This window comes from Thioclava sediminum (assembly GCF_002020355.1).
GTDB lineage: Bacteria > Pseudomonadota > Alphaproteobacteria > Rhodobacterales > Rhodobacteraceae > Thioclava > Thioclava sediminum.
In genome coordinates, this window is sequence record NZ_MPZV01000002.1 from 281,766 (window position 1) to 506,327 (window position 224,562).

215 protein-coding genes and 3 tRNA genes (2 of these 218 running past the window's edge) are annotated in these 224,562 nt (G+C 64.2%); 77 read left to right on the forward strand and 141 right to left on the reverse strand.

The features are described 5' to 3' along the window. Positions 1–414: the 3' portion of a hypothetical protein gene (locus tag BMI91_RS08580; protein WP_146684030.1), read on the forward strand. The gene continues 117 nt to the left of window position 1, outside the view; the window shows 414 of its 531 coding nt (coding positions 118–531); the start codon falls outside the window, past its left edge; it ends in the stop codon at positions 412–414. After that, positions 402–2,015, forward strand: coding sequence for a hypothetical protein (locus BMI91_RS08585; protein WP_078604668.1), 1,614 nt, complete (start codon positions 402–404; stop codon positions 2,013–2,015). Before BMI91_RS08580 ends, BMI91_RS08585 begins: the two co-directional genes overlap by 13 nt. Here the strand turns inward: BMI91_RS08585 and BMI91_RS08590 are convergent. Beyond that, positions 2,012–2,668, reverse strand: coding sequence for a pyridoxamine 5'-phosphate oxidase family protein (locus BMI91_RS08590; protein ID WP_078604669.1), 657 nt, complete (start codon positions 2,666–2,668; stop codon positions 2,012–2,014). The genes BMI91_RS08585 and BMI91_RS08590 overlap by 4 nt on opposite strands. Before the next feature lie 66 nt (positions 2,669–2,734). Between BMI91_RS08590 and pdxR the strand changes: the two genes are divergently transcribed. Beyond that, positions 2,735–4,171 carry a MocR-like pyridoxine biosynthesis transcription factor PdxR gene (pdxR, locus tag BMI91_RS08595; RefSeq protein ID WP_078604670.1) on the forward strand — a complete coding sequence of 479 codons (1,437 nt, stop codon included), beginning with the start codon at positions 2,735–2,737 and terminating at the stop codon, positions 4,169–4,171. Here pdxR and hypE read toward each other — a convergent pair. The 20 genes from hypE to BMI91_RS08695 form a co-directional block, all read right to left on the reverse strand. Next, on the reverse strand, positions 4,168–5,187 hold the full coding sequence (gene hypE / locus BMI91_RS08600) for a hydrogenase expression/formation protein HypE (RefSeq protein WP_078604671.1): 1,020 nt from the start codon (positions 5,185–5,187) through the stop codon (positions 4,168–4,170). The two genes, pdxR and hypE, sit on opposite strands and share 4 nt — an antisense overlap. A gap of 113 nt (positions 5,188–5,300) precedes the next feature. Beyond that, positions 5,301–6,443 (reverse strand): hydrogenase formation protein HypD, encoded by a 1,143-nt coding sequence (hypD, locus tag BMI91_RS08605; protein ID WP_078604672.1) that lies wholly within the window; start codon positions 6,441–6,443, stop codon positions 5,301–5,303. Between the two features lie 5 nt (positions 6,444–6,448). After that, complete coding sequence (gene hypC / locus BMI91_RS08610; protein ID WP_078604673.1) at positions 6,449–6,736, reverse strand: HypC/HybG/HupF family hydrogenase formation chaperone; 288 nt, start codon at positions 6,734–6,736, stop codon at positions 6,449–6,451. Further along, positions 6,736–8,211, reverse strand: coding sequence for a sigma-54-dependent transcriptional regulator (locus tag BMI91_RS08615; RefSeq protein WP_078604674.1), 1,476 nt, complete (start codon positions 8,209–8,211; stop codon positions 6,736–6,738). Before BMI91_RS08615 ends, hypC begins: the two co-directional genes overlap by 1 nt. Further along, the gene (gene hypB, locus BMI91_RS08620) at positions 8,208–9,107 is read right to left on the reverse strand and encodes a hydrogenase nickel incorporation protein HypB (RefSeq protein WP_078604675.1); all 900 of its coding nucleotides are present in this window, start codon (positions 9,105–9,107) and stop codon (positions 8,208–8,210) included. Before hypB ends, BMI91_RS08615 begins: the two co-directional genes overlap by 4 nt. Then, positions 9,107–9,448, reverse strand: coding sequence for a hydrogenase maturation nickel metallochaperone HypA (gene hypA / locus BMI91_RS08625; RefSeq protein WP_078604676.1), 342 nt, complete (start codon positions 9,446–9,448; stop codon positions 9,107–9,109). Before hypA ends, hypB begins: the two co-directional genes overlap by 1 nt. Continuing rightward, positions 9,441–10,325 carry a hypothetical protein gene (locus tag BMI91_RS08630; protein WP_078604677.1) on the reverse strand — a complete coding sequence of 295 codons (885 nt, stop codon included), beginning with the start codon at positions 10,323–10,325 and terminating at the stop codon, positions 9,441–9,443. Before BMI91_RS08630 ends, hypA begins: the two co-directional genes overlap by 8 nt. After that, complete coding sequence (locus BMI91_RS08635; protein WP_078604678.1) at positions 10,322–11,161, reverse strand: [NiFe]-hydrogenase assembly chaperone HybE; 840 nt, start codon at positions 11,159–11,161, stop codon at positions 10,322–10,324. Before BMI91_RS08635 ends, BMI91_RS08630 begins: the two co-directional genes overlap by 4 nt. Next, entirely contained in the window at positions 11,158–11,988 is an 831-nt protein-coding gene (locus BMI91_RS08640) for a hydrogenase expression/formation protein (RefSeq protein WP_078604679.1), read from the reverse strand. The genes BMI91_RS08635 and BMI91_RS08640 overlap by 4 nt, the downstream gene beginning before the upstream one ends. A 4-nt stretch (positions 11,989–11,992) precedes the next feature. Then, entirely contained in the window at positions 11,993–12,409 is a 417-nt protein-coding gene (locus BMI91_RS08645; protein ID WP_078569979.1) for a thioredoxin domain-containing protein, read from the reverse strand. Positions 12,410–12,419: 10 nt separating this feature from the next. Beyond that, positions 12,420–12,740 carry a HypC/HybG/HupF family hydrogenase formation chaperone gene (locus BMI91_RS08650; RefSeq protein WP_038145386.1) on the reverse strand — a complete coding sequence of 107 codons (321 nt, stop codon included), beginning with the start codon at positions 12,738–12,740 and terminating at the stop codon, positions 12,420–12,422. Next, the gene (locus BMI91_RS08655; RefSeq protein ID WP_078604680.1) at positions 12,740–13,372 is read right to left on the reverse strand and encodes a HyaD/HybD family hydrogenase maturation endopeptidase; all 633 of its coding nucleotides are present in this window, start codon (positions 13,370–13,372) and stop codon (positions 12,740–12,742) included. Before BMI91_RS08655 ends, BMI91_RS08650 begins: the two co-directional genes overlap by 1 nt. A gap of 320 nt (positions 13,373–13,692) precedes the next feature. Beyond that, positions 13,693–14,469 (reverse strand): Ni/Fe-hydrogenase, b-type cytochrome subunit, encoded by a 777-nt coding sequence (gene cybH, locus BMI91_RS08660; protein ID WP_038145390.1) that lies wholly within the window; start codon positions 14,467–14,469, stop codon positions 13,693–13,695. Positions 14,470–14,474: 5 nt separating this feature from the next. After that, a complete protein-coding gene (locus BMI91_RS08665; RefSeq protein ID WP_038145392.1) occupies positions 14,475–14,660 on the reverse strand; it encodes a hypothetical protein in 186 nt (61 codons plus the stop codon). A 14-nt stretch (positions 14,661–14,674) separates the two neighbouring features. Next, a complete protein-coding gene (locus BMI91_RS08670) occupies positions 14,675–16,471 on the reverse strand; it encodes a nickel-dependent hydrogenase large subunit (protein ID WP_078604681.1) in 1,797 nt (598 codons plus the stop codon). Between the two features lie 3 nt (positions 16,472–16,474). Continuing rightward, positions 16,475–17,551: a hydrogenase small subunit gene (locus BMI91_RS08675; protein WP_078600163.1), complete on the reverse strand. Its 1,077-nt coding sequence runs from the start codon at positions 17,549–17,551 to the stop codon at positions 16,475–16,477. A 225-nt stretch (positions 17,552–17,776) separates the two neighbouring features. Beyond that, positions 17,777–20,041 carry a carbamoyltransferase HypF gene (gene hypF, locus BMI91_RS08680; RefSeq protein ID WP_078604682.1) on the reverse strand — a complete coding sequence of 755 codons (2,265 nt, stop codon included), beginning with the start codon at positions 20,039–20,041 and terminating at the stop codon, positions 17,777–17,779. A 52-nt stretch (positions 20,042–20,093) separates the two neighbouring features. Next, entirely contained in the window at positions 20,094–21,521 is a 1,428-nt protein-coding gene (locus BMI91_RS08685) for a nickel-dependent hydrogenase large subunit (protein ID WP_078604683.1), read from the reverse strand. Then, positions 21,518–22,516, reverse strand: a complete 999-nt coding sequence (locus BMI91_RS08690) for an NADH-quinone oxidoreductase subunit B family protein (RefSeq protein ID WP_078600169.1) — start codon at positions 22,514–22,516, stop codon at positions 21,518–21,520. Before BMI91_RS08690 ends, BMI91_RS08685 begins: the two co-directional genes overlap by 4 nt. Continuing rightward, positions 22,513–23,904, reverse strand: a complete 1,392-nt coding sequence (locus BMI91_RS08695; RefSeq protein ID WP_078604684.1) for a sensor histidine kinase — start codon at positions 23,902–23,904, stop codon at positions 22,513–22,515. The genes BMI91_RS08690 and BMI91_RS08695 overlap by 4 nt, the downstream gene beginning before the upstream one ends. Positions 23,905–24,161: 257 nt before the next feature. On the opposite strand from BMI91_RS08695, the gene BMI91_RS08700 reads away from it, so the two are divergent. Further along, positions 24,162–25,580 carry a serine hydrolase domain-containing protein gene (locus BMI91_RS08700; RefSeq protein ID WP_078604685.1) on the forward strand — a complete coding sequence of 473 codons (1,419 nt, stop codon included), beginning with the start codon at positions 24,162–24,164 and terminating at the stop codon, positions 25,578–25,580. Here the strand turns inward: BMI91_RS08700 and cysK are convergent. The 3 genes from cysK to BMI91_RS08715 form a co-directional block, all read right to left on the reverse strand. Then, positions 25,535–26,500: a cysteine synthase A gene (gene cysK, locus BMI91_RS08705; protein ID WP_078604686.1), complete on the reverse strand. Its 966-nt coding sequence runs from the start codon at positions 26,498–26,500 to the stop codon at positions 25,535–25,537. The genes BMI91_RS08700 and cysK overlap by 46 nt on opposite strands. 591 nt (positions 26,501–27,091) lie before the next feature. Then, positions 27,092–28,051 carry a glycosyltransferase family 2 protein gene (locus BMI91_RS08710; RefSeq protein ID WP_078604687.1) on the reverse strand — a complete coding sequence of 320 codons (960 nt, stop codon included), beginning with the start codon at positions 28,049–28,051 and terminating at the stop codon, positions 27,092–27,094. Positions 28,052–28,118: 67 nt separating this feature from the next. Next, a complete protein-coding gene (locus BMI91_RS08715; protein ID WP_146684032.1) occupies positions 28,119–29,069 on the reverse strand; it encodes a glycosyltransferase in 951 nt (316 codons plus the stop codon). Between the two features lie 770 nt (positions 29,070–29,839). On the opposite strand from BMI91_RS08715, the gene BMI91_RS08720 reads away from it, so the two are divergent. The 5 genes from BMI91_RS08720 to BMI91_RS08740 are packed head-to-tail and all read left to right on the forward strand — an operon-like array spanning position 29,840 to position 35,757. Then, positions 29,840–31,000, forward strand: coding sequence for a hypothetical protein (locus tag BMI91_RS08720; protein WP_078604689.1), 1,161 nt, complete (start codon positions 29,840–29,842; stop codon positions 30,998–31,000). Then, positions 30,997–31,986, forward strand: a complete 990-nt coding sequence (locus BMI91_RS08725) for a glycosyltransferase family 2 protein (protein ID WP_244176593.1) — start codon at positions 30,997–30,999, stop codon at positions 31,984–31,986. The genes BMI91_RS08720 and BMI91_RS08725 overlap by 4 nt, the downstream gene beginning before the upstream one ends. Continuing rightward, positions 31,983–32,963 (forward strand): glycosyltransferase family 2 protein, encoded by a 981-nt coding sequence (locus BMI91_RS08730; protein ID WP_078604690.1) that lies wholly within the window; start codon positions 31,983–31,985, stop codon positions 32,961–32,963. Before BMI91_RS08725 ends, BMI91_RS08730 begins: the two co-directional genes overlap by 4 nt. Then, positions 32,960–35,401, forward strand: a complete 2,442-nt coding sequence (locus tag BMI91_RS08735) for a GNVR domain-containing protein (RefSeq protein WP_146684035.1) — start codon at positions 32,960–32,962, stop codon at positions 35,399–35,401. The genes BMI91_RS08730 and BMI91_RS08735 overlap by 4 nt, the downstream gene beginning before the upstream one ends. Before the next feature lie 11 nt (positions 35,402–35,412). Next, positions 35,413–35,757, forward strand: coding sequence for a hypothetical protein (locus BMI91_RS08740; protein ID WP_158522120.1), 345 nt, complete (start codon positions 35,413–35,415; stop codon positions 35,755–35,757). Between the two features lie 21 nt (positions 35,758–35,778). On the opposite strand, the gene BMI91_RS08745 is transcribed toward BMI91_RS08740, so the two are convergent. The 6 genes from BMI91_RS08745 to BMI91_RS20285 all read right to left on the reverse strand — a co-directional run bounded on the left by BMI91_RS08745 (position 35,779) and on the right by BMI91_RS20285 (position 41,410). Further along, positions 35,779–37,602, reverse strand: a complete 1,824-nt coding sequence (locus BMI91_RS08745; RefSeq protein ID WP_078604692.1) for an ABC transporter ATP-binding protein — start codon at positions 37,600–37,602, stop codon at positions 35,779–35,781. Then, on the reverse strand, positions 37,599–38,585 hold the full coding sequence (locus tag BMI91_RS08750; protein WP_078604693.1) for a phosphoenolpyruvate carboxykinase (ATP): 987 nt from the start codon (positions 38,583–38,585) through the stop codon (positions 37,599–37,601). The genes BMI91_RS08745 and BMI91_RS08750 overlap by 4 nt, the downstream gene beginning before the upstream one ends. After that, the gene (locus tag BMI91_RS08755; protein WP_078604694.1) at positions 38,582–40,471 is read right to left on the reverse strand and encodes an asparagine synthetase B family protein; all 1,890 of its coding nucleotides are present in this window, start codon (positions 40,469–40,471) and stop codon (positions 38,582–38,584) included. Before BMI91_RS08755 ends, BMI91_RS08750 begins: the two co-directional genes overlap by 4 nt. Beyond that, complete coding sequence (locus tag BMI91_RS08760; protein ID WP_198453201.1) at positions 40,468–40,875, reverse strand: lasso peptide biosynthesis B2 protein; 408 nt, start codon at positions 40,873–40,875, stop codon at positions 40,468–40,470. The genes BMI91_RS08755 and BMI91_RS08760 overlap by 4 nt, the downstream gene beginning before the upstream one ends. 40 nt (positions 40,876–40,915) lie before the next feature. Next, complete coding sequence (locus tag BMI91_RS08765; protein WP_078604695.1) at positions 40,916–41,188, reverse strand: PqqD family protein; 273 nt, start codon at positions 41,186–41,188, stop codon at positions 40,916–40,918. Positions 41,189–41,275: 87 nt separating this feature from the next. After that, complete coding sequence (locus BMI91_RS20285; RefSeq protein WP_256365664.1) at positions 41,276–41,410, reverse strand: hypothetical protein; 135 nt, start codon at positions 41,408–41,410, stop codon at positions 41,276–41,278. Positions 41,411–41,756: 346 nt separating this feature from the next. Between BMI91_RS20285 and BMI91_RS08770 the strand changes: the two genes are divergently transcribed. Both BMI91_RS08770 and BMI91_RS08775 read left to right on the forward strand, forming a co-directional pair. After that, a complete protein-coding gene (locus tag BMI91_RS08770) occupies positions 41,757–42,863 on the forward strand; it encodes a nucleotidyltransferase family protein (protein ID WP_146684037.1) in 1,107 nt (368 codons plus the stop codon). Beyond that, positions 42,860–43,843 (forward strand): glycosyltransferase family 2 protein, encoded by a 984-nt coding sequence (locus tag BMI91_RS08775; RefSeq protein ID WP_078604697.1) that lies wholly within the window; start codon positions 42,860–42,862, stop codon positions 43,841–43,843. The genes BMI91_RS08770 and BMI91_RS08775 overlap by 4 nt, the downstream gene beginning before the upstream one ends. Positions 43,844–43,868: 25 nt before the next feature. Here BMI91_RS08775 and BMI91_RS08780 read toward each other — a convergent pair whose 3' ends face one another. After that, entirely contained in the window at positions 43,869–45,068 is a 1,200-nt protein-coding gene (locus tag BMI91_RS08780; protein WP_078604698.1) for a glycosyltransferase family 2 protein, read from the reverse strand. A gap of 277 nt (positions 45,069–45,345) precedes the next feature. Between BMI91_RS08780 and BMI91_RS08785 the strand changes: the two genes are divergently transcribed. Then, positions 45,346–46,071 carry a family 16 glycosylhydrolase gene (locus BMI91_RS08785; protein ID WP_158522121.1) on the forward strand — a complete coding sequence of 242 codons (726 nt, stop codon included), beginning with the start codon at positions 45,346–45,348 and terminating at the stop codon, positions 46,069–46,071. After that, complete coding sequence (locus BMI91_RS08790) at positions 46,068–47,285, forward strand: O-antigen ligase family protein (RefSeq protein ID WP_078548385.1); 1,218 nt, start codon at positions 46,068–46,070, stop codon at positions 47,283–47,285. The genes BMI91_RS08785 and BMI91_RS08790 overlap by 4 nt, the downstream gene beginning before the upstream one ends. 12 nt (positions 47,286–47,297) lie before the next feature. Here BMI91_RS08790 and BMI91_RS08795 read toward each other — a convergent pair whose 3' ends face one another. Further along, entirely contained in the window at positions 47,298–48,653 is a 1,356-nt protein-coding gene (locus BMI91_RS08795; RefSeq protein WP_146684039.1) for a polysaccharide biosynthesis/export family protein, read from the reverse strand. Then, entirely contained in the window at positions 48,578–49,276 is a 699-nt protein-coding gene (locus BMI91_RS08800; RefSeq protein ID WP_078569956.1) for a sugar transferase, read from the reverse strand. Before BMI91_RS08800 ends, BMI91_RS08795 begins: the two co-directional genes overlap by 76 nt. A gap of 518 nt (positions 49,277–49,794) precedes the next feature. Between BMI91_RS08800 and BMI91_RS08805 the strand changes: the two genes are divergently transcribed. Both BMI91_RS08805 and BMI91_RS08810 read left to right on the forward strand, forming a co-directional pair. Further along, the gene (locus BMI91_RS08805; protein ID WP_078604701.1) at positions 49,795–50,697 is read left to right on the forward strand and encodes a hypothetical protein; all 903 of its coding nucleotides are present in this window, start codon (positions 49,795–49,797) and stop codon (positions 50,695–50,697) included. Between the two features lie 53 nt (positions 50,698–50,750). Beyond that, positions 50,751–52,262: a lipopolysaccharide biosynthesis protein gene (locus BMI91_RS08810; RefSeq protein WP_078604702.1), complete on the forward strand. Its 1,512-nt coding sequence runs from the start codon at positions 50,751–50,753 to the stop codon at positions 52,260–52,262. Here the strand turns inward: BMI91_RS08810 and BMI91_RS08815 are convergent. Next, entirely contained in the window at positions 52,228–52,998 is a 771-nt protein-coding gene (locus BMI91_RS08815) for a sulfotransferase (RefSeq protein ID WP_078604703.1), read from the reverse strand. The two genes, BMI91_RS08810 and BMI91_RS08815, sit on opposite strands and share 35 nt — an antisense overlap. 108 nt (positions 52,999–53,106) lie before the next feature. Here BMI91_RS08815 and BMI91_RS08820 point away from each other — a divergent pair, with 108 nt between their 5' ends. After that, a complete protein-coding gene (locus BMI91_RS08820) occupies positions 53,107–54,186 on the forward strand; it encodes a glycosyltransferase (RefSeq protein WP_146684042.1) in 1,080 nt (359 codons plus the stop codon). Positions 54,187–54,214: 28 nt separating this feature from the next. After that, positions 54,215–55,135, forward strand: a complete 921-nt coding sequence (locus BMI91_RS08825; RefSeq protein ID WP_078604705.1) for a glycosyltransferase family 8 protein — start codon at positions 54,215–54,217, stop codon at positions 55,133–55,135. A 59-nt stretch (positions 55,136–55,194) separates the two neighbouring features. Here the strand turns inward: BMI91_RS08825 and BMI91_RS08830 are convergent, their stop codons facing one another. From BMI91_RS08830 to BMI91_RS08850, 5 genes are all read right to left on the reverse strand, one after another. Beyond that, a complete protein-coding gene (locus BMI91_RS08830; protein ID WP_078604706.1) occupies positions 55,195–56,322 on the reverse strand; it encodes an acyltransferase family protein in 1,128 nt (375 codons plus the stop codon). A gap of 286 nt (positions 56,323–56,608) precedes the next feature. After that, entirely contained in the window at positions 56,609–56,869 is a 261-nt protein-coding gene (locus tag BMI91_RS08835) for a DUF6455 family protein (protein ID WP_078542044.1), read from the reverse strand. Continuing rightward, entirely contained in the window at positions 56,869–57,162 is a 294-nt protein-coding gene (locus tag BMI91_RS08840) for a DUF6455 family protein (RefSeq protein ID WP_078520475.1), read from the reverse strand. Before BMI91_RS08840 ends, BMI91_RS08835 begins: the two co-directional genes overlap by 1 nt. A 76-nt stretch (positions 57,163–57,238) precedes the next feature. Beyond that, entirely contained in the window at positions 57,239–58,567 is a 1,329-nt protein-coding gene (locus BMI91_RS08845; protein WP_078604707.1) for a DUF2254 domain-containing protein, read from the reverse strand. A gap of 99 nt (positions 58,568–58,666) precedes the next feature. After that, entirely contained in the window at positions 58,667–59,404 is a 738-nt protein-coding gene (locus tag BMI91_RS08850) for a M48 family metallopeptidase (RefSeq protein WP_078604708.1), read from the reverse strand. Between the two features lie 142 nt (positions 59,405–59,546). Between BMI91_RS08850 and BMI91_RS08855 the strand changes: the two genes are divergently transcribed. Continuing rightward, the gene (locus BMI91_RS08855; protein WP_078542046.1) at positions 59,547–59,813 is read left to right on the forward strand and encodes a hypothetical protein; all 267 of its coding nucleotides are present in this window, start codon (positions 59,547–59,549) and stop codon (positions 59,811–59,813) included. A 27-nt stretch (positions 59,814–59,840) separates the two neighbouring features. On the opposite strand, the gene BMI91_RS08860 is transcribed toward BMI91_RS08855, so the two are convergent. Beyond that, positions 59,841–60,089 carry a DUF167 domain-containing protein gene (locus tag BMI91_RS08860; RefSeq protein ID WP_078542047.1) on the reverse strand — a complete coding sequence of 83 codons (249 nt, stop codon included), beginning with the start codon at positions 60,087–60,089 and terminating at the stop codon, positions 59,841–59,843. Between the two features lie 108 nt (positions 60,090–60,197). Here BMI91_RS08860 and BMI91_RS08865 point away from each other — a divergent pair, with 108 nt between their 5' ends. Both BMI91_RS08865 and BMI91_RS08870 read left to right on the forward strand, forming a co-directional pair. Further along, entirely contained in the window at positions 60,198–60,800 is a 603-nt protein-coding gene (locus BMI91_RS08865) for a nitroreductase family protein (RefSeq protein ID WP_078604709.1), read from the forward strand. After that, positions 60,797–61,492: an EI24 domain-containing protein gene (locus BMI91_RS08870; RefSeq protein ID WP_078548420.1), complete on the forward strand. Its 696-nt coding sequence runs from the start codon at positions 60,797–60,799 to the stop codon at positions 61,490–61,492. Before BMI91_RS08865 ends, BMI91_RS08870 begins: the two co-directional genes overlap by 4 nt. 22 nt (positions 61,493–61,514) lie before the next feature. On the opposite strand, the gene BMI91_RS08875 is transcribed toward BMI91_RS08870, so the two are convergent. The 3 genes from BMI91_RS08875 to mce are packed head-to-tail and all read right to left on the reverse strand — an operon-like array spanning position 61,515 to position 62,923. Continuing rightward, entirely contained in the window at positions 61,515–62,192 is a 678-nt protein-coding gene (locus BMI91_RS08875; protein WP_078548422.1) for a DUF4396 domain-containing protein, read from the reverse strand. A 57-nt stretch (positions 62,193–62,249) separates the two neighbouring features. Continuing rightward, a complete protein-coding gene (locus BMI91_RS08880; protein ID WP_078548424.1) occupies positions 62,250–62,519 on the reverse strand; it encodes a DUF1467 family protein in 270 nt (89 codons plus the stop codon). Beyond that, the gene (gene mce / locus BMI91_RS08885; protein ID WP_078604710.1) at positions 62,519–62,923 is read right to left on the reverse strand and encodes a methylmalonyl-CoA epimerase; all 405 of its coding nucleotides are present in this window, start codon (positions 62,921–62,923) and stop codon (positions 62,519–62,521) included. The genes BMI91_RS08880 and mce overlap by 1 nt, the downstream gene beginning before the upstream one ends. Positions 62,924–63,091: 168 nt before the next feature. On the opposite strand from mce, the gene BMI91_RS08890 reads away from it, so the two are divergent. Both BMI91_RS08890 and BMI91_RS08895 read left to right on the forward strand, forming a co-directional pair. Further along, positions 63,092–63,802 (forward strand): response regulator, encoded by a 711-nt coding sequence (locus tag BMI91_RS08890; RefSeq protein WP_078604711.1) that lies wholly within the window; start codon positions 63,092–63,094, stop codon positions 63,800–63,802. A gap of 69 nt (positions 63,803–63,871) precedes the next feature. Then, on the forward strand, positions 63,872–64,348 hold the full coding sequence (locus BMI91_RS08895) for a hemerythrin domain-containing protein (protein WP_078569940.1): 477 nt from the start codon (positions 63,872–63,874) through the stop codon (positions 64,346–64,348). A gap of 154 nt (positions 64,349–64,502) precedes the next feature. On the opposite strand, the gene aspS is transcribed toward BMI91_RS08895, so the two are convergent. Further along, positions 64,503–66,281, reverse strand: a complete 1,779-nt coding sequence (gene aspS / locus BMI91_RS08900) for an aspartate--tRNA ligase (protein ID WP_078604712.1) — start codon at positions 66,279–66,281, stop codon at positions 64,503–64,505. Positions 66,282–66,524: 243 nt separating this feature from the next. Here aspS and BMI91_RS08905 point away from each other — a divergent pair, with 243 nt between their 5' ends. From BMI91_RS08905 to BMI91_RS08915, 3 genes are all read left to right on the forward strand, one after another. Beyond that, positions 66,525–67,763, forward strand: a complete 1,239-nt coding sequence (locus BMI91_RS08905; RefSeq protein WP_078604713.1) for an SAM-dependent methyltransferase — start codon at positions 66,525–66,527, stop codon at positions 67,761–67,763. Positions 67,764–67,945: 182 nt separating this feature from the next. Then, the gene (carB, locus tag BMI91_RS08910) at positions 67,946–71,275 is read left to right on the forward strand and encodes a carbamoyl-phosphate synthase large subunit (protein ID WP_078604714.1); all 3,330 of its coding nucleotides are present in this window, start codon (positions 67,946–67,948) and stop codon (positions 71,273–71,275) included. A gap of 141 nt (positions 71,276–71,416) precedes the next feature. After that, positions 71,417–72,112 carry a porin gene (locus BMI91_RS08915; RefSeq protein ID WP_078604715.1) on the forward strand — a complete coding sequence of 232 codons (696 nt, stop codon included), beginning with the start codon at positions 71,417–71,419 and terminating at the stop codon, positions 72,110–72,112. A gap of 55 nt (positions 72,113–72,167) precedes the next feature. On the opposite strand, the gene BMI91_RS08920 is transcribed toward BMI91_RS08915, so the two are convergent. The 4 genes from BMI91_RS08920 to BMI91_RS08935 all read right to left on the reverse strand — a co-directional run bounded on the left by BMI91_RS08920 (position 72,168) and on the right by BMI91_RS08935 (position 76,840). Then, positions 72,168–72,998 carry a glycoside hydrolase family 25 protein gene (locus tag BMI91_RS08920; RefSeq protein ID WP_078548441.1) on the reverse strand — a complete coding sequence of 277 codons (831 nt, stop codon included), beginning with the start codon at positions 72,996–72,998 and terminating at the stop codon, positions 72,168–72,170. 109 nt (positions 72,999–73,107) lie between these two features. After that, the gene (locus BMI91_RS08925) at positions 73,108–73,623 is read right to left on the reverse strand and encodes an EF-hand domain-containing protein (RefSeq protein WP_158522123.1); all 516 of its coding nucleotides are present in this window, start codon (positions 73,621–73,623) and stop codon (positions 73,108–73,110) included. Positions 73,624–73,716: 93 nt separating this feature from the next. Next, positions 73,717–74,061 carry a carboxymuconolactone decarboxylase family protein gene (locus BMI91_RS08930; RefSeq protein WP_078520492.1) on the reverse strand — a complete coding sequence of 115 codons (345 nt, stop codon included), beginning with the start codon at positions 74,059–74,061 and terminating at the stop codon, positions 73,717–73,719. A 277-nt stretch (positions 74,062–74,338) separates the two neighbouring features. Then, positions 74,339–76,840, reverse strand: coding sequence for a GcvT family protein (locus BMI91_RS08935; protein WP_078604717.1), 2,502 nt, complete (start codon positions 76,838–76,840; stop codon positions 74,339–74,341). A gap of 369 nt (positions 76,841–77,209) precedes the next feature. On the opposite strand from BMI91_RS08935, the gene BMI91_RS08940 reads away from it, so the two are divergent. After that, on the forward strand, positions 77,210–78,457 hold the full coding sequence (locus BMI91_RS08940; RefSeq protein WP_078604718.1) for a PRC-barrel domain-containing protein: 1,248 nt from the start codon (positions 77,210–77,212) through the stop codon (positions 78,455–78,457). Positions 78,458–78,614: 157 nt separating this feature from the next. On the opposite strand, the gene BMI91_RS08945 is transcribed toward BMI91_RS08940, so the two are convergent. Beyond that, positions 78,615–79,601: a 2-hydroxyacid dehydrogenase gene (locus BMI91_RS08945; protein WP_078604719.1), complete on the reverse strand. Its 987-nt coding sequence runs from the start codon at positions 79,599–79,601 to the stop codon at positions 78,615–78,617. A 184-nt stretch (positions 79,602–79,785) separates the two neighbouring features. Here BMI91_RS08945 and BMI91_RS08950 point away from each other — a divergent pair, with 184 nt between their 5' ends. Together BMI91_RS08950 and BMI91_RS08955 are read left to right on the forward strand one after the other, a co-directional pair. Next, a complete protein-coding gene (locus tag BMI91_RS08950; RefSeq protein ID WP_078549772.1) occupies positions 79,786–80,427 on the forward strand; it encodes an SH3 domain-containing protein in 642 nt (213 codons plus the stop codon). 48 nt (positions 80,428–80,475) lie between these two features. Next, entirely contained in the window at positions 80,476–81,360 is an 885-nt protein-coding gene (locus BMI91_RS08955) for a cation diffusion facilitator family transporter (protein WP_078520496.1), read from the forward strand. Between the two features lie 128 nt (positions 81,361–81,488). Here BMI91_RS08955 and BMI91_RS08960 read toward each other — a convergent pair whose 3' ends face one another. The 6 genes from BMI91_RS08960 to BMI91_RS08985 all read right to left on the reverse strand — a co-directional run bounded on the left by BMI91_RS08960 (position 81,489) and on the right by BMI91_RS08985 (position 88,170). Next, positions 81,489–83,510 carry a M3 family metallopeptidase gene (locus BMI91_RS08960; RefSeq protein WP_078604720.1) on the reverse strand — a complete coding sequence of 674 codons (2,022 nt, stop codon included), beginning with the start codon at positions 83,508–83,510 and terminating at the stop codon, positions 81,489–81,491. Positions 83,511–83,547: 37 nt separating this feature from the next. Next, a complete protein-coding gene (locus BMI91_RS08965) occupies positions 83,548–84,612 on the reverse strand; it encodes a HesA/MoeB/ThiF family protein (protein WP_078604721.1) in 1,065 nt (354 codons plus the stop codon). Between the two features lie 3 nt (positions 84,613–84,615). Then, on the reverse strand, positions 84,616–85,086 hold the full coding sequence (gene dut / locus BMI91_RS08970) for a dUTP diphosphatase (protein ID WP_078604722.1): 471 nt from the start codon (positions 85,084–85,086) through the stop codon (positions 84,616–84,618). A 128-nt stretch (positions 85,087–85,214) separates the two neighbouring features. Further along, positions 85,215–86,423, reverse strand: coding sequence for a bifunctional phosphopantothenoylcysteine decarboxylase/phosphopantothenate--cysteine ligase CoaBC (gene coaBC, locus BMI91_RS08975; protein ID WP_078604723.1), 1,209 nt, complete (start codon positions 86,421–86,423; stop codon positions 85,215–85,217). A gap of 59 nt (positions 86,424–86,482) precedes the next feature. Next, entirely contained in the window at positions 86,483–87,295 is an 813-nt protein-coding gene (locus tag BMI91_RS08980; protein WP_078604724.1) for a ChaN family lipoprotein, read from the reverse strand. Further along, positions 87,292–88,170, reverse strand: a complete 879-nt coding sequence (locus tag BMI91_RS08985) for an RNA polymerase factor sigma-32 (RefSeq protein ID WP_078520502.1) — start codon at positions 88,168–88,170, stop codon at positions 87,292–87,294. Before BMI91_RS08985 ends, BMI91_RS08980 begins: the two co-directional genes overlap by 4 nt. Positions 88,171–88,638: 468 nt before the next feature. On the opposite strand from BMI91_RS08985, the gene BMI91_RS08990 reads away from it, so the two are divergent. Then, a complete protein-coding gene (locus BMI91_RS08990; protein ID WP_078604725.1) occupies positions 88,639–90,150 on the forward strand; it encodes a YifB family Mg chelatase-like AAA ATPase in 1,512 nt (503 codons plus the stop codon). Here BMI91_RS08990 and BMI91_RS08995 read toward each other — a convergent pair. The 4 genes from BMI91_RS08995 to rsmI all read right to left on the reverse strand — a co-directional run bounded on the left by BMI91_RS08995 (position 90,131) and on the right by rsmI (position 93,323). After that, complete coding sequence (locus BMI91_RS08995; protein WP_078604726.1) at positions 90,131–91,039, reverse strand: alpha/beta hydrolase; 909 nt, start codon at positions 91,037–91,039, stop codon at positions 90,131–90,133. The two genes, BMI91_RS08990 and BMI91_RS08995, sit on opposite strands and share 20 nt — an antisense overlap. A 1-nt stretch (position 91,040) precedes the next feature. Further along, on the reverse strand, positions 91,041–91,982 hold the full coding sequence (gene gshB / locus BMI91_RS09000) for a glutathione synthase (RefSeq protein ID WP_078604727.1): 942 nt from the start codon (positions 91,980–91,982) through the stop codon (positions 91,041–91,043). A gap of 73 nt (positions 91,983–92,055) precedes the next feature. Continuing rightward, complete coding sequence (locus BMI91_RS09005; protein ID WP_078604728.1) at positions 92,056–92,421, reverse strand: YraN family protein; 366 nt, start codon at positions 92,419–92,421, stop codon at positions 92,056–92,058. After that, positions 92,418–93,323 carry a 16S rRNA (cytidine(1402)-2'-O)-methyltransferase gene (gene rsmI, locus BMI91_RS09010; RefSeq protein WP_078604729.1) on the reverse strand — a complete coding sequence of 302 codons (906 nt, stop codon included), beginning with the start codon at positions 93,321–93,323 and terminating at the stop codon, positions 92,418–92,420. The genes BMI91_RS09005 and rsmI overlap by 4 nt, the downstream gene beginning before the upstream one ends. A gap of 134 nt (positions 93,324–93,457) precedes the next feature. Here rsmI and BMI91_RS09015 point away from each other — a divergent pair, with 134 nt between their 5' ends. The 3 genes from BMI91_RS09015 to murJ are packed head-to-tail and all read left to right on the forward strand — an operon-like array spanning position 93,458 to position 99,009. Beyond that, entirely contained in the window at positions 93,458–94,633 is a 1,176-nt protein-coding gene (locus tag BMI91_RS09015; protein ID WP_078548480.1) for a penicillin-binding protein activator, read from the forward strand. Positions 94,634–94,691: 58 nt separating this feature from the next. Further along, positions 94,692–97,454, forward strand: coding sequence for a [protein-PII] uridylyltransferase (locus BMI91_RS09020; protein WP_078520600.1), 2,763 nt, complete (start codon positions 94,692–94,694; stop codon positions 97,452–97,454). Between the two features lies 1 nt (position 97,455). Further along, entirely contained in the window at positions 97,456–99,009 is a 1,554-nt protein-coding gene (murJ, locus tag BMI91_RS09025) for a murein biosynthesis integral membrane protein MurJ (RefSeq protein ID WP_078604730.1), read from the forward strand. 163 nt (positions 99,010–99,172) lie between these two features. On the opposite strand, the gene BMI91_RS09030 is transcribed toward murJ, so the two are convergent. Further along, positions 99,173–99,859: a rhomboid family intramembrane serine protease gene (locus BMI91_RS09030; RefSeq protein WP_078520509.1), complete on the reverse strand. Its 687-nt coding sequence runs from the start codon at positions 99,857–99,859 to the stop codon at positions 99,173–99,175. A gap of 130 nt (positions 99,860–99,989) precedes the next feature. Here BMI91_RS09030 and trpS point away from each other — a divergent pair, with 130 nt between their 5' ends. The 5 genes from trpS to BMI91_RS09055 all read left to right on the forward strand — a co-directional run bounded on the left by trpS (position 99,990) and on the right by BMI91_RS09055 (position 105,942). Continuing rightward, a complete protein-coding gene (gene trpS, locus BMI91_RS09035) occupies positions 99,990–101,030 on the forward strand; it encodes a tryptophan--tRNA ligase (protein WP_078542075.1) in 1,041 nt (346 codons plus the stop codon). 252 nt (positions 101,031–101,282) lie between these two features. Further along, the gene (locus BMI91_RS09040) at positions 101,283–101,981 is read left to right on the forward strand and encodes a type 1 glutamine amidotransferase (protein WP_078604731.1); all 699 of its coding nucleotides are present in this window, start codon (positions 101,283–101,285) and stop codon (positions 101,979–101,981) included. Between the two features lie 12 nt (positions 101,982–101,993). After that, complete coding sequence (locus BMI91_RS09045; RefSeq protein WP_078605104.1) at positions 101,994–103,349, forward strand: glutamine synthetase family protein; 1,356 nt, start codon at positions 101,994–101,996, stop codon at positions 103,347–103,349. A 4-nt stretch (positions 103,350–103,353) separates the two neighbouring features. Beyond that, positions 103,354–104,655, forward strand: a complete 1,302-nt coding sequence (locus BMI91_RS09050) for an NAD(P)/FAD-dependent oxidoreductase (RefSeq protein ID WP_078604732.1) — start codon at positions 103,354–103,356, stop codon at positions 104,653–104,655. Between the two features lie 102 nt (positions 104,656–104,757). Continuing rightward, entirely contained in the window at positions 104,758–105,942 is a 1,185-nt protein-coding gene (locus BMI91_RS09055; RefSeq protein ID WP_078604733.1) for a DegT/DnrJ/EryC1/StrS family aminotransferase, read from the forward strand. 76 nt (positions 105,943–106,018) lie between these two features. On the opposite strand, the gene BMI91_RS09060 is transcribed toward BMI91_RS09055, so the two are convergent. Together BMI91_RS09060 and rlmB are read right to left on the reverse strand one after the other, a co-directional pair. Then, positions 106,019–106,438, reverse strand: coding sequence for a CoA-binding protein (locus BMI91_RS09060; protein ID WP_078604734.1), 420 nt, complete (start codon positions 106,436–106,438; stop codon positions 106,019–106,021). Positions 106,439–106,631: 193 nt separating this feature from the next. After that, complete coding sequence (rlmB, locus tag BMI91_RS09065) at positions 106,632–107,405, reverse strand: 23S rRNA (guanosine(2251)-2'-O)-methyltransferase RlmB (protein WP_078520515.1); 774 nt, start codon at positions 107,403–107,405, stop codon at positions 106,632–106,634. A 128-nt stretch (positions 107,406–107,533) separates the two neighbouring features. Here rlmB and BMI91_RS09070 point away from each other — a divergent pair. After that, a tRNA-Tyr gene (locus BMI91_RS09070) sits at positions 107,534–107,617 on the forward strand. Positions 107,618–107,695: 78 nt separating this feature from the next. On the opposite strand, the gene BMI91_RS09075 is transcribed toward BMI91_RS09070, so the two are convergent. Further along, positions 107,696–108,112 (reverse strand): hypothetical protein, encoded by a 417-nt coding sequence (locus tag BMI91_RS09075; protein WP_078604735.1) that lies wholly within the window; start codon positions 108,110–108,112, stop codon positions 107,696–107,698. Between the two features lie 56 nt (positions 108,113–108,168). Between BMI91_RS09075 and BMI91_RS09080 the strand changes: the two genes are divergently transcribed. The 4 genes from BMI91_RS09080 (at position 108,169) to BMI91_RS09095 (ending at position 116,075) form a co-directional block, all read left to right on the forward strand. Beyond that, the gene (locus BMI91_RS09080) at positions 108,169–109,173 is read left to right on the forward strand and encodes a hypothetical protein (protein WP_078604736.1); all 1,005 of its coding nucleotides are present in this window, start codon (positions 108,169–108,171) and stop codon (positions 109,171–109,173) included. A gap of 88 nt (positions 109,174–109,261) precedes the next feature. Then, positions 109,262–110,545, forward strand: a complete 1,284-nt coding sequence (locus BMI91_RS09085; protein WP_078542083.1) for an O-acetylhomoserine aminocarboxypropyltransferase/cysteine synthase family protein — start codon at positions 109,262–109,264, stop codon at positions 110,543–110,545. 220 nt (positions 110,546–110,765) lie between these two features. Continuing rightward, the gene (locus BMI91_RS09090) at positions 110,766–114,062 is read left to right on the forward strand and encodes a hypothetical protein (protein WP_078604737.1); all 3,297 of its coding nucleotides are present in this window, start codon (positions 110,766–110,768) and stop codon (positions 114,060–114,062) included. Positions 114,063–114,182: 120 nt separating this feature from the next. Then, positions 114,183–116,075 carry a monovalent cation:proton antiporter-2 (CPA2) family protein gene (locus BMI91_RS09095; protein ID WP_078604738.1) on the forward strand — a complete coding sequence of 631 codons (1,893 nt, stop codon included), beginning with the start codon at positions 114,183–114,185 and terminating at the stop codon, positions 116,073–116,075. A 78-nt stretch (positions 116,076–116,153) separates the two neighbouring features. Here BMI91_RS09095 and BMI91_RS09100 read toward each other — a convergent pair whose 3' ends face one another. From BMI91_RS09100 to BMI91_RS09120, 5 genes are all read right to left on the reverse strand, one after another. Further along, positions 116,154–116,663 carry a CarD family transcriptional regulator gene (locus tag BMI91_RS09100; protein WP_075774088.1) on the reverse strand — a complete coding sequence of 170 codons (510 nt, stop codon included), beginning with the start codon at positions 116,661–116,663 and terminating at the stop codon, positions 116,154–116,156. A gap of 320 nt (positions 116,664–116,983) precedes the next feature. Continuing rightward, on the reverse strand, positions 116,984–117,322 hold the full coding sequence (gene fdxA / locus BMI91_RS09105; protein ID WP_078520521.1) for a ferredoxin FdxA: 339 nt from the start codon (positions 117,320–117,322) through the stop codon (positions 116,984–116,986). A 101-nt stretch (positions 117,323–117,423) separates the two neighbouring features. Further along, positions 117,424–117,714, reverse strand: a complete 291-nt coding sequence (locus BMI91_RS09110; RefSeq protein ID WP_078600379.1) for an RNA-binding S4 domain-containing protein — start codon at positions 117,712–117,714, stop codon at positions 117,424–117,426. Between the two features lie 9 nt (positions 117,715–117,723). Next, positions 117,724–120,555, reverse strand: coding sequence for a helicase-related protein (locus BMI91_RS09115; protein WP_078604739.1), 2,832 nt, complete (start codon positions 120,553–120,555; stop codon positions 117,724–117,726). Between the two features lie 19 nt (positions 120,556–120,574). Then, complete coding sequence (locus BMI91_RS09120; RefSeq protein WP_244176594.1) at positions 120,575–121,078, reverse strand: tetratricopeptide repeat protein; 504 nt, start codon at positions 121,076–121,078, stop codon at positions 120,575–120,577. Between the two features lie 134 nt (positions 121,079–121,212). On the opposite strand from BMI91_RS09120, the gene BMI91_RS09125 reads away from it, so the two are divergent. Both BMI91_RS09125 and BMI91_RS09130 read left to right on the forward strand, forming a co-directional pair. Next, the gene (locus tag BMI91_RS09125) at positions 121,213–121,500 is read left to right on the forward strand and encodes an SCP2 sterol-binding domain-containing protein (RefSeq protein ID WP_078604741.1); all 288 of its coding nucleotides are present in this window, start codon (positions 121,213–121,215) and stop codon (positions 121,498–121,500) included. Next, positions 121,500–122,483 carry an alpha/beta hydrolase gene (locus BMI91_RS09130; RefSeq protein WP_078604742.1) on the forward strand — a complete coding sequence of 328 codons (984 nt, stop codon included), beginning with the start codon at positions 121,500–121,502 and terminating at the stop codon, positions 122,481–122,483. Before BMI91_RS09125 ends, BMI91_RS09130 begins: the two co-directional genes overlap by 1 nt. Here the strand turns inward: BMI91_RS09130 and BMI91_RS09135 are convergent. Genes BMI91_RS09135 through BMI91_RS09150 form a run of 4 tightly spaced genes read right to left on the reverse strand, consistent with a single transcriptional unit; the run spans position 122,464 to position 126,410 of the window. Next, a complete protein-coding gene (locus BMI91_RS09135; protein WP_078548680.1) occupies positions 122,464–123,189 on the reverse strand; it encodes a proteasome-type protease in 726 nt (241 codons plus the stop codon). The genes BMI91_RS09130 and BMI91_RS09135 overlap by 20 nt on opposite strands. A 32-nt stretch (positions 123,190–123,221) precedes the next feature. Beyond that, positions 123,222–124,034, reverse strand: coding sequence for a transglutaminase family protein (locus tag BMI91_RS09140; RefSeq protein WP_078542114.1), 813 nt, complete (start codon positions 124,032–124,034; stop codon positions 123,222–123,224). Further along, positions 124,031–124,993, reverse strand: coding sequence for an alpha-E domain-containing protein (locus BMI91_RS09145; protein ID WP_078520529.1), 963 nt, complete (start codon positions 124,991–124,993; stop codon positions 124,031–124,033). Before BMI91_RS09145 ends, BMI91_RS09140 begins: the two co-directional genes overlap by 4 nt. 4 nt (positions 124,994–124,997) lie before the next feature. After that, the gene (locus BMI91_RS09150; RefSeq protein WP_078548686.1) at positions 124,998–126,410 is read right to left on the reverse strand and encodes a circularly permuted type 2 ATP-grasp protein; all 1,413 of its coding nucleotides are present in this window, start codon (positions 126,408–126,410) and stop codon (positions 124,998–125,000) included. A 218-nt stretch (positions 126,411–126,628) separates the two neighbouring features. On the opposite strand from BMI91_RS09150, the gene BMI91_RS09155 reads away from it, so the two are divergent. After that, on the forward strand, positions 126,629–128,446 hold the full coding sequence (locus BMI91_RS09155; RefSeq protein WP_078604743.1) for a M3 family oligoendopeptidase: 1,818 nt from the start codon (positions 126,629–126,631) through the stop codon (positions 128,444–128,446). A 126-nt stretch (positions 128,447–128,572) separates the two neighbouring features. Here BMI91_RS09155 and BMI91_RS09160 read toward each other — a convergent pair whose 3' ends face one another. The 5 genes from BMI91_RS09160 to lgt all read right to left on the reverse strand — a co-directional run bounded on the left by BMI91_RS09160 (position 128,573) and on the right by lgt (position 132,783). Beyond that, on the reverse strand, positions 128,573–129,247 hold the full coding sequence (locus BMI91_RS09160) for a Hint domain-containing protein (RefSeq protein ID WP_158522124.1): 675 nt from the start codon (positions 129,245–129,247) through the stop codon (positions 128,573–128,575). 439 nt (positions 129,248–129,686) lie between these two features. Further along, complete coding sequence (locus BMI91_RS20030; protein WP_158522125.1) at positions 129,687–129,842, reverse strand: hypothetical protein; 156 nt, start codon at positions 129,840–129,842, stop codon at positions 129,687–129,689. A gap of 181 nt (positions 129,843–130,023) precedes the next feature. Then, positions 130,024–130,776 carry a peptidoglycan editing factor PgeF gene (pgeF, locus tag BMI91_RS09165; protein ID WP_078605105.1) on the reverse strand — a complete coding sequence of 251 codons (753 nt, stop codon included), beginning with the start codon at positions 130,774–130,776 and terminating at the stop codon, positions 130,024–130,026. Between the two features lie 25 nt (positions 130,777–130,801). After that, on the reverse strand, positions 130,802–131,884 hold the full coding sequence (locus tag BMI91_RS09170; RefSeq protein WP_078604745.1) for a class I SAM-dependent methyltransferase: 1,083 nt from the start codon (positions 131,882–131,884) through the stop codon (positions 130,802–130,804). Beyond that, positions 131,881–132,783 carry a prolipoprotein diacylglyceryl transferase gene (gene lgt, locus BMI91_RS09175; protein WP_093477065.1) on the reverse strand — a complete coding sequence of 301 codons (903 nt, stop codon included), beginning with the start codon at positions 132,781–132,783 and terminating at the stop codon, positions 131,881–131,883. Before lgt ends, BMI91_RS09170 begins: the two co-directional genes overlap by 4 nt. A gap of 126 nt (positions 132,784–132,909) precedes the next feature. Here lgt and BMI91_RS09180 point away from each other — a divergent pair, with 126 nt between their 5' ends. Continuing rightward, the gene (locus BMI91_RS09180) at positions 132,910–133,158 is read left to right on the forward strand and encodes an accessory factor UbiK family protein (RefSeq protein ID WP_078520603.1); all 249 of its coding nucleotides are present in this window, start codon (positions 132,910–132,912) and stop codon (positions 133,156–133,158) included. Between the two features lie 309 nt (positions 133,159–133,467). Here the strand turns inward: BMI91_RS09180 and BMI91_RS09185 are convergent, their stop codons facing one another. Continuing rightward, a complete protein-coding gene (locus BMI91_RS09185; RefSeq protein ID WP_078520536.1) occupies positions 133,468–134,478 on the reverse strand; it encodes a PhoH family protein in 1,011 nt (336 codons plus the stop codon). A 512-nt stretch (positions 134,479–134,990) separates the two neighbouring features. Here BMI91_RS09185 and BMI91_RS09190 point away from each other — a divergent pair. Then, positions 134,991–135,359: a hypothetical protein gene (locus BMI91_RS09190; protein ID WP_078542121.1), complete on the forward strand. Its 369-nt coding sequence runs from the start codon at positions 134,991–134,993 to the stop codon at positions 135,357–135,359. A 77-nt stretch (positions 135,360–135,436) separates the two neighbouring features. Here BMI91_RS09190 and miaB read toward each other — a convergent pair whose 3' ends face one another. Then, positions 135,437–136,759 carry a tRNA (N6-isopentenyl adenosine(37)-C2)-methylthiotransferase MiaB gene (gene miaB / locus BMI91_RS09195; protein WP_078604747.1) on the reverse strand — a complete coding sequence of 441 codons (1,323 nt, stop codon included), beginning with the start codon at positions 136,757–136,759 and terminating at the stop codon, positions 135,437–135,439. Between the two features lie 151 nt (positions 136,760–136,910). On the opposite strand from miaB, the gene BMI91_RS09200 reads away from it, so the two are divergent. From BMI91_RS09200 to hemP, 3 genes are all read left to right on the forward strand, one after another. Then, positions 136,911–137,795: a glycosyltransferase family protein gene (locus BMI91_RS09200; RefSeq protein WP_078604748.1), complete on the forward strand. Its 885-nt coding sequence runs from the start codon at positions 136,911–136,913 to the stop codon at positions 137,793–137,795. 175 nt (positions 137,796–137,970) lie between these two features. After that, a complete protein-coding gene (locus BMI91_RS20035; protein WP_158522126.1) occupies positions 137,971–138,138 on the forward strand; it encodes a hypothetical protein in 168 nt (55 codons plus the stop codon). Continuing rightward, entirely contained in the window at positions 138,135–138,284 is a 150-nt protein-coding gene (hemP, locus tag BMI91_RS09205; protein ID WP_075774069.1) for a hemin uptake protein HemP, read from the forward strand. The genes BMI91_RS20035 and hemP overlap by 4 nt, the downstream gene beginning before the upstream one ends. 106 nt (positions 138,285–138,390) lie before the next feature. Here the strand turns inward: hemP and BMI91_RS09210 are convergent. Together BMI91_RS09210 and BMI91_RS09215 are read right to left on the reverse strand one after the other, a co-directional pair. Then, positions 138,391–138,464 (reverse strand) — tRNA-Gly (locus tag BMI91_RS09210). A 36-nt stretch (positions 138,465–138,500) separates the two neighbouring features. Continuing rightward, positions 138,501–139,169 (reverse strand): SOS response-associated peptidase, encoded by a 669-nt coding sequence (locus BMI91_RS09215; RefSeq protein WP_078604749.1) that lies wholly within the window; start codon positions 139,167–139,169, stop codon positions 138,501–138,503. Positions 139,170–139,248: 79 nt separating this feature from the next. Between BMI91_RS09215 and BMI91_RS09220 the strand changes: the two genes are divergently transcribed. Genes BMI91_RS09220 through arsC form a run of 3 tightly spaced genes read left to right on the forward strand, consistent with a single transcriptional unit; the run spans position 139,249 to position 140,965 of the window. Further along, complete coding sequence (locus BMI91_RS09220; protein WP_078520541.1) at positions 139,249–139,587, forward strand: DUF952 domain-containing protein; 339 nt, start codon at positions 139,249–139,251, stop codon at positions 139,585–139,587. A gap of 5 nt (positions 139,588–139,592) precedes the next feature. Beyond that, complete coding sequence (locus tag BMI91_RS09225; protein WP_078605106.1) at positions 139,593–140,645, forward strand: quinone-dependent dihydroorotate dehydrogenase; 1,053 nt, start codon at positions 139,593–139,595, stop codon at positions 140,643–140,645. Further along, positions 140,636–140,965 carry an arsenate reductase (glutaredoxin) gene (arsC, locus tag BMI91_RS09230; protein ID WP_078548712.1) on the forward strand — a complete coding sequence of 110 codons (330 nt, stop codon included), beginning with the start codon at positions 140,636–140,638 and terminating at the stop codon, positions 140,963–140,965. Before BMI91_RS09225 ends, arsC begins: the two co-directional genes overlap by 10 nt. A 185-nt stretch (positions 140,966–141,150) precedes the next feature. Here arsC and BMI91_RS09235 read toward each other — a convergent pair whose 3' ends face one another. The 8 genes from BMI91_RS09235 to acs all read right to left on the reverse strand — a co-directional run bounded on the left by BMI91_RS09235 (position 141,151) and on the right by acs (position 150,851). Further along, entirely contained in the window at positions 141,151–143,247 is a 2,097-nt protein-coding gene (locus BMI91_RS09235; protein ID WP_078604750.1) for a 3'-5' exonuclease, read from the reverse strand. Beyond that, the gene (locus BMI91_RS09240) at positions 143,247–143,636 is read right to left on the reverse strand and encodes a response regulator transcription factor (protein ID WP_078522624.1); all 390 of its coding nucleotides are present in this window, start codon (positions 143,634–143,636) and stop codon (positions 143,247–143,249) included. The genes BMI91_RS09235 and BMI91_RS09240 overlap by 1 nt, the downstream gene beginning before the upstream one ends. A gap of 4 nt (positions 143,637–143,640) precedes the next feature. Continuing rightward, positions 143,641–144,177, reverse strand: coding sequence for a hypothetical protein (locus BMI91_RS09245; RefSeq protein ID WP_078522623.1), 537 nt, complete (start codon positions 144,175–144,177; stop codon positions 143,641–143,643). A 9-nt stretch (positions 144,178–144,186) separates the two neighbouring features. Continuing rightward, positions 144,187–146,016, reverse strand: coding sequence for a DUF294 nucleotidyltransferase-like domain-containing protein (locus BMI91_RS09250; RefSeq protein WP_078604751.1), 1,830 nt, complete (start codon positions 146,014–146,016; stop codon positions 144,187–144,189). A 93-nt stretch (positions 146,017–146,109) separates the two neighbouring features. Next, positions 146,110–147,849, reverse strand: coding sequence for a sodium:solute symporter family protein (locus BMI91_RS09255; protein WP_078522621.1), 1,740 nt, complete (start codon positions 147,847–147,849; stop codon positions 146,110–146,112). A 21-nt stretch (positions 147,850–147,870) separates the two neighbouring features. Next, positions 147,871–148,128, reverse strand: a complete 258-nt coding sequence (locus BMI91_RS09260; protein ID WP_075774060.1) for a DUF4212 domain-containing protein — start codon at positions 148,126–148,128, stop codon at positions 147,871–147,873. A 63-nt stretch (positions 148,129–148,191) separates the two neighbouring features. Beyond that, positions 148,192–148,884: an adenylate kinase gene (locus BMI91_RS09265; RefSeq protein ID WP_371326891.1), complete on the reverse strand. Its 693-nt coding sequence runs from the start codon at positions 148,882–148,884 to the stop codon at positions 148,192–148,194. After that, positions 148,884–150,851, reverse strand: a complete 1,968-nt coding sequence (acs, locus tag BMI91_RS09270) for an acetate--CoA ligase (RefSeq protein WP_078604752.1) — start codon at positions 150,849–150,851, stop codon at positions 148,884–148,886. The genes BMI91_RS09265 and acs overlap by 1 nt, the downstream gene beginning before the upstream one ends. A gap of 423 nt (positions 150,852–151,274) precedes the next feature. Here acs and BMI91_RS09275 point away from each other — a divergent pair, with 423 nt between their 5' ends. Continuing rightward, the gene (locus BMI91_RS09275; RefSeq protein WP_078604753.1) at positions 151,275–151,772 is read left to right on the forward strand and encodes a HugZ family pyridoxamine 5'-phosphate oxidase; all 498 of its coding nucleotides are present in this window, start codon (positions 151,275–151,277) and stop codon (positions 151,770–151,772) included. 74 nt (positions 151,773–151,846) lie between these two features. Here the strand turns inward: BMI91_RS09275 and BMI91_RS09280 are convergent, their stop codons facing one another. Next, complete coding sequence (locus tag BMI91_RS09280) at positions 151,847–154,138, reverse strand: glycosyl hydrolase family 28-related protein (protein WP_078604754.1); 2,292 nt, start codon at positions 154,136–154,138, stop codon at positions 151,847–151,849. Between the two features lie 253 nt (positions 154,139–154,391). Here BMI91_RS09280 and BMI91_RS09285 point away from each other — a divergent pair, with 253 nt between their 5' ends. After that, positions 154,392–155,246 carry a CHAD domain-containing protein gene (locus tag BMI91_RS09285; protein ID WP_078604755.1) on the forward strand — a complete coding sequence of 285 codons (855 nt, stop codon included), beginning with the start codon at positions 154,392–154,394 and terminating at the stop codon, positions 155,244–155,246. On the opposite strand, the gene BMI91_RS09290 is transcribed toward BMI91_RS09285, so the two are convergent. Next, positions 155,243–156,889: a lysine--tRNA ligase gene (locus tag BMI91_RS09290; protein ID WP_078600417.1), complete on the reverse strand. Its 1,647-nt coding sequence runs from the start codon at positions 156,887–156,889 to the stop codon at positions 155,243–155,245. The two genes, BMI91_RS09285 and BMI91_RS09290, sit on opposite strands and share 4 nt — an antisense overlap. Before the next feature lie 105 nt (positions 156,890–156,994). On the opposite strand from BMI91_RS09290, the gene BMI91_RS09295 reads away from it, so the two are divergent. After that, positions 156,995–157,417 carry a tellurite resistance TerB family protein gene (locus BMI91_RS09295; protein WP_078522614.1) on the forward strand — a complete coding sequence of 141 codons (423 nt, stop codon included), beginning with the start codon at positions 156,995–156,997 and terminating at the stop codon, positions 157,415–157,417. Positions 157,418–157,480: 63 nt separating this feature from the next. Here BMI91_RS09295 and dacB read toward each other — a convergent pair whose 3' ends face one another. The 7 genes from dacB to BMI91_RS09330 are packed head-to-tail and all read right to left on the reverse strand — an operon-like array spanning position 157,481 to position 164,315. After that, positions 157,481–158,908 (reverse strand): D-alanyl-D-alanine carboxypeptidase/D-alanyl-D-alanine endopeptidase, encoded by a 1,428-nt coding sequence (gene dacB / locus BMI91_RS09300; RefSeq protein ID WP_078604756.1) that lies wholly within the window; start codon positions 158,906–158,908, stop codon positions 157,481–157,483. Positions 158,909–158,959: 51 nt separating this feature from the next. Beyond that, on the reverse strand, positions 158,960–159,577 hold the full coding sequence (locus BMI91_RS09305; protein WP_078522612.1) for a nicotinate-nucleotide adenylyltransferase: 618 nt from the start codon (positions 159,575–159,577) through the stop codon (positions 158,960–158,962). A 50-nt stretch (positions 159,578–159,627) separates the two neighbouring features. Beyond that, positions 159,628–160,830: a GGDEF domain-containing protein gene (locus BMI91_RS09310; protein ID WP_078604757.1), complete on the reverse strand. Its 1,203-nt coding sequence runs from the start codon at positions 160,828–160,830 to the stop codon at positions 159,628–159,630. Continuing rightward, a complete protein-coding gene (locus BMI91_RS09315) occupies positions 160,830–161,441 on the reverse strand; it encodes a heme NO-binding domain-containing protein (protein ID WP_078604758.1) in 612 nt (203 codons plus the stop codon). Before BMI91_RS09315 ends, BMI91_RS09310 begins: the two co-directional genes overlap by 1 nt. 60 nt (positions 161,442–161,501) lie before the next feature. After that, positions 161,502–163,235, reverse strand: coding sequence for a DUF4153 domain-containing protein (locus tag BMI91_RS09320; RefSeq protein ID WP_078604759.1), 1,734 nt, complete (start codon positions 163,233–163,235; stop codon positions 161,502–161,504). Between the two features lie 51 nt (positions 163,236–163,286). Next, positions 163,287–163,991, reverse strand: coding sequence for an HAD family hydrolase (locus tag BMI91_RS09325; RefSeq protein ID WP_078604760.1), 705 nt, complete (start codon positions 163,989–163,991; stop codon positions 163,287–163,289). 45 nt (positions 163,992–164,036) lie between these two features. After that, positions 164,037–164,315: a DUF3572 domain-containing protein gene (locus tag BMI91_RS09330; protein WP_078542139.1), complete on the reverse strand. Its 279-nt coding sequence runs from the start codon at positions 164,313–164,315 to the stop codon at positions 164,037–164,039. A gap of 143 nt (positions 164,316–164,458) precedes the next feature. Between BMI91_RS09330 and BMI91_RS09335 the strand changes: the two genes are divergently transcribed. Beyond that, the gene (locus BMI91_RS09335; protein ID WP_078604761.1) at positions 164,459–165,853 is read left to right on the forward strand and encodes a diguanylate cyclase; all 1,395 of its coding nucleotides are present in this window, start codon (positions 164,459–164,461) and stop codon (positions 165,851–165,853) included. Positions 165,854–165,963: 110 nt separating this feature from the next. On the opposite strand, the gene BMI91_RS09340 is transcribed toward BMI91_RS09335, so the two are convergent. The 4 genes from BMI91_RS09340 to BMI91_RS09355 form a co-directional block, all read right to left on the reverse strand. After that, complete coding sequence (locus BMI91_RS09340; RefSeq protein ID WP_078548755.1) at positions 165,964–166,470, reverse strand: periplasmic heavy metal sensor; 507 nt, start codon at positions 166,468–166,470, stop codon at positions 165,964–165,966. Beyond that, on the reverse strand, positions 166,470–166,892 hold the full coding sequence (locus BMI91_RS09345) for a hypothetical protein (RefSeq protein ID WP_078604762.1): 423 nt from the start codon (positions 166,890–166,892) through the stop codon (positions 166,470–166,472). The genes BMI91_RS09340 and BMI91_RS09345 overlap by 1 nt, the downstream gene beginning before the upstream one ends. Then, positions 166,885–167,469, reverse strand: coding sequence for an RNA polymerase sigma factor (locus tag BMI91_RS09350; RefSeq protein ID WP_078548761.1), 585 nt, complete (start codon positions 167,467–167,469; stop codon positions 166,885–166,887). The genes BMI91_RS09345 and BMI91_RS09350 overlap by 8 nt, the downstream gene beginning before the upstream one ends. A 94-nt stretch (positions 167,470–167,563) precedes the next feature. Beyond that, positions 167,564–168,415, reverse strand: coding sequence for an EF-hand domain-containing protein (locus tag BMI91_RS09355; RefSeq protein ID WP_158522127.1), 852 nt, complete (start codon positions 168,413–168,415; stop codon positions 167,564–167,566). A gap of 197 nt (positions 168,416–168,612) precedes the next feature. On the opposite strand from BMI91_RS09355, the gene BMI91_RS09360 reads away from it, so the two are divergent. Both BMI91_RS09360 and BMI91_RS09365 read left to right on the forward strand, forming a co-directional pair. Beyond that, on the forward strand, positions 168,613–169,014 hold the full coding sequence (locus BMI91_RS09360) for a DUF983 domain-containing protein (protein WP_078604764.1): 402 nt from the start codon (positions 168,613–168,615) through the stop codon (positions 169,012–169,014). Continuing rightward, positions 169,007–169,714: an NUDIX hydrolase gene (locus BMI91_RS09365; protein WP_078604765.1), complete on the forward strand. Its 708-nt coding sequence runs from the start codon at positions 169,007–169,009 to the stop codon at positions 169,712–169,714. The genes BMI91_RS09360 and BMI91_RS09365 overlap by 8 nt, the downstream gene beginning before the upstream one ends. Here BMI91_RS09365 and BMI91_RS09370 read toward each other — a convergent pair. The 5 genes from BMI91_RS09370 to msrB all read right to left on the reverse strand — a co-directional run bounded on the left by BMI91_RS09370 (position 169,711) and on the right by msrB (position 173,047). After that, entirely contained in the window at positions 169,711–170,613 is a 903-nt protein-coding gene (locus BMI91_RS09370) for a DMT family transporter (protein WP_244176596.1), read from the reverse strand. The genes BMI91_RS09365 and BMI91_RS09370 overlap by 4 nt on opposite strands. Beyond that, a complete protein-coding gene (locus BMI91_RS09375) occupies positions 170,610–171,116 on the reverse strand; it encodes a lipocalin family protein (RefSeq protein ID WP_078604766.1) in 507 nt (168 codons plus the stop codon). The genes BMI91_RS09370 and BMI91_RS09375 overlap by 4 nt, the downstream gene beginning before the upstream one ends. Then, entirely contained in the window at positions 171,113–171,463 is a 351-nt protein-coding gene (locus BMI91_RS09380) for a hypothetical protein (protein WP_078604767.1), read from the reverse strand. The genes BMI91_RS09375 and BMI91_RS09380 overlap by 4 nt, the downstream gene beginning before the upstream one ends. After that, positions 171,463–172,509: an aldo/keto reductase gene (locus BMI91_RS09385; protein WP_078604768.1), complete on the reverse strand. Its 1,047-nt coding sequence runs from the start codon at positions 172,507–172,509 to the stop codon at positions 171,463–171,465. The genes BMI91_RS09380 and BMI91_RS09385 overlap by 1 nt, the downstream gene beginning before the upstream one ends. Before the next feature lie 97 nt (positions 172,510–172,606). Continuing rightward, positions 172,607–173,047, reverse strand: coding sequence for a peptide-methionine (R)-S-oxide reductase MsrB (gene msrB, locus BMI91_RS09390; protein ID WP_078604769.1), 441 nt, complete (start codon positions 173,045–173,047; stop codon positions 172,607–172,609). A gap of 120 nt (positions 173,048–173,167) precedes the next feature. Here msrB and BMI91_RS09395 point away from each other — a divergent pair, with 120 nt between their 5' ends. Both BMI91_RS09395 and BMI91_RS09400 read left to right on the forward strand, forming a co-directional pair. Next, entirely contained in the window at positions 173,168–174,790 is a 1,623-nt protein-coding gene (locus tag BMI91_RS09395; protein WP_078604770.1) for an acyl-CoA dehydrogenase family protein, read from the forward strand. A 53-nt stretch (positions 174,791–174,843) separates the two neighbouring features. Beyond that, positions 174,844–175,332, forward strand: coding sequence for a cupin domain-containing protein (locus BMI91_RS09400; RefSeq protein WP_078604771.1), 489 nt, complete (start codon positions 174,844–174,846; stop codon positions 175,330–175,332). A gap of 16 nt (positions 175,333–175,348) precedes the next feature. On the opposite strand, the gene ychF is transcribed toward BMI91_RS09400, so the two are convergent. Continuing rightward, positions 175,349–176,446, reverse strand: a complete 1,098-nt coding sequence (ychF, locus tag BMI91_RS09405) for a redox-regulated ATPase YchF (protein WP_078600446.1) — start codon at positions 176,444–176,446, stop codon at positions 175,349–175,351. A gap of 115 nt (positions 176,447–176,561) precedes the next feature. Here ychF and BMI91_RS09410 point away from each other — a divergent pair, with 115 nt between their 5' ends. Together BMI91_RS09410 and trpA are read left to right on the forward strand one after the other, a co-directional pair. Next, positions 176,562–176,978 carry a VOC family protein gene (locus BMI91_RS09410; RefSeq protein ID WP_078604772.1) on the forward strand — a complete coding sequence of 139 codons (417 nt, stop codon included), beginning with the start codon at positions 176,562–176,564 and terminating at the stop codon, positions 176,976–176,978. 106 nt (positions 176,979–177,084) lie between these two features. After that, positions 177,085–177,876 (forward strand): tryptophan synthase subunit alpha, encoded by a 792-nt coding sequence (gene trpA, locus BMI91_RS09415; RefSeq protein ID WP_078604773.1) that lies wholly within the window; start codon positions 177,085–177,087, stop codon positions 177,874–177,876. A 26-nt stretch (positions 177,877–177,902) separates the two neighbouring features. Here the strand turns inward: trpA and BMI91_RS09420 are convergent, their stop codons facing one another. Further along, the gene (locus BMI91_RS09420) at positions 177,903–178,697 is read right to left on the reverse strand and encodes an ABC transporter permease (RefSeq protein WP_078604774.1); all 795 of its coding nucleotides are present in this window, start codon (positions 178,695–178,697) and stop codon (positions 177,903–177,905) included. 220 nt (positions 178,698–178,917) lie between these two features. Between BMI91_RS09420 and BMI91_RS09425 the strand changes: the two genes are divergently transcribed. Further along, positions 178,918–179,520 carry a GcrA family cell cycle regulator gene (locus tag BMI91_RS09425; RefSeq protein WP_078522589.1) on the forward strand — a complete coding sequence of 201 codons (603 nt, stop codon included), beginning with the start codon at positions 178,918–178,920 and terminating at the stop codon, positions 179,518–179,520. Positions 179,521–179,591: 71 nt separating this feature from the next. Here the strand turns inward: BMI91_RS09425 and BMI91_RS09430 are convergent, their stop codons facing one another. Then, positions 179,592–180,857 carry an OmpP1/FadL family transporter gene (locus BMI91_RS09430; RefSeq protein ID WP_078604775.1) on the reverse strand — a complete coding sequence of 422 codons (1,266 nt, stop codon included), beginning with the start codon at positions 180,855–180,857 and terminating at the stop codon, positions 179,592–179,594. A 235-nt stretch (positions 180,858–181,092) separates the two neighbouring features. Between BMI91_RS09430 and rimO the strand changes: the two genes are divergently transcribed. Together rimO and BMI91_RS09440 are read left to right on the forward strand one after the other, a co-directional pair. Next, the gene (rimO, locus tag BMI91_RS09435) at positions 181,093–182,478 is read left to right on the forward strand and encodes a 30S ribosomal protein S12 methylthiotransferase RimO (protein ID WP_078604776.1); all 1,386 of its coding nucleotides are present in this window, start codon (positions 181,093–181,095) and stop codon (positions 182,476–182,478) included. Then, entirely contained in the window at positions 182,475–182,945 is a 471-nt protein-coding gene (locus BMI91_RS09440; protein WP_146684046.1) for a CAP domain-containing protein, read from the forward strand. The genes rimO and BMI91_RS09440 overlap by 4 nt, the downstream gene beginning before the upstream one ends. Before the next feature lie 3 nt (positions 182,946–182,948). Here the strand turns inward: BMI91_RS09440 and BMI91_RS09445 are convergent, their stop codons facing one another. The 3 genes from BMI91_RS09445 to BMI91_RS09455 all read right to left on the reverse strand — a co-directional run bounded on the left by BMI91_RS09445 (position 182,949) and on the right by BMI91_RS09455 (position 184,984). After that, positions 182,949–183,710, reverse strand: coding sequence for an ion channel (locus BMI91_RS09445; protein WP_078522585.1), 762 nt, complete (start codon positions 183,708–183,710; stop codon positions 182,949–182,951). A 112-nt stretch (positions 183,711–183,822) separates the two neighbouring features. Then, positions 183,823–184,374, reverse strand: coding sequence for a hypothetical protein (locus tag BMI91_RS09450; protein ID WP_078604778.1), 552 nt, complete (start codon positions 184,372–184,374; stop codon positions 183,823–183,825). A 277-nt stretch (positions 184,375–184,651) separates the two neighbouring features. Then, positions 184,652–184,984, reverse strand: coding sequence for a hypothetical protein (locus BMI91_RS09455; RefSeq protein ID WP_078522583.1), 333 nt, complete (start codon positions 184,982–184,984; stop codon positions 184,652–184,654). A 282-nt stretch (positions 184,985–185,266) separates the two neighbouring features. On the opposite strand from BMI91_RS09455, the gene ettA reads away from it, so the two are divergent. From ettA to BMI91_RS09470, 3 genes are all read left to right on the forward strand, one after another. Continuing rightward, entirely contained in the window at positions 185,267–186,922 is a 1,656-nt protein-coding gene (gene ettA / locus BMI91_RS09460) for an energy-dependent translational throttle protein EttA (protein WP_078604779.1), read from the forward strand. Between the two features lie 63 nt (positions 186,923–186,985). Continuing rightward, complete coding sequence (locus tag BMI91_RS09465) at positions 186,986–187,855, forward strand: hypothetical protein (protein ID WP_078604780.1); 870 nt, start codon at positions 186,986–186,988, stop codon at positions 187,853–187,855. A gap of 130 nt (positions 187,856–187,985) precedes the next feature. After that, the gene (locus BMI91_RS09470; RefSeq protein WP_078522580.1) at positions 187,986–188,795 is read left to right on the forward strand and encodes a division plane positioning ATPase MipZ; all 810 of its coding nucleotides are present in this window, start codon (positions 187,986–187,988) and stop codon (positions 188,793–188,795) included. A gap of 370 nt (positions 188,796–189,165) precedes the next feature. Here BMI91_RS09470 and BMI91_RS09475 read toward each other — a convergent pair whose 3' ends face one another. From BMI91_RS09475 to BMI91_RS09545, 15 genes are all read right to left on the reverse strand, one after another. Beyond that, positions 189,166–189,861, reverse strand: coding sequence for a VPLPA-CTERM sorting domain-containing protein (locus BMI91_RS09475; protein WP_158522128.1), 696 nt, complete (start codon positions 189,859–189,861; stop codon positions 189,166–189,168). A gap of 244 nt (positions 189,862–190,105) precedes the next feature. Continuing rightward, entirely contained in the window at positions 190,106–191,995 is a 1,890-nt protein-coding gene (locus BMI91_RS09480; RefSeq protein ID WP_078604782.1) for an acyl-CoA synthetase, read from the reverse strand. A 170-nt stretch (positions 191,996–192,165) separates the two neighbouring features. After that, the gene (locus BMI91_RS09485) at positions 192,166–193,947 is read right to left on the reverse strand and encodes an ABC transporter transmembrane domain-containing protein (RefSeq protein WP_078604783.1); all 1,782 of its coding nucleotides are present in this window, start codon (positions 193,945–193,947) and stop codon (positions 192,166–192,168) included. 127 nt (positions 193,948–194,074) lie between these two features. Then, positions 194,075–194,156 (reverse strand) — tRNA-Leu (locus tag BMI91_RS09490). A gap of 51 nt (positions 194,157–194,207) precedes the next feature. Then, a complete protein-coding gene (locus tag BMI91_RS09495; protein WP_078569863.1) occupies positions 194,208–194,984 on the reverse strand; it encodes an enoyl-CoA hydratase-related protein in 777 nt (258 codons plus the stop codon). Between the two features lie 102 nt (positions 194,985–195,086). Further along, a complete protein-coding gene (locus BMI91_RS09500; protein WP_078604784.1) occupies positions 195,087–196,262 on the reverse strand; it encodes an acetyl-CoA C-acyltransferase in 1,176 nt (391 codons plus the stop codon). 8 nt (positions 196,263–196,270) lie between these two features. Beyond that, complete coding sequence (locus BMI91_RS09505; protein ID WP_078604785.1) at positions 196,271–197,563, reverse strand: ArgE/DapE family deacylase; 1,293 nt, start codon at positions 197,561–197,563, stop codon at positions 196,271–196,273. A gap of 8 nt (positions 197,564–197,571) precedes the next feature. Then, on the reverse strand, positions 197,572–198,225 hold the full coding sequence (locus BMI91_RS09510) for a 3-oxoacid CoA-transferase subunit B (protein ID WP_208607972.1): 654 nt from the start codon (positions 198,223–198,225) through the stop codon (positions 197,572–197,574). Continuing rightward, positions 198,212–198,904, reverse strand: coding sequence for a CoA transferase subunit A (locus tag BMI91_RS09515; RefSeq protein WP_078604787.1), 693 nt, complete (start codon positions 198,902–198,904; stop codon positions 198,212–198,214). The genes BMI91_RS09510 and BMI91_RS09515 overlap by 14 nt, the downstream gene beginning before the upstream one ends. Continuing rightward, positions 198,901–200,259, reverse strand: a complete 1,359-nt coding sequence (locus BMI91_RS09520; protein WP_078604788.1) for an aminotransferase family protein — start codon at positions 200,257–200,259, stop codon at positions 198,901–198,903. The genes BMI91_RS09515 and BMI91_RS09520 overlap by 4 nt, the downstream gene beginning before the upstream one ends. Continuing rightward, a complete protein-coding gene (locus BMI91_RS09525; protein ID WP_078522570.1) occupies positions 200,256–201,026 on the reverse strand; it encodes an amino acid ABC transporter ATP-binding protein in 771 nt (256 codons plus the stop codon). Before BMI91_RS09525 ends, BMI91_RS09520 begins: the two co-directional genes overlap by 4 nt. A gap of 16 nt (positions 201,027–201,042) precedes the next feature. Then, positions 201,043–201,699 carry an amino acid ABC transporter permease gene (locus BMI91_RS09530; protein ID WP_078522569.1) on the reverse strand — a complete coding sequence of 219 codons (657 nt, stop codon included), beginning with the start codon at positions 201,697–201,699 and terminating at the stop codon, positions 201,043–201,045. A gap of 47 nt (positions 201,700–201,746) precedes the next feature. Further along, positions 201,747–202,394, reverse strand: a complete 648-nt coding sequence (locus tag BMI91_RS09535) for an amino acid ABC transporter permease (protein WP_078522568.1) — start codon at positions 202,392–202,394, stop codon at positions 201,747–201,749. A 10-nt stretch (positions 202,395–202,404) separates the two neighbouring features. Continuing rightward, entirely contained in the window at positions 202,405–203,223 is an 819-nt protein-coding gene (locus BMI91_RS09540) for a creatininase family protein (protein ID WP_158522129.1), read from the reverse strand. Between the two features lie 68 nt (positions 203,224–203,291). Next, positions 203,292–204,077: an ABC transporter substrate-binding protein gene (locus BMI91_RS09545; protein ID WP_078522566.1), complete on the reverse strand. Its 786-nt coding sequence runs from the start codon at positions 204,075–204,077 to the stop codon at positions 203,292–203,294. Between the two features lie 155 nt (positions 204,078–204,232). Here BMI91_RS09545 and BMI91_RS09550 point away from each other — a divergent pair, with 155 nt between their 5' ends. Then, positions 204,233–205,189: a LysR family transcriptional regulator gene (locus tag BMI91_RS09550; protein ID WP_078604790.1), complete on the forward strand. Its 957-nt coding sequence runs from the start codon at positions 204,233–204,235 to the stop codon at positions 205,187–205,189. A gap of 9 nt (positions 205,190–205,198) precedes the next feature. Here BMI91_RS09550 and BMI91_RS09555 read toward each other — a convergent pair whose 3' ends face one another. After that, positions 205,199–205,783, reverse strand: coding sequence for a cupin domain-containing protein (locus BMI91_RS09555; RefSeq protein ID WP_078522564.1), 585 nt, complete (start codon positions 205,781–205,783; stop codon positions 205,199–205,201). 158 nt (positions 205,784–205,941) lie between these two features. On the opposite strand from BMI91_RS09555, the gene BMI91_RS09560 reads away from it, so the two are divergent. Together BMI91_RS09560 and BMI91_RS09565 are read left to right on the forward strand one after the other, a co-directional pair. Then, positions 205,942–207,216, forward strand: coding sequence for a 4-aminobutyrate--2-oxoglutarate transaminase (locus BMI91_RS09560; protein WP_078604791.1), 1,275 nt, complete (start codon positions 205,942–205,944; stop codon positions 207,214–207,216). A 1-nt stretch (position 207,217) separates the two neighbouring features. After that, positions 207,218–208,672, forward strand: a complete 1,455-nt coding sequence (locus BMI91_RS09565) for an NAD-dependent succinate-semialdehyde dehydrogenase (protein ID WP_078604792.1) — start codon at positions 207,218–207,220, stop codon at positions 208,670–208,672. Between the two features lie 281 nt (positions 208,673–208,953). On the opposite strand, the gene BMI91_RS09570 is transcribed toward BMI91_RS09565, so the two are convergent. Continuing rightward, positions 208,954–209,430 carry a cytochrome c-type biogenesis protein gene (locus tag BMI91_RS09570; RefSeq protein ID WP_078604793.1) on the reverse strand — a complete coding sequence of 159 codons (477 nt, stop codon included), beginning with the start codon at positions 209,428–209,430 and terminating at the stop codon, positions 208,954–208,956. Positions 209,431–209,433: 3 nt separating this feature from the next. Next, entirely contained in the window at positions 209,434–211,401 is a 1,968-nt protein-coding gene (locus BMI91_RS09575) for a heme lyase CcmF/NrfE family subunit (RefSeq protein WP_078604794.1), read from the reverse strand. A 166-nt stretch (positions 211,402–211,567) separates the two neighbouring features. Between BMI91_RS09575 and BMI91_RS20040 the strand changes: the two genes are divergently transcribed. Genes BMI91_RS20040 through BMI91_RS09590 form a run of 3 tightly spaced genes read left to right on the forward strand, consistent with a single transcriptional unit; the run spans position 211,568 to position 213,130 of the window. Next, positions 211,568–211,975: an META domain-containing protein gene (locus BMI91_RS20040; protein ID WP_158522130.1), complete on the forward strand. Its 408-nt coding sequence runs from the start codon at positions 211,568–211,570 to the stop codon at positions 211,973–211,975. 40 nt (positions 211,976–212,015) lie between these two features. Further along, positions 212,016–212,744 (forward strand): rhomboid family intramembrane serine protease, encoded by a 729-nt coding sequence (locus BMI91_RS09585; RefSeq protein ID WP_078604795.1) that lies wholly within the window; start codon positions 212,016–212,018, stop codon positions 212,742–212,744. Next, positions 212,744–213,130 (forward strand): GFA family protein, encoded by a 387-nt coding sequence (locus BMI91_RS09590; RefSeq protein WP_078604796.1) that lies wholly within the window; start codon positions 212,744–212,746, stop codon positions 213,128–213,130. The genes BMI91_RS09585 and BMI91_RS09590 overlap by 1 nt, the downstream gene beginning before the upstream one ends. Here BMI91_RS09590 and BMI91_RS09595 read toward each other — a convergent pair. The 10 genes from BMI91_RS09595 to pyk all read right to left on the reverse strand — a co-directional run bounded on the left by BMI91_RS09595 (position 213,106) and on the right by pyk (position 222,658). Continuing rightward, positions 213,106–214,728: a GMC family oxidoreductase gene (locus tag BMI91_RS09595; protein ID WP_078604797.1), complete on the reverse strand. Its 1,623-nt coding sequence runs from the start codon at positions 214,726–214,728 to the stop codon at positions 213,106–213,108. The two genes, BMI91_RS09590 and BMI91_RS09595, sit on opposite strands and share 25 nt — an antisense overlap. Positions 214,729–214,963: 235 nt before the next feature. Further along, entirely contained in the window at positions 214,964–217,372 is a 2,409-nt protein-coding gene (gene pheT, locus BMI91_RS09600; RefSeq protein ID WP_078604798.1) for a phenylalanine--tRNA ligase subunit beta, read from the reverse strand. Between the two features lie 10 nt (positions 217,373–217,382). Then, entirely contained in the window at positions 217,383–217,676 is a 294-nt protein-coding gene (locus tag BMI91_RS09605; RefSeq protein WP_078522554.1) for a YrhK family protein, read from the reverse strand. After that, on the reverse strand, positions 217,636–218,061 hold the full coding sequence (locus tag BMI91_RS09610; RefSeq protein WP_208607973.1) for an ASCH domain-containing protein: 426 nt from the start codon (positions 218,059–218,061) through the stop codon (positions 217,636–217,638). The genes BMI91_RS09605 and BMI91_RS09610 overlap by 41 nt, the downstream gene beginning before the upstream one ends. A 47-nt stretch (positions 218,062–218,108) precedes the next feature. Continuing rightward, on the reverse strand, positions 218,109–218,726 hold the full coding sequence (locus tag BMI91_RS09615; protein WP_078604800.1) for a hypothetical protein: 618 nt from the start codon (positions 218,724–218,726) through the stop codon (positions 218,109–218,111). After that, complete coding sequence (gene pheS / locus BMI91_RS09620; protein ID WP_078604801.1) at positions 218,726–219,799, reverse strand: phenylalanine--tRNA ligase subunit alpha; 1,074 nt, start codon at positions 219,797–219,799, stop codon at positions 218,726–218,728. Before pheS ends, BMI91_RS09615 begins: the two co-directional genes overlap by 1 nt. Positions 219,800–220,205: 406 nt before the next feature. Next, positions 220,206–220,571 carry a 50S ribosomal protein L20 gene (gene rplT, locus BMI91_RS09625; RefSeq protein ID WP_078522551.1) on the reverse strand — a complete coding sequence of 122 codons (366 nt, stop codon included), beginning with the start codon at positions 220,569–220,571 and terminating at the stop codon, positions 220,206–220,208. Positions 220,572–220,589: 18 nt separating this feature from the next. Continuing rightward, complete coding sequence (gene rpmI, locus BMI91_RS09630) at positions 220,590–220,790, reverse strand: 50S ribosomal protein L35 (RefSeq protein ID WP_078542184.1); 201 nt, start codon at positions 220,788–220,790, stop codon at positions 220,590–220,592. Positions 220,791–220,933: 143 nt separating this feature from the next. Next, positions 220,934–221,176, reverse strand: coding sequence for a hypothetical protein (locus BMI91_RS09635; RefSeq protein WP_078604802.1), 243 nt, complete (start codon positions 221,174–221,176; stop codon positions 220,934–220,936). Between the two features lie 36 nt (positions 221,177–221,212). Then, positions 221,213–222,658 (reverse strand): pyruvate kinase, encoded by a 1,446-nt coding sequence (gene pyk / locus BMI91_RS09640; RefSeq protein ID WP_078542186.1) that lies wholly within the window; start codon positions 222,656–222,658, stop codon positions 221,213–221,215. 136 nt (positions 222,659–222,794) lie between these two features. Here pyk and BMI91_RS09645 point away from each other — a divergent pair, with 136 nt between their 5' ends. Together BMI91_RS09645 and BMI91_RS09650 are read left to right on the forward strand one after the other, a co-directional pair. Next, positions 222,795–223,541, forward strand: a complete 747-nt coding sequence (locus BMI91_RS09645; protein ID WP_078604803.1) for an N-formylglutamate amidohydrolase — start codon at positions 222,795–222,797, stop codon at positions 223,539–223,541. Positions 223,542–223,673: 132 nt separating this feature from the next. Next, a protein-coding gene (locus BMI91_RS09650) for a calcium-binding protein (protein WP_078604804.1) crosses the window boundary here: on the forward strand, positions 223,674–224,562 show its 5' portion. The gene runs 50 nt beyond the window's last position; 889 of the gene's 939 nt are visible here — the first part of the coding sequence; it begins with the start codon at positions 223,674–223,676; its stop codon lies beyond the right edge, outside the window.

Sequence of the window (224,562 nt, forward strand, 5' to 3'; positions counted from 1 at the left end):
GAGATGGTGGCTAGGTTTTCCGACCTCGAATATGCAGGAAGCGCCCGCCGCGAACTTGCGCAGTTCTGGTGGCAGAACTCGGACGCCCTAGCCAAAGTCACAGCGATCAAAGGCGGCATTCCTCCCGCGCAGCGGCAAAAATTTCTTGAGCTGTTGTTCCAGAAACGCCCTCCCGTGAAGCGTCAGGAGCAATTCGCGGCCGTGTCAGAGATGGCGAATTTCTTCGATCAGGTCGAGCTGTGCATCGCGACGAAACGCTGCGACGCACAGATCGCGACGGACTACTTCTGCGGCTACGCCGCGAATTTCGCCGACCTCTACCAAGGCCCGCTCACCCAAGTGCGCGAAACCTTCGGTACTTCCGGGCTCGGGACCGGCCTGCAGCACTTCGTGGAGGCCCGATGCGACGACTGATCCCAGCCCTCGCCCTGCTGAGCACTCTCACTTTCGCGCCGACTTCCCAAGCAGCCGACATCTACTGGGCACCGCCGATTACCGACGAATTCGTGCTTCCTTTCGGGGAGGAAGCGTTTGGGGATGCCATTCACGCGGGCGACAGTTTCGACTTCAAGGATTACCTGCACATTCGGATCGAGGGGGAGATCGAGACCGGGGACGCGGAGAAGTTCAGTGAGGTCGTAGCGGAGCACGCCAGCGAGATTTTCAACCAGAGCCAATCTCTTGGCGTGAACGAGAAGAACGTCGTGGTGTCACTCAATAGCGAAGGTGGCGACTTCTACGCAGGGCTAAAGCTCTCCGACCAGATCGTGGGATTCGAGACCTATGTCGGCAAGGGCGATCAGTGCCTATCCGCCTGCGCAATCGCGTTCCTGGGTGGCTCTGTCCGCATGGCCCGCGGCGCGAAAGAAATGCCGATCCGGCATATTCACTCCGAAGCTGTTGTTGGCTTTCACGCCCCATTTTCCAGCATTACGAGCGCAATTCAGGTGTCGGATGGCACGCCATTCTCGAAAGAACTCAGTAAGCTCATCGCAAATCAGTTTTACGCTCAGGCCCAAGATGCGATCAACGAGATCACCAAACGGATGAGCGCTTGGGAACTCGCCCCGGATTTCGTCTTCGCGATGATCGGAAAGAAATATCGTCAAGACGATGAGCGTCCGTTGGCTGAGCAGTATCTGCTTCTGAACAATGTCGCGGCATTGAAGGCCACCAAGACGACACTTGTGGCCGATCGCATGACTTATCCCGCGCAGATCGGATTGCTCGGGGCATTCAACGCCTGCACCTATGTGGTATTCGAAAACACCGGCGGAGAAGCCTGGTTCGACGCGCCTTGGGACTCGGTCGCGCACGGAAGCTACGACGTTCCACCGACCGGGGCGTTGATTCCCACGAACGTGAAGCGCTCAGGCGGCCCGCTGCCGCGCCTCGAAGTGGACGGTTACTCGCGCACATTTCTACCGCCGGAAGGCGATGACGTGTATTTCTTCCAGAACATGATGCTGCGAACCGGTCGTATGGATTGTACAGTCTTCCGGAAGCCGGATGGCGATTGGTATGTGCAGACCTATTCCCCCGACATTCATTCCCCGAACTTCCCCGAGGACCGGCGACGCGAGATACTCGACTATAATGCCCCCTATCCGATCAGCAATTTCACCATACTCGGTCCCTACAGCGTCTGGAATAACTTCCCCGCGATTGAACCCGCCGAATGGATCGCGCGGATCCTGAACAAATTCCCCGATGTCACCGGCCCCAGCTTCGACTGCACTGGCAAGCTAGATCCGGCGGCGGAGGTGATTTGCCTGATCCGCCCGCTTGGACAGCTAGACGGGTTGCTGGGCAAGCTTTACGGACAGGCCGTCGAAAGGGACGCAAAGGCCACGAAGCAAAGCCAGCGAGGCTGGCTGAGCGTCCGCGACCGTGCCTGCCGCCCCGGGCTCATCGACACCAACGATCCGCTGCAATTCCGCAACCTGATAGATTGCTTGACCTTCTTCTACGAAAAGCGGCTGGAACAGCTCGACCAGATCGCGCAGGCCAATTAACCGCCATAGCGGAAATCGCGCACATGCGCGGGCATCTCGACGGCGTCGAGATTGCGCGGATCGGGGATCGGGTCGCCCACCTCCATACGGATCGGGATCACCCCGGCCCAAATCGGCAGCGCGTAATCCTCCTCGTCGTCGCTAGGCCCACCGGTCCGGATCTTCGCCGCGCCCTCGGCGATCTCCATCCCCAGCACGGTCGTCGCTTTCAGATCCTGCGTGTGATCGGGACGCAGCATCTCGTAGCGGCCCGGATAGAGATGGTTCACGAAATTGCCGAGCTTTTGCAGCTTCTCGGTCGGGTCCTCCACCTTGAATGCTGTCCCAAAGAGCATCACCGAGCGCGTGTTCAGCGAATGATGCATACCCGAGCGCGCCAGCACCAACCCGTCGAGGATCGACACCGTCAGACAGACCTCGGCCTGCGTCTCGCTGCGCAGCGCGCGGCTCGCGGAAGAACCGTGCCAATAGACGTGATTGCCCTCGCGCCATTGCATGGTCGGCGTCACGTAAGGCCTGCCATCGCGGACATAGCCCACATGGCACATCGGCTGCGCATCGAGGATCGCGTTGATCGTATCGCGGTCGAAATGGCCGCGCTCATGCAGACGGCGCAGGCGGGAACGGTCGGTCACGGGAAGGGTCTCGGTCATGGGCGTCTCTATTAAAGCGGGTCAATCTTGTCCCGGCAGCGATACCGCCCTATTGGATAGGAAAACATGTCCAGTTTCGCCAAAATGCACCAGTCCAATCTGAACGCCTCTCTTTTCGGCCTGTCGCTTGATCGGCACTCCGGCGTGCCGCTGCACGCGCAGCTGACGCAAGCGCTGCGCGAGATGCTGCGCGCCGATCCCGCCGCAGCCGGAGAGCGCCTGCCGCCAAGCCGCGCTCTGGCCGAGGAGCTGTCGGTCTCGCGCATGACAGTGACCACCGCCTACGATCAGCTGATCGCCGAGGGCTATCTGAGCACCCGCCCCAGCGGCGGCACCTATGTGGCCGAGGACCTGCCCCATCTCGCACCGCCCGCGCCGCGGGACGCCTCACATTCGCAGCCGCACGCGGCACAGACGTGGCTACCCTTTCAGCCCGGCCTGCCCGATCAGGCGCTGTTCCCGCACAGGCTCTGGGCGCGCCACCTCGAGAGGGCATGGCGCAACCCCGATCCCGCGCTTCTTGACCGGCCTGACCCGTTCGGCTGGCCCTCGCTGCGGCAGGCGATCCGCGACCACCTCGCGGCATGGCGCGGCCTCGACTGCGCGACCGAACAGGTGGTGATCACCGGCGGTGCGTGGGACGGGTTCGACCTGATCGCGCGGGCGGCGCTGCCCCCCGGCGCGCTGATGGCGACCGAAGATCCCGGCTGGGCGACGATGGGCCATGTGCTGGCCGCAAGCGGGATCACCGAGCGCCCGGTGCGCATCGACGCCGAGGGGCTCGACCCCGCCGATCTGCCGCCCGAGACCCGCGCGGTCACCATCACCCCCTCGCGCCATTTCCCGACCGGGATCGCGATGCCGCTGACGCGCAGGCTGGCACTGCTTGACTGGGCGCGCGAGCGCGATGCATTGATCGTCGAGGATGATTACGACAGCGAGTTCCGCTATCGCGGCCAGCCGCTGCCGGCGCTGGCGGGGCTCGATGGGTTGCAGCGCGTGATCTATATGGGCAGCTTCTCGAAACTGCTCAGCCCGGCGCTGCGGATCGGCTATCTCGTGCTGCCCGAGCGGCTGGTGACCCCGATGCGAACGGCGATTGCGACGACCGGATCGCGGGTCTCGATGGTTCCGCAACCAGCGCTGGCGAGCTTCATGGCGAGCGGCGAATTCGCGACCCATCTGCGGCGGATGCGGCGCCATTACGCGAAGCGCCAGCGTTACCTGCTGAGCGAACTGGCGGGGCTGGAGGACTATCTCCAGCTTCAGCCCGACCCGTCGGGAATGCATCTCTGCGCAGGCCTCGGCCCGGCCCTCGCCCCCTTCGGCGACCGTGCGATATCCGAACGTGCAAAGGCAGAAGGTCTCACGCTGCGGGCGCTATCGTCCCACGCCCGCCTGCCCGGCGCGCCACAGGGACTTCTGTTGGGTTATGCCGCCTTCGACGAACGGGCGCTAAGCACCGCCGCAAACACGCTGCGCACCCTGCTAAAGACGCTTTAGCAGATACGCGGCAACTGCTCGCCCACCAGCATATCGACGATGCGCTGACCTCCGAACGCCGTCGTCATTCGCACCTGCTTATGCCCCCCGACCGCACGGCCCACGATCACTGCACCGGACCCTTCGGGGCGCGCGCGCATCGCGGCCAGCGCCGCCTCGGCCTCGGCCTCGGGCACGAAGACCACGAGCCGCCCCTCATTGGCCAGATACAAAGGATCGAGCCCGAGGATCTCGCACATCCCCACGACCTCGGTGCGCAGCGGCAACGCATCCTCCTCAATCTCGATCCCGCAACCCGCAGCCTCCGCAATTTCGTTAAGCGCCGAGGCCAACCCGCCCCGCGTCAGATCGCGTGCGGCTTTCGCGCCCGGTGCCACCGCCAGCACATCCGCCATCAGATGCCCCAGAGCGGCGCAATCGCTCTCGATCGCGCTCGACAGCGCCAGATCGCCGCGCGCGGCAAGGATCGTCGCGCCATGATCGCCCAGCACCCCGTTCACGATCGCCACATCGCCGGGCGCGACCAGTCCTGCGGCCATCTCGACCCCACCGGGGATCACGCCGACGCCCGCCGTGGTGACGAACACCCCGTCACAGGCCCCGCGCCCGACCACCTTGGTATCGCCGGTGACGATCTTCACGCCCGCCGCCTCCGCCTCGCGCGCCATCGTCGCCACGATCCGGCGCAGAAGCGCGATCTCGGTGCCTTCCTCGATGATAAAGGCCGCCGAGAGCCAGAGCGGTGTCGCGCCGCCCACAGCCAGATCGTTCACCGTGCCGCAAACCGCGATCTTGCCGATATCGCCGCCCGGAAACTCGATCGGCGTGACGACATAGCTATCGGTCGTAAAGGCCAGCCGCGCGCCGGGCTCGGCCAGCGCCTCGGCCTGCAAACGCGCCTGATCTTCCATGCCGGGCGGCGCGAAGACCGAAGTGAACACCTCCTCGATCAGATCCCGCATCGCCTTGCCGCCGCCGCCATGGGCCAGCGTCACCCGCTCGTCGCGCAAAGCCATTCTACCTACCTTCGCCTTGGTCCAAATATCCCGGGGGAGCGGCAAAGCCGCGGGGGCGGAGCCCCTTCTTCCCTAACCTTTTCTCGCCCTCCGGCGACGGGGGCAGCGCCCCCTTACTCCGCCGGCTCGACAGCGCGCGCGCCGCCATATTGCCAATAGGCCGCACAGGCCCCTTCGGAGCTGACCATCAGTGCGCCAAGCGGCATTTCCGGCGTGCAGCCGCGCCCGAATTGCGGACAGTCCACCGGCTTCATCCGCCCCGTCATCACCTGCCCGCAGGCGCAACCCTCGGCCTCTTCGACCTCGCGCCGACCGGTGGCATAGCCAATGCCGAACTTCTCCTCGGCGTCATAGGCTTCGTATTGCGCACGGATGCGCAGCCCCGACTTGTCGATCTCGCCCAGACCGCGCCACTCGAAGGACGGCCGCGTCTCGTAGACATCGTCGATCGCGGCAAGGCTCACCGGATTGCCATGCTCGGGCACGACGCGGGCATATTGGTTCTCGACCTCGGCGCGGCCCTCCGCGATCTGGCGCAGCACCATCAGTACTGATTGCAGCAAGTCGAGCGGTTCGAAGCCTGCCACCGCGATGGGCTTGCCGTAATCCTGCGCGATGAAATCGTAAGGATGGATGCCGATCACCATCGAGACATGACCGGGCCCAATGAAGCCATCAAGGCACATATGCGGATCATCCAGCAGCGCCTTGATCGGCTCGGGCACGGTGATGTGATTGCAGAACACACTGAAATTGCCTAAGCCCTCGCGCGCGGCCTGCTGGATCGCAAGCGCCGTGGAGGGGGTCGTGGTCTCGAACCCCAAGCCGAAGAACACCACTTCGCGCTCGGGGTTACGGCGCGCCAGTTCCAGCGCGTCGAGCGGCGAATAGACCATGCGGATATCCGCGCCATCGGCCTTCGCCTGCAGCAGCGATTTCTTCGTGCCCGGCACGCGCATCGCATCGCCGAAAGTGGTGAAGATCACGCCCTCCCGCTCGGCGATCTCGATACATTCATCGACGCGGGCACGCGGCAGCACGCAGACCGGGCAGCCGGGGCCGTGGATGAACTCGATGCCCTCATGGACCAGCTTGTCGAGACCGTAGCGGAAGATCGAATGGGTATGCCCGCCGCAGACCTCCATGATGTGAACGGGCTTGTCCTTCGTCGCGCCGATCTGATCGGCCACCTTCGCGATCTCGGCCAGCAGCACCTTGGCGGCTTTCGGATCGCGGAATTCGGATGCGAATTTCATCTGTCTCACTCCCCTGCCAGCGCGGCATCGCCCGCGGCCATCTGTTCCAGAGCCTCTTGCGCCTCGCCAAGATCGCGCAGCGCCTCGAGCGTTTTTTCGGCCTCGTCCTCGTCAACCAGGCTCATCGCGAAACCGACATGGATCAGCGCCCATTGGCCCACGAGTCCCTCGAGCGCGCCCTCGGCCACGCAGGCCACGTTCACCTCGCGGCGCACGCCCGACACTTCGGCCATCGCCATCTGGCGCGTCTCATCGGTGATCGCCACGATCTGGCCCGGAATACCCAAACACATCAGTCACTCTCCTCCTCAGCGGCCACCGACGGGTCGGCGATGCCGTAACGATCCAGTTTCGCCCGCAGGCCCACGCGCGACAGGCCCAGCTCGGCCGCAGCCCGGCTCTTATTCCAGCGGTTGCGGGTGAGCGTCTCGCGCAGGATGCGCATCTCCATCAGCTCGATCCGGTCCTTGAGCGTGCCCTCAGCGGTCATCACATCCTCGGCGGCGCGGTCGGCGCCCTCATCCGACGGATCGGCCTGCAGGATGTGACGCGAGATCAGCTCGGCGCCCAGCACATTGTCCTGCGCGAAGATCAGCATCCGCGTGACCTCGTTGGTCAGTTCGCGCAGATTGCCCGGCCAGTCGTAATTCTCCAGAAATTCCAGCGCGGCCGCCTCGAAGCCCATCACCGGCTTGCCGTGGCTCGTCGCGATCTCGGAGAGGATCGCCTGCGCCAGCATCGCCACGTCGCCGCGCCGCGCGCGCAGCGGCGGGATCGCGATCTCGCCAAGGCTCAGCGCATAGTAAAGATCGGTGCGGAACCGCCCCTCGGCCACGCCTGCGCGCAGGTCGCCCGACGCGCCCGCGATCAGTCGCAGATTGGTCGAGACCGCCTCCTGCCCGCCGACCGGCGTCACGACCCCGTCGCGCAGCATCCGGTGCAGCGCGAGTTGCAATGCCGGGCTCGCGCCCTCGATCCCCGCCAGATAGAGCGTGCCGCGATCGGCTTTCTGCGCCAGCCCGATCTTGGCCACGCCACCGGGCAGCACACCGCGCTTGGCGCCGAACAGCTCGACCATCGCGAGATCTTCCGGCATGCCGGAAATGTTCAATTCGTAGAACGGCTTCTCCGAGCGCAGCGAGCCGTAATGCATCGCGCGGGCCATCTGCGTCTTGCCCGTGCCCGGCTCACCCGTCATCAGCACCGGCACGTCGAAGCTGGCATATTGCCGCGCGAGAGTGACCGCCGCGTTCATCGCGGAATTGGGCGCGCGCAGGATCGTCTCGAACCCCATCCCCTCGCGCAAGGACCGGCGCCGCTTCTCGACCCGCGTCTCAGTGGTCGAGTTGAGGAACCGCATCTCCAGCGTCAGCCGCTCGTTCTCACGCGACAGCTGGAACATCCGCGCGGCATTGCGGGCCACCGCCAGAAGCTGCTCGGGATGCCAGGGTTTGGCGATAAACTGGTGAATGCCCGCATCGTTGATCGCGGCCACCATCGACGCGCTGTCGGTATAGCCGGTGATCACGACCCGCACCGTTTCCGGCCAGCGCTCGCGCACTTCGGTGAGGAAATCGACCCCCGAGCGGCCGGGCATGCGCTGATCGCAGAAGATCACCTGCACCCATTCCTCTTCGAGCACCGACATCGCCTCTTCAGCCCCCGGCGCGGTGAGGATCTCGAACTCGTCCTCGAGCGCCATTTTCATCGCCTGAAGCGAATGGGGCTCGTCATCGACGAGGAGGATGGCCGGGGTCGAGCCGGTCATGACGCGGCCTTCCGGTCGAGCCCGCGCTTGAGCCAATCGAGCCACGCCTGCATCCCCTCGCCCGTGCGGGCCGAGACGCGCAGCACCTCGATCTCCGGGTTCACGCGCTTGATATTCGCCTCGTAGAGGTCGAGATCGACATCGCAATAGGGCGCGAGATCGGTCTTGTTGAGGATCGCAAGACCGGCGGCGGCGAACATATCCGGGTATTTCAGAGGTTTGTCCTCACCCTCGGTGACCGACAGGATCGCGACCTTCGCGTCCTCGCCCAGATCGAAGGCGGCGGGGCAGACGAGGTTACCGACATTCTCGATGAACAGCAGCGACCCTTCGGGCAGCGCGAGCCGGTCCAGCGCGGTTTCCACCATGCGCCCGTCGAGGTGACAGCCCTTGCCGGTGTTCACCTGAATGGCCTTCGCGCCTGTCGCGCGAATGCGGTCGGCGTCATTGGTCGTCTGCTGGTCGCCCTCGATCACCGCGAGCGGCGCATCGCCCAGCATCTCGATCGTGCGGCACAGAAGCGTGGTCTTGCCCGAGCCGGGAGAGGAGACGAGGTTGGTCGCGAAGATACCCTTCTGCGCCAGTCGCACCCGGTTCTTCCCGGCGAAATCATTGTTTTTCGACAGGATATCGGTCTCGATCTCGATCAGACGTTCCTGGCTCATACCCGGCACTTCGGTGCCTGCCGCCCCAAGGCCGATATGGATATCGCCGTGGTCGTGGTGGTGGGCGTGATCGTGAGAATGATGACCCTGCGCGGGTGCAGGCGGCGCCGGGGCCGCTTGCGCGAGCACCGCCAGAGGCGCCGCTTTCGGCGCAGCCTGACCGCTCTTTTCCAGATGGGCGCGGAACTGATCTTCCACGCTATGTCCGCTGCATCCGCACACCGTGCACATCAGAGCACCTCCATATCCTTGATCCGCATCTCCTCGCCGCCCTGCGCCAGCAATTTGCCGCCGCCGCAGTTCGGGCAAGGGTCCAGTCGATGTTCGATTTCCACGCTCTCCGCGCAATCATAGCAGAGCGCTTTGCCGGGGATGTCGATAATCTGCAATTCCGCACCTTCCGCGGGCGAGCCGCGCATCACCACGTCGAAGGCGAATTCCAGCGCGTGTTTCTCGACGCCTGCGAAGCGCCCGATTTCGAGCCGCAGCGTGGTCACGCGCGAAAAGCTGTTGGCCTTGGCCGCATCCTCGATCACGCCGCGGATGCCTTCGGCGATCGACATCTCATGCATCGGCGACCTCCCGCATCAGAACTGGCACGCAGGGATCGAGTATGTCCACAACCAAGCTTGCCAAAGACGCTTTCTCTGCGGGCAGGGTCTCCAAGCTGCGCTGCAACATCCCACCCGGCACGGTCAGATGGTCGGTCGGCGTGATCCGCGTGAGCGCGCTCACACGACCGCCATTCAATCTGACCTGCAAGGTATAAGCGCCCCGCGCCGCCGCGACCGAGGCCACGCCCGGCGCGATCCGGCGCGCGGGCGGCGCATCGAAGCACATCCGATCCAGATCGACCACGCGCCCCAGCGCCCTCCAGAGCGGTCCGCGGCCGTAGCGCGCTTCGGCCTGACGCATCAGATCCGCGTCGCGCACCCGACCGGCAGCGGAATTCTCCTGCGGCACCATCGACAAAGGCTGCGACAGGTCGGGCAGATCGGCCACCGCTTCGCCCGGCGCGAAGCGCTCCGCGATCGCGGCCAGAAGCGGACTGATCCCCGCACCGGAACTCAGCCAGTCCGCCAGCCGCGCGGGCCGCGCACCGCCCCAGATCCAGCGCTGCAGCGCCGCGCCGCCCTTCGACCAATCCGCGGGCAGCGGCATCGGGTCGTGTTCAATCAGCGCGGGCCAGCGCAGGCATAGCTTGGAGAGATGGTCGCGCAAAATCTCGCGCCGCGGGTCGCATCCGGCGGTCTCCAGCCCCGTCGCCAACCGCACCGCGAGGCCCTGCGCCATGCCGCACAGGTTGAACAGGCGCGGCATCAGTTCCGCGACCTCTTCGGGGGTCTTGCCCAGCATCATCGCCTCAACCGGGCTCGGCACGGGCAGCGCAAGCACCGCCTTCAGCCGAGCGCCGTCGCGCGCGATGGTTATGCCGAGCGTCTGGGTCATTCCGCGTCATCCGCCTCGTCGCGCGGCGCATCCTCGGCCAGACCGGCCGAGATCAGCTTGCGCCGGGTCGGTTGCGCCATCTCCTCGACGCGCGCATCTTCCGCCGCCTGCGCAGCCTCGGCCTCCTCGACCGCGGCAAGTTCGGCCTCGCGACCGGCGCGGATTTCGGATTTGCGATCCGTCTCGGCGCGGTTCTCGTCCTTGAACAGCTCCGTCATGATCGCGCGGGCGACATCGGTCGCCTGCATCTGCGTCTGGAAATCGCCCATCGGCGAGAAAAGCGAACACGCCTTGTAGCCGCCGCCCATCTCGCGGACGTTATGGATGAACTCGTACGTGCCGGACGGGAAATCGATGTTTTCCTTGGCGCCGGGGACCAGCGCCGACCAGTCCTCGCCCTCGCGTGGCAACATGATCAGGTTCATGAACCACGGGCTGACAAGCACACCGAGCCCGCGCCCCTCGTGCGAGACGAACCCCACCGGCTCGACCGAGAGCGCCTTGTTCACCAAGGGCACGTCGCGCATTTTCGAATGCCAGACCTCGCGGAAATCGGCCGTGAGCTTGGCCACCTGCTCCTCGATCCGACGCGCCTCCAGCATCGCGGGCGCGCCCGGATCGGTCTGCACCATGAACTGCTCTTTCGGCGCGTCGCAATTGGGGCAATGCCAGTCCTCGGGCAGCATCGAGAACGGCGTGCCGGGCAGGACCTGGCGGAAATCGTCGCCCTCCGCGGGATCGTAGGGCGTCCAGCAGATCTTGCATTCCATGATTGCCTGATCGGAAATCCGGTCATTGGCGCCCATGTAGCTTCCCTCGAACCCCGCAACGCTCATCGGATCGCCTCCAGCACTTCGACGATCCGCTCGGCGGAGTCGACGAGATCCTCTTTCGCGGCGATCGCCACCTCGGGCATCGTGGTGACCTCGAACGTGTCGAGGATCAGCGTGTCCATCGAGTTGAAGAACTGCACACGCCACACATGGGGCAGCGCGGTCGCGGTGACGCGGCAATTGCCGTAGCCACGCGACAGGATCGTCACCGCGCCTTCGCCCGCCGCCGCATCGAGCCAGACAAGGTCTTCCTCGGTATGGGGCAGCAGGGTCAGGTTCACCACATGCGGCTCGCCGCCCATGAAGCTGCCCGATTTATCCTCCAGTTCGGCCATCAGCGCCGGCGCGTTCACGACACCCGGACCGCGCGGATGGGTCTTGCCTTCGGCCTTGCGGAACGGCTCGAAGGCGCGGCTCAGCGCCGCCGAGGGGACCGGACCGACCTCGATCTTGTCGACGCCAGAACCTGCGATCATCCAGACGCCCGCGAAGACCGACTCCTGCACCGCCAGCGCCGGGATACCGCGGATCTTCATCGCGACCTCGCCCTGCCCCATCGTCTCTGCGATGAGCGCGCGGTTCTCGGCGTCGAGATGGCTCAGATCGAAACTCGCCATGCCGCCTTGCGCCGCCGCCTCGCAGGCCTTCGCTACATCGGCCAGCGTCTTGAGCGCGGGCGTGACGCTGGACGGGTCGTCGATGTCAGGCATATGCGCCGAATAGGTGCGCATACCCGAAGGGAGCTGCATGTATTCGAGTTGCGCATCTTCGTCTTCGGGTTGCGAGCCGGGACCGAAGCCCATGGGCGGAAGGTGGAAATTGGAAACCATCGTCTCAGCCTTTCGCGGTCAGGATATGGGAGGTGCGGGCGACGTAATCGTCCCAGTCGCGGATCTTCTCGATCGCGCCGAGATACTCGCCCTCGCGGTAGAACAGGAAACCGGGGGCTTTCAGCGCGCGGGTCTGCTGGCGCAGTTCGGTCTCGATCGCATCGCCCACCACCGCGCAGTCGAAAGCGTGCTGGAAGGCCATGCGGATTTCCGGCAGCACAACGGCGGCGTCGGGGGTCTCGAGGTTGCGCTTGGCGTCGCCCGGAATGAACAGGCAATGCGCCCCGGGACGCGCGGTGAACTCGGCCACATCGGACATGTTCGCCAGAAGCGGATAGCCCATCTCGTCGATCAGGCGGGTTACCAGCGGGTGCATCGCGCCCGAGGGCTGGGCAGTATCGGGCATTGCGAAATCGTGCATGTGTCTCTCCTCAGGCAGTCGTTTTGCCGGCATCGCGCGCGGCTTGCAGATGGGGCGGCAGTTGCGGCTCGCGAGCGTCGAGATCGGCGAAAGCATCGCCGAGATCGCCGCCCTGCATCAGGGCCCGCAGCCCGCCAAGCGCGGCCGCGATCTTAGTCGCCTCGTCCTCGGTGATCACCTCGCGAGAAGCCCCGAGAAAGGCGAGAAGCCAGTCGCCGGGCTTGGCGTCGGGCGTCAGCGACAGGTCGATGATGCCGGGCTGCCCCTCTTCGAGAACCTCGCCGCGGATACCATCAACCGCCACCAGTTGAACCGGGATTCCGACGCACATCAGGCGCGGACCTTCTCGGCGCCGGGGAAGAAGCGGTGATCGCCCATCCGGCAGGCCTCGCCCTCGGTCGGGCGGCCCCCTTCGTAAGCGCCGCGACGGATCGAGGCATCGGCGAGGTCATCGGCCTGCGTCACGCCGGCCGCGACCGAAATCCCCCAGCGCGCCAGTTCGGCTTCGCATTCGCGGATCGCGGGCTCGATCTGGGCGGCGACCGCAGGGCGCAGACCTCCACCGTAATCCTCCAGCTCGACCGGCTGGCAGCCGATCAGCGTCAGCTTCGCCGGGCAGCGGTTCATCAGCTGCGCGGTAGCAATCACGTCCTGAAAGCCGGTCTGGTGCAGGCTCATTTTCTTGGCGCCCATGAAGGCGGGCACATCGTCGTCGCGCAGCACCCGCATCTCGCCCGGCGCCAACCCGAAATCGATCGCATCGAAGACGATCAGCGCATCGGCCTCTTCGAGAAACGGCAGCAGATACAAGCCCTGCGTGCCGCCATCCAAGAGCTTGACTTTGTCCGGCACGGCGCGGGTCTCGGCCATCACCTCGACGCAGCGCACGCCGAAGCCCTCATCCGCCCAAAGAACATTCCCGATACCCAGAACGAGCACCCGGTCCGGCGCAAAATCCGACATGATTTCCTCCCTCTCCCCGAGGCGGCAAGCGCGTTGCCATCCTCGCCTCGAACCGACAATAGGCTTTGCAGCGGGGCAGGTTTCACGGAAATCGCACGAAACTGCGACAATCTGTCTAGTCTTTGTTTTTACGAAATTTTCTTGTGGAATGCGCTGCCATCAAACTCGCCAAAGTGGAAACCATATTTCCACCTCAACAGGCTTTTCGCAATGAAATCTTCCACCGGCAGCGCAACGCTGGAAACAACTCGAATCCACGCCAGAATGCAGAACGGGCGCGGATTGACCCGCGCCCGTTCGCCCTACCACCGCACGAACCGTTACTCGATACGATCGTCCTTAAACGTCCGGTGGCCGGAGATCATCGTGGAGACCATCGACTGACGGCTCATGATGTCCTCGCGGATCGCCGCGTAGATGTGCACGATCATGAAGATCACGATGGCCCACATTCCCAGATGGTGCAGCGTGTGCAGCCTCTGTGAGTTCTGCACGAGGCCAAGCACCCAGCCCATCAGCGTATCGGGCAAAGAGCCCTGCCCCGCGCCTTCCGCGTAGAGCGCCCAGCCGGTGATCAGCATGAAGGTGATCCCGAGCGTCATGAAGAAGAACATCGCAAGCTGTGCCAACGGGTTGTGGCCGACGTATTTCTTCGGCGTCTTTTCGAGGAACGCATACCAGCGCAGCTCGTGCCCCAGCTCTTTCCACCAGCGCTTGCGCCAGACCGGCACGTAGAACAGCTGGCGGGCGTGGTGATTGCCCACGAAGGCCCAGTAGATGCGCCCGAAGAAGATCACCGTCAGGACCTGCGCCGCCGCGAAATGGCCGAAGCGGATATAGCCCATAACGAATTGCTCGGTCGCTTCGCCGATCTGCAGCGACGGCAGGGGCGCACCGATCAGGAAACCGGTCACGATCAGCACCGTGATCATCAGCGCGTTGAGCCAGTGCCAGAGGCGCACGGGCGCCTCGTAGACATAGACGGAAGTCCGGCGGCGGATCGAGTCGAGATCTTCCTCGGTCGCGTCGCCGGTCAGGCGGGAGGCCTCGAAGGCCCCCGTCGCCTTGGGGTTTGGCGTGTGGATCGTGTCCTCCATCGCCCTTACTCCTTGCGGACGCGCTTGACGGCGCGGGCGATCTCGACGGCCACATAGGCCAGGGCGATCGCGCCGGCCGCCATCGCGACATGGGCGATGGTGTGCCCTTCCGCGCCGGGGGCCACAGCGTGGCCCGGATGGGCCAGCGCAGGACCTGCGATCATGCTGAAAGCAAATGCGAGTTTCTTCATGATTTCCTCCTCCCTCAGCGCACCTTGACGGTGGTGAGCTCTTCGCCGTCGGGCGACATCACATGGGTCGAACAGGCAAGGCACGGATCGAAGCTGTGCAGGGTGCGCAGGATTTCGACCGGCTCTTCGGGACGCTCCACCTTGGTGTTCATCAGCGACGCCTCGAAGGCACCGATATTGCCCTGCGTGTCACGGGGCGAACCGTTCCAGGTGGTGGGCACGACGCATTGGTAGTTCTCGATGCGCCCGTCCTTGATCTTGACCCAATGCCCCAGCGCGCCGCGCGGCGCCTCGGTCATGCCGACGCCCTTGGCCTCTTTCGGCCAGCTCGACGGATCCCACTTCTCGACATTGGCGGTGCTTTCGTCGCCATTCTTGATGTTGGTCATCATCTTGTCGAAGAAGTGCCGCTGCAGACGCGAGCAATACTCGGATTCCAGCGCCCGCGCCGCGGTGCGGCCCAGCGTAGAGAAGACCGCGCTCAGCGGCAGGTCCATCTTGCGCAGCAGACCGTCGACCTGGTTCTTGATGTCCTCGTGACCCTTGGCGTAGCCCACGACGTAACGCGCAAGCGGCCCGACCTCCATCGCGTGCCCCTTCCAGCGCGGGGCCTTGATCCAGCTGTATTTCGCAGCCTCGTCAAGCTCGATGATATTGGTCCGCGTGCCTTTGGCGTTCGGCCCGAGCTCGTATTGCGGCTCGGTCACGCCATCCCAGGGGTGCAGGCCCTTGCCGGGCTCGCCATAGGTGTACCAGGAGTGATCGACGAATTCCTGCACCTGCTCGGGATCGCGCGGATCGACGTCATGCACCTCGTTGAGATTGCCGTTGATGATCGCGCCACGCGGCAGGTGAAGCTGCTCGGGCGAGAAGTCGTTCGGGTTCTCCGGGATGTCGCCATAGGCGAGGCAGGCCTGCGACGATAGACCGCCGCCGTAGAGCCAGTTCTTGTAGAAGCCGCCGATCGCGATCACGTCCGGAATGTAGACGTTCTCGTTGAACTCCTGACACTTGTCGATGATCGAGGAGACGAGGTTCAGCCGCTCCATGTTGATCGCACCGACCGAGCCGACGCCGTCGATATTGATCGGGCACGGCACGCCGCCTACCAGCCAGTTCGGGTGCGGGTTCTTGCCCCCGAAGATGGTATGAACCTTGACGATCTCCTTCTGAAGATCGAGCGCCTCCAGATAGTGCGTCGTTGCCATCAGGTCCGCTTCCGGCGGAAGCAGATAGGCTGGATTGTCCCAATAGCCGTTTTTGAAAAGCCCGAGCTGCCCGCTTTCGACGAATTTCTTGAGACGGTTCTGCACGTCCCGGAAATAGCCTGGGGAGGAGAGCGGATGGCTCGGGCCGACCTTCTGCTGCAGCTCCGAAGTCGCCTTCGGGTCCGCGCGCAGAGCGTTGACCGGGTTGACCCAATCGAGCGCGTGCAGGTGATAGAAATGCACGATGTGGTCGTGGATCTGCAGCGCGAGCTGCATCATGTTCCGGATCGAGTTCGCATTGTCGGGAATCTGGATCCCCAGCGCATCTTCCACCGCACGGACCGAGGTCAGCGCGTGGGTGCCGGTGCAGACGCCGCAGATCCGCTCGGTGAAGGCCCAGGCGTCGCGCGGATCGCGGCCCTTCAGGATCACCTCGAGCCCGCGCCACATCGTGCCGGTCGAGACCGCGTTGGTGATCATGTTGTTTTCGTCCACATTCACTTCGCAGCGCATGTGACCTTCGATCCGGGTCACCGGGTCGACGACGACCCGCTTGCCCGAGTTGTCCATCGTGTAGCCGTTCGGCGTGTTGAGAACCGACATGGATTACGCCTCCTCGTTCTTCTTCTGGGCGCGTTTGAGCGCGGAGACGGCAGCGTGAACTGCCACCGCACCGCCGACGACGGCCGCCGTGGTGCCGCCGACCACATCGGCATTCGCTTCGATCCCGAATTGCTTGATGTTGGTGAGCCGGTCGTAGAAGGAGCCCTGATCCCAGAACCCGTCCTCGGAACAGCCGATACAGCCGTGACCCGACTGGATCGGGAAGCTGACCCCGTCATTCCAGCGCACGGTCGAACACGCGTTGTAGGTGGTCGGCCCCTTGCAGCCCATCTTGTAGAGGCAATAGCCCTTGCGCGCGTTCTCGTCGTCCCACGTCTCGACGAACTGACCGGCGTCGAAATGCGGACGGCGGTAGCACTTGTCGTGGATGCGCTGCGAATAGAACATCTGCGGGCGGCCCTGCCGGTCCAGCTCGGGCATCCGGTCGAAGGTCAGCATGTAGGTGATCACGCCGGTCATCACCTCGGCGATGGGCGGGCAGCCCGGCACCTTGATGATCGGCTTGTCGGTGATGACCTTGTGCACCGGGGTGGCGCGCGTGGGGTTCGGGGCGGCAGCCTGCACGCAGCCATAGGAGGCGCAGGCGCCCCAGGAGATAATGGCTTTCGCATGCTCGGCAGCGTGGCGGAGTTGATCCACGAAGGGCTTGCCGCCCACGATGCAGTACATCCCGTCTTCGTTGAGCGGCGGATTGCCCTCCACGGCGAGGATGTAATTCCCTTTATACTTGTCGATCGTGTCCTGCAGTGCGGCTTCCGCCTGCGCGCCCGCCGCCGCCATCAGCGTGTCGTCATAGTCGAGCGAGATCATCGAGAGCACGACATCCTTGGCCAGCGGGTGGGCCGAGCGGATGAAGCTTTCCGAACAACAGGTACATTCGAGCCCGTGCACCCAGATCACCGGGGTGCGCGGCTTGGTTTCCATCGCATGGGCGATCTTTGGCACATAGGCCGGGCCGAGACCCAGCGCCGCCGCCGTCAGCGAGCAATATTTCATGAAGCTGCGGCGGGTAATCCCCTGCCGACGCATCACGTCGTAAAAGGTTTCGATCGCAGGCAAAGTGTCCCTCCCTCTGTGATCCCGATGACCGGATTCTCCCTCCTCCCGAGGGGAATACGCATGTGTGATCTCAGGATTGGCAGGTCGGATCCGCGAACAGAACGAAATAATGACAGGATGTCGCAGGCGCGAATTCCTGTTTGTTTCCGACATGTTGCCGGTCAAAACCCCGTTGCGGCGCGGGGTGGCACTGGTACGTCAGTGACCAGCTTTCCGGGATTCCGGTCAGTCTCTTTCCGACTGCGCCGCAGCAATCACCGCCTGCCCCAGCGCCAGCGAGCCGTCATTCGCCGGCAGCGTGCGATGGCTCAGCACGGGCAGATCGCCCAGCGCCGCGCAGGTCAGCCGATGCAACAGCGCGTTCTGATACACGCCACCGGTCAGCGCCACGGCTTTCGCCTCTCCGCTTTCGATCAGCGACCGCACCCGGCGGGCAAAGCCCTGCGCCAGCGCCGCATGGAACCGTAGCGCGATGCTCTCGGGCGCGACCTCGGCAGAAAGATCGGCGGCGAGCGCCTGAAAAAACGGTCCGGTCTCGAGCACGTCGCCCGCATCCGCGAACGCATAGGTCCCGGCCTCCGCCGACTCCCCGTGTGCCAACGCGTGCGCCGCCAGGGCCTCGAGCCGCATCGCGGCCTCCCCCTCATAGCTCTGCCGCATCGGGCAAATCCCGAGGCAGGCCGCCACCGCATCGAAGAGCCGTCCCGCCGACGACGACAGCGGCGCGTTGATCCCCTTCGCCGCCGCCTGACGCGCCAGATCGCGTGAGGCTTCGGGGAACAGACTGTCGGCGAGCCCCTCCAGCCCAGCCGCATCGAGCCGCACCAGCGCGTTGCGCCACGGCTCTGCTTGCGCCCGGTCGCCACCGATCAGCGGCGCGGGCTCAAGCCAGCCGCGCCGCGCGAACCCAAGGTAATCGCCCAGCAGCAGTTCGCCGCCCCAGACCGTGCCATCGGGCCCCAAGCCGAGCCCATCGAGCACGATCCCCGCGACCTTGCCGCCCTCCAGCGGCCAACCGTTCTCGGCCATACAGGCCGCGAGATGCGCATGGTGATGCTGCACCTCAACCAGCCGCAACCCGTCGCGCGCGGCCCGTTCGGCCCCGTGGCGCGAGGCCCGAAAATCGGGATGCAGATCGACCGCCACGACGTCGGGGCGATGATCGAACAGCGCCGCATAATCCGCATCGGCCTGCTCGAACGCCTCCCATGTCAGCGCCTCGTCCAGCTCGCCCAGATGATGGCCCAGCAGCGCCTGCCCGTTCTTGATCAGGCAGATCGCGGCCTTCATCTGCCCGCCATAGCCCACCACCTGCGGCGCGCCCTCGAACCCGTCGGGCAGCGGCAAGGTGCCCGGCACCTGCCCCCGCGCGCAGCGCAGCACCATCGGCGGATCGGCCCGCACGACGCTGTCATCGAGCCGCCGCGCAATGTCGCGGTCATGCATCAGGAAGGCATCGACGAAGCCAGCCAGCTTCTCGCGCGCCTCACCGTTGCCGATCACCTGCGGCTCGCCCGAGAGATTGCCCGAAGTCATCACCACGGGCCACCCCTCTTCCCCCCGCGCCCATTCGCGCAGCAACAGATGATGGAGCGGCGTATAGGGCAGCATCCAGCCGAGACTGTCCTGCCCCGGCGCCACCGCCTCCGGCAAAGCCTCCCCCGCCTTTTGCAGCAACACGATCGGCGCCGCAGGATCGCGCAGCAATTCCGCCTCCGCTTCCGAAACTTGGGCATAGCGGCGGATGGTCTCGATCTCACCCATCAGCGCGAAGGGCTTGGCGGGCCTGCGCTTGCGCGCCCGCAACAGCGCGACCGCCTCGGCATTGCTCGCGTCGCAGGCGAGATGAAACCCGCCTAAGCCTTTCACCGCGACGATGCCCCCGCCCTGCAAAACCGCTCCGACCTCTTCGGCAGGGCGCTCTTTCCCGTCCATCTCCAGCCACACCCGCGGCCCGCAATCGGGACAGGCGATCGGCTGCGCGTGAAAACGTCGATCCGCCGGGTTCTCATATTCCGCCCGGCAAGCCGAGCACATCTCGAAGGGCGCCATCGTCGTCTGCGCCCGGTCATAGGGCAGCGCGTGCAGGATCGTGAAACGCGGCCCGCAATGGGTGCAGTTGGTAAAGGCGTAGTGCCGCCTGCGCCCGTCGCCCCGGATTTCCGCAAGACAGTCCGGGCAGGTCGCCGCATCCGGCGTCACACGCGTCTCGGCCCCCGCCCCTTGCGAGGCCACGATCGCGAAACCCTCAGGCGCGGTGTCGAACACAAACTCCGACACCTCCACCGCATCGACCCGCGCAAGCGGCGGTGCCTCATCCGAGATCGCCTCGGCCAAACCGTCCAGCGCCCCCGCCACCCGGATCAGCACCCCCTCGGGATCGTTGAGCACATGGCCCGCAAGCCCGCGCTCCTGCGCAAGCCGCCAGATGAAGGGGCGGAAACCCACCCCCTGCACCTGCCCGCGCACCCTGATCTCGAAACCCTGCATCTTCCTCTTGGCTCAAATATCCCGGGGGTTTGGGGGCAGAGCCCCAACTTACTCAATGCACCGTGCAGACCATGCAGGGATCGAAGCTGCGCACGATATGCTGCACCGAGACCGGCGTGGTCTCGCCCGCGCCGACCGGCGCACCGACCAGCGCGGCCTCCAGCGGGCCCGGCACACCCTCCGCGTCGCGCGGGCTGAAATTCCACGTCGTGGGCGCGATGATCTGATACGACGCGATGCGCCCGTCCTCGATGCGCAGCCAATGGCCCAGCGCGCCCCGCGCGGCCTCGACCAACCCCGCGCCCTGCCCTGCCTCGGGCAGATCGCCTTGCACCATGAACGCAGCAGCCGGATCGATCCCTTTCGCAAGCCCCTCCATGAAGGCTTGCGTCCGCGCCAGTTCCAACAGCCGCCCCGCAACCCGCGCCAGAACGCCGCCGCCCGCCAGCGCACGCGCCAGCGGATGGCCGTCCACGACCTGCCGCGCGAGCGCGCCGGTCTCCACCGTCTGCCCGTTCAGCCGCGGCGCCTTGCACCAGCTATAGGCGGCCTCGCGCATCGCCTCGTCGGGCCGTGTCTCACCCTGCCAGGGATGGGCCTGCGCCCCCAGCATCCACGCATGGCTGAGGTCTTCCGTGATCGCGCCGAAATCGACCGCGCCCAAGGCCCCGTCCCACAGCCCGCGCCCAAAGCCGAACCCTTCGGCCAGCGGATAGCCTCCGAAGCTCATATACCGGCCCGAGCCACGCCCCAACTGGTCCAGATCCAGATCGGCCGCGATGCGCAGGAACAGCCCCGTATCGCCCGTCTCCCACGCCATAAGCTGATCGACGGTCTCGATCGCACAGAACGCCTCCAGCGACCCGCCGAAAACCACCTCCTCCAGATAGCGGCGGAAAGCGCGCAACGTCGTCTCGATGCGCACCTTGTCGCGCGGTCCGGGCGCGCGCGTGACGCCGCCCGGCTGGATTGCGAGCGTATGGGGCCATTTGCCCGCCATCAGCCCGAGGATATGCATCAACTCGGCACGCGCCGCGACCGCCGCGCGCTGCGCGCCGCCCTCGGCGGGGGTGAAGCGCGCCACCGCCCGGTCGAACCACGGCCTGTCCGCATACACGGGCCGGATAAAATCGGGCATGAAGAACAGGTTGAAATGAAACAGGTGGTCCGAGACATTCTCGACCGCATGGATCAGCGCCGCCATCGCAGCCCCCTGCGGCGTGGGCTCCAGCCCCATGGCCGCGCCCAGCGCGCGCGCCGCCGCCGCCGACTGGCTGATCGAGCAGATGCCGCAGATCCGCGGCGTGATCGTCAGCGCATCGCGCGGGTCTTTGCCTTCCAGCATCCGTTCGAACCCGCGATAGAGCGGCGAGTTCACGCGGGCCTCAGCCACCGCCCCATCGGCGAGGTCGAGATGCACTTCCAGATCGCCCTCGACCCGGTTGAACGGGCCCACGACGAGGCGCGGCGTCTCTGTCATCTGCGTCCTTTCGGCTTGCGGATCGTCGGCGTCACCTCGACCCGGTCGGCAACCGCGTTCTTCGCGATCCGCTCGGGCGTGGCCGCCTTTGACAGCGAGGCGAGCGCCATGAACCACGCTTTGGGCATATCGGTCGGAAGGCCCACCGGGATGCCCGCGATCTTCGGCGTCTCGGTAAAGGAATGGCGTGGTTCCTCGAATTCGGGCGCGGTGCAGTTGATGCAGGGGTATCCGCCCGAGGTGCACGACCCGTCACCGTTCCACGGCCGGATATTGCAATCGCCCACGGCCTGCGTGCCGATGCAGCCCAAGTTCTCCATCATGCAGCCGATATCGGATAGCTCCACCGCCGAGGCCTTGTATTCGTAGAACTCGTTTTTCGAGCAGCCGTGATGGACGAGATGCTTGGCGTAGAACAAAGGCCGCCCGAAAGCGTCGAGGTCTTCCGCCCCCAGCGCGCCTTCATTGAGCAGCAAAAGCGTCTCGGTCACCCAGTCGGGATGGGTCGGGCAGCCCGCCACGTTAATCACCGGCAGCCCCGAGCCGGAGCGGAACTCCACCGGCAGCGCGCCGCCCGGCAGCGCCCCATCATATTGCACGCCGACCGCATCGGAGGGGTTGCCGCCCGCCGAGGTCACGCCGCCATAGGTCGCGCAGGTGCCCACCGCGACGACATGGCGAGCTTTCGGCGCGAGGCTCACCACCCAGTCGAGCATCGAGCGCCCGGTGCCGGACACCATCTGGAACTTGCCCGTCCCACGCGGCCCGCGCGCGATGGAGCCCTCGACGGCCAGCACGTCCAGCGCGATCTCGCCGCTCTCGACCGCCTCGAAAATCGCACGCACCTCCGCCCCGGTCTCGAGGCTGACGGTCGGGTGCCAGAGGAACTCGATCCCCGCGCCGCCCAGCGTGTCGAAGACATTCGGGGATTCCGCGCAAAGGAGCGACATAGTGCAGCCGCCGCAGCCTGCCGCTTGCAGCCAGAGAACCTTCATTCCGCCCCCTCGCCCAGTTCCAGATCGAAGGAGAAACAGGCCCCGCCCAGCGCCGACCCTTTCGGGCAGAGCCGCAGACGCCCGCCATGTTCCTCGATGATCTTATGGCTGATCGCGAGGCCCAGACCCGTGCCCGCACCAACCGCCTTGGTGGTGAAGAACGGATCGAAGATCGCCTGCGTCAGCTCTTCGGTCACGCCGGGGCCATTGTCGCCAACCGACAGCGTCCCGCGCCCCTCCATCACGCGCGCGTCGACTTCGATCCGGCCAGTGCCCTCTTCAAGCCCCGAGAGCGCATCGATGGCGTTTTGCACGAGGTTCATCACGACCTGCTGGATATGTCCCTGCCGACCGCGCACCTGCAGCGTCTCCGCGCCGGTGAAGGCGATCTCGACCCCGGCCTTGGAGCCGCGCTGCACCCAGTTCGCCGCCACCCGCGCGGTCTCGACCAGATCGAAGACGACCATCTCGCCCGAGCCTTCGGCACTCAGCCGCCGCAGATCTTCGACGATGTCGCGCACCCGTTCGGCCCCGTCGCGCGCGCCCTCGATGGCCGAGCGCAGGTTGCGGATTTCACGGTCGAGCTTCAGCTCCTCGCGCAGGGCGATCAGTGCCTCTCGATCCGCTCCGGCCTGCACTTTCTCGAAATAGGCCTCGAACTTGCCCGCATAGCGCTCCAGCGCATGGGTATTCGCGTAGACGAAGGAAATCGGGTTGTTCAGCTCATGCGCGACGCCAGCGAGAAGACGGCCCAGCGAGGCCAGCTTCTCGTTGCGCACCAGCTGCGCCTGCGTCGATTTCAGTTCTTCGTGGCTCTGCTCCAGCTCGGAATAGGCCTGGCGCAATTCGCCCAAGGGCCGCCCGGTCAGCACGTAGCCCGCGATGCGGGAGCGTTCGTCCATACGCGGGCTGATCGACAATTCCAGCGGCGCGGGCCCTTCCGGCCCGCTCAGCGCCGCTTCGATCGTCACCGGCTTGCGGGTATTCGCAGCCTCCGCCAGCCCGCGATCCAAGGCCTCGACCGAGCGCGCGTCGAACATGCCTGCGAGCTTGCGTCCGTGCCAAGCGCCGGGCGGCTCGCCAGTCAGGCTTGCGACCGAGGCCGAGGTTTCCAGCACCTCGCCCGAGCGCGAAATCACGATCAGCGCATCCGAAACCGAGGCGAGGATCGACCCGAGGAAAGAGCGCAGGTCTTCCAGCTCGTGGTTCTGCTGCTCCAGCCGCTCCTGATAGTCCACCAGATCGGCATAGGTCCGGTCGACCGCCGAGAGCACATCGAACCAGACGTCTTCGCCCTCCCCCTCGTCCGCGCCCGGCGCGTGGCGCAACAGCCCGGCCAAGGTCGGGTCCAAGGGGTGCTGGCTATCGGGTGCGGACTCGCGCGACATGACACTCTCAAAGCCGGGCGCAACGGGCGCCCATCCCTTATCGCTAGCCCATTCGCGGCGCTCAGTCCATGATCTCGGGCCCCGTACCGAAGGGCGCATTTCGTGTCAAAAGACGCGCCATACCCCAAGATGACCTTCCGTCAGCCCGCGCCTCGCCCTCTTGGCAAGGGCGCGCGCTTTGCCAAAACTACAGCGCGAGCGCAAACAGGCGGGTGACTTGGCGCGTCCGGCGCGGCAGGAACCCGAGGGAGGACAAGATGCGGGGATGGAAAGCGGTGCTTGCCGGGATCGGCGGGCTTGTCGTGGTGGCGGTGCTCTACGCGGTGATCGTGCCGCCGGAACTGCTGCGCGTGGGCGCTGGCTATAGCGCGAAGATCACCTGCTCGGCGGAAGCGCTGCAGGGCCGCGACCCCGACGAAGTTCTCGAAACCGATGTGCAGGCGCCGGGCAACCCGTTGCTGCGCGCCTTCTGGGTCAGCACGGATCGCCGGGCAGGCCGGGTCCGGGCCGCCTTCGCCGGGATCATCGCGCCCACGACCGCCGAGGAGCGCGTGGGCCTCGGCTGCGCGACCTACCCCGATGGCAATCTGGCCGACGCCGGCGATCAAAGCGCCCCGCCCGCGCCGGGGCCCAGCAAAAGCGCCGCCCTCTGGCCCACCGGGTCGAAAACCGACCTCACCGGGCAAGGCCGCTTCGATGCGGTCTTGCGCGACGATGCGCTGACCGGGCCGGGGATGCGCGCGGTGGTGGTGATCAAGGATGGCAAGCTGGTGGCCGAACGCTACGGCGATGGCTTCGGTGCGACGACACCGCTTCTGGGCTGGTCGATGACGAAGACCGTCACTGCGGCCCTTGTCGGCACCGCGATCGAGGCGGGCAAGCTGCGGATGGACCAAAGCGACCTGCTGCCCGAATGGCAGGGCGACGACCGCGCGAAGATCACCGTCGCGCAGCTGATGTCGATGTCGAGCGGGCTGCGCTTCAACGAGGATTACGGCGACGTCTCGGACGTGACGCGGATGCTCTATCTCGAGCCGGACATGGCGGAATTCGCGGCCTCCCAGCCGCTCGAACATCCGCCGGGCACTCATTTCAGCTATTCCAGCGGCACCGCCGTGCTGCTCTCGCGCATCTGGCAAAATGCGGTGGGCGACACCTCCACCGCGCTCGCCTGGCCGCGCCGCAAGCTGTTCGACCCGCTCGGGATGAGCTCGGCCACGCTCGAGACCGATGCCTCCGGGACCTTCGTGGGCAGTTCCTACCTCTACGCCACCGCGCGGGACTGGGCGCGCTTCGGCCAGTTCCTGCTACAGGATGGCACATGGGATGGGCGGCAATTGCTGCCCGCCGAATTCGTGCAGCGGATGCATGCGCCCGCCCCGACCGACGGGGTTTATGGGCAGGGCATGACTTGGCTTGCGGGGCCGAGCAATCAGCAGAAAGCGGGCGATGATGCGCGGTTCGGGCTGCCCGCCGACACCTATTGGCTCGAGGGGCATGACGGGCAGACCGTCACCGTGATCCCCTCGGCCGATATGGTCGTGGTGCGGATGGGGCTGACACCGTCAGACCTGAACTACCGCCCGCAGAAGCTGGTGGCGGCACTGCTGGACGCGGCGAAGGCCACGGCTCACGCCTCGTCGAACATCCCCTCGAACAGCGCCGAAGACAGGTAACGCTCGCCCGAATCCGGCAGCACGACGACGATGGTCTTGCCCGCGTTCTCCGGTTCGCGCGCGAGGCGCAGGGCCGCAGCCGCAGCCGCGCCGCAGGAAATCCCGGCGAGGATACCCTCTTCGCGCGCCAACCGCCGGGCGATCTCGATCGCCTCGTCATTGCTGACCTGCTCGATCCGGTCCACCAGATCCATGTCGAGCACCTCCGGCACGAAGCCCGCCCCGATGCCCTGGATCTTGTGCGGGCCGGGCTGGAGCGCCTCGCCCGCGCGCAATTGCGTGAGAACCGGGCTCGCCTCGGGCTCTACTGCGACCGAGATCACCGGCAGGCCCTTTTCCTTTTTCAGATAGCGCGAGACACCAGTGATCGTGCCACCCGTGCCGACGCCCGCGACGAAGATATCGACCACGCCATCGGTATCCTCGAAGATTTCCGGCCCCGTGGTCTTCTCGTGAATCTCGGGGTTCGCGGGGTTGTTGAACTGCTGCAGCAGCACGTAGCGATCGGGATCGGAGGCCGCGATCTCCTCGGCCTTGGCGATCGCCCCCTTCATGCCCTGCGCGCCTTCGGTCAGCACGAGCTTCGCGCCAAAAGCCAGCAGCAGCTTGCGCCGTTCGATGCTCATCGTGTCGGGCATGGTCAGCGTGATCGGGATGCCGCGCGAGGCGGCGACGAAGGCCAGCGCGATCCCGGTATTGCCCGAGGTCGGCTCGACGATCTCCTTGCCGGGACCGAGCACGCCGCGTTCCTCCGCATCCCAGATCATGTTCGCACCGACGCGGCACTTCACCGACCACGCCGGGTTGCGCCCCTCGACCTTGGCCAGAACGGTCGCGCCCGCGCCCTCGGTCATGCGGTTGAGCCGCACCAGCGGCGTGTTTCCGATGCTGAGCGAATTGTCTTCGTAAATACGTGCCATGCGCGCGCTCCCTTCCTGTCGTTTGCCGCGCCATCAAAGAGCAACACGCGCGGAAGGGAAAGACGAAAGCTTCGCATCGCTGCGAGGCTTCCACTTCTTTACCGGGCAACTGGCAGCACCCGGAGCTTTCCGAACGCCGTTACGAGAAAGCCAAATCCGGCGGACAGTACGAGCCCTGTCCGTCATAATCGTCATCCTTGTGTCCGCGACCGCGGCCGCCATGCGTCAGATCTTCGAGAGACCCCAAATGTTTCAATTTGGGCCGCTCATACCGGATGGCGTCATTTTTGCTTCGAGAATTCTCAATCACCACATATACCCCCACGTTTGATTGAATATAGAAAGGGTTACACAGCTCTGACGAACCGCTAGCGGTTTTTGCGGCGATTCAATCCGCGGTTGCGTGCGCATTAAAAAGTCACCCGAAAATGCTTAAAAAACGCGCATTTACGGGCTGGATTCCTGAATTTAACGAAATTGCGAGCGGCGGTGGCTGGCCGAAAACCTCGGTGCAAGACACGAGGGAATCGCCTGACCGCCAGCTATTCGCGGCGAAACGTCCTGTTTTCATACACTTAATGCGTGTAAATTTCAGCTCCGCACTCTCGGCAGAGTAGCATCTACGGAGGAATGAGCGCGGCCGACAAAGCGTACGGCATTCCGCTTCAAGACCGCCTTTGGCTCGAAATTCCCCGGCACGCCATTCGCCGCAATCCCCGCCTTCTGGAGCGCCTCGATTCGTGCCGAACGCGGTATCCGCAGAACCTCGCCAGCCAGAAATGCGTCCTTCGCCTCTGGCGAGGTTCGGCCCCAGATCGCCCGTTGAAGCCGCGTGATTGACGCCTTGAGATCAAGCTCGCGACGCAGCCACCCCTTGTCGAGGCCCAGATTGCGAGTGGTCGATGTCTCGTTTTCCGCCCACGCGGCCAGTCGTTCCCGGCTGACATAGACAGGTTCGGAGATCAGGGCCGTGCGCAGATATTCCTCCAGCGTCGGGATCGTATCGACCTTCACCGCCAGACTGCCCTTCATATTTCGCGACCAAAACAGAGCACCGTTCGACACGCCGATCGACCCGAAGATCGCCAGATGGACCTCTTCGGGCGTGTAGGTGCGCTCGTCATAGACATCATCGAAAATGCCCTTGTCGCCGAGACGGGCGTTGGGCGTCCGGCTTTCGTGCTCGATGACCTGGCTCAGCATGCAGAGATTCACCCCCTGCTGAGTGCAAATCTCGTGGCCTCGTGCAAGGTAATCAGGGAAGACCTGGTTATCGTCTTCCAGCATGCAGAAGTAATCGGCCTTGTAGGGGTTCTCCTTGAGAAAGCAGTCATCGAGATTGCGCGTCATGAATTTCTGCGGGCGGTTCTGCACGTAGTGAACCCGCGGGTCGCCAATCTCTTCGACCATCGCGCGACCGCTCGCATCGGGGCAGTCGTCGCGCACTTCACAGACCCAGTCCTCGAAGGTCTGCGCCTGAAGCGTGCCTATGGCACGCCGCAACAGGTCGGGGCGCCGATAGGTCGGCATTCGCACGAGCGCTAACGGCATTGGAACACCTTCCTCGTCGAAAAGAGGTTTGACCGACCGCGGCGCACCGGTCGCTTACAGTGCGGCATCACGCGATCCTCTCAAACAAGTCCAGAAAGCGCCGAGCGCCGCGCTCCAGGGAAAGCTCATCGAGGATGTATTCGCGCGGCTGATACTCCGGCAGCCGCGCCCAGAATTCCTCGAACCGGTCTTCCATATTCGCACGCGTCCAACGCAGCCCGCATCGATCGTCAAAATAAGGAACTGCAGAGACTTCGAGGCCCTCGGGGACAAACTTGGCTCCGAGCGGATCGACGAGTTCGCCCTCGTCCCACGCGAAAACCGGAACGCCGGAAGACATCGCCTCTTGATAAGCGAGGCCTTGGGTTTCGTGCTCGGTCACGAAGATCAACGCCCGCCCCTTGGCCAAGGCGCTGCGATACTCTGCCAACTCGTGCTCGCCATATTTTAGCTCGACTGAACTCAGGCCGCGGCGTTCGAGCATGGCCCGCAGCGGCTGCATCGTATCTGCCTCGCGCGCGGCGTGGTTCCAGCGGATCTTGTTGTAGATAACGCAGTCGATCTGCTTGCGGTTCTCAGCGAGAAGCGGCCAGCGGTCCGTATCGATCCCGACGAACATCGGCGCCATTTTCGCGGCGACCTGAGGCGTATAAAGCCGGATCGGCCATTCCGACGGCTGCGTCACGATCTGATAGTTCCGCTCGGCAAGCATCGCCTCGGCACGGTCCGGATAGGGTACCCAGCCGGGCCCGAACAGGGTCGGATTGGGCAGATCGACATCGCTCCAGACCGACTGATGACCGGCAATGGCGATCGGCCTGTCCGGTGACCGACGGGCGAGCGCGAAATCATTGATCCGAACGTCATACCCGTTTCGCCGCAGACTTTCCGTCAGGTTCAGGAACGCCGTGAAGAACCCGGTATAGGGCTGCTTGCGCTTCAGCTTGCGGTAGCTGCGCCGCGCAACCCCGCGCAGCTGCGAAAGCTGGCGCCCCAGAGGCATTTCCCAGGCGCGCATCTCGTAACCGTCATAGAAGACGGGAATAACCTTGTTCGTGAAAGCTGCCCCAGCCAACGTCCACCTTCCCCTTCGCGCTGCGATCGCGCCGCAAACCGAAGTGGCTTTTCGGGGATCACATGCCCCGCACGCGACGCCCTATGCACTTCAGATGTCCTCCAAGGGTTTCCATGACGCGCCGCTCCGAGCCAGCCCGCAGGCAATTCCCGCCACTCGTGCAGCCATGGACGCACAATCACTCAGCAGTGAAAGGTGCAAAAGATGCCAAGCGCCTATTCAGCAGGCATTTTATCGACAACCCACTAACGAATTCCCGCAAACTCCATTTCTGAATAGGCAACCAACCGGGTTTTCTCAGAGCGCGCGTCGAAAGAACTCTCATTGCGTAAATAGAATCGCTACCAAAGCGCCAAGCAGCCTCGCTGCAGCGCAGAAAGCGCCGCCGATTATTCGTTCACATTACGCACAGTTTCTAAGCGCCTTGGATATTCGCGCGACGTTTCCGCATGCCGCGCGGTAATTCGGCAAACCTGCCCTCCTTAGCATTTGACCGGAAACTGCCCAGATCGAAGCCTGATTTTGCGGTGGTTGGTTTTCGTCCGCTCCGCGCCGCGTTTCAGGCGATCTGGAGGAAGTTGAATGACTCGAAGTGGGCCCGATGCGAATGTCCCGCCCCTGCAGACTGACGGTCACGCGGACCATGTGCAGATCGGTGACTGCCACGCCGTTGATCGCGCGGCAGCGTGAGCGCAGGGAAGACGGCTTTCAAGATGCGTTTGATCTACCTCGTTCATGACCTCGATGATGCCGCGATCTGGCGACGCGTTCAGATGTTGCGCGCTGGCGGCGCCGAGGTGACGCTTGCGGGGTTCCAACGCTCAGCGCGGCCACTACCGGAACCCGCGCTCATTCTCGGGCACACAGCGAATGGGAAAATGGCCCAGCGCGCGCTCTCGGTGCTCAAGGCCCTCCCCGGTCTCGCCAAGCGGTTCCCTACCCTCCAGGAGACCGATGTCATCATCGCTCGCAATCTCGAAATGCTCGCGCTCGGCGCGGTTCTCAAGCGACGCGCACCGGCGGTACGTCTCGTCTACGAACTGCTCGACGTGCATCGCCTGTTGTCGGGGAACGGTCCGGCGTCCAAGGCAATCCGCGCCATTGAAGCGGCGGCGCTCAAATCCGCATCGGGGCTTCTGTATTCCTCGGAAGGGTTCAAGCGCGGCCACCCTCAGCCGTTCGAGAAGCTCGCGCCGCACCTGTGCCTGATTGAAAACAAGCCGCTCGCGCTCGAGCCGGCACAGCTTAGCACACGCACGCGCCCTCTGGAGGGGCCGTTGCAGATCGGCTGGAATGGAATTCTCCGCTGCCGCTGGTCGCTGGACACGCTCGACGAACTCACCCGCAACGCACCGGGACATTTCCGGGTCAAAATGCGCGGACGTCCGGCGCTCGATCAACTCCCGGATTTCCATGAGCGCGTCGCAGCAAATCCCGACCTCGAATTTGGCGGTCCCTATTCCGCGCCCGATGATCTCGATGAGATTTACGACGCGGTCGATCTTGCCTGGCTGATCGACCGTTACGAGGCCGGAGAGAATTCGGACTGGCTGCTGCCAAATCGCCTTTACGAAGGCTGCCTGCATGGTGCGGTCCCGGTGGTTCTGTCGGGAACCGAGGTCGCACGACGTACCGAAACTCTCGGCATCGGGGTTCAGGTGGCAGAACCGTCGAGCGCGTCGGTCGCGCAAGCCTTTACCGACCTGAGCAATGCGGATCTCCAGAAGCTTCGGCAAGCGGTCGCTGCAAAGCCACGCTCCACCTGGGAGGCGGGTCACGCAGAATGCCGCGCGCTCGTGTCCTGGTTGGCGGATCTTCCCACGCTTGGCGCGCCTCGCAGCGACGCCACGCATCTGCGGGAGGCGCAATCGTGAGCCGCATCCTCATCGTCATCCCTACGCTGAATGAGATCGACCATATCGCCTCGGTCATCTCGGCGCTGCTGCCCTTCGCGCGCGCCCAAGACGCGACCGTCATAGTGGCCGACGGTGGATCGACGGACGGGACCTGCGCCATAGTCGAGAAAATGGCACAGGAAACGCCGCAAATCGTCCTGCTGCACAATCCCGACAAGCTGCAGGCCGCAGCGGTCAACCTCGCCGTGGAGCGTTTCGGCGACGAGGCGGAATGGTTGATCCGTGTGGACGCACACAGCGCCTACCCGAGCGATTTCTGCGAAACGCTGATGAGCGAGGCCATTGAGACTGGCGCCGACAGCGTCGTCGTCCGTATGCATGCCGAAGGGGTGTCCCCGCTACAGACCCAGATCGCGCGGGCTCAGAATTCGCGCTTTGGGAATGGTGGGTCGGCACATCGCGGCGCAGGGGAAGGCCGTTGGGTCACTCACGGTCATCATGCCCTGTTTCGGCTGAGCGCATTTCGCTCGGTCGGAGGTTACAACACCACATTCAGCCATAACGAGGATGCGGAACTCGATCACCGCCTGATCCGCGCGGGCTTCAAGATCTGGCTGACCGCAAGCACCTTCGTCCGCTACTTCCCGCGCAAATCCCTGCGCGATCTCGCGTCGCAATATTTCCGGTTCGGCAAGGGACGCGCCCGCACTCTTGCCTTGCATCGGGAACGCCCGGCAATGCGACAGGCGATCGTCGCAGCTCTGGCACCGGCGCTCGCTCTTGTCGTGCTGGCCCCGCTGCACCCGATCTTCGTCCTACCCGCGATCGTCTGGCTTCTGGGCTGTGCGGTTGCTGGACTGGCGATCGCGATCCAAACGAAGCGTCTCGCCAATCTCACGGCTGGCCCGATTGCGGGTATCATGCATCTGGCCTGGTCCGCGGGGTTCTGGGCGCAAATTTTGGGCAATAGCATGCCAACCATCGGTCGCGGGGTGCCCGAGTGACCAGTCCGAAGCACAAAGACAAGATCGGCATCGGCCTGTGTACTTATCGCCGCGAAATCGTGCGCGACACCCTCGCCTCGCTTGCCGAAACGCTCCCGCCGGACCTCGATATCTGCGTCATCGTCGCGGATAACGATCTTGAACCCTCGTCCGAAGACCGGGTTCGTTCGGTGCCGCTTCCCTTCGAGCTGCACTATCTGCACGCGCCCGCCCATAACATCTCGATCGCGCGCAATGCGGTTCTCGACGCCGCTGAGGTCCGCGATCTCGACTGCCTCGCCTTCCTCGATGATGACGAGCGCGCCCTACCCGGCTGGCTCCCTGCCCTGATGGAGGCGCGCCAATCCGAAGAGAGCGCCACGGTGATCGGCCCCGTGCGCGCCTACCACAGTGACGCGGCCCCCGAGTGGATGCGCGCAGGCCATATCCACGACACCCTCGCCGAGCACGATAGCGAAGGGCGCGTGCGCGCGGGCTACACCTGCAACGTCCTGCTCGATCTGAAGCACCCCGCCGTCTCTGGCCTGCGGTTCGATCCCGAATTCGGTCGCAGCGGCGGCGAAGACACGATCTTCTTCGACCAGATCAAGCGCCGCGGCGGGACGCTTGCCTACGCCCCGGACGCTTGGCTCGAAGAGGATGTCCCTGCGGAGCGTGCGACACTTTCGTGGCTTTTGCGGCGCCGCTTCCGCATGGGCCAGACCCATGCCGTTCTGGTCTCGCAGGGCAAGACGTTCGCTGCACGAATGATCGAACTCGGACGCGCCGGTGCGAAAGCACTTGCCTGCCTCGGACTTTCGCTGGGCCACGTCACCGCCCCCCTGGCGCGCAACCGGAATCTGATGCGCGCGGCCCTGCATATCGGCGTCGTCTGGCGACTTGCCGGCGGAAGCCGAACGGAAATCTATGGCGGCGCATCTGCCGATGCCACGCACAACACAGCCTCAAGGCGCAACGCGCGAGGAACGACCTCTTGAGACAGACGCAATTCAAATTCGCAGATACCAGCAACGATCTCGAGCGGCCGATCTCGAAACCGCCCGAGACCGTAACGCTGGGCCAGCTCACGCGTATCCTGCGTCGTCGGCGGTGGTCGATCATCGTTCCCGTCGTGATCCTCGGCATCCTCGGGATCATCTATCTGGCGACCACGCCGCGCAGTTACCTTGCAAATTCACTGCTGCTGCTGGATGCGAATATCAGCCGGTCGATCGAACAGCTCGGGGCTTCGGAGAGCAACAATCTCAGCGAGTCCGCGCTTGAGGATGCCCGGCTGATCATCCGCTCCGACCGGATCTCGCAATCGGTCGTGAAGGAGCTCGACCTTCTCGACAATCCCTCCTTCACGTCGCCGCCGAGCTCGCTGTTTTCCCGGCTGATCGGCGGCGCGATCAACACGATCCGCACACCGATCAACTGGCTACGCTCGAAGCCCGAACCGAGCGGCACAACCACTCTGACGCCCGAACAGATCACCGCCGCGCGGCAAGACCTCGCCGCGCGCGCCCTGCAAGCGCGCATCGATGTCGGGCGTGTCGGCAGAAGCTCCGTGATCTCTATCAGCTACGAGTCCTACGATCCGGCCATGAGCGCCGCGATCGTGAATTCGCTCGCCGAGGGCTACATCGCCGATGTCCTCAACGCGAATTTCGAAGCGACCGAGCGGACGACGAACTGGATGCAGGACCGCCTGACGGAGCTGCAAAATCAGGCTCAACAAGCCGCGCTCGATGCGGAGACCTTCCGGGCCGAGCATGGGCTCGTCTCCTCGCGCGGCGTTTCGATGACAAAGGATTCCGTCGTCCAGCTCAATGCCGAGATGGCCAATGCGGTCAGCGATGTGGCCCGCGCTCGGGCGCGCGTCGATACCTACAACCAGATCATTGCCGGTGGGGTCCAAGCCCTCGTCGATGGCGGCTCCACAGGGGTTGGCGGCGGGAGCGACCCGGCCCTGCAGCAAGCCCGCGATACGCTCACCGACTCCCTGGCGATGCTCAATCAGATCAAGACCAATTTCGGCGAAGATCACCCGCAGTATAAGGTCGTCCAACGGCAGGTTCAGGCCGCTGCGGAACGCCTGTTCACCCTTCTCAAACAAGGGAGCGCGCAGGCGAAAAGCGATCTTTCAAGCGCCGAAGCGAAGGTCGATGCGCTCAAGAACAGCCTCGGCCTCGCGATCGACAGCGACACGAGTTCCGGCACCGTCGAGGTTCAATATAGCGCGCTGCAGCAACGCGCCGACACGCTCTCGACGCTGTACCAGGCCTTCCTGACGAAGTTTCAGGAGATCGAGCAACAGAAATCCTTCCCCGTCTCGAACGTTCGGATCCTGACCAAGGCGGACGTGCCGCGCAACCCGGTCGGCCCGAGCACGAAGCGCGCGCTTGCGATCTCGATCGTGCTCGGTCTGATCATCGGGATGATGATCACGGCCTGGCAGGAATGGCGGGAGCGTTTCCTGCGCACCTCGGATGACGTTCAGGACGAAACCGGCGGACCGTTCCTCGGCTATCTGCCGGAGTTCGAAACGTCGGCGCAGTCGGAACCAGTCCGATCGATCACGAGCACCGCCGTGTTCCAGAACCTGCGGGACGGGCTCGCCGAGAATATCTCGAAACCGAGAAACGGGTCGCATTCGACCAGTGAAAGCGCCATTTACGCCGTGCGCCACCCCAGATCTTTCTTCGCGGAAACCTTGCGCAGCGTGCGGCTCGCCGCAGAAATCCGCGCGCCGGTCGAGACCGGGGCAATCGTTCTGGGGGTCACCTCCGCACGTCCCGAGGAAGGCAAATCGACGGTCTCTCTCAATCTGGCTGCCGTGCTCAACATGTCCAACGCACGGGTGCTCTTGATCGATAGCGACATCCGGCGCCCGGGGCTCAGCCAGCGCCTCGGCTTCCGCCATGGCGACGGACTTGTCGAAGTGCTCGCCGGCCGCGCGCCTTGGCGCAACCTGGTGCGTGAGGTGGAAGGCACCGGTGTGCATATCCTGCCCTGCATTCCGCCGAATGGCTTCACCCACAGCGCAGAGCTGTTGTCCTCACGCGGCATGCGCGAGTTAATCGCCGAGGTGCGCAGCGAGTTCGATTTCGTGATCATCGACCTCGCCCCGCTCGGCGCGATCGTCGATGCGCGTGCCATGATCCCGAACCTCGACACCGTGCTCCTCGTGGCAAGCTGGGGCAAGACGCCGAAGTTGATGCTGAACCGCATCCTCTCGGCCAATGCAGCTTTGCGCGAGCGCCTCTTGGGAACGGTGCTGAACCGCGTGGATATGGAAGACTTGCGTGACTTCGTCGACGTCTCCAGCACCGAGGCCTATTTCGAAGATTACAACGGATATTTCGGGGATCCGGGAAAAAGCTGGGACAAGCCCGAAATGCGCGGCACAAATACCAACACACGCAACAATTGAATTTCAAATGCTTGACCGGTTATTATCGAGAAGGTAACCGCTTGAACCCAGCCCAAGTTTCGGAGTGCCAAGCCATGCGCTTGATGCCATTTCTCGTCGTCCTGACTCTTGTCACGATCATCGCTGGCGCGGTCGGGTTCTGGAATGGCATGTCTTTGGGAATGGTCGCGATTTTGTGTATTGCGATCTTCTTTCTCGGTCAGATCCTGTACGTCGGCCTCGTCGCCATCATGACCCGCGAGGAAACGGCCCGGAGAAAGAATCAAGGGCGCGCGCAAGCCGGTCGCGAGGCTTCGGACGACAATACGACGTCGCAAGTTTCGCGCGGCGCCTACCTCAATCAGGAAAATCGCTGAGCTTCAGCGCACCGTTTAATGTCACACCGCGCGGCTCGTGCTGCGTTCGGCATCACGCATTTTCATGAACCTTGCGTCGGGCTTGGTGCGCAGGATCGCAGGCGCACCGCTTTCGACGATCCGACCCTCTTCCAACGCGAAAACCATATCCGCGAATTCGACCATCGAATAACGATGCGCGATCGTGAGGATAGCCATCGGGGTTTCGATCTTCGCAAGGTTCGCCACGATACGGTTCTGACTTTGCCAGTCGAGCGCGCTCGTCGCCTCGTCGAGGATCAGCAGCTCGGGCTTTCTCAGCAAAGCACGTGCCAGCGCAATCCGCTGGCGTTCGCCCCCTGACAACAGCACGCCACGCTCCCCCAGCAGAGTGTCGAGCTGCGCGGGAAGCGTGAAGACGAAGTCTGCAGACGCGACGCGGAGGGCCGCCTCCATGTCCTGCTGATCCGCCTCCGGCGCGCCAACCTGCAGAGCTTCGCGCACCGTCATCGGTGGCAGATAGGTGTCCTGCGTGACGTATGAAATCCGGTGCCGCCAGCTCCGAATATCCATCGGATCGAGGTCTTGACCGTCTACGAGGATCTTGCCGGTCTCGGGCCGAATGAGGCCGCAAATCAGATCCGCGATGGTCGATTTCCCAGAGCCCGACGGCCCGATCAGCGCCGTCACCTCCCCCGCGCGAACCGTAAGGCTGACATCTTCCAAGGCACGCGGCAGGTCTTCGCCGTGACGATAGGACGCGCTTTCCAACTGGATCTCGTGCCATGGCGCGCGCGTCGCGATCGGCAATCCCGCCGCGACATCGCGCTGGCGGATCATCTCACCTTGGACATTTCGGATATGCTGCCACCCCGGCAAATTCACCAGAAACATCTGCGCCTGCTGCTGAAGCGTCATGAACCGCGGGGCCAGCCGCATCATCACGAGCAGCAAGACCACGATCTCGGAAATCGCGAGGCCGAGCTGCACGAGCGACAGGTAAATGAAGATCACCGCGCCGATCGCCTGGGCAATCTGGAAAATTCCGGAGCCCGTTGCGGTGCGCCGCGCGAATTCGCGCGTGTCCGTCCGCTCCATGTCGAGGATCGCGTCGAACCCCGCGATCTCCGCCTCCTCGAGGTTCATCGCTTTCGCCGTCTTGAGCCCCGACAGGAAACCCGAGACCGCACGAAACTGATCGCGCCGGAGCCCCTGCAGCTTCACACCGTATTCCGCCGACATCTTCCGGTAGGGCCTGAGCGCGAGAAAGGCGACGACGCCAAATACGGCGGATAACACCGTCATCGGCACGGAAATCATGAGCCCCAGCGCCACGTAGAGCACAAGCGATGCAGAGCCCTGGATAAGCGACATCAACAACATCGATGCCATCCGAACCCGCTCCACCTCGCCGACCAGCGCATGTTCAAGATCGGCGTTGCGCTGGCGGACCAGATGATCCCACCGGCTCTCGGCGATGGCGGAAAACAATCCATGCCGCAAGATCGCGGAGAACCTCAGCTGGATATCGGTGACATAGACCGTGCGCATTCGGTTGAACAAAGCCTGCAGAATGAGAAAGCAGACGAGCATTGCCAGCAGCACGGCGAGCGGGAGCGTGAAGCCCGGAAGCGTCACGCCCATGAAGTCGCGCTCAGTGATCTCGATGATCGGTGCGCCTTCCTCCGAACGGGACACGAGGCTCAGGATCGGCAGAAGCAGAAGGACGGAAATGCCCTCGCTGAGGCTGCTCAGCATCAACATGCCCAAGGCGATATAGAGCTTGTTGCCCGCCGCACGACGCATCGTCGTGAAGAGGTTGCGCGCCTCGCTCAGAGACGCTCTGGCGGAGAGAACGTCGCTCAATCCTCGTCTCCGGTCATTGCGCGATCCGTATTCAGATCGGCGCGAATGGCATCCGCGAGGGTCGTCATGGCGTCAAGCGTTGCGGGAAGGCGCAGGATGCGGACCTTCACCCGCCCGGCAAGCGAAACGGCGTCCCGGAAATGGCGATTGGCTGGCTCTCCCGACAGCAGGTTCTCTCCGAAGCGCACCCCGTAGGAGAACCGCAGGATCGCGGGCAGCGACTGGCTGGCGGCCACGTCGGCGGTGGAAGCCATCTCGCCCTCTCCGCGTTCGAGGATGTAGAGACGCACGGCGGGGGCCGCATATTCTGCCGTCGCATCGCGAGGAAGCTGCACCCGCTTCTTGTCGATTGCCGCATGCACATCGCCCCGCGCGACCGATTTCTGCGGCCGGTGCGCCTCAAGGGCCGCGTCGGACAGCTTCACCTGACCGAAGCCCGACAGAACCTCACCGTCCGGCGTAAAGGCGACGAGGTCATCTGCAAGGAGCTTGCCACCGGCATTCAGCAATGCCGCCGCGGAGGTCGACTTCCCCGTGCCCTTATCCGCCATCAGAACGACGGCCTGCCCCCCGAGGGCGACCGCACTCGCATGCAGGACGAAATGCCCCTGACGCCGGAGCGCCTCGAACAGGATCGGACCGAGCAGCGGAAACGCGATGAGGTCGTCGCTGACACCCTCTGCGGGCTCGCAGAGAATTTCCGTGCCATCGAGATTGACGGAGAAGGCCCCGACGGTTTGCCAGTAGAACCGTGTTTCTGAGGCCCCGAACTCGTACCAGGTCGGCAAAGATCTGGCCTTTTCGGGCAGTTCCACCGGCACACGGCGAATGCGCAAGCTGCGCGGCTCCGCAACCGAGCCGGGTACGACAGAGGCCAGTTCCGGGAGTTCAATATCGGAAACAACCTGCATGCCGTATGTGCTGTAGGAATATGCGGGGGTGCCAAGCTCTTGCGCGGCTTCAATATGTTCGAGTTCGGTCACGCGTGGACCTCCCTTATCGGTTCTATTCCATATGCAATCGGTTGGCGGGCGCGTTCTTCGCGCTCGAGCCACATGTCGAGCCAAGCAGCGCGCCAGAGCTGCATGACCTCCAATCCACCGGCATCGGCGGAGGAGTCGAAAAGCGCCCGCGCAGTCTCCTGAAGACGCGCAATATTGACGTATGGCTCAAGTCGTTCGGGCGGGTTGTCGATATACCGCCGCAACTGTCCCTGCGGGTCCTCGCGCATCGCGCGGCGATTGTTGGCGGTGAAATCGACCTTCGTCGATCTCAATCGGACATGCTCCGGCAGGATGCCTTTCATCGCATCGCGCATCAGCGCGCGCGGCTGTCCGTTCTTTATCTTGTCCACATCGGATCGGTTTACGCAAAGCTCGACGACGCGCCGGTCGTAGAACGGAAACCGCAACTGCAGCCCCATGGGGCGCGTGGCTCGATCAAGCAGCTCGAACGCGCTCGGCGTCAGATCCCCGGCGAGCGCGCGCGCATGCGTCGCAAAGCCAAACGGCATATCCGAATAGAGTGCGGTGCTCGCCGCTTCGGAACGCGCGCGCAGATCCAAACGCGAAACCAGCTCCGGCGCGACGATGCTGAACCAATCCGGTTGGGCCGGATCGCTCGAGCTGAAAAGCCGACGCTGCAACCGACCCGCCAATTTCGCGGCGCTTCGGTTTCCGCCGTGGCGCGCATAGGCCATCACGAAAGACGCGACCGCACCACGGCCACCCGCGAACCCGTGCAGCTTGCGCAGCAACGTCCAAAGCTTCGCCCACTCACCGGACCGGGCGAGTTCATTGAGATAGGAAAAGGACGCGCCTCCGATGACTTCATCGCCGCCATGCCCGTCGATCAAAACGGCATGCCCATCCGCCCGCGCCGCGGAACAGATCGTGTGCGTCGTTACCATGCCAAAGCCCGGAAACGGCTGTTGCTGGTTCGTCAGAAAAAGGTCCGAAAGCGTTGGATCGAGTGCTGTTCCAACGCCGCCATTCAACATCTTGGGCCGGAAGTTTCCGGCCTCCAGAACGGCATCGATATATTCGCCCTCATCGAGTTCAGGCGCAGAGGGAAACCGCAGCGAGTAGGTCGGGAAAGGTTCCGACGACAAGCGCGATGCGAGGATCGCCAGCGAACTCGAATCCAGGCCCCCGCTGAGCATCGCGGCGGCGGAGCCTCCGCTCATTGCTTCGCCGGTGGCGTCCGAGAGCGCATCTCGCAAGGCCTCGTCAGTTTGCTCGGCCGCGCTCAGGTCGCGGGGCTCGAGGCTCCACCACGTGCGCTGGGGCGACAGGGTGCCATCGCGATAGTGCATCAGCTTTCCCGGAGGCAAGCGGACGATATCTTTCCAAGCCGTGCGCGTCTGATTTGTCAGCTGCCCCGAGAGATGTTCGGTGATCCAGAGGACGTCATGCTCGGGGCGTTCCCCGGTCACCGCGATGACAGCTTCGGGATCGCTCGCCAACGCAAGCCCGCGCGTATTGGCCCGGTAGACCACCGGCTTGAGACCAAACCGGTCCCGGATGACAAGAAGAGTTGCGCGCTTTGGATCCCAGATTGCGATCGCGAAAGCCCCCTCGAGCACATGGCCGAGCTCGTCGTCGAAGCGATCATAGGCTGCGGCAACAAGTTCGATGGCCGAGCTGTTTGGCGGCATCGCCAGACGCCGCGCCGTGTCGCTCAGGTGGGTCAGGTCCAGGTCTGCCGCGACAAGCGCGCCGGTTGCGCTGCGCGTCGTCTGCGGCCCCGACATGAGAACCGAAGACCGCGCGGATGCTTCAACCACGGCGTTCCGCAGCTCGGGAACGGCTGCCAGCTTGGCGGGATCCGCGAAACCGCCAATTGCGCAATGCAGTGCGGGCCGGTTCATGGGCGCGCCTCGCCTTGCGCAAATGCCGTCATATTCTTCAACAGCGTATGGCGCGCGAATTCCGCGCGCGTTCCACCAAGCACGATAATATTGTCGGACATCAACCAGGCATGCGGACGAAACTCTTCCCCGCCCATCGGCAGCGACAGACGTACGGTGGAGTCGATCCCGCGACGTGCGAGCAAGAGCTGCCCCGACGTGGCCTGGGTCAAGCAGGTCGCTTGCGGGACGAGACGCGCAGCAGCCGCCACGGCCCATGAAATTTCAGCGAGAGTGCCGCGGTCGGCGGCTTTCGGCTCCGGAAAACGCGCGGCATTGGACACCACGATCTTGCGCAATGCATCATGGCGGTGGCGCCACAGATCGACACGCACACGCACGACTGTCACGAGCGCCTCGAACAACAGTCGAGCGTCGTGAAGGATCGGCCGCCTCCAACGCATTTCAAGAAGCCTCGACGAGACCGTTTTCGTGAAGGTCGCTCAGGAGCACCGAGACATCCTCGGCAACGGTGTCGCGCGGAACAGAATAAGCGCCCGAAATCGTATCGATAATTTCTTCGACGCTCTTTTGGTCGCCCAATAGATTCCAGACGATAGCGCCGATCGAATCCAGACTGAAATAGGCATTGGAATTTAAATCCAAAATCGCGACGCCGTCACCATAAGGACAAGCAACACATTCGGAACGAACCCGATATTGGGACATTGCATTCATAGACTACCCACCCACACCTTGAGAGCCACGTTGCATAGAGTGGACAGAGGCGAGACCACGCCCCTGTCCTTCTCATTTTTTTACGAATTACGAGAAGGTAAGACCCGCAATATCCGTACCGGGCGGCAGCACCTGGTCGGCGATCGTGGTGCTACCTGCACCGTGGGTCAGGTCTTCGAGCTTGCCGTGCTTTTGAAGCTGCGGACGAGTATACGTTTTCATCAGTAGATACCCCCTTTTGACGTTACGTACTCATTTTGGCTTGCGCCTCCTAAAGTCTTTAATCAGGCTCCACTTGAGTCAAACCTTAGTCCATTCGGAGCGTCACAGCTTCAGTTCGCTGCGAAAATAACAGGCAAAATCAAGGCAATATTCCCGCGGCCGATTTCAGGGGGTCCAATATGCGAGCATCCCGTCCGAAAACCCGCTCAAGAAATGAGCGCGTTAAAATTTCGCCAGAAAGCTGGACATTTAAAATTGCAACCTTGGGGGAGTTAAAAAGTCGCGCAATTCAACCTGGGGTTGATTTCTCGATGGATTCGATTCGCGATTTCGTGAAGGTAGGCGCGTGAGCTTTCCGGAGAAAGAGCTCATTTACGTGAAGCGGCGCGACTGTTCGACACAGGTCGAAATTCTCAGGAAGATGGCATCCGGTCAAGCGCCGCCGACCAGCACCGACCCTCGCCTTCTCTTTGAAATCGCGCGCGTGAACAAGCTGTTGATGCACCCCGGGTGGCCAGACCTCCAAGGCGACGCGGCCGTACAGGTGAACGCTGAGCTCAACTTCGGACGCATGCGCGGAATGGTTTCGAATAATCGCGGGCTGAAGCTCGCCGCCGAGATCACCGAAGCGCTCGATGCCGGCCAGATTCCGCACCTTCACCTGAAAGGCCCGTTGCAGCAAATCCGGCTCTACGGCACGCCCCTTTTCAAACCGTCCGGGGATGTCGACATACTGGTCGCGCCCAAGGACCGGATCGCGGCGGGAAAGATCCTCGAAGAGGCGGGGTTCAAGCCCACCGAAGCCGAACTCGGCAGCTGGTGGGTGCATTTCCTCGGCGAACGCCATTTCGAAGCGCCCGACCAACCCATCTTCGTGGACCTGCACCATAGCGTCCAACAGCCCGGCTTGCCGCGCCCTCGGAACTTGGTGGGCTTCCTGCATCGGGCGGTGAGGCAGTCGGTCGCGAACAGCACACTGCCGGTGCCGTCCCCGCCAGACATGTGTTTGATCGCCGCAATCACGCTCTGCAAAGCCTTTCTTTCGCATGAACCTGCGGGCTCTGTGGCCCTCGACATGATCAAGGCATTCGAGAGTCTCGAGCTGGACGAGCGCGATCAGCTCGAACAGCTCGCCCGACAGACGGGCCTCTCGGAAACGGTGGATTTCGCAATGGCCCTCGCAACCACCAGCATCGGGCAAGACGACCTCCCGCCGCGATCGCACGAACTGCTTGCCGACCGTTCTGCGGAAACCGTGCGCGACATGGTCTTTCAGCCTTGGAAGAAAGGGCTGAGTTTCCCCAGACGGCGCGAAATTCTGGCAAGCCTCTGCGGGCGCGACCTGTGGCGTCTGGTGCGCGAAAGCAATCGGGCCTTCCTCTCGAACGCCTTCCTTAACGTGATCGCGCGCACACGAAAGCCCGTCGGCGAAGTGGGAGAAACCAAGCGATGACCCCCAAGATTTGCGTCGTAATCACAGCTTATAACGCCGAAGACACGATCGGCGATGCGGTCCGGTCCGCACTCGAACAGCCAGAGGTCGCGGAAGCTGTCGTAGTCGATGATGCTTCCACGGACAGAAGTGCAGAGGCCGCGCAGGACGCCGCGGCGGGTGACGCGCGTCTGATCGTTCTTCGAAACGACAGTAATCAGGGGCCGGCCGCAGGCCGCAACCGTGCAATCGCCGCCTCTCGGTCCCCGTTTCTGGCAGTGCTCGATGCAGATGACTTTCTGCTCCCCGGCCGCTTCTCGCGCCTTCTCGCCTATGAAGGCTGGGATCTGATCGCGGACAATATCGCCTTCGTGCCCGCCGATATGGCGCAGGCCTTCGACCCCACCCGGCTTCCCGGCAGTGAGACGCGGGTTTTCGAACTCGATCTGGCTGGGTTCGTCGAAGGAAACATGGGCAAACGCGGCGAGACGCGGGGCGAACTTGGCTTTCTCAAGCCGCTCATGTCGCGTGCCTTTCTGGAGCGGCACGCTCTGCGCTATGACGAAAGCCTGCGGCTGGGCGAGGACTTCGATTTCTATGTGCGCATGCTCGCGCGCGGTGCGAAATTCCTTGTCACCAATGAATGCGGCTACGCTGCACGCGTGCGGGAAAATTCGCTCTCGGGCCGGCACGGGACGAAGGATCTCGGCGCGCTGATGACAGCGGCATCGGCACATCTCGACGACCAATCAGTCCCCCGCGCCGCGAATTCCGCCATGCGTCGGCATCGCAACCAGATCCGCGATCGCTACCTGCTGCGGCGCTTTCTCGACATCAAGGCGCAGGACGGTCTCGGGGCGGCCTTCGGCTTCTCTATCAAGCCGCCGCGGAACTTCATGCCGATCGCGTCGGGTATCCTGCGGGACAAATTGCGTGCCCAAAAGCAACCCGCCGCACCGGTGACGAATACGCTCCGCCTCTTGCTTCGCCCCGAGGACTAAAGCGCGGTCTGCGGGTTAAATCCGCCTACGCCTGCTCCTGCGCCCATTGCGGCAACAGCCACCGCGCCCAGGCCCCTGCCCCATCCAGAGCCTCCGGAATGACGTCGTTCGCTTCGGAAAGGGCGCTCAACTTCGCGGCCATTTTCGCGGGCGGCGAGGCCCACCGCGCACCGGGCGCGACCGGTTTCGGTACGCTGACATGCATTTTCTCCGCGACGGATGCGGACGCGATTTCATCGGCCAGCACGTCAGCCCCTTCCTCGGCCCCGAGAGAGACCCGAACCGCACGGCGCTCCGGGCCAATCGCGTCTTTGCCTTTGCGTCTCTCGGCGAGACTTCGGAGAACGTCCTGCGCCAGAGACGGACGCCGCGCGATTTTTATCGCTGCCGCCGCGAACTGCCGGGCTTTCAGGTTGGCCACGAGCGCTTCGAACGCAGCCATCTTCTGCAACCCGCGATGGCGCGCGGCCAGCTGCGCGGCAACGGTTGGGTCCAGCCCCTCCGACAACCGCTGCTGCGCGCGGACCATTGCGTCGATGGCAGCAGGCGAAAGCCGATGTGAAATAGAGGCATTGTGTCGACGGTACAGATACATCGGGTCGGGCAACGCACAGAACTTCGCCCCCTTCAGCAAGAGACGCAGGACGAAATCGAAATCCTCGCCAATCCGCAGATCGGGATCGTAACGCAGATCGCCGAGGATCGCGCGACGGATCATCGGCTTGAGATACCCAAGCGGCGGGAGCTCGGTCTCCGGCGCGGCGGCCTCGACCCACAGCTTCGCCGTAATCTCGAGCGGCGCCACCAGAGACATCGGTTCAAGCAAAGTGCGACCGCCCGATCCCGGCACGGTCCCGAAGAAGACCATGTCATCCGCGATAACATCCGCACCCAGCGTTTCCGCCCCTTCCAGCATCCGCTTCAGCCGCTCTGGATGCATGAGGTCGTCACTGTCGAGAATGGCGACCCACTCGCCTTTGGCCCGCTCGAGCGCGCGATTGCGTGCGGTTGCCGGGCCGGAAGACGTATCGGCTGTCAGCACGTCGATGCGCGGATCCTGCCGCGCGAAATCCTGTGCAATCGCCACGCTGTCATCGTCCGATCCATCATCGGAGACGATCAGCCGCCAGTCCGATACGGTTTGGCGGCGTAGCGATGCGATTGCAGCCGCGAGATAGGACGCGCCGCACCAATTCGCCATGATAACCGTGATGCGCTCTGCCAATACAGTCTCCACCAGTGATGAAGACACGCTAGCCCATGCAGGCGGCCGAGTCGGCGGCACGCGCGCCTGACAAGAAAGCTGCCGAAGTCAGGTCTGCATCACGCTGCATTTGCGAGCCACAGAAAGCGAAACGCCAAAAAATCCATCGCTTTGAGACAGCTACGCCCGAGGCCTCCTGCATGTGCCACCAAAGCCCGAGCGATTCGACTGCGGGGCGCGGTACAAAGGCTGCATGTCGATCTTACGCATCCTTTCTTGTCTCGTCGCTCTCGCCATTTTGGCACCGAGCCTCGCCCGCGCGGAGAAACCTCTGGGCGGAGCCTTCTTCGACAGTTTCGACAGCTTCAACAAGAAGCGATGGTATATCTCCGATGGCTGGACCAACGGCGACCACCAGAGCTGCACCTGGGCACGGCGTGCCCTCAAGCTCGAGAAAAGCAAACTGGTCATGTTTTTCCTGCCCGAGGCGGGACCGGACAAGACGAACCTGTGCGCCGAGATTCAGACCCGCGCGAGATACAGCTACGGCACTTACGAGGTGCGGCTGAACACGCCGAAGAATTCGGGGCTCAACGCTTCGTTCTTCACCTATATCGGGCCGGTCCACGGCATGCCGCATGACGAGATCGACATCGAGATCCTCACCAAAGACCCCTCGAAAGTCTCGCTCAATCGATACCTCTCGGGCAAACCGATGGGCGGCGGGGAATTCCCCCTGCCGAAACCGACGACCGAAGGGTTCCAGACGCTTGCCTTCCGTTGGGAGCCGGGCGCGATCACTTGGTATGCCGACGGCAAGGAAATCCTGAAGGTCACTTCAGGCGTGCCCAGCGCGGCTCAGAAAATCTATCTGTCCTTCTGGAGCACGCAGACGCTGAGCGAATGGATGGGGCGCTATAAGAAGCCCCCCGGCCCCTTGCGCTACACGATCGACTGGGTCGGTTACACGCCGCTCGGCGAGACATGCCAATTCCCTGAATCGATACTGTGCAAGGAACCATGACGGCCCAAACTGCACATGGCGGCTATCCGTATCGAAATGAGATCGTGATCAGCCCGACGGCGCTCTTCGCGACATTGGCGCTGTTCATCCTGCACATCACGCCGAAGATCGGGACGCTGGGCGCGCTCGGCTTTCTGATCGTCGGGTGCTTCCTGATCCTTCGGCAACCATGGCGTTCGCGCGACGAGATCGTCGATATGTGGTGGCTTCTCGCGCTGCCCGGCTGGACCGTGCTTTCGGTGCTCTGGTCGGATGCGCCAGCTCTCAGCCTTCGATACGGCATCCTTCTGACATTCACCTTCATGGTCGCCATCCTGATTGCGCGGCGCCTGTCCCCGCTCAACTACTACAAGGCCGTTTTCTATTCTTTCGCCGCGGTCAACATCATCAGTGCGGTGCTGGGGCGCGAGCGCGCAGATGGGCTGGGCTTCCTCGGGATATTCCACAGCAAGAACGCAATGGCGAGCACCGCCTCGATGCTGCTCATCTCGGCGGCACCGCTGTTTTTCGACCGCAGCCTGCCGCGATGGCTGCGCTACTCGGGCGTGGCGATGACCCTGCTGGCCGCGCTGCTTCTCGTGAAAGCGCAATCCGTCGGCGCGATCCTTGCGAGCGTGGGGGCTTTGGCCGTCGCCGTGGGGATCGTGCTTCTCTCGCGAACCTCGGCATGGAAGCGGTTCTTCCTGCTCGTCATGATGTCGATGCTATTGCTTCTGGCAATTCTGCTCATCATGGCGAATTTCAGCCATGTCGAGTCATGGTTCTTCCATTCGACGGGCAAGGACGTCACGCTCACCGGGCGCACCGACCTCTGGGCGATCGCGATAAGACAGATTGCCGAACGTCCGGTTCTTGGCACAGGTTTCCAGGCGTTCTGGATTCCCGGCCAGCCCGTCGCGGAGGAAATCTGGGCGCAGTTCGGGATCGCGTCGAAATCCGGTTTCCACTTCCACAACACCCTGCTGACGAATGCCGTGGAGCTCGGCCTGCCCTTCGCGCTGCTGCAGACCGGCATCGTCTTCTGGGCCGGCTATGTCGTGATTGTCTGGGCGATCCGCGATGTGCGCGCCGAAACGATCTTTTTCGCGGCCTTCATGATCCGTCAGTTCGTTCTGTCGCTGGTCGAAGTGACATATTTCTTCCAGTTCGATCCGATCACGGTGATCACGGTCGGCGCGATGGTTTACGCGATCCGATTGCGACGCGGCGAATAGGCAGGACGCGCCTCAGCCGTTGCTTCCGGTTGCCTGCTCTTGCGGAGCTTCCGTCGTGGCCGCTGTCTCGTTGGGGTCACGCGAAAGCGTCACCTCCACGAGGTCACCCGGCGAAAGCCGCGTGTCGAAATCGGCAACGGTCTTCGCAGCCCCCCCGCCTGCAGGCGTGACGACGACCTGCAATTGCGGGCCGCCCTCTTCGCCTGCCAAGCCTGCGCCGATAGCGCTCGGCACGGCCAGCCGCATCAACCCACGTTGAAGGTCGAGGCGCTCACGCACATCGGAAAGTTCGGATTCCGCTTTCTGCTTATCGTTCAGCAGCTGTGTGATGCGCCCGGCGCCCAGATCGAGACGATCATTTTCGGCGCGGGCCAGTGCTTGACGAGACCGCAAAATCGCAGTGTCGACATCGAGGATCTGACTTTGGATTGCGGCAAGCTTCTGTTCGGCTTCGATTGCCCGGTTACTGGGGCTCAGGCCGCGATCAACGAGCTGCGCAACCTTGTCGCGCTGCTCTGCAATCAACTCCCGTTGGTGGTCCAAGCCTTTGGATTTTTGCTGCAACTTGTCGATCTCTTGAGTCAGGAGGGTCACCTGCCCGTCCACGAGTTCGCTTTTGCGCTTCGCCGAGTCGAGCCGCAATTTCAGAAGCGACTGCTCTTGTGCAACGCGCAACTCTCCATCCTGCCCGAGTGAGGCAGCCGTCGGAAAATTCGCATCACTGGTGCCAGCCTGTTCCGCGTCAAGACGCGCGATGCGCAGACGCAAATCGCCCTCTTGCCGCGCCAGCTGGGCCTCCTGTGCCGCGATCGAAAGATATTGGGACATCGTCCCATCGCCGGAGACGCCGGTCAGCCCGCCCGCGAGTGCGAGGGCGTGACGGACAGTCATCCCGGAGGTGAAGTCCACCGGCCCCGGCTTTCTCGCGAGCCCGCCGACGATCACCGGCGCACGCTGGGTGACGCTCAGCTGAACATCGAGCTGTTCCGTCAGCGCCAACGTATCCTTCAGCCGCGCCGAGATTTCCTCAGCGACAGCCTCAGCCTCGCGACCCTTCGTCTCGACCGTCCCGATAAACCCGATATCCAAGGCACCGTCGGACGAGATTTCATATGGCCCCTTCAGCGCGGCCCATTGCGCCATTTCACCGGCGACGCTGCGCCACTCAACGATATTGAGCGAGACAACATCACCGGCTTCAAGCTTTTCGGCATAGGCCGGAAATGCAGTCAGCGCAGTTACGGCCAACGGAAAGAGGAAACGCCGTAACGGGACACAGGACATTGGCACTGCTACCTCGCCCCGCTCGCAAACAGAACCGCCGGGATCGTGAGAACGAGAACCTTGATATCCAGGAGCACGTTCCACGACATCACGTAGTGGCGATCGAGAAGCACCCGCGTCGCGTAGCCAGTGTCGCTACGTCCGCTGATCTGCCAGAGGCCCGTCACACCGGGACGCACGCGCAGATAGTGACGGCCAGAGCGGCCATATTTGCGCATTTCCTCGTCAACGACGGGACGCGGCCCGACGAGGCTCATCTCGCCGACAAGCACATTGATCAGTTGCGGAAGTTCATCGAGGCTGAGCTTGCGCAGGACAGCCCCCAAAGGCGTGACCCTCGGATCATCATGCAGCTTTCTCTCTTCTTCCCAGATAGTGCGCTCTTCGGGGAAACGCCGGAAATGCTCTTCCAGGATCCGGTCGCCATCGACGACCATCGTCCGGAATTTCCAGCACCGAAACTTCTTGCCGCCCCGACCGACGCGGACGTGTCCGAAAAGCACGGGCCCCGAACTCGTCATACAGACAAGCGCGGCAACCCCGAGCAAAAGCGGAACAAGCAACGGCACGAAAACGAGCACAAGCAGCAGGTCGAGCCCACGCTTGGCAATATCTCCTGCAGGACGCTCAACGAGCGGTTCAGCAGAAGCAGCACTATGGACTGTAGTCGGAGCAAAGAAGTGCCCCTTACGCGTTTCAAAGGTCATGTTTTCACCCCCCAGTGAAAGAGCGACAGTTTGAAATCCCTCGATTAACGATTTGGTAACCTTGCGAAACGAACAAGACCAAATGCCCCTTTCGCACCTGCAGCATAAATTTCGCATCACCGATCCGCGAAATTGCGCCATTCTGGAGGCGGTCCGCACGAAAAACGGGCGCTAGGAATCCAATTTGAGGATTATGGGCGGCAGAATCACCTTTAATCCCAGGTGCGAAGCTCGTTCGCTCTCCCAGAATTCCGCTAAATCGCGGAATTACCCCTAATTCGAAGAAATTCCTGCGACTTATTTTAGCGATGGCCAGAAAATTGGCCAATTGTGTGGCAGGCGTACGGTTTCATTAAGAGCGCTCGCCCCGTTCAGCGCTTTGCACCTCACAGCGCGGGCCGTTCCTCAGTAAGCCATTGGTATGAAGATGCCGCGACCGGCCCTTTCAAAGGAGGCCGCAGACGCAGCGGCGGCTGCCGACCGCAGCCTGAAGCAACGGTGAGAAGACGGAGGATGATGTGACGACGCCCCGAATTCGCCTCCATCTCGGAGCCCACAAGACAGCGACAACCTATCTCCAGGCGCGCCTCGAATTGAACGCGAAGCTTCTTGCCTCGCAAGGTGTCGCTTTCTGGCCGATCAATAATGTGCGGCCCCTTTTCCATCAGGCATGGGCGGAAAGCGAAGGCACGAGCAGGTCGGAAAAGCTCAAGGCACTCTCGGGCCGTCCAACGCGCCTCGACAAGCTTGGATCGAAGATCTCGAGCCTGTTCGACACCTCGGACGAACTGCTTGTTTCCGAAGAGAACCTGTTGGGCGAAACGGGTGAATTCCTCGACGGGGCGTTCTATCCGACGGCGATATCGCGGCTCCGCCTTTTATCGACATTCCTGCCGGATCGCCCCTTGGATATCTGGCTCTGCATCCGGTCCTATCCCGACTTCCTGGCGTCGATCTATGGCGAAGCGATCCGCTTCTCTCCCGTGCCGCCCCCAGAACAATTCGCATCCGCCTTTTCCTCACCGCAGGGGGCGTGGCTGCAGATCATCGACGACATTCGCGATGCCTTGCCGCACGCGAATGTCTTCATCTGGCGCTACGAGGATTTCCGCGACCTCGAGCCCCGCATCCTCGAAGGTTTGAGTGACGTCGAGGCTGAGGCGTTTGAGCCGCTGCAGAACCCAACTGTGCGGGGAAGCGCTTCCGACAGTGCAATCCGCGCCATGGCCGAGACCGCTGAACCGCTCTCAGCGACGGAATGGCGGTTTCGAATGTCGGCTCTGGAGCATGAGTATCCGGTGCAAGGCGCACAGGACCGGTTCTCCCCATGGCCCGAGGACCAATTCCGAAAAATGCAGCAAGACTACGTTTCGGACATCTCCGCGATTGAAGCGCGCGCGGATATCACGTTCATCCATTGATCGCCGGGCGACCACCTCGATCATAGCTTGCTGCGAAAGGACCCCCAGAATAGATGACCGACACACGGACACGCCTGCTGAAGGGAGCCGTCTGGATCGCGCTCGGAAGCATGATCGCGAACGGAATCGGGTTCCTGAACACGATCATCATGGCCCGGCTTCTGGTGCCCGAGGATTTCGGGCTTGTGGCAATCTGTGCTGCAGTGATGGCCATTCTTCTGTCGCTCGCGGAAATGCCCCTGTCGGAGACGCTGGTGCGCCATGACGCCCCGACCGAAGAGCATTTCAACACCGTCTTTTCGATGTCCTTCGCGCGTGGCCTCATCGTCGGGGGCGCGGTGGCCGCGCTGTCCTACCCGGTCGCGTTGCTCTATGGCGATATGCGACTGCAGAACATCCTGCTCGTGATGGCGGGGTCCTTCGTCTTCGCCGGTCTCGCAAATCCAAAACTCGCCTTGTTCGAGCGAGAACTGGTTTTCCATCAAGTCGTCCTCATGAAGGTCGGGGAGAAACTCTTCGGCACGATCGTCGCAATTACGCTTGCACTCGTGTTTCGATCCTATTGGGCCTTGGTGCTGGGCGCCGTGGCCTCGGACGTCGCCCGGATCGTTCTCTCCTATGTCTTCTATCCCTTCCGGCCCCGCCTGACCTTCAGCAAGTATCGCGAGATCCTCTCTTTCTCGATCTGGATCACCTTGGGCACTTGGATTCAGGCGATGAACTGGCGCGCCAATCCGCTGCTGTTCGGGGCCGTGCTGCCAACCAACATTCTGGGGCAGTACAGTTTCGGCAACCGGATCACGAATGTTGTCATCGCTCAGCTGAACCAACCCCTGCAAAGGACGTTCTTCCCGGCCTTTTCCCGGGTGAAGAACGATCGGCAAAAACTCGTATCCGCCTATAAACGTGTGCAGGGTGTTGCTTGCCTCTGGATTTTCCCCTTCGGCTTCGGCCTCGCGGTGGTCGCCCATGACCTTGTCGCGCTGGTCTTGGGGGAGAAGTGGATGCCCGCCGTCCCCGTCATTCAGATACAGGCGATCATCCTAGCCTTGCAGGCGACGGTGGCGATCCAGCCGATCGCCATGGCAACGGGAGACACCCGGCATCTCTTTTTCCGCGACCTGCGTGCATTCTTCATTCGATGGCCACTGATCCTGCTCGGGATGTATCTCGGCAGCGCGAGCTATTACGGCATGCTCATCGGCGCCCTGATTGGCGGCGCGGTGGCGGTCGTCATAAATATTATCTGGAACATGACCCTGGTCACGCAGATCGCAGGCATCAGGCTGCGCGAGCAGCTGCAACTCGCCCTGACCCCGGCGATCGCGGTGGCCTTCATGACCCTGGTCGTCTGGCTCAGCGGTAGCCTGTGGGAGAAGCCGCCGAGCGTCCCTCTGGAGGCGGTGCGTCTGGTGAGCCTGATTACGATAGGCGGCATGGCCTACGTGGCTGCGGTCGCCGCGCTCTGGCAATTCAACGGGCGCAAAGCGGGGCCGGAACTCGAAATGGCTCAGTTGTTGAAGGCGCTGTTCACGAAAGCATCGAAGTTTCGCCGGACTTCTTGATCGCGCGCTCCGCGAAACGCTTCGAAAGCGCGCGTTTCAGGCGGAGGATTTTCCCGCGGTCATCGTGTGACTTTTGCAGGTGAACGAGCCAATTCTGCGACACCGAGGCCAGAAGCGCTTCATCGACCTCTTCTCCAAGCCACTCGAGCAGAGGGCGGAACCCGTCCGGTTTGCCCTTGTACTCGGCATAGTCGATCAAGAAGGCCCGATCTCCGAGCGCCTTTGCCGACGCCTCGAAACGGCGGTCCGCATCCTCGATCAGATCGCGGATCCGTTTCATGTTCGACTCGTAGCGCCACCAGCCGGACTCTGCGACCTCGCGCCAATCGCGCGTGTTGAAGATGATACGTGCGCCGGGAAAATATTGCGTCAGAAACGCGATGGAGCTCTCATACTCTGCCAGCGAAGTCTCATGGGCAGTGAACCGGATTTCCTTGAAGCCGGTGACGCGTGTGTCCGGGTCCGGGCGTAAGATCTCCTCGACAAACGCACCCGCCAGCTTTTGGCCCCAGCTGTCGACCTTCGGATCGTTGATCCCGAACCAGGGCGCGTCCGGATTATGGGACTTTGCATGCGGGTGCTCCTGCGCCTCGGCAAGCACGGAAACGCTCATGCCAAGATGGTTGGCAATCCCGTTATTCTCGCCGCGAATGCAATACCCCTCCAACCTGTTGAGCAAGTTGAGCAGGACCGTTGAACCGGACCGACCGTAAGTGACGACAAAAAGATACTGCATTCTCTGGGCTACCTTTGAACTGTATCGAGCACTCCCCACTCGAACCTAAGCGAGCCCTGCGCCCTCTTCACCGCGTGACGGTTCTCGCGCCTCCGATCCGACCCCGAGTTGCAATTTATTTGGGCAGATGCGGGCGCGACGGATAAGAAACCGGCGCATCTCATATGCGAGTCGGCCACCGAGGGCTCCGGCGCGCGGGCTATCTTGCTCGGCTGGGGCAGCCCTCCTACCGTTTTTCGAAGCGATACTCAGGAACGGAAACCTGCCCGTGCCTGCCTTCAGGAAAGCGTTTTCAAATTGCGGCAAGAAACGATGGCCTCACAGTCCCGACCTTTAGCCGAGCAGCTTCCACGCGACGACGCGTCCCCGCGATATGCGGCGCTGATCAGGGCCTATGAATGCCCGCCATTGCTTGCAGAGGTGGTCGAGAAACTCCGCGAGCAGAGCTTCCCGCCAGAGGACATCATCATCGTGGATTCCTCGCATGATGCAGCGGTGCGCGACCAGTTCGCGGCCCTGGGCGCGACCGTCGTTCCCTACGACGACACCGAGTTCAACTATTCCAAGGCGATCAACATCGGCGTCGAGGCGAACACGCTTCCCTATACGCTCATCTTCAGCAGCCATGTTGTCTTCGACGATCCGAAGTTCGTGGAAAACGGCTGGCGGGAGATGAAAGCGCGAGACCTCGAGATCGTCTACTGGGCGCCGGCGCATTCCGAATGCCCGGACCCGAGCAAGCTCGAACCCGTCTCGATCACCCCTCGGCTCTTTAACGGTCGCAACGGGATCTCGAATAGCGCCGCGTTGACGCCCACGGCTCTGATGCGCGAACGTCCTTTCCGCGAAGAGGTCTTCTCAGCCGAGGATCAGGAATGGACGCGTTACTATCTGAAGCGCTTCAAGCGGCCCGTGCTCCGGATCGAGAGCGAGAAGTTCCGCTACCTCAACCCCAATCACGGAGAGACCGTCTGGAGTCAGGCCAAACTTCTCAATGAAGAACTCGCGATCGGGCATTTCGTGAATCGAAGATTGGTGATGCCCGACCGGATCGCCGCACGTTTTCTGCGCGGTGTGCTCGCCACCATCCGCCGACGCCCCGATCGTGCCCGGATGCATTTCGCGATCGCCAAAGCTCTGCTGGCAGCGAATTTCAAGCCTCCCAAGAGACAGTCCCGATATTTCTAACAGGCGCACTGATCGCAAAGGACTCCGAATGATGTACGACGTCCGCGAGCCGCATGCCGCGTATGACCCGAACGTGATCGACATCGTTTGCGTGACCGATTCCAACTATGCGCCCCATTTCGTGTCGCTGCTGAAATCCATCGAGGCGGGCAAAGGCGCGGAGAAGATCCGGGTTCACGCGATACTCGATTCCGTAGATGAGGCACGGTTCTCGAAGATCGCAGAGACTGCGACGGGTCTCGAAATCCATCCCTATCACGTGGCGGATCATAAGGCGCTGAAGCTTCCGCCGATCCTGCATATCAGTCGCGCGACCTACCTGCGCCTCATCATGGCAGAGCTTCTGCCGCAGGACATCTCACGCGTGATCTATCTGGATATCGACATGGTTGTGACCGGAAGTCTCGTCGACCTCTGGAGCACCGATCTGAAAGGTTTGGCCTGCGGCGCCGTGCAAGACGCGTTCGTGGACCCGACGAACTTCGCGCGGCAACATGAGCTGCCGAGCGAGGGCACTTATTTCAATGCCGGTGTCCTCCTGTTCGATCTCGACGCGGTCCGGGCCACGGACGCATTGTCCCAAGCGCTCGACATGCTCCTGGCCGCGCCCGAGAAATACGAGTTCGCGGATCAGGACGCATTGAACAAGGTATTCTGGGAGAACTGGTCACCGCTGGACGCGAAGTGGAATTTCCAACGCCTCTTTCTTTGGGAAGGGTGCGACTACACCTCTTCGGTCCCTCTGGCTCAGGCTTTGCCGCGGATCATTCATTTCACAGAGTCGCCGAAACCCTGGCAGGCCGCCGAATGGCACCCCTATGCGTGGCTCTACTGGAAATATCTCCGCCGCACGCCCTTTCTTGCGGAGGTCATGGAGCGCGAGAAGGTCTGTTGGCTCAGGCTTCTGAAGTTCTGGCTGAAGTTTCACCTGAAGAAACCGCGCTCCTGAGCGCATAGAATGCCGGCGCCGGAAGGCAAGCACATGCGGTGACGAGCTACACTTTCAACTCATTCCGCAGCCCCGAGCCTAGGACGCTGGCGCATGCTTCTAAGGATAGCTCTCTGGAGTGTCGCGGTATGACGCTCAAAAAGCCAATGAACACACCACGCGAGCAAGAAGGAAGACAGGATATACACCCCGAATAGGACCATCCCGTTCCCCAAAGCGTCGAACCTCGCGACATGACGCATCGAACTGAGCAACGCCATCAGAGGGAAATGAACAAGATAAAGAGAGTAAGAGATTTTGGAGAGGAACTCTGCCAGCCGCGCGCCGTGGTCGAAAACCGGATTTGAGAGCGCGATCACAGCGAAAAACGCCGCGACAGCCGTGATGTAGAGTGAGCCGATTGAGTAATCATTGACGAACTTGAGAGCGGACATGACGACGAAAAGCGCGAAGACCACCGCGAGCGCGTAGACCGCTTTCGTTGCAACAAGGCGTCCGAGAAGCCCGTCGCGTGCTTTCCACGCGAAGTATCCAAACAACCAAGTCGGGAAGAGCACGGCCAAGTCGAGCCCGATGAACCACATCGTCAGAACGAAGAGCGCGGCAAAAAAGAGCTGATAACGACCTGGTTTCAATGCAAAAAAGCCGAGGGGAAAAGCGACGTAATACCAAAATTCGTAGGCGATGCTCCAAAGCGGTCCATTACTTCCGTAAACGGGCACGAGAATATTGTGCAGGAAGAAAGCATTGCCCAGAAAAACGAGGACGCCGTTGGCCACCGGCTCGTTCGGGGCGCTCGCGAACTCGGCCCCAAACTCACCTCGATAGTAAGCCGGGTCAAATTGAGATGCTCCAAGCCAGTCGAACATTGCTGTCATGACGAGTACCGGGAGCAAGACGATACCCAAACGGACCACCCTGTGAACCGCGTACTCTTTCCACGACCATCGACCTTCGTGATAGGCCCGATCCACGGAGCCAGCGACCAGATAGCCTGAGAGCACGAAGAAAATGATTACGGAATAGGTGCCGAGACCGGTGAGCAAATAGAAGACTTTGGCGACGACCGTTGGGTCGTTCGCAAGCTCGGAGAAGTCGACGAAAAGGAAAGCTCTCGCGTGGCCGATCATCACCAGTATCGCGGCGATTGCGCGAAGCCAGTCGAGACCTACAATCTTCTGTGCCATTGCGCGCCCTCGTAGCTCGAACGGGGCAGGGCGATTTCGATGCGAAGAAAACTTGGGTGCCGCGCTCCCTCAACTCAGGGAGCGCGCATACCATCCGCAAGGCAAGTATTGCTCATCGCGGCCATCCGAGACCAAGGAGCCACACACGTTAAATGAAGCATTGTTGGTCTGCATGCGAAGAAATTACGCAAGCGAAGAACACGCAGATTTGAAAGGACCATCGATCCGCTCTGCACGGGGGCAAGACCGCCCCTCACATGCTTCGCGACGTTAACGGTGCCCTCAGTTATTGCAGGGCGCGCAGAGAGGTCAGGACCTCGTAATTGGGGCAATCCGTGGGGATGGCCTGCGGGCCTTCGCCCTTCTCTGCCAAAACAGCGAGGCAGAACTCGGTGCGTCCGCAGGTGCGGCAAGTGGTGATCATCTCGGCGAAATCGGCTTGCGTGAGGAAGCCGTTATGCATCGCTTCGGAGATATTCACGCCAAGACGCCGCGCCATACCGCGCGTCACCCAGAAGTTCAGATCGATTTCGCTTTGCATTCCCATCATTCCACTCCTTGGGGTTCGGCGCCGATGGTGGCGCGCAGCCGCGACATCATCAGGCGGTTTTCGCAATAGGCGGGAGGTGCCTTCGCGGGGTTGCTTTGCGGGTCATGCTCGGCCAGCCAGAGCAGGCAGGCCCCGGCCTCGCGGCACTTGGTGCAGCGGATCAGCGCGTCTCTCCAGCCCTCGCCACTGAGTCGTCCGCTGGCCATTTCCATGCTGAGATCGCCGCCCATCTGCTGGGCCATCCGGTTCATCATCGCCGCGTGGCGATTGAGATGTTTGGCAGCGGTCATGGCGGCCTCCCTTGAACAGTCATCCCGGTGATGGGGGGACTCTGCCGTAGGGTCCGCAATTTCGATATGATTCAGATCAAGCGTTGCGATCCGAGGTATCGCCGTCGATTTCATGTCCGACATTGCAGTCCAGATCGGGCGCGAAGCGCGCGGCCAACGCCTGCGCTTCCTCTGCGACCACGGCGCGGTCGCGCCTCAAGGTCATCGCGGATTGCGAATGGGCTGCGGCGCGCAGGGCCTGATGCGCGGCGGGACGGCCGAAGTGATTGGGATGCATTTCGGCTACGGCTTCCAACACTTCCTGCTGGCGCAGAGCGACTTCCAGATGCCCCGCCCCATCGCGCCCGATCGCGGCGAAAGCGTCCTCGGTATATTGCTCGGGCGTCACCGCGCGCACATAGACGCGGTCGAAGACGCATTCGGGGCTGTTCGGCGGATGCCATTCGGCCAGCACCCTCGCCAGACGCCCCAGAATGTCGATCCCGGTACCGGGGTCGTTGATCGCGGGCGAAAGCGCGCGAGAGGCGATCTCGGCCAAAGCGATCAGCCCGAATTGGGGGTCCTGATCATAGTCGCGGGCATGGTCGATGGTGAAGGCGTCGCGCGCGGCCTCTTCGATCTCCTCGCGGGTCTCGGTATCGCCCGGCAGCGCATCGCATTGGACCAAATGAGACGCCCCATGGACGAATTCGCCGGGCCGCGCGCAAAGCCAGATCCGGCAGTCATGCGCCTCGGCGACCTTTTGCAGCGCGCCCATATCGACATGCTGCACATGGCCGGTCCGCGTCGAGGTGATCCCGAAGACCCCCACGGGCGGCTCCTCCCATTCCTTGCCGCCGAGCCACGGCCGCTCGCAGCGTGCCTTCAGCGCCGTGCTCGCCGCAGTCTCGACCCGGCTGATCACATCGCCGAGCCGGCCGAATTCGCTCAGATGCTGCACCCAGCGCAACAGCGAGATCACCACCAACGCCACCACGCCAAGCGTCACCACCAGAAGGATGAACCGCCCCGAGTCGTCATAGACATTCGTCTCGAGCGCGATGATCCCGACCAGAGAGAAGACGAAAGAGCCGATGAAGCTCGCCAGCACGTTCTGCGTGACGCGGTCGGTCTGCATCAACTTGATCGCGCGCGGCGTGGCCCCTGTCTGGGCCGAGCTGAACGCGGTGATCATGATCTGCAACGAGAAGGTGGTGACGGTCAGCATCGCGGTCGCGATGATCTTCAGGATCGGCTCCACCGAGCCTGCCCCCATCTTGTAGCCGAGATCCGGCGGCACGAGATAGCCGAAGCCCGCCGATCCCAGCGCGGTCAGGACCCCCAGCACGCCGAAGGCCGTCACCCGCACCCAGATCTCCCGCAGGATGACCTTCAGCCGCCAGCGCAGTCGCGAAAAGATTGCCATTGGTTCTGTGTTCCCGTCCCCAGTTCCCGCGTCCCGGACCCGCCTTTGCCGGGGGCCTCTATGTCAAATCTCAAGTGCGCAGGCCCTGAACGGGTTCCCTCAGCTGCCCGCCGGGATCTTGCCCGCACGCAATTGGGCGACGGTGTCGCGCACCACGTCGAAGCGCAGCTTGTTGGGCGGGTGGGTGCCCAGCGTCTTGTCGCCCGGGTCGGGCAGGCGCAGGAAGAACTGCGCGCCTTTGAGCGGATCGTAGCCCGCATCCCATGTGATGATCGTGCCGAGCCGGTCGGCCTCCAGCTCGTAATCCTTGGAGTAGAGCCGCGAGCCGATCTCGGCCCCGATCCTGCGCGCACGCTGTACGGTCAGGGGATCGGCGCCCTGTGCCTGCACCGCACGGCCCAGATAGGCCGCTCCCACCGCCGCGTCGCGTTCGCGCGCCGCGATATGGCCCGCGATGTGATGGGCGGCCTCGTGGCCGATCACGAAGGCCAGTTCGTCGGCATTGCGCACCTCGGCGATCATCGCGAGCGTCACCCCGATCACCGGACGGCCCGAGCGGTCAGTCGTCTGAAACGCATTCGCATCCAGATCGAGCCGGTCATCGACCACGAAAAGGTAGTCGCAGTTGAGCTTGCGCGTGCGCTTTCGGCATTCCTGCTCGATCTGCGGCTCCATCCGGTCGCCCACAGCGACCAGCCGCGATACGGCCACTTCGGCGCGCTGCCTGTCTTCGGGCGAGATTTCGGTCTGCGGCATAGGCGCCATCGTCGGCACGCAGCCCGAAAGCAGCGTCACGGCGAGCGACAGGATTGCGAGGAGAAAACGGAAGGAAGGCATCGACGGGAAAGCGCCCCTGAAAGAGGATTTCCCACAGCTTAACGATTTGGCTCGCAGCAGCATAGCCTCCTGCACGCGATCGCCTGCAAGCAGCGGCGTGATTTCGCTTTTTCGGATCGAAAAGCCGCGCTAGCATAAGAGCATGTTTACCATCGAACACGAATTCGACGCGACCGTGATCACCCTTGTCGACGAGGGGACGGATCCGCTTGATTATCTGCAGGAAGACATCACGATCAGCTCCTTCGAGGACTGCGTCGTGGTCGAACAGCTCGACGAGCAGACCGAGCAGGTGCAGACGGTCACCTTCAGCCATGCCCAGCTGCGCGAACTCGCGGCGGCGCTCAACCTGCCCGAAGGCGTCTATCGCCTGAAGCAGACGGGAAGCACCTCCAGCGAGGACGGTTGATCCCCCTGCCCGCGCCGCGATGCGCTCTCAATCGAGGCGAAACACCTTGTCGCGCGCGGTCTCGCCCCGGATCAGCGTCAGCCGCGATTTCGCGACGCCCAGCGCCTTTGCCAGCAATTTGACGACCGCCGCGTTGGCCTTGCCGTTCTCCGGCACGACCGTGACATAGGCCCGAAGCCCCTCTTCGCTTTCCCGAATCTCGTTGCGCGACGCTTTCGGCGTCACGCGCAGCGCGATTTCGCTGCCCGGAATGGCAAGGTGGCTGAGATCCGTCATCGCGCCGCAGCATAGACCCTGCTCAATGGCGCACAAGCCAGTTGCCCATGCTGCGGTTGCAATCGCGCGCCGAGCGCCCGATATCTGGCGCAACAGACGGAGATTTTCATGACTGAACTGCCCGAAGTGAACCCGGCCGAGCGCAATGACGCGGCGATGGCTTTCCTTCTGACCCGCCGGTCGCGCCCGGCCAAGACCCTCAAGGCCCCTGCCCCCGATGAGGCCGCGCTGCGCGAGATCCTGACCGCCGGCGCGCGCACGCCCGATCACGGGAAGCTGGAGCCGTGGCGCTTCATCACCATCACGCGCGAGGCCGCGCAGCGTCTGGGCAGCGAGGCCGAGACCCGCGCGAAGGCGCAGGGCCTGCCCGAAGACAAGATCGCCAAGGCGGGCAAGCAATTCCATGACAGCCAGCTTTGCGTGGCCGTGGTCTTTTCGCCCAAGCAAAGCGAGAAGGTGCCGCAGGTCGAGCAACTCTATTCCGCGGGCGCGGTTTGCCTGTCGCTGCTGAACGCCGCCCTCGCGGCGGGCTGGGGTGCGAACTGGCTCACCGGCTGGGCCGCGCATGACGAAGCCTTCGGGCGCGAGATGCTGGGCCTCAAGGAGGGCGAAAGCGTCGCAGGCTTCATCCATCTGGGCACCGAGGGCGTCGCGCCTCCGGAACGCCCCCGTCCCGACCTCGACGCGATCACGACGCGGATTTCGGAATGATCATCTCGAGCTATGTGAAAGCCTGGGCCGACCTGCTGCGGCCCGGTGCGATGAAAGTCGTTGGCTTCGGCGTGGCCCTCTCGCTGGGCCTTCTGGTCGCGATCTATGTGGCGATGGTGATGCTGATCGGCTGGCTGGTGCCGGACAGCTTCTCGCTGCCCTTCATAGGCGAGATCGGCCATATCGATACCGCGCTGTCGATCGTCTCGGCGGGCGTGATCCTGTTCGCCTCGATCTTCCTGATGGTGCCCGTGGCCTCCGCCTTCACCGGTTTCTTCCTCGAAGACGTGGCCGAGATGGTGGAGGACGTGCATTATCCGACCCTGCCGCCGGTGCGCAAACTCACCTTCGCCGAAGGGATGCGCGACACGGTGCGGTTCTTCGGCGTGATCCTCGTGGCCAACATCATCGCGCTGATGATCTACCCCTTCGTGATCCCGCTGGCGCCGTTTCTGTTCTTCGGGCTGAACGGCTACCTTCTGGGGCGTGAATATTTCCAGATGGCCGCCTTCCGGCGGATGGAGCGTGAAGCGGCACTCGAACTATACGAGCGCAACAAGGTCACGATTTGGGCCGCGGGCGCGCTGATGGCGGTGCCGCTGTCGATCCCTCTGGTGAACCTGTTCGTGCCGGTACTGGGCGCTGCGGGCTTCACCCACCTATTCCACGCGATCACCGGTCGCCGCGGGTGACGGGGCGGCGCTAACGCGCCGCTCACATCTCTTCCTTGATTCCCTTGCGGATCAGCAGCCAGTTCACCGGATAGGCGGTCACGAAACCAGCCATCATCGCGATCTGCATGGCGAACCAGAATTCCGGGTCGGCGGCGTTGATCTCGGCGCCCCAGAGCCCTTTGAACACGGCGAAATGGAAGATCGCCATCATCCCGTACATGCCGACCTGCCACGAGGTGAGTGAGGCCACGTCGGCTTTCGCCGCCTCTTTGAGGCCTTTGGCGAGGCCGAGACCGCGCATCGGGGCGATCGAGAAATACTGGAACACGATCCCGATCACGAGGGCGAAGACATAATCGAGCCCCCAGAGCGCGAAGATCTTGTGTTGCCAAAAATCCGGCCAGCCGAACGGGATCAGGAGCGCGGGAACCGCAAGCGCGAGATTTTCGGCAAGGATATCCCCCAAGGTGCAACCTGCCCCGCAATGGAGCGTCCCTTTTGCGACCGAAATCGGGAACGGGGAGTCGCCATGCCCGGAATGGCGCTTGTGGAACCAGATGATCAGCGGCCCGGCGAACAGCCCGCAGATCGGCCAGACCCAAGCCATAATCGCCATATGCGGCGGGTTCCGACGCATCTCGACCACGAGATAGAGGAACGAAATCACGCCAATGGCGAGCGAAAGCCAGCTGAGCGCGGTAAACCAGATGGGTGTCATCGGGAGGCTCCTTTCAGCTTCCCAACACACGCTTATCCGAAACGGTTCCGCGCCCGCTTAACGGCGCAACTGCCCGAAGAAGTCGATATCTTCCAAAGTGATGATCCCCGACAGCAACACCGCCGCGATGATCGCCCAGAGCACGATGGTGACAACGGTGGTGATCTTCACCTTCGCGCCCAGATGCGCCTCATGCGGCGCCCCTGCAGGAGTGCCCGGCACGACCTCGTCCACATCGCCTTGCGTCTTGAGGCGAACCGGCAAGACCATGAAGAAGATCATGAACCAGATGACTGCGAAGAGGATGATACCGCCTGTGAGGCTCATCAGACCTGCTCCAGTTCGACCAGGCAGCCATTGAAGTCTTTCGGGTGCAGGAACAGCACGGGCTTGCCATGCGCGCCGATCTTCGGCTCGCCATTGCCCAGAACCCGCGCGCCATCCGCTTTCAGCTTGTCGCGCGCCTCGAGAATGTCCTCTACCTCGAAGCACATGTGATGGATGCCGCCCGCGGGGTTCTTTTCCAGAAAGCCGTTGATCGGGCTGTCCTCGCCCAGCGGGTAGAGCAGTTCGATCTTGGTGTTGGGCAGTTCGATGAAGACGACCGTGACGCCGTGATCGGGCTCGTCCTGCGGCGCGCCGACATTGGCACCCAGCGTGTCGCGATACTTGGCCGAGGCCGCCTCGAGGTCGGGCACGGCGATGGCGACATGGTTCAGGCGTCCGATCATTTGGGTCTCCTCCGGTAACGCGGGCGTTAAAAGGGGTAGCCGGGCGCGCGGCTTCGCGCAAGCCTTGCGGGGACAGTTGTGAACCCGGTTCGGATTAACCCAGTGTTAGGCAATCTGCGCCCTACTGATCGGACAGCCGAATCCGATCGCAGCCGAAGGGGCCACGACATGAGCGACACGATCCCGACCCTGACTCGCATGCCGACACCCGAACGCCCTCTGACCGGGCTGACGGTTCTTCTGGTGGAAGATAGCCGCTTCGCCTCGGAAGCCGTGCGGCTGCTGTGCCTGCGCTCGGGCGCGCGAATCCGGCGCGCCGATTGCCTCGCCTCGGCAGATCGGCATCTCAAGACCTACCGGCCCTCGATCGTGATCGTGGATATGGGCCTGCCCGATGGCTCGGGAAGCGACCTGATCGCCGAGATACGCGGGACGCGCGGGCCGCATCCGGTGATCCTTGGGACCTCGGGCGACCCCGACCTGAAAAGCGCGGCCCTCGCGGCGGGCGCGGACGGGTTTCTGGAAAAGCCGATCGAAAGCCTCGCCGTATTTCAGGAAGCGATCCTGTCGACCCTGCCCGAAGAGATGCGACCGCTCGGCCTGCGCGCGCTTGCCGATCTTGTGATCGCGCCGGACCCGCTCGCGCTGCGCGACGACCTGCAGCACCTCTCGGAACTGCTGCGCGACACAAAGGGGGCCGACACGCGCGCCCTGCCCTATGCCGCACATTTCCTTCATAGCATCGCCTGCTCGGCCCATGATGCGGCTCTGGACGATGCGGCGCAGCGCCTGAGACGGTCCGGCGGCCCCTCACGCGAAGATATGACCCGGGTCACGCAGATCATAGATGCGCGGATCGCGGCAGCCGGGGCGTTCTGACCCGGTTGCGGAACCGCCCCTCCGACATCGCGTTGCTCAAACAAGTCAACGCAACCGGAGGACAGCCCGATGAGCTCGATCTACGACGCCATCAAGCAAGATCACGACAATCACCGCGCCCTGATGAAGAAGATCGCCGATACGTCCGGCGACAGCGCGGAGCGCACGCAGGCGTGGAATGAGTTCTATTATGACATCAAGTCCCACGCCGCCGCCGAGGAAGAGACCTTCTATTCCAAGTTGATGACCAAAACCTGGGGGCAGGATTCGGCGCGTCACTCGGTCGAGGAACATGCCGAGCTCGACGATCTGCTCGAAGAGCTCAACGAGATGGACATGGCGAGCCCCGGTTGGCTGAACAAGTTCCACAAGCTCGAGCATGATTACAATCACCACATGGACGAGGAAGAAGACGAAATCTTCGGCCGCGCCAAGGACGTGATCGACGAAAGCGAGATCGAGAATTACGGCGAGAAATTCCTCGAGCGTAAGAAGAAAGAGATGAAGCTGGTCGACGAGAAGAAGGAAGACAGTCTCGAAGACTGATCGGGGTTTGAGACGTAGGGTGGCTCGGCTTCGGCCAGAGCCCCTTCGCCTTACCCCTCCGCGCCTTTTGCGCTGGCGCGCTCCTCCACCGCGAATAGAAAAAGGCCCCGCTCCATCCCGAACGGGGCCTTTTAAATCGGTAACCGTGCGAGGATCAGTCCTCTTGCGGCAGAACCCGCAGGCGCAACTCGCGCAGCTGTTCGTTCATCGGCTCCGACGGCGCGCCCATCATCAGGTCTTCGGCGCGCTGGTTCATCGGGAACATGATGACTTCACGGATATTCGCGGTATCGGCGAGGATCATCACGATCCGGTCGATGCCGGCGGCGCAACCACCGTGCGGCGGGGCGCCGTATTTGAACGCCTTGACCATGCCGCCGAAACGTTTCTCGACTTCCGACGCCGGGTAGCCCGCGATCTCGAACGCCTTGTACATGGTCTCGAGCTTGTGGTTCCGGATCGCGCCCGAGAGGATCTCGTAGCCGTTGCAGGCGAGGTCGTACTGGTAGCCTTTGACCTGCAGCGGGTCGCCTTCCAGCGCCTCCATCCCGCCTTGCGGCATCGAGAACGGGTTATGCGAGAAGTCGATCTTGCCCTCGTCATCGGCCTCGTACATCGGGAAGTCGACGACCCAGGCGAACTTGAACTTGGTCTTGTCGGTCAGTCCCAGCTCTTCGCCGATCACGTTGCGCGCACGGCCCGCGACGCCTTCGAAGCTCGACGGCGCGCCGCCGAGGAAGAAGGCCGCATCGCCCTCGCCCAGACCCAGCTGCGCGCGGACCGCCTCGGTCCGCTCGGGGCCGATATTCTTCGCCAGCGGGCCTGCGCCTTCGAGCGAGCCATCCTCGCCCTTGCGCCAGAAGATGTAGCCCATACCCGGAAGGCCCTGTTCCTGCGCGAACTTGTTCATCCGGTCGCAGAACTTGCGCGAACCGCCCGTAGGGGCCGGGATCGCACGAATCTCGGTGCCGTCCTGTTCGAGCAGTTTCGCGAAGATCGCGAAGCCCGAGTCGCGGAAGTGATCGGAGACCACCTGCATCTCGATCGGGTTGCGCAGGTCGGGCTTGTCCGAGCCGTATTTCAGCATCGACTCGGCGTAAGGAATGCGCGGCCAGTTCGAGTCGACCGTACGGCCATCGGCGAATTCCTCGAACACGCCCTGGATCACCGGCTGCATCACGTTGAAGATGTCTTCCTGCTCGACGAAGCTCATCTCGACGTCCAGCTGGTAGAAGTCGGTCGGCGAGCGGTCGGCGCGCGGGTCTTCGTCACGGAAGCACGGCGCGATCTGGAAATACTTGTCGAAGCCGCCGACCATGATCAGCTGCTTGAACTGCTGCGGCGCCTGCGGCAGCGCGTAGAACTTGCCCGGATGCAGACGCGACGGCACGAGGAAGTCGCGCGCGCCTTCCGGCGACGACGCGGTGATGATCGGCGTCTGGAACTCGTTGAAATCGGCGTCCCACATGCGTTTGCGCATGGATTTCACGACGTTCGAGCGCAGGATCATCTTGTCATGCAGGCTCTCGCGGCGCAGGTCGAGGAAGCGATAGGACAGACGCGTTTCTTCGGGATATTCCAGCTCGCCGAAGACCGGCAGCGGCAGTTCCTCGGACTCGCCCAGGATTTCGATCTCGCGGACATAGACCTCGATCTCGCCGGTCGGAATCTTCGGGTTGATCAGGCTCTCGTCGCGCAGCTTCACGGTGCCGTCGATGCGGATCACCCATTCGGAGCGCGTTTTTTCCATCGTCTTGAAGGCGGGGCTGTCGCCGTCACAGAGCACCTGCGTCATACCGTAATGATCGCGAAGATCGATGAAGAGCACCCCCCCGTGATCGCGCACGCGATGGACCCAGCCCGCGAGGCGGACGGTCTCACCGGCGTTGGCGGCGCTCAGATCGGCGCAGGTATGGCTGCGAAAGGCATGCATGGGAGGCTCCCCGGATCGAGAATTGCGTATAGTCGCGCCGATACACCCGTTGAGCGCGCAAAAGTCAAGCTGTGCGGAGGCACACAGGCCCGTCTCGAGCTGTTCACGCGCGCGTGGCTCGAAAAATTGTAAATTTTCGGTTAACTTCAGAGACAACGGGAACTTTGGTAATTTCACAAAGGTTGCCGTCATGAAGGCTAACGCTGGAGCCTGCCAAGCCCCGGCATGATCCGGAGAGACCATATGAGAGCTTGGGACTCGCTTCTCGACCGAATGTTGCGCCACCTGATCCGCAGGGGCACGCTCGAACTCGTCTATTCGGACGAGACGCTCAGACGCTATGGCGATGGCACCGGAGAGCCGGTCCGCGTCACCATCGAAAACCCCGACGTGACGCGCAGGATCGTGCTGCGGCCCGATCTCGGCGTCGGCGAAGGCTATATGAACGGCGATTACACAATCGCGAATGACGATCTGCGTGGCTTCCTCGCCCTCGCGATCCGCAACCAGACCGGATCCGGCATGCCGTGGTTCGAGAAACCGCGCGAGGCAAGCCGCTTCTTCGGACGCCGCTTCGCCCAGTTCAACCCGGTCAACAAGGCGCGCACCAATGTGGCGCATCACTATGACCTGTCAGGCGAGCTTTATGACCTCTTCCTCGATGAGGACCGGCAATATAGCTGCGCCTATTTTGAGCGCCCCGACATGACACTCGAAGAGGCGCAGGAGGCGAAGAAACACCATATCGCCACGAAACTGTTGATCGAGCCGGGCATGACCGTTCTCGATATCGGTTGCGGCTGGGGTGGCATGGCGCTGACGCTGGCACGCGATTTCGGTGCGAATGTCGTCGGCGTGACGCTGTCCACCGAACAGCACGCGCTGGCCCGCAAACGGGTGAAAGAGGCTGGCCTCGAAGATAAGATCGACATCCGCCTGACCGATTACCGCGATGTGACCGACAAGTTCGACCGGATCGTCTCGGTCGGCATGTTCGAACATGTCGGCGTGCCGCATTACCGCGAGTACTTCTCGAAAGTGCGCGAGCTGTTGAAACCGGGCGGCGTCTCGCTGATCCATTTCATCGGACGCTCGGGTCCCGGTGGCGCGACCGCCGATTTCATCACGAAATACATCTTCCCCGGCGGCTATTGCCCGGCCATGTCGGAAGCGTCGAACGCGGTCGAGCATGAAGGCCTCATCACCACCGACCTCGAGGTCTGGCGGCTGCATTACGCGGAAACTCTGCGCCATTGGTGCGATCGGTTCGAGGCGAATATCGACAAGGCCGTCGCGCTGTATGACGAGCGGTTCTGCCGGATGTGGCGCTTCTACCTCGTGGCCTCGGAGATGGCTTTCCGCCATGGCGGGCAGGTCGTGTTCCAGTATCAGCTGGCCCATGAGGTGGGCGACGTGCCGCTGACGCGCGACTACCTCTATCGCGACGAAGACGAACAGGAACATCGGCTGGCCGCCGAGTAAGTCGACCACTCCCTGACCGGGCTGAAATCAGGCTGCGCTCCTCCCGGCGCGCGGCCTGACAGACTTGGACGCACGCCCTCGCGTCACCCTGCAACCCGGCTATCGCGTCCTGACCCTCTTGCGACGCCTGACCCTTTGCGTATAAAGCGCCTCAATTTGCGCAGTGACCAGAGGGGATTCCCATGCCGAAGAGAACAGACATCACGTCAATCCTCATCATCGGCGCCGGGCCCATTGTGATCGGGCAAGCCTGCGAGTTCGACTACTCGGGCGCCCAGGCCTGCAAAGCCCTTCGCGAAGAAGGCTACCGCGTCATCCTCGTGAACTCGAACCCGGCGACGATCATGACCGATCCGGGGCTCGCCGACGCCACCTATATCGAACCGATCACGCCGGAAGTCGTGGCCAAGATCATCGAGGCCGAGCGCCCCGACGCGGTGCTGCCGACGATGGGCGGCCAGACCGGCCTCAACACCGCGCTGTCGCTGGCCGATATGGGCGTGCTGGAGAAATTCGGCGTCGAGCTGATCGGCGCGAACCGCGACGCGATCGAGATGGCCGAAGATCGGAAGCTCTTCCGCGAAGCGATGGACCGGATCGGCCTCGAGAACCCGAAAGCGACCATCGTGTCCTCGCCCAAGCGCGAGAACGGCACCTATGACGTCAACGAGGGCGTGCGTCAGGCGCTGCTCGAGCTGGAGCATATCGGCCTGCCCGCGATCATCCGCCCCGCCTTCACGCTGGGCGGCACCGGCGGCGGCGTCGCCTATAACCGCGAAGATTACGAGCGCATCTGCCGCTCGGGTCTCGACGCCTCCCCCATGAGCCAGATCCTCGTCGACGAGTCGCTGCTGGGCTGGAAAGAATTCGAGATGGAGGTCGTGCGCGACAAGGCCGACAACGCCATCATCGTCTGCGCCATCGAGAACGTCGATCCGATGGGCGTCCATACCGGCGACTCGATCACCGTCGCGCCCGCACTGACGCTGACCGACAAGGAATACCAGATCATGCGCAACGGCTCGATCGCCGTGCTGCGCGAGATCGGCGTGGAGACCGGCGGGTCGAACGTGCAATGGGCGATCAACCCCGAAGACGGCCGCATGGTCGTGATCGAGATGAACCCGCGCGTGTCGCGCTCCTCGGCGCTGGCTTCCAAGGCCACCGGCTTCCCGATCGCGAAGATCGCCGCGAAGCTGGCCGTGGGCTACACGCTCGATGAGCTGGACAACGACATCACCAAGGTCACGCCCGCCTCCTTCGAGCCGACCATCGACTATGTCGTCACCAAGATCCCGCGCTTCGCCTTCGAGAAATTCGCAGGCTCCAAGCCCGAACTGACCACCGCGATGAAATCGGTGGGCGAGGCGATGGCGATCGGCCGGACCTTCCACGAATCCGTGCAAAAAGCGCTGGCCTCGATGGAGACCGGCCTCAGCGGCTTCGACGAGATCGAGATCGAAGGCGCGCCGGAGAAGGCCGCCGTCATCAAAGCGATCTCGCAGCAGACGCCCGACCGGATGCGCCTCATCGCACAGGCGATGCGCCACGGGCTGACCAATGACGAGATCCAGCACGCGACCTCCTTCGATCCGTGGTTCCTCGCCCGGATCCGCGAAATCGTCGAAGCCGAGAACGAGATCCGCAAGAAGGGCCTGCCGCTCGACGAGAAGGGCCTGCGCAATCTCAAGATGATGGGCTTCTCGGATGCGCGTCTGGCCACGCTGACCGGCCGCGACGAGGCGCAGGTCCGCCGGGCCCGCCGCAACCTCGGCGTCACCGCGGTCTTCAAGCGCATCGACACCTGCGCCGCCGAATTCGAAGCGCAGACGCCCTACATGTATTCGACCTATGAAGCCCCCGCGATGGGCGAGGTCGAATGCGAGGCACGGCCCTCCGACAACAAGAAAGTCGTCATCCTCGGCGGCGGTCCGAACCGGATCGGCCAGGGGATCGAGTTCGACTATTGCTGCTGTCACGCCTGTTTCGCGCTGACCGATGCGGGTTACGAGACCATCATGGTCAACTGTAACCCCGAGACCGTGTCGACCGACTACGACACCTCGGATCGCCTGTATTTCGAGCCGCTCACGCTGGAGCATGTCCTCGAAATCCTGCGGGTCGAGCAGGATAACGGCACGCTGCACGGCGTGATCGTCCAGTTCGGCGGCCAGACGCCGCTGAAACTCGCGAACGCGCTGGAAGCCGAAGGCATCCCGATCCTCGGCACCACGCCCGACGCGATCGACCTCGCCGAAGATCGCGAGCGGTTCCAGGACCTGCTCAACCGTCTTGACCTGAAGCAGCCTGTCAACGGCATCGCCAGCTCGGACGAGCAGGCCTTCGAGATCGCGGGCCGCGTCGGCTATCCGCTGGTGATCCGCCCCTCCTACGTGCTGGGCGGCCGCGCGATGGAGATCGTGCGCGACCTCGACCACCTCAAGCGCTATATCAAAGAGGCCGTGGTGGTCTCGGGCGACAACCCGGTGCTGCTCGACAGCTATCTGGCCGGCGCGATCGAGGTTGACGTGGATGCGCTCTGCGACGGCGAAAGCGTCCATGTCGCGGGCATCATGCAGCATATCGAGGAAGCTGGCGTCCACTCGGGCGACTCGGCCTGCTCGCTGCCGCCCTACTCGCTGAGCCCCGAAATCGTGGCCGAGCTGAAGGTTCAGACCGAGAAGATGGCCGAGGGCCTCAACGTGGTCGGCCTGATGAACGTGCAGTTCGCGATCAAGGACGGCGATATCTACGTCCTCGAGGTCAACCCGCGCGCCTCGCGCACCGTGCCCTTCGTCGCGAAAGCCACCGACTCGGCCATCGCGTCGATCGCAGCGCGCCTGATGGCGGGCGAGAAGCTGTCGGCCTTCCCGGCGCGCCCGCCCTACCCCGAAGGCGTCGGCCCCGACACGCCGCTGCCCTTCGCCGATCCGCTGACGCTGGCCGATCCGCAAACGCCGTGGTTCTCGGTCAAGGAAGCCGTGCTGCCCTTCGCCCGCTTCCCGGGCGTCGACACGCTGCTCGGCCCGGAAATGCGCTCCACCGGCGAGGTGATGGGCTGGGATCGCGACTTCCCCTCGGCCTTCTGGAAAGCCCAGCTTGGCGCGGGCACCGTGCTGCCCGAAAGCGGTCGCGTGTTCTTCTCGATCAAGGACTCGAACAAGACCGACGATCTGGCCGAAGCCGCCGCCTCGCTGGTCTCGATGGGCTTCACCATCGTCGCGACCGGCGGCACCGCCGCATGGCTCGCCGAGCATGGCGTGGAAAGCGAGAAGGTTCTAAAGGTCTATGAGGGCCGCCCGAACATCGTCGATCGGCTGAAGAATGACGAGATCGACCTCGTCTTCAACACCACCGACGGCAGCCAGGCGATCTCGGACAGCCGCGACATCCGCGCGGTCGCGCTCTATGACAAGATCCCCTACTTCACCACCGCCGCCGCCTCCATCGCCGCGGTCTCGGCGATCAAGAGCCGCAAAGAGGGCGAAGTGAGCGTGCGTTCGCTGCAGTAAGCGACGGATACAATTAGAGAAATGATGTGACTCGCGGAACACGGTTTCCGCGAGTTTCTTTTTCAACCCGGGGTCGATCTTGCTGCGCCTCGGTGGCTCACGCATGGCTGAAGCCTAAAAACAATTTCATGAGGCAAGTTTATGAAGAAATGCGTTTTCGCAGCCGCGGTCCTTTTCGCGGCGCTCCCGCAAATCTCCAGCGCGGCTGAAATCACCGGCGGCACCGTCGGCATCGGCTTTTCGCAATTCACCGATGACGGCGATCTCGACAAGACCTCGGCCACCGGCTCGCTCGAAGTCGGGTTCAACCGGCAATTCTCGCTGCAAGGCGATCTGGCCTTCGCGAGTTTCGGCGCAAGCGATACCGACGCCAACAACGTCGCACTTCACGCGATCTACCACGCCGGTCCGGCCACCTCCTTCGGCGCCTTTGCGGGCCACGACCACGCCGAAGGCGCAGGGATGGATTACTATGGCCTCGAAGCAGGCCATTCCTACGGCCAGTTCGGCGGCGAAGCCTATGTCTCGCACGCCAAGGAAGACGGCGTCAGCGGCAATCTGTTCGGCCTGTCGGGGCGCTATGCAGTCAACGACGCGTTCGGCGTGACTGCGGGCTATGACCATATCGACGTCGAGAGCTTCGACGCGAACCGCACGCAGATCGGCGTCGACTACAAGCTCGGCAATGTGACGCTGAGCGGCGATTTCGGCCATGCCGATGGCGACGAACTGGGGTCGAGCAACTACGTCTCGGTCGGTGCGACCTTCGCCTTCGGTCCGCAGCGGCGCACCACGTTCAAGCAGCGTGATCTGATCCGCGTCATCCCCGGTCTCTGACCGCGACGCGCTTGCAGGGGAAAGGCGGCCTTTCGGGGCCGCCTTTTTTATATACTCAGGCCCGCTGTGCCCGCCGCGCGAGCCAGCTTTGCCACGCGGCCGGAGAGCCCGCGAAGGCGTTCATGTCCACGTTCCCCGGCACGCCCGGCACGACACCCGTGCCGCTATATTGCCAGAAGCTCCAATCGGCGCCGGGGTAGCGCTCCATCGGGTGCGCGGTGACCGAGCGCAGCCACATCTCATAGCCCGAGAAGCGCGACAGGTCGTTGTCCCGCCAGAAATCGATCGTCGTGTAGATCACCGGTCGCGTACCGTAATGCCGCGTCAGGGCCGCGAGGAAGCGGTGCATCTCGGCGCGGGTGACATGGGCCGCGGGGCGACGCTGACAGGTGCGCGAGGTGTGGTTCCACTCGATATCCAGCACCGGCGGCAGATCGCCCCGGCGGCGCGGCACGTTGCGGATATACCAATCGGCCTGCTCTTCGGGGGAGCGGCAGAAGTAATAGAAGTGATAGGCCCCGACCGGCACGCCCGCCGCCCGCGCGCGGGTCGCGTTGATGTGGAAACCCGGATCGGAGTGATCGCCGCCCTCGGTCGCCTTGAGCCACGCGAAGGACACCCCCGCCGCGCGCGCCCGGCGCCAGTCGATCTCGCCCTGATAGCGCGCCGCGTCGATCCCGTGGACCGGCAACCGCGCCGGCGCCAGACCTTCCCAATCATGCGGGTCGGTATCGCCGAAGCGCGCGGGAATGCCGCTCGCCCGGTAGTTCGAGGCCGACAACACTGCCGGACGCATCAATTTGGCCTGCTTGCCACTTGGCGCGCCGCCGCAGCCCGCCAAGGTCAAGGCTGCGCCCGAGACGAAGAACCTGCGTGAAATCCCCATGCTCACTCCCCCGTGATTTTTTCCCAGCCTCTCATGCAAACGCCCGCCTGTCATCGCTGACAGGCGGGCGTCTTTTTACATCGGCGAGGCTTCGCCTAAGAGGGGGCGCTCAGCTCCGGGGGCCGAAATCGGCTTGGGTCAGCACGCCATCCCCGTTGCGATCGCGCATCGCGAACCACTGATCGGTGCCACCCACGAATTCCGCGCGCGAGATCACCCCGTCGCCATTCGCATCGAAGGCCCGCAGCCCCTCGGCGGTCGGGATATCGTGGCCCGCGCGCATCGCGTTGCGGCCCTGACCCTGTCGCTTGCCGGGCCCCTGCCCCATGCCCTCGGGCATCTGGTGCCCCGGACCTTTGCCGGCTTCGCGTTCCATTTCCTTATGCTCGTCGATCATCGCGATTTCGGCGACGGAGTAAGTGTCATCCTCGTGCGCGTCGAACATCGTAAAGATGTCGCCGCGCCGCTCGCGGGCTTCGGACAGCGTGACGCCGCCATCGCCATCGAGATCCCATTGCAGGAGGAATTCCTGCCCCGGCACCGGGGCGGTTTGCGCGAACCCCGGAGCGGCACCGAGCAGCAGTGCAGCGGCAAACGGGGCGGCGAGAGAAGCGATGCGTTTCATCTGTCTGTCCTTCGTTAGATATGTCGCTAATGAAACGAAACGGCCCGCGCCTTTCCGGCGCGGGCCTGACAACATGTCGCAGAGCGGGGCAGCTCAGCCTTTCGCGGCGGCCAGCTCGTCCCAGCAGCCCAGCGCGTGACCGGCATACATCACCCCCGGGCCACCGCCCATCTGGATCGCCATGGCTAGCACGTCGCCCAGCTCCTCGCGCGTGCCGCCCGCCTTCATCAGCGCCTCGACATGGAACATGATGCAGGGCTCGCAACGCAGCACGACCGCCATGCCGAGCGCGATGAATTCCTTGGTCTTCACATCGAGCGGCCCGTTCTCCTTCACGGCTTTCGACAGCACACCGAAGCCGCCGACAGCGTCGGGGATCGTCTTGTTCATCACGCGTAGCTCGTTGCGCATCTCGTCGATTTTCGCCTTGTAGCTCATCGCAGGTCTCCTTCGCATTTCGTCCCTCGCGGCGTGACACGGGGCGCGGGCGAAATCCTTGACCTGCGTCAACCCAAAGGGATGGCGCTGCGTGATGTGACCAAAGTTGAGGGGGCTCCGTCCCCGGCGCGGAACGCGCGCCTCCCCCGGGATATTTTCACCAAGCCGAAGACAGCAGAGTTTTCTCCTTCGCCTTGGCGCAAATATCCCGGGGGGTGAATTCGCGCAGCGAAAAGGGGGGCAGCGCCCCCCTTCTCCGGTCTCAATCAATCGAGGCTCAGCCGTCGACGCGGATTCGCGCGTTGCTCGGATCGTGCGGGCTGTCCTCGGTCACTTCCGCCGGGTAATCGGCGCCGAGGATACGCACGCTCAGCTTGGTGCCCGGCTCCGCCAGATCGGGGCGCACATAGCCCATGCCGATCTGCTTGCCGAAGGCCACCGACCAGCCGCCCGAGGTCAGACGCCCGACACGCTCGCCATCCTTTTTGATGACTTCCTTGCCCCAGGGATCGGCATCGTCCGGCCCGTCGATCAGAAGCGTCACGCATTTCGAGCGGATGCCGGTGTCGAGCATCGCCTGCTTTCCGGTGAACTCCTTCTCGAGGTCGATGAAGCGGTCGAGACCGGCTTCCTGCGGGGTCGCGTCGCGGCCCAGCTCGTTGCCGAAGGCGCGATAGCTCTTCTCCTGACGCAGCCAGTTCTGCGCGCGTGCGCCGACGAGCTTCATGCCGTGCTTCTCGCCCGCCTCGACCAGCAGGTCCCAGAGGTAGCGGCCGAATTCGACCGGGTGATGCAGTTCCCAGCCCAGCTCGCCCGTATAGGCCACGCGCACGGCGCGGACCGGGCACATGCCCAGCTCGATATTGCGCATCGAGAGCCACGGGAAGCGCTTGTTCGACAGCACCGTCTCCGGATAGGCGTCCTTGACCACCTCCTGCAGGATCTTGCGCGCATTGGGACCCGCCAGCGCGAAGACGCCCCATTGGGTCGTCACGTCGTGGCAATCGACATAATCGCCGCCCGCGGCGCGGAAATCCTCGATCGATTTACGCAGGAAGTCGCCGTCGTAATCGGTCCAGGCGCCCGCCGAGATCAGGTAGTACTCGTCCTCGGCCAGACGCACGATCGTGTATTCGGTGCGGGTCGTGCCGGCTTCGGTCAGCGCGTAGGTCAGGTTGATCCGGCCCACTTTCGGCAGCTTGTTGCAGGTGAAGGCATCGAGGAAGGCGGTCGCGCCGGGGCCACGCACCATATGTTTGGTGAAGGCGGAGGCGTCGATCAGACCGGCGGTGTCGCGCAGCGCCTCGGCCTCGGCCTTGGCATATTGCCACCATTCCCCGCGACGGAACGAGCGGCTGTCATGGTCGAAGCTCGAAGGCGCATCCTTGGGCCCGTAATAGTTCGGGCGTTCCCAGCCGTTTGTCTGGCCCATCTGCGCGCCTGCCGCGATCTGGCGATCATAGGCGGGAGCGGTGCGCAGCGGACGGCAGGCTTCGCGCTCTTCATCGGGGTGGTGCAGGATGAAGACGTGCTCGTAGGCCTCTTCGTTCTTGCGCGCCGCGTATTCGGTCGTCATCCACGAGCCATAGCGCTTGGGATCGAGCGAGGCCATGTCGATCTCGGCTTCGCCCTCGACCATCATCTGCGCGAGGTAATAGCCGGTGCCGCCCGCAGCCGTGATGCCGAAGGAGAAGCCTTCCGCCAGCCACATGTTGCGCAGGCCCGGCGCGGGGCCGACCAGCGGGTTGCCGTCGGGCGTGTAGCAGATCGGGCCGTTGAAATCGTCCTTCAGACCGACTTCCTCGGAGGTCGGGAGACGATGGATCATCGACATGTATTCTTCTTCGATACGCTCCAGATCGAGCTGGAACAGATCGGCGCGGAAGGTCTCCGGCACGTCATAGAGGAAGCGCGCGGGCGCGTTGCGCTCATAGGGGCCGAGAATCCAGCCGCCGCGTTCCTCGCGGACATACCATTTCGCATCGGCATCGCGCAGCACCGGGTGCTCGGGATTGCCCTCGGCGCGCCATTTGACCAGCGCCGGGTCGGCATCGGTGACGATGAACTGGTGCTCGACCGGGATCGCGGGGATCTTGATGCCCAGCAGGCGTGCGGTGCGCTGTGCGTGGTTGCCGGTGCAGGTCACGACATGCTCGGCGCGGATCTCGATCTCTTCGCCGGAGCCGACGAGGTTGCCGCCCTTCTCGACCATCTTCTCGAGCGTGACGACCCATTCCGAGCCGGTCCAGCGATAGGCGTTGACCTGCAGCTTGCGCGCGATCTCGGCACCGTGCTGGCGCGCGCCTTTGGCCATCGCCTGCGTCACGTCGGCGGGGTTGATATAGCCGTCCTGCGGGTGGAACAGCGCGCCCTTGAGGTCCTCGGTGTTCAGAAGCGGCCAACGTTCCTTCATCTGCGCGGGCGTCAGGAACTCGTGATAGACATCCGCGGTCTCGGCGACGGAGGAATAGAGCTTGTACTCGTCCATCCGCTCTTGCGTCTGCGCCATGCGCAGGTTGCCCACGATCGCGAAGCCCGCGTTCAAACCGGTCTCGGCCTCAAGCGTCTTGTAGAAATCGACCGAGTATTTGTGGATGTGGGTCGTCGCGTAGCTCATGTTGAACAGCGGCAGCAGACCCGCCGCGTGCCAGGTCGAGCCCGAGGTCAGCTCGTCGCGCTCGATCAGCAGCGTGTCCCAGCCCGCCTTGGCAAGATGGTAGGCGACACCGCACCCGACTGCGCCGCCACCGACGACCAAAGCTTTCACATGGGATTTCATCGCGGGGCCTCCTTGCCGATACGGACGTAGGGGCAGATTGACCCTCATATTCGCAAACGCAATCCGATCCGGGCGACATTCGCGCGACAAAAACGACAAAAGCGCACGCGCGGCGCTTTGGGGGCGCGGCGCCTGCCCGGCGGGACCCGCTTATGAAAGCTCAAGCCCCATTGGACGCACGCAAACCCGGCGATGACGCTTCCGTGAGGCGAGTCGCGAATCCGTGTTTTGTTCCCGCGAATTGCAAAAATTTTTCCCCCATTTGCACAGGAACTGTGCGCGGTTTCACCAGTTTTGAGACCATCAGAGGCCGGGGAAACCGGAAACCGGGACCGACGCGCCTCACGTAAAACGAAAGGGAGACGAGATATGAAAAAGCTCATCACCACTACCGCCATCGGCCTGATGCTTGCCCTGCCCGCACATGCCGAAGACAAAGCAAACGCCAACGCGACGGCTGAAGCCAACGCGAACGCTTCGGCCAACATGTCCGGCGACATGTTCATGAAGTCGATTCCGGACTCCTTCAACGCTTCGGGCCTCATGGGCAAGCGCGTTTACATCTCGAAGGACAAGGTCGACGCCAAGACCGCGATCAACGAAGCGCAGGACAGCTGGGATGACGTTGGCGAAGTCAGCGACGTCGTGATCGGCACCAACGGCGAAGTCGATGCCGTGCTCGTCGACGTGGGTGGTTTCCTCGGCATTGGCGAGAAAACCGTCGCGATCTCGATGGATTCGCTCAACCTGATCCCCGACGGCGACACCGACAATTCCTATTTCGTCGTCGCTCAGGGCAGCAAGGACCAGCTGGACCAAGCACCGAAATATGACGCCGAAATGCAGACTGCGTTCAGCGCGGATGCCAATGGCGACATGAACGGCAACGGCGAAGACATGCAGAACGCCGATGCGTCGCAGAAGATGGATGAGGCTGGCGACAACGCCGAAGCCGCTGCCACCGCGACCGCCGCTGCTGCAGGCGCCGCTGCGAACGAAGCTGCCGACAAGACCGCTCAGGCTGCCGACAACGCAGGCGAAGCTATGGACAACGCCGCCGAGAACACCGCCGACGCTGCTCAGAACGCCGCGCAGGAAACCGAGCAGGCGATGAACAACGCTGGCGACAAGACCGAAGAGATGGCGAAAGACGCCGCTCAGAACACCAAGGAAGCTGCAAACGCGACTGGCCAGGCCGTCGAGAACGCGGCCGACAACGCTGGCGAAGCGACCAAGGAAGCCGCGAACGAGACCGGCAACGCGATCGACGACGCTGTCGACAGCACTGCCGCTGCCGTGGGCACCATGGGTCAAGCTGACCAGGAAGACGGCCAGAAAGTCGATATCGCTTCGGTCGCTCCCGACACGCTGCGTGGTGAAGGCGTCTATGGCCCGAACGACGACAAGGTCGGCGACGTGTCCGAGCTGGTTCAGGGCAATGACGGTAAAGTCTCGGGCGTCGTGATCGACGTGGGTGGCTTCCTCGGCATTGGCGCCAAGCCGGTCGAAATCAAGGCGAGCGAGCTGACCGTTCTGCAGAACGACACCTCGATCACCGTGCATACCGGTCTGACCGAAGAGCAACTGAAGAAGCTTCCGAAATACGAAGCGAAGTAATCTTCGGATGATGTGACGGAGAGCCGGGGGCAGCCCTGCTCCCAGCGAAGGCCCCGGGAATTTCCCGGGGCCTTTCGTCATCGCCGGACCGACTCAACCGAAGCCCAAATGAAAAGGCCCCGGATCTCACCGGGGCCTCAAAACAGTTTCGCGCGGATCAGGTCATCGACGGCACGACCAGATCCGGCGGGCGGTGCCCGTCGGCGAAGGTCTTGATGTTGACCAGAACCTTCTCGCCCATCTCCACGCGCCCCTCGACGGTGGCCGAGCCCATATGCGGCAGCAGCACCACGTTCGACAGCTCGCGCAGCCGCGGATTGACCTCCGCGCCATGCTCGAACACGTCGAGACCGGCCCCGGCCAGCTCGCCCGCGCGCAACGCCCGCGTCAGCGCGTTCTCGTCGATCACCTCGCCCCGCGAAGTATTCACGATTACCGCCTCGGGCTTGAGCATCTTCAGCCGCCGCGCGTTGAGCAGGTGGAAGGTCGAGGGCGTATGCGGGCAGTTCACCGAGATCACGTCCATCCGGCTCACCATCTGATCGAGGCTGTCCCAGTAGGTCGCTTCCAACTCCGCCTCGATATCGGGGTGAACCTTGGTGCGGTTGTGATAGTGGATCTGCATCCCGAAGGCCTTGGCGCGCCGCGCCACTGCCTGACCGATCCGGCCCATGCCGAGAATGCCCAGCCGCTTGCCGCCGATGCGATGGCCCATGAAAGCGGTGGGCGCCCAGCCCTCCCAATTGCCCGCCTGCATATGCGCAAGCCCTTCGGGAATGCGCCGCGTCACCGCCAGCATCAGCGCTATGGTCATATCGGCCGTATCATCGGTGACGACGCCGGGCGTATTCGACACCAGCACCCCACGCTGACGCGCCGAGGAAACGTCAATGTGATCGACCCCGGCACCGTAATTCGCGATCAATTTCAGCCGCTCGCCCGCCTGCGAGATCATCGACGCGTCGATCCGGTCGGTCACGCAGGGCACGAGGACATCGGCGCGTTTCATCGCCTCGACCAGCTCCTCCCGGGTCATCTTGCGATCGTCGTGATTGAGCTCGACCTCGAACAATTCCTTCATCCGGGTCTCGACGACCTCGGGCAGGCGTCGCGTCACGACAACACTCAGGCGCGGTGCAGGCATCTCGGTCCTCTCCTCTCTTCCATCGCGGGGCGGTTGGATGCAAACTGCCCCTCAAAGCGGGCAGGCACAAGGCCCGGCAAGAGCAGTAATGGCCGAAATCGACATGGGAGCGCAATTTTATTGCGCGCCGGATGTTGCAGACCCGCGGATCAGCCAGCGGGCGGGCCGGGATATGAGGCGGACGATGACGGGCAGCAAAATCCTCGCGGCGGTATCCTCGATTGCGATTCTGGTCGGCGCAATCTGGAGCGTGTCGGGCAATGCCTCGGGCGCGCAGTCGAAATCGAACGCCCCCGCCGCTCAGCCCGCAGCAACCAGCCAGACCACCAAGCCGCAAGCGAAGCCCGCGGCCAAGCCCGCCCCCAACGGCCCCGACGTGCAACTGGCGAAACCCCAGCGCCGCGGCCCGGTCACCCACCTGCCGATCCCGCGCTATGTCTCGCTCAAAGGCTCCAAGGGCAATGTGCGTCGCGGACCCTCGCTCTCGCACCGGATCGACTGGGTCTTCACCCATCCCGGCATGCCGTTGAAAGTCACCGCCGAATTCGGCCATTGGCGGCGCGTCGAGGATAACGAAGGTCAGGGCGGCTGGATTCACTACACGCTGATCTCGGGCGTGCGCAACGTGATCGTCATGCAGGACATGGTGTCGCTCCACGCCCGTCCCGACCCGAAATCCGCAGTCACCGCCAAGGCACAGGCCGGCGCGATCGCGGGCCTCGGCGCCTGCACCCACGATTGGTGCGAAATCGAAGGCTCTGGCGCGGATGGCTGGTTGCCGAAAACCGAAATCTGGGGTGTCGACCCCGACGAGACCCGTGACTGAGACGCTCACCTGCGCTAGAGCATCGGCGCAAAGGTAGAAACGGCGGCGATGGCCTATAGCGAAAACGAACACCGGATGAACACCTCGGCGGGTCTGGCCTCGGTCGGCACCGCAGCACTGCTCGTGGCGATCAAGGCCTGGGCGCTGTGGCAGACCGGCGCGCTCTCCGTGGGCGCCTCGCTCGCCGACAGCGCGGTGGACCTGTTGATCTCGGGCGCGGGGCTGCTCGCGATTCTCTATGCCGCGAAACCCGCAGATGACGATCACGCCTTCGGGCATAGCTCGGCCGAAGACCTCGCAGCCCTCGGTCAGGCGCTGATCGTGCTGGGCGCGGGCATCACGATCGGCATCACCGGCGTTCAGCGCCTGCTGGCCCCGACCCCGCCCCCGCTTGCCGCCGAAGGTATTGGGATCGCGGTCATGGTCGCCTCCGCAGGGATCACCTTCGGCCTGATCTGGTGGCAGGGCCGCGTGGCGCGCAAGACCGGCAACAAGGTCGTCGCCGCCGACCGGCTGCACTATGTGGGCGACCTGCTGCCGACACTGGGCGCGATCCTCGCGCTCTGGCTCTCGCATGCCTTCGGCTGGGGCGACGTGGACAGCATTGTCGCGCTGATCGCCGCGGCGATCATGCTAGCTGGCGCGGCGAAGATCTTCATTGGCGCATGGCACGCGCTGATGGACCGCGCGGCCCCCGACGACGTGATCGAAGGCATCGCCAAGATCGCCCGCGACTGGCCCGGCGTGCGCGGCTTCCACGATCTCAAGACCAGGACGGCAGGCGCGCAGATCTTCGTGAATCTGCATATCGAACTCGATGGCGACCAAACGCTGGAAGAGGCCCATGACATCGGCGCCGCGCTCAAACGCGCCATCGTCGAGGCCTATCCGCAGGCCGACGTCATCATTCATAAGGACGTCTATCGGGGCTGAGCGCGGAGGGGGCGCTGCCCCCACGGCTTGCGCCGCCCCCCGGGATATTTTGGCCAAGAGGAAGGCAGATCGTCCTGCTTCCAACTGCCCTAAATATCCCCGCCGGAGGCTCCGGCATCACCACCCGCTCAGGCGGCCGGATCAAGCAGCCCGCGGCCCTTCAGCAGAGGCTCGACCCCCGGCATCTTGCCCCGGAACTCGGTGTAAAGCTCCTCCGGCGGCCGCGAATTGCCTGCAGACAGCACGAAGCGTTCGAGTTTCGCCGCCGTTTCCGGGTCGAACACGTCGCCCGCTTCCTCGAAGGCCTCGAACGCGTCAGCATCCATCACTTCCGACCACATGTAGCTGTAATAGCCCGACGAGTAGCCGTCGCCCGAGAAGACATGGGCGAAATGCGGCGTCGCGTGGCGCATCCGGATCGCATGCGGCATGCCGATCTCGCGCAGCACCTCGGCCTGTTTCGCCATCGGATCTTCGGGGGCTGCGCTCTCGTGGAAGGCCAGATCGACCAGCGCCGAGCCCAGATATTCCACCGTCGAGAAACCCTGATCGAAGGTGGCGGCCCCTTTCAGCTTCTCGCGCAGCTCCATCGGCATCGGCTCGCCGGTCTTGTAATGGCGCGCGTGTTTTTCCAGCGTCTCGGGCACGTCGAGCCAATGCTCGTAAAGCTGGCTCGGGAGTTCCACGAAATCGCGCGCGACCGAGGTGCCCGAGAGGAACTGATAGGTCACATCCGACAGCATCTGGTGCAGCGCATGGCCGAATTCATGGAACAGCGTGCGCGCGTCGTCATGGCTGAGCAGCGCCGGATCGCCCTTGGCAAAGTTGCACACGTTCACCACGATCGGCACGGGCGCGCCGCCGAGCTTGCGCTGCGAGCGCATCGCCGAGCACCACGCCCCCGAGCGTTTCGAGCCGCGCGCGAAATAATCGCCGAGGAACACGGCCAGCACTTCGCCCCCGCGCGAAACCTCCCAGCCGCGCACGTCAGGGTGATAGAACGGCCCGTCGATCTCCTTGAACTCCAGCCCGAAGAGGCGGTTCGCCGTATCGAAAGCAGCCCCGATCATCGCGTCGAGCGAGAGGTAGGGCTTGATCTGCCCCTCATCGAAATCATGCTCGGCCACGCGGCGCTTCTCGGCATAGTAGCGCCAGTCCCACGGCTCCAGATCGCCGTTGATCCCGTCGGCATGCATCATCTCGGCCAACTTCGCGGCATCCGCCTCGGCGGCAGCCTTCGCAGGCTCCCAGACGCGCATCAGAAGACCGCGCACCGCTTCGGGCGTCTTGGCCATCTCGGGCTCCAGCTTGTAGGCGGCGAAACTGTCATAGCCCAGAAGCTTCGCGCGTTCCTCGCGAAGCCTCAGCACCTCGGCGGCGATCTCGCGATTGTCGGTCTCGCCGCCATTCGCCCCGCGCGACGTCCAGGCTTCATAGGCGATGCGCCGCAGCTCGCGACTGGGCGAGAATTGCAGGAAAGGCACGATCAGCGAGCGCGAGAGCGTCAGCACCGGGCCGTCCTGCCCGCGCTCCTTGCCTGCCGCGCGGGCGGTGTCGATAACGAAGTCAGGCAAACCTTCGAGGTCTTCCTCGGCCAGCGGGCGGAACCAGCCGCTCTCGTCGGCCAGCAGGTTCTGACTGAACTGCGTGGTGATCGAGGCGAAGCGCTGCTTGATCTCGCGCATCCGTTCGGCCGCGTCCCCTTCCAGTGCCGCGCCCGACCGGGTGAACATCTGGTAATATTGCTCCAGAAGGCGCGCTTGCTCGGCGTTCAGCCCGAGGCTGTCGCGGCTCTGCCAAAGCGTATCGATCCGCCCGAACAGCGCGGTGTTCATCGTGATCTCGGAGGAAAACGCCGCGAGCTTCGGCGCCAGATCGCGCATCAGCTCCTGCCGCGCTGGCGTCGCATCGGCCCCGGCGAGGTTGTAGAACACGCCTGCAACCTTTTCGAGCGCCTCTTCCGCCAGCTCCATCGCCTCGATTGTATTGGCGAATGTCGGGGCGTCGGGCGAGTCCGCGATCGCCGCGATATTGGTGCGCGCCTCGGCCAGCGCCGCGTCGAACGCAGGCGCAAAATCGGCGTCGGAAATCTGCGCGAAGGGCGGCAGTTCGTAGGGGCCGGTCCAGTCGGCGAGAAGCGGGTTGGTCATGGCGGGTCTCCTTTGCATCGCAAGCTAGGGCGCACGCTCAGGATTGACCATCCCCCGCGCCGCGCCCTTCGCCGCAAACCGCGCAATCGGCGCGCCGCTTCACGCCGAACTGACGGCTCTCGCCCCAAAGCGCATCATAGATCATCAGCCGCCCGCGCGCGGATTGCCCCGCGCCAGTGATCTCCTTGATCGCCTCGGTCGCCATCATCGAACCCACCACGCCCGGCAACGCGCCCACCACGCCTGCCTCGGCACAGCTCGGCGCGAGCCCGGCGGCTGGCGCTTTGGGGAAGACGCAGGCATAGCAGGGCGCACCCTTCGCCGGATCGTAGAGCGACAGCTGCCCTTCCCATTGCGTGATCGCGCCGGAAATCAGCGGCGTGCCGGTCGCCACGCAGGCCGAGTTCACCAGATAGCGCGTGTCGAAATTGTCGGTCCCATCGAGGACGAGGTCATATTCGGCGATCAGCCCTTCGGCATCCTCGGCGCTCAGACGGCGATTATAGGGCAGCACCTCGATATGCGGGTTGAGCGCCAGCATCGCCTTTTGCGCGGAGAAGACCTTGGGCATCCCGAGATCGGCATCGCGATGGATCACCTGCCGCTGCAGGTTGGAATTCGAGACGACATCGTCATCCACGACGCCGATCCGCCCCACCCCGGTCGCGGCGAGATACAAAAGCGCAGGCGAACCGAGCCCCCCGGCCCCGACCACCAGAACCTTAGCCTGCTTGAGGCGCTTCTGCCCCGGCCCGCCGATCTCGCGCAGCATGATGTGGCGCGCATAGCGGTCCAGTTCGGCCTCGGAAAAGCTGCCCGGTTTGGCCGCGGGCGCCTCGGGCTCCTTCACCTCGGCCTTCGCGCGGATCGCCCCGAGCATTCGGCGATAGATCAGCACCAGCGCGACGACGACACCGAGGCCAATCCAACCCGCAAGCGAACCGCCCAGAACGCGCGCGAGCGGACCAAATCCGGGGACCGGCAGATGCGCGATCACCAGCGCCGCCCAGATCAGCACGAGCATCCCGAAGATCGCACGCGCGGAGGCCTTGAGCACCAGCCCGAGCCCCACGATCGCCGCCATCAGAACCAGTCCGAGCATCGCTCAGACCTTTCCGGTCGAGCCGAACCCGCCCTCACCGCGTGCCGTGTCGCCCAGAGCGTCCGTGACCTCGAAGCGCGCCTGCACCACCGGGGCGACGATCGCCTGCGCGATGCGCGCGCCATGCTCGATCAGGTAAGCCTCAGTGCCGAGATTGATCAGCAGTACCCCCAGCGGCCCGCGGTAATCGGCGTCGATCGTGCCGGGCGTGTTGGGCAGGCTGATCCCGTGTTTCAGCGCCAGCCCCGAGCGCGGCCGGATCTGCATCTCGAACCCTTCGGGGATCTCAACGCGCAGCCCGGTCGGGATGATCGCACGCTGCATCGGCGCGAGTGTGATCCCCCGCGCGCGATCCTCGGCGGCGAGATTGGCGCGCAGATCGGCCCCGGCGGCGCCGTGGGTCTCATAGCGCGGCAGGGCGATCTCGGGATCGGCCCAGTCTTCGCGCAGAACCTTGATGATCGGTGTGCTCACGTGTCTCTCTCCTGCCCGACCGTCATGCGGGCGTCAAATGCGGATGCCTCCGGCGGGGATATTTGGACCAAGCCGAAACAGGCGCGTTTCGTTTCGGCTTGGCATAAATATCCCCCGCGGAGCGTCCCTCAGGCGCCAGCCGCGCCCAAGCTTTCTGCGATGCGCGCAGCCAACCGCCGCGCGACCTCTTGCTTGCCCATCCGGTCCCAGCTTTCCGCGCCGGTCTCGTCGATGATCGTCACCGCGTTCTCGGTCCCGCCCATGATCCCGGTCGCTGGGCTCACGTCATTGGCGATGATCCAGTCGCAGCCCTTGCGGGCGCGTTTATCCGCCGCGAAGCGCGCGACGTCATGGGTCTCGGCGGCGAAGCCAACCACGAGACCCGGGCGGCCCTCGCCCATCTTCGAAACGGTGGCGAGGATGTCGGGGTTCTCGGCGAATTCGAGCGCGGGCGGCGCGCCGGAGCCGTCCTTCTTCATCTTTCGATCGGCCGCGTTCGCCACGCGCCAATCGGCCACGGCGGCCGCGAAGATCGCAGCCTCGGCGGGCAGCGCGGTCTGCACCGCGTCCAGCATCTCGCGCGCGGTCTCGACCTTGATCACCCGCACGCCCGCAGGCGGCGCGACCGTCGCGGGGCCGGTGACGAAGGTGACAGTCGCACCGAGGTCCCGCAGCGCCGCGGCAAGGGCCGTCCCCTGCGCGCCCGAGGAGCGGTTCGCGATGTAGCGCACCGGGTCGATCGGCTCATGGGTGGGCCCAGACGTCACGAGGACATGGCGGCCCTTCAGAGGACCGTCCGACAGCGCGGCATCGATCGCGGCGAGGATCGCCTCGGGTTCGATCATCCGGCCCTCGCCGAACTCGCCACAGGCCATGTCGCCCTCGGTCGGGCCTGCAAAGATCACGCCATCGGATTTCAGCGTCGCGATATTGCGCTGCGTTGCGGGGTGCTCCCACATCCGCACATTCATCGCGGGCGCGATCAGCACGCGTTTGTCTGTGGCAAGCAGCAGGGTCGAGGCGAGGTCATTGGCCAGACCGTTCGCCATCTTCGCCATCAGATCGGCGGTCGCGGCCACGACGACCACCAGATCGGCGGCGCGCGACAGCTGGATATGACCGATTTCGGATTCATGCGTCAGATCGAAGAGGTCGGAATGAACCGCCTCGCCCGCGAGCGAGGAGACGGTCAGCGGCGTCACGAACTCGGCCCCGGCCTTGGTCAGGACCGGGCTAACCGAGGCCCCCGCCCCGCGCAGCAGACGGATCAGCTCGGGCGCCTTGAAGGCTGCGATACCGCCGCCGATGATCAACAGGATGCGTTTGCCCGCAAGCATTTGCCTCTCCGTGAAACTCTCTCAGATGGTCTAAGCGCCGGGGCGCATTGGCGCAAGGATCACTTGAACGCGGCGCAGGGATCGGCGCGCTCGGTCGGCGGCGTGATGATCCAGTCGTCAAAGGGCTGCTTGCCGGGATCGGTGCCCGGCTCCGCCTCGATCTGACCGATCGCCACGACCTTCGCCTGCGGGTCCGCCTTGCGCAGAAGCGCGGGCACGGCGAGGTCAGTCTTCGCATGGCCAGATCCGGTGATGACCGCAACCGGCCCGCCGGTCTCCTTCAGCGCCTCAAGCGCGACCCGCGCAAACGCTGCATCGCGGAAGCGTTGCGCCGCGACCATGCCGGGCAGCAGATCGGGCGGCAATGCGTTGCAGTGATCCTCTTGCGACTCCGCTTCGAGCTTGGCCTGCAGATCCTCTGGATAGGGCTGGTCCAGCCCGTAGCGTGCAGCATCCTTTCCGAACACCTCCGGCAGCGGCTTGGTCATCGCGGCGCGCACGGTCTCGCGCGGCTGCGCGGCGCCATAGACCTTAGCATCGCCCAAAGCGGCGAAAATCGGATAATAGATCGCGAAATCGGGCCAGCCCGAATTGTTCCAGTCCAACGCCTTTGCGAGCGCGCCCTCATCCTTCAAAAGCGCCGGCGTGATCTTCGCCGCCTGCTCGGGCGTCAATTGCTCGAACACCACGGCGGCGGGCTTCAGCGCCTTGATCGCGCGCGCCTGATTGAGGTGATGGGTCGGGTTGTCGTGAATCTCTCCCAGAACGACAATATCGCCCGACAGCGTATCCAGCTGGGCGGGCGATATTTCCGCGCCAAAGGCGGAACTTGTCAGAGACAGCAGGCAAAGCGCGGCAAGAAATTTCTTCATACGAAGAAGCTTTGCACCTCGCCCTGATGGGTTTCAAGCGATTTGCGCATCTTGCCGAAAGCCTGCGCTTCGAGCTGACGAATACGCTCTTTCGAAAGCCCCAACTCTTCACCGAGGCTTTCCAAAGTGCGCGGATCTTCGATCAGACGACGCTCGCGGACGATGTAGGCTTCGCGGTCGGTCAGACGGCCCATCGCCTCGCCCAGCCAGACTTTCATCGTCTGACCGTCATGGCTGTCGGCCACGGTTTCCTCGGGGCTCGCGCCGTCATCTTCCAGCGTATCGACCCATTCGCGGCCTTCGTCTTCGCTGGACTGCGTTGCGTTGAGCGAGAAGTCGGAGCCGGACAGGCGGCCTTCCATCATCTCGACATCCGATAGCGGCACGCCGATCACTTCGGCCACGCGCTGACGCAGCTGCATCGCGTCGAGCTGCTCACCCTCTTGCTGCGCTTCGCGGGTCAGCTGAGCCTGAACGCGGCGCATGTTGAAGAACAGCGCCTTTTGCGAGGAAGTCGACCCGGTGCGCACCATCGACCAGTTGCGCATTACGAATTCCTGGATCGAGGCTTTTATCCACCACACCGCATAGGTCGAGAACCGCACACCACGTTCCGGGTCGAACTTGTCAGCGGCTTTCATCAGACCAAGTGAGGCTTCCTGGATCAGATCGTTCATCGGGGCGCCGTAGCGGCGGAACTTCGAGGCCATCGAGATCGCGAGGCGCATATAGGCCGTCACAAGCCGGTGCAGCGCCTGCTCGTCCCGATTGTCGCGCCACGCTCGCGCCAGTTCCGCTTCGGTTTCTGCATCCAGGAACTCTGCCCGCATTGCTTGGCGTGGCAGGGTTTCATCGGTCATACCATCGAGTGCCATTTACAATCTCCCTGGGGTGTCCAGCCCAAACCGGCGCAACCTTGAATTGGGTGGCTGCTTTGCCCACCCAATGCGAATGACATGTTTTGGTTCCTCACGGAAATGTTGAATTTTGCCTGAAACTTTGTGCGCGTGGCGCACTTGACGACGTTTTCAAGCGAAAAATGGAAGAAATTCATGCCGCTACGGGAAGGCCATCACTCCTTCTTGAGCACCGCATATCATAAGCGTGCTCACGGACACTTGAGCGACTGTAACGCAACATGTTGATCTTGTGCGCGAAACTGAAGCGATGGCTGTGCAGATATGCAGGAATTGCACCTTTATCCCTCTATTTCCACTGATGTTTCGAGCGGCGCATCCGTCTCCGAGTCGAGGGGCGAAAGACGCGGCTCCCGCCCTTGCAGCCGTTAACCATTCCTAAACCACGTCCGCGCTACCCCTCGGGCAAGAGGCGCAGGAGAGCCGATGGTCAGCCAGAGCTATACGGTCGCGTTCGAGGGGGTCGAGGCCCGCCTCGTGGAGGTGCAATGCGCGCTCTCCGAAGGCATGCCCGGCTTCGCGGTCGTAGGCCTGCCCGACAAGGCCGTGTCCGAGGCGCGCGAACGGGTGCGCGCGGCGCTCGGCGCGCTGGGGATCGCGCTGCCGATGCAGAAGATCACCGTGAACCTCTCACCTGCCGATCTGCCGAAAGAGGGCTCGCATTTCGACCTGCCGATCGCGCTGGCGCTGCTGGGCGCAATCGGGGTCGTGCCGCGCGACCGGATCGAGGCGCTGGTCGCCGTGGGGGAGCTGTCGCTCGACGGGCGGCTCCTGCCTGTCGCGGGGGCCCTGCCCGCTGCGATGGCAGCCGCCGCGCAGGACAAGGGGCTGATCTGCCCGAAGGGCTCGGGGGCAGAGGCGGCTTGGGTCGGCGCGGCCGAGGTGACGGCGCCGGAGACGCTCTGCGGCGCGATCGATCATCTCAGCGGTCGCCTGCCGCTGGAACCCGCCCGTCCGGGTCTCGTCCGCGACGCGCCGCATCCGCGCGACCTGCGCGATGTGAAGGGTCAGGAACGGGCCAAACGCGCGCTGGAGATCGCCGCTGCCGGCCGCCACCACCTGATGATGATCGGCACGCCCGGCTCGGGCAAATCCATGCTGGCCGCGCGGCTACCCTCGATCCTGCCCGAGATGCGCCCCGAGGAGATGCTGGAAACCTCGATGATCCAGTCGCTGTCGGGGCTGCTGGCCGAGGGCGGCATCTCGCGCACCCGGCCCTTCCGCGAACCGCATCACACCGCTTCGATGGCGGCGATGATCGGCGGCGGGCGCGGCGCCCGCCCCGGCGAGGTCAGCCTTGCCCATAATGGCGTGCTGTTCATGGACGAGTTCCCCGAATTTCCCCGCGCCGTGCTGGAAACCCTGCGCCAGCCGATCGAGACCGGCGAAGTCGTCGTCTCGCGCGCCAATGCCCATACCCGCTATCCCTGCCGCTTCCTGCTGATCGCGGCGGCGAACCCGTGCAAATGCGGATATCTCGGCGATGCGGAGCGCGCCTGCGCCCGCGCGCCCGGCTGCGGCGACGATTATCTGGGCCGGATTTCAGGCCCTCTGATGGATCGGTTCGACCTGCGCATCGAGGTGCCCCCGGTGCGCTATGCCGACCTCGACCTGCCCGCCTCCGGCGACCGCTCCGCCGAGGTCGCGGCCCGCGTCGCGGAAGCGCGCGAGCGGCAGGCCCAACGCTTCGCGGATCACCCCGCGATCCGCGTCAATGCCGAAGCCGAAGGGCAGTTACTGGAAGACATTGCGACGCCGGATGCGCAGGGGCGCGATCTGCTGGCCCGGATGGCGGAGCAGGTCGGATTGTCGGCGCGCGGCTACCACCGGGTTCTGCGGGTCGCGCGCACCATCGCCGATCTCGACCATGCCGAGCACGTGCGCCACCCCCATATCGCCGAGGCGTTGAGCTATCGGCTCAGCGCGGTGGCAGGCTGAGCATCCGGCGCGCCGCCGCTGCCGCATCCTCCAGCGCCGCGCGCGCCTCGGGCACCCGACCGTCGAAGAATTGCCAGACATGCGGCGCGTTGGGCCAGCTTTGCACCGTGACATCCGCGTCGAAGCTGCGCAGCCGCTCTGCCATGCGCAGCGAGTCATCGCTCAGAATCTCCCCCATCGAATGCTGGATCAGCACCGGAGGCGGATCGGGGAACTCCGCGAAAAGCGGCGAAAAGCGCGGATCGGCCGCGTCATGCCCGCGCAGAACCATCTCGCAAGTATCGCCAAGCCGCTCCACAGGCAGCATCGCATCCTTCGCGGCATTGACGCGGAGGCTCTCGCCCGAACAGGTCAGGTCCGTCCACGGGCAGAAGGTAATCGCCCCGGCAGGCGGCGTGCCGCGCTGGCACAGCACGCTCAGAAGCGCCAGTGTCAGACCGCCCCCCGCGCTGTCGCCCGCGATCACGATCGCGTTCGGGTTGTACCCCATCTCCACCAGCGCATCGAAAGCTGCGGTCGCATCCTCGAGCGCCGCACCGACCGGCGCCTCGGGCGCAAGCCGGTAATCCGGCACGACCACCTCGAGACCGCTCAGCTTCGCCAAGCGCCCCGCGAGCCCGCGATACATCCAAGGGGAACCGGTGACATAACCGCCGCCATGAAGATAGAGAATTATCCGCCCTACCGAGGACCGCCCCGCGCGCAGCGACAGCGCATTGCGCCCGGCCAGCTTGGTCGGCAGACGGCAAAGCCCGGTGGGCTCGCGCACGACCCAACTGGCCAATCTCTCCGTCGCGCGCCGCGTTTGCGCAGCCCCGTGGAACCGTCGCACCATCGGTTTCGCGATGCTGCGCAGCCAAAGATTGAGAAAGACCAGCCGGATCGACATATCAGCTCCGTTTCGCTTCGATCGCCTCCCAGATGCGGGCGGTGATATTCACGCCGTCGAACCGCTCAAGCTCCTGAATGCCCGTCGGCGAGGTGACGTTAATCTCGGTCAGCCAGTCGCCGATCACGTCGATGCCGACGAAGATCTGCCCCTTCTCACGCAGATACGGGCCGATCCGCTCGCAGATTTCGCGATCACGCGCGGTCAGCTCGACTTTCTCGGGCCGTCCACCGACATGCATGTTCGACCGCGTCTCGCCCGCCGCCGGCACTCGGTTGATCGCGCCCACCGGCTCGCCATCGACGAGAATGATCCGCTTGTCGCCCTTCGAGACGGCAGGCAGGAATTTCTGCGCGATCAGAGGCTCGTTGTTGATGCCGATGAACAGCTCGTGCAGCGACGACAGGTTTCGATCGTTCGGATCGAGCCGGAAGACCCCCGCCCCGCCATTACCGTAGAGCGGCTTGAGAATGATATCGCCGTGCTCCGCCTTGAAGGCACGAATGGCCTCCAGATCGCGCGCGATCAATGTCGGCGGCGTCAGGTCAGGGAAATCCAGAACGAGAAGCTTCTCGGGCGAATTCCGGACCCAGAACGGATCGTTGACGACCAGCGTCTCAGGATGGATCCGCTCCAGCAGATGGGTCGTCGTGATATAGCCCATATCGAAGGGCGGGTCCTGCCGCAGCCAAACCACATCCCAGTCGCCCAGATCGATCTCGGTCTCTTCGCCCAGCGTGAAGTGGTTGCCCTTCTCACGCCGCACCACCAGAGGCCAGCCACGTGCATATACGTGCCCCTCACGGTAGATCAGGCGATCCGGCGTGTAGTAGAAAAGCTCGTGCCCACGCGCCTGCGCCTCTTCGGCGATCCTAAACGTGCTGTCAGCCTCGATATTGACCGCTTCGATCGGATCCATCTGGATCGCAACTTTCAATCCCATCCGCGCCCCCTCATTAGACTGCAATCTTGATGCAATGTGGCGCGTCTGGATGCAACCTCAACCCACGGGCCGGTCACATTCCGAAATAGGCGTTCTCCAGCACCTTGATCTCCCCGATCTCATTGACCAGAGCGAGATCGAACCGGACCTTGCGATTGCAGTTTGCCGGAGCGGGATGTCGCATCAGGTATTCTTCGACCGAAATGCATATCCGGCGCATCTGGCGCTGCGAGAGACGTTCCGCGGCGCGGGCATGGCTGCGCGATTTCTTCACCTCGACGAAGATCAGGGTATCGCCATCGCGGGCGATCAGATCGATTTCACCGCCATATTTGCCCCGCCAACGATGTTCCGAGACCGCGCGCCCTGCCCGCTCGTAATGCAGCATCACCTGCTCTTCGGCGGCGAGACCCGAATGATACGACAGCGATCCACTCATCTCTTTTTCTCCATGGCCAGAGCAGCCTGATAGACCTTGCGCCGCGGCAACCCGGTCGCCCCTGCGACGGCATCGACCGCGTCGCGAAGCGACTCCCGATCAAGCGCGGCGCTCAACCGCCGTTCCAGCTCCGCGTCGTCGATCTCGACCGCGTGCGGCCTGTCGACCACGACGACGATCTCGCCCTTGATCGGCGCCTCGACCACGCTTTCCGCAAGCTCTTCCAGGGTGCCCCGGCGGACCTCTTCGAAGCGTTTCGTCAACTCCCGGCACAGCGCCGCTTGTCTCTCTTTTCCCAGACTATGGGCCGCGTCAGCTAACATTTCCCTAATGCGTTTGGGGCTTTCATAGAAAACCAGCGTCGCCGGAATTTCCTTGAACTCCGCGAGCCAGTTGCGCCGCGCGCCTTTGCTGTTCGGCGCGAACCCCGCGAAGAGGAAGCGATCCGTCGGCAGGCCCGACAGGGTCAGCGCCGTCAGCACCGCCGAGGGGCCCGGTGCGCTATAGAGCGGCAGCCCGGCCTCGATCACCGCGCGGCCAAGCTGATAGCCCGGATCCGCGACCAGTGGCGTCCCCGCCTCGGATGCGTAGACCACCGATTTCCCCGCCTCCAGGGCTGCGAGGATTTTCGGGCGCATCGCGGCGCCGTTATGGTCGTGATAGGCGAGCACCTGTCGCCCGTTCAGCGGCACGCCGTGGATCTCCATCAGGTGCCGCAGGCTGCGCGTATCCTCGGCCGCCAGAACGTCGGCTGCGCGCAGCATGTCGAGGGCGCGCAAGGTGATGTCGCGGGCGGCTCCGATGGGTGTGGCAATGAAATGAAGCCCCGGGCTTAACGGCGCCGGAACACTCCTGGTTCCCTTATTTTCCGCGTTTGCATCAGATACAACACCCTCGCCCATCGCCCGCCTCATCACTTGTGTGGAACGTTTACTTCACGCCTGCTTGTGCGTAGTCTCGAACGCGTCATTTCCTCGCGGTTCGCAGGCGTTGCTTCAGTGCCCGGACCGGACGCCAACGCCCAAAAGGACGTATCATGTTTAATCTCATTCGTAACCCCCGCGCCCTCGCCGCGCGAATCGCAGCCCTCCTCGCATTGGTCTGGCTTGCGGCCTGTCAGCCGGGGCCGATGGGCAATTCCGGTCAGAAGATCGACACCAGCGCACCGGTCAAGGTCGCGCTTCTGGTTCCGGCCGGGTCCGGCAACGCTGGCGACGAGACGCTCGCGCGGGCGCTGCAGAATGCGGCAAATCTCGCGATTCAGGATCTGCAAGGCGCACGGATCGACCTGCAGGTCTACAACACCGCCGGCAATCCGCAGCAAGCGGCCGCGATGGCCACCAAGGCCGCCGACGAGGGCGCCAAGATCATCCTCGGCCCGGTCTATGCGCAATCGGCGAATGCCGCAGGTCTTGCGGTCGCCTCGCGCAACATCAACGTGCTTGCGTTTTCGAACAACACCAACGTCGCGGGCGGCAACGTCTTCGTGCTCGGCCCGACCTTCCAGAACACCGCCAACCGCCTCGTGAGCTTCGCGACACGTCAGGGCAAGAAGCGGATCATGGTCGTGCATGAGCAGACCACTGCGGGCGAGATCGGCGCACAGGCGATCCAGACCGCGGTCGCACGCTCGGGCGCTTCGCTCGCAGGCGTGGCCTCCTACCCGTTCTCGCAGCAGGGCGTGGTCGATGCGACGCCGCAGATCGCAAGCCGCGTGAAGTCCGGTGACGTCGATGCGCTGTTCCTGACGGCCGATACCGCAGGCGCGCTGCCGCTGCTCACGCAGCTGATGGGCGAGCAAGGCGTGACCCCGCAGATGACGCAATATATCGGCCTGACCCGCTGGGACATTCCGCCGGCGACGCTGTCGCTGCCGGGCACCCAGGGCGGCTGGTTCGCCGAGCCCGATCCGGCACTGCAACAGCAGTTCGTCTCGCGCTACAGCGCCGCTTACGGCCAAGCGCCCCACCCGATCGCAGGCCTCGCCTATGACGGGATCGCGGCCATCGGCGCGCTGGTGAAGTCCGGCAATCCGAGCGCGCTGACCAAGCAGGGCCTGACCCAGCGTTCGGGCTTCGTGGGCGTCAACGGCGTCTTCCGCTTCCTGCCCGACGGCACCAACGAACGGGCGCTCGCCGTGGCGCAGGTCCGCAACGGACAGGCGGTCGTGATCGACCCGGCGCCGCGCAACTTCGGCGGCTTCGGGTTCTGACCCGGACCGCCTTCAAACGAAAGGGCCCGTCAAGGGACAAGACTGCGCAGTGACCAGCATGACAGACCCCGCCCCGGCATCGACCGGGGCGCCCCTCCTTCTAAATCAACAGCGTTTGTTCGAGGCGCTCGACGCAGCGACCTCAGACATGCGCGACCCGAAGGACATCCGGGCCGCTACGGTGACCTTCCTCTCCGAGGAACGCCGCGCCGCTGCCGCCGCGATCGAGGCCGATTTCGAAACCCATCCGCGCGCCGCGCGCGACACGGTCGAAGCCTATGCCCAGATGACCGACGGAATCGTCCGCTCGGTGCTGCGCATCGCGACGCAGCGTCTGCACCCCAGCGGCATCCGTACCGAGGCGGAGCGTTTCGCGGTGCTCGCCGTGGGCGGGTATGGCCGGGCCGAGATGGCACCGCATTCCGATGTCGATCTGCTGTTTCTCACCCCCTACAAGGTCACCCCCTGGGCCGAGAGCGTCATCGAGTCGATGCTCTACATGCTCTGGGATCTGAAGCTGAAGGTGGGGCATTCGTCCCGCACGCTCGACGACTGCATCCGGCTCGGGCGCGAGGACATCACGATCCGCACCGCCCTTCTCGAACATCGCTGCGTGGGCGGCGACGAGAAGCTGGCCGAGGCGCTGTCGCTCCGGCTTCGTCACGATCTCTTCGAGGGCAGCGAGGCCGAGTTCATCGAGGCCAAGCTGGAGGAACGCTCGCAGCGCCACCGCCGTCAGGGCGGGCAGCGTTACGTGCTCGAACCCAATGTGAAAGAGGGCAAGGGGGGCTTGCGCGACCTGCAGACCCTCTACTGGATCGGCAAATATATCCATCACGTGGGCCGCGCCCGCGAATTGATGAAGATCGGCGCCTTCTCCCCCGAGGAATACGAAACCTTCCACGAGGCCGAGAATTACCTCTGGGCGGTGCGCTGCCACCTGCATCTGATCTCGGGCCGCGCCTCGGATCAGCTGACCTTCGACATGCAGGTCGAAGTGGCTGAGCGCATGGGCTATCGCGATCTGGCGGGCCGCCGCGCGGTCGAGGTCTTCATGCAGGATTACTTCCGCCACGCGACCGCCGTGGGCGACGTGACCCGCATCTTCCTGACCAAGCTCGAAGCGCAGCACGTGAAAAGCGCGCCGATGCTGCAGCGGATTTTCCGCAGGCGGCGCAAGCTGAAAGCCCCCTATTGCGAAGAGAACGGGCGCATAAATGTCGCCGACGAGAAGGCGTTCCTCTCCGATCCGGTGAACCTGCTGCGGCTGTTCGAGGAAGGGCTGCGCTCGGGGATGCTGATCCACCCCGACGCGATGCGGCTTGTTTCGGCCAATCTCGACCTGATCGACGACAAGGTGCGCAATAACCGCGAGGCGCAGCGCATCTTCCTCGATCTGCTGCTAAAGCACGGCAACCCGGAACGCGCGCTGCGGCGGATGAACGAGCTGGGCGTGCTGGCCGCCTTCATCCCGGAATTCGAGCCGATCGTCGCGATGATGCAGTTCAACATGTATCACAGCTACACGGTGGACGAGCACACGATTCAGGTCGTCTCGACGCTCGCGCAGATCGAGCGCGGCGAGTTGGTCGAGGATCTGCCGCTGTCGTCGCACATCCTCGAAGAAGGCATCAATCGCAAGGTTCTCTACGTCGCGCTGCTGGTGCATGACATCGGCAAGGGACGGCCCGAGGACCACTCGATCCTCGGTGCGAAGATCGCCCGCAAGGTCGCGCCGCGGCTGGGGCTGAATCAGGAGGATTCCGAGACCGTCGAATGGCTGGTGCGCCACCACCTTCTGATGTCCGACGTGGCGCAGAAACGCGATCTCTCGGACCCGCGCACGATCCGCGATTTCGCCAAGCGCGTGAAGTCGCGCAAGCGGCTCGACCTGCTGACAGTGCTGACCGTCTGCGACATTCGCGGCGTCGGCCCGAATGTCTGGAACAACTGGAAAGCCACGCTGCTGCGCAAGCTGCATTCCGAGACCGCGATGGCGCTTGAGCACGGGCTGGAAGCGGTCAATCGCGAGCAGCGCACCGACGAGGCCAAGCGTGCCTTGCGCGAGGTGCTGGAGGCGGATGACAACTGGGACAAGGCACAAATCCGCGCCGAGCTGGCCCGGCACTACGCGCCCTATTGGCAGGCGCTCGCCACCATCAATCACGAGATCTTCGCGCGGCTCCTGCGCGATCTGGGCGATGACGAAATCCGTATCGACCTGCATCCCGACGACGATCACGACGCGACCCGCGTGAGCTTCGCGCTGGCCGATCACCCCGGCATCTTCTCGCGGCTCTCCGGCGCGCTGGCGCTGGTCGGCGCGAATGTGGTCGACGCGCGCACCTATACCTCGAAGGACGGCTATGCGACCGCCGTCTTCTGGGTGCAGGATGCCGAGGGTCACCCCTATGAGGCCTCGAAACTGACCCGTCTGCGCGGCATGATCGAGAAGACGCTGAAAGGCGAGGTCGTCGCCCGCGAGGCGCTCAAGGATCGCGACAAGCTCAAGAAGCGTGAGCGCGAGTTCAAGTTCCCGACCCATATCACCATCGACAACGAGGGATCGGATATCTACACGATCATCGAAGTCGATACCCGCGACCGGCCCGGCCTCCTCTACGACCTGACCCGTGCGTTGGCGTCGAACAATATCTCGATCTCCTCGGCGGTGATCGCCACCTATGGCGCGCAGGTCGTGGACAGCTTCTATGTGAAAGACATGTTCGGCCTGAAACTGCATTCCAAACCCCGCCAGGAAGCGCTCGAGAAGAAGCTGATGGACGCCATCGCGTCGGGCGCGAAACGGGCGGGCAACTAATATGAAACCAATCCGGCTGGTGCGCGGCTTCCTCACGGTGGGCGGCTGGACCATGGCGAGCCGCGTCCTCGGTTTTGCGCGCGACATGATGATCGCAGCCTACCTGGGTGCGGGTCCGGTGGCCGAGGCCTTCCTCGTGGCCTTCTCGCTTCCCAACCTGTTCCGCCGCTTCTTCGCGGAAGGTGCGTTCAACACCGCCTTCATCCCGATCTTCTCGAAGAAGCTGGAGGGCGGAGAGAACGCGCAGGGCTTCGCACGCGAGGCGATGGGGGGATTGGCCTCTGTGCTGATCTTGCTGACGCTGGTGGCCTCGGCGGCGATGCCGTGGCTGGTGCTGGCGATGGCCTCGGGTTTCGCGGGCGATGAGCGATTCACGATCGCCACAACTTATGGCCGGATCGCCTTTCCCTACATCCTCTTCATCTCGCTCAGCGCGCTTCTGTCGGGCGTGCTGAACGCGGCGGGGCATTTCGCAGCCGCGGCCGCAGCGCCGGTGCTGCTGAACGTGACCTTCGTGATCGCGATGCTCATGGCCGATCAGGCAGGCTGGCCGGTGGGCGATGCGCTGGCTTGGGCCGTGCCGGTCGCGGGCGTGGCGCAACTTGTGCTCGTCTGGGTCGCGGCATGGCGTGCCGGCTTCAAGATCGTCCCGAAGCGCCCGCGCCTTTCGCCCGACATGAAACGCCTTGTCCGCATCGCGATCCCGGCAATGCTGGCGGGTGGCGTGGTCCAGATCAACCTGCTGGTGGGCCGTCAGGTCGCCTCGCATTTCGACGGCGCCATCGCGTGGCTGAACTATGCCGACCGGCTCTATCAGCTACCGCTGGGCGTGGTGGGGATCGCGATCGGCGTGGTGCTGCTGCCCGACCTGTCTCGCCGCTTGCGCGGGGGCGACACGGCCGGCAGCCGCTATTCCTTCTCGCGCGCAGGCGAGTTCGCGCTCCTCTTCACCGTCGGCCCCGCCGTGGCGCTTCTGGTTGCGGCCCAGCCCATCGTCTCGGTCCTGTTCGAGCGCGGCCAGTTCACCCATGAGGACACGATCGCCACCGCCTGGGCCACAGCGATCTACGGGCTCGGCCTGCCCGCCTTCGTGCTGCAGAAAGTGCTGCAGCCTTTGTATTTCGCCCGCGAGAACACCCGCACGCCGTTCAACTACGCGCTGGTCGCGATGGTGGTGAACGCGGTGCTGGCGATCGGGCTGTCCTTCGTGATCGGCTATCTCGCGGCGGCTGTCGGCACGACGCTCGCCGCCTGGGCGATGGTCGCGCAGCTCTGGCTCGGCGCGCGTCCGATGGGCGAGGCCGCGAGCTTCGATCACCGTTTCTACCGCCGCCTGCCCCGCATCGTGATCGCGGCGCTGGTGATGGGGGCTGCGATCTGGGCGGTAACCTGGGCGGTGCCGGGCGTGTTCGCCGTGCCGGGCCTACGCGCGCTGGCGCTGCTGGGGCTCGTGCTGTTCGGCATGGTCGTCTATTTCGGCACGGCTATCGCTATCGGAGCGATGCATATGGCCGATCTGAAAGGTGCGATGCGCCGCGGTCCGGGCGGGGCGTAAGGGCCGCGCCCGACCCTCGGGTGGGCGCGCCGAACCGCTGGTGGCTAGGCACTTTATCTCTCAAGCCCGTGTGTCATCCGTGCCTGCACCGACATCGCCAATGCGCCCTCCCCTCGGGAGGGTCGGGCGCGGCCCGGGGCTGGTCGCCCCGAGCCAGGAAGGCTCACCGCCGCCGCAGCCGCTGCAAGGTCCGTTGCATCCCGCCGGGCGCCACGAAGAAGCTCAGCACGAAGCCCGCGACGAAGCCCACGATATCCGCGATCCAGTCGGGCCGCGCGCCGAAGATCATCGCGAAGATCAGTTGGATGCCCATCAGCGCCCCGATCAACGAAAACGCCCGCAGCTGGTTCGCATTCTCCTGCCCCAACCGCGTCCACAAGATCCACGTGAAGGCCCCGATCAGCCCGTAATCGCCCGGATAGCCGCCATAGAGCCCGATCTGCGTAAACGGCAGCGCCGCATAGACCAGCGCGCCAAGGATCGTCGCGCCGAAGAACACGATCGCCACGGCGAGGCCCGAGAAGATCTCCCCCACCATCTTGCCCAGCGCCAAGAGGAACACGAGCACGAAGATCGCCTGCGTCACCGAGGCGTTCACGAAAGGATAGGTCAGGATCCGCATCATCTGCTCCGGCGGATATTGACCGGTTTCGAACATTGCGCGCATCACCTGCGGCGAGAAGGCGAATTTCTGCAGCGCGTCGAGCCGCCAGCCCGCCGCCTGCGCCCCGCCGATCAGCCCCGACTGGCCCATCGCGAAGAACAGCTCCGTCGCGATGATCGGCAGCGCCAGAAGCCAGACCACGGGCGGCAGCGGGTTCATCGGGTGTTCGTCATAGCCGTCGCGCATGTCTCGCCTCTCCTGCTCACGGGCTCAGTTGCGCCCTTTGCGCTTTAGCGATAAGCGAGCGGAGAGCGGATTTCCACCCCGGGAGATCCTCAATGGCGGGCTTCCACCCCCCGCAGATCAGGAGCATCAGATGAGCGAGCAAGCGCAACCCCTCAACGCCAATTTCAAACCGCGGATCTTCTCCGGCATCCAGCCTTCTGGCGGGCTGACGCTGGGCAACTATCTGGGCGCGCTCAAGCGCTTTGCCCAGAAGCAGGACGAAGGGATCGAGACGATCTACTGCCTCGTCGACCTGCACGCGATCACGGTTTGGCAGGAGCCCGACGCGCTGCGCCGCAACACCCGCGAGGCGGCTGCCGCCTTCATCGCCTCGGGCGTCGATCCGAAACGCTCGATCCTGTTCAACCAGAGCCAGGTCTCGGCCCATGCCGAACTGGCCTGGGCGTTCAATTGCGTCGCGCGTCTGGGCTGGATGAACCGGATGACCCAGTTTAAGGACAAGGCGGGCAAGAATGCCGAGAAGGCTAGCCTCGGCCTCTACGCCTACCCCGCGCTGATGGCCGCCGATATTCTGCTGTATCATGCGACGATGGTGCCGGTGGGCGAGGATCAGAAGCAGCATGTGGAGCTGACCCGCGACATCGCGGCCAAGTTCAACCACGACTACGAGACCGAGTTCTTCCCCGCCCCCGAGCCGCTGATCGAAGGCGCCGCCACCCGCGTGATGTCCCTGCGCGACGGCACCAAGAAGATGTCGAAATCCGACCCGTCGGATGCAAGCCGCATCAACCTGACCGACGATGCCGACACGATCGCCAAGAAGATCCGCAAGGCCGTGACCGACCCCGAGCCTCTGCCCTCGGATCTCGACGGGCTCAAGGACCGGGCCGAGGCGCGCAACCTTGTGAACATCTACGCCGCGCTGGCCGACATGACGCCGACGCAGGTGCTGGGCGAATATGGCGGCGAGGGCTTCGGCAAGTTCAAACCGGCGCTGGCGGAACTGGCGGTCGCGAAACTTGCTCCGATCTCGGACGAGATGACCCGGCTGATGAACGACCCCTCCGAGATCGACAATATCCTCGGCGACGGCGCGAACCGGGCCGACGAGATCGCGCAGCCGATCCTGGGCAAGACGCTCGAGATCATGGGGATGATCCGCTCGCGCTAAGCGCGGCAAAACCAAAGCAAGAGGGGGCTCTGGCCCCCCGTCGCCGTAGGGCGACAAGACTTAAGGGCGAGGGGGCTCTGCCCCCTCGGGCTTTCGCCCTCCCCCGGGATATTTCAACCAAGCCGAAACGCATCTTCCTCTTGGCAGAAATATCCCGGGGGAGGCGCGGCACGCGCCGGGGGCGGAGCCCCCTTGCCGCCGCCCACGGCCCGCACTACGCTTCGGCAACAAGAGCTTACGAGCGGACCTCCCATGCGTATCGGCATCCTCCAAACCGGCCAATCCCCCGACGTTCTGCGCGACAAGGCGGGCGACTATCCTGACATGTTCGAAGCGCTGCTCGCCGGGCGCGGCCTAGACTTCCAACGCTACGACGTCGAGCATATGCACTTCCCCGAAAGCGTGCATGACTGCGACGGCTGGTTGATCACCGGCTCGCGCCACGGCGCTTATGAAGATCATCCTTTCATCAAACCGCTCGAGACGTTCATCCGCGACGCCCATGCCGAGAATGTCCCGATGGTGGGTATCTGTTTCGGCCATCAGATCATCGCGCAGGCGCTTGGCGGCAAGGTCGAGAAATTCTCCGGCGGCTGGGCCGTGGGTCCGCAGGATTATAATTTCGGCGGCGAGGTGATCGCGCTCAACGCTTGGCATCAGGATCAGGTGACCGAGCTGCCGCCGGGCGCGACCCCGATCGCCGAAAATGATTTCTGCGCCTACCCCGCGCTTGCCTATGGCGACACGATCTTCACCGTCCAGCCCCACCCCGAATTTCCCGACGCATTCGTCGAAGGGCTGATGGATACACGCGGGCGCGGCGTCGTGCCCGATGACCTGATGAAGGCCGCCCGGACGCGGCTCGGGCAGCCCAACGGCGCGTCCCGGATCGCCGAGCGCATCGCCGAATTCTTCCTCAAGACAAGGGTGCCTGCGCACCCGGAAAGCTGACCGATGAGCGACATGAAGGACTGGACCGACCGTATTCCGCAGGCCGCACGCGATTACATCGAAGGTCGGCGTCTCGACGAGGTGGAGTGCATTGTCGCCGATATCGCAGGGGTCGCGCGCGGCAAGGCGATGCCCGCGTCGAAATTCAAGTTTCAGGATCGGTTCTTCCTGCCGAACTCGATCTTTCTGCAGACGATCACCGGCGAATGGACGGACAACCCCTCGGGCGCTTTCACCGAGCCGGACATGATCCTGACGCCCGATTTCTCGACCGCGACGGCCGCACCGTGGACGGCGGACTGGACCTTGCAGATCATCCACGACGTCGAGGACCAGCAGGGCAATCCGGTGCCGATCGCGCCGCGCAACGTGCTCAAACGCGTGCTCGCGCTCTATGAGGCAGAGGGCTGGGTGCCGGTCGTCGCCCCCGAGATGGAATTCTTCCTCGTCGCACGCAACGTGGACCCGAACCAGCCGATCATCCCGCCGATGGGGCGCTCGGGGCGTCGCGCGGCCGCCAAGCAGGCCTATTCGATGTCGGCGGTCGATGAATACGGCAAGGTCATCGACGACATCTACGATTTCGCCGAGCTTCAGGGCTTCGAGATCGACGGCATCCTGCAGGAGGGCGGCGCCGGTCAGATCGAGATCAACCTCGCCCATGGCGACCCAGTCGAACTGGCCGACCAGATTTTCTACTTCAAGCGGCTGATCCGCGAGGCCGCCCTGCGTCAGGATTGCTTCGCCACCTTCATGGCGAAACCGATCGAGGGCGAGCCGGGCTCGGCCATGCATATCCACCAATCGGTGATCGACACCAAGACCGGCCAGAACATCTTTTCCGACAAGAATGGCGGCGAGACGGAAGCCTTCCTGCATTGCATCGCGGGGCTTCAGACGCACCTGCCCGCGGTGATCGCGCTGCTGGCGCCTTACGTTAACAGCTATCGCCGCTATGTGCCGGATTTCGCAGCGCCCATAAATCTCGAATGGGGTCGCGACAACCGCACGACGGGCCTGCGGGTGCCGATCTCGGGCCCAGCGGCGCGACGGATCGAGAACCGTCTGGCGGGGATGGATTGCAACCCATATCTCGGGCTCGCCGCCTCGCTCGCTTGTGCCTATCTGGGCCTCAAGGAAAAGCAGATGCCGAAGCCCGAATGTCTGGGCGACGCCTATATGTCGGCCGAGGACGTGCCGGTGAATCTGGGCGATGCGCTCGATCTCTTCTCGGAAAGCGCGCCGATCCGCGACGTGCTGGGGCCGGAATTCTGCGCGGTCTACGAGGCGGTCAAGCGAAACGAATACAAGGAATTCCTGCAGGTAATCTCGCCATGGGAGCGCGAGCATCTGCTGATGAACGTGTGATGCGATGAACCTGCTCTTCGCCAATGACCGCAAGGGCGAGCACGCGCCGAGCTATTACGCAGCGACCGCGCTGACCGACCGGCGCTGGCCCGAGTTGAAGGGCCGCCACCGCGCAGATGTCTGCGTCGTGGGCGGCGGCTTTACCGGCCTCTCGGCGGCGCTGCATCTGGCGGAGAAGGGCTATTCGGTGCGGCTGCTGGAGGCCCATCGCGTGGGTTTCGGGGCGTCGGGACGAAATGGCGGGCAGGTCGGCTCGGGCCAGCGGCTGGAGCAGGACGACCTGGAGAAAGCCCACGGTCCCGAAATGGCGCGCAGGCTCTGGGATATCGGCGAAGACGCGAAGGCGCTGATCCGCGACCTGATCGCGCGCTACGAGATGGACGTGACCTTCCATCCCGGCATCGCCCATGCCTGCCGGACGCAATCCGAGGTCGCGCATTCGCATCACATGGCGGAGAAACTGGCCCGCGATTACGGCTACGATCAGGTGGAGCCGCTCTCGCGCGAAGCTTTGCACGCGATCCTGCCCTCGGAGGCCTATCTCGGCGGCGATATCGATCGGGGCGCGGGGCATCTGCATCCGCTGAACTTCGCCCAAGCCTTGGCGCTTGCCTGCGAGAAGGCGGGCGTGACGATCCATGAGGGCTCGCTCGTCCATCATATCCGCCCCGGCGAGCCGGTGCGCGTGCAGACCGAACACGGCCATATCGATGCCGATCACCTGATCTTCGCGGCCAACGGCTATCTGGGAAACCTCGCGCCGCGTGTGGCCTCGCATGTGATGCCGATCAACAATTTCATCGTCGCGACAGAGCCGCTGGGGCCGCGCGTGGCCGAAGTGCTGCGCGAGAACGTCGCCGTCGCGGATACGAAATTCGTGGTGAACTACTGGCGGCTCTCTGACGACAATCGCCTGCTCTTCGGCGGCGGCGAAAGCTATGGCTACAAGTTCCCCGACATCGTGCAGACCGTGCGCAAACCGATGCTGGAGGTCTACCCCTCCCTTGCGAATGTGAAGATCGACTACGCTTGGGGCGGCACGCTCGCGATCACCCGCACCCGGATGCCCTATTTCGCACGGCCTTTGAAAAACGCGCTCTCGGCCAGCGGTTTCTCGGGCCATGGAGTAGCGATGGGCACGATGGCGGGCAAGATCATGGCCGAGGCCGTCGCGGGTCAGGCCGAGCGCTTCGACCTGATGGCCGGGCTGAAAGTGCCGGGCTTCCCGGGCGGCTCGCTCCTGCGCAGCCCGCTTCTGGTCGCCGCGATGACGTGGTTCTCGATGCGCGACAAGCTGGGGATCTAGGCAAGCCGCCGCCGCCTCAAATTTGGTCATGAATTCTTCATTGGCGCGAAAAGCGGCATTCGTGTAAAGAAAACCTGAAAGTCAGTTTCAGGATATCTTGCCATGCCGCGTGACGGACAGACCGCCCCGAATTGCTATGACGCCGAGGCCATCCCCGAGGCCGCCCGAGCCGAGATCGAACGCCTCCTGACCAGCGGAGACCTCTTCCGCTACACCTCCGCAGACGCGCCGGTCGCCAAGCTGGAAGCCGAATTCGCCGAATTCATGGGCGTGAAATACGCGGTCGCCGTGTCGTCGTGCTCGCAGGCGCTGTTCCTGTCGATGAAGGCGCTCGACCTGCCGCGCGGGGCACGCGTGCTGGTCCCGGCCTTCACCTTCGCCGCCGTCCCCTCCGCCATCGTCCATGCCGATTGCGTGCCGGTGCTGGTCGAAGTCGGTTCCAACTTCCGCATCGACCTCGACGATTTCCGCGCGAAATTCGACGACAGCATCGACGCGGTGCTGATCAGCCACATGCGCGGCCACACCTCCGACATGGACGCGATCATGGAGCTGGCCACCGAGAAGGACGTGCCGGTGATCGAAGACGCCGCGCATTCGCTCGGCACGCTCTGGAACGGCAAGAAGATCGGCACGATCGGCAAGATCGGCTGCCTCTCCTTCCAGTCCTACAAGCTGATCAACGCGGGCGAAGGCGGCATCCTGCTGACCGACGATCCGGAACTCGCCGCCCGCGCGGTGATCATGTCGGGCGCCTACGAGCATAACTGGAAGAAGCATCCCGGCCTGCAGAACAGCTTCCATCACTGGCAAAACAAGCTTCCGCTGTACAATTGCCGGATGCAGAACCTCTCCGCCGCCGTCATCCGCCCGCAGATCGCGGAAGTGGAGCGCCGTGTGAACGATGGCCGCGCGAACCACGACTATGTCGCCGAGCGACTTAACACGAGCGACTGGCTCGACGTGCCGCCGCCGCTCGGCCCCGAAACCCGCGCCCCGGATTCGCTGCAGTTCAACCTCGCGGGCGATTGGTCCGACGACGAGGCCCGCAAGCTGCAAGCGGAGACGAAAGCCCGCGGTGTCAGCGTGCAGGTCTTCGGTCTCAGCCAAGATAACGCGCGCGCCTTCTGGAACTGGCAGTTCCTTGGTGACGTGCCGGAGCTGCCGAAGACCCGCGCCATGCTGATGCGCGCCTGCGATACACGCCTGCCCGCACGCCTCAAGCAGCCCGATCTGGATTACATCGCCGATGCGATCCTGGAGGCGGTCAAAGTCGTTAAGGGTTAAGGGGCGCTGCCTCTCTTCGCTCTTGGAAAATATCCCGGGGGTGAGGCCATCAGGCCGAGGGGGCAGAGCCCCCTCTTCAACCCGCCATCACGCGCGGATAGTCGATCTTCGGGCAGCGGTTCATCACGACCTTCACGCCCTGCCCGCGGGCTTTCTCGGCCGCCGCGTCATGGGACACGCCAAGCTGCATCCAGATCGTCTTGAGATGCGGCAGATGCGCCAAGGCCTCATCCACGACCTCTGGCACCGCCTCGGAACGGCGGAACACGTCGACCATGTCCACAGCAATTTCGTCGGGGATAGCGCCGAGATCGGCATAGACCGTCTCGCCCAGCAGTTCCTGCCCGGCGAGGCCGGGATTGACCGGAATCACGCGGTAGCCTTTGGACTGCAGGAACTGCGCGACCCCATAGGAGGGGCGCTCCGGCTTGTGGGACATGCCGACTACGGCGATCACCTTCGCATTGCCCAGAATGTCGCGAATCTCGTCTTGCATCTGAAACCTCTACTTTGTCGCAGCCCTCTAAGAAAAATGCGCCCAAGCCTTAAAGGCTGGGCGCAATAGTGGCGGAACGAGGGACAGTGAACTAGAGGCGCGGCGGTTCCGAAGCTGCGCCTCTGACAGTGAGATAGGAACGCATCTCACCGCTTTTAAGGTCCATACCCTCATAATCGCGATTTTGTGACCGTCAGCGGCTTGCGGATGCGTAAAGAGACACTGCGGCGGCGTTCGAGACGTTGAGCGACCCGAACTCGCCCGCGAAGGGGATTCGCACCAGACGGTCGCAGGTCTCGCGGGTCTTCTCGCGCAGGCCCGGCCCTTCGGCGCCCAGAACCAGCGCGACCGGTTCCATTCCCGCCTCGGACAGCCCGTCTTCGAGCGACATCTTGGCTTCACCCGCAAGCCCGATCAGCCGGAAGCCCATCTGGCGCAGCTCCTCCATCGCATCCGAGAGGTTCTTCACCCGCAGATAGGGCTGACGCTCCAGCGCACCGGAGGCGGTTTTCGCCAGCGCACCGGTCTCAGGCGCGGAATGGCGATGCGGCGCGATCACGGCCGCCGCGCCGAAGACCTCCGCCGAGCGCAGGATCGCGCCCACGTTATGGGGATCGGTCACCCGGTCGAGCAGAACCACGCGGCGCGCATCGTAGCAGACATCCTTCAGCGCGCCCCAATCGAGCGGCTTCACCTCGAGTGCCGCGCCCTGGTGGACGGAATCGGTCGAGATCGGCACGAATTTGTCGAACTTCCGCACATCGACGATCTCGGGCTCCATGCCGGACACCGCGATCGCCTCGGCGAGCTTGTCGGCGGCGTTCTTGGAGCAAACCAGCCGCAGCCGCTCGCGCATCGGGTTTTGCAGCGCGTCGCGCACCGCATGCAGGCCGAAGAGCCACACGGTCTCGGCGGCCGCAGCGCGCTTGGCACGTTCCTTTTCGATCACCCAGACTGGCTTTTTCATCGCGGGTCTCCTTTGGCCCCTACCTGCGCGGAATGGCCTCGTTTGGCAAGCTCTGATCCGGAGGGCAATTTTTCGGCAAACTCTCTCTTGACGCCTCCCGCCCCCTTTTGTATCTCCCGCCCAGCGTCGGGTGACGTGCTGCAAGGTGCGGCAGCGGACTGTAACTCCGCCGGGGCGACCCACGCCTGGTTCGATTCCAGGGTCACCCACCACTTCCCCTCTTTAGGAACTGGTGACACGCGGCTCCCACGGGGGCCGCTGCGTCGAATAGCGCGCATTCGCTGCGTCGTTTACTGCAGCACCGCCTTGCGGTTGAACCGCGCCTCTTCCGTGCTGCCGTCGTCATAGATCAGCTTCACCCGCACCTCGGAGACCGAGCCCTGCGGTTGGCTGACATAGACATTATCGCCCGAGATTGCGTTGGGCTGGGCCGTGCCTTCGTGGCACTTCTCCATCTTGAAGCTCTTGGTCGGCGGCGCGCCGTTGAAGCCATAGCGAATCTCGCTCAGCCCGCAGCGCCACGCCAGAAGATGGGTAAAATAGACCAGATCCTTCCCACCATATTCCCGGATCGCGACCCAGGAATCGCGGGTCATGCCGAGAATCGGGCGCACTTCGGCGGCGGTGGTGAAATTCTGCGCAGCGACGGGGCCGCTCGACACGAGGCCACACAGCGCCAACGCAGTTAACTTGCTTATCCGTATCACCTTTTACCCCTGAACTTTCTCGCTATACTGCAACAAACCCTCCGACAGGCGGCAGTATGGCGGCGACCCCCCGGACTTCACAACCCTATAACATCTTCTGTGTTGCACAGGCGGGACGGCTGGAATTCGAGGCAATTCTTTTCGCGCTGAGCTTTCGCGCGGCCAATCCGGATTTCAAAGGGCGCCTTCTGATAGCCGAGCCGCAGCCCGGGCCGCGCTGGTCCGACGAGACGCGGATTTCCGGTCCGGTGCGCGCGCTGCTAGAAGACGCGGGCGCGGAGATCGTGCCCTTCGAGTCGAAGGTCTTCGGTCAGTCCTATCCCTATGGCAACAAGATCGAAGCGCTCGCCGCCTTGCCCGAAGGGGTGCCCTTCGTCTTTTTCGACACCGATACGGTCTTCACCGGACCGCTGTCGCAGGTGGGATTCGATTTCGACCGCCCCTCGGCGTCGATGCGGCGCACCGGCACATGGCCCGAGCCGCCGCTTTACGGTCCCGGCTACGCGGGCATCTGGAAATCGCTCTACGACAAGTTCGGGCTGGACGGGTTCGAGGAGACGCTCGATCTGAGCCAGCCGGACGAGTACTGGCAACGCTACATGTATTTCAACGCGGGCTGGTTCTTCGGCGCCGACCCGGCGGAATTCGGCGCGCGCTTCCTGCGCTATGCAAGCGAGATCCGCGACGATGCCCCCGATGAACTGGCCTGCCAGTCGCTCGACCCGTGGCTCGATCAGGTGGCCCTGCCGCTGGTGATCCATTCCTTCGGCGGCGGGCGTCCGGGGCCTGTGCTCGACGGGCTCGACGGCGAGTTCACCTGCCATTACCGCGCCCTGCCGCTGATGTATGCGCGCGAAAGCGAGGCCGTGATCGACACGGTCGAAGAGCTGACCGCCCCGAACAAGGTCAAGAAAGTCCTGAAGGCCTACGAGCCTGCGAAGAAGCTGATCTATCAGGGCAAAGGCCGCAAACTGCGCGCGATCATCGCCGAAGAAGGAATGCCCCGCCACGAGAAGGCGCTGCGCAACCGGATCAAGCGCGCGAAGCTCTGGATGCGCTGAGCCGCGCTCTCATTACCGAAAACGAATGTGTTTGTCGGCTCTCTTTCGCGCAGCTAACGTCTCGGCAAGAGAAGAGGAGCCCCAGACCATGTCCGAATACGCTTTCGACACCCTGCAAATTCACGCCGCCGCCGAGCCCGATCCCGCGACCGGCGCGGTGCAGGTGCCGATTTACCAGACCACATCTTATGCCTTCAAAGACGCCGACCACGCGGCGCGGCTGTTCAACCTCGAAGAAGTGGGCTTCATCTATTCGCGCCTGACCAACCCCACAGTGATGAAACTGGCCGAACGTGTCGCGGCGCTGGAAGGTGCTGCGGGCGGGGTCACCTGTTCCTCGGGGCACGCGGCGCAGATCATGGCGCTCTTCCCGCTGATGGGGCCGGGGCTGAATATCGTGGCCTCGACGCGGCTCTATGGCGGCTCGATCACCCAGTTCAGCCACACGATCAAACGCTTCGGCTGGTCCTGCACCTTCGTCGATTTCGACGATCTCGAAGCGCTGGAAGCGGCGGTGGACGAGAACACCCGCGCGATCTTCTGCGAGTCGATCTCGAACCCGGGCGGCTACATCACCGACCTCCCGGCGGTGGCGAAAGTCGCCGACAAGGTCGGCCTGCCGCTGATCGTCGACAACACGCTGGCCACCCCGTACCTGTGCCGCCCGATCGAACATGGCGCGACGCTCGTCGTCCACTCGCTGACGAAATACATGACCGGCAACGGCACCGTCACCGGCGGCTGCGTCGTCGATAGCGGCAAGTTCGACTGGTCGGCCTCAGGCAAGTTCCCCTCGCTGAGCGAGCCCGAACCCGCCTATCACGGGCTGAAATTCCACGAGGCGCTGGGGCCGATGGCCTTCACCTTCCACTCGATCGCGGTGGGGCTGCGCGATCTCGGCATGACGATGAACCCGCAAGGCGCGCATTACACGCTGATGGGGATCGAGACGCTGAGCCTGCGGATGGACAAGCACAACGCCAATGCCAAGGCTGTGGCCGAATGGCTCGAGAAGGATCCGCGCATCGACTACGTGACCTATGCCGGGCTGGAAAGCTCGCCCTGGCACGAGCGGATGAAGACCATCTCGCCGAAAGGTGCAGGCGGGCTGTTCACCGTCGCGGTGAAGGGCGGCTACGACGCCTGTGTGAAGCTGGTGAACAACCTCAAACTGTTCAGCCATGTCGCGAATTTGGGCGATGCGCGCTCGCTGATCATCCACTCCGCTTCGACCACGCACCGCCAGCTGACCGAGGCGCAGCAAATCGCCGCAGGGGCCGCGCCGAACGTGGTGCGCCTCTCGATCGGCATCGAGAATGTCGACGATCTGATCGCCGATCTCGATCAGGCGCTGAGCGCCGCAACCAGCTGATAACAAACATGGCGCGCCGCGATACCGGCGCGCCATTCAAACCACTTCTCATTGCATTTCGAACATTTCTTCCGGCGCTCGCTGCGGCTACGCCGTCGAAACAGTGGAAAACCGGCAATTGCCCGCTCCGCCCCGGTCGCGACGCTTTTCAGAAGATCGAATCTCCTTTACGAAGATGTGAAGAGTTGGACCGGACCGCTCCGAGGCGCGCGCAGTACCCATGAAACCCGATTTTGCATTGATCCTCTCGCATGATGGCATCGCTCTGGTGCACCGCGCGAAAGAGGGCTGGACGCTTCTGGGCGAGGCCGCGCTCGAAGGCGATGATCCAATGGCCGAGGTCGCCGCCCTGCGCGACAAGGCACGGGCGCAGGCCCCGCGCGGCTTCACCTCGAAGCTCGTGCTGCCGGATTCGCAGATCCTCTACACCGCGATCTATGCGCCCGGACCGAGCCCCGCGCAGCGCAAGACCCAGATCGAGACGGCGCTGGAGGGCATGACGCCCTACCCGGTCAGCGAGCTGGTCTATGATTTCGCAGGCCCCGGCCAGACTGTGCAGGTCGCCGTGATCGCGCGCGAGACGCTGAAGGAAGCCGAGAGCTTCGCGCAGGAAAACGGTTTCAACCCGGTCAGCTTCGTCGCCGCCCCCGAGCCCGGCGATTTTCCCGGGGAGCCGCATTTTGGCCTGACCTCTTCGGTCGCGCAGCACATCCCCGAAGGCGCGCATGTCGAGCCCGACAAATCCGCGTTGATCGTGGCGGTCGACCTGTCCGAGGAGGCGACTGAGGCATCGGCGGGAGCCGTGATGCCGGAGGCGCCCGCCGCTGAGGCGGCACCCGCCGACACGCAAAGCGACATCACGGATCTTGCCGACGATAGCGCGGTCTCGGAAACCGAACTGGCCGAATTGAGCGCCTTAGACCAACCGACGGAGGTGGCTTCGGCGGAGGAATACGAGCCCACCCTGCCGGAAGAGCCGGGCGAATTCTCCGATCTGCTCGCGGCCTCTGAGGCTGAAACGGACGCGCAAGATACGGGTACGCCCGAAACCCCGAGCGAAGACACACCCGGCGCGGAAAGCCCCGCTGCCAAGGCTGCCGAAGCGGTCGCGGCTGGAGAAGTCGCGGCGGAGGAAACCGAGGCGACCGACGCCGTCGAGTTTGCCAAGGTCGAGCCGAACGATACGTCCATTGATGACGCCGAGGCTGGCGTTGAGCCTTCGGACGCGTCGTTGGCTGCGGCAGGCCTTGCCGCCACCCCTGCCGTGCCCGACGCCACAGAACCCGACGCAAAGCCCGAGGAGGCGAGCTCTAACTCGGAGGACGAAGGCCACGATACGGCCGAGGATGACGACGACGATCTGCCGAAATCCGATGCCAGCGTAATCGCCGCCGCTTTCGCCTCGCGCCGGGATCACACGAGCACCGTGACCGTGAACGAGACGCCCCCCCGGCTCGGCGGAGCCACCCGGCTCCACCCTCAGCCCGATCGCAGCGAGATCGCCTCGGGCAGCGCCAAGATCACGGCACCGACCCTCGATTTCGACGAGCCCGATCCGCGTTTTGAGCCGAAAACGGCTCCGAAAACCGGAGCGAAAGGGACCAAAGCTGTGGGCACCGCCGCACGCAAGGGCACCGGCGGCGCGGGCGCGCTTGGCGCGAAACCTTCGACCTCGCTGTTGCGCAAGGAGGCAAAGGACGGGCCGGATCCGAGCACCGCGACCCCGGCACCCATCGTCGAGACCTCGCAGGACAAGACGGTTTTCGGCGGCACCAAGCGGCCCACGACCGGCGGCAAGCCGCGCCATCTCGGGCTGATGCTCACCGGCGCGCTGGTGCTGGTTCTGGCGATCATCGCGCTCTGGACCACCCTGCTCGATGACCCCGCTCCCGTCGATGCACCGGCGGACGCAATCGCCGAAGCGCCTGCCCCGGATGCGAATGACGCACCCGAGCAGACCGCACTCGCACCGGCCACGCCCGACACGACCGCAGTTCCCGAAGCCGCGGAGCCGGACTCGCAGGCGCAAGCCGACGCGGCACCCGAACAGCCTGCCCTCGAGAGCGATCAGGTCGCGGCGCTCGCCCCTGCCGATGAGCAGCCCGCACCGGCGGCACAGAGCGACGAGGCCGCCACGCCCGCGACCGACGACACCGCGGCGACGGACGAGGCGACGCCCGCCGAGACGGACACTGAGACGGCGGCAACCGAGCAGCCTACCGATACGCAGCCAGCCGATACGGCCACGGCAGACCAGCCCGCAGATACGCAGCCGGACACTCCCGACACCGCAGCAGACACGGCCGCCGACACCGCACCGAATACGCAGGCAGCGGCGACGGACCGCACGCCTGACACCCAAGCGGACGCCGCTATCAGCGAAACGGCAACCAGCGACGCCCCGCAGAGCGACACAACCGAGCCCCCGGCGAGCGACGCGCAAACTGCGACGACCGAGACGCAGCCCTCCGACCTGCCAGCCTTCACCGCGACGCCGCTCGATCCGCCAAGCGCCGAGACGCTGACGCCGGACACCCCGCCCGTCACGCCGACGGAAGACGGGGTCGAGATGCCGGGCGGCTTCACGCTGTTCGCGGGCGAGCCCGACGTCACACCGGGCTCCCGCCCCGAAGCGGTCGCGCAGGCCTATGCCGCGACGCAACCGGTCACGCCGGAAGGCACGCTGGGCGCGATCCCGTCGCTCTCGGGCTTCCGCCCGGCCAGCCGCCCCGAGGACCTTACCGGTGCCGCGCCCGCACCGGAGCAGACCGCTCCCGCCGCGCAGGCCGATCCGAACGATCAAGGCGCGCTCGACCCGGCGCTGCAGCCCAACCCCGAACTCCAGACGACGCGCCCGACGGCCCGGCCCGACGCTGTGACCGAGCTCGCCTCGACGCAGGCGCCCGCTTCGGAATCGGCCGCGGTCGCGAACCCCGAACTCGCCGCGCTCCGCCCCGAGCGTCGCCCGACCTCGATCCAGGAAGCTGTCTCCGCAGCGGTGCAGGCGCAAGACGACGCCGTCGCCGAGAACACCGATCCCTTCGCGGGCGCGACCGCTCTGGCCGTGGCGCGCTCGGCCACCCCGCCGACCAAACCGCGCAATTTCTCGCGCTCGGTCGAGAAGGCGCTGGCCGCCGCGATAGCCGCCGAGCCCGCCCCGTCGGTCGCCGCAGCGGCTGCGCGCGCCCCGGTCGCCACTCCCGTGCCCGACCCGAGGCCCGCCGATCTCGACGAGCCCGAGCCCACCGCCGCACCGCCGCGCCTGCCGACCTCGGCCTCCGTCGCCCGTCAGGCGACCGAAGAGAACGTGATCAACCTGCGCAAGATCAACCTGATCGGGCTTTACGGCTCGTCTTCGAACCGGCGCGCACTGGTGCGGCTCTCGAATGGGCGTTTCGTGAAAGTGGGGGTGGGTGACAGGCTGGATGGCGGGCGCGTGACGCAGATCGGCTCCAACGCGCTGACCTACAAGAAAGGGTCGCGCAACCTGACGCTGAAGCTGCTGCAAGGCGGCTAACCGCGCTCGGCGCAATCATTCTTATCCTCGCGCCCTTGCGCACCGCCCGCGCCGGACTACGCTGGGGAATAGCCGCGTCGCGCGCCTTCCCCGCGCATCGCTCAAGGATGTAAGCCGCCGATGGAAAGCTTTCTGTTCCAAGCCACGTTCTACCTGCTCGCGATGGTCATCGCGGTCCCGCTGGCCACGCGTGCGGGCCTCGGCTCGGTGCTGGGCTATCTGATCGCGGGCATCCTGATCGGCCCCGCCACGGGCCTCTCCGGCGCGGAAATGACCGACCTCCAGCACTTCGCGGAATTCGGTGTGGTGATGATGCTGTTTCTGATCGGGCTGGAACTGGAGCCGCGCGCACTTTGGGCGATGCGCGACAAGCTGATCGGCCTTGGCGGGTTGCAGGTGCTGGTCACCATGGTGCTGGTGACGGCGATCGTCATGGCGATGGGCGAGGATTTCCGCGTCTCGCTGGCGATCGGGATGACGCTGTCTCTCTCCTCGACCGCAATCGTGCTGCAGACGCTTAACGAGAAGCGGCTGATGCAGACGGCGGGCGGGCGGTCCTCGTTTGCGGTGTTGTTGACGCAGGATATCGCGGTGATCCCGATGCTGGCGCTGATGCCGCTTCTGGCGCTGCCCGGCGCGCGCGCGGTGGCCAAGGCGGGGCATGGCGATCATGTCGTGGCCCGGCTGATCGACTCGCTGCCCGCCTGGGGTGTCACGGTGATCACGCTGGCCGCCGTCGCCCTCACCGTCTTGATGGGGCACTACCTCGTGCGCCCGCTCTTCCGCTTCGTTCAAGGCGCGCGGCTGCGCGAGGTGAATACCGCGATGGCCCTGCTGATCGTGGTGGGCATCGCGAGCCTGATGAACCTAGTAGGCCTCTCGCCCGCGCTTGGCACCTTCCTCGCCGGTGTCGTGCTGGCCGATAGCGAGTTCAAGCACGAGATGGAATCCGACATCGAGCCCTTCAAAGGGCTGCTGATGGGGCTCTTCTTCATCACCGTGGGCGCGGGCATCAATTTCGACGTCATCACTGCGCAACCCGCCAATATCTTCGCGCTGGTCTTCCTGCTGGTCGCGCTGAAATCGGCGGTGCTTTACGGCCTGTCGGTGCTGTTCAAGATCCGCGGGCCGGATCGCTCGCTGTTCACGCTGAGCCTCGCACAGGCAGGGGAATTCGGATTCGTACTGGTCTCCTTCGCGGTGGGGCAACGCATCCTGCCCAACGCCTTGGCCGAGAAACTGCTGGTGGTGATCGCGCTGTCGATGCTGATCACGCCCTTGCTGTTCATCCTGCACGAGCAGATCGGGTTCCGGCTGCGCAAGCCCCCCGGCCCGGACCCGGACGCGATCGACGAGCAGCAGCCGATCATCATCGCCGGCGTGGGCCGCTTCGGTCAGGTGGTGAACCGGCTGGTGACGATGTCGGGGATGCGCACGACGGTTCTGGACGCCGATCTCAAGACGATCCAGCTGATGCGGACCTTCGGCTTCAAGGGATATTTCGGGGACCCGACGCGGCCCGATCTGCTCGCCGCGGCCGGGATCAATCAGGCGCGGGTGCTGGTGGTGGCGCTGGACGGGCGCGAGAACACCACGAAACTGGTCGCCTATGCACGCCGAATTCGGCCCGATCTGCATATCGTCGCGCGCGCTCGCGACCGGACGCATGTGTTCGACCTGTATCGGGCGGGCGCCAATGACATCGTGCGCGAGATGTTCGACAGCTCACTGCGCGCCGGGCGTTACGTGCTGGAGAATGCGGGGCTCTCGGCCTTCGAGGCCTCGGAGCTTGAGAAGCTGTTCTTCAAGCTCGACCGGGCCGCGGTGCGCGATCTGGCGCAGGTCTGGAAGCCGGGCGTCCCGGTGGAGCAGAATCCCGATTACATCGCGCGCACGAAGGAGCTCAACGCCGAGTTGGAAGCTGCGATGATGGAGCAGTTCCGCCGCCGCGGCGAGCGCGACGAGAGCGACCGCGAGGCACCGGGCAGCGAGAAGACCGGCCCCGAAGCCTGAGCCTCCCCTGCCCTGCGCACATGAAAAAAACGCGAGGCTCGCAAGCCTCGCGTTGGAAAAGTTCCGCTAATCTCGGGATCAGGCGGCGCGGCCGACCAGAACCTCGTCGACGGTTTTCGCGGCACGCTCTTCGTCGGTGCCCGATACGGCGGCGACTTCGCGGGTCAGACGCTCGAGTGCAGCTTCATAGAGCTGACGCTCCGAGTAGGACTGTTCGCGCTGATCGTCGCTGCGGTGCAGGTCGCGCACCACTTCAGCGATCGCGAGCAGGTCGCCCGAGTTGATCTTCTGTTCGTATTCCTGCGCGCGGCGCGACCACATCGCCCGCTTGACCTTCGCCTTGCCCTTGAGGGTCTCAAGCGCTTTGGTCACCATGTCAGGCGAGGAGAGGCTGCGCATCCCGACTTCTGTCGCCTTGTGCGTCGGCACACGCAGGGTCATCTTGTCCTTCTCGAAGGAGATCACGAAAAGCTCGAGCTTGAGCCCGGCGATTTCCTGTTCTTCAATGGACATGATTTTCCCCACGCCATGCGCCGGGTAGACGACGAAATCATTGGGGCGGAATTCGGTCTTCTTGGTCTTGGTCATGCGGTTCGTTTCCTTGCAGCCGGTCACGAACCCCGGTATCCAGCGAGCATACGACGCCCACGGGGCTGAATAGCTCCGCGTTCGTCAGTCAGTCACGAGATCTCTTTTGCGGGCGAGCAGGCGACGCAAAAGGTGGGGTCGAACTCATTTTGTAACAGTAATATAGCAAAAAACGCGTGCATTTCAAAGCGCGTTACTGTCGCGCATGTGTAATATCACACGATTTCAGTGGGTTATGCGGCGCATTTTGACACTTTGCCGCAGCGTAAACCGCCCCAATTCGCTCAGAATCGGGCAAATTGGTCAGAATCACCGACCCGTCAGTCGCCTTCGCCGGGCGCCTCGGAGAAATACTTCTCCAGCTTGCCACTCTCGCCGTCGTGTTTCTCGGCATCCGGCATCGGATCTTTCTTCTGGGTGATCACCGGCCAGAGCTCGGAATATTTCCGGTTGAGTTCGACCCAGGATTCCATTCCCGGCTCGGTATCCGGACGGATCGCATCGGCGGGGCATTCCGGCTCGCAGACGCCGCAGTCGATGCATTCGTCAGGATGGATCACCAACGTGTTCTCCCCCTCGTAGAAGCAATCCACCGGGCAGACCTCGACGCAGTCGGTATATTTGCAGTTGATGCAGTTATCGATGACGACGTAGGTCATTGGTGAAACCCCGATTAAACAGCTTCCTGACCCGTCCTAGCGGGGGATGCCCCCTCTTTCAAGAGAGAGCCCGAGCTTTTCGCTGCGGCATTCCTCACAGCTTAGCCTTCCGGTTCGAGCAATGCGTAAAGCGTCTGCGCCTCGACCGCCGGACCGCGCCGGGTGCCGCAGTCCAGCACCCGCAAAACGCAGATCCGCGCATCCTGCCCTTTGCCGAGTCGCAGCGTCAGCACATCGCCCGGACCGATCGCCCGGCCGGGCTTGTCGATGCGCTGACCGTTGACGCGCGCCTTGCCACCCTGCACCAGCTCCTGCGCGAGGCCGCGGGTCTTACAGAACCGCGCCTGCCAGAGCCATTTGTCGATGCGGATGCGCTCGGGCGCGTCAGCCATGGCGAGTCGTTACTTCTTGTCCTTGAGGGCAGCCAGAACTGCGAAGGGGTTGTCCGGATCGACCGGCTTGTCCTTCTTCGGCGGACGGGCCTCGAAGTTGCGCGCGCCTTGCGGCTTGCCACCCTTCTTGCCCTTGTGACCGTCGCGCTTGCCATGCGGCTTGCCGCCGCCCTTGCGCTCGCCACGTTCGCCACCGGGCTTGCCGCCCTGCCCCTGTTCGCGGCGCGGCGGACGATTGCCACGCGGACGCGGCGCCCAGGTGAAGGTGTAGAAGACCTCGACCTCGTCGCTGGCCACGTCATCGGCTGCCACCATGTCGCCGCCAGCCTCGGCCGCAGCCTCGGCCTCGGGATGGGTCTCGGCAGGCTGCTCGCCGCCGCCAGCTTCGGCTTTCGCCTCATCGGCCTGCTCGGTCTTGAGCGCCTCGGCACCGGCTTGCTCTTCGGCCTTCTCGAGATCGGCGGCTTTCACCTTCGCGCGCTCGCCCTTCTCGGCCTTGTAACCCATGCCGCCCATCAGATCGGCGAACTGGTCCAGCGTCATGCCGGTGATCGAGAGCATGTCCGGATTGGCCTCGAACCCGCCGCGGCTGTCCTGCGTGCGCAGCAGATCGGCGAGACGTTCGAGCATGTCGATGCGGATCGCCCGCGCGCCCGAGGGACGGTAGCCCGACAGGCGGTAGGTCTCGGCATCGAACGCGTCGATATTCGGGATCGTCACGAGGCCCGGAGGCGGGCTTTCGGGGAATTCATCCGCACCCGACCACAGCGAGGCCAGCACCAGCCGCAGCCGCGTCGGCGCGGGCTTGAGAAGCGCGGGCATGAAGATCGTGTATTGGCCGAAGCGCACGCCGTGCTTGCGCAGCGAGCCGCGCGCGTCCTGATCGAGATCCTTCACCTCGGCGGCGACCTGTTCGCGCGGGATGATGCCCAGCGATTCCACCATGCGGAACGCGAAGCCACGGGCGAGACCCGTCAGTTCTTCGTCACGGCTCATCGCCAGAAGCGGCTCGAACAGGGCTGCGACCTTGCGGTCGATGAAATGCTGCAGACGGCGCGTGACCTTCTCGGCCACATCCGCACCCGCCTCGTCATCGACGAAAGCCTGCACGGTCGGCTTCAGGAGATCGGGCCCCTTCACCAGCTTGCCGACAGCGGTATCGCCCCACATCAGGCCGCCCTGCTCGGTGAAATCCATCTCCGTATCGGGGGCGTTGTAGAAGCGGTCCGCGCGCAGGCTGAACTCGGGCGCAAGCGCCTCGTAGGCCGCGCGGGCAAGCATCTTCGCCTCGTCGGGCGAGCCGGTCTCGTCCTGCTTGAACCGGAATCCTTCCAAACGGCCCGCGAATTCGCCTTCAACCGTCACTTCGCCCTTGTCGTTCACCTCGGCCACGAGGGTCTCCTTCTGCTTGAGCCGGCGCATCAACACAGAGGTGCGCCGGTCCACAAATCTTTGCGTCAGCGCGCCATGCAGCGCGTCCGACAGGCGGTCTTCTACAGCGCGGGTCGCCTCGCGCCAATGGCTTTCATCATCGACCCACCCTTTGCGTTGCGCAACATAGGTCCATGTGCGGATGAAGGCGAGACGACGCGAGAGCGTGTCGATATCGCCGCCCGTCCTGTCGATACGCTCGATCTGACGTGCAAGCCAGTCCGAGGGCACGCCCTTGCCCGATTGCAGGAACTCGAAGATGCGCGCCAGAAGCGTTGCATGTTCGGCCTCGGAAATCGAACGAAAATCGGGGATTCGGCAGACATCCCAGAGGAGTTGCACATCCTTTGGGCTGGTGATGCGGTCGCGGATCGCCGGATCGTCAGCCAGCACCTTCAGCGCGCGCGCATCGTCGGCCTCGCGCCCCTTGGTGAGCCATTCGCCCTCAGGCCGCGCGTCGAGCGACTGGATCAACCGGTCCACGGTGCCGAATTCCAGCCGCGCATTGCGCCACTGCAGACGCTGCAGCGGCGCGAAACGGTGGTTCTCGACAGCTTCGATCACCTCGGGCTGCAGCGGGCGCGCCTCGCCCGTCACGCCGAACGTGCCGTCAGTGGTGTGACGACCTGCGCGGCCCGCGATCTGCGCCAGCTCATGCGGGAAGAGCGGACGCATCCGCCGCCCGTCGAATTTCGACGTGGCCGAAAACGCGACGTGGTCGATATCGAGGTTGAGCCCCATCCCGATCGCATCGGTGGCGACAAGATAATCCACGTCGCCATTTTGATACATCTCGACCTGCGCGTTGCGGGTGCGGGGGCTCAGCGCCCCCATTACCACCGCGCAGCCGCCTTTCTGGCGGCGGATCAGTTCCGCGATCGCATAGGTATTCTCGACCGAGAACCCCACGATGGCCGAGCGCGGCTTCATCCGGGAGATTTTCTTCGAGCCGGAATAGGTCAGTTCCGAGAACCGCTCGCGCTTGGTGAATTGCACCTTCGGCACGAGCGCCGCGATTGCCCCGCGCATCGTCTCCGAGCCGAGGAACAGCGTCTCGTGCAGCCCGCGCGCATGCAGCAGCCGGTCGGTGAAGACATGACCCCGCTCGGGATCGCCACAGAGCTGGATCTCGTCGATGGCCAGGAAGTCCGCCCCGATCCCCGTCGGCATCGCCTCGACCGTGCAGACCCAATACTGCGTGCGTTCGGGCACGATGCGCTCTTCGCCGGTGACAAGCGCCACGACCGAAGGCCCACGCTGCGCGACGATCCGGTCATAGACCTCGCGCGCGAGCAGCCGCAGCGGCAGTCCGATGACGCCGGTCCGATGCGCCAGCATCCTCTCGATTGCGTAATGGGTTTTGCCGGTATTGGTCGGCCCCAGAACGGCCGTGATCCGCCCGCCTTGCATCGCAGCTCCGTTCCAGCCCTTAGAGAGCCGTGCCCTGATGCGCCTCGTCGAGGCGCGCAATGGCGTCTTTCACATCCTGTTGATGCGGATTCAAGGCAAAAGACTTCTGATAGGCCTCAAGCGCGCGCTTGTCGTCGCCCATCTCTTCGAGGATCGCCCCCAACCCGGCAAGCGCGCCCCAGTGACGCGGCTCCAGCTTCAGGGTGTGCGCGATATCCACGGCCGAGGGCCCGTATAGCCCGGCCATGAAATAGGCCGTGGCCCGGCCATTCCAGCCAGCGGCAAAATCGGGCGCGTGATCGGTCAGCGCCGTGAAATGCTCGATCGCGGCCTCGGTGTCGCCCGCGTCCAGTGCGTCCTCGCCGCGCTTGAACAGCAAATCCATCGCCGCAGACCCCGAGCGCGACCACGCCCTGCGGATGTCCGCCTCGGCCCGCGACCAGCCCGGATCGTTCGGATCGGCCAACTCTTTGAAATACGGCTCGAGCCCCTCGGTTTCGGCGCTGGCGGGGAATGCCGCCATTGTTCCCAGCATCGCCGAAAAGCAAAATGCCGTGACGACACATTTGTATCTGTCAAATCGCTGCCACATAAATCATGACTGTAATGCAATTGCCGGAGAATGCGAGAGCCCGGCCATCAAATTTGGAGGACGCGATGAGCGAGGTTATCGACAAGGCCGTTGAGGCACTGCGGGCGAAACTGCCCGATGGGTTTTCTTCGACTGCAAAATTCGTGATCGAGGATGAAGGCTCGATCATTGCCGACGAGAACGGCGTGCGCGCAGGCGACGACGACGCGGAAGTCGTTCTGACCGCCGATCGCGAGACCTTCGAAGGCATGCTCAACGGCGAAGTGAACCCCACCGCGGCCTTCATGTCCGGCAAGCTTTCGGTCGACGGCTCGATGGGCCTCGCCATGCAGCTGGGTGCGGCGCTCGCCTGATGGAACGCGCCCCGCTTTTCCAAGAGATCGCGCGCGGCCCCGAGGGGGGCGCGGCCTACTGGCTGACGGCGGAAGATGGTGTGCGGATACGTTTCGCACATTGGCCAGCACCGCCCCAACCACGCGGCACGGTCTTTCTGGGATGCGGGCGCACCGAATATGTCGAGAAATACGGCCCTGCGGCCGCGGAATTCGCGGCCCGGGGCTATGCCATGCTCGCCATCGACTGGCGCGGGCAAGGCCTGGCCGACCGGCTTTTGCCCGACGCGCCCGAAAAGGGCCATGTCGGCGGCTTGCAGGACTACCAGTGGGATCTGCATGCGGTGATCGCGGCTGCAGACGAGCTGAGCCTGCCGCAACCCTATTACATCGTGGGTCACTCGATGGGCGGCGCGATCGCGCTGCGCGCGGTGATGCACGAGCACCATCGCTTCAACGCGGTCGCGTTCTCTGCGCCGATGTGGGGGATCGCCACCTCGGCCCTGCTGCACCCGTTCCGGATCGTGTTGGCGAACCTTCTGGGCGAAGGTTTCCTTGCGAACAACTATCCGCCCGGCATGAACGGCACCACCTATGTCTACCGCGACAGCTTCGAGTCGAACCGCCTGACCCGCGATCCCGAAATGTGGGCCTGGTTGGTCGAGCAGGCCGCAAAACATCCCGAACTGACGCTGGCCGGCCCGACGATCCACTGGGTCGCCGAGAGCCTTCTGGAATGCGAGGCGCTGGCAGCCCTGCCTTCCCCCGACCTGCCCTGCTATTGCGGCTTGGGCGGGGTGGAGAAGATCGTGCACACGCCCGCGGTCCATGAGCGGATGGGACGCTGGCCGAAGGGCAAGCTGGACGTGATCCCCGGCGCCGAGCACGAATTGATGATGGAAGTCCCCGCGACGCGGAAACGCTTCTACGACGGTTGCACCGCGCTGTTCGACGCAGCGGGCGGGCTGGAAGCCCGCGAACCGGTCAAAGCTGAATCTGCGTAAAGCTGTCGCGCAGCGCGTTCGACCAAGCTTCCGACATTTCCGCGAAATCGCTGTCGCCCGCCTCGATGCGGCGCTGGCTGGAAATCCGGCAATCGTCCTTCTTGATGACCGCCAGATCGAGCGGCATCCCCACCGAGAGATTCGAGCGCAGCGTCGAGTCCATCGACAGAAGCACCGCCTTCTGAGCGTCGATCAGGTTGGTCTCGGGACGCACCACACGATCGAGGATCGGCTTGCCGTATTTATGCTCGCCGATCTGCAGGAAGGGCGTGTCCTCGGTCGCCTCGATGAAATTGCCTTCCGGGTAGATCAGGAACATCCGCATCTCGCCGCCCGCGCGCTGGCCCGCGACGATCATCGAGGCCGAGGTCGAGACCCGCTCGGCATCCATCCGGCTCGTGATGTCCTTGCGCACGCCAGCCATCGTGTTGCCGATAATCTCGGCCACTTTCAGCATGGTAGGCGCTTCCATGATCGAGCTGTCGCCCGTCGCGTCGCTCGCGTCCGCCGCTTCGCGCAGCCGCGCCAGCGTCGTTTGCGTCACAGAGAGCGAGCCCGCGGTCATGATCGCGATCACCCGTTCGCCGGGCTCTTCAAAGGTGAACATCTTGCGATAGGTCGCGATGTTATCGAGCCCGCCGTTGGTCCGCGTGTCCGACAGCAGCACCATCCCCTCGTTCAGCAAGAGGCCTACGCAATAGGTCATGTTCGTTCCCTGATCCCTGACAAGCGCGCAATCTATTGCTGGACTTGGTCCAAGGCAACTGTGACGTGCAGTCGCTCCTCACCCGAGCCTTGGGTGATGCCACGGATCGGCGCGGCCTCGCGCGCATCCAACCCGGAGCCAAGACGGATATAGCGCTCGTCCGGGCAGCATTTGTTCGCCGGGTCGAAGCCGATCCAGCCGATCCCTGCGACCCAGATCTCGCCCCAGGCATGCGCGGCCTCGTGCGGTGTGCCGTCATCGGTCGCGAAGAGGTAGCCCGAGACATAGCGCGCGGGCAGATCGACGCAGCGGGCGACAGCGACCAGAGCGTGGGCGTGGTCCTGACAGACCCCCTCGCCCTGCGCCAGCGCCTCGGCGGCGGTGGTGTGCGAATGGGTGGCACCCGGCTTGTAGGCGATCGCCTCGGAGATCGCAGCGCTCAGGCGATGCGCCCGGTTGAGATCTTCCGTGGCCCCTGCAACGGCCTCTTCCGCAAGCGCCGCCAGACTGTCGTCGATCCAGGTCGCGACGGTCTCGCGCAGATACGCCATCGGATGCACCAGCTCGCGGTGACCGCGCAGCACGCCCGAGGTGTCGAAAGTCTCGACCTGCCCTTTCACGGTGATCGCGACCTCGTCGACCGGCGGACGGATCGACCAGCCCTCGACCCGGTCGCCCGCGCCGTCGCGGAACGATCCACCCCGGAGACCGCCTTCGACCGAGACGTCCCATTCGATCACACGCTGGCCCTCGAAGCGCGAGGGGAACATGCGCAAAGATTGCACCGCAGCGCCCATCGGCGCGTCGTAATCATAAGTGGTGACATGGTTGACGGTGAGGATCATCGCGCATCTCCCGACAAGTAGGTTTGCTGAACGAGCGCGGTAAGCTGCCCGACCTCGCCGATGAAGCGGGTGAGGAACTCATGCAGGCCTTCGTCGATAATTTCGGCGACCTGCGTCTGGTTCAGCTCGGTCATGATCGCCTTGGCGCGCATCTGCGGCAGGCCGGTGCCCGGCTCGACCTCGTAGAAGCTTTCGAGATTGTCGAGATGGTGCATCGCCTTGCGCGTGGCCGAAATCAGCGAGCGCGGACTGGCCGGGTTGAGGATCAGGAAATGCATGATCTTCGACGCCGTCAGCTCGCCGCCATAGGCCCAGTGGAAGGCCCGGTAGGATTGCAGCGCGCGCAGCAGCACCTGCCATTGGTAGTTGTCGAGGCCGGAGCCCACCATCTCCACCGAGGGCAGCAGCACGAAGTACTTCACGTCGATCAGACGCGCAGTGTTGTCCGCCCGCTCCAGCGCATAGCCGAGGTTCATGAAGAAGAACCCGTCATTGCGCAGCATCGTGCCGTCCATCGCCCCGCGCAGCAGCGCCGATTGCCGGGCCACCCACTCGCAGAGCTCGGTAATTTCCCATTCCGAGCGCGGCTGGCGCTCGATCTGGCGGATTTCCTGAAACGCCGTGTTGAGCGTATCCCAGACCTGACCGGTGATCGCCGTGCGCACGATGCGGGCGTTTTCCCGCGCCCGCTCGATGCAGGACACCACAGAGGACGGGTTGTCGCGGTCAAAGAACAGGTAGCTCTCTATATTGCGCTGCACCGGGTCGCCGTACTTCTCGGAGAAGCCGTCGGCGGTGCCCGAGGCTTGCAGCAGGCTCTCCCATTCCGAGCGGTAGCCATGCCCGGTCGAGGGCGTCAGCGCGATCCGCGCGCCGACCTCCAGAAGCCGTGCCATCGTCTCCGCGCGCTCCATGTAGCGCGCGACCCAGAACAGGTTTTCAGCGGTTCTACTCAGCATCCGATCACTCCGCCAAAACCCAGGTGTCTTTCACGCCCCCGCCCTGCGAGGAGTTCACGACGAGCGACCCTTCGGTCAGCGCGACGCGGGTCAGCCCGCCGGGGACCAACTCGACCTTCTCGCCGACAAGGCAATAGGGCCGCAGATCGACGTGACGCGGCGCCACGCCCTCTTCCACGAAGGTCGGCGTGGTCGACAGCGCTAGCGTCGGCTGGGCGATGTAATTCTCGGGGTTGTCCTCGATCTTGTGGCGGAAATTCTCGATCTGCTCCTTGGTCGATTTCGGACCGACGAGCATCCCGTAACCGCCCGAGCCGTGGACCTCTTTCACCACCAGTTCGGAAAGGTTTTCGAGAACGTATTTGCAGTCGTCCTTCTTGGCGCATTGCCAGGTCGGCACGTTTTCCAGAAGCGGCTCTTCGCCCAGATAGAAGCGCACCATTTCCGGCACGAACGTATAGATCGCCTTGTCGTCGGCCACGCCGGCCCCGGGCGCCGAGCAGATCGAAACGCCGCCCGAGCGGTAGACATCCATCAGCCCCGGAATGCCCAGCATCGAATCCGGGCGGAAGCAGAGCGGGTCGAGGAATGCGTCGTCGATCCGGCGATAGATCACGTCGAGCTTCTTCGGGCCTTCCGTCGTGCGCATCCAGCAGAAGCCGCCCTCGCAGAACAGGTCCGGCCCTTCCACCAGCTCGACGCCCATCAGGTCGGCGAGGAAGGAATGCTCGTAATAGGCCGAGTTGAAATGGCCCGGCGTGAGGATCGCGACCGTCGGCTCGCCCTCGCATTTCGTCGGCGCGACCGAGGCCAAGGTGCGGCGCAACGCATCCGAATAGCCATCCACCGGCTCGATCCGGTTCTCGCGGAACAGCTGCGGGAACATCCGCATCATGATCTCGCGATTCTCCAGCATGTAAGAGACGCCTGACGGGGTGCGGCAGTTATCTTCGAGCACATAGAACTGATCGGGCCCGGTGCGCACCAGATCGACCCCAACGATATGGCTGTAGATGCCACGCGGAGGGATAAAGCCCGAAACCGCGCGTTCGTAAGCGTCGTTCTGATAGACCAGCCGTGCCGGGATTCGCCCCGCCCGCACGATCTCGCCGCGCCCGTAGACGTCGAGCAGAAAGGCATTCAGCGCCCGGGCACGCTGCTTGATGCCGCGCTCCAGCTTGCGCCATTCGGGTTGGGTGAAGACGCGCGGAAACATGTCGAAGGGAATCAGACGGTCCGGATCGCCGCCCTCGCCATAGACGGCGAAAGTGATGCCGATCCTGCGAAACAGCGCCTCCGCCTCGGCTTGCTTCATCGCGCGCAACTCGGACGGCATTTCGCGCATCCAGCCGTCGAGCCCGTTATAGGGCTGACGCACTTTGCCGCCGTCGAACATCTCGTTGAAATACTCTGTCATCGCGCCGGTTAAGTCCCCCTAGTCTTTTATTTATGTCTAGGCCCTGTACCCCGCGAGTAAAAGGCGATGGCCGATGTTATGCAACGCGCCGCGTCCGGGAAAAGTTCATTTCATAGCATCTGCCGAAAAATTGTGCAGCACCGAGCGACCCCGCGCCCTTGTCAGGGCGGCGCCCCTGCCCCTATCTGGAAAGCAACCGATCAGACACGAGGAACCTCATGACGCTCACACCCCGCCGCCCCGTTTTCGATGCGAATTCAAATGCAGGGGCGTTCGGCGATCTGCCCGAATGGGATCTGAGCGATCTCTACCCCGCACCCGACGCGCCGGAACTGACCAAGGACATGGCATGGCTGGAAAAAGCCTGCGCCGAGTTCGCCGCCGATTACGAAGGCAAGCTGGCCGATCTTGATGCCGCGGGCATGGCAGAGTGCATCAAGCGCTACGAGGAAATCGACGAGAAAGCGGGCCGCGTGATGTCCTATACGGGCCTGCGCTATTACCAGAACACGACCGACCCGGCGCGGGTGAAGCTGCTGTCCGATGCGCAGGACAAGATCACCACCTACACCACGCCGCTCGTCTTCTTCAGCCTCGAATTCAACCGCATCCCGGACGAGACCTACGAGGCCGTCTTCGCCGATTCGAAAGTCGCCCGCTACAAGCCGGTGTTTGACCGGATGCGCGCGATGAAGCCCTATCAGCTCTCCGACGAGCTGGAGAAATTCCTCCACGATCAATCGGTCGTCGGCGCCGCCGCCTGGAACCGCCTCTTCGACGAGACCACCGCAGCGCTGGAATTCGAGGTGCAGGGCGAAAAGCTGAGCCTTGAGGCCACCACCACCCTTCTCTCCGACCACAATCGCGAAAAGCGCGAAGCGGCGGCGAAGGAGCTGGCGAATGTGTTCGGCGAGAACATCCGCACCTTCTCGCGCATCCACAATACGCTGGCGAAGGAAAAGGAAATCGAGGATCGCTGGCGCAAGATGCCGACCCCGCAGACCGGTCGCCACCTGTCGAACGACGTGGAGCCGGAAGTGGTGCAAGCGCTGCGCGACGCCGTGGTCGCGGCCTACCCGCGCCTGTCGCATCGCTACTACAAGCTGAAAGCGAAATGGCTCGGCCTCGACAAGCTGCAGATCTGGGACCGCAACGCGCCGCTGCCCACCGAGGCCCCGCGCGACATCATGTGGGACGAGGCGAAGGACACCGTCCTTGATGCCTATTCCGGCTTCGATCCGCGCATGGCCGACATCGCACAGCCCTTCTTCGACAAAGGCTGGATCGATGCGGGCGTGAAGCCGGGCAAGGCACCGGGCGCCTTCGCGCATCCGACCGTGACGACCGTCCACCCCTATGTGATGCTCAACTACCTCGGCAAACCGCGCGACGTGATGACGCTGGCGCATGAGCTGGGCCACGGTGTCCATCAGGTACTGGCCGCAAAACAGGGCGAGATGCTGGCCAACACGCCGCTGACGCTGGCCGAGACGGCGTCGGTCTTCGGCGAGATGCTGACCTTCCGCAAGCTGCTGGCCGCCGCGACGACCAAGGAAGAGCGCAAGACGCTTCTGGCCGGCAAGGTCGAGGACATGATCAACACGGTCGTCCGCCAGATCGCCTTCTACGATTTCGAGTGCAAGCTGCATGCAGCCCGCGCCGAAGGGGAGCTGACGCCCGAGGATATCAACGCGCTGTGGATGTCGGTGCAGGGCGAAAGCCTCGGCCCGGCATTCGAGTTCATGGAGGGCTATGAGACCTTCTGGTCCTACATCCCGCACTTCGTCCACTCGCCCTTCTACGTCTATGCCTACGCTTTCGGCGACGGTCTGGTGAACGCGCTCTACGCCGCCTACGAGGCCGCGCCCGAGGGCTTCCAGGACAAGTATTTCGCGATGCTGGAAGCGGGTGGCTCGATGCACCACAAGGAACTGCTCGCGCCCTTCGGCCTCGATGCGTCCGACCCGGCCTTCTGGGACAAGGGCCTGTCGATGATCGAAGGCTTCATCGACGAGCTGGAGGCGATGGAGGAGTAACTCTCCCACCCCTTTTCTGAAAACGAAAAAACGCCGCGCGAGGTTCTCAACGCGCGGCGTTTCCGTGACCGGCTCCCCACAAGCACTGTCAACTCCAACCGGAACCTTTACCCCTGAAGGCCCCGATCAGATTAGCATTTCTTCGACCTCGAACCGGGTCAGTCGCGGCGCGGCGAGCGGGCCGAACTCGCGCAGTTTGTCCATCTGCGGAAACAGCGCGAGGAAAAGCTCGACCATCCGCGGGTCGATCATCCGCTCGAACCCTTCGCCGGGATGGAAGCTCTCGACCTCCATGCCACCGACCTTGAGCGAGCCATGTTGCTCGAGCACCAGATGATAGGCGGAGACTGGCGAGATCGGCGTGACCTCGATGACACTCACCCCATCGACGAAGGCCGCGATCGGCGCATAGGCCGCCTCGATCCCCAGACGCCCGCGCAGCCGGGCATCGCGCAGGCAGATCCGCGCATGCGGGCCCAGCACCAGATCCTGCGACGGGCGGCCGTGTCCGAAGGCTTCGGCGGTCACGCGGATCATCCGCGCGGCCACGTCCTTCGCGGCCGGGAACATCGTCATCGACCCTTTCCAGGTGACGGTCTCGACGCGCTCGTCGGCGGTCAGAACCCGCATCCCGGGCACCAGATCCTCAACCGAGACCGGGCCTTCCTCGGTCGCGATCACGGCACCGCGCGCCAAAGCGGAGAACGCCTCTTCGAACAGCGGAATCGCCGGGGCGACGCGGGAGGTTTCTTCGATGAAGCCGTTCGCCTCCAGCCACCACGCGGCATAGCGGCGGGTCATCGCGGAGGCGCGCAGGGCGCGTTTCGGCGCATTCGGACTCGCACGCAAAGGGCGCGGCAGAGGCGGTTCAGTTTCGGTGGGACGTAGCGCGGCAGCTGCCGTCCGGTGGGGTAGATTCATGCGATAGGCCTTTCGGTCTTCTCACGGCTGCATCGGCCCCCACCGGTTGCAGAGAGACGCTCACAACATGGCTAAAACGTGCGAGGCCGTCAAATTATTGACGCGATTGTCTCGTGATCGCCGAGCAGTCAGCCCCTGCCCTAACGGCACGTTTCCCGACCGCGCACAAACGGCCACAGTCTCACCACATTCAAAGCGAATCACCCGCCCCCAGAGACACTGGAGACGGGTGATGAAAATGGCCGGGCGTGGCAGCGCCCGGCCAGGTCTCGCATTGCGATCAGCATGACCAATTACGATCGCCGCGCGAGAAGGGAGGTCACTGTGCGGCGCTGACCCGGCGCGGAGCGGACGCCACAGGGCGGCTGGCCTGCGAAGGGCGCGCCTTGCGGGCCCAGGGCATCCGCGTGTCGCAGTCGCGTGCGGAGGCCACGGCGGCTTTCATCCAGCGGCGGGTCGGTTGAGTCTTGTTCATCTCTTTGTCCCCTCGTCTCGAGATCGTTTTCGATCCGGTTCGGGACTGTTCTGCCCGCGCAATGGGGCCAGCATGGGGCGGGAGTTGGATTTTTTCGCGCAAGGAAACGAAGGAATGCGGCAAGGTCGATTGTTTCAGCAAGCCCGTCCGCCCCGCGTAGCGCGCTGTCCGCGCGCCCGGATCAGAGCCGGATCGCCGAGAGCAGACGCCCGTAATCGACCTCGCCCGCGTGGGTCGTGCGGCGATAGGAATAGAAGCGCTCGGGCTCCTGATAGGTGCAGCGGCGCATCCATTCCGCCTCGCCGACGCCTGCCTCGCGCAGCCGGTGCAGCGAAAAGCTCGGCAGGTCGAAATGCGGCTTGCCCGAGGGCCCGGGCGAGAAGAACCGGCTGTAGTCCATGTCCTCCATCAGGAACTGCTCCATGAAGTCTTCGCCGACCTCGTAGGAATGGACCGAGATGCACGGCCCGATCACCGCGGTGACGTTCTCGCGATGCGCGCCCAGACGCTCCATCGCGTCGAGCGTGTTCTCCAGCACCCCCTCCATTGCGCCGCGCCAGCCCGCATGGGCCGCGCCGATCACGCCCGCTTTCGGATCGGAGAACAGCACCGGCTGGCAATCTGCGGTCAGGATCGAGATCGCGATTCCCGGCACCTTGGTCACGGCCGCATCGGCGCGCGGCGGCGGATCGGTGATCTCCTCGATCACCGCGACATCGGGCGAATGCACCTGATTGACGCCTTGCAGCGCATTCAGCTCCACGCCCATCGCATCGGCGGCCCGGGCGCGATTGGTGCGCACCGCCTCGCTTTGATCCGACGAGCCGGGACCGCAGTTGAGCCCTGCGAAAATACCCGAGGAGGCCCCGCCCTTGCGTGTGAAGAACCCGTGCTTCACGGTTCCCAAGGCGGGTGAGGTCAGAATTTCGAGCATCGTCGACATCGCGTTCCTCAATAGCTCAGACGGTCTTCGGATCGAACCCCGGCGGCAGCGGCGCAGCAGGTGCGACGAGGGCCAGAGCTTGGAACAGGTGACCCATTTCCTCGGGGTGGGTCAAGCGGCGATGCGCGGCGATATGGGTCTCGCGCGCGGCTCCCGATAACGCCTGCGCGAGGCGCTGCGCCCGTGCCGTGATGCCGAGCCGCTCCAGCAGAACGCCCTGCGCAGTCATCCCCGAGACGGCGGCCCCCGCGTCTTGTGCGGCCTGCGCCAGAGGCTCGAAATCGACATGGGCGGTCAGGTCCGCCTCGCCGGGCTCCGCAAACGGATCGACGGGCTCATGGCCCTTGAGCGCCTGAAACGTGTCGCCCTTGGAATGCCAGTTGCCATAGTCGATCAGCAGCGCCGCGCCGCCTTGGTTTGCAATCCGCGCCGCTAGCGTCTCGGTGAAGTTCACCGCGGCTGCGCAGGTCTCGACCACATCGCCCGGCACGGTGTCGGCCATGCGCGGCTCCAACGCCTCGAGACGCGACGGCGGCGCGAGGCCGGGCGTCAGCGTGCCGTCGTCGGACAGCCCCACCTGCCGCTCGGCCCAGCCGTCGCCGTCCCGCTGGAACTGCCGGATCGGCAACGCGTCGAGAAACTCGTTCGCGACGAGGAACAGCGGCCCCTCGGGCAGGCCGTCGATGGTCTCGTGCCACGTGACATGATGCGGCGCGAGCGTCTCGCGCTGGATTTCGCGCAAGGTGGGCGAGGCCTCGATCAGATGGACCTGCGCGGCCTCCACCATCCCCGGCACCGCCTTCATCGCGCGCAGCATATCGGCCATCAGCGTGCCACGCCCCGGCCCGGCCTCGGCCAGCACGAAGGGCGCGGGCCGACCCTGATCGAGCCACGCCTGCGCCAGACACAGCCCCAGCATCTCGCCGAACATCTGGGAAATCTCCGGCGCCGTAATGAAATCGCCTGCGCGCCCGAACGGATCGCGGGTCGCGTAATAGCCATGCTCGGGATGCAGCAGGCAGGCGCTCATATAGCGGTCGAGCCGCATCGGCCCCTCCGCAGCGATCTGCGCGGCAAGGATGTCGCCCAGCGGGGTCACGAGGCTTTCGGCGCCCGAAGCGCGCGGATCACGAAATACAGCCCCACCGCGATCATCGGCAGCGACAGCACCTGCCCCATCGTCAGACCCCAGCCATCGGTGAAGCGGATCACGTGGCCGTAGGGATTGCCGAGGGTCACGAATTGCGGATCACCCTGCCGGAACAGCTCGACAAAGGCGCGCGCGGCGCCATAGCCCATCAGGAACACGCCGAGGCTCAGGCCCGGGCGTTTCAGCGAGCGGCCGAACCACACCATGCCCCACAGTATCAGCCCCAGCAGCAGCCCCTCCAGCCCCGCCTCATAGAGCTGCGAGGGATGGCGCGCGCAGGTGCCATCGACCTGCCCCGCGATCCCGAGGCAGGTCTGCGCCAGCTCACCGGGGAAGATCACGCCCCACGGCACGTCCGTAGGCCGCCCCCAAAGCTCCGGCTTGATGAAATTCGCGATCCGCCCGAGGAACAGCCCGATCGGCGCGACCAGCGCCATCGCATCGGCCAGTTGCAGCTTCGGCACGTCATGCCGTCGCGCGAACCACCACCCCGCGAGCAGCGTGCCCAGAAAGCCCCCGTGGAAGGACATGCCGCCCTGCCAGACCTTCACGATATCGAGCGGATGCGCCAGATACCACGCGGGTTCATAGAACAGGATGAAGCCAAGCCGCCCGCCCAGCACCACGCCGATGATCACCGCCGTCAGCAGGTCCTCGACCTTGCCCGGCTTCATCGGCGCGCGGTTCTGAGGCCAGAGCGTATCGCGCTTCATCAGCGCCACGATGATCTGCCAGCCCGCGATCAGCCCCGCGATATAGGCCAGCGCATACCAGCGGATCGGCAGGCCGAGACCGGGGATCGTGATGGCGACCGGATCGAAATCAGGGAAGGGAATGGCGAGAGGCAGCAAGGCGGTCTCCTGTCAGAAATCGCCGCGAGAAAGCCCTGCGCGGGCCGGGAAGTCAACCTTGCCAGCGAGGCCGCCGCAGCCCATATAGACAGGGAAGCAAAAATTGACCGCAAGGGGATGCCGATGCAGCCGCCCAACAAGATGTTCGACGAAATGTCCAAGCTGATGACCAACGCGATGGGTGTGGCCCAAGGCGCGAAGGACGAGGCCGAGACGGCGATGAAAAGCTGGATGGACCGCTGGCTGGCCGACCGCGACCTCGTGACCCGCGAGGAATTCGACGCGGTTCGTGCGATGGCGCAGAAAGCGCGCGAGGAGAACGAGGCACTGAAGGCCCGCATCGAAGCGCTCGAAGGCAAGTCCGAGAGCTGAACTCTTCGCGATGGAATTTGAAAACGCCCGGTCTTTATGGCCGGGCGTTTTTCATGGGGGACCCGTTCGGGGGCGACCAGCCCCCGGGCCGCGCCCGACCCTCCCCCCGGGAGGGCGCATTGGCGATGTCACCGCGGGCACGAATTTCGTTCGGGCTTGCGAGATAAAGCGCCAAGCCACCCACGCTACAAAGCGCCCACCCAAGGGTCGGGCGCGTCCCTCTGTCAGACTTCCAGACACATCACCACAAACCAAAATGCCCGCGCCGAGGCGCGGGCAGATTGAAACTCCGTCGAAAGCCTCGCGGCCTTACGTGCCCTCTGCCTGGTCGTAGGCGTCGATGATCTTCGCGACCATCGGGTGGCGCACCACGTCTTTCGCGGTGAAGTAGTTGAAGCTGATCCCCTCGACATGGCCGAGGATACGCTCTGCATCCTGCAGCCCCGAGGGCATCCCGCGCGGCAGGTCCACCTGAGACCGGTCGCCGGTGATCACCATCCGCGAGCCTTGGCCCAGACGGGTCAGGAACATCTTCATCTGCATGGTCGAGGCGTTTTGCGCCTCGTCCAGCACCACGAAGGCGTTCGACAGCGTGCGACCGCGCATGAAGGCGAGCGGTGCGATCTCGATCCGCTTCTCCTCCAGCAGCTTCGCAAGTTGCTTGGCCGGCAGGAAGTCGTTCAGCGCGTCATAGAGCGGCTGCATGTAAGGATCGACCTTGTCCTTCATGTCGCCGGGCAGGAAGCCCAGACGCTCGCCCGCCTCGACGGCCGGACGCGACAGGATGATCTTGTCGACATGACCACCGATCAGCATGGTCACACCCACAGCCACCGCGAGATAGGTCTTGCCGGTGCCCGCAGGCCCGATCCCGAAGGCCAACTCGTGTTCGAAGAGATGCTTCACATAAGCCTTCTGTGCCTCGGTGCGCGGCTCGACCTGCTTCTTGCGGGTGCGGATCTCGAACTTGCCTGCCTCGAACATCTCGAGTTGCTCGTCGACCGTGGTCCCGGTGCCGCCCAGATCGGCCATGCGCAGCGCCGCATCGACCTCTTCGGCGTCGATCGGCTTGTTCTGTTCAAGGCGTTGATACAACTGATGCAGCACGGCGGCGGCTTGCGATTGCGCTTCGGGCTCGCCCACCACGGCCAGTTGGTTGCCACGCCGAAGGATGTGAACCTGCAGCTTGTGCTCTATCTGGGCCAGGTTGCGGTCGAATTCACCGCAAAGATCGATCAGCAGCCGGTTGTTGGGGAACTCAAGAAGCGTCTCGTGAGCATCCTGAGAGCGAGGCGGGGGTGTGATCGCGCTGAAGCCCAAATACAGAGTCTCCTTAGCTGGTTTGGTAAAGATATGGTGCCTGCCTCGGGGGATTCACGCAAGCACTGGTTTCCCGCCCTCCTAGGCGCGGCAGCAATTTTCATCAAACTGAAACCAAAAAACGCAGGCGCGGTTCCGCTTGGCGGCATTGCCTATTTATTAGGCAAAACTGGTTTCGCAAGGGGATGCGTGACGATATGCTGACCGAGGATGCCACCTCTTCGCCGCACCGCATCATGGCCCCCGAATCGCTGGCGGTGAAAAAAGGGCCTCCGCGGCTCAGAAAAAGGCTGCAAAAGCCAAAGCCCCCACAACCCTAGCGCGAGCACTGTCGCAACAATCGGAACACCCGCTGTCTTTTTCGGCTATTGTTCTCACAAACCCGGCAAATATCGACAATCTCTCGCCAATTTAGGTTTATTCAGGGCAAACTGCACCCTGACGGCGCTCGGGTCGGAGGGATCTTGAGCGCCGCATGTTATTCCGCTGCCCGATCAGGAGAGTCTCGAGAGATGAAGACCATTGCAATCACCGCCGCCGCGTTGCTCACCGGTATGGCGTTCGCTGGCGCCGCACAGGCCGGTACGAGCTGCTACACCGGCCCGGTCGGGCGCGATCACGTCAACAACCAGACCGTCTGCGGACCGACCCGCAAGCAACAGATTCATATCGACTGCTTCCGCGGCCCGTGGCGCGAGACGATCTGGGATCACCCGCAGGGCAGCTTCGTCGATGATCTGGTGGCCTTCGGTTACGATTACGGCGATGCGAACGGCCTCGCGACTCAGATCTGCAAGAACGAGAGCCTCGTGGGCAATCCCGAAGGTCTGCGTAGAGAGCTTCTGAAAGCGATCGCGAACGACCCGCCTGGCCCGAACTGATCGTTCAGGGTTATCTAATCAAAAAGGGCCGCGGAACACGCGGCCCTTTTCATTTGAGGCGTCGACGCGACGAGAGCTCAGATCAACTCGCCCGCCAGCGAATTCGGCGCCGTGCCGGTGATCCGCACCTTCGCCAGAACGCCGGGGCCAAGCCCCTCGCCCGAGACATGAACCGCCTGCAGGTAGTCGGACTTACCGACCCACTGGCCGTCCAGCCGCCCGGGTTTCTCGAAGAGCACGCTCACTTCGCGCCCGATCATGCTCTCCTGACAGGCCCGCTGTTGCGAGGTCAGAAGCGCCTGAAGCTCCTGCAGCCGCGCATCGGCGACCTCGGCCGGCACCGCGCCCTTCGCGCCTGCCGCGGGCGTGCCCGGACGCGGCGAGTATTTGAACGAATAGGCCATGCCGTAATTGACCTTGCGGATCAGCGCCATCGTGTCCTCGAAATCCTGATCGGTCTCGCCGGGGAAGCCCACGATGAAATCGCCCGAGATCACGATGTCGGGGCGCGCGGCGCGAATGCGCTCGATCAGGCGGATATAGCTCTCCGCCGTATGCTTGCGGTTCATCGCCTTGAGGATCTTGTCCGAGCCCGATTGCACCGGCAGATGCAGATAGGGCATCAGCTTCGGCTCGTCGCCATGGGCCGCGATCAGATCGTCTTCCATGTCATTCGGGTGCGAGGTGGTGTAGCGGATACGCTCCAGCCCATCGATCTTGGCAAGCGACCGGGCCAGCCGCGCGAGCGACCAGTCACCCCCCTCACCTTCGCCGTGATAGGCGTTGACGTTCTGACCCAGCAGCGTGATCTCGCGCACGCCTTTCTCCACCAGCGCCTGCGCCTCACGCAGGATCTTGTCCGCCGGGCGCGAAACCTCGGCCCCGCGCGTGTAAGGCACCACGCAGAAGGCGCAGAACTTGTCGCAGCCCTCCTGCACCGTCAGGAACGCGGTCGGGCGCGCCTGCACGGGCCGCGCGGGCAGATGGTCGAACTTGTCTTCCAGCGGGAACTCGGTCTCGACGGGGCGCGCGCCATTATCGGTCCGCGCGACCAGTTCGGGCAGCTTGTGATAGCTTTGCGAGCCGACGACCAGATCCACCAGATCCGAGCGCCGCAGGATCTCGTCGCCCTCGGCCTGCGCGACACAGCCCGCGACGCCGATCTTCAGGTCGGGTTTGGCCTCCTTGAACGGACGCAGACGCCCCAGATCGGAATAGACCTTCTCGGCCGCTTTCTCGCGGATATGGCAGGTGTTGAGCAGCACCATATCCGCCGCGCCCACATCGTCGGTCAGCTCATAGCCCTTGGCGCCCATGGCCTCGGCCATGCGCTCGCTGTCATAGACGTTCATCTGACAGCCATAGGTTTTGATATGCAGCTTTTTCGGAGCGTCGCTCATGCCAATCCTCGCGCGTCTTTCCAGCGGGCCTGATACAGCCAAATCACCCTTTCCCGCAAGGTCGCGCATGGCGCGGGCCGTAAAGGCTTGATTTCATGCGGGCCTTCCCCGATCCTGCGCCCGAAGACCCCGCGAAAGGGCTGCATCGGGCATGAAATATTCCTCGCTGATCGATTTTCTCACCCGCCAGAGCGCGGCGCTGTCCAAAGGCCCGGTCGGCGTGATCCTCGCGGAGGACGGGGTCGAGCTGGAGAGCACGATCCGCCACCATATCGACCTCGGGTTTCCGGTGCTGCTGGTTCTGGGCCATGCCGCGATGGACCTGCCGGACGATCTGGCCGCCGACAGCCCGACGAAAATCTACCGCATCGATTTCGAGCTGAACCGCCGCGACGCAGCCCCCCTCGCGATCAACCCGATCATCGCGGCCGTGCCCGTCGGAACCTGGCTCTATTACTGCTTCAACGCGGAATACCTGTTCTTCCCCTTCTGCGAGAGCCGCTCGATCGGCGAGGTACTGAGCTTTCATACCGAAGAACGCCGCGCCTCGATGCTGAGCTATGTGATCGACCTCTATACCGGCGATCTGGAGGCGCATCCGAACGGCGTCGATACCGAGAATGCGATGTTCGACAAGGCAGGCTATTACGCGCTGGCCCGGCTCGATCCCGAGAACCACGACCATCCGAAAGAGCGGCAGCTTGATTTCTACGGCGGGCTGCGCTGGCGCTTCGAGGAGCATGTCCCCGCCCAGCGCCGCAAGATCGACCGGATCGCCCTGTTCCGCGCCAAGTCCGGCCTGAAGCTGCGCCCCGATCACACGTTCAACGACGAGGAATACAACACCTATTCCTGCCCTTGGCACCATAACCTGACCTGTGCCACCGCCTCGTTCCGGGTCGCGAAAGCGCTGAAGTTCAATCCCGGGTCGACCTATGACGTGCACAGTTTCACCTGGGTCAATTCCGAACGCTTCAACTGGTCGAGCCAGCAGCTCATGGATCTGGGTCTGATCGAACCCGGCCAGTGGTTCTGATCCGCCCTTCCAACTGATCCCGGATGGTTCCCGAATTATGTCTGCGCGGGCGCAGAGTGATCTGTGCAATTCCTTAGTAAAAGAATCGCCTTTACAATTCCGATCATTTCACTCAGGTTATTTCCATCAGCCAGTCGATCCCCGACGAGCCGCTTTCGCGAGATGGAGACCGGAGATGAAACGCCCCTCTTCCCCCGGCCCCCGATACCGGGCCGACACGCATGTTGATATCGATCCGCCGCTGAGCCTGCGCGACATCGTCGAGGCGCTGTGCAGCGGTTTCCCCCCGGGCCAGAGCGCGCTCGAAGCGACGCTCGACCGGATCGAAGGAGGCCGCAGATGAGCATCAATGAAAGCTTCGCCAACGCCCTACCCGTCCATGACGCAGAGGTGCTGACCGGCAAGGGCAACCTCGCCCATATCGTGCTGGACGGTCAGGTCTATACGCTGCGCATCACCAAGGCAGGCAAGCTGATCCTGACCAAATGAGCGCAGTCCTGCGCCATCCACAGATCCCGAACGTCTGAAGCCGCCCGATCGTCCCTCGGGCGGTTTTTCTGTGTCAAAGACGCCTATCGCAGTGATCTGGGGGAGATGGAGCGGGTGATGGGAATCGAACCCACGTCTTCAGCTTGGAAGGCTGCGGCTCTACCATTGAGCTACACCCGCGCTCTGGCCTCTCCTTAGCGGTCCACGCCGCGCCGTTCAAGCGCGATCCGCAAGAGGTTCGCGCAAACCCGGCCCCGAGGCGCGGTTCGAATTGACCTCCTGCCCCACGCGCCACGCCTGCAGGATGCCCTCGGGCCTTGGCTGCATCAGGGTCGCCGCGCCATGGCCTTCCTCGCCCAGCCATTTCGCCCAATCGGCTTGCTCGAGAACCAGCGGCTCGCGGTGATGGATCGGGGCGAGCGTCGGCCCCGCCGGCAAGGTCACGATGGCGCAGGTGGTCAGCAACTCGCCCCCCTTCTCCCAGTCCTGCCAGAGCCCGCCGAACACCATCGGCGCGCCGTCCGTGCGCGAAACGTAGAAGGGCAGCTTCGCCTCGCCCTCGCGATGCCATTCATAAAACCCCTCCGCCGGGATCAGGCAGCGCCGCGACCGGATCGCTTCTCGGAAGGCAGGTTTCTCCGCCACGGTCTCGGACCGCGCATTGATCAGCAAAGGCCCGTCCGTCGGTGTCTTGTACCAATGCGGGATGAAGCCCCAGCGCATCGCCCGCAACTGCCGCTGCCCCTCACCGGAGACACAGACCGGCAGGCTCTGGGTCGGGCAGATGTTGAACCGCTCGCCACCCGGCACGTCATTGCCCGGCACCGCCTTGAACAGACGCGCCATCGCATCGACGGGAAGAGTGTTGGCCATACGTCCGCACATGGCACAAAGCTATGCCCCTACGCGCGCGGCACAAGCCCCACGCTTGACCGGACGGCGCTTTTTCGGGCAAGGGAAAGCCATGTTGATTTACAAAATCCTCCGCCGCCCCGAATGGGATGCATTTCGCGAAGCCGGGCACACGCTCGGCGCGCCGGTCGACCTTGCGGACGGCTATATCCATTTCTCCACCGCCGATCAGGTAGTCGAAACGGCTGCGAAACATTTCGCGGGCGAATCCGATCTGGTGCTGGTCGCCTTCGACTCCACCGCGATGGGCGCAGATCTGAAATGGGAGCCCTCGCGCCGCGATCAGCTCTTCCCGCATCTCTACCGCCCGCTGAATCTCAGCGAAGTCGTCTGGGACCACGCCCTGCCCCTGGGGGCTGCGGGCCATATCTTCCCGAAGGAAATGTCGTGACCACCCTGATCGAGCGCGTGGGCCTTGCAGCCTTCCAGAAGATCGACCCGGAAAAGGCCCATGGCCTCTCGCTGCGCGCATTGCGGATGGGGCTCGCACCGCTGCCCGGCCCGATCACTTCGCCGCGGCTGAAGACCGATCTGGCGGGGATGTCGCTTCTGAACCCGGTGGGGCTCGCCGCAGGCTTCGACAAGAACGCAGAGGCCGTGCCGCAGCTGATGCGCGCGGGTTTCGGCTTCATCGAAGTCGGTGCCGCGACGCCCCGCGCGCAGGAAGGCAACCTGCCGCCCCGCCTCTGGCGCCTGCCCGCCGACCGCGCCGCGATCAATCGCTTCGGCTTCAACAATCAGGGCATGGAGCCGATCACCGAGCGGCTGGCAAAGCGCCCGCAAGGCATTCCGGTGGGGCTCAATCTGGGCGCCAACAAGGATGCCGCCGACCGCGCGAAAGATTTCGCGACCGTGCTGGCCCATGCCGGCCCGCATCTCGATTTCGCGACGGTCAACGTCTCCTCGCCCAACACCGAGAAGCTGCGCGACCTGCAGGGCAAAGCCGCGCTGTCGGCGCTGCTGGCAGGCGTGATCGAGACCCGCGACTCCCTAGCGCGGCGCATCCCCGTCTTCCTGAAAATCGCCCCCGATCTGAGCGCCGAGGAACTGGCCGAAATCGCCGAGGTCGCGCTGGAAAGCGGGATCGACGGGATCATCGCGACCAATACGACGCTTTCGCGCGAGGGCCTGACCTCGCCCAACCCCTCCGATCAGGGCGGCCTCTCCGGCGCGCCTTTGTTCGAGAAATCGACCCACGTTCTGGCGCAGCTGTCGCAGCATACCGCAGGCGCGCTGCCGCTGATCGGCGTGGGCGGCGTGGGCTCCGCCGAACAGGCCTACGAGAAAATCCGCGCAGGCGCCTCGGCGGTGCAGCTCTATACCGCGATGGTGTTCTCGGGCCTCTCGCTCGCCGCCGATATCGCGCGTGGCCTCGATCGGCTTCTGGAACGCGACGGCTTCGCCAGCGTTTCCGAGGCAATCGGCACCGGGAGGGACAAATGGCTGTAACGATCTGGCACAATCCGCGCTGCTCGAAATCGCGCGAGACCTTGAGGCTGCTCGAAACCCGCGGGATCGCCCCTGAGGTGCGCGACTACCAGAAAGAGCCGCCGACCATGGCCGAGCTGCAGGACGCGCTGATGAAACTCGGCCAGCCCGCCGCCGCGATGATCCGCTGGAAGGACACGGATCTGCCCAAAGACGCCGATGAGAATGAGATCCTCTCGGCCCTTACAGCCAATCCGAAGCTGATCGAACGCCCGCTCGTGCTGACGGACACTGCCGCCCGCATCGGGCGCCCACCCGAGACGGTTCTCGAAATCCTTTAAGATTGAGGGGCGCTGCCCCTCTTCGGCTCCGCCGAATTCACCCCGGGATATTTCAATCAAGGAGAAGCAAAACAGCCTCTTCGCCTTGGCCAAAATATCCCGGGGGAATCTCCGGAGGAAATGGGGGCAGCGCCCCCTCTTCCTTAAGTCTTGTCGCCCTACGGCGACGGGGGGGGGCAGCGCCCCTACCCGTTCAGATCCTTGATCAGCCGCCCGTGTTTGCGCAGCTCGGCCACCAATTCGCCGAAGGTCCGCAAGCCCCGCGCCTGCAGCGCCGGGAGCATCTTCAGGAACGCATCCGCCGTCGCGACCGTATCGCCGATCGCGGTGTGGCGCGCTTCCTCGGGGATGGTGATGCCGAGGCGATGGGTCAGCGCGTCGAGCGTGTGGCTCTCGGATTGCCCGAACACCACCGCCGACAGCAGCACCGTGTCGAGGATCGGGTGATCGAACCGTTCGCCGATCGCCACCTCCTTGCGATGCAGGAATTCCATGTCGAAAGGCGCGTTATGCGCGATCAGCACCGCACCCTCGGCGAAGCGGTGGAAATCGCGCCCCACCTGCGCAATGTCCGGCGCGCCTTCGACCATCGCGTTCGAGATGCCATGCACCTCGGTCGAGCCGGGCGGGATCGAGCGCTTGGGATCGACGAGCGTGTCGAAGACCTCGGTATCGATCCGCCGACCGTTGACGATGCGCACGGCGGCGATCTGCACGATCTCGTCGCCCTCGGTGGGCAGCAGGCCCGTGGTCTCGGTGTCGAAGACGACATAGGTCAGATCGGTCAGCGGCGTGTCGGCGATTTCGGCCACGCGCTCGCGCGAGAGCAGGTCGAAATCATAGACCACCGCGCGCGGCACCGGCTTCGGGCGCTTGGTGACATGGCGCGCTTCGCGCAGCGGGATGCAGAGCCGCGCACGCGTGTCGCCCAGCTTCTCGGGCCAGATTTCGGCGGCATGGGTGGTCAGCACGCGATGCCCGGTGACATCCTCCAGCCCGACATCGAGCGGCTGATCGAGCCAGCGCTCCAGCTCGGAGATCGGGACCGGCGCGCCTTCCCATTCCAGCGCGATCAGCGCTCCGGGGCCGTCCTCGGTGATCTCCAGCCGGAAATCGCGCCGGTCGGTCAGGCGGCGCACCAGCCCCGCCAGCAGGGCCACCATCTCGAAGCCCTCGCAGCGTAGCATCAGCCCCGCGGTGACCGGCAGGATCGCCCCGCCCTCGGCGGTCACCCGCGCGGCCACCGCCTGACCCAGATCGGAGGCGCGGATCATCGCGAGCGGCCACCAATCGGCGCGGTTCGCCTCGTGGCGCTCGAAGAATTCGTGGATCGCGGCGGAGAGGTGATGGGCCTCGGAATTGGCGGCCTCACGGACGCGGTCGCGCTCGGGGCCCGGCGCGGGGCCGTCATCGGCGGTCAGCACCCCGATCAGCGATTGCAGGGCTGCGGCAGGGCGGCGGATGCGGTCGAACAGCTCGTCCATCAACTGCTCGCGCTGCGCATGAGAGGCCATGTCGCCCGAGACATCGCGCAGCGTCAGCACATAGCCCGGGCGCGCGCTCAGATGGTGATCCTCGCCCTCCGACAAAAGCCGCATCCGGGCGGCGAGCACCCGGCCCTCCGCCTTCGTCGAACACAGCAGATCCGAGGCCGCATCCGGGTCTTCGGTGGCCAGAAGCCGGTCATAGGCATGGGCAATCGGCGGCTGGTTGAGATAGTCGAAGACGCGCCGATCCAGCCCCGGCGCATGGGCAGAGCCCATGAGTTCCACCGCCTGCCCGTTATAGAAGGCCAACTGATGATCGGCGGTGCAAAGCAGCACGCCCACCGGCACATCCGACAAGAGCGCCTCGAGCCGTTCCTTTTCCTGCGCGAGCCGCGTGGTCTCGCGCTGCACGGCTTCGGTCAGGGCGTTGCGGGTCTCCGACAGGTGGCGCGTAACCGAGGCGGCGGCAGGCGCCAGATCGCCCAGATAACGCGCGATATCGGCGTCCATATCGCCCTCGATCTCGGCCGTGGTGCGGGCGCGCAGCATCCCCGAGAGCCGCTCGATCGGCTTGGCCACGTTCTCGTCGAAGAGAAACCAGATCCACGCGATCAGCCCGAGGATCACGAAGCCCGCAACCGCGCCGCCGATCACCATCGCATTCAGAAGCTCAGGGTCGCCAAGCCGGGTGAAGCCGAACCACAATCCCGCCACCAGCGCCACCAGATTGCCGAGCGCCAAGGCGGCGAAGAACAGAAACACCCGGGTGCGCAGGGAAAGCCGGGTGAGGTCCATCAGGCCGTCTCCCCGTCGAGAATGCGGTGGACCTCCTCGCGCAACTCGCGCAGCTCGAAGGGTTTGGCGATGAAACCGTCGGCACCGAGCGCGAGGCCCTTGCGGCGCTCCATCGCGGAGCCGCGCGCAGTCATCATCAGGATCTTCACATCGCCGAGGCCCTTATCGGCGCGCACGCCCTCGCAGATCTCGTAGCCCGAGACCTCGGGCAGCATCACGTCAAGGAGCACCAGATCGGGGCGGGTCTCGCGGATTTTCTCCAGCGCGCCGCGCCCGGTATCGATCCGGTCATGCTCGAACCCCTCGCGGCTCATCAGATAGTCGAGCGCGATGGCGATATTGTCCTCATCCTCCACGATCAGGACGCGATGTTTCCTCCCCCCCGGCATGGTCTCATCCTCCTGCGCATACCGCTTTCAGCCCCGGGTCGTCGGGCGTGAGTTTCAGCCAGCCGCCGCCCGACAGCTCTCCGTCTTTCGTCAGCGTGGCCCCGTTCACCAGATCGGCGCGGCTGTCGGTCTTGCAGTCATAGACCGTCGGCACCGTCTGCAAATTCTGCCAGCGCCCGATCAGCAGCAGATCCGTCTCGGCCAGCTCCGGCTTGCCCGCCACCGGATGCTCCACCTTGCCCGCATCGACCGCCATGAAACGCGTGACCATCGGCACAAGGTAGGTCCAGGGCCGCCACGGCACGCTCTCGTCGATCGGCTGCAGCACGACGACCGTATCGGGCATCTCGGAGCGCATATTGGGGAACCACGAATACTCGCTCCAGACCGTATAGCCGATCAGCGCCGCCCCGATGGCTGCGGGCATCGCCCATTTCGGCAGCTTCTCGCCGCGGAACCTCTTGCTCAGATGCGAGAGCAGGAAGACCACGAGGGCGGCCAGCAGGCCCGCAGCAAGGGTCGAGATGAAGTCGTTCGTCATAAGCTCTCCTCAGCTCATCGCGCCTTTGCCGTGACCGGCGGCCGATTGCATGGTGCGCACCACCACGAAGGCGTCGCGCAGATGCGAGCGTTCGAAATCGGACAGGTCCGAGGGTGCAAGATAATTGTCGGGCTTGCGCCCCGAGCGCGCGAGATGCGCCTGGTTCTCCAGCCGCATCGACGCGATCAGATCATAGGCCTCGACCAGATCACGCGCGCCGGAATGGCTCAGCACGCCGGCATGTTCGGCCTCGATCAGACGGGCGCGGGTGTTCACCTCCGGAAGGCGGCCCTGCAGCGCGTAGATGCGCGCCAGATCGGTCACCGGGACCACGCCGTTATGCTTCATGTCGATATGGTTGCGATGCTCGCCCGAGCGGATCGTGGCGAAGCCCCGGATCAGGCCGAGCGGCGGGTGATGCTTGAGGCTGTTGGCGATCATATGGGCCACGAAGATCGAGTTCTTCGACGCCTTCGCCAGGGTCTCTTTCTGCAACTGCTGGAACAGCCCCGCCCCGTTGCCGCCGATCGCGCGCAGATCGAACATCACCGAGGCGAGCATCTGCGCCTCGGGGTTGGGCTTGGCGATCCAGCCGCGGAAATAGTCGCGCCAGACGCGGACCGGCTGACACCAACGCGGGTTCGTCGCCATCATGTCGCCGGGGCAATAGACGTAGCCGCAGGCATCCAGCCCGTCCGAGACGATTTTCGCGAGCTGGCGGAAATACTCCATATCCGCTTCGGTCACGGCGTCGTCGAGGATCAGGCAATTGTCCTGATCGGACACCCCGGTCTGCTCCTGACGCCCCTGCGAGCCGCAGGCCAGCCACAGATAGGGCACCGGCGGCGGCCCCAGCGCCTCCTCGGCCATCTTCAGCAGGCGGCGCGTGACCGCATCGGCGATATCGGTGATCAGCCGGGTAATGACCTCATGCGCGTGATGCCCGCCCACGAGCTGCACCAGAAGCTGCGGGATACGCGCGGTGACGGTAGCCATTTCCGGCACGGTCTCGGCGCCCGCCACATCGCGGATCAGCACGGCCGAGCTGACGGCCTGAAAGCGGGTCAGATCGGTTTGGGTGATCATGCCCACGAAGCGCCCGCGATCGGTGATCGGCAGGTGACCGACGCGCTTTTCCAGCATGACATGCAGAAGGTCGGTACCCAGCCCCTCGGGGGGCAGCGTCACCGGATCAGGGGTCATCACCTCGCCCACCGGCGTATCGGGCGCGCGGCCTTCGGCCAGAACCTTGTTCGACAGGTCGCGCACTGTGACGATGCCCACCAGCGCACCCTCGCCATCGGTCACGCCGAGCGAGGAGATATGCGCATCGCGCATCTGCCGCGCAGCCTCGGTGACGGTGGTCTCGGGCGCGCAGCCCATCGGCTCTTGCGCCAGAAGATCGGCGATCTTCATCGTCGCGATGGAATTGGTGCGGGTCTCGCCGCCGCGCACCCGGTTGAAGAAGCGCGCGAAGGCGGGGGTGTTTTGCGACAGCTCGCGGAACTCTTCGACCGGCAGCTCCAGCAAAACGGTCTCGGCGGTGGTGCGCGCGGTGGTCGCGGCCAGACCGTCGCGCATCAGCCCGCGCTCGCCAAAGGTGTTGCGCGCGCCGAGGATCGAGACCAGCGCCCCGTTCTGATCGGTGACTTCGACCGCGCCGCGCTTGATCAGGTAGATGCCCTTGAGCGGCTCGCGATAGGAGTAGACGGTCTCGCCCGCGGGCAATTCTCTGCGGCGGAAGGAACTGGCGACATGCTCCAGCTCGTTGCGCGACAGATTGTCGTAAGGGTGGACGCCTTCGAGAAATGCGAGGATCGGGGTCAGATCGGCGGCCATGATCTTGTCCTTTGGGTGGTGGCGGCGCCCCGAAGGGCGCCTGCCGAAGATTCAGAGGTCGGGACGAGGCGAACCCCGTCCCGCGCCGCTGTCTTAGTGGTCGACTGCCGCACCGGCGCCTTTCGGCACGCGGATCGACTCGACGAGCTCCTGGATATCTTCCGGGGTCTCTTTGGTCGCGTTCGACACGACATAGGCCACGATGAAGTTCAGGACCGCGCCGATAACCCCGAAGGAGGTCGACTTGATCGAGAGGATCATCGGGTTCGCATCCGTGAACGTGTTGGTGTCCGGGATGAAGAACCAGCCCTTGTGCAGGAAGATGTAGATCAGCGTGGTCGCGAGACCCGTGAGCATACCTGCAACAGCACCGGTGTTGTTGATGCGCTTCGTGAAGATGCCCATCATCAGTGCCGGGAAGATCGACGACGCTGCCAGACCGAAGGCCAGAGCCACCGTCTGTGCCGCGAAGCCGGGCGGGTTCAGACCCAGATAGGTCGCCACGACGATCGCCACGGCCATCGAGATACGGGCGGCCAGAAGCTCGCCTTTTTCCGAGATGCCCGGATTGATCTGCGACTTGATCAGGTCGTGCGAGACCGCCGACGAGATCGCCATCAGAAGACCAGCCGCCGTCGACAGAGCCGCAGCCAGACCACCGGCCGCCACCAGCGCGATCACCCAACCCGGCAGGTTGGCGATCTCGGGGTTGGCGAGCGTGATGATGTCGCGGTTCACGGTCAGTTCGTTTGCGTCGCTCGCATTGTACTCGATGCGGCCGTCGCCGTTCTTGTCGTCGAAGGACAGAAGACCGGTCTGGGCCCAGTTACGCACCCAAGCGAGGTTCTGGTCGTTCTCGATCGCGGTCATTTCCACGGCCGGCTCGTTCACGCCATTCGGGTAGAAGGTCGAAACGAGGTTCAGACGCGCCATCGCACCCACAGCCGGAGCGGTCAGGTAGAGAAGCGCGATGAACACCAGCGCCCAACCCGCCGAGGAACGCGCGTCGGCGACCTTCGGAACGGTGAAGAAGCGCACGATGACGTGGGGCAGACCGGCGGTACCGATCATCAGCGTCATGGTGAACAGGAACATGTTCAGCGTGGTGTCATGCTGGCCGGTGTAGGACGCGAAGCCCAGAGCCTCGACGGTGTCGTTCAGCGTCGACAGGATCGGCGCGCCGGTGTTGACGTCGTTCGAGAACAGGCCAAGACCCGGGATCGGGTTGCCGGTCAGCTGCAGCGAGATGAAGATCGCCGGGATGGTGTAGGCGATGATCAGCACGACGTACTGAGCCACCTGCGTGTAGGTGATGCCCTTCATGCCGCCCAGAACCGCGTAGAGGAACACGATCGCCGCGCCGATGAACAGGCCGGTGGTGTTGTCCACTTCGAGGAAGCGCGAGAACGCAACGCCCACGCCGGTCATCTGACCGATAACGTAGGTGATCGACGCAACGATAAGGCAGATAACGGCCACGGTGCGCGCGGTTTGCGAATAGAAACGGTCGCCGATGAATTCCGGCACGGTGAACTTGCCGAACTTGCGCAGATAGGGTGCAAGCAGCATGGCCAGAAGCACGTAGCCACCGGTCCAACCCATCAGATAGGTCGAGGTGTCGTAGCCGCCAAAGGCGATGAGGCCTGCCATCGAGATGAACGACGCGGCCGACATCCAGTCAGCGCCCGTAGCCATACCGTTGACGACCGGGTGAACGCCGCGACCCGCGGCGTAGAATTCCGACGTGGAACCCGCACGGGCCCAGATCGCGATGCCGATGTAGAGCACGAAAGTCGCGCCGACCACCAGCAGGTTGAGGGTAAACTGATCCATGTCCCTCTCTCCTCCCTGAGATTATTCTTCGACGCCGTGCTCGCGGTCCAGTTTGTTCATCCGCCACGCATAGGTGAAGATGAGCACCAGGAACACGAGGATCGAACCTTGCTGGGCGAACCAGAAGCCAAGATCAGTGCCACCAATTTTGATGCCTGCCAGCATCGGGCGCAGCAGGATGCCGAAGCCGAAGGACACGATGAACCAGATCACCAGAGAAATCTGGATGGTCCGGATATTCGCCTTCCAATAGGCGTTGGACGAGGATTTGTCCGCCATGAGACTAACTCCCTTTAGTTTCTCTCCAGACGGGCCCCTCATGGGCCCGCCCCTCCCCAAAATTCAGGCCGAGACGCGCTTTACGATCGACCCAAGGCCCGAGGCGATCTCGTCGATGGAGCCCATCGCGTCGATCTCCTCGAGAACACCGAGCGCCTTGTAATGGGCGATCAGCGGTGCCGTTTGCGCGTGGTAGGCCTCCAGCCTCGCGCGCGCCGTCTCGGCATTGTCGTCGGCCCGGCGTTTGAACTCCGTGCCGCCGCATTTGTCGCAAACACCCGCAACTTCGGGCTGTTTGAACTCGTCGTGATAGCCTTCGCCGCATTTGGCGCAGGTGTATCGGCCGGCGACGCGGGCGATCATCGCCTCGTCATCGACCTCCAGGCTGATCGCTGCGGTCACCGACTGGCCATTCTCCTCCAGAAGACCGTCGAGCGCCGCAGCCTGACCGGCGGTGCGTGGGAACCCGTCGAGGATCACCCCTTTCGCAACATCCGGTTCAGCCATGCGATCTTGCAGGATCGCCAGAACGATCTCGTCCGAGACGAGGCCGCCCTCCTCCATCACCGCTTTCGCGGCGAGACCGGCCTCGGTGCCCTGAGACACCGCGGCCCGCAGAAGATCGCCCGTCGAGAGCTGCACGAGGCCGAAGGTCTCTTCGAGCATCCGCGCCTGCGTGCCCTTGCCCGCGCCCGGAGGGCCGAGAAGGATCAGAACGGCAGGCTTGGTCTGCGTCATGGTCGTGCTGTCCGACATCATTTGTTCCCGCGATTTTCGATCAGATCATCGACGACCGACGGATCGGCCAGCGTCGAGGTGTCCCCGAGCGACCCGAAATCGTTCTCGGCGATCTTGCGCAGGATGCGGCGCATGATCTTGCCCGAACGGGTCTTCGGTAGGCCCGGCGCCCATTGGATGATGTCCGGTTTCGCGATCGGACCGATCTCGGTGCGCACCCACTTCTCGAGCTCCTTGCGCAGCTCGTCGGAGGGTTCGACATCGTTCATCAGCGTGACATAGGCGTAGATGCCCTGCCCCTTCAGCTCGTGCGGGTAGCCGACCACGGCAGCCTCTGCCACGGCCTGATGCGCGACCAGCGCGGATTCGACTTCCGCCGTGCCCATGCGGTGGCCTGAGACGTTGATCACGTCATCGACGCGGCCGGTGATCCAGTAGTACCCGTCGCTGTCGCGGCGGCAGCCGTCACCGGTGAAGTAATAGCCCTTGTACTGGCTGAAATAGGTCTCCTGGAAGCGCTCGTGGTCGCCCCAGATGGTACGCATCTGGCCCGGCCAGCTGTCCGAGATGCACAGCACGCCTTCGGTCTCGGTCTCGTCCTGCTTCACCGCTGTCTGCGGATCGAGCACGACCGGCTTCACACCGAAGAACGGACGGGTCGCCGAGCCGGGCTTCGTGGGCGTCGCGCCCGGAAGCGGGGTCAGCATGTGGCCGCCGGTCTCGGTCTGCCAGAACGTGTCGACGATCGGACATTTGCCCTTTCCGACGTATTTGTCGTACCAGGCCCAGGCTTCGGGGTTGATCGGCTCACCGACCGAGCCCAGCACTTTCATCGACGAGAGATCGTATTTCTCGACCCATTCCGGCCCCTGCCCCATCAGCGAGCGGATCGCGGTGGGCGCGGTGTAGAACTGGTTGACCTTGTGCTTTTCGCACACGGCCCAGAAGCGGCCCGCATCCGGATAGGTCGGCACGCCTTCGAACATGATCGTCGTCGCGCCATTCGCGAGCGGCCCGTAGACGATGTAGCTGTGGCCGGTGACCCAGCCCACATCGGCGGTGCACCAGAACACGTCGCCATCGTGGTAGTCGAACGTGTATTGCATCGTCATCGCCGCGTAGACGAGATAGCCGCCGGTGGTATGCACGACGCCCTTCGGCTTGCCGGTCGAGCCCGAGGTGTAAAGGATGAACAGCGGATCTTCCGCATTCATCGGACGCGGCGGACATTCGGGCGAGACGTTCTCCATCATCGCCTTCACGTCGACATCGCGACCGTCGATCCACGAGGTCTGGTCGCCGGTATGCTTCACGACGAGGCAGCGCACCTTGTCCGAGCAGTGCAGCAGCGCCGCGTCGGCATTCGCCTTGAGCGGCGTGCGACGGCCACCGCGCGGGGCGGTGTCGGCGGTGATGACGACCTTGGCGCCCGAGTCGTTAACCCGGTTGGCCAGCGCGTCGGGCGAGAAGCCCGCGAAGACGATCGAGTGGATCGCGCCGATACGCGCACAGGCGAGCATCGCGTAAGCCGCTTCCGGGATCATCGGCAGATAGATCACGACGCGGTCGCCGCGCATCACGCCTTGGCTCGAAAGCACGTTGGCGAAGCGGTTCACCTTCTCGGACAGCTCCTTATAGGTGATGTGCTGCGCCGGGGTTTCCGGATCGTCGGGCTCGAAGATGATCGCGGTCTGGTCGCCGCGCGTGGCGAGGTGACGGTCGATACAGTTCACGCTGGCGTTCAGCACGCCGTCCTCGAACCATTTGATGTCGACATGGCCGAAGGTGAAATCAGTGTTCTTCACCTTGGTATACGGCGTGATCCAGTCGAGGCGCTTACCCTCGCGGCCCCAGAACTTCTCCGGATCGGTGATCGATTCCTGATACATCTCGCGATATTTCGCGGCGTCGGCATGGGCGTTCTCGAAGCCCGGCGGGACCTCTTTGACCTCTGGAACCTGAGTCACCTTGTCTTGCGCAGTCATGAGCTTCCTCCCAGCAATTTCGCATTGCGGCACGGCGTGTCCGCATGTCGCCCGCGTGATAGTGCAGGCCCTCTACCCCGCGCCACTGTAACTCAAAGGTTAAGATTCATGTAACCCCCTTTATACGCTACATATTTCTGTAAATTTTTTGACACCGATTGCGCTAACGCTGTAAATGCACGGAAATGAGGCAGAAAATAGGCGAGCCAATTCAAGTGCTTGCCTGTAGCGTTTCCGCTCGGACCCGACTGAATTTGAAAATCGACCGCACGGTTAAAATCATGCCGCGGCTGCGACGAGACGAATCGGACGCTCAGAATGATTCGGCGCGCGACCTTCCGTTACGGCATCCTGTGGATAACTTCGACGATTGTCGCCCGCAGGCCCGCGCCCTACCATCGCGCCGCCTTGAAGGAGCCTCCCATGCCGCAGCAGACCCCGCCGACCAACCCGATCCGCCCCACGGATGATGAGGCCCGCGCCTTGGCGCAAAGCCTGATCCGAGAAGCCCGGTTCGGCGCGCTTGGCACGCTCGACCCGGATACAGGCGCGCCGGTCGTGACGCGCGTCGCCCTCGGCCCCGGCCCGCAAGGGGAGCTGTTAACCTTCGTTTCCAGCCTCGCAGCACACACGACCGCCCTGCTGCAAGATCACCGGGCCGGGCTATTGCTCGGCGAGCCCGGCACAAAAGGCGATCCCCTCACCCATCCCCGGCTCTCGTTGCAGGTCGAGGCGCATGCCATTCACCGCGACGATCCCGCCTTCCCGGCGATGCGCGACCGCTGGCTCTCCGATCATCCGAAATCGAAGCTCTATATCGACCTGCCCGACTTCTTCTTTTTCGATCTCCGCGCGACCTCGGCGGCTCTCAATGGCGGCTTCGGCCGCGCCTTTCGTCTGACGCCCGCAGACCTGACATAAAAACAGCGCGCAGGACTTTCGCCCCACGCGCCGCCTTGCCGATCCGCCCGGATCGGCCCCGCCCTTGCGTCCCGTCAGATCGGGTTATCCATCCGCAGCGTGACCTGCAGCCGACCCTTCGCCGCCTCCGGCCAGTTCACCGTGATCTGGTTCTTGGCCGCGCCCTGCTCCACCGCGACATAGGGCATCGCGTCGATCCGCGCCCCCGAGCCGTCGCGAACCATGCCCTCGGCGATCAGGCTCTGCACGTTGCGCGCCCAGCCCCCGAAGGGCAGATACTCGCTCGCATCCACCGTCCAGACCGATTGCGCCGTGGACTGGTTCACCTCGACCATCACCGGGTTCTGCGAGATGTCGTTGATCGCGTTGAACATATTCGCCTCGAACACCACGTTGCGCACCCGCGAGCGGTCGATATCCGCGAAACTCGTGTCGATCTTCTCGATCCGGTCGACACTGCCGTTGAGCGATTTGAACACGTTATTCGTCACGCTCAGACCCTGAATGAAATGCCCCGGCCCATAGGGCTTGATCGACAGCCACGTGAACCACGGCGCGACATTGATGCACACGCAGGTATTGCCCGTCACCGTCAGCCCGCCAAAGCTGTATTCACTCGCGAAATCCGGCTCGGCGTCATGCTCGTTGGTCCACTCGATCACCGAGTTGTCGATGTAATTGCCGGTCACCGCCGACTGCACATTGGTCTGGGTAAAGACCAGCCCCGCCACGCGCACGCCGTTGCTTTCCTCATCGCCCTGAAACCAGTGATTGCCGACGATCAGATGCCCGGAGCCATTCAGCACGAAACTCGTCCCGAAGCGTACGAAGCGCGAGTCGCGGATCTTGCTGTCGTTGGCATTAACGTTGAGCACCATCGACTTGCGGTCCTGCGCGGGCACCAGCATCTCGTCGGACAGGAACTGACAGCCATCGATCAGGAGATCCTGACACCCCCGCCCGATCGAAGTGATCGCGCGATCCTTGGGCCGCACCACATAGCTGTCGCGGATCTGGAACATCTGCCCGTCAGGCGCCAGCATGATGCAGCTCGCCGCGCCGTTGCAGAGGAATTCCACATTGGCGATGTTGAACCGGTCGAGCTTCTCCATCCCCGAGAAATCCAGCACATATTGGTGGCGCGTGAACGTGTAGGTCCGCGTGCCCGACCCGCCATAAAGCGGCTGCGAAAGATACAGTGTCTGCGCGCCGACATTCTTCGACTTCACATAGACCTCGCGCCCGACCCCGGTGCCGGTGATCCGCGCACCAACCGGGATATTCGCGATATTCGCGACCGAGGTCAGCTGCATCGACTGGCTCACCGAATAGCTCGCCTGCGACGTCACCACCTCATCGTCCCAAGCAGAGCCCGCGATCACGTTGATCTGCCCGTTCTGCAGAACCCGGCGGTTGGAAAAGCTCGTAAGGTCCGGCGCGATCTCCTCGATGCGGATCGGCTCGGTCACCTCGACGCGGCGCCCTTTCAGGTCCAGCACGTTGTGATCGGTATAGCCGAACAGCGCCTGCAGCGCTTTCTTGAAGCCCGCCAACTCATCGCCGAACGCCGCCGCATAGGTCGGAAAGTCGAAGGACGACATCAGCGCCAGTTTCGCTGCGACCGGCATCACCAGCGTGCCCACGAATTCGACCGGCGACGAGATCGAAATCGTGCTGCCCAGGTAATAAACGCCCTCCGAGACGAAAACCTTGCGCCCGTTCGCCGCCTGATCGGCCGCGTTGAACGCCGCGACATTGTCGGTCGTCCCGTCGCCCACCGCGCCGTAATCGCGCACATCCACCCAGCCCATCAGGTCACGCAGGAAAGCCTCGGTCACGTCCTCGATCTCGATATCGTCGATGCGTACCACGCCACCATTCGCGCCGGTCAGGTCCAGCCCGAAATGCCCATAGACCGCATCCAGCCCCCACGGCATATCGACACCGTCGCGCGAGCCGGTCCCGACGATCGCCGACACTTCGACCACCGCGCCATAGCTTTGCAGCGCGACTGTCGGGCCGACCTCGACCACGCCGCTCACATGGCTGCCTGATCCCGTCACCGCATAGCCCGCGACACGCACCTCCGGCAGGTTGCCGCTGACCGCCTTCACCCGCGCCCGGATGCGCAGGTAAGTCCCGGGCAGGATCGGCGTGTCTCCCATGTAGCGCAGTTTCTGCACGGTCTGCGTCTTGAGCATCTCCAGACAGCCGCCGAAATCCGCATCCGCCGGAACCAGCACGGCATTGCCCGTGCTCTCATAGGTCGTGGAGCCCGGCGTGCCATCCTCGCTCGACCATTGATCCAGCCCTTCGGCGAATGCGGGCGGGGTCAGCACCAGCCCTTCGGTAATCGCGACGTTCATCTGCAATCCTCTTGTCCATGTTCCCACCCGCGCGCCCCTTGCCATGCCAATTGCGCGCCGGGACCGACCGAAAGCGCCCGCGCTTCGGCCCGAACAAAGCTAGAAGGAAAGGTTAAAGAAGACCTGAGAGGGCCGTTCGCAGCCTCCGGTCACGGCCTGCGCTCCCGCTGCCCCTCCCGCTTCGCAGGTGACAGCGTCATGCGCCTGACATATCCTCGCGCCACATCGGGTGAGCAGCCAAGAGGAGCCGCAGATGGTTTACGCCATATCCCCCGACGACAAGCCCCCGACGAAAGCCCTGCGCCGCATCGCGCGCAGCGAGCTTGGGACAGCCGTTAAACTGGCCGACAAGCCCGACCCGTCGGTTCACTCCCTTCGCAAAGCGATCAAGAAGACCCGCGGCCTGATCCGCCTCTTCGCGCCGCATTTCTCCGATTTCCACAAGGAGAACGACGCCTTGGTCGAAGCCGCCCGCGGCATTTCCAGCCTGCGCGACGACGAGGTGATGCGCGCCTCGCTTATCCGGCTCGGGCGCGAGGGGCCTGATCTCGACGGTGCGTCTGCCGCCCGCGCCATGCTCGACGCGCTGCCCGCGACCCCGCCCCCGAAGGAAGGCGACATCTCGACATTCGCGAAACGCGTCACGGAAATCCGCAAACGCGCGAAGGATTGGGACGTCACCGAAAAGGGCTGGCCCGCCTATGAGGCCGGATTGTACGAGACGCTGAAAGATTGCCGCAAGCGTCTGAAAACCGCGCAGAAATCTAGGGCTGGCTTAGACCTGCACCATTGGCGGACGCGGGTGAAGCAGCACTGGTATCACACCCGCCTGCTCGCCCCGATCTGGCCAGAAATGCTGCATCCGCGCGAAGACGCACTCGACACTTTGGGGGAGTTGATCGGCGACCATCACGACCTGCATGTGCTCGAGATGAAAGTGCCAGAGCATCTCGACCCCGAAAGGGCCGAGGCTTTGCTTGCACTGATCCGCACCGAATCCGCCCGACTGGAGGCCGAAGCCTTCACCCTCGGCGCCAGGATATTCGCCGAGCCCCCCGAGCCGCTTTGCGACCGCTGGGGGGCTTGGTTCGATCTCTGGAAAGCTTAGTCGACCAGTTCGCCCGCCAGCGCCCGCTCGATCAGCGCGACGGTCTCATCGACACCGTAAAGCGCGATGAACCCGCCGAAACGCGGCCCTTGGCTCTGGCCCAGCAGCACCTCGTAGAGCGCCTTGAACCAATCGCGCAGGTTCGCGAATTCGTGGTTCTTGCCGACCGCGAAAACGACCGTCTGAAGGAACTCGTCGCTATGGAAATCGGCCTCCGGCAGCGGCTCTTCGTTGCCGGCCGCCGCGTTCTTGCGCGCGATCTGGTCGAGCGCCGCCTCTTCCGATTTCAGCGCCTTGGCCAGATCTTCCAGCGCGGCACGTTCGGAGGCGTCGGGCGCGCGGAAGACCAGCGTGGGTTTCACGAAATCCTCGAAATACTTCAGCGCGAAGCCTGCCGCCTGATCGAGATCGGGATTGCCTTCCGGGCTCGCCTCGGGCGCGTAGCGCTTGATGAAGCCCCACAGCCCTTCCTTCTCGGTCGCGCCCGCGACGCTCGCAAGATTGAGCAGCATCGCGAAAGGCACCACCATCCGGCTCTCGGGAGGATTGCCGCCGTGGATGTGCCAGACCGGGTTGTTCACCTGCTGCTCGATCGGCTGATCGGGATAGGCGCGCAGCTGCTGGTGATATTCGTCCACCGCCTTCGGGATCACGTCGAAATGCATCCGCTTCGCGGTCTTCGGCTTGAGATACATGAAGTAGCTCAGGCTCTCCGTCGCCGCATAGGTCAGCCATTCGTCGATCGACAGGCCATTGCCCTTCGACTTCGAAATCTTCTCACCATTCGCATCAAGGAACAGCTCGTAGGTGAAGTGCTCCGGCGCACGCCCACCCAGCACGCGGCAGATGCCGTCATAGATCGGCGTGTTGGTCGAGTGGTCCTTGCCATACATCTCGAAATCGACGCCGAGCGCGGCCCAACGCATCCCGAAATCGGGTTTCCACTGCAGCTTCACATTGCCGCCGGTGACCGGCAGCGTCCATTCGCGCCCGTCCTCGTCGTCGAAGGTCACGGTGCCGTCGCGCGCATTGACCTCCTTCATCGGGACATAGAGCACGCGGCCCGTCTCGGGATGGATCGGCAGGAAGCACGAATAGGTCTGCTGACGCTCTTCGCGCAGCGACTTCAGCATGATTTCCATGATCTGATCGTATTCGTAAGCCGATTTGATCAGCATCTCGTCGAACCGACCCGACTTGTAGTAATCGGTCGCGCTCGCGAATTCATACTCGAACCCGAACGTATCGAGGAAACGGCGCAGCATCGCGTTGTTGTGGTTGCCGAAGCTGTCGAACTCGCCGAAAGGATCGGGCACCGAGGTCAGCGGCTTCTGCTCATGCTGACGCAGCATGTCCTGATTGGGCACGTTGCTCGGCACTTTCCGCATCCCGTCCATATCGTCCGAGAAGCACAAAAGCTTCGTCGGGATATCCGAGATCAGCTCGAAAGCGCGACGGATCATCGTCGTGCGCGCAACTTCGCCAAACGTGCCGATATGCGGCAGACCCGAGGGACCGTAGCCCGTCTCGAACAGGACGTAACCCTTTTCCGGGTCCCGTTTCTCGTAACGCTTGAGCACCCGGCGGGCTTCCTCGAAGGGCCAGGCCTTGGATTTCATCGCAGCGTCACGCAAGCTCGTCATTGCATACCTCATGAAGGCGCCCCGTGCGCCCAGTCGCGCCTGACCTATTGAAGCGGACGGGGACAGTCAATAATTAGCACTCGAACACTATCAAGGAGCTCCCACGTGCCCGACGTTCTCGCCTCGCTTTCGCCCCAAGACGCGCTCGTCGCCGTGATGGTCGCGATTTCCGCCGCCGATGAGGACGTGCCGACCTCCGAACTCGTCGCAATCGAGCGGATAGTGAACCACATGCCGATCTTCGCGGGCTACGATTTCGACCGCGTCTCGCGGGTATCCCGCTCGGTCTTCACGCTGTTCGAAGAGGAAGACGGGCTCGAGGCGCTGTTCGGCCTGATCCGCGACGCGCTGCCCGAACATATTTTCGAAACCGCGTATGCGCTGGCCTGCGATGTGGCCGCCGCAGATGGCACGATCCGTCAAACCGAACTACGTCTTCTCGAAGAAATTCGCGGTGAGTTGGCGATCGACCGGCTGCACGCCGTCGCCATCGAATGGGGTGCGAAAGTGCGCCACGTCACGCTCTGATCGGACGATAGAGTCCCGGCGAGGAAACCTGACGACCGCCCCGCCGTCCAGGCGGAGCGACCCTCAGCCGTAAATCCCGGCCCAACGCTCCAACAGCTGGCTCTGCAGGATTTTCGACGCCCGCACCCATTGGACCTGCCCCGGCGGGCGCGGCGCCGAGCCCGCACGACGACGCCGGTTTAGATCGGCGGTGAAGATCGCGAAGACCAGTTCGGTGCCATCAGGCGCGGTCATATAGCCCGCCAAAGTCGAGACGAAATTCAGCGTCCCGGTCTTCGCATCCACTCGGAATGGCTGGGCTGGCATGTTCTTGCCCGTCGCATCGCGCAGCTTGAATGGCTTCATCAAACTGCGCAGCCCCATCGGCGCACCAAGATTGCGCAGCGCCGCCACCATATCCTGCGGCGAAAGCTCGGCATCGGCCCGCAGCCCGGAATGGTCGGTAAACCGGGCCGAGCGCGCGCCCGTGCGTTGCTGCAGCCACTGGGTCATCGTCTGTCCCGACTGCTTCAGGGAGTTCCCCGCGCCCAGCCGCTTGCTGACCGTCATACCCACCGCTTCCGCGGTGATATTGGTCGAATATTTCATCATCTCGCGCAGAACCGGCACAAGCGGATCGCTGCCATGGCTCACCAGAACCGTGCCGCCGGGCAGGTTGCGCACCGCTTCCGGCGCGGGCAGCGGTGTGCCCTGTGCGCGGGCCAATGTCTGAAACACGTCGCCCGCATAGGCCGCCGGATGGCGCACCGGCAACCACCGGCTTCCGCCCCGCCCCAAGGCCGCCGAGGCGACCGTCCAATGCTCGACCCCGCCGCGGTCGGAATAGGTGAAAGTGGGCGAGGAGCGTTTCGCGATCGACGCCTTCGCGGTATAGGCCTGCGGCTGCACGTCGCGCCCGCGCGCATCCATGCTCAGCGCCCAGCCCCCACCGGAGCGCCGCCACTGGAAATGCACGCGATTGAAGTTCAGCATCAGCCCGGAGATCGACGGGTTGTAGCCCGCGAAAATCGGCTGATCGTTTGCAATCTCGTTCTTGTAGGGCAACGCCCCGGCCCAAGTCAGAAAACGCCCCGTGACGCCCTGCACGCCCTTCGCCGCCAGCGACTTCGCCATCGCGTTCAGATCGTCGGTCGTCAGCGTCGGATCGCCCCCGCCCGCGAGGATCAGATCTCCCTGAATGCGCCCGCCAGAGATCGGGCCGGTCGCGATCAACTGCGTGCCAAAACGGAAATCGCCGCCCAGTTGCTCCATCGCATAGAGCGAGGTGATCGACTTGAGCGCGGAGGCGGGCGGCATCGCTTGGCCTGCATTGCGCTGTTCGAGGATCTGGCCGCTCTTCAGGTCCGCGACGACATAGCCCACATCGCCGCTGAGCCCGGCCATCCGGACCAATTCGGTTGCCGCGACCGTCTGGCCGAAGCCCGTTTTCGGAGTGGCGAAAAGCGCGGCGCCACCCAGCAGTGCAAAGCGGCGCGATATCGATAGCGGCATGGCGATTCCTCCCTCGGCGTCAATCCGAGCGTAGCGCGCCCCGCACCGTCTTCAAGCGGGTGTCGATGCCCGCCAGCCGCCTTTCTCGCGAATTTCCGTGGAGGAAAGAGACGACATCGGAATGTTGACGAAGCACCAGCGCGGCGCCGGTCCGTCTAGGAGGCGCTGCGAGGCGACCGCGGGCAATTCGGCCCCCGCATAAATGCGCGCCGCGCGCGCCCAGCGCCCCGGCATCCGCCAGCCCGGACGCGCCAGCACACCGACCGGCACGCTCTCCATGATCGTGCGCCAATGATCCCAGCGGTCGAACTGCACGAGGTTATCGGCCCCCATCAGCCACGCGAAATCCACGCCGGGATAGAGCGCACGCAGCCGCGTTATCGTGTCGGCCGTGTAACGCGTGCCGAGCCGCGCTTCGAGGTCGGTCACCACCACGCGCGGATCGCCCCCAAGGCTCGCCCGCGCACTCGCGATCCGCTGATCGAGCGGCGCGGGCCCATGCGCCTTGAGCGGGTTGCCGGGGCTCACGATCCACCAGACCCGATCAAGATTGAAGCGGCGCAGCGCCTCACGCGTGATCAGGACGTGACCTTCATGCGCCGGATCGAACGACCCGCCCAGAAGACCGATGCGCTGTCCGGCGCGGGCATAGGGAAATCCTTGTCTCATGCGCTGCCCTTACCCGAAGGCGACCGGTCAGGAAAAGAGCGTTTGTTCGGCTAACGCGCAGCGCCGGGTGACGTCGCCGGCTCATCCTCGACGTTTTCGACAGGCCCGGACCCGAAACGAAGGCATCCGCGCCCTGCTGTCTTCGCGGCATAGGTCGCTCGGTCGACATCATTCTGCAGCGCCTCGATCTCGAGGTTCTCGTAGTCGCGCGACGACACAGCGCCGAGCGATCCCGAGACCAGACATTCCTGCCCCCGATACCATTTCGGCGCTTTGAGCTGTTCGATGATGCGTGCCGCGAGCGTGCCGATCTCCGCGCGGCTCGGATTACCGCGCAAGAGAACGAGGAACTCATCGCCGCCCATCCGCGCGACCAGATCACCTCCGCGCACGCTTTCGCACAGGTTGCGGGCCACCAGTTGCAACACGAAATCCCCCGCCGCATGGCCTTGTGTGTCATTGATCGTCTTGAAGTGATCGAGGTCGACCTGCAGCAAAGCGAAATTCGCCAGCCCGTTCGTCGCGTGGTCGACGGCCCGCGCAAGCGCCTGTGCCATTGCCCGGCGGTTGGCGAGTTTCGTCAGCGGATCGCTCAGCGCCTGATCTTCCGCCGCTTTGCGCGCCTGATCGAGCCGCCCGGTCAGGGCCCGCAACTCCTCCAGCACGAGCGATTTCGCTTCCTGAAGATAGAGCATTTCCATCGCGAGATCGGCGGCGGAGAAATCATGTTCGGTCAGGTCGAATTCCGCCACGAGTTCGCGCAGGTGAATGCCGAAGCTGAAATTGAGGAGCATATCGCCCCCCGCCTGCGTCGGCGCCCCCCCCTGAATTGGCGGACCCGCGTGGCTCACCAGCGCGCCACGCAGGCTTACCTGTGGGCGCATGCGAAGGGTGACATGCAGCATCTCCTCCGCCGTCATGGCCCCGAGGGAGCGCCCGCAGCGCCCGATCTGGCGATCGCAATCAACAGCACCGCAACTTGAGCGCAGCTCTTTCGGGCACATCCGCACCGCCCCGCCGCGCCGCGCGACCGAGAAAAACCGCGAGAACGGCGCGCCGACGATCTGGGCTTCCGGCACCCCCAGAACCTTGCGCAACGTGCGCCCGACCCCAAGGATGCAGGCCCGCTCGTCGAGCCAGAGAAACATCGGCAAAAGCCCGGTCAACAGCGCCAGCCAATAGGCGTGCGCGCCCCGATCGGCGGGTGGCTGCGCGGCCAGTCTCGTGACAGTGTTCTCGCCCGGCACGCTCATCAGACCTCACCAATCATGCGCGCGAGGGCGAACTGGCGCGCCTCGGCATGGGTGGCGTCGAGCAGTTGGATCGTCACGGTTCCCCCCCTCGGGTCGGGATCGCGCAGATCGCGCCCGGCGACACGCGGCGGCACCTCGATCAGCGCGAGGCTGCCATAGTCATCCGCCATCGCGCGCAGGATCCCCGCCAGCACCGCCCCCCATCCCGGCAGATCCGCGGCGACGCGCAGACGGAACTGCCCCGGCTGGGTTGCGACCAGATGCAGGTCCGGCAGCTTGAGATCGGGAAGCGCCATGCGCGCGCGGTCATTCAACTCGTTGAGCGAGTTCAGAAAACCGCGATAGTCGCAGCCGCCGTAACGCAACAGCCGCCGCACCGCTTCGCGGCTGCACAGATGCGCCCCAAGGTCTTCCAAAAACTCGGATCGCGCCCGCCCCAACTCGTCGCAGGCGGCATCGATCAGCCGCAAGGTCTGCGCATCGTCATATTGCAGCAGGGGCTCATAGCTCTCGCCCGGCAAATCCGCGCGCCGCCGCACACGCGCGCAGAGCACCGCCCCGTGGGTGTCGGTCAGAAACGCCTCGATAGAGCGGTTGATCAAGCCGAGCATGTGTCCTCCTGATCGCCACGCTAGCGATCAGAAGTTAACAAAGCTCCAAACTCGCCCGGCTCAGCGCGACAGCGGCAAAAGACGCAGCCCACCGGCCTCAAGCGCCATGATCCCGCTCGGGGCCAGCTGCATCTCACCACGTTTGATCGCGGCGATGACAGGGGCCAGATCGACGCGGAAGCGCGGCTCGCCCTGCGCATCGACGACGCTGCCCCAACCGATCGAATCCCACGCGCCTTTCGACTGCCGCAGCACGTAGATCGCATCGCGGTCGGGCAGATGCAGCAGCACCATCGCCTCGTCGCCGGGAACATCCGAAAGAAAATCGGCCTCAATCAAAGCGCAATTCGCCGCCGCCCCCTCGGCCGAGGCGCAAAGCCCCGCCGCAACCTCGGGCGCGCGCGCGCGGATCGCATCGAGCAGCGCATCCTCGGGCGCTTTCGCACCGGGGGGCAGCACGAGATCCCGGCGCAGTTGAGCGCGCGCGGCGCTGGCACCCTCCGCCCCATCCGCAGACGGGCTCAAACGGGCCAAGGCCGTCGCGAGCGCGCGGTCATCACCGGCTTGGGTTTCCAACTCCGCGAAGGCCGCCTGCCCGGCAAGCCCCCAGTGGTTCTTCAAAGCGTAGAGCGGCAAAGCGCCCGCCGTGATGCGCCCCTCGCGATACAGCGCCAGTTGCGAGCGCGCAGCCACCCCGTTCGCGTCCAGCACCGGCGTCAGCCATGCCAGCGCGGCAAGAAGCAGGACTCCCGCCATGGCGATATTGATCCGCCGCAGACGCGCCATCCAGCCGCGCCCCAGCAGCACCGACCCGGCATAACCCAGCGCATAGCCCGCCAGAAGCACGATCAGCACCGCCTGCGCCACGCGTCCCGGGGTCCAGCCCTGCGCGGTGACGCTTTGCCATCCGGTCCAAGCCGCCGCCCCGACCAGCACGGGCAGCACCAATGCCAAGCCTTGAGCCGACAGGCGCAGGACCCGCGCCCGGACGGCACTTTCATCGTCGCGCTCAATGCCGATCGAGATCAGCGTCACCGCCGCCGCGGCCATCGCCAGCAGCGTCTCGATCTGCGAGAACCCGATCAGAGAGACTTCCCCCCGGCGCGCAATGAACCCGGCCACGAAGATCACCGCGACCAGCAGAACGGGCGGCAGCAACAGCCTCAGAAGCCGCAGGATCAGGGTCGGAGAGATCATCTCCTCCAACTCGGTCACCACCGCCAGTCCCAGCCCGAGAATGCCGCCCGACAATGCAAAGGCGAACAGCTTCTCCCGCAGAAGCTGGCGCAGGAAATCGAGATCCACACTCTCTAGCAGGCGCGCCGAGAGGTACAGCACGAGCCAGACCATCCCGAGGAAGATACACGCGGCGGCATAGCGCACCACGATATTCCACGCATGCAGGAACAGCGCCGGATAGTCGCTCCAGGCGCGCGACCCGCCCTGCGCCACGGCCATCGCGAAGGGCAGCGGCAGCATCGCCAGAACCGAAAGCGCGAGCAGCTCGTAAGGCATGTATCCCGCCAGCGACTCGCTCGCAGCATAGCCAAGCGACGCCCACCATCCGAGCAACGCGACCGGAGCCGCGATCAGCGCCGCCGCGCCGAAAGCCCTGCGCCAGCCAATCTCGCCCAGCATCGCAAGCGCGGTCGCGAAGAACACCGTGCCCAGAACCGACACGCCGAACTGTCCGTGCGCGTCAATCGGAAGCCGTTGCTGCAACTGGTTATCGAGCGCCCAGAAGAACATGCCCGCCAGCAGCCCAAGCAGAATATGTTGCAAACGTAGTTGCATGCGTCCCTCTCCTGTCTTGCGCGAGGCTCATCGCGCGTCTGACGCGTCTTGCTAGCCCGCGCGCTGAGCGAGCCAGTCGGGAAGCCCCCCGATATGATCGAGCACCGCATCAGCGAGCGGGGCCAGATCGGCCCGCTCCGCCGGTCCGCTCAGCACGCCGATCGCAATCATGCCCGCCGCGCGCGCCGCGTGCAGGTCATGCTGGCTGTCGCCGACCATCACGACCTCGGCCGGGTCCAGCCCCAGCGAATCCGCGAAGGCCAGAAGCGGGCGCGCCGTGGGTTTCGCCCCGTGCCCGCTGTCATAGCCGATAATCCGGTCGAAAAGATCGGTGATGCCCGCCTGCGCGGCATGCGCCCGCGCCGAAGACTCGGCATCGTTCGTGCAAATACCCAGCTGCAATCCGCGTCCGCGTAGATCGGACAGCAATGCTGCAAGCGGCACCGGCTCCACCAGAGGCACGTCATGCGCCGCCTGCTCCAGTTCGACCACCAGATCATCGAGCGACCGCCCCGGAAGATGCGGCAACAGCAGTTCCGCCGCCTCGCGAACCGTGCCCGCGATCACCGGCGAGTGCGGCTCGAATTCTATCCGGTCGAGGTCGAACCCGATCGCCGCGGCAAGCCTGGCGGCCTGCTCGGCATCCTTCGCCAACGCCTCGATCTGCAGCTTCGCCCAAGCGCCCCATGTCGCGTCGAAGTCGAAAAGCGTACCGTCCTTGTCGAACAGCACCGCCCGTATCTTGCCGCCTGCCATCTGCGATCTGCCTCCCTTTGCCGGCAGATTGCCCAAAGCTGCGCGTCAGGTCCAGTGGCGCAGATCGCCGCGCCCGAGAACCGCGCGCGCCTGCATCAGCGCCTCGGGCTGCACACCAAGGTCCTGCGCGCAATCCAGGACCACCTGATCGTCCTGCAGGACATGGTCGAGAACCCCTGCGAGGAAGTCCGGATCGCTCGCCTGCGCCCGCAAATCGTCCACGCTCGCCCCGGAATTGGCGAGGAACGCGCCGATCAGATCTTCGCGACCGGCAAGCCAGCCGAGGGTCTGCAACGCGAGCGTATGAGCGTTTTCTTGCCGCATGACGGGTCCTTCTCTGTCGGGGAGAAACGCTTTGTTAACCTATCGACCGCTAAGGTCAAGAAAAGGCGCGATGAGAAGCTGGCGCAGTCGGGAACCGCCCGATGCAAGCCGCACCGCGCCGGAGGTTGAAGGAGTAGCGTTATATGCCGGGATCGATCCTCATCGTGGATGATGTGGCGACCAATCGCATTGTGCTTAAGGCGAAGCTGACCGGCGCGCGCTACAACACACTGCAAGCCGCAAGCGCGGCGGAGGCGCTCGCCCTCGCGGCCGCGCAACGGCCCGGGCTGATCCTGCTCGACGTCACCTTGCCCGACATGACCGGAGAAGGCCTCATCGCCCGGTTGCGAGCGAACCCGCGGACCGGGCGCATCCCGATCATCGCGATGACGGGGCGCGACACGCCGGAGCTGCGCGTGACGCTGCTGCAGGCCGGGGTGAATGAGGTGCTGGCCAAACCCTTCGACGAACTGGTGCTGCTCGCCCGACTGCGCAGCCTGATACGCGCCCATGCCGGCGACGAAGATTCGGCGCTGCGCGAGCAGACCTGCCGGGAACTCGGCTTCGCAGAGGCGGCGAGCGACTTCGTCCCTCTCGCGCGGATCGCTCTGATCGCGCCCAACCCGTCCGAGGGACTGCGCTGGAAATCCGCGCTCGCGCCCCTGCTGACGACGAATCGGATTTTGCTGACCAGTTACGATCAGCCCTGCGGCGACGACCCCACGCGTCGCGCCCCCGATCTATTCGTGATCGGCGCAGACCTCGCGCAGCGCGGCGATGGTCTCCGGCTGATGTCGGAATTGCGCTCGCATCCCGAAACGCGCCATGCGGCGATCCTGATCGCCAGCGAGCCTGATGCACGCGAAACGCAAGCCAGCGCGCTCGATCTGGGCGCGGATGATCTGTTGCCCGCCGAGATATCGACGCCGCTCGCGGCAAAGGAAGCCGCACTCAGGATTGGTGCGCAGCTCCGCCGCAAGCGCCTGTCCGATCAACTGCGTCTCTCGGTCGACGAAGGTCTGCGTCTTGCGCTGGTCGATCCGCTGACCGGGCTGCACAATCGTCGCTACGTGAACGCGCATCTGTCGCGCATGTCCGAGCGCGCGCGCCGCACGGGCCATGGCTATGCGGTGATGCTGCTCGACCTCGACCGTTTCAAATCAGTGAACGACACCTATGGCCACGGCGCAGGTGACGAGGTGCTAGCGAGTATCGCCCGCCATCTGCGCCAAAGCCTGCGCGACGTCGATCTCATCGGTCGCATCGGCGGCGAGGAGTTTCTCGTGGCGCTGCCCGACAGTTCTCTGGTCGAGGGTTGCCGGATCTCGGAACGGCTCCGGCACGAAATCGCACAGAGCAAGATCACGCTGCCCGACGGACAAATGACGCAGGTCACCATTTCGATTGGCCTCGCCTTCGGCGGCACGCGCCATGACGATCCTCAGCATCTTATCGACGAGGCGGATGCGGCGCTTCTCTGCGCCAAGGGAAGCGGTCGAAACCAAGTGTCCCTCGCCCAACACACAAACGCGGCCTGACCCGAAATAGAAGGGTCACGCCGCGCGTGGGCAGGTGATGAGACTGAGGGTTGGCGATTTTCCAAACGGCGAATGGTGATGCCCCCTTGGGGGCGCCCGTCCGCCTGACCTCAGGGCTTGGGCTTTGGCGCGTCCTCGCGGTCCTTCTTGCGCTTGTCGAACCGCGCCGCGCCCTCGCGCAGACGCTCGGCAAAGCTATGCCGCGCCTCGGCGCTCATCGCGTCGAGCCGGTCGAGGATCAGTTGCTCGCCGATATCGACCCGCTGCACCGTCCGCGCCTTGTGTCGCTCAAGCAGCTCGGCCACCTGCGCACGATCCCAGGGCTCCGCGTCGATCGCAGCGATCAGCGCCGTCATGTCGCTGCGCGCCTGCCGCCGCATATCGCGGAACTCCGAGCCGCGCGCCTGCGCCGCCTTGCGCAGCGCATCACGATCTTCCGGGCTCAGCGCCCCGGTGAACGCGCCGAGGCTGACATCGCCCACGACCGGGCGCGGCGGATGCCGCTCATGCGCCAGCCAGCCGCCGATGAAGAACCCCAGCAAAAGCAGGTTCAGCACCGCCGACCCTATCAGCGCCCAGCGCAATCCCCGGCCATTTCGCGTCTCGGCAGCCGCCATCAGAACCCTCCTTCATCGGCGAAGGCGAAGGTGTCGCCCTCGGGTAGCAGGTTGACCGTGCCGAGGCTTTCGGTCGTGCTGCTGGCGTAAAACGGGCTGAGCGCGCCGATCTCGTCGGCCCCCACAAAGCCGATCCAGACCCCGGCCAGCGCGGCCGTGACCAGACCGCCCATCGGAGCCCAGCCGCCGAACGCGCCGCGAAGCGCGTCCCAGATACCGGCCAAGACGTCAGGCTTGTCGGACGCTCCAGCGGGGCCGGGACGCGCGAAGCCAGCTTGCTCCGCTTCCGCATCGGCCAGAACCCGGGCGAGGAACCCCGCCTCGGCCTCGGGCCCGCCCGCCGCGCGCGCCTCGCTGAACAGCTGCTCCAGCGCCGCGTCGTCGAACACGTCCGTCTCGCGATCCATGCGTTTGTCAGTCATCGCCAAACCCCAATTTCTCTCGCTGCCCCCGAAGCAGCTTGCTCAAAGCGCGTTTTCCACGCGCTGTCAGACTTTCTACGGCCTCGACGCCAGTTTCCATCGCGGCAGCGATCTCGGGATTGGACAAACCGTCGATATGTCGCAGTGTCACCGCGATCCGCTGCCGTTCCGGCAATTGCTCCAGCGCCGCTTCCAGCGCGGCCACACGGTCGCGCGCGATCAACTCGTCCAGCGCGCTCGCGCGGTCATCGGCCACCTCGGGCGCTTCATCCAGCCCCACGCCGCGGCGCTTGCGCAGCCGGTCCGTCGCGAGGTTGGCCACCACCCGATAAAGCCAAGTCGAGACCTTCGCCTCGCCGGCGCGCCACTCCGGCGCGATCTTCCAGAGCCGCAAAAGCCCCTCTTGCGCGACGTCCTCGGCCTCGGCCGCATCGCGCAGATAGCGATAGGCGAGCCGGTAGGCCAAGGGCCCGAAGCGCAGCGTCAACGCCCGCGCAGCCGCTCGGTCGCCCTGCGCGTAAAGCTCCAGCAGCGCCTCGTCCGAAGCCTCGTTCATCGCATCCAGTGCCATCGTCATTCCGTCAAAGGCCTAGCCTGCTTTCCCTGCGCATGCAATTTGACATGCAGCCGGGGCGCTTTTCCGCGCCCCGGCTTTTTTCACTGCTCGAAACTCAGTTCGTGGAGCGGCCCGAGCCATCCGCGGGTCCATTGCCCGGACCTTGACCTTGGCCAGCCCCGGCGCCCGGCTGCATCGGCGGCGTGCCCTGCGGGCCTTGGCCGTTCGGGCCTTGCCCCATCGGACCCTGACCCATCGGGCCGTCGCCTTGCATCATCCGCCCGTAGCCGTCGCGGTCGCCGTTCCACCCCATACGGTCATGGCCATGGCGATCCCCTTTGCCCATGCGGTCATGGCCGTGGTAATCGCCCTTGCCCATCCGGCCATGGTCGCGGCGGTCGCTCATCCGCTGCATGAACCGTTTGGCCATCTGCATCTCGTCGGCACTGATCGCCCCGTCATTGTTGCGGTCCATCCGGTCGAACATGCGCGTCGGCATCGGATGCGCCATCAGTTCGGCGGCCGACAGCTCGCCATCGCCATTGCTGTCCTGCGCGGCGAAGCGCGCTTTCACGCGGGCCTCGATACGGGCTTTCACCTTGGCCATCTCGGAATTGACGAGCTCCTCCTGCGAGATCATCCCGTCACCATTGGCGTCGAGCGCCTCGGCATCGGCGGCCCGCTTGGCCTGGATTTCCTCCATCGTCACCTGACCGTCGCCATTGGTGTCGAAACGGCTGATGTCGAAGCCGAAGCCGCGCCCATCCTGATCGCCCATCGCGCCGGGCTGCATTTTCTGGCTCATCCCGTTGGCCGGGCCGTTGCCTGCCCCATTCCCCGGCCCATTGCCCGGGGTCGCCTGTTGTGCCTGCGCCTGGTTGCCGGTCTGGTTCTGCGCCACCACCGGCATTGCGAGGGTGATCGCGCTGCCCGCGAGGATCGCTGCTACGAGGGTCTGCCTGTTCATGACTTTCATTCGAAACTCCTGTTCTCGCTCCCACGGCACATCTCGCGCCGTCGATGTCTAACCAAACGAGGCGCCCGCAGCATTCCGTCGCCAAACTCACGCATCCGTGATAGACCCGCCGGACTTTCCATCTGCCCCGGCTGCCGCCATACTGCCCTGCGAACGGGCGGAGAGAGACCGCCACAAGGGAGAGCGCAATGCAGTCGCATGACGAGTATCACGATGACCGCCCGCTGGGCCGCTCGATCGGGCGGGGCCTGCGCTGTCTCTGTCCGGCCTGCGGCAAGGGACGAATTTTGCACAGTTATCTCAAGGTGCGTGATACCTGCCCGTCCTGCGGCGAGGACCTCTCGCATCAGCGCGCCGATGACGGCCCGGCCTATCTGACGATCCTGATCGTCGGTCATCTCGCGATTCCGATGATGGCGGCCTATTTCATCGCCTTCCGCCCCGGCCCGTGGGAGATGATCTGGATTTTCGGCATCGGCTCGATGGTGCTCTCGGCTGTGCTTTTGCCGCTGATGAAGGGGATGCTGGTGGGCATCCAATGGTCGCGCCGGATGCATGGTTTCGGCGAAGGCGAAATCGTCCATGACTGACACGCGCCCCCCGGTCGACAAAACCGCGCTACGCGACGCGGCCAGCGTGATCGTCCTGCGCCGTGACGCGAATGCGACGCCGAGCGTGTTGATGGGCCAGCGTGGCGCTGGAGCCGCCTTCATGCCGTCGAAATACGTCTTTCCGGGCGGCGCGCTCGACGCCACGGATTGGGAGGTGCCCTTCGCCTCTCCCCTGCCCGCGCCCGATCACGCGCGGCTCGAGGCCGATGCGCCCGCAGGGATCGGCGGGGCGCTGGCCGCCGCCGCTCTGCGTGAGCTGTGGGAAGAGACCGGGCTGGTGCTGGGCGAGAAAACCAGCTGGCCCGGCGCGGTGCCCACCGATTGGCAGGGCTTCGCCGATCTGGGCTTTCTGCCCTCGGCGGCCAATCTGCATTTCGTGTTCCGCGCGATCACGCCGCCGGGCCGCCCGCGCCGCTTCGATGCGCGGTTCTTCCTGATCGATGCGGGCGCGATCCAGGGCGATCTCGACGATTTCTCGCGCGCCTGCGACGAGCTTTCGCATCTGCATTGGGTGCCCCTGCCCGAGGCGCGTGCGCTCAACTTGCCCTTCATCACCGAAGTGGTTTTGGCCGAAATCGCCGCCCTCATCACCACCAAACACGCGCTTGGCACGCCGCATTCGGTGCCGTTCTTCGACAATCGCGGGCCGCGTTCGGAGTTCCGGCGGATCGGGCTTTAACGTCCCGCCAGCACGATCACGATCAGCGACACCACGACGAGCGCGATGCCCGCTCCTTCGCGCTTGTGCAGCCGCTCGTGGAAGACCAGCGCCGAGGCGAGCAGCGTGAAGACGATCTCCACCTGCCCCAGTGCGCGCACGAAGGCCGCGTTTTGCAGCGAGAACGCGGTGAACCAACCCGCCGAGCCCAGAACGCCGGTGATCCCCACCAGCACCGTGCGCCGCCATGCGCCGAACACGCGGGTCAATTCGCCTGGCTCGCGCAGTCGCAGATAAAGCCCCATTCCGATCGATTGCGCGAAGGTCGCGCAGGCCAACGCGACGATGGCGCGGGCGAAGAAGTCGAGCGGCTCCAGCTCCAGCGTCGCGCCGCGATAGAAGATCGACGACAGGCCGAACAGCGCCCCCGCCCCGACGCCGTAAAGCGCCGCACGCGGGTTGAAGCCGCCTTCGGGCGGTTTGGTCAGGAACAGCACCCCCGCCAGCCCGATCGCGATCCCGATCCAGCCGATGGGGCCCACGAATTCGCCAAGGATGATCGCGGAGAACAGCGCAACCTGCACCGTCTCGGTCTTGGTGAAGGCCACGCCCACCGCGAAATTGCGCAAGCCGAACAGCGCCACCGTCAGGAAGGTTGCCGCCACCTGCGCCGCCCCGCCCGCAATGACGAATCCCCAGAAGGGGCCGCTCAGATGCGGCCATGGCGTGTTCGTCGCGGCCAGAAAGCCCAGCGCCGTTACAGCCGCGAGCGGAAAGCCAAACAGGAAGCGTGAAAACGTCGCGCCGCCCACTGAGAGCTGCGCCCCCGCCAGCAGCTTTTGCAGCATGAAGCGAATGGTCTGAACGGCCGCCGCGAACAGCGTCACCCAGACCCAGAGATGCACCGGCGCGTCGGTCACTTACCGACCTGCGTCATGTCATAGCCGTTGAAGTCCATGACATCGCGCGCAGCCTTGATCAGATCGGGCCGAGGCGGGGTCTGCCGCGACAGGATCATCCCCCAACGGCCCGAAGGCGTGCCGAGCACCGCCACCCGGTAATCGAAATCGACCCAGAGCACCCAAATCGGCTCGCCGCCGAACGCGTCCTTCGCCAGAAGCCGCCCGCCCGGCCCGGTCAGCGTCACGGTCTCGTCGACAGCAGCAGGCTTGATCGCACAGTTGGTGCCGCGCAGCCGGTAGGCGCTCTTGCCGTCCCACGCCCAGTTCTGCGTGCCCGAACACCCCGGAATGCCGCTTTCGACGACATGCCATTCGCCGCCGAAGCGCTGCGGATCAAACAGCGACGCCGAAGAGATCAGCGCGCCCGGTTTGCGCAGCGACGCGGTCTCCGGGGGCGTCGCACAGCCCGCGAGGGTCAGCGCGAGCATCCCGCCCAGCGCAGCGATCTTCGCCCAGCTCATTGCACGCATAGTTGCATCGGGTAGCCCGCCTCGCTCATCACCTCATTGCACCCCAGAAGAGGGGTCACCGGCGCGCAGGTTTTCGAGCGCGCGAGGCATTCGCCCTCGCACTCGCTGCCCGCCTGACAGCTTTTGCCGCTATCGGAGGTTATCTTCACACAGATGAACGCCCCGCCGCGCGCGACCCAGTTGCCGCCGCGCGCAACGCATTCGAATTTCCCGGCATCGATCTTCTCCTGGCCGACCAGCGGCAATTGCTCTGCCGTGTCGCCCTCGTCCGTGGGGCCGAAGGGATTGCAGCCCGCCAAGGCGAGCGCCGCACACAGAAGGATCGACGCCCCGCGCATCAGTAGGGCATCGGGTGATGCTTGTGGAGCTCCGCGATCTTGTCGAGCAGCTCCTTCGGCAGTTCCACCCCTTCGGCGTCGAGGTTCGGCTTGAGCTGGTCGACCGAAGTCGCGCCAACGATCGGGATCACCGGGAAGGGACGGCTCATCACCCAGGCAATCGCCATCGTCACCGGGTGAAGATCGAACTCCTTGGCCAGCGCGACATACCGGTCAGCGATCTCGAAAGCGCGCGGATTGGCGCGCCCGCCGAGATTGTTGACCAGCGACCGGCGGGTGTTGTCGGGGATCACGTCGCCCGAATATTTGCCCGTCAGGATACCGGCGGCGAGCGGCGAATAGGCCAGCAGCGTCACCTTCTCCTGTTGCCCCAACTCCCCCAGATCGAGGTCGTAGTAGCGGCACATCAGCGAATATTCGTTCTGGATCGTCTCGACGCGCGGCCCTTTGCCCGCCTCGGCCAGTGCCAGCCATTGCGCGGTGCCCCAGGCGCTCTCGTTCGACAGGCCGAATTCGCGGATTTTGCCCTCTTTACGCAGATCTTCGAGAGTCTCGAGACAGGCGCTCATATCGTCGAGCACTTCCTGCTTCGAAGGCTGCTTCGACGGATCGAAGCGCCACGTCTTGCGGAAGTGATAGGAGCCGCGATTGGGCCAGTGGAACTGGTAAACATCGATGTAATCCGTCTGAAGACGGGTCAGCGAATCCGTCACTGCCTGGCGGATGCGGGTCGGGCTGATCTCGGGGCCGCCCTCGATCGCGTTCGAGCCCTCGCCGGTGATCTTGGTGGCCACCACCAGATCGTCGCGCTTGCCGCGCTTGGCCAGATAAGTGCCCACGATCTGCTCGGTCCGGCCCATCGTCTCGGCCTTCACCGGGTTCACCGGGTACATCTCGGCCGTGTCGAGGAAATTGACCCCGCGGTCGAGCGCGAAATCGATCTGGTCATGGCCCTCGGCCTCGGTGTTCTGGCTGCCCCAGGTCATCGTCCCGAGACAAATCTCGGACACCATGATCCCGCTTTGACCAAGTTCCAGCTTGCGCATGCCCGCGCCCCCTTTGTCATATGATGTTGCGCGGACCCTGCCACCGGGCTGCGGGAAGGTAAAGGCCCCTGACCCGGTGCTTCGCTTGACGTCGTGCTTACTCGACCCGGTCCATGTACTCGCCGTAGCCCTCAGCCTCCATCTCCTCGTAAGGCACGAAGCGCAGCGAGGCGGAATTGATGCAATAGCGCAGACCGCCCTGATCGCGCGGGCCGTCGGGGAAGACGTGGCCCAGATGGCTGTCGCCGTTTTTCGAGCGCACTTCGACGCGGGTCATGCCGTGGCTGGTATCGGTCAATTCCACGACATGTTCGTCGATCAGCGGTTTGGTGAAGGACGGCCAGCCGCAGCCCGCGTTGTATTTGGTCGAGGAGGCGAAAAGCGGCTCGCCCGAGACCACGTCGACATAGATGCCCTTGGCCGAGTGGTTGTCATATTCGCCGGTGAAGGGGCGTTCGGTGCCGTTCTGCTGGGTGACGCGGTATTGCTCGGGGGTGAGCTTTGCGACCGCGTCGTCGGATTTCTGCCATTTGCTCATGATGGGTCTCCCTTTCGCGCCTGATTTAGGCGGCGGCCGCCGCGAGAAAAGCCCTGCCGCCGCGTTTCGCTCGCATGTTCTACGGCGCAAGCCTACCATCCGGATCAGGAGGAGCCGACCATGACCACACCCGATCCCCGCGCCGATCTGCCCACCCACCGCGTCGAAAACCAGCCGCCCGCACGTGGCGACGTCGATCTGTTCGGGACGGATGCACCGCTGCGCGAGGCCGTGGCGCGGGCGGGCGGTCAGGCGGAGGGGCTGTCAGATTATGGCCAGACGCTCGGCACCACAGAGATGCGCGAGGCGGGCCGCGACGCGAACCGATACCTGCCGGAGCTGCGGCTCTTCGATATGGGCGGGCGGCGGCTCGACGAGGTGCGCTTTCATCCTGCCTATCATCGTTTCATGGAGGCCGGGATCGGCGCGGGCTATGCCGCGCTGCCGTGGGAGGGCGCGAAGGGCGCTCATGCCACCCATGCCGCGATGGTCTATCTCGCAAGCCAGATCGAACCCGGCAGTTGCTGCCCGATGACGATGACCTATGCCGCCGTGCCCGCGCTCGAAGCCACGCCCGAGATCGCCGCACTCTGGCGTCCGAAACTCACCGCGCGCAGCTACGATCCGCGCGTGCTGCCGGTGGGCGAGAAGACCGGCGCGACGCTGGGGATGGCGATGACCGAGAAGCAGGGCGGCTCGGACGTGCGCGCGAACACCACGCGGGCCGAGCGCGCAGACGGGCATTGGCGGCTGACCGGGCATAAGTGGTTCTGCTCTGCGCCGATGTCGGACGGCTTCCTGACGCTGGCGCAGACCGAAAAGGGGCTCAGTTGCTTCCTCGTACCGCGCTGGCTGGAAGGCGAGCGCAACGCGATCCGCATCCAGCGGCTGAAGGACAAGCTGGGCAATCGCTCCAACGCGTCTTCCGAGATCGAATATGAGGGCGCGGTGGCCCATCTTCTGGGCGAGGAAGGCCGGGGCGTCGCCACGATCATCGAGATGGTGCATCACACCCGGCTCGACACGGCGCTCGCGCCTGCAGGCCTGATGCGCGCCGCGATCTCCGAGGCGCATCACTGGGCGACGCATCGCGCTGCCTTCCAACGCCGCCTGATCGACCAGCCGCTGATGCGTGCGGTGCTGGCCGATCTGACGCTGGATTGGGAGGGTGCGCTGACGCTGGGGATGCGGGTGGCGGAGGCCTTCGACAGCGCCCGCCCCGAGGATCGCGCCTTCGCCCGGATCGGCGTGGCGCTGGCGAAATATTACGGCAACAAGCGCTGCCCCGTCGTGACCTATGAGGCGATGGAGGTGCTGGGCGGTATCGGCTACGTCGAGGACACGCCGATGCCGATGCTCTATCGCGAAGCGCCATTGAACGGCATCTGGGAAGGCTCGGGCAATGTGATCTGCCTCGACATCCTGCGGACCTTGGCCAAAGAGCCACTGGCGGCGGAGATGCTGCACGCGGAGCTGAACGCGGCGCGCGGCACCGATCCGCGCTACGACGCGGCGCTGGCCGATCACCTTGCCCGCTGGCCCGGCCTGCCGCCCGAGGCAGAAGCGCGCTGGTTCGCGGAACGGCTCGCGCTGCTCCTGACCGCGTCGCTGCTGATCCGAAATGCACCTGCGGCGGTGAGCGACGCCTTCGTCGCGACGCGGCTCGCGGGCGAGGCAGGCCGGACCACGGGGGCGATGGCGGGCAGCGATGTCTCTGCTATCCTGAACCGGATCGCTGGCTGAGACTGCGGAAGCCTCCGGCGGGGATATTTGGATCAAGGAGAAGGAGGGGCGCGATGAGCGAAGACCGGTATCTGATCCGGGCCGATGAGATCGCGGCTATGGAAGGGCTGGCGAAGACGCATTTTCTCAACCCGAATGCGCGGCGGATCAACAAGAGCCTTGGCGATGCGACGGGGCTGACCGGGATCGGGGTGCATATCATCGAGGTGGAGCCCGGCTGCGAGACCACCGAGTTTCACCGCCACCACCATGAGGACGAGGCGATCTTCGTTCTCAGCGGCGAGGCGACCGCGCGGATCGGCGAGGACCGTCACGCGATCGGGCCGGGCGATTTCATCGGCTACCGCGCGGGCGGCGCGGCCCATACGATCGAGAATACCGGATCGGAGATGTTGCGGCTGCTCGTGATGGGCCAGCGCCTTTCCCATGACGTCGGCGACTATCCCGACTTGGGCAAACGGCTCTACCGCAATGCGGGAATGGCGTGGCAGATGGTGGATGCCGACGCGATCACGGAGGTCACGGCGGGGGCGAAGAAGTAGCGCCCCCAGCCGAGGTTCACGCGTTGAACAGGAAGTGCAGGACGTCGCCGTCTTTGACTTCGTAGGTCTTGCCCTCGACGCGGAACTTGCCCGCCTCTTTCGCGCCCGCTTCGCCCTTGTTCGCGACGTAGTCATCGTAGGAGACCGTCTCGGCGCGGATGAAGCCGCGCTCGAAATCGCCGTGGATGACGCCCGCTGCCGCCGGGGCCAGCGTGCCCTTGCGGATCGTCCAGGCGCGGGCCTCCTTCGGGCCGACGGTGAAATAGGTCTGCAGGCCCAGAAGATCGTAGCCCGCGCGGATCAGCCGGTCGAGACCGGCCTCTTCCAGACCCATCTCTTCGAGGAACATCTCGGCTTCCTCGGCGTCGAGTTGCGAGATTTCCTCTTCGATCTTGGCCGAGATCACCACGGTGCCCGCGCCCTGCTCGGCGGCCATCTTGGCGACCGCTTCGGATTTCGAGTTGCCGGTCGCGGCGGAGCCTTCCTCGACATTACAGACATAGAGGACGGGCTTGGCGGTCAGCAGCTGCAGCATATTCCACGCCTTGCGGTCGTCCTCGGAGACCTCGACGGTGCGCGCGGGGCGGCCGGCTTCCAGCGCCTCTTTCGCCTGCTCCAGAAGGCGCATCGCCTCTTTCGCTTCCTTGTCGCCGGATTTCACCTTGCGGGCGAGGTTCGCGATACGCTTCTCGAGGCTTTCGAGATCGGCGATCATCAGCTCGGTCTCGATGGTCTCGGCATCGGCCACCGGATCGACGCGGCCCTCCACATGGGTCACGTCGCCGTCTTCAAAGCAACGCAGCACATGGGCGATGGCATCGACTTCGCGGATATTGGCGAGGAACTGGTTGCCCAGGCCCTCCCCTTTCGAGGCGCCTTTCACGAGGCCTGCGATATCGACGAAGGTCATGCGGGTCGGGATGACCTCTTTCGAGCCGGCGATCTGGGCCAGCGTGTCGATCCGCTCATCGGGAACGGCAACTTCGCCGACATTCGGCTCGATCGTGCAGAAGGGGAAATTCGCCGCCTGCGCGGCCGCCGTTTTGGTCAGCGCGTTGAAGAGGGTGGATTTGCCCACGTTCGGCAGACCCACGATACCCATCTTGAAACCCATTTCGCCCTCCTGTTTGTGGCTGCGCGCTTCTTATTCATTGGCCGCCCCCGGTGCAAGCGCGCGCGAGGGCCGGAATCGTGATAGGCTGGCCTTCTCGTTCAGGGAGGTGACCGCGATGAGTTTCGAACCCTACATCCACTTTCAAGGAAACTGCGAAGAGGCGATGCGCTTCTATGCCGAGCTCTTCGGCACCGAGCCGCCCTTCATCATGCGCTATGGCGATATGCCCGAGGCCAGCGAAGGCATGAGAGAGGCAGGCAAGGCGCGGATCATGCATGCGCTGATCAAGCTCGGCGATGGCGCGCTGATGGCCTCGGATTGGCCCGAGGGGCGCGACCGCCCGCAAAGTTCGGTTTCGATCTCGCATGTCTCGGACAGCCGGGAGGCCGCGAAGGCGATCTTCGAACGGCTGATGGACGGGGCCGAGGAGGTGATGATGCCCTTCGACGACACGTTCTGGGCCGACGGGTTCGGGATGCTACGCGACCGTTTCGGCACGGCGTGGATGATCAACGGCCCGTCGAAGATGTAGGCGCGGGCCGTCTGGGACGTCGCCGCCGCGCGCGAGACCGCGCGCGAGGCATTGATTTTCCCGCCCTCTTCGCGCAAACCGCTTCCGGACCAGCCGGAGGGACGCCATGACTCGCATCGACGCCAAATTCGCCAGCCTCAAGGAAGAGGGCAAGAAAGCCTTCGTCTCCTACATCATGGCGGGCGACCCGGATCTGGAAACCTCGCTCGAGGTGATGAAGGCTCTGCCGGCGGCAGGCGTCGACATCATCGAGCTGGGCGTGCCCTTCACCGATCCGATGGCCGACGGTCCGACGATCCAGCTGGCAGGTCAGCGCGCGCTCGATGGCGGGCAGACGCTGCAGAAGACGCTCGATATGGCGGCGGAGTTCCGCAAGACCGACGACACCACTCCGATCGTGCTGATGGGCTATTACAACCCGATCTATTCGCGCGGCGTCGATCGCTTCCTCGAAGACGCGAAGGCTGCCGGGATCGACGGGCTGATCGTGGTCGATCTGCCGCCCGAGGAAGATGTCGAGCTTTGCATCCCCGCGCAGGCTGCCGGGATCAACTTCATTCGCCTCGCGACGCCGACGACCGACGACAAGCGTCTGCCGAAGGTTCTGCAGAACACCTCGGGCTTCGTCTATTACGTCTCGGTCACGGGGATTACCGGCTCGCAGGCGGCGCAGGCGACCGAGGTCGGCCCGGAAGTCGCCCGGATCAAGGCGAAGACCGATCTGCCGGTGATCGTGGGCTTCGGCATCACGACCCCCGAAGCCGCCAAGACGATCGCGGGCGTGGCCGATGGCTGCGTCGTGGGCTCGGCCATCGTGAAAGAGATCGCCGAGGGCAAGCCGGTGGCGGAAGTGCTGGACTTCGTGAAGGGCCTCGCAGGCGGCGCGCATTCGGCCTGAACGGCCACGCGCCGCTTAAGCGCGGCTCACGGCTTCATGCGATAGCCGATGCGCAGCCAGTACCAGCCAAGCCCCAGGACTAGGACCAGCGCGGCGCAGATCACGGCAAGACCGTGCCACGGCGAGGCGTCCGATACGCCCAGGAACCCGAAGCGGGCCATGTCGATCAGGTAGAAGACCGGATTGTAATGGGTCAGGATCTGGAAGGCCGGCGGCAGCGCCTTGGCCGAATAGAACGTGCCCGACAGGAACGACAGCGGCGTGATGATGAAGTTGGTGATCGCCGCCATCTGGTCGAACTTGTCGGCAAACACCGCCGCCAGAATGCCCAGACCGCCAAGGAAGGCCGCGCCGAGCACGACCGCCGCAATCGCCCAGAGCGGATGCGCGATCCCCTGCCCCAGCACGGCAAACAGCCCGAGCCAGATCACCACGGCGACGATCAGCGCCCGCGCCACCGCGCCGGTCAGATACCCCACGAGGATTTCCCACGGCGCAAGCGGCGGCATCAGCGTGTCGACGATATTGCCCTGCACCTTCGCGATCACGATCGAGCTAGATGTGTTGGCAAAAGCGTTCTGGATCACCGTCATCATCAGGATGCCCGGCGCGATGAAATGCAGGAAATCGACGCCCAGAACATCGGCGCGGTTGCGCCCGAAGGCCAGCGCGAAGACGGTCAGGAACAGACCGGCGGTGATCAGCGGCGCCAGCACCGTCTGCTGCCAGACCGCGAGAAAGCGGCGAATCTCGCGCCACCCCAGCATCCGCAGGCCCATCCAGTTCACCGCGCCAAAACGGCGCACGCCGATCTCGTACATCCTGATACTCCCGTTGTTGCCCGCTCCCTACACGCTCGCGGCCCGCAGCTCAACGTAGCCCGCGCACAGCTGGTTTCCCGCTTGCGCACTGCTCTGGACGTCCTCGCGGGCCTTGAAAAGCGGGCCTCGCGATTGTATCTCTGCGCTCTCCCGCTAAAATAGGGATTGAAACTGGAATGGCCTGCGAGACGGACTTGCAGGAAACCAAGGAAGGATGCCCATGTCCTGGACCGATGAACGCGTCGAATTGCTCAAGAAGATGTGGACCGAAGGCCAGTCGGCCAGCCAGATCGCGAAAGAGCTGGGCGGTGTGACGCGCAACGCGGTGATCGGCAAGGTGCATCGCCTCGGCCTGTCGAACCGCACCGGCGGCGCAGCAGAGCCCGCGAAACCCGAGCCGAAAGCCAAGCCCGAGAAGGTCGAGGCGAAGGCCGAGAAGCCCGCCGCGCAGCCCGCAGCCGAGGCGCCCGAGCCCAAGCCCGCCGCGAAACCGGCAAGCCCCGCGCCCGCACAGGCTGCAACGCCTGCGGTCTCGCCTGCGCGCAAGGCGATCATCCCCGCCGGTCAGCCGCTTCCGCCGCAGCCCTCCGCCAACGAGATCGACCCGGCTGCACTCGCCAAGGTCGGTGAGGTCGAGAAACACGCCAAGAAGCTTGGCCTGATGGAGCTGACCGAGCGCACCTGCAAATGGCCGATCGGCGACCCCGCGACCGAGGAATTCTGGTTCTGCGGCCTTCCGAGCCAATCCGGCAAACCCTATTGCGAGGCCCATGTCGGCGTCGCCTTCCAGCCGATGAGCTCGCGCCGCGACCGTCGCCGCTGAGGCAACCGCGATACGAATGACGAAGGGCGCCCCGCGAGGCGCCCTTTTTCTTTGGTCGGTTGGTCGGAGGGTCAGAACCGCCGGGTCCAGCCCACCGAGGCCGAGAACTGATGCATGTCCAATTCGACATCGCCGCCGAACATGCCCGGCCCTTTGACCTTATGCGGCGCAACGTAGTTGATTGCGAAATCGAACGTGTCGCGCTCGTTGAGCTTCTTCGCCCCGCCGAAGCTGAAATGATGCTCGACCACACCGGGGGCGAGCACGCCCAGCATCACGTCCTCCTTGCCGATCGGGTTCGTCGCGTAGGCATAGCCCGCGCGCCACGTCATATCCGGCGTCTGCTGCCATTCCGCGCCAATCCGGACGACATCCACATCGTCCCAGCCAAAGCCCGCGCCGCCCTTGGCCCCGAAAAGCCCGTTGGTATTGGAGTTCCCGACCGCAGCGATATTGCTGTAGAAGATCCGCTGGTAGTCCAGCATCAGCGCCAGATCGCTGCGCGGCTTGAAGGTGACGCCCGCGCTGATCGAAGCGGGAATGTCGAAACTGCCGCCATCCTCGAAAAGCCCGGCATACTTGTCGAATTTCGACATCTTGAACCGGGTCTGCCCCGCGACGCCTACCGTGATCTGCGGCGAAATCTCGTATTTCATACCGGCGCGCAGGCCGAACCCGGTGGAGATGTCGTAACCTCTGCCACTGAAATTGCTGGCATCCGTCGTCATCGGCCCGAACAACGCAGGATTCAGACCGCGCGCCGCGAACCGTTGTGCGGCGAAGGTCGGCGCGATGCCCCAGCTGAAGTTCCCGTCCTTGCGCCCGTAGCCGACCGAGACGAACATCTGCATCAGATCGACGCCCGCCTTCCCGTCGCAGAAAATCCCGGAATCGCCCGGCGCGGCCGCACAGTTCGGGTTCGCGACATCGGGATAGCTCGTATTCATGCCGCCATTGCCATAGACCATGACGTTCAGCGCGCCGCCGCCTTCCAGCGGGCGGTTATAGCCGAAATTCGGGATCGCGAACCATTCATGCCCCGAATCCGCCCCGCCATCGGGCAAGGGGAAGGCCCCGTTTGCGTCAAATCCCCGCCGCGGCGAGAACGCCTCAAGCCCGAAGGTCATCGCGTGGCCGATATCGGCGATATTCGCGGGGTTGATCGCCGCTGACATCGGGTCGACCGAATAGGCCACCCCTGCCCCGCCGACACCGCGCTGCGCGGGTCCGTAGGCAAGGGCGAAGTAGCCCTCGGTCGCGCTTGCGACACCTGGAACGCCCAACGCCAGGCACAGCGAAACCGCCCCCGCAAAACGGGGTAATTCAAACTTCTTCATAAGTTTCCTCCCTCTGAGCCGGTTTGTCGCGCAGGCAGGCTCTCCCTTCCCCCCTGCGCCTCGGCTGTGCCGTTCGAAAAACAGCTTCAAATATTCAACTTTAAATATACCTGATCTGGCAAGTGTTTTCTCGTTTGGCGCGAGTGGGGCCGAAATCCGCCTCTCATGCCACGGGAATACCCCCCGTCACGCGGGGGGCTTTTCGGAACGCTCTGCAAGGGCTATATCGCGCGCCATGAGCACAAACCCTCCGAACCTGCGTCCCGATCTCGCGCCCCGCGCGCGCATCTCGGATGCCCCCCGCCCCGGTCAGCCGCTGATCGGGATGGTCTCGCTTGGCTGCCCCAAGGCACTGGTCGACAGCGAACGCATCCTGACGCGGCTGCGCGCCGAGGGCTACGCGATCTCGCCCGATTACGCGGGCGCGGATGCGGTGATCGTGAATACCTGCGGGTTTCTCGACAGCGCCAAGGCGGAAAGCCTCGAAGCCATCGGCGAGGCGCTGAATGAAAACGGCCGGGTCATCGTGACCGGCTGTCTGGGCGCGGAGCCCGAATACATCATCGGCACGCACCCTTCCGTGCTGGCCGTGACCGGCCCGCACCAATACGAGCAGGTGCTGGACGCGGTCCATGCCGCCGTGCCGCCCGATCCCGATCCCTTCGTCGATCTTCTGCCCGCCGCCGGCGTGAAGCTGACGCCGCGCCATTACAGCTATCTGAAGATTTCCGAGGGCTGTAACCACAAGTGCAAGTTCTGCATCATCCCCGACATGCGCGGCCGCCTCGTCAGCCGCCCGGCCCATGCGATCGTGCGCGAGGCCGAGAAGCTCGTCGGCGCGGGCGTGCGTGAACTGCTGGTGATCAGCCAAGACACGTCCGCTTATGGCGTCGATATCAAACATGCCGAGGAGCGGGGCCACCGTGCGCATATCACCGATCTCGCCCGTGATCTGGGCTCGCTCGGCGCGTGGGTGCGGCTGCATTACGTCTACCCCTACCCGCATGTGCGCAACCTGATCCCGCTGATGGCGGAGGCACAGGAAAACGGCGGCGGAGTGCTGCCCTATCTCGACATTCCGTTCCAGCACGCCCACCCGGATGTGCTCAAGCGGATGGCGCGGCCCGCGGCCTCGGCCAAGACGCTCGACGAGATCGCGGCCTGGCGCGCGGCCTGCCCGGATATCACGCTGCGCTCGACCTTCATCGTGGGCTATCCCGGCGAGACCGAGGGCGAGTTCCAATATCTGCTCGACTGGATGGACGAGGCGCAGCTCGATCGCGTCGGCTGCTTCCAATATGAAAACGTCGAGGGCGCGCGCTCCAACACCCTGCCCGATCACGTGCCTGACGAGGTGAAGCAGGACCGCTGGAACCGCTTCATGGAGAAGGCGCAGGCGATTTCCGAGGCGAAGCTGCAAGCCAAGGTCGGCAGCGTCCAGCAGGTGATCGTCGACGCGGTCGATGCGGAAGGTGCCACCTGCCGCACCAAGGCAGACGCGCCCGAGATCGACGGCAACCTGTTCATCGATGAGGATTTCGAGAATCTCAGCCCCGGTGATATCGTGACGGTCGAGGTCGACGAGGCCTCGGAATACGATCTCTGGGGAAGGCTCGTTTGATCCGCACTCTCGCTTTACTCGCATTGCTTGCCGGCCTGCTGCCCGTCGCGGCGCAGGCTGGCGAATGCGCCATCGATGCCGCTCAAGGGCGCGAGATTGCGCAGGCGACTTCGCAACAACGGCAAGCCCAGGGGCTGAACGCGCTCGCGATGAACCCGCAATTGACGCAGGCCGCAGCAACGCAAGGCTGCGACATGGCCCGGCGCGGCTTCTTCGATCACAAGGGCTCGGACGGATCGACCCCGCTCAGGCGGGCGGCGACGGCTGGCTTCCGCGCCTGCCTGATCGCGGAGAATGTCGCGATGGGCCAGCGCGATCCGGGCGAGGTGTTCGACGCCTGGATGCATTCGCCCGGCCACCGCCGCAACATCCTGCTGCGCGGCGTGACCCGGATCGGCGTGGCGGTCGTACCCCGGCGCGACGGCAAGGGCCCGTGGTATGTGATGGTGCTCGCGAAGCCCTGCTGAAGCTCAGGTCAGCCCTTCGGTGTCGATGTGGATGACCTCGCCGCAATGTTTGCAGTGGATCGCATCGGCATCGTGCAGGCTCAGCCCGCAGGTCGGGCACTCATGGCGTACCTTCGTAGGCCGGAACAACACCTGCGCGAGCCGCAAGAACAGCGTGACGCCAAAGATCATGATGGCGACCGAGATCATCCGCCCCCATTCGCCCTTGGGCGTGATATCCCCGAACCCCGTCGTCGTCAGCGTGGTCACGGTGAAATAGAGCGCATCGGCATAGTTCGAAATCTGCGGATTGATCCGCACCTGCGTGGCATAAATCAGCCCCGTCATCACGAAAAGGAACACGCCCAGATTGATGGCGGCGACGATGATTTCCTGATGATGGCGGAAGAATTTGAAGTCGTGACGCAGCCGCGCCATGAGCTGATAGGTGTGCAGCAAGCGCAACGTCCGCAGAATCCGCAGAAAGCCCAACCCCTCCCCTGCGATCGGCGCGAGGAACGACCCGATCGCGATGATGTCGGCCCATGTCGCCGCACGGGTCCAAAAGCGGACCTTCTCGCCTGAGATCGCGTAGCGGGCGAGAAAATCCGCCACAATCACGACGCCGATCACCGCATCGATGACTTCGATCGTGACCGTGTGCGGGAAGAAGGAGGTGACGATGACGAAGAGGATCGTGGCAAGGTCGAAGGCCAGAAGCGCGTAGCGAAACGCATGGGCGCGGCGGGAATCCTCCTCGTAGTAATGGTGCAGCGTCTTGAGCATCGTCTCTCCCATCGTCTTCGCTCAGGGATACAGGCTTTGAACGCCCTGTCAAAGCGCATGAAAAAGGCGGCCCTGGAGGACCGCCCTTTTCGTTGAGTCAGCTCATATCAGCTCATTGCGCACTGGGCGCGAACAGCATCATCGCGGGTTGCGACGAGGCGCCTTGGGTCACGATGTAATTGGCGTCGCTGTAATGTCCGCGCTGCACGTCATGCTGGATGCGCTGGAGCTGGGCCACGGTGTAGTCATCGGGGTTGAGCCCAAGCTGCTCGGCCATCTGGGTCTTGCCCGGCGTGGTCTCGCCAAGGCCGGGACCGCCCAACTGCCGGTCCGCGTGGCTGCGGTAATAGGCGAGCTTGGCGACATCGCCGTTACGGGCCGCGTGCAACATCTTCTGCAACTCACCCACCGAATATTGCGTGGGATCGACATTGTTCAGACCGGCGAAGGTTTGCAGCTGCGCCGCGATCTGGGTCTCGCCCTGATTGGTGGCGTTGACGACCATCGACGACGCTTGGGGTTGCGGCGTCATGGAAGGCGCGATGACACCCAGATCCGTACCATTGTCGGCCCCGACTTGGGTCGTGGCGGCCGAGACGATCCCGGCGGAGCCAGCGGTCAGTACGAGGGCTGCGATAGCGGTGGTCAGAAGATTGCGGGTCATGATGAAATCCTTTCATCAGCAGGTTGATTTCCAGCGGCACCCTGTGGCGCCGATGACCCCGACATATGAGCCCAATCATCGCACAAAAGGCCGTTTTGGCCCCGCCCCGTGTTCACTCAAACACATATACACAGGGAACTCTCATCCAGTCCAAATTCCGTGAAGTGACTGGAATACAAAAGGAAACCGTATTTCTCGAAAGAATCCGGCACGATAGGCCGGATATAGAAACGGCCCCTGCGAGGGGGCCGTTTTCGGTCAGAAGACTGTGTCGATCTTACGCGTCACGGCCCATCACGGGCTGCGGCGCCACGTCAACCGGCTGACGGTTGGTGTGGTTGATGACGTATTTCGCCTCTTCGCGGTTACCGTTGCGCAGCGCGTTCTGGATGCGGAACAGTTCAGCGGTGGTGTATTCAGCCGGGTTCAGGCCGAGCTGGGCTGCGATCTGAGCTTTGCCGGGGGTCACTTCACCAACAGCCGAGCCTTTGCTGGCCGAGGAGCTTTGCGACATCGACGGTGCGATGGAGCCGTAGCCGTCACCACCGGCAGCTGCCAGCGAGGTGCTCAGGGCGAGGGCGAGGACCGAAGTCGTGATCAGCGTTTTCATTGTTACTCTCCTATACGAATACGCGTGTTGTGCTTCTCACCGAGAGCGAAGCGACAGGGGGAAGCGTCTGTGCCCTCGGCGATGAGAGGGATTTAGGACCGTTCGCATTCGCAGAAAACCATCCATTTCACACACAGTTCTGCGCATTTGCGCACCTTGAAAAATGACAGTTAAACGACAGAAGCGGCAGGCTCGCCCGTAGGCCCCCGCCACGCCCCCTTTCCCTATGCCGGCTTTCCGCATAGAAGGCGCCCAAACCCCTTATTCCAAACGAGGTCGACCATGGCGTCCTATCAATATGTCTATCACATGGATGGTGTCTCGAAGACCTATCCGGGTGGCAAGAAATGCTTCGAAAACATCCGCCTGAATTTCCTTCCCGGCGTGAAGATCGGCGTCGTCGGCGTCAACGGCGCGGGTAAATCCACGCTGCTGCGCATCATGGCGGGCCTCGACAAGGACTTCTCGGGCGAGGCCTGGGCCGCGAAAGGCGCGAAAGTCGGCTACCTCCCGCAGGAGCCCGATCTGGACCCGGCGCTGAACGTGCGCGGCAACGTCATGGAAGGCGTGGCCGCCAAGAAAGCCAAGCTGGAGCGTTTCAACGAGCTGGCGATGAACTACTCGGACGAGACCGCCGAGGAGATGGCCCAGCTGCAGGACGAGATCGACTCGGAAAACCTCTGGGATCTCGACAGCCAGGTCGACGTCGCGATGGAAGCCCTGCGCTGCCCGCCCGACGAGGCCGATGTCGAAACCCTTTCGGGCGGTGAGCGCCGCCGGGTCGCGCTGTGCAAGCTGCTGCTCGAAGCCCCCGACATGCTGCTGCTCGACGAACCGACCAACCACCTCGACGCGGAAACCATCGCCTGGCTGCAAAAGCACCTGATCGAGTACAAGGGCACGATCCTCTGCGTCACGCACGACCGTTACTTCCTCGACGACATCACCTCGTGGATTCTCGAACTCGAGCGCGGCCGCGGCATCCCCTATGAGGGTAACTACTCCGCATGGCTGGAGCAGAAAGCCAAGCGCCTCGAGCAGGAAGCCCGCGAAGACAAGGCCAAGCAGAAGGTCCTCGAGAAGGAACTTCAGTGGATCCGCGCCGGCGCGAAAGCCCGTCAGGCGAAGTCCAAAGCACGTATCTCGGCCTATGAGAAGATGGCGGACCAGTCCGAGCGCGAGCGCGTCGGCAAGGCCCAGATCATCATCCCGAACGGCCCGCGTCTGGGCGGCAAGGTGATCGAGGTCGAGGGCATCTCGAAACATTACGGCGACAAGCAACTGATCGAGAACCTGTCCTTCTCGATCCCGCCGGGCGCCATCGTCGGCGTGATCGGCCCGAACGGTGCGGGTAAATCCACACTGTTCCGCATGATCACCGGTCAGGACAAGCCCGACACCGGCGAGATCACCGTCGGCGAGACCGTGAAGCTCGCCTATGTCGACCAGTCGCGCGACGCGCTGGACGCGGACAAGACCGTCTGGGAGGAAATCTCCGGCGGGGCCGAGCTGATCGAACTGGGCGACGCGCAGGTGAACAGCCGCGCCTATTGCGGCGCGTTCAACTTCAAGGGCGGCGACCAGCAGAAGAAGGTGGGTCTCCTCTCGGGTGGTGAGCGCAACCGCGTCCACATGGCCAAGCTGCTGAAAGAAGGCGGCAACGTGCTGCTCCTCGACGAACCGACCAACGATCTGGACGTCGAAACCCTGCAGGCGCTGGAAGCCGCGATCGAAGACTTCGCCGGCAACGCGATCATCATCTCGCACGACCGCTTCTTCCTCGACCGCCTCTGCACCCACATCCTCGCCTTCGAGGGCGACGCCCATGTGGAATTCTTCGAGGGCAACTTCGAGGATTACGAGGAAGACAAGATCCGTCGTCTGGGCCCGGATGCGGTCGAGCCGAAGCGGGTGAAGTATAAGAAGTTCAGCCGGTAATGCTTCTTTGAATTGGCTCCTTGCTCGGGTATTCTTGCCCAGTATTGCAAGGAGCCAATTTCAATGGCGGAAGCCTCCAAAAAGAAAATTTGCGGCATAGTAATGCCAATTTCAGAATGCGATGGCCGTCCATCATCTCATTGGGCGGACGTGCTTAGCATCATTAAGAATACCGCCACGGCTGCAGATTTCGAAGCGCGACTAGTAAGCGAAACATTTGAAACCAACCTTATCCACAAAGAAATTCTTCGAAATATCTATGAAGACGATGTGATCGTTTGCGACGTTAGCGGCAGGAACCCCAACGTCTTCTTTGAACTCGGCATCAGGATGGCAACGCAAAAGCCGACAGTGGTAATTAAAGACAACGTCACTCTCTACCCATTTGATACCTCGGTTAACCGATACATTGAGTATCCTCGCGACCTACGGCATCCACTCATTGAGAAGTTTAAAGCTGATCTGACCGCGATGATCAAAAAAGTCGCAGCGCAGAAGCCGGAGCACAGCTTCATCGGCCAGCTTGGCCCATTTCAAGTTCCCAACATCGAAAGCACCGAGATAAGCGCAAGCGATGCAATATTAGAAAAAATCGACAGCTTGGCGCGGCGCATTGCGCACTCGGAAGAAAGTCAAGCCATGACGGTCTCGCGGTATGTTGGCAAACAGCGTCGAAGTGTTTTCCCAAGTAAAGACATTCGCTTTCATGCCCTCGACAACAATTTGACTGAAGTCCTCATTACCGGCTTCTCGGAGGATGATATCGAACGCATAACTAAAGAAATTCAGCGAACTGGGTTTTGGAACGTTGAATTTTCCGAGCCTCACGAAGTCGGACCTCGAGATTTTGTTGTGCTCAGCCAAGGAACCGACGTCAGCTCTAAAAATTTTCAAAATGAGTTTCGACACCTTCTCGAGCAGGAAGCACTCTAAGCCCCCCAACCAAAACCACACACCCCAGCCCCATCTCACCTCGCCCCTTGCGCGCCACCTTCCCCAGTTCCCCATTGCCATCTATAGTGTCTGGTAAGGGACAAGACACAAGACAAAGCGGGGATGGGACTTGGCGCATATCATCGTGATGGGCAACGAAAAGGGTGGGTCGGGGAAGTCCACCACCTCGATGCATGTGGCGACCGCCTTGGCGCGGATGGGATGGAAAGTGGGGGCGCTCGATCTCGATCTGCGGCAGCGCAGTTTCGGGCGCTATGTCGAGAACCGGCTGGCCTATATGGACCGCGAGGGGCTCGACCTGCCCTGCCCCGATTATCGCGAACTGCCCGAGGTGGACGCCTCGACGCTGGGTCCGGGCGAGAACCCCTATGACCATCGCCTGTCCACCGCCGTGGCCGAGATGGAGCCGTCCTGCGACTTCATCCTGATCGACTGCCCCGGCTCGCATACGCGGCTGTCACAGGTCGCGCATTCGCTGGCCGATACGCTGGTCACGCCGCTCAATGACAGTTTCATCGATTTCGACCTGCTGGCACGGATCGACCCGGTGACCTCGAAGGTGATCGGCCCGTCGATCTATTCCGAGATGGTCTGGTCGGCGCGGCAGCTGCGCGCGAAGGCGGGGCTGAAGCCGATCGACTGGATCGTGCTGCGCAACCGCGTGGGCGCCCAGCAGATGCACAACAAGCGCAAGGTGGGCGCGGCGCTGGAGCAGCTCTCGAAGCGCATCGGCTTCCGCGTCTCGCCCGGCTTCTCCGAGCGGGTGATCTTCCGCGAGCTGTTCCCGCGCGGGCTGACGCTTCTGGACCTCAAGGACCTCGGCGTCGAGAGCCTCAACATCTCCAACGTGGCGGCCCGTCAGGAAGTGCGCGACCTGATGAAGGAGCTGGACCTGCCCGGCGTCGCGGTCGACTTCTGAGGCCTATCACACGGCGCGACAGGCCCCTTGAGACAAACAAACGCCCGCTGGGATTGACCCTCGGGCGTTTCGTACTGGTACGGGTGGTTGACTAAGGCGCGTGCTTTTACTGAGGTTTCGGCATCTCAGCGAAAGGCGATACGCGTCTGCGGCACGGTGCGGGCATCGAGCCGAGTTCTTTCATCCGCAGGTCAATCCGATCCTCGCGGCGCTTGAAGAGGCGAAAAAGGGCAGCCAGACAGCGCATTTCGTGTCTCCTTTGTATCGACGCCGTTTTGGCGTCACCCTTCGAGATTTCCGGCCAATTGAGGCGCTTACGTGGCGGGCTGGGGATATGTCGAAGGCGTTGTCGGGACGCTTTCACGGCCTCTTACGCCGCGACAGGACCGTCGCAGTTTGCGATATCCATGCCATTACGGGCTTTGCGCGACCAGCCAAGCGCTACGAAAAGCCCTAGCCCCGCCAGCATCATCCAGACAGAAGCGGGAAGCGGCACCGTTGCGGGCGTCTCCACCATCATCGCAATGTCGTCGAGCGAGGCGTTCATATAGTAATAGCTCGTCTCGACATCGAACTGGATGCCCAGCGTCGACCCCACACCCGCCTGCAGATAACTGGTCAGATCGTAGCTCAGCGGCGTCGCGCCCTGGACCGCCGCGTCGCCCGGCTGGGTCGAGAAAATCTGCGAGATCACCGCGCCCGCATCGTCGATCAGGCTCACGCGGAACTGCTGATTGGGATCGTCGAAGCCCGACGCGTAGTGGTTCACGAGCTGATAGGTGAAGTTGAAACTTGCGCTGATCACCCGATCGGGGACCGTGAAGAACTGCGTCAGGGTCGAAATCCCGTAGCCGGTTTGCTCGTTCATCACGTCGTAACTGCCCGAGATCGGGTCCACGCGGCGCGTCGGCCCGCGCGGATTGAACCGCCCGTTATTGATCTGGAAGTCCTCTGCATAGGAAGAGCTGGTCGAATTCCAGCCCGACAGATCGCCGGTTTCGAAATCCCCGTTGGTGATCAGATCGACCGTCACCGCCTGCGCGGCGGAGGCATAAAGGACGCTCACCAACACAAGGGCGAGACAGCGTTTCGCAAAACTGGCAATCGGTAACAACATGACACGCTCGATCTCGATGGCGTCGCCCCGTTCTTGATGCGGAGACGACTTCGTTACCCTTCATTAACCATCGGAATCGGGACGCACTGGGGCTCCACCGGGGCAATTTCACGATGGCCCGCCATGATGTTTCCACAATCGAAACGCCGCCCCGGAGGGCGGCGCGATTGTTGCTAGCGATGCGAGAGGCAGGTTACCGGGCCCAATCCCACGGCACGGTGAACTCGCCCAGCTTATGGGCCAGCGCATCCTGATCGCAGTCTCCCGTGGTCGCCAGATGCGCCACCAGACCGCGCTTCTTGTCCTCGGTGACCGAGATGACATGCGCCTTGATACCCGCCGTCTCCAGCTCGGCATTGAGCACCCGGGTGATCGCTTTCTTGCGCAGGTCGGGCTTGAAGATCTTGCCCACCGCCGTCTTCGGCAACTCGTCCATCACCTCGAGATATTTCGGGACCGCGGCGCGCTCGTGGATATTGGTGCGCGCATGCTCCATCAGCTCCTCGTTGGTCACCTCGGCATCGGCCACCAGCTCGACATAGGCGCAGGGCAGCTCGCCCGCGAAACTGTCGGGCTGACCGATCGCGCCTGCGAAGGCCACCGCCGGATGGCTCAGCAGCGCGTCCTCGATCTCCGCCGGGTCGAGATTGTGCCCGCCACGGATGATCAGGTCCTTCGCGCGGCCCGTGATCCAGAGATAGCCATCCTCGTCGATACGACCCAGATCCCCGGTGCGCAGGAAACGCTCCTCGGCGAACAGGTCGTGGTTTTTGTCCGGCTCGGTATAGGTCGAGCCTTCGAAGACACCCGGATTGGCGACGCAGATCTCGCCGACCTCGTCGCGGGCGCATTCGTCGAACGTGCCGTTGCGCTTCTTGAGAATGCGCACATGGGTGTAGGGCATCGGGATCCCGACGGAGCCCACCTTCTTCATCCCGTCCACCGGGTTGACCGACACCAGACAGGTCGCCTCGGTCAGGCCGTAGCCTTCCGCGATCTCGACCCCGGTCGCGGCCTTAAAGCGATTGTAAAGCTCGATCGGCAGCGGGGCCGAGCCCGAGAGGGCGATCCGCAGCGAGGAGATATCGGCATCGACCTTGCGCTGCACCATCGCGGACACAGCCGTCGGCACGGTGATCAGGAATGTCACCTGCCAGCGCTCGATCAGCTTCCAGAAATTGTCGAACACTCCTTCCCCGCGATAGCCCGCAGGGGTCGGGAAGATGACATGCGCGCCGCTCGCGATGGCCGACATCAGGATCGGATAGGCCGCGAAGACGTGGAACAGCGGCAGCGGGCACATCATCACGTCGTCTTGCTTGAACAAGAGCCGCCCGCCGAGCCAGCCATTGTAGATCATGCCGGAATATTTGTGCTGCGCGACCTTGGGCATGCCCGTCGTGCCGCCGGTGTGGAAATAGGCGGCGACGCGATCCTCGTTGGGATCGTCGAACATCAGCCGGTCGCCGGGCATCTTGCTGGCTTCGCCGTTGAAGCTCATCACCTTCGCGTTGTGCTTCACCTCGGTCTTGGGGCGAATGAAGGGCACGATCCAGCTTTTCGGCGGCGAGAGGTAGCGATTGAGATCGACCTCCAGAACGGCCTCGACATTGGACGCAAGGCGCACGGCTTCAGCCGCCTTCTGCGCCACGTCGGTCTTCGGGAACGCCTTCAGCGTCACCAGAACCTTCGCCTTGGTCTCACGCAGAATGGCGCCGATCTGCTCGGCGTCGAGAAGCGGGTTGATCGGGTTCACGATCCCGGCCGTCGCGCCCGCCAGTAGCACCGTCGCGGTCTCGAGCGAGTTCGGCAGCAGGTAGGCCACCGTATCGGTCGGCCCCACGCCCAGATGGCGCAGCAGGTTCGCGGCCTGCGTGACCTTGCCGTGCAGCTGCGACCAGCTCAGCGTCTCCGCCTTGTCGGTCGGGCCGGACATGATCTGGAATGACAGGGCCGGACGATCGCCATGGGCCTTGGCGGTCTCGCTCAGAAAGCCGTAAAGCGTTTCGGGGCGGTTGCGCGCCTCCCAAGGTTTCTCGGCCTCGACCGCATCACGGTCGGCAACTGTCGCGAATTTCTGCATTAGTCTCCTCCAGCGGCCGCCGCGTTCCTCCACTGACGGGCCATGCGCAGGATGCGGCAAAAGCGCCCGCCACGGCAAGAGTTACGCCGCCGCCAAAACGTCACGTCACGCAAATTCTGACGTGGGGAAACAAGCGTCCGGGTTCAAGGTGAAAAGGCGCGAGCGCCCCGTTACGCCCCTTCGGTGAACTGCAGCCTCGCGAGTTCGGCATAAAGACCGCCCTCTGAGACGAGGCTGTCATGCGTGCCTTGCGCGACGATCTTGCCGTCCTCGAAGACGACGATCCGGTCGGCCTTCTTCACGGTGGCCAGACGGTGCGCCACAATCACCGTGGTGCGGGTCTTGGCCAGCTGATCGACAGCCGCCTGCACTTCGCGTTCCGAGGCCGCATCGAGCGCCGAGGTCGCCTCGTCCAGAAGCAGGATCGGCGCGTCGCGCAGGATCGCCCGCGCAATCGCGATGCGCTGCTTCTGACCGCCCGAAAGCATCACGCCGCGTTCACCCACATAGGTGTCGAACCCTTCGGGCAGCGCTTCGAGGAAGTCATAGGCATGGGCAGCGCGGGCCGCATCTTCGACTTCGCGGTCGCTCGCATCGGGACGGCCGAAGCGGATGTTTTCGCGCGCCGAGGCTGCGAAGACGACCGGATCCTGCGGCACCAGCGCGATCGCCTGGCGGAAATCGTGCCGCGCCATGTCGCGCAGGTCGTAGCCGTCGATCGTCACCTTGCCGGTCTCCGGGTCCCAGAACCGCTGGATCAACTGCACGACGGTCGTCTTGCCCGCACCCGAGGGCCCGACGAGCGCCACCGTCTCGCCCGGCGCGATGTCGAGATCGACATGATCGAGCGCGGAGGCCTGCGGCCGCGACGGGTAATGGAAGCTCACATCCTCGAACCGGATCGCGCCGGTTGCGGGCATCGGCAGCGGCACCGGATGCGCGGGGTCTTTCACCGAATCCTCGCTTTGCAGCAGTTCCACCAGACGCTCGGTCGCACCTGCGGCCCGCTGCAATTCGGACCAGATTTCCGACAGCGCGCCGACAGAGCCCGCCACCATCACCGCGTAGATCACGAACTGCACCAATTCGCCCACGCTCATCTCGCCGCCGCGCACGTCGCGCGCGCCGATCCACAGCACGCCCACGACGCCTGCGAAGACGAGGAAGATCACGATCACGGTCATCACCGCGCGCGTGCCGATCCGCTTCTTGGCGGACTGGTAAGCTTTCTCGGTGACGTCGGAGAATTTCTCGCGGGTGATCGCCTCATGGGTGAAGGCCTGCACGGTCTGCGCGGCCAGAAGCGACTCCGAGGCCGAGCCCGACGAATTCGCGATCCAGTCCTGGTTCTCGCGGCCCAGCACCCGCAGGCGGCGGCCCAGAACCACGATCGGGACCACGACCACCGGCACCACCAGCAGCACCAGCCCGGTCAGCTTGGCCGAGGTGAACATCAGCATGATCAACCCGCCGATCAGGATCAGCACGTTGCGCAGCGCCACCGAGACGGACGAGCCGATCACCGAGAGGATCAGTGTCGTGTCGGTCGTGATGCGCGAGATGATTTCGCCCGTCAGGATCCGTTCGAAGAAGGCCGGGCTCATCGAGATCACCCGGTCGAACACCGCCTTGCGGATATCGGCTACGACCCGTTCGCCAAAGCGCGTCACGAGGTAATAGCGCAGCCCCGTCCCAATCGCGAGCAGCCCCGCGATGACGAGTGCAGCGAAGAAGTATTGATCGAGAAGCGCCGCGCCCTTCTGGAACCCGTCCACCACGCGGCGCACCGCGAGCGGCAGGATCAGCGAGATCGAGGCGGTGGCGATCAGCGCCAGCAACGCTCCGAAGGCAAGTCCCTTGTAAGGTGCGATGAAGGGGCCGAGCCCCTTGAGCGCGCCGATCTTCTTCGTCTTCGGCCGGTCATCGGCCGGTCCCGTCGGTCTGCGAGCCATGAATTCCCCCTTGCTTGACGACGGGTTTAGGCGGCGGGGGCATTGCGGGCAAGCCTCGATTGGTCAAGCCTGCGGCACGCCCATGCCCGGACGGCCTCACGATAGCTCACATTTTCGCCGAAAAGGCTACGGGCGGCCGGACTCGAACCGGCACGGGCAATGCCCAAGGGATTTTAAGTCCCGTGCGTCTACCATTTCGCCACGCCCGCAGCGCGCTCTGGCTAGCGCGGGCGCGGCGACTTGGCAAGGCCGCGAGGCGCTCAGCGCCCCTCGAATTTCGGCGCGCGCTTCTCGAGGAACGCGGTCACGCCTTCGCGGAAATCATGGCTCTGGCCGAGGCCGCCCTGAAGCTCCGCTTCCAGTTCCAACTGGGTCGACAGATCGTTGCTGTAGCCCTCGCGCAGCGAGCGCTTCACGGCGCGATAGGCCGCCGTCGGGCCATTGGCCAAATGCGCCGCGCGGGCGCGCCAGTGATGGTCGAAATCGACCTCCGCGATCGCTTCCCAGATCATGCCCCAATCGGCCGCCTGCCGCGCCGAGATCTTGTCGGCGAACAGCGCCATGCCCATCGCGCGGGCAAAGCCCACCTGACGCGGCAGCCAATAGGTGCCGCCCGCATCCGGCATCAGCCCGATCCGCGTGAAGGCCTGAATGAAGCTCGCCGCTTCCGAGGCGATCACCACATCCGCAGCCAGTGCGATATTCGCCCCCGCCCCTGCCGCGGGTCCGTTAACTGCGGAAACGACCGGCAGCGGGCTCTCGTAGATCGCCTTGAGCATCGGCTCGTATTCATCGCGCAGCACCCGCTCCAGGTCGAGCCCGGCCGCCGAGACGCCATCGCCCAGATCCTGCCCCGAACAGAAGGCACGCCCCGCGCCGGTCAACACGATCACGCGTGCCTCTTCCTCGGCGCGTTTCACCGCCTCGAGGATTTCCGCGCGCATCTGCGCGTTGAGCGCGTTCATCACATCGGGCCGGTTGAGCGTGATCACCGCGACCTGCTCTTCGACCTCGTACCGGATAACCTTGAACACCATCTGGAAAACGCGCCTCCCTCTTTGTCGCGCGCCCACGATAACGCGGGTCACGCGAAGGGAAAGCGGAACGGGGCGTCACGAAGGGCGCCCGCCTCGTTTTCTTCAGAAGATCTCGAACAGGCCCGCAGCCCCCTGCCCGCCGCCGATGCACATCGACACGACGCCATAGCGCGCGCCGCGACGTTTGCCTTCCAGCAGGATATGGCCCGCCATGCGCGCGCCCGACATGCCATAGGGGTGGCCGATCGAGATCGCGCCGCCATTGACGTTGAGCTTGTCGTCGGGAATGCCCAGCCGATCGCGGCAATAGAGGAGCTGCGAGGCGAAGGCCTCGTTGATCTCCCACAGATCGATATCGTCGATGGAGAGCCCCGCGCGCTCCAGAAGGCGCGGGATCGCGAAGACCGGACCGATGCCCATCTCGTCGGGCGCACAGCCCGCAACCGCCATGCCCCGGAACGCGCCCAACGGTTCCAGCCCACGCCGCGCGGCTTCCTCTGCGGACATCACCACGCAGGCGGACGCACCGTCGGAGAGCTGGCTCGCATTGCCTGCGGTCACGCATTTGTCGGGCCCCAGCACCGGCTTGAGCCCTTGAAGCCCCTCCAGCGTCGTCTGCGGACGGTTGCACTCGTCGCGCTCGAGCCGCACCGACTGTTCCGAGACCTCGCCCGTGGCCTTGTCCTTCACCAGCTTCACCGCCTCGACCGGAACGATCTCGGCGTCAAAACGGCCCGCCTCCTGCGCGGCGGCGGTGCGGGCCTGACTTTGCAGCGCATAGGCGTCCTGCGCTTCGCGGGTCACGCCATAGCGCTCGGCCACGACCTCCGCCGTCTCGATCATCGACATGTAATAGGCGTCGGGCACACCGGGGCTGCGATAGCGATAGCCGTTCCAATGCTCGTTCTGCACCAGCGAGATCGAGTCGAGCCCGCCCGCAAGCGCCACGTCCATCTCGCCCGTCATCACGCCATGGGCAGCCGCCGCGATCGCGTTGAGCCCCGAGGCGCATTGACGGTCCAGCGTGACGCCCGCCACGGAGTCGGGCAGGCCCGAAGCCTGCGCGATATGGCGCGCCACGTTGACGCCGGTGGAGCCCTGCGTGAGGGCGGAGCCGAAGATCGCATCCGCGATCTCGCCGCCCTCGAGCCCGGCTCGGGAAACGGCGGCGCGCACGGCATGGGCGGCCAGCGCCGGACCTTCGAGATTGTTGAACGCCCCGCGATAGGCCTTGCCGATGGGCGTGCGGGCGGTGGAGACGATGACAGCGTCGCGCATGGGAATCCTCAGATGGTTTCGAGCCCGCACCAGTCCGCGATGAACAGGGCGGTGCTCTGGGTGATGCGACGGATGCTTTCCAGCTCGACGCGCTCGTTGAAGCCGTGGATCGCCTCGGCGCGCGGCCCGTAGACCAGCGCGGGCGTGTCGGCATAGAGCCCGAAGAAGCGGGCATCGGTGGTCGCGGTGATCGCCACGCGGTCGAGATCGCTCTCGTTGACGCTGCGATGCGCGCCTTCGAGGGCACCGATCGCCGCCTTCGCGGTGGCGGAGTGGTCGTCGGAAAGCGCGTAGCCCTCGGCCATGAAGCCGTGCCAGACGATCTCGGGCAGCGAGTTCTTCAGGAAGGCGTTGGAGCGCGCGGCATCCATGATGGTCTCGGTGATCTCGGCGCGCGCGGCGGCAATATCCTGACCCGGATAGATCGCGATGCGCATGTCGAAGATGCACCAGGCCGGGACGGAGGAGGCCCAGTCGCCACCCTGAATCTTGCCGATATTGAGGTTGATCGGGTGATGCACATGACCGAAATCACCGTGCCGGCAGCCCGGTTCGTTCCAGCGCTCCTCCAGCCCGTGCAGCGCCTCGATCAGCGGGATCGCGGCCTCGATCGCATTGGCGCCGGTGCCAGCATAGGCCACATGCGTGGGCAGACCTTTCAGGTGCACCTGCGCCCAGATCACGCCGAGCTGTGCGCCGACCAGCTTTTCCTCGAACGGTTCGGGGATCAGCGCGGCGTCGGCGCGGTAGCCGCGCTCAAGGCAGGCCAGCGCGCCGTTGCCGGTGCATTCCTCTTCCACGACGGATTGGAAGAACACATCCGCGCCGGGGGCGAAGCCTGCCTTGCGCAGCGCATCCAGCGCGAAGAGGTTCGACACCAGCCCCGCCTTCATGTCGCCCGCGCCGCGCCCATAGAGCCAGCCATCGGCGACATGCGGCTCGAACGGCGGCGCATCCCACATGTCCAGCGGCCCCGCAGGCACCACGTCGATATGACCGTTGAGGATCAGCGAGCGGCCCTTTTGCGATTGGCTGCGATGGGTGCCCACTACATTCACCGCGTCCTCGTAATCGCCCATCACCGGCGAGAAGCCCGGCATGTCGCGGATTTTGTCGACGTCGATCTGCCAGCGGTCCACCTCGTAGCCCCGCTCATCGAGGGCGGCGGCCATGAAGTCCTGCGCGCTCTGCTCCTGCCCACGGGTGGACGGGTGCGAGGTCAGCTCGGCGAGAAACGCAGTCTCGTCGTCGAATGCGGCGTCGACCGCCGAGAGGATGCGGGTTTTCAGCTCGGTATCCATGTGGTGCCTCAGAATCTGGGAATGTCGCCTTGCGGCAGCGCAAGGGGTGCGCCGGTCGCCTCGCGGATCTCCGTCTCGGAGATGCCCTCGGCCAGTTCGACCAGCGCGAAGCCCTGCGCAGTCACGTCCACGACCGCCATGTCGGTATAGATCCGCGCCACCCGCCCCTTTGCGGTCAGCGGCAGCGAACAGCTCTCGAGCAGCTTCGGGTTGCCCTTGCGGTCGCAATGGGTGGTCATCACGACGACGCGGCGCGCCTTCTGCGCCAGTTCGATCGCGCCGCCCGCGCCGGGCGAGAACTTGCCCGGGATCTTCCAGTTCGCCAGATCACCGTTCTGCGCGACCTCGAAGGCGCCCAGCAGCGTCAGGTCGAGCCGCCCCGAGCGCACCAGCGCGAAGCTCACCGCGCTGTCGAAAAAGGCCGAGCCGGGGATCGTCGAGACATAGGCCCCGCCCGCGTCGATCAGATTGCGGTCGGCGCGCTCGAGCGGCAGCGTCGGCCCGATCCCGGTCAGCCCGTTTTCCGAATGCAGGCAGACGGGGAAGTCGGCGGGCAGATGGTTGACCACCTTGGTGGGCAGGCCGATGCCCAGGTTCACGACCATGCCGGGCGCGATTTCGCGCGCGGCACGGGCCACCATGCGGGATCTAGCGTCTGACAATGCCATACTCCTCGGAAATCGCGTCGAGTTTCACGACGTGGTCGATGAAGGCGCCGGGGCTCTCGGCCGCGTCCGGGTCGATCCCGCCCAGCGGCAGAAGCTCCTCGGTCTCGGCGATCACGCGGGTCGCGGCCATCGCCATGAGCGGGTTGAAATTGCGCGCGGTGGCGGCATAGGCGAGATTGCCGAAGCAATCGGCGCGCGCGGCATGGACCAGCGCCACATCGCCACGCAGAGCCGGTTCGACCAGCATCGGGCGGCCATTCATCTCGACCACCTGCTTGCCCTGCGCCAATTCGGTGTCGATGCCGATATCGGTGAGGATCGCGCCCAGCCCCGCGCCGCCTGCACGGATACGCTCGGCGAGGATGCCCTGCGCGCAGAACTCAACCTCCATACGGCCCTCGTTCATCGCCGCGATGGCGTTGGCGTTGAGCCCGAGATGGGTCACGATCAGCTTGCGCACCTGACCGCCCGCGATCAGGTGGTCGATGCCCATGCCCGCCTCGTTGGCGTCGTTCTTGACCAGCACGAGGTCGCGCTGTCCCTGACGGGCCAACTCGCGCAGCAGCGCGAAGGGGGTGCCGGGCACGCCGAAGCCGCCCACCAGCACCGTGGCGCCATCGGGAATCTGCGCGACCACCTCTTCCATCGCGATGGATTTGTCGGGCAGCTTCATGCGCTGACCTCCTCGACCAACGGCAGGTCGTGATTGGCGGCGAAGGCATCGAGCGCGTCGGTGAGGATCGCCATGATCTCGTCGATCTGTTCTTCGTTCACGATCAGCGGCGGGCAAACGAGGAAATGATCGCCCTCGTAGCCGCCCCGCGTGCGGCGCGAGTAGATGATGAGACCGCGCTCATAGGCCAGTTCGACCAGCTCGGTATGGGCGTTCCACTCTTTCGGCAGAACCTCCATCGTGTCGCGATCCGAGACCAGCTCGAAGGCCAGCAGCAAGCCCTTGCCGCGCACATCGCCGATGAAGGGGTAGCGGTCCATCAGCCCGGTCAGCCGGGCCTTGAGAACATCGCCCATCCGCGCGGCATTGCCGATCAGGTCCTGTTCTTCCATCTCGTCGAGCACCGCGAGACCGGCCGCGCAGGCCAGCGGGTTGCCCGCATAGGTGAAGCCGTGCAGGAAGCCGCCCGCGTCGAGCAGCGCCTCGACCATGTCATTGCGCGCGACCACCGCGCCCAGCGGCGCGTAGCCCGCCCCGAACCCTTTCGAGAGCGCGACGATGTCGGGGGTGATCCCCCAATGCTCCGCGGCGAGGAACTTGCCGGTGCGCCCTGCCCCGGTCATCACCTCGTCATAGATCAGCAGGATGCCGTATTCGCGGCAGATCTCGGCCACGCGGGTGTAATAGCTGTCAGGCGCCACGAGCGCGCCGGTCGAGGCCCCGCCCACCGGCTCCATCAGGAAGGCGAGCACCGTCTCGGGGCCCTCGGCCTCGATCTTCTCACGCAGCATCTCGGCATATTTGATGCCGCGTTCTTCCTCGGTGAGATTGTCGCGGTCGAGGTAGCAGGTCGGCGCCGGGATCTTCGGCATCTCCGTGAACATCGGCGCGAATTTCCCGGTGAAGAGCGGGCTGCCGGTCACGCTCAGCGAGCCCATCGTCGCGCCGTGATAGGAGGGCAGCCGCGAGATCACCTTGTAACGGCTCTCCTCGCCCTGCGTGACCGCATATTGCCGCGCGAGCTTGATCGCGGTCTCGACCGCCTCGGAGCCGCCGGACACGAAGAACACCTTGTCGAGCCCTTCGGGCATCCGCGCGGCGACCCGTGCCGCGAGATCCTCGGAGGGGTGCGTGCGGAAATGCAGCCGGTAGCCGAAGGTCGAACGGTCCATCTGCGCCTTCATCTTCTCCAGCACGCGCGGATTGGAATGGCCGATATTGGAGACCATCGCCCCCGAGGAACCGTCGATATAGCGTTTCCCGTTCTCGTCGTAGTGGTAGATCCCCTCGGAGCGTTCGAGGAAAGGCCGCGGCTGGCGCGACTGGTAGAACAGGTGAGACTTTTCAGTCGTCATTTTGCACCTTCGAGATGTTTGCGCAGGAAATTCCGGGTTCGTTCCTGGGTCGGGTTCTTGAAGACCTGCTCGGGCGGGCCCTCTTCGACCACGACGCCCTTGTCCATGAACAGCACGCGATCGCAGACCGAGGCGGCGAAATCCATCTCGTGGGTGACGATGATCATGGTCATGTGCTCTTGCGCGAGCTTCTTCATGACCAGGTTCACCTCTTCCACCAGCTCGGGATCGAGCGCCGAGGTGGCTTCGTCGAACAGCATCAGCTTCGGCTTCATCGCCAGCGCACGGGCAATCGCCACACGCTGTTTCTGACCGCCCGAAAGCTGCGCCGGGTAATAGTCGATGCGCTCCAGCATACCGACGTGATCGAGCTGCTCTTCGGCGAGCTTGTTGGCCTCCTTGTCGGAGATCTTCTTCAGCAGCTTCGGCGCCATCGTCACGTTGTCCCGAACGCTGAGATGCGGGAACAGGTTGAAGTGCTGGAACACCATGCCGATGTCCTGACGCATCTGGTTGATGTGCTTCTCATACTGGTTGTGCGGCAGGTTCTTGTTGACCTGCACCCCGTCGAGCCAAACCTCGCCGCCGGTCAGCGGATCGAGATCGTTGATAGCGCGCAGCAGCGTGGATTTCCCCGAGCCCGAAGGGCCGATGATGGCGACGATCTGGCCGCGTTCCACGTTGAGCGAGATGTCCTTGAGCACTTCCAGCGTGCCGTAGGATTTCTGGGCGTGACGGATTTCGACGAAGGATTTTGTCTCTGTCATGTCGATATCTCCCGGATCAGCGATAGAGGCGGTTGCGGTTCTCGAACCAGCGGATCACCGCCTCCATGCCGAGATTGATGATGTAGTAGAGGACGGCAGCGGCCGCGTAGAACTCGAAGGCGCGGTAGGTCTGGCCGATGGCGCGCTGCGCCGAGAGCGTCAGCTCCGACACCCCGATCACCGAGACCAGCGCCGAGTCTTTCAGAAGCGCGATCATGTTATTGCCGATGGGCGGCAGCACGTCGCGCACCGCCTGCGGCACGACGACCTTGACGAGCGCCTGTCTGCGCGACAGGCCCAGCGTGCGCGCGGCCTCCATCTGACCCTTGTCCACCGCAAGCATCGCGGTCTGGATCAGCTCGGAGTTATAGACCGCGAAATGGAAGCCGAGGCCGATCACACCTGCCACGAAGGCCGGAAGGTCAATGCCGATCTGAACCAACCCGAAATAGATCAGGAAGAGTTGCAGCAGCAGCGGCGTGCCCATGAAGAGCCAGGCGATGAAGCGCACCGGCAGGCGAATGATGGCTGGCGCGTAAAGCGCGATCACCGCGAGCAGGATACCCCCGAAGAAGCTCAGCAGAGCCGACGCGGCGGTGATGGCGATGGTCCACAGGACACCCAGCAAGAGCGTGCCGTAGAAAGGCGGGATGACGGAGAAATCGAGACCCATGGCTCACTCCTTCTCTTGCGGGCGGGAAACGGGGGCGGATGCGCGGCTCATTGGATGCGCACCTTGCGGTCGAGGAACGAGACGCCCTTGCCCACCGCGGTGATGATGATGAGGTAGAGAACCCCCGCGAGGAAAAACATCTCGAACGGCTTGTAGGTCGAACCGATGTAGCGTTGCGCGGTGTAGGTCAGCTCCACCACCGAGATCGCGGAGACGAGCGCCGTGCCCTTGATCTGCGCGTTGATGTTCACGCCGAGCGGGCGGATCATCAGCCGCAGCGCCTGCGGCAGCGTCACCTTTCGGAACGCCTGCGCCTTCGACAGGCCCAGCGTGCGCGCGGCCTCGGTCTGGCCCCGGTCGACCGCGACGATCGCGCCGCGCATCGTCTCGGTCATGTAGGCCCCGATATTGACGCCCAGCCCGATCACGCCGGCCTGAAAGGCATCGAGCTGGATGCCAATCTGCGGGCCGCCGAAATAGAGCAGGAACAGCTGGATCAGCGCGGGCGTGCCACGAAAGAAGCTGACATAGGCCGCCCCGATGAAGCGCAGGATGGCAAAGCGCGAAAGCCGGGATGCTGCGCCAAGTGCGCCGCAGATGAGCCCCAGCACGATGGTCAGAACCGAAAGTTCGACCGTGATCACGGCGGCTTTTAGGAAGTACGGATAGACCTTGAGGATTAGTTCGATATCCACGGCATTCCCCTTAATGATGATCGCGGCGGGACAGGATGGGCAGCGCGCGTATCTCGCGCACGAGCGCTGTCGTCTCTTCGATCGCCGCTTCCAGGAACGCCTTGCCAGTGTCGGCATCGGCGACGGTTGGATCCCCCATCGTGCCGTCGGGTGACACAGAGGACCACCAGCGCATCAGCATCGCCTTGCCACCACCGGCCGCCAAATCGAGATTGAAGAATTTGGTGTCGGGATCGTGCAGGTTCTGGCTCTCTGCCTTGTCGAGATCGACAAGCTCGGGGTGCAGATGCTTGTACATCGCAGCTTCGAATTCTCCGGCATGGGCAATGCCGCCCACCTCGGATTTGCGCAGGCCCTGAATTCGGTCGCTGCACAAGTTCCAATACGACGCCGAGACACAGATGATGCCGGTGCGGATGACCGTCTTGCGCGCCGCGAGATCGAGGATCGGGTGGTTCGACCCGTGCGAGTTCAGCAGCAGGATCCGACGGAAGCCGTGATGCGCGAGGGACTCGGTCACGTCGCAGACGAAATTGATCAGCGTCTCCGGCTGAATCCAGATAACCCCCGGAAAGTCCTTGTGATGCTCGTTGAAGCCATAGGGGATCGCGGGCATGACGAAAACTTCGTCGGGCGCGGCGTCGGCAACACCATTGGCCACCGCCATTCCCAGAACCGTATCGGTATCGAGCGGCATATGCGGCCCGTGATCTTCCGTTGCAGAAACATTCAGGATCACCACACGATCCTTATCCGCGTCACGGACCTGCTCCCAAGTCAGCTTTCCATAGTCGGCGGTCATCCGTTCGGTGTCCTTTCGGGAATCCATCGAAGTTTCGGGTGTGGCGGGGCAGCCGTCAGACGACGGACTGCCCACCATTCCTTGGATCGCGCCGATCAGCGGATGTCAGCGCCGATCCACTTCATCGCGATTTTCTCGTAGGTGCCGTCTTCCATCATGGAATCGAGCGCCTTCTGCATCGCGTCTTTCAGTTCGGGATTGCCCTTGCGGATGGCGATGCCCGCACCGATCGCGTCGGTCTTCAGATCGTCGAGAATGCGGTATTTGTAATCGTTCTTCTTCATCGCGAGGATCGCCGCGATCGAGTCGTTGATGATCGCGTCGACACGACCGTTCTGAAGCTCGAGGATCAGCTCGGGCAGACCTTTGTAGGTCTTCACGTCATAGCCTTGCTCACGCGCCCACTCTTCGTGCGTTTCGCCCAGCGTCACGCCGACGGTGACGTCCTTCAGATCGGCAACGGATTTGATCGGGCTGTCAGGCAGCACGAAGATCGCGCGCTTCGTCGTGTAATAAGGACCGACGAAATCGACGACCTTCTCGCGCTCGGGCGTAATCGACATCGAGCCGACGATGGCGTCGTATTTGTTGGCCAGCAGACCGCCGATGATCCCGTCCCATGCGGTCGTCACGATCTCGGTCTTCAGCCCCATGCGCTTGGCGATCTCCTCGCCGATGGCCGGGTCGAAGCCCACGACTTCGTTCGAATCGTTGATGAAGTTGAAGGGCGGGTAAGCGCCCGACATGGCGATCCGGATCACGCCCTTGTCCTTGAGGCTCTCCAGCTCGTCAGCCGCGGCGAGGCTGGGCAGCGAAATGCCGGTCGCGGCGAGCGAGCCAGCCCCGAGGATGGTTTTGAGAACGGTTCTGCGGTTGGTCATGGATTTCTCCTGTTGGTCATGACTGCGGGCGGCCTTGTTTCCGGCGCGTCCCGCCACGGCGAGCGCCCCTTTCAGAGCCTCGTTGACGGAAACGCTTGCATGGCGACCGCCATTGCGCAAATAAATAATAGAAATCTTCAATATAGATCTAGGCTATGGTCAAGCCCTACGAACAACGTTTCCCCTGGCATCTCGACTGGAACCTTCTGCGCACTTTCATGGTGGTGGTGGAGCAGCGGGGCATCTCCCGGGCGGCCTATCTTCTGGGGCTCAAACAGCCCACGATTTCGGCCGCGCTCAAGCGGCTGGAGGAACGCACCGGCCACGAGCTGATCATCCGAAAGCCCAACGAATTCAAGGTCACTAGGGCGGGCAACCTGCTCTATCAGGAATGCGCCCAGATCTTCGGCGCGGTGTCGCAGATCCCTTCCCTGCTGGAGACCGGCGCGGAGGAGCTGCGCGGCCATATCGCGATCACCACGACCTCGCATGTCATCTCCGATCACTACGACGCGGTGCTGCATGATTTCGCCACCGAGCATTCGAAGGTGACCTTCTCGATGACGGTGGCCGAGAGCGAGGAAGTGGTGAACCGGGTGCAACAGAATCGGGCGAGCCTGGGGATTTGCCTGCTTCACAAGACGCCCGAAAACCTCCGCGCGCAGGTGCTTTACCGCGAGTATTTCGGATTGTTCTGCGGCAAGCGCCATCCCCTTTTCGACCGCGAGGACATCACCCTCGCCGAAATCGAAGGCGAGACCTCGGTGTCGTTCCAGACCGAGACCGAGGACGGCCCGCTTCACCCGGTTTCGCTGCTGCGTGCGCGGGCCAAGCTCGCCCCGAGCTGGCGCGGGGTGTCTTCGAACCTGCACGAGCTGCGCCGGATGATCGTGGCCGGCATCGGGATCGGGGCGCTGCCGCTGCACGTCGCGCATCGCGACGTCGAGTCGGGTCGGCTACGCCAGTTGCCGCCCTATGACGGGTTGCCGATGGTGAATATCTACCTGCTCACCAATCGGCAGCGAAAGCAGTCGAGCGCGGAAGCCGCCTTCCTCGCAGCCTGCGAAAAAATGATGGCCGAGAGCGACCTGAAAGAGCGGACTTATTACTGAGCGCACCGCTCAGAAAGTCGGCGGGGTCGCGGCCGAGACCACCACGCAACGCGCCTTGGCCACGTTCCGGAACCGGTGCGGCAGGCGGCTGTCGAACAGGTAGGCATCGCCCGCGCGCAACAGCTCGGTGGTCTCGCCCACCGTCAGCAGCAACTCGCCCTCGATAACGAAACCGCCCTCCTCGCCCTCATGGGCATAGGCCTCCGCCCCGGTATCGGCGCCGGGCTCATAGGTCTCGTAGAGCAGCAGAATGTTGGTCTGCCCCGACTTGCCTGCCCGCTTGAGCGAGAGCGCATCGAGCGCCGCGCCACCCGAGCGGTAGATCCGGCCCGGGTTGATCTCGGTGAGCTCAGAATGCCGGAAGACGAACTTGCCGGGCTCGGAGGGCGTATCGCTGTCGAAGAACTCCGCCAGCGTCGTCTCGAGAATTTCGAGGATCTTACGCAGCGAGGTGATCGAGGGAGAGGTCTTGTTGCGCTCGATCAGCGAGACCAGCCCGTTGGTCACGCCCGACCGCTGCGCCAGCTCGCGCTGCGACAATCCCTTGTCCTCGCGGATCGCCCGAAGCCGTCCGCCCACGTCGAATTCGCTCACCGCAAGCCTCCTGTCCTGTGCCTGTTCTAGAGTGCGGCCGGGCGGATTTCCAGCACGCGCACCTTCGCCATGCGTTTAACAAACTAAACATTGCACAGTTATTCGTTAAACACTAGCGTCACATCATTCCGTGATTCTCCAGCCCCTGAGGAGTGCCCATGTCCAGCAATGCCGACCTCGAAACCCGCCGCGCCGCCGCCCTTGCCCGGGGCGTGGGTGTGCAGACCCAGAACTTCGCCGTCTCCGCCGAGAACGCCACCGTCACCGATGCCGATGGCCGCGAGCTGATCGATTTCGCCGCCGGGATCGCGGTGGTGAACACCGGCCACCGCCACCCGAAAGTCATCGAGGCGGTGAAAGCCCAGCTCGACGCCTTTACCCATACCTGCCATCAGGTGATACCCTACGAGCCCTATGTGCGCCTCGCCGAGCGGCTCAACGAAAAGGTGCCGGGCGATTTCGACAAGAAGTCGATCTTCGTCACCACCGGCGCCGAGTCGGTCGAGAACGCAATCAAGATCGCCCGCGCCTATACGGGTCGCAACGCGGTCATCGCGTTCAGCGGCGGCTTCCACGGCCGGACCTTCATGACGATGACGCTCACCGGCAAGGTCGCGCCCTACAAGGCGGGCTTCGGTGCGATGATGCCCGACGTGTTCCACGTCCCCTTCCCGAACGCGCTGCATGGCGTGTCGACCGAAGACAGCTTCGCCGCGATGGAGAGCCTGTTCAAAACCGATCTCGACCCAACGCGCCTCGCCGCGGTGATCTTCGAGCCCGTGCAGGGCGAAGGCGGCTTCAACCCCGCCCCGCATGATTTCGTGAAACGCCTGCGCGCCTTCTGCGACGAGCATGGCATCGTGATGATCGCCGACGAGGTGCAGACCGGCTTCGCGCGCACCGGCACGCTGTTCGCGATGGACGCCTACGACGTGGCGGCCGACGTCACCACGATGGCGAAAGGTCTGGGCGGCGGTCTTCCGATCGCGGCAGTGACCGGTCGCGCCGAGATCATGGACGCGGCGAACCCGGGCGGTCTGGGCGGCACCTATGGCGGCAACCCGCTGGGAATCGCTGCCGGGAACGCGGTGCTCGACGTGATCGAGGAAGAAGACCTCTGCTCGCGCGCCAACGAGCTCGGCTCGCGTCTCAAGCAGCGTCTCGAAGCGATCCGCGCCAACATGCCGGAGATCGCCGAGATCCGCGGCCCCGGCTTCATGGTCGCGGTCGAGCTGATGTCGGACGGCAAGCCCGATGCAGCGCTGACCCAGCGCATCCGTGTCGAAGCGCTCAACCGCGGTCTGCTGCTGCTGACCTGCGGCGTCTATGGCAACGTGATCCGCTTCCTCGCGCCGATCACTATCCCCGACGACCAGATGGCCAAGGCGCTCGACATCCTCGAAGAGGCGATGACCGCCGCGAAGGAGGGCTGATATGCTCAAGCTGAACGACCCGAGCCTGCTGGAGACCCGCGCCTATGTGAACGGCGAATGGATCGAGGGCGCGAAGCGCTTCGCCGTGCAGGATCCTGCGACCGGTGAAACCGTCGCCGAGGTGGCCGATCTCGACGTGGACGCCACGCGCGCCGCGATTGAGGCCGCCCACGCCGCGAAACCGGACTGGGCCGCGCTCACCGGCAAGGAGCGCGCGGGCTACCTGCGCCGCTTCCACGACCTGATGATGGAAAATCGGGACGACCTCGCCGCGATCCTGACCGCCGAGATGGGCAAGCCGCTGGCCGAGGCCAAGGGCGAGATCGCCTATGGCGCAAGCTTCCTCGAATGGTTCGCCGAAGAGGCCAAGCGCGTCTATGGCGACGTGATCCCCGGCCACCAGCGCGACAAGCGCATCCTCGTGATCCGCCAGCCCGTGGGCGTGGTGGGCTCGATCACGCCGTGGAACTTCCCCAACGCGATGATCGCGCGCAAGCTGGCCCCGGCGCTGGCGGCGGGCTGCACCTTCGTCGGGCGCCCCTCCGAGCTGACGCCCCTCTCGGCCCTCGCGATGGCCGTTCTGGCCGAGCGCGCGGGCATCCCGGCGGGTGTCTTCAACATCATCCCCGGTGTCGATGCGGCGGGCATGGGCGAAGAGCTCTGCGCCAACCCCAAGGTCGCCAAGATCACCTTCACGGGCTCGACCCGCGTGGGCAAGATCCTGATGCGCCAAGGGGCGGAGACGGTGAAGAAGATCAGCCTGGAACTGGGCGGCAACGCGCCCTTCCTCGTCTTCGACGATGCCGATCTCGATGCGGCGGTCGAAGGCGCGATGATCGCGAAGTTCCGCAATAACGGGCAGACCTGCGTCTGCGCGAACCGGATCTACGTGCAGGCCGGTGTCTATGACGCCTTCGCCGAGAAGCTGACCGCGCGGCTTGCGACCCTGCGCCCCGGCAACGGGTTCGAGCCGGGCGTGACCACCGGGCCGCTGATCAACGCGGACGCGCTGGCCAAGGTCGAGGCGCATATCTCCGACGCGACCGAAAAGGGCGCGCAGGTGGCTGCGGGCGGGCATCGCTCGAACCTCGGGCGCACCTTCTTCGAGCCGACGCTGCTGACCGGCGTGACGCAGCAGATGCGGGTCGCGCGCGAGGAGACCTTCGGGCCGCTCGCTCCGCTGATCCGCTTCGAGACCGAGGCCGAGGCGATCGAGATGGCCAACGCGACCGAGTTCGGGCTGGCGGGCTATTTCTACGCCAACGACCTCGCCCGCGTCTGGCGTGTGGCCGAAGCGATGGAGACCGGGATCGTCGGTGTGAACACTGGGCTGATCTCGACCGAGGTCGCCCCGTTCGGCGGCATCAAGCAATCCGGCGTCGGCCGCGAAGGCTCGAAATACGGGATCGAGGATTTCACCGAGCTGAAATACATGTGCCTCGGCGGGATCGAGTAAGCGCTGAACCTGAGACATCAGGGCGAGAATGGAGAAGCGGCGGGCTTTCCCGCCGCTTCTTTCATTTTTCGAAGAGGACTGAAGAGCGCCTGCGCAGGGCGCGCGCCGGCCCGTGGGCTGGCGCATCGGTGACCGCGCGCGACGCTCATTCGATGGAGGGGCGCGGCTGGCATAAAGCGCCTGCCGTCCAAGGTCGCGTTGCGCCACCCCACGGGCCGCCGCGCGCCCTGCTTTTCCGTCTGGAGGGAAGGCTCGAGCTAGGCTCGGAGCCGGAAAGCCCCCTACTCGCCCATCAGCTCATTCAGCCGCTTGCGCTCGTCCTCGGAGAGATCGGGCTGAGCCGGACCCTCGGACGCGGCGCGGCGCGAGCGGACATAGAAGAACCCGCCGATCAATGCGACGATCAAAGCCCCCGGGCCGAGATACCACAGCAGCAGATTCGCCCCGCGCTTCTCGGGCTCGAACAGGACATATTCGCCATAGCGGGCAGTGATGTAGTCGATCACCTGGCTATTGGTGTCGCCCGCCTGCAAGCGCTCGCGCACAAGCAGCCGCAGATCCCGCGACACTTCGGCATTGGAGTCGTCGATATTCTCGCCCTGACAGACCGGGCAGCGCAGCACCTTGGAGATTTCGCGCGCCCGCGCCTCGAGCGCCGGGTCCTTCAGGATCTCGTCGGGCTGCACCGCAAGCGCAGGCCCGATCGAGAGGAGCGCCGAAAGCATCAACGCCAAGGCAAAGAAGGTTTTCCTGAGCATCGTTTACTCCGCCGGAGACGCTTGCGCCGAGGCGGCGCGCGATTTGCGCGCCCCCGCTGCCACACGGTAGCGGCGATCCGACAGGCTCAGCAGCCCGCCCAACGCCATGATGATCGCGCCCGCCCAGATCCAGTCCGCGAAGGGCTTGATATAGGTGCGCACCGCGTAGCCGCCCTGATCCTGCGGATCGCCGAGCACGAGGTAGATATCGCCCAGCGGCGTGGTGTGGATCGCGGCTTCGGTCGTCGGCATCCGCTGCACCGGATAGACGCGCTTCTCGGGATGCATGGTGCCGATCAGCTTGCCGTCCTTCTCGACCGTCATCGTGCCGGTGGAGGAGGTGTAGTTCGGACCTTTGACCTGTTCGACCTTCTGAAGCGTGATCTGGTAGCCGTCCACGGTGAAGGGCTCGCCGATCTTGGCGACGCGGATATCCTCGATCTGGCCCGCGGTCAGCAGACCGATCCCGATGAAGGTGACCCCCAGACCCGCATGGGCGGTGGCCTTGCCCCAATCGGCGCGCGGCAGGCGCTTGAGGCGTCCGAAATTGCGCGCCGAACGCTGCCACAGCTCTGTCATGGCCCCGAAGACCAGCCAGCTGCCCAGGAACACCGCGACGAGCGCGAGCAGCGAATTGCCGCTCTCGACGGCCCAGGCGAGGCCGCCCACGGCCAGCGCGAGCACGAAGGCCGGGATCAGCGGCTTCACCACGCGGCCGAGACGCGCGCGTTTCCATGGCATCATCGCGCCGATCGGCAGGATCAGGGCGAGGATCACCATGAACGGGGTGAAGGCCTGATCGAAGAACGGCGCGCCGACCGACAGCTTGCGGCCGAAGAACATCTCCGCGACCAGCGGCCAGACCGTGCCCACGAAGACCACCAGCGCCGCGACCGCCAGCAGGATGTTGTTGATCACCAGCGCGGTTTCCCGCGACAGCATCGAGAACACGCCCTTGGCCTGCATCGAGGTGGCGCGGAACGCATAGAGCGTCAGCGCCCCGCCCACGAAGAGCGCGAGAATGCCAAGGATGAAGATGCCGCGCTGCGGGTCGGACGCGAAGCTATGCACCGAGGTGATCACGCCCGAACGCACGATGAAGGTGCCGATGAGCGAGAAACCGAAGGCCATGATCGACAGAAGGATGGTCCACGACTTCAGCGCCTCGCGCTTCTCGACCACGATGGCCGAGTGCAGCAGCGCAGCGGCCAGCAGCCACGGCATGAAGGAGGCGTTCTCGACCGGGTCCCAGAACCAGAAGCCGCCCCAGCCAAGCTCGTAATAGGCCCACCACGAGCCCAGCGCGATGCCGATGGTCAGGAAGATCCAGGCCGCCAGCGTCCACGGCCGCACCCAGCGCGCCCAGGTCGCGTCGACCCGGCCCTCGATCAGCGCCGCCACCGCGAAGGAGAACGACATCGAGAGGCCGACATAACCGAGATAAAGGAAGGGCGGGTGGAAGGCGAGCCCCGGGTCCTGCAGGAGCGGGTTCATCCCCTCGCCGTTGAACGGCGGCTCCGCGAGACGCAGGAACGGGTTGGAGGTGAAGATGATGAAGCCGAGGAAGGCCACGCCGATCCAGGCCTGAACGCTCAGCACGCGCGCGCGCAGCCGCGGCGGCAGAGCGCCACCGAACACGGCTGCCGCCGCCCCGAACAGCGACAGGATCAACACCCACAGAAGCATCGAGCCTTCGTGATTCCCCCACACGCCGGTGATCTTGTAGAGCATCGGCTTGTCGGTATGGGAATTCGCCCAAACCAGCTTCAGCGAGAAGTCCGACACGACGAAGGCGTGGGTCAGCGCCGCGAAGCTCACCGCGATGAGCAGAAATTGCGCTGTCGCTGCGGGTTCGCCGACCGCCATCCAGCCGCGCCAGCCTTTTTGCGCGCCGACGATGGGCACGATGGCCTGCACGATGGCCACCGCAAAGGCGAGAATCAGGGCAAAATGCCCGAGTTCATTGATCATGGGACTCCTCCTGTCGCGGGGCGAGAGCATAGAGATATACGACCTTCGGGCCAAGGAGGATGCGCGCCGATGTCGCAACTTTCCGACAGCCACTCACGGGGGCGTGAATGGCACAGCCCATTCTCAAGGTCTAAGCAAGGCGCGTGAGACCAAGAGGGATGCGAAAATGCGTGCGATCGTGATCGGGCCGCTGCTGGCCTTGGGGCTTGTGGCAGGATGCCAGTCGGAGCCGGGCGACCCTCTCGAGGCGATCGCGCCGAACGCGATCTGGGAAGTTGTCGCGATCGACGGCAAGCCCCTGCCCGACGGCGTCGAAGTCACCCTGACCCATCCCGAAAAGGGCCTGATCGCGGGCAAGGCGGGCTGCAATCACTATAACGGTCGTATCTCGGAGAAGGACGGCCGGGTGCGCGTCGGCGAACTGGCCGGAACGCGCATGATGTGCCCCGAGCCCGCAATGGGCGTCGAGAAGGCCTTCCACTCGGCCATGGCCCGCGTCGATACGGTGAAACTGTCGCAGGACCGGCTGGAGCTGATCTCGCAGGGCGACACGGTGATCGAAGCCACGCAATAAGCGCCTTGACCGACGGTGCGGGGCGTGGCCCTCTCGGGCGATGTTCCCGATCCGCGATCACAACCCCTCTTACAGCACCCCGTGGGTCACATGGACCCTGATCGCGATCAATATCGTGGTCTATGTCTTCACCGCGCCTTGGGGCGGCGATATGCGGGACCTCTGGCTCAATAACGCGCTCTGGCCTGCCGCGGTGACCCATGGCGTCGCGTGGCACGGGCTTTTCACCCACATGTTCCTGCATGCCGGCATCCTGCATCTGGCGGGCAACATGCTGTTTCTCTGGGTCTTCGGCGACAATCTCGAAGACCGGATGGGGCGCGTTCTCTTCCTGATCTTCTATCTCGCCTGCGGGCTGGCCGCCGCCTTCGCACAGATCGCCGCGAACCCGAATGCGACTGTGCCGATGGTGGGCGCCTCGGGGGCGATTGCAGGCGTGATGGGGGGCTATCTGCTGCTCTACCCGAAAGCGCGGATCGACGTGCTGTTCTACTTCCTCGTCTTCTTCAAGATCTGGGCCACGCCCGCTTGGCTGGTGCTGGGCCTGTGGTTCGCGATCCAGCTATTCAACGAGCTGACCTCCGGCGCGTCGGGCGGCGTCGCCCACATGGCCCATATCGGCGGTTTCGTGGCGGGCGCGCTTCTGACGCTGCCGCTGTGGTATCGCCTTGGCGGGCCGCTCTTCTGGCGCCTCACCCATGGCCACCCGCCCTTCCCCGAGGCGCGCGAGCGCCAGACCAATATCCCCACAGTCACACGGAGACGCTGATGCTGCCCGAGATTCAATCGCCCCACCGCCTGACCTGCCATTGCGGCGCGGTGGAGATGGAGGTGACGCTCTCCGACGGGCTGAACACCAAGCGGCGCTGCGATTGCTCTTTCTGCCGTCGGCGCGGGGCGGTGGCGGTCTCGGCCCCGCTCTCGGGCATCCGCATCGTGAAGGGCGAGGACAACCTGACACTCTACCAATTCGGCACGATGACCGCGAAGCATTACTTCTGCAAAACCTGCGGCATCTACACCCATCACCAGCGCCGCTCGAACCCGAACCAATACGGCGTGAACGCCGCCTGTCTGGAAGGGGTGAACCCGCGCGATCTCGATCCGGTGCCGTGGAATGACGGCATCAATCACCCGACCGATCGCGCTGACTGATCCTCTCGAATGAACGCGGCGGCGCGCTCGGCGATCATGATCGTCGGCGCGTTGGTATTGCCCGAAATCAGCTGCGGCATCACCGAGGCATCGACGACGCGCAGCCCGTCGATCCCGCGCACCCGCAGCTGAGGATCGACCACCGACATGTCGCCCTGCCCCATCGCGCAGGTGCCGACCGGATGGTAGATCGTATCGGCCCGCGCCCGGATGTCGGCCATCAGCCCCTCATCCGTCCCGTCATGCGGATAGAACCTGCGGCCCCGCCACGGGCGAAGCGGCTCCGCCTCGGCGATCCGGTCCAGAAGCCGCGCGCCTTTCAGCAGCAGTTCTGCGTCGCGCGGATCGGACAGGTAGTCCGGGTCGATCAACGGTGCCGCGCGCGGATCGCTCGAGGCCAGCCGCAGCGTCCCGCGTGACTGGGGCCGCAGCGGACAGATATGAGCGGACCAGCCATCGGCCAGATGCGGCTTGCGCATATGCTGATCGACGATGCCCACGACGAAATGGATCTGCAGATCGGGCCGGGTGAGGCTCGGGTCCGAACGCAGGAACGCCCCGCCCTCGGCCATGGGCGAGGCGAACAACCCCTCGCCATGCTTGCGCCACGCGCCCGCCGCCCGCGCCAGCCGCAGCAGCCCGCGCGGGTTCAGCCCCACCACATCGGGCCGGGGCGAGGTGTAGCTGATGACGTAATCCAGATGATCCTGAAGGTTTGCGCCTACGCCCGGCAGATCGAGACGCGGTTCGATCCCGACCTCGCGCAGATGATCCGCAGGCCCGATCCCGGACAGCATCAGCAGCTGCGGCGAGCCGAACGCCCCCGCCGAGACGATCACCTCGCGCGCCGCTTCGATCTTCATCCGCTTGCGGCCTTGCCGGACGATTGCCCCCGTCGCGCGCCCGTCCGCGATCTCGATCTTCTCGGCCCGCGCGCGGGTCAGCACGGTCAGATTGGGCCGCGCCATCACCGGATGCAGATAGGCCGCCGCTGCCGAACAGCGCTCGCCCTTGCGCGGCCCGTCCCAGAACTGCGTGACCTGATAGAGCCCCGCCCCTTCCTGCCGCGGCCCGTTGAAATCCTCGTTCGGCGGGCATTGCACGGCCGCGCAGGCCTCGATGAAAGCACGGCTGATCGCGCACGGCCGCCGCTGATCGCCGACCTGCAACGGCCCCGCCGCGCCATGCCAATCCGACGCCCCGCGGGCATTGCGCTCGGAGGCGAGGAACCACGGCTTCACGGTCTCCCAGTCCCAGCCCTCGGCGCCCGCATCGGCCCAGCCGTCGTAATCCTCTGGCTGGCCGCGCGCATAGAGCATCGCGTTGATCGCCGACGACCCGCCCAGCCCCCGGCCCCGCGGCTGAAACCCGCGCCGCCCGTTCAACCCCGGCTGCGGCACCGTGCGCAGCGCCCAGTTATGGATCGGCGGCCGCCCCGCCACCATCGTGGCAACCAACGCAGGCGCACGCACGAAGATGTCGCGCGCCTCGCGGCCTGCCTCGACAATACAGACAGTCACGGCCGGGTCCTCCGACAGCCGCGCCGCCAGCACCGACCCCGCCGAGCCACCGCCCAGAATGAGATAATCGAAACGCAAGGGCTCCTCCTTCCCCCGTTCGCGAAAAGCCTAACGGGTTTCGGAAGATAGGGAAGGATTACGCTGGGTCGGACGCGTCAGGGACGCGCCCGAGCCTCGGGTGAGAACGACTGGAATTGAATGCCCGGATCAGCCGGGTCAACGGCCCGGGCAGCGCCCGACCGCCCCCTGCTGCACACAAAAGAAAACGCCCGGTCTCTCCGACCGGGCGCTCCAAACTCTCTCGAGGACAGCCTTAGCTGCGCAGCGTGCCGCCGGTGGCCTTGCTCACCTTCTCGACGATCTTCTTGCTCACCGCCTCGATCTCGGCGTCGGTCAGCGTCTTATCGGCGGGCTGCATCCGCACCGTCAGCGCGATCGACTTCTTGCCCGCGCCCATCTGCTCCTCGGCTTTGGCGCCGGTGAACTGGTCGAAGACATTGACGCTCTCGATCAGCTTCTTGTCGGCGCCCATCGCCGTGTTCACCGCCGTCAGCGCCTCGACATTTGCATCCACGACGAAGGCGAAATCTCGTTCGACCGCCTGCAGGTCGGAGATCTGCAGCGCGGGCCGCGTCGCGCCCTTCTTCTTCGGGAAGGGGATGTTTGCCAGCCGGATCGTGAAGGCGACCGCCGGGCCCTTCACGCCCAGTTCGCGCAGCACCTTGGGATGCACTTCGCCAAAGGTCGCCAGCAGGTTCGGCCCGAGCGCCACATTGCCTGCGCGACCGGGGTGCCACCACGCATCGAGCTTGCGGTTGATCTGCGCACGCGCCGGAGCGCCGACCGCGGCCAGCACGGCCTCGGCATCGGCTTTCGCATCGTAAAGGTCCACCGGACGGCGCGACCCAAAAGGATCGCGCGGCGCGGAGTGACCGACCAGAAGCCCGGTCGCCTGCAGAACCTGCTCGCCCGGCTCGCCGCCGTTGAACGCAGGGCCCACTTCGAACAGCGCCAGATCGTTCAGACCGCGCGCCTGATTGCGGGCAGCCGCCTGCAACAGACCCGGCAGCAGATCGGGGCGCATATGCGTCATCTCCGAGCTGATCGGGTTCTCCAGCTTGGTCGCATCCGCGCCACCGCCGAACAGCTTGGCGGACGCCTCGTCGATGAAGCTGTAGGTCACACATTCATTGTAACCCAGCGCCGCCGTCGTGCGCCGTGCCATCCGCTCGCGCTGCTGCATCGGCGTCAGGATCGCGTCCGGCACGCCGGTCGTCTCGCGCCCCATCGGCTTGCCCTCGAGCTTCGTCAGCGAGGCGATGCGCGCCACTTCCTCGACCAGATCGGCCGAGCCCAGCACATCGGGGCGCCAGGTCGGGGGCGTCGCCATGTCGCCGTCGAGCGTGAAGCCCAGAGCCTCCAGCGTCTCGCGCTGCGTGGCCTCGGGAATGTCCATGCCGACGAGCGAGATCACCCGCGCCGGGTCCAGCTTGTAAGCGCGGCTGACATCCGGCACCGCGCCGTCCATCACCACGTCCGACACTTCGCCACCGCACAGATCGACGACCATCTTCGCCGCGAGATCGAGCCCCGGCAGCGTGAAGGCCGGATCGACACCGCGCTCGAACCGATAGCGCGCATCCGAGTTGATCTTCAGCGCCCGGCCCGTCGCCGCGATGGTGATCGGGTCCCAATAGGCGCTCTCGAGGAACACATCGACCGTGTCCTCATCCGCCCCGGACTCCTCGCCGCCCATGATCCCGGCAAGGCTCTCGACGCCCTTGTCGTCGCAGATCACCATGTCGCCTGCGCGCACGGTATAGGTCTTCTCGTCGAGCGCGAGGAACTCCTCGCCGCCCTCGGCCGGCTTGATCACCAGATTGCCCGCCACCTTCTTCATGTCGAAGACATGGAGCGGCCGGTTCAGGTCATAGGTGAAGTAGTTGGTGATATCGACCAGCGTCGAGATCGGGCGCAGACCGATCGCCTTGAGCCGCTTTTGCAGCCACTCGGGGCTCGGCCCGTTCTTCACGCCCCGGATCACGCGACCAGCAAAAAGCGGGCATCCCTTGTCCTTCAGCGCCGGGTCGATCGTGACGGAAATCGGTGCTTCGAACGCAGCCTCGACCTTCGGCACATCGAGCGGCTTGAGCTTGCCCAGACCCCGCGCCGCCAGATCGCGCGCAATCCCGCGCACACCCAGAGCATCGGGACGGTTCGGCGTGATCGCGATCTCGATCACCGGATCGACCGCCTCGGGACGGTTCTCGGCCAGCCAGTCGGTGAACTTCTGCCCGACCTCGCCCGACGGCAATTCGATGATGCCGTTATGCTCGTCCGACAGCTCCAGCTCGCGCTCGGAGGCCATCATCCCGTGGCTCTCCACCCCGCGGATATTGCCCACCGACAGCGTCACATCGATGCCGGGCACATAATCGCCGGGCTTGGCCAGCACGACCGTGATCCCGGCCCGCGCGTTCGGCGCCCCGCAGACGATCTGCGTCACACCCTCATCCGTCTCGACCATGCAGACCCGCAGACGATCGGCGTCGGGGTGCTGCTCGGCGGACTGCACACGCGCCAGCGTAAACGTCTCCAGCTTCGCCGCCGGATCGACGACTTCCTCGACTTCCAGACCCAGATCGGTGAGCGCCTCGGCGATCTGATCGACGGTGGCCTCGGTCTCGAGATGATCCTTGAGCCAGGACAGGGTGAATTTCATCGGACTTCCCTCAGGATTGCTTGCGCTGCGCGAGGTCCTTGTAATCCCCCATCTCAAGGAGTTTCAACTCCCGCCAAAGCCGGATCGAGGGTTTTGCGGCGAAAAGGAGCGACCCGATCAGGAACAACCACGTGCCGGGGATCATCAGGCTCTCGTAGAAGAAGAAGATCGAGCCGATGACGAAACAGAAGGCCGCGCCGAAATCGACGACCGTATAGGCGATCTCGGTGAGGGCGACGAAGCGTCGCTGCTCGGGGCTTTGTTCATGCTTCGGGGTGTCGAAGAGGCGTTTCTTCTGGGCCATCGGGTTCTCCTTGATAATCCTTTACCAAGCGAAACCGTTCGCAAACGAGTTCCATCTCGGGGGTAAAACCTCCGTTACGCTCGAAATAGGCCTGATGACCCTGCCGCCAGCCTTCCAGCGTCTCGTCCTCCCCCTCGGCCAGCGCGAAATCCTCATCGACATCGCAAAACCGCCGGATCGTGACCTCGACGGTCTCGATCATCACCGCCGGTTTGCCGTCCCAGTCGAGCGCGATATCGCGCCGACCCTCCACCGGCATATCCTCGCCCCCTTCGGTGAAGTAAGTGAGCGCGCCGCAGGTGGCGGTCTTCTTGCCTTGGCGGATCAGGCCGAGGAGCTGGTCGCAGAGTTCGCGGCTGTCGCCGAAGGTGAAGGTGATGGGCATGGGGGCTTCCTTTGGACTTGGGGGAAGCGGGTTGAAGAGCATTTTTCCTAGCGGGGAACTTCGCTGAGCCCACGCTCGAAACGAACAATCTTCGCAAGCTTCTCAATAGAATAATTCGACTCTTTCAAAATCTTTTCGACTAAAGCTCTTGGATCTTCAAACCAACATTCGCGCACTTGCCTGGCAATTGCCTCATGTCTTGTGAAAAGCGGGAAACCACCGAGCCTTCCAAAGCGTTGCAGCCCCTCTTCATACTGAAGTGCGACGGATACGATGCATTCTAGCGACGCGATCAAATCCTTCATATCTTCTGAAAGAAGGGCGAGCAGTTCTTTTTCTCTTCCGATCAACCCGCGAAGTCTTCGTAACTCGAGAGCCGATTGCGCTGCGAATGAGTAATCATCAGCGCCGGGGGTTCTAAGAAAGGTCACATTGGCCTTTCCACGGGCCTCAACCGAAATCTGCTGCAGCTCGCGACAATAGCGGACCAGTTCCAGCGCAACCTCGCTTTTTTGAAGCGAAATCCGCTGTGACTTCCAAGAGAACCATTGCTGAAAAGCTAAAAGGACTGCGGCGATTGTCGCGAGACTGGCAAGGACGCCAACCACTGACGGGAACCACGAGAAATCACGGCACACATTCTCACATGCCGTGATCGTCTCCATTAGCGGCTCAACCCACCAGCCACCGTCGGCAGATCCAGCGCGGCGAACCCGTAATGCTTCAGCCAGCGCAGGTCGCTCTCGAAGAACGCCCGCAGGTCCGGGATGCCGTATTTCAGCATCGCGAGGCGGTCGATCCCGATCCCGAAGGCGAAGCCCTGCCATTCATTCGGGTCGATCCCGGCGGATTCGAGCACTTTCGGATGCACCATCCCCGAGCCGAGGATCTCCATCCAGTCGTCGCCCTCACCGATCTTCAGGCTGCCGCCCTCCCACGAGCAGCGGATATCGACCTCGGCCGACGGCTCCGTGAAGGGGAAATGCGAGGCGCGGAAGCGCAGCTCGACGCCGTCCACCTCGAAGAAGGCCTTGCAGAACTCCTCCAGCACCCATTTCAGGTTCGCCATCGAGATGTCTTTCCCGATCGCCAGCCCCTCGACCTGATGGAACATCGGCGTGTGGGTCTGGTCCATGTCCATGCGGTAGACGCGGCCCGGCGCGATCACGCGGATCGGCGCGCCCTGCTCCAGCATCGCGCGGATCTGCACCGGCGAGGTATGGGTGCGCAGCACATGCGGCGGACGATTGTCGCCCTCGTCGCGATGCATGAAGAACGTGTCATGCTCCTGCCGCGCGGGGTGTTCGGGCGCGATGTTGAGCGCGTCGAAGTTGTGCCAGTCGTCTTCGATCTGCGGGCCTTCGGCGACCGCGAAACCCATATCGGCGAAGATCGCGGTGACCTCGTCCATCACCTGAGAGACCGGGTGGATCGTGCCCTGCCGCCGCGGACGGCCCGGCAGCGTCACATCGAGCCATTCCTCGCGCAGCCGCGCATCGAGCGCCGCATCCGCCAGCGCCGCCTTCTTCGCGCGCAGCGCCGCGTCGATCTCGTCCTTCAAGACGTTGAGCGCCTTGCCCGTGGTCTGGCGCTCCTCCGGGGTCATCTTGCCCAGCTCACGCATCTTCAGGCTGATCTCGCCCTTCTTGCCCAAGGCGGCCAGACGGATCTCTTCCAGCGCGGCCTCATCGGTCACATCGGCCACGGCGCTCAGGTATTTATCGCGAAGCTCTTGCATATCATTCCCCGGGAATTTGCTTGGCCCACGGGTTAGCCGCGCCGGCGCGCCTTTGCAACCTCGCGCTTGCAGGCAAAGGGCGGATGGGGGCGCTGCCCCCTCTGGCTTCGCCATTCACCCCCGGGATATTTCCCTCGAGAAGAAGCGCAACAGATCCTTAACCAGAATCGGATTGTCTCAGAGACGCGGTACAGGCGGGGACGCCGATGACCGCTCGAGGAGAAGCGCCCGGTCAGCTGCCCGAAACGAGGCTCGGGCCGGGCGTTTTTCTTCCTCTTGGCGGAAATATCCCGGGGGGCTCGTGAAACGAGCGGGGGCGGAGCCCCCTCCCCGGCCGACCAGCCACCCGAAACGAAAAAGGCCGCCCCAGATGGAGCGGCCCTTCCCGAATTCTGTCGCAAGCCGATTACGCGGCGGCGGCGGCTTTCGCCTGCTCGACGATCGCGCCGAAGGCTTCGGGCTCGTGCACGGCGAGATCGGCGAGAACCTTGCGGTCCACTTCGATGCCAGCCTGGTTGAGGCCGAAGATGAACTTCGAGTAGCTCAGATCGGCATCGACGGCGCGCACGGCGGCGTTGATACGCTGGATCCAGAGCGCGCGGAAATTACGCTTACGGGCTTTACGGTCGCGGGTCGCGTATTGGTTCGCCTTGTCGACCGCCTGGGTCGCAGTGCGGAAGTTGCGCGAGCGCGAGGAATAATACCCTTTCGCCTTCTTGAGCACTTTCTTGTGCGCGGCGTGGGTGACCTTACCGGATTTGACGCGTGCCATTGTTCAAGTCTCCCGAGTTCAGCGGTTATAGGGCATGTATTTCTTGACGATCTTCGTATCCGCCTCGCAGAGCACCATGGTGCCCGAGGTTTCGCGGATGAATTTCGTCGAGCGTTTGATCATGCCGTGACGCTTGCCGGCCGGACCCACCTTGACCTTGCCGGTCGCGGTGAACTTGAACCGCTTCTTGGCAGCGGATTTCGTCTTCATCTTGGGCATTTACAGCTCCTTTGCAGGGTGTGGAAGCGCGACTCGGCATGCCACTTAGGCCGGCCGCGCGGGTTCAGAGTGGGCCTGTTAGACGCCGCAGGTCAGTTTGGCAAGGGAAAAATCCGGAACTGCCCCACCCCCGAAGGAAGCCGCTAGTAGTTGACCAAGCGGGCCAATACGCGCGCCACCGCCTCGGGCACCGTCTTGAGCGTGTAGCCCCCCGGTCGGGCGTAGAAGGCCAGCAGGATCAACGCCCCCGCCACCAAAATCCCGATCGTCGCCGCCCGCGGCGGGCGGCTGTCGGAGAAGGCGGAGATCGCAGCCGGGATCGCGATGATCGCGATCGCCAGCCCGATCGTCAGCAGGAGATCGGCATCTACCGAAGAAAGATCCATCGCCTGCGCCCTTGTTACCAACCCTCTCGGGAAAGGTTACTCAGGGTCAGTGCGGTAAATCAATCGCTCATCACAGGGCGCGACGCGCAGAATGTTCGTGGTGCCCTGCACGTTGAACGGCACGCCGGCAGTGACGACGATCTGCTGCGTCTCGTCAGCAAAGCCGAAATCGCGCGCCGCGCGGGCGGCGTTGACGACGGCCTGCTTGAACCGCTCCAGCTCGCCGCACGGAACCGCATGCACGCCCCAGGTCAGCGAGACCCGGCGCAGCGTCGCCTCGATCGGCGAAAGCGCGATGATCGGCACTCGCGGACGCTCCCGCGCGATGAGCGCGATCGTCTTGCCCGATTGCGTATAGGCGCAGATCGCCGCGATGTCGGTGGTCTCGGCGATCTCGCGCGCCGCAGCCACGATCCCGTCGGCGACGGTCTGACGGGCCGCATGGCGCGAGGCTTCGATCACCTCGCGGTAGGTCGGGTCCTTCTCGACCGAGATCGCGACGTTGTTCATCGTCTCGACCGCTTCGACCGGGTAGTTACCCGCCGCGGATTCCGCGCTCAGCATGACCGCATCGGCGCCCTCGTAGATCGCGGTCGCGACGTCGGAGACCTCTGCGCGGGTCGGCATCGGGCTCTCGATCATCGATTCCAGCATCTGCGTCGCCACGATCACGGGCTTCGCCCAGGTGCGGCATTTGCGGATCAGCTGCTTCTGGATCGGCGGCACGGCCTGAACAGGCAGCTCCACGCCCAGATCGCCACGGGCGACCATGATCCCGTCCGAAGCCTGAAGAATCTCGTCGAAGCTGCGCACCGCCGAGGGCTTTTCGATCTTCGACAGGATCGCCGCGCGGCCCTTGGCCAGATCGCGCGCCTCTTCCACGTCCTCGGGACGCTGCACGAAGCTCAGCGCGAGCCAGTCGACGCCCATCTCGCAGGCGAATTCCAGATCCTTGCGGTCCTTCTCCGACAGCGCGGCCAGCGGCAACACCACGTCGGGGACGTTCACGCCCTTGCGGTCCGAGATCGTGCCACCCACGGTGACGGTGCAATTCGCGAAATCATCGCCGCAGTCGTCGACCACCAGACGGATCTTGCCGTCATTGACCAGCAGTTCCGAGCCCGGCTCGAGCGCTTGGAAAATCTCGGGATGCGGCAGGCACACACGATGCGTGGCGCCGGGCGTCTCGTCGAGATCGAAGCGGAACTTGTCGCCATCTTCCAGCTCCGCCCCATGCGCGGCAAAAGTGCCGACGCGCAGTTTCGGGCCCTGAAGATCCGCGAGGATCGCGATCGGGCGGCCGAATTCGGCTTCGAGTTGGCGAATGATGGCGTGCCGAGCGCGATGCTCTTCGTGGCTGCCATGGCTCATGTTCAGGCGGAACACGTCCGCGCCTGCGACGAACAGAGCTTTGATGCTGTCATAGTCCGAGGAAGAAGGGCCCAGCGTAGCCACGATCTTCACGTTGCGAAGGCGTCTCATGCGTCCTCGTTTTCCGTTCAAATTGATGTCATTTCGTGGGCCAAGTAAGCGTATGGCGCAATTTGTCGCGGGCCGCAACTGGCGTGGCGCAATCTTTCCCGTTATCTGAGCCATATCGAGCAAGCGTGAAGAGACTATGAACGAAAAACAGCCCCTTTCGATCACTGGAGAGGCACGGCCCGGACGCTGGCTGGTCACGTGCGATCATGCGCGCAACACCGTGCCCGATTGGGTGGGCGGTGGCGATCTGGGCATCGAGGCCGAGGATATGGCGCGTCACATCGCCTATGACGTCGGCGCGCTGGGGCTTTCGGAGGCGCTGGCGGAGCGGCTCGATTCACCGATGATCGCGAGCGATTTCTCTAGACTGGTGATCGACCCGAACCGGGGCGAGGACGACCCGACGCTGGTGATGAAGCTTTATGACGGCACGATCATCCCCGCGAACCGCCATGCCGACGCGGCAGAGGTCGAGCGGCGGCTGGACCGGCTCTATCGCCCTTATCATGCGGAATATGCCCGGCTCGCGGCGCGGCGCGACGATACGGTGATCTGCGCGGTTCACTCCTTTACACCGCGCCTGCGCGGGCGACCGCCCCGGCCGTGGGATGTCGGCATCCTGCACGCTCCGGCCGATCCGCGCCTCGCCTATGAGATGATCGCGGCGCTCGAAGCCGAGGGCGATCTCTGCGTGGGCGACAACCAACCCTATCTGGGCCATCTGGAAGGCGACTCGATCGACCGCCACGCGCTGGCGCATCGCCGCCCGAACGTGCTGATCGAGCTGCGCAACGATTTGATCGGGACGCCCGAGCAGCAATCCGCATGGGCCGACCGCCTCGCACCGATTCTGACGCGGGTTCTGGCGCAGAGCGGGCTGTAACTGGCGACAGTAATCGCGCGGCGCGAGGGATTGTTTCCAAACGACGTTACTCCTGCCACATTTTGATCACATTCTATTGACGACTTCGTGAGCGTTGCGGATATTTCCCCTGATTTCAGGGGGATATCAACGATGCTCGCGACTCTTCTTCTCGCCTTCCTGCCGATGGCGCTCCTTGTCGGGGCCAGCCTCGACGGTGGCGGCGACCATAAAGATGACCATGACGACGAGGAGGCGGCTCGTCCTGATGAAGAAGGCACCGGCGCAGGCGAGGCGATCGACATCTCCGAGCCCGATCAGCTGACCGAAGGCACGTCGGGCGACGACACGATCCGTGGCACCGATGGGACCGACACGGTGATGGGGCTCGCAGGCAACGACGACATCTATCTCGGCGATGGCAATGACGGCGGCGACCTCTCCCCCGAGGACCAGCAGGCGATGGATCAGGCGACGAGCCTCGGCGAATTCCTCGATCTTTATGAGGCGTCAGGGGTTTTCGGCGCGGTCGGCGGCTCGGGCGACGACTATATAGACGCAGGCGCGGGCAACGACTCGATCACCGGCAGCCAGGGCGATGATACGCTGCGCGGCAATCTCGGTGCCGATTACCTCATGGATGCGGAAGGGTCGAACGCCCTCTATGGCGGCTATGGCGATGACGAACTTTATGCCAGCGATCTGGACGGCGCGCCCGACCTGCTCGATGGCGGCGCGAATAACGACTACCTCAATGGCGACGACGGCGACACGATGACCGGCGGCACCGGCTCGGATTGGTTCGGGGTCGATTGGACGGAGGGGGACGCGCCGGTAACCGTGACCGATTTCGGACAGCTCGACCCGACCCCGGCCCCCGGCGCGCTCGGCGAATTTCTGGGCATCGAGGTGGACGACCTCGACAACGTGTCCGACTTCACCGTCTCTCAAAGCGGCAGCGACTCCATCGTGTCGATCAATGGCCAGCAGGTCGCGACGCTCAAGGATGTCGAATATACCGCGCTCAAGGCGGCGGGCGGCG

Excerpts from the sequence above, each read along its gene's own strand:
- BMI91_RS08585 (WP_078604668.1), top strand. The coding sequence starts at position 402 with ATGCGACGACTGATCCCAGCCCTCGCCCTGCTGAGCACTCTCACTTTC.
- BMI91_RS08590 (WP_078604669.1), bottom strand. The coding sequence starts at position 2,668 with ATGACCGAGACCCTTCCCGTGACCGACCGTTCCCGCCTGCGCCGTCTG.
- pdxR (WP_078604670.1), top strand. The coding sequence starts at position 2,735 with ATGTCCAGTTTCGCCAAAATGCACCAGTCCAATCTGAACGCCTCTCTT.
- hypE (WP_078604671.1), bottom strand. The coding sequence starts at position 5,187 with ATGGCTTTGCGCGACGAGCGGGTGACGCTGGCCCATGGCGGCGGCGGC.
- hypD (WP_078604672.1), bottom strand. The coding sequence starts at position 6,443 with ATGAAATTCGCATCCGAATTCCGCGATCCGAAAGCCGCCAAGGTGCTG.
- hypC (WP_078604673.1), bottom strand. The coding sequence starts at position 6,736 with ATGTGTTTGGGTATTCCGGGCCAGATCGTGGCGATCACCGATGAGACG.
- BMI91_RS08615 (WP_078604674.1), bottom strand. The coding sequence starts at position 8,211 with ATGACCGGCTCGACCCCGGCCATCCTCCTCGTCGATGACGAGCCCCAT.
- hypB (WP_078604675.1), bottom strand. The coding sequence starts at position 9,107 with ATGTGCACGGTGTGCGGATGCAGCGGACATAGCGTGGAAGATCAGTTC.
- hypA (WP_078604676.1), bottom strand. The coding sequence starts at position 9,448 with ATGCATGAGATGTCGATCGCCGAAGGCATCCGCGGCGTGATCGAGGAT.
- BMI91_RS08630 (WP_078604677.1), bottom strand. The coding sequence starts at position 10,325 with ATGACCCAGACGCTCGGCATAACCATCGCGCGCGACGGCGCTCGGCTG.
- BMI91_RS08635 (WP_078604678.1), bottom strand. The coding sequence starts at position 11,161 with ATGAGCGTTGCGGGGTTCGAGGGAAGCTACATGGGCGCCAATGACCGG.
- BMI91_RS08640 (WP_078604679.1), bottom strand. The coding sequence starts at position 11,988 with ATGGTTTCCAATTTCCACCTTCCGCCCATGGGCTTCGGTCCCGGCTCG.
- BMI91_RS08645 (WP_078569979.1), bottom strand. The coding sequence starts at position 12,409 with ATGCACGATTTCGCAATGCCCGATACTGCCCAGCCCTCGGGCGCGATG.
- BMI91_RS08650 (WP_038145386.1), bottom strand. The coding sequence starts at position 12,740 with ATGTGCGTCGGAATCCCGGTTCAACTGGTGGCGGTTGATGGTATCCGC.
- BMI91_RS08655 (WP_078604680.1), bottom strand. The coding sequence starts at position 13,372 with ATGTCGGATTTTGCGCCGGACCGGGTGCTCGTTCTGGGTATCGGGAAT.
- cybH (WP_038145390.1), bottom strand. The coding sequence starts at position 14,469 with ATGGAGGACACGATCCACACGCCAAACCCCAAGGCGACGGGGGCCTTC.
- BMI91_RS08665 (WP_038145392.1), bottom strand. The coding sequence starts at position 14,660 with ATGAAGAAACTCGCATTTGCTTTCAGCATGATCGCAGGTCCTGCGCTG.
- BMI91_RS08670 (WP_078604681.1), bottom strand. The coding sequence starts at position 16,471 with ATGTCGGTTCTCAACACGCCGAACGGCTACACGATGGACAACTCGGGC.
- hypF (WP_078604682.1), bottom strand. The coding sequence starts at position 20,041 with ATGCAGGGTTTCGAGATCAGGGTGCGCGGGCAGGTGCAGGGGGTGGGT.
- BMI91_RS08685 (WP_078604683.1), bottom strand. The coding sequence starts at position 21,521 with ATGACAGAGACGCCGCGCCTCGTCGTGGGCCCGTTCAACCGGGTCGAG.
- BMI91_RS08690 (WP_078600169.1), bottom strand. The coding sequence starts at position 22,516 with ATGAAGGTTCTCTGGCTGCAAGCGGCAGGCTGCGGCGGCTGCACTATG.
- BMI91_RS08695 (WP_078604684.1), bottom strand. The coding sequence starts at position 23,904 with ATGTCGCGCGAGTCCGCACCCGATAGCCAGCACCCCTTGGACCCGACC.
- BMI91_RS08700 (WP_078604685.1), top strand. The coding sequence starts at position 24,162 with ATGCGGGGATGGAAAGCGGTGCTTGCCGGGATCGGCGGGCTTGTCGTG.
- cysK (WP_078604686.1), bottom strand. The coding sequence starts at position 26,500 with ATGGCACGTATTTACGAAGACAATTCGCTCAGCATCGGAAACACGCCG.
- BMI91_RS08710 (WP_078604687.1), bottom strand. The coding sequence starts at position 28,051 with ATGCCGTTAGCGCTCGTGCGAATGCCGACCTATCGGCGCCCCGACCTG.
- BMI91_RS08715 (WP_146684032.1), bottom strand. The coding sequence starts at position 29,069 with ATGCGCGCCTGGGAAATGCCTCTGGGGCGCCAGCTTTCGCAGCTGCGC.
- BMI91_RS08720 (WP_078604689.1), top strand. The coding sequence starts at position 29,840 with ATGCGTTTGATCTACCTCGTTCATGACCTCGATGATGCCGCGATCTGG.
- BMI91_RS08755 (WP_078604694.1), bottom strand. The coding sequence starts at position 40,471 with ATGAACCGGCCCGCACTGCATTGCGCAATTGGCGGTTTCGCGGATCCC.
- BMI91_RS08765 (WP_078604695.1), bottom strand. The coding sequence starts at position 41,188 with ATGAATGCAATGTCCCAATATCGGGTTCGTTCCGAATGTGTTGCTTGT.
- BMI91_RS20285 (WP_256365664.1), bottom strand. The coding sequence starts at position 41,410 with ATGAAAACGTATACTCGTCCGCAGCTTCAAAAGCACGGCAAGCTCGAA.
- BMI91_RS08775 (WP_078604697.1), top strand. The coding sequence starts at position 42,860 with ATGACCCCCAAGATTTGCGTCGTAATCACAGCTTATAACGCCGAAGAC.
- BMI91_RS08790 (WP_078548385.1), top strand. The coding sequence starts at position 46,068 with ATGACGGCCCAAACTGCACATGGCGGCTATCCGTATCGAAATGAGATC.
- BMI91_RS08800 (WP_078569956.1), bottom strand. The coding sequence starts at position 49,276 with ATGACCTTTGAAACGCGTAAGGGGCACTTCTTTGCTCCGACTACAGTC.
- BMI91_RS08810 (WP_078604702.1), top strand. The coding sequence starts at position 50,751 with ATGACCGACACACGGACACGCCTGCTGAAGGGAGCCGTCTGGATCGCG.
- BMI91_RS08815 (WP_078604703.1), bottom strand. The coding sequence starts at position 52,998 with ATGCAGTATCTTTTTGTCGTCACTTACGGTCGGTCCGGTTCAACGGTC.
- BMI91_RS08825 (WP_078604705.1), top strand. The coding sequence starts at position 54,215 with ATGATGTACGACGTCCGCGAGCCGCATGCCGCGTATGACCCGAACGTG.
- BMI91_RS08830 (WP_078604706.1), bottom strand. The coding sequence starts at position 56,322 with ATGGCACAGAAGATTGTAGGTCTCGACTGGCTTCGCGCAATCGCCGCG.
- BMI91_RS08835 (WP_078542044.1), bottom strand. The coding sequence starts at position 56,869 with ATGGGAATGCAAAGCGAAATCGATCTGAACTTCTGGGTGACGCGCGGT.
- BMI91_RS08840 (WP_078520475.1), bottom strand. The coding sequence starts at position 57,162 with ATGACCGCTGCCAAACATCTCAATCGCCACGCGGCGATGATGAACCGG.
- BMI91_RS08845 (WP_078604707.1), bottom strand. The coding sequence starts at position 58,567 with ATGGCAATCTTTTCGCGACTGCGCTGGCGGCTGAAGGTCATCCTGCGG.
- BMI91_RS08850 (WP_078604708.1), bottom strand. The coding sequence starts at position 59,404 with ATGCCTTCCTTCCGTTTTCTCCTCGCAATCCTGTCGCTCGCCGTGACG.
- BMI91_RS08855 (WP_078542046.1), top strand. The coding sequence starts at position 59,547 with ATGTTTACCATCGAACACGAATTCGACGCGACCGTGATCACCCTTGTC.
- BMI91_RS08860 (WP_078542047.1), bottom strand. The coding sequence starts at position 60,089 with ATGACGGATCTCAGCCACCTTGCCATTCCGGGCAGCGAAATCGCGCTG.
- BMI91_RS08865 (WP_078604709.1), top strand. The coding sequence starts at position 60,198 with ATGACTGAACTGCCCGAAGTGAACCCGGCCGAGCGCAATGACGCGGCG.
- BMI91_RS08870 (WP_078548420.1), top strand. The coding sequence starts at position 60,797 with ATGATCATCTCGAGCTATGTGAAAGCCTGGGCCGACCTGCTGCGGCCC.
- BMI91_RS08875 (WP_078548422.1), bottom strand. The coding sequence starts at position 62,192 with ATGACACCCATCTGGTTTACCGCGCTCAGCTGGCTTTCGCTCGCCATT.
- BMI91_RS08880 (WP_078548424.1), bottom strand. The coding sequence starts at position 62,519 with ATGAGCCTCACAGGCGGTATCATCCTCTTCGCAGTCATCTGGTTCATG.
- mce (WP_078604710.1), bottom strand. The coding sequence starts at position 62,923 with ATGATCGGACGCCTGAACCATGTCGCCATCGCCGTGCCCGACCTCGAG.
- BMI91_RS08890 (WP_078604711.1), top strand. The coding sequence starts at position 63,092 with ATGAGCGACACGATCCCGACCCTGACTCGCATGCCGACACCCGAACGC.
- BMI91_RS08895 (WP_078569940.1), top strand. The coding sequence starts at position 63,872 with ATGAGCTCGATCTACGACGCCATCAAGCAAGATCACGACAATCACCGC.
- aspS (WP_078604712.1), bottom strand. The coding sequence starts at position 66,281 with ATGCATGCCTTTCGCAGCCATACCTGCGCCGATCTGAGCGCCGCCAAC.
- BMI91_RS08905 (WP_078604713.1), top strand. The coding sequence starts at position 66,525 with ATGAGAGCTTGGGACTCGCTTCTCGACCGAATGTTGCGCCACCTGATC.
- carB (WP_078604714.1), top strand. The coding sequence starts at position 67,946 with ATGCCGAAGAGAACAGACATCACGTCAATCCTCATCATCGGCGCCGGG.
- BMI91_RS08915 (WP_078604715.1), top strand. The coding sequence starts at position 71,417 with ATGAAGAAATGCGTTTTCGCAGCCGCGGTCCTTTTCGCGGCGCTCCCG.
- BMI91_RS08920 (WP_078548441.1), bottom strand. The coding sequence starts at position 72,998 with ATGGGGATTTCACGCAGGTTCTTCGTCTCGGGCGCAGCCTTGACCTTG.
- BMI91_RS08925 (WP_158522123.1), bottom strand. The coding sequence starts at position 73,623 with ATGAAACGCATCGCTTCTCTCGCCGCCCCGTTTGCCGCTGCACTGCTG.
- BMI91_RS08930 (WP_078520492.1), bottom strand. The coding sequence starts at position 74,061 with ATGAGCTACAAGGCGAAAATCGACGAGATGCGCAACGAGCTACGCGTG.
- BMI91_RS08935 (WP_078604717.1), bottom strand. The coding sequence starts at position 76,840 with ATGAAATCCCATGTGAAAGCTTTGGTCGTCGGTGGCGGCGCAGTCGGG.
- BMI91_RS08940 (WP_078604718.1), top strand. The coding sequence starts at position 77,210 with ATGAAAAAGCTCATCACCACTACCGCCATCGGCCTGATGCTTGCCCTG.
- BMI91_RS08945 (WP_078604719.1), bottom strand. The coding sequence starts at position 79,601 with ATGCCTGCACCGCGCCTGAGTGTTGTCGTGACGCGACGCCTGCCCGAG.
- BMI91_RS08950 (WP_078549772.1), top strand. The coding sequence starts at position 79,786 with ATGACGGGCAGCAAAATCCTCGCGGCGGTATCCTCGATTGCGATTCTG.
- BMI91_RS08955 (WP_078520496.1), top strand. The coding sequence starts at position 80,476 with ATGGCCTATAGCGAAAACGAACACCGGATGAACACCTCGGCGGGTCTG.
- BMI91_RS08960 (WP_078604720.1), bottom strand. The coding sequence starts at position 83,510 with ATGACCAACCCGCTTCTCGCCGACTGGACCGGCCCCTACGAACTGCCG.
- BMI91_RS08965 (WP_078604721.1), bottom strand. The coding sequence starts at position 84,612 with ATGCTCGGACTGGTTCTGATGGCGGCGATCGTGGGGCTCGGGCTGGTG.
- coaBC (WP_078604723.1), bottom strand. The coding sequence starts at position 86,423 with ATGCTTGCGGGCAAACGCATCCTGTTGATCATCGGCGGCGGTATCGCA.
- BMI91_RS08980 (WP_078604724.1), bottom strand. The coding sequence starts at position 87,295 with ATGAAGAAATTTCTTGCCGCGCTTTGCCTGCTGTCTCTGACAAGTTCC.
- BMI91_RS08985 (WP_078520502.1), bottom strand. The coding sequence starts at position 88,170 with ATGGCACTCGATGGTATGACCGATGAAACCCTGCCACGCCAAGCAATG.
- BMI91_RS08990 (WP_078604725.1), top strand. The coding sequence starts at position 88,639 with ATGGTCAGCCAGAGCTATACGGTCGCGTTCGAGGGGGTCGAGGCCCGC.
- BMI91_RS08995 (WP_078604726.1), bottom strand. The coding sequence starts at position 91,039 with ATGTCGATCCGGCTGGTCTTTCTCAATCTTTGGCTGCGCAGCATCGCG.
- gshB (WP_078604727.1), bottom strand. The coding sequence starts at position 91,982 with ATGGGATTGAAAGTTGCGATCCAGATGGATCCGATCGAAGCGGTCAAT.
- BMI91_RS09005 (WP_078604728.1), bottom strand. The coding sequence starts at position 92,421 with ATGAGTGGATCGCTGTCGTATCATTCGGGTCTCGCCGCCGAAGAGCAG.
- rsmI (WP_078604729.1), bottom strand. The coding sequence starts at position 93,323 with ATGGGCGAGGGTGTTGTATCTGATGCAAACGCGGAAAATAAGGGAACC.
- BMI91_RS09015 (WP_078548480.1), top strand. The coding sequence starts at position 93,458 with ATGTTTAATCTCATTCGTAACCCCCGCGCCCTCGCCGCGCGAATCGCA.
- BMI91_RS09020 (WP_078520600.1), top strand. The coding sequence starts at position 94,692 with ATGACAGACCCCGCCCCGGCATCGACCGGGGCGCCCCTCCTTCTAAAT.
- murJ (WP_078604730.1), top strand. The coding sequence starts at position 97,456 with ATGAAACCAATCCGGCTGGTGCGCGGCTTCCTCACGGTGGGCGGCTGG.
- BMI91_RS09030 (WP_078520509.1), bottom strand. The coding sequence starts at position 99,859 with ATGCGCGACGGCTATGACGAACACCCGATGAACCCGCTGCCGCCCGTG.
- trpS (WP_078542075.1), top strand. The coding sequence starts at position 99,990 with ATGAGCGAGCAAGCGCAACCCCTCAACGCCAATTTCAAACCGCGGATC.
- BMI91_RS09040 (WP_078604731.1), top strand. The coding sequence starts at position 101,283 with ATGCGTATCGGCATCCTCCAAACCGGCCAATCCCCCGACGTTCTGCGC.
- BMI91_RS09045 (WP_078605104.1), top strand. The coding sequence starts at position 101,994 with ATGAAGGACTGGACCGACCGTATTCCGCAGGCCGCACGCGATTACATC.
- BMI91_RS09050 (WP_078604732.1), top strand. The coding sequence starts at position 103,354 with ATGAACCTGCTCTTCGCCAATGACCGCAAGGGCGAGCACGCGCCGAGC.
- BMI91_RS09055 (WP_078604733.1), top strand. The coding sequence starts at position 104,758 with ATGCCGCGTGACGGACAGACCGCCCCGAATTGCTATGACGCCGAGGCC.
- BMI91_RS09060 (WP_078604734.1), bottom strand. The coding sequence starts at position 106,438 with ATGCAAGACGAGATTCGCGACATTCTGGGCAATGCGAAGGTGATCGCC.
- rlmB (WP_078520515.1), bottom strand. The coding sequence starts at position 107,405 with ATGAAAAAGCCAGTCTGGGTGATCGAAAAGGAACGTGCCAAGCGCGCT.
- BMI91_RS09080 (WP_078604736.1), top strand. The coding sequence starts at position 108,169 with ATGGCGGCGACCCCCCGGACTTCACAACCCTATAACATCTTCTGTGTT.
- BMI91_RS09085 (WP_078542083.1), top strand. The coding sequence starts at position 109,262 with ATGTCCGAATACGCTTTCGACACCCTGCAAATTCACGCCGCCGCCGAG.
- BMI91_RS09090 (WP_078604737.1), top strand. The coding sequence starts at position 110,766 with ATGAAACCCGATTTTGCATTGATCCTCTCGCATGATGGCATCGCTCTG.
- BMI91_RS09095 (WP_078604738.1), top strand. The coding sequence starts at position 114,183 with ATGGAAAGCTTTCTGTTCCAAGCCACGTTCTACCTGCTCGCGATGGTC.
- BMI91_RS09100 (WP_075774088.1), bottom strand. The coding sequence starts at position 116,663 with ATGACCAAGACCAAGAAGACCGAATTCCGCCCCAATGATTTCGTCGTC.
- fdxA (WP_078520521.1), bottom strand. The coding sequence starts at position 117,322 with ATGACCTACGTCGTCATCGATAACTGCATCAACTGCAAATATACCGAC.
- BMI91_RS09110 (WP_078600379.1), bottom strand. The coding sequence starts at position 117,714 with ATGGCTGACGCGCCCGAGCGCATCCGCATCGACAAATGGCTCTGGCAG.
- BMI91_RS09115 (WP_078604739.1), bottom strand. The coding sequence starts at position 120,555 with ATGCAAGGCGGGCGGATCACGGCCGTTCTGGGGCCGACCAATACCGGC.
- BMI91_RS09120 (WP_244176594.1), bottom strand. The coding sequence starts at position 121,078 with ATGGCGGCATTCCCCGCCAGCGCCGAAACCGAGGGGCTCGAGCCGTAT.
- BMI91_RS09125 (WP_078604741.1), top strand. The coding sequence starts at position 121,213 with ATGAGCGAGGTTATCGACAAGGCCGTTGAGGCACTGCGGGCGAAACTG.
- BMI91_RS09130 (WP_078604742.1), top strand. The coding sequence starts at position 121,500 with ATGGAACGCGCCCCGCTTTTCCAAGAGATCGCGCGCGGCCCCGAGGGG.
- BMI91_RS09135 (WP_078548680.1), bottom strand. The coding sequence starts at position 123,189 with ATGACCTATTGCGTAGGCCTCTTGCTGAACGAGGGGATGGTGCTGCTG.
- BMI91_RS09140 (WP_078542114.1), bottom strand. The coding sequence starts at position 124,034 with ATGATCCTCACCGTCAACCATGTCACCACTTATGATTACGACGCGCCG.
- BMI91_RS09145 (WP_078520529.1), bottom strand. The coding sequence starts at position 124,993 with ATGCTGAGTAGAACCGCTGAAAACCTGTTCTGGGTCGCGCGCTACATG.
- BMI91_RS09150 (WP_078548686.1), bottom strand. The coding sequence starts at position 126,410 with ATGACAGAGTATTTCAACGAGATGTTCGACGGCGGCAAAGTGCGTCAG.
- BMI91_RS09155 (WP_078604743.1), top strand. The coding sequence starts at position 126,629 with ATGACGCTCACACCCCGCCGCCCCGTTTTCGATGCGAATTCAAATGCA.
- BMI91_RS09160 (WP_158522124.1), bottom strand. The coding sequence starts at position 129,247 with ATGACCCGCCGCTATGCCGCGTGGTGGCTGGAGGCGAACGGCTTCATC.
- BMI91_RS20030 (WP_158522125.1), bottom strand. The coding sequence starts at position 129,842 with ATGAACAAGACTCAACCGACCCGCCGCTGGATGAAAGCCGCCGTGGCC.
- pgeF (WP_078605105.1), bottom strand. The coding sequence starts at position 130,776 with ATGCTCGAAATTCTGACCTCACCCGCCTTGGGAACCGTGAAGCACGGG.
- BMI91_RS09180 (WP_078520603.1), top strand. The coding sequence starts at position 132,910 with ATGCAGCCGCCCAACAAGATGTTCGACGAAATGTCCAAGCTGATGACC.
- BMI91_RS09190 (WP_078542121.1), top strand. The coding sequence starts at position 134,991 with ATGAAGACCATTGCAATCACCGCCGCCGCGTTGCTCACCGGTATGGCG.
- miaB (WP_078604747.1), bottom strand. The coding sequence starts at position 136,759 with ATGAGCGACGCTCCGAAAAAGCTGCATATCAAAACCTATGGCTGTCAG.
- BMI91_RS09200 (WP_078604748.1), top strand. The coding sequence starts at position 136,911 with ATGAAATATTCCTCGCTGATCGATTTTCTCACCCGCCAGAGCGCGGCG.
- BMI91_RS20035 (WP_158522126.1), top strand. The coding sequence starts at position 137,971 with ATGAAACGCCCCTCTTCCCCCGGCCCCCGATACCGGGCCGACACGCAT.
- hemP (WP_075774069.1), top strand. The coding sequence starts at position 138,135 with ATGAGCATCAATGAAAGCTTCGCCAACGCCCTACCCGTCCATGACGCA.
- BMI91_RS09215 (WP_078604749.1), bottom strand. The coding sequence starts at position 139,169 with ATGTGCGGACGTATGGCCAACACTCTTCCCGTCGATGCGATGGCGCGT.
- BMI91_RS09220 (WP_078520541.1), top strand. The coding sequence starts at position 139,249 with ATGTTGATTTACAAAATCCTCCGCCGCCCCGAATGGGATGCATTTCGC.
- arsC (WP_078548712.1), top strand. The coding sequence starts at position 140,636 with ATGGCTGTAACGATCTGGCACAATCCGCGCTGCTCGAAATCGCGCGAG.
- BMI91_RS09235 (WP_078604750.1), bottom strand. The coding sequence starts at position 143,247 with ATGGACCTCACCCGGCTTTCCCTGCGCACCCGGGTGTTTCTGTTCTTC.
- BMI91_RS09240 (WP_078522624.1), bottom strand. The coding sequence starts at position 143,636 with ATGCCGGGGGGGAGGAAACATCGCGTCCTGATCGTGGAGGATGAGGAC.
- BMI91_RS09245 (WP_078522623.1), bottom strand. The coding sequence starts at position 144,177 with ATGACGAACGACTTCATCTCGACCCTTGCTGCGGGCCTGCTGGCCGCC.
- BMI91_RS09250 (WP_078604751.1), bottom strand. The coding sequence starts at position 146,016 with ATGGCCGCCGATCTGACCCCGATCCTCGCATTTCTCGAAGGCGTCCAC.
- BMI91_RS09255 (WP_078522621.1), bottom strand. The coding sequence starts at position 147,849 with ATGGATCAGTTTACCCTCAACCTGCTGGTGGTCGGCGCGACTTTCGTG.
- BMI91_RS09260 (WP_075774060.1), bottom strand. The coding sequence starts at position 148,128 with ATGGCGGACAAATCCTCGTCCAACGCCTATTGGAAGGCGAATATCCGG.
- BMI91_RS09265 (WP_371326891.1), bottom strand. The coding sequence starts at position 148,884 with ATGTCGGACAGCACGACCATGACGCAGACCAAGCCTGCCGTTCTGATC.
- acs (WP_078604752.1), bottom strand. The coding sequence starts at position 150,851 with ATGACTGCGCAAGACAAGGTGACTCAGGTTCCAGAGGTCAAAGAGGTC.
- BMI91_RS09275 (WP_078604753.1), top strand. The coding sequence starts at position 151,275 with ATGCCGCAGCAGACCCCGCCGACCAACCCGATCCGCCCCACGGATGAT.
- BMI91_RS09280 (WP_078604754.1), bottom strand. The coding sequence starts at position 154,138 with ATGAACGTCGCGATTACCGAAGGGCTGGTGCTGACCCCGCCCGCATTC.
- BMI91_RS09285 (WP_078604755.1), top strand. The coding sequence starts at position 154,392 with ATGGTTTACGCCATATCCCCCGACGACAAGCCCCCGACGAAAGCCCTG.
- BMI91_RS09290 (WP_078600417.1), bottom strand. The coding sequence starts at position 156,889 with ATGACGAGCTTGCGTGACGCTGCGATGAAATCCAAGGCCTGGCCCTTC.
- dacB (WP_078604756.1), bottom strand. The coding sequence starts at position 158,908 with ATGCCGCTATCGATATCGCGCCGCTTTGCACTGCTGGGTGGCGCCGCG.
- BMI91_RS09305 (WP_078522612.1), bottom strand. The coding sequence starts at position 159,577 with ATGAGACAAGGATTTCCCTATGCCCGCGCCGGACAGCGCATCGGTCTT.
- BMI91_RS09310 (WP_078604757.1), bottom strand. The coding sequence starts at position 160,830 with ATGAGCGTGCCGGGCGAGAACACTGTCACGAGACTGGCCGCGCAGCCA.
- BMI91_RS09315 (WP_078604758.1), bottom strand. The coding sequence starts at position 161,441 with ATGCTCGGCTTGATCAACCGCTCTATCGAGGCGTTTCTGACCGACACC.
- BMI91_RS09320 (WP_078604759.1), bottom strand. The coding sequence starts at position 163,235 with ATGCAACTACGTTTGCAACATATTCTGCTTGGGCTGCTGGCGGGCATG.
- BMI91_RS09325 (WP_078604760.1), bottom strand. The coding sequence starts at position 163,991 with ATGGCAGGCGGCAAGATACGGGCGGTGCTGTTCGACAAGGACGGTACG.
- BMI91_RS09330 (WP_078542139.1), bottom strand. The coding sequence starts at position 164,315 with ATGCGGCAAGAAAACGCTCATACGCTCGCGTTGCAGACCCTCGGCTGG.
- BMI91_RS09335 (WP_078604761.1), top strand. The coding sequence starts at position 164,459 with ATGCCGGGATCGATCCTCATCGTGGATGATGTGGCGACCAATCGCATT.
- BMI91_RS09340 (WP_078548755.1), bottom strand. The coding sequence starts at position 166,470 with ATGGCGGCTGCCGAGACGCGAAATGGCCGGGGATTGCGCTGGGCGCTG.
- BMI91_RS09345 (WP_078604762.1), bottom strand. The coding sequence starts at position 166,892 with ATGACTGACAAACGCATGGATCGCGAGACGGACGTGTTCGACGACGCG.
- BMI91_RS09350 (WP_078548761.1), bottom strand. The coding sequence starts at position 167,469 with ATGACGATGGCACTGGATGCGATGAACGAGGCTTCGGACGAGGCGCTG.
- BMI91_RS09355 (WP_158522127.1), bottom strand. The coding sequence starts at position 168,415 with ATGAACAGGCAGACCCTCGTAGCAGCGATCCTCGCGGGCAGCGCGATC.
- BMI91_RS09360 (WP_078604764.1), top strand. The coding sequence starts at position 168,613 with ATGCAGTCGCATGACGAGTATCACGATGACCGCCCGCTGGGCCGCTCG.
- BMI91_RS09365 (WP_078604765.1), top strand. The coding sequence starts at position 169,007 with ATGACTGACACGCGCCCCCCGGTCGACAAAACCGCGCTACGCGACGCG.
- BMI91_RS09375 (WP_078604766.1), bottom strand. The coding sequence starts at position 171,116 with ATGAGCTGGGCGAAGATCGCTGCGCTGGGCGGGATGCTCGCGCTGACC.
- BMI91_RS09380 (WP_078604767.1), bottom strand. The coding sequence starts at position 171,463 with ATGCGCGGGGCGTCGATCCTTCTGTGTGCGGCGCTCGCCTTGGCGGGC.
- BMI91_RS09385 (WP_078604768.1), bottom strand. The coding sequence starts at position 172,509 with ATGCGCAAGCTGGAACTTGGTCAAAGCGGGATCATGGTGTCCGAGATT.
- msrB (WP_078604769.1), bottom strand. The coding sequence starts at position 173,047 with ATGAGCAAATGGCAGAAATCCGACGACGCGGTCGCAAAGCTCACCCCC.
- BMI91_RS09395 (WP_078604770.1), top strand. The coding sequence starts at position 173,168 with ATGACCACACCCGATCCCCGCGCCGATCTGCCCACCCACCGCGTCGAA.
- BMI91_RS09400 (WP_078604771.1), top strand. The coding sequence starts at position 174,844 with ATGAGCGAAGACCGGTATCTGATCCGGGCCGATGAGATCGCGGCTATG.
- ychF (WP_078600446.1), bottom strand. The coding sequence starts at position 176,446 with ATGGGTTTCAAGATGGGTATCGTGGGTCTGCCGAACGTGGGCAAATCC.
- BMI91_RS09410 (WP_078604772.1), top strand. The coding sequence starts at position 176,562 with ATGAGTTTCGAACCCTACATCCACTTTCAAGGAAACTGCGAAGAGGCG.
- trpA (WP_078604773.1), top strand. The coding sequence starts at position 177,085 with ATGACTCGCATCGACGCCAAATTCGCCAGCCTCAAGGAAGAGGGCAAG.
- BMI91_RS09420 (WP_078604774.1), bottom strand. The coding sequence starts at position 178,697 with ATGTACGAGATCGGCGTGCGCCGTTTTGGCGCGGTGAACTGGATGGGC.
- BMI91_RS09425 (WP_078522589.1), top strand. The coding sequence starts at position 178,918 with ATGTCCTGGACCGATGAACGCGTCGAATTGCTCAAGAAGATGTGGACC.
- BMI91_RS09430 (WP_078604775.1), bottom strand. The coding sequence starts at position 180,857 with ATGAAGAAGTTTGAATTACCCCGTTTTGCGGGGGCGGTTTCGCTGTGC.
- rimO (WP_078604776.1), top strand. The coding sequence starts at position 181,093 with ATGAGCACAAACCCTCCGAACCTGCGTCCCGATCTCGCGCCCCGCGCG.
- BMI91_RS09445 (WP_078522585.1), bottom strand. The coding sequence starts at position 183,710 with ATGCTCAAGACGCTGCACCATTACTACGAGGAGGATTCCCGCCGCGCC.
- BMI91_RS09450 (WP_078604778.1), bottom strand. The coding sequence starts at position 184,374 with ATGACCCGCAATCTTCTGACCACCGCTATCGCAGCCCTCGTACTGACC.
- BMI91_RS09455 (WP_078522583.1), bottom strand. The coding sequence starts at position 184,984 with ATGAAAACGCTGATCACGACTTCGGTCCTCGCCCTCGCCCTGAGCACC.
- ettA (WP_078604779.1), top strand. The coding sequence starts at position 185,267 with ATGGCGTCCTATCAATATGTCTATCACATGGATGGTGTCTCGAAGACC.
- BMI91_RS09465 (WP_078604780.1), top strand. The coding sequence starts at position 186,986 with ATGGCGGAAGCCTCCAAAAAGAAAATTTGCGGCATAGTAATGCCAATT.
- BMI91_RS09480 (WP_078604782.1), bottom strand. The coding sequence starts at position 191,995 with ATGCAGAAATTCGCGACAGTTGCCGACCGTGATGCGGTCGAGGCCGAG.
- BMI91_RS09485 (WP_078604783.1), bottom strand. The coding sequence starts at position 193,947 with ATGGCTCGCAGACCGACGGGACCGGCCGATGACCGGCCGAAGACGAAG.
- BMI91_RS09495 (WP_078569863.1), bottom strand. The coding sequence starts at position 194,984 with ATGGTGTTCAAGGTTATCCGGTACGAGGTCGAAGAGCAGGTCGCGGTG.
- BMI91_RS09500 (WP_078604784.1), bottom strand. The coding sequence starts at position 196,262 with ATGCGCGACGCTGTCATCGTCTCCACCGCCCGCACGCCCATCGGCAAG.
- BMI91_RS09505 (WP_078604785.1), bottom strand. The coding sequence starts at position 197,563 with ATGGATACCGAGCTGAAAACCCGCATCCTCTCGGCGGTCGACGCCGCA.
- BMI91_RS09515 (WP_078604787.1), bottom strand. The coding sequence starts at position 198,904 with ATGAAGCTGCCCGACAAATCCATCGCGATGGAAGAGGTGGTCGCGCAG.
- BMI91_RS09520 (WP_078604788.1), bottom strand. The coding sequence starts at position 200,259 with ATGACGACTGAAAAGTCTCACCTGTTCTACCAGTCGCGCCAGCCGCGG.
- BMI91_RS09525 (WP_078522570.1), bottom strand. The coding sequence starts at position 201,026 with ATGACAGAGACAAAATCCTTCGTCGAAATCCGTCACGCCCAGAAATCC.
- BMI91_RS09530 (WP_078522569.1), bottom strand. The coding sequence starts at position 201,699 with ATGGGTCTCGATTTCTCCGTCATCCCGCCTTTCTACGGCACGCTCTTG.
- BMI91_RS09540 (WP_158522129.1), bottom strand. The coding sequence starts at position 203,223 with ATGGATTCCCGAAAGGACACCGAACGGATGACCGCCGACTATGGAAAG.
- BMI91_RS09545 (WP_078522566.1), bottom strand. The coding sequence starts at position 204,077 with ATGACCAACCGCAGAACCGTTCTCAAAACCATCCTCGGGGCTGGCTCG.
- BMI91_RS09550 (WP_078604790.1), top strand. The coding sequence starts at position 204,233 with ATGGTCAAGCCCTACGAACAACGTTTCCCCTGGCATCTCGACTGGAAC.
- BMI91_RS09560 (WP_078604791.1), top strand. The coding sequence starts at position 205,942 with ATGTCCAGCAATGCCGACCTCGAAACCCGCCGCGCCGCCGCCCTTGCC.
- BMI91_RS09565 (WP_078604792.1), top strand. The coding sequence starts at position 207,218 with ATGCTCAAGCTGAACGACCCGAGCCTGCTGGAGACCCGCGCCTATGTG.
- BMI91_RS09570 (WP_078604793.1), bottom strand. The coding sequence starts at position 209,430 with ATGCTCAGGAAAACCTTCTTTGCCTTGGCGTTGATGCTTTCGGCGCTC.
- BMI91_RS09575 (WP_078604794.1), bottom strand. The coding sequence starts at position 211,401 with ATGATCAATGAACTCGGGCATTTTGCCCTGATTCTCGCCTTTGCGGTG.
- BMI91_RS20040 (WP_158522130.1), top strand. The coding sequence starts at position 211,568 with ATGCGTGCGATCGTGATCGGGCCGCTGCTGGCCTTGGGGCTTGTGGCA.
- BMI91_RS09585 (WP_078604795.1), top strand. The coding sequence starts at position 212,016 with ATGTTCCCGATCCGCGATCACAACCCCTCTTACAGCACCCCGTGGGTC.
- BMI91_RS09590 (WP_078604796.1), top strand. The coding sequence starts at position 212,744 with ATGCTGCCCGAGATTCAATCGCCCCACCGCCTGACCTGCCATTGCGGC.
- pheT (WP_078604798.1), bottom strand. The coding sequence starts at position 217,372 with ATGAAATTCACCCTGTCCTGGCTCAAGGATCATCTCGAGACCGAGGCC.
- BMI91_RS09605 (WP_078522554.1), bottom strand. The coding sequence starts at position 217,676 with ATGGCCCAGAAGAAACGCCTCTTCGACACCCCGAAGCATGAACAAAGC.
- BMI91_RS09610 (WP_208607973.1), bottom strand. The coding sequence starts at position 218,061 with ATGCCCATCACCTTCACCTTCGGCGACAGCCGCGAACTCTGCGACCAG.
- BMI91_RS09615 (WP_078604800.1), bottom strand. The coding sequence starts at position 218,726 with ATGGAGACGATCACGGCATGTGAGAATGTGTGCCGTGATTTCTCGTGG.
- pheS (WP_078604801.1), bottom strand. The coding sequence starts at position 219,799 with ATGCAAGAGCTTCGCGATAAATACCTGAGCGCCGTGGCCGATGTGACC.
- rplT (WP_078522551.1), bottom strand. The coding sequence starts at position 220,571 with ATGGCACGCGTCAAATCCGGTAAGGTCACCCACGCCGCGCACAAGAAA.
- rpmI (WP_078542184.1), bottom strand. The coding sequence starts at position 220,790 with ATGCCCAAGATGAAGACGAAATCCGCTGCCAAGAAGCGGTTCAAGTTC.
- BMI91_RS09635 (WP_078604802.1), bottom strand. The coding sequence starts at position 221,176 with ATGGATCTTTCTTCGGTAGATGCCGATCTCCTGCTGACGATCGGGCTG.
- pyk (WP_078542186.1), bottom strand. The coding sequence starts at position 222,658 with ATGAGACGCCTTCGCAACGTGAAGATCGTGGCTACGCTGGGCCCTTCT.
- BMI91_RS09645 (WP_078604803.1), top strand. The coding sequence starts at position 222,795 with ATGAACGAAAAACAGCCCCTTTCGATCACTGGAGAGGCACGGCCCGGA.